This window comes from Tardiphaga sp. vice154, assembly GCF_007018645.1.
In the GTDB taxonomy this organism is placed as follows: Bacteria; Pseudomonadota; Alphaproteobacteria; order Rhizobiales; family Xanthobacteraceae; genus Tardiphaga.
In genome coordinates this window covers 1,558,276-1,784,372 of sequence record NZ_CP041399.1, presented here as the reverse complement: position 1 = coordinate 1,784,372, position 226,097 = coordinate 1,558,276, and the positions used below count along the sequence as shown (strand labels likewise).

The window sequence follows — 226,097 nt, the reverse complement described above, 5'->3', positions numbered from 1 at the left end:
TCTGCGCGGTTGCGGCCCAGCCGCCGATGCCGCCGGCGAGCACCAGCACCACGACCAGGCCGATGACCAGATGAAAACGGATCGAGCGCCGAGCGGTGCCGGGAATGCTCATGGCTTGGCCACCCCGCCATCGGACACGATCTTGATCGGCGGCGGCACCGGGCGCTGCAGCACCTGCGCCAGCACGGTCTCCTTCGGCCCGAACGCCTGCATGCGTCCGTCCTTCAGCACCAGCAGCCTGTCGACGCCCTCGATGCCGATCGGCCGGTGCGCGACGACGATGACGATGGCGCCGCGGGCGCGCGCGGCGCGCACCGCGCGGGTCAGCGCCTCGTCGCCCTCGGTGTCGAGATTGGAGTTCGGCTCGTCGAGCACGACCAGGAACGGCTCGCCATACAGCGCCCGCGCCAGCGCGATGCGCTGCGCCTGCCCGGCCGACAGCACGCCCCCCTGCTCGCCGATCTCGGTGTCGTAGCCGTCGCGCATGGTGACGATCAGTTCATGCACGCCGGCCTGCATGGCCGCGGCGATGATGGCCTCCGCCGGGGCGTCGGGATCGAAGCGGCTGATGTTCTGCGCAATCGTGCCTGCGAACAGTTCGACGTCCTGCGGCAGATAGCCGATGTGGCGGCCGAGATCGTCGGACGACCATTGCTCGAGGCTCGCCGCATCGAGCCGGACATGGCCGCGCACCGGGCGCCATACGCCGACCAGCGCGCGCAGCAGCGAGGACTTGCCGGAGCCGGACGGCCCGATGATGCCGAGCCCCTGCCCGGCCTCCAGCACGAAGCTGATATCGCTAACGGTGACCCGGCCGTCGGCCGACGGCGCAATGCTGACGGCCTGGACCGCGAGCGTCCGCGACGGGTCCTGCAATTGCATCGGCGCGGCCTGTGCCGGCACCGCCTGCAACAGCCCGTTGAGGCGGTGCCAGCTCTGCCGCGCCGCGACGAAGCCCTTCCAGTGCGCGATCGCCAGATCGACCGGCGCCAGCGCCCGCGCGCTCAGGATCGAGCCGGCAATGATGATGCCCGCGGTGGCCTGCTGGTTGATCACCAGATACGCGCCGACGCCGAGCACCGCCGATTGCAGCATCATGCGCAGCACCTTGGCGATGGCGCCGAGCCCGCCGGCGACGTCGCTGGTGCGCCGGTTGCCGTCGAGATAGCGATCATTGGCGCCGGCCCAGCGCCGGGTCAGCCGCCCGGCCATGCCCATCGCGACGATGACCTCGGCGTTGCGCCGACTACTGGAGGCGATGTCGCTGCGCTGCGCTGCAAGCCCCTGCGCATCCTGCGCCGGCCGCCTCGTCAGCACCTCGGTGAGCACGGTGAGCCCCACCAGGATCAGCGCGCCGACCGTAGCGGTGACGCCGATCAGCGGATGGAAGGCAAAACAGATCGCCAGATAGAGCGGCAGCCACGGCAGGTCGAACAGCGCGCCCGGCCCCATGCCGGACAGGAAGGCACGGATATTGTCGAGGTCGCGCAGCGGCTGCAGCCCCTCGCCTTGGCCGCCCTTCAACAGAGGCAGCCGCACCACGGTCTCAAACACCCGCGGGCTGAGCGCCTCGTCGATGGAGGTGCCGACCCGCACCAGGATGCGACCGCGCAGCAGGTCGAGCACGCCCTGCGCGATGTAGAGGCCACCGGCCAGCACGATCAGCGCAATCAGCGTCGGCACGCTGCGGCTCGGCAGCACGCGATCATAGACTTCGAGCATGAAGAACGAGCCGGTCAGATACAGGATGTTGATCATGAAGCTCATCACGCCGACGCCAAAGAAGGCGCCGCGGCACGCCCGCAGGGCGTTGCCTAGCTCGGACTTCGCGGGTTGGCCGACTCGTGACAAGGAACGCTGCATCATCAGACCCTTGCGATCAGTGGGCGGCGGTTTGGGGGGCGCGTTACGCCGTCCCGGACTGCGACCTGCCGCTCATTATGGCATTGGCCGGGAAGTTTGGGCAAATGGCCCCTGCAGAAAGTTGACGCGCCATGTCAGACGGAGAAGTTGCTTACAATGAAATCGCTGGCGCTCAGGCTCGTATGGGCCACATTGTGCAGCAGGATGGAGTTGCCGCTATCGAGGGTGATCAGGGTATCCGCTGAATTGTCCGGGTTGGCCATGACATTCTGTGCCATCCAGGTGCCCAGACTGCTCTGCGTGACGATCGACGACAGTGCCTGTAGATCGATGTGATCGATACTCGTCTGGAAATCATAGATCGTGTCGCGACCGGAACCAGCCGTGAACACAAAGTTATCTGCGCCGCCGAGACCTATCAGCAAGTCGTCACCCGCGAGGCCGTTGATGCTGTCGGCGCCGTTGGTCCCGAACAACGCGTTACTGCCAGCGGTCGCGACATTGGCGGTGGTGATGTAGGTCGTCGTGGCATGTGCGCCCGCCGCGATGCTGCCGAAATCGTAAGTGATCGAGATCGCATGATCGCCCTGGGCGCCATTGGGATCGGTCGGACTGCCAAAGGCCTGCGTTGCATACGGATTCGTGTTGGTGAAACCATAGGACGACGCGCGCCAGTCTCCGTTCAGTCCGATCAGCGCGACCTCGGCCCCCGACGCCGCCCCCTTTGCGGAGACGATGGCGACATCGTTCGCATTGGCCGGATTGTGAATCACGTCGTTCCGCGTGGCGTAGATCCCGTTTGTCTGCACATCCTGGTCGGGATCGAAATTGCGCATGAAGCGAACGCCGGTCAGCTCCAAGCCGCTGCCGTTGAAGATTTCGATGGTAGTCGTGAAGTAATTGGCATCTGCGCCCAGCGTGACGGTCTGGGTCAGGGTCACATTATTGCCGGCGCCGAGCGTGGTGACCACCGAGTTCGAACCGTCCTGGTTGTGAACCTGGGTATGCGAAATGGTCGTGAAGTCGGTATCGTTCATCAGCGGCGATCCGTTGACGACGACCGGCGTTGAATTCTGACCAAGATGATAGCCGAGCACGATACGGTCTTCCGGCGTGCCGGGCGTGGTGACATTGCCCATCCCTGGCAGAACGAAGCCGTTGGTGGCGCCGCCCGGGCCGACATCGATCGAGGTGCCGTCGGACGAGGTCAGGTGGTAGACGGTGTCCGGCGGCACCGGCGTGAAATCGACATCCGCGACAACCGGCGCGCTGCTGATGCTGCCGTCGCTGACGATCACGGTGATTTCCGGCGCCGCGCTGCTGCCATCGTGATGAAAGCGCACATGGCCTGCGCCAATCTCCGCCGATGTGAACGGGCGGGTCGCGGATGCCACTAACCATGTACCAGTTGCGGTATCGTAGATCTCGAACGTGCCGTGGGTTGCCGTTCCATAGTAAGTGAAGCTGCTGCTGTCGGGATCGGAAATCCCGACATTCGCGAGCGTGAGCAGGACAATGCCGCCTTGCTTCACCGAGAGCCCGGCCGAGGTAATCACCGGCGCATCATTGACATTCGTGAAGATGACGCTGCCCGGCAGCAGGTTGCTGGCGCTGTTGAGGATGGCGCCGTCATCCGCCCGGATCGTGAAGGTCGGGGCGACCTCGCTGCCGTCATGGACGAAGCGGACGCGACCGGCAATGAGCTGCGCCGTAGTGAAGCTGGTTGCCGCGACCCAGACGATGCCGTCGGCCGAGGTCTGGAACGCGCCATGGCTGACGCCGGACACCGTGAAGGTGAACGCCGTGCTGGTGGTATCGACGACGCCGATGCTGCCGGCGCCCAGCACCACGGTGCCGCCCTCGGACACGGCAAGGCGGGCCGACTCGATCACGGGCGCCGTGTTCGGCCGCGTTACGGTCACCAGGACCGGCGGCGTGCCAGGTGGCGCATCCGGCAGGTTGATCGGAATGATCCGCGGCACTTCCGGCGTCAGGCCCTGAAACGGATTGAAATTCAGCGGCTGCGGATCCGAACTGCCGGGCACGGTGCCGGGCGGCGGCGAACTACCGCCAGGCAGGGTGCCGCTCGGATTGGGATTCGGGACATTCGGGAAGTATAGCTGGAAGATCGGCGCGATGATCGCAAGCGCCTCCGGCGACAGCGGCGGCGCCTGCGAGGTCAGGGCATCGCCGGTGCCGGTGACGCTGGTCACCTGCCCGGCCGCGTTGACCGTGCCGATCACCATGGTCGGATCGGCCCGGCTGTACAGTACGTAGGACCCCACCCTTCCGCCGGGCTCGACCAGCACTTGGAATTTGACCGGTGGCGCGCCACCCTGGCCGGGCACCTCGAAGCCGATCTCGACCAGCACGGCGGTGCCGCGGATGCCCATCGTCGCCACGGGCGTATCGACCCGCATGTCGCCTTTTTTGGCCGTCTCGCCGGCGACGAAGGTGATGGTGCCCTGCACAAGGCTGAGCAGGGAGGAATTGCTCGATCCGTTGGGATCGTAGACCATCTCGTTGAGCACCATGCGGGCATTGGCCGAAAGCCCGAACACCGTGCCGTCGATAAAGGTGATGCCAAGCGTCGAATCGGCGCCGGCCTGGACGACGTCGCCCTTGTTGACGGTGTCGCCCATGTTGAGCTGAATCGAGACGCCGTTGCGGATCGCCGTGGCGCTGCCGGTAAGCCGGGTCACCGTGCCGATCACCGGCGCTGCGGCAGCCGCGCCGCCGAGCTGGGCCACCTGCACCTCACCGGTCAGCGCGGTCACCAGATCGCCCGACAGATGAGCGCCATCTGGCGACGCCAGCGTCGCGCGCGCCACGCCCTTGAAATAGTCGGGCACCACATGTTCGTGGCCGTCCTTCGACAGCACCAGATCGAGCCCGGCGCGCTTGTAGTCACCGGAAAACAGCAGATGGGCATCGGGGACGATGACGGTGTGCCCGCCGGACGACGACCCGTCGCTTGTCGCGCCGCCGAAATCCGGCGTCGTGGCCATGCCTGAGAGCTGGAATTTTCCGGAATAATTCAACGGCTCACCACAAGCGTTCAAAGAATTGGATACCGAAGCTGATGCTGCATAGCATCAAGGGGGTGCCCTGCGAAAGTGTCCGGCTGCGCACGGGCACCTTGTAATTTGCCGAATGCCGTTTCTGCTAAGCTTGGCGGAGCGGTGGCAGGCGAAAGACCGCATCACCTGAGGGACACCAAGCCCGTTGGGGAGCGTGGGTCTTCGCCTGCCGTTCCATCGAACCCGAACAGTCGCTTGGGCCGCTTTGCGAGCCCGCTTGCGCAAGGATGGGATCAGATGGACGCGATTTACGTTGGCATCGATGTTTCGAAGGACCGGCTGGACGTAGCGGTACGCCCAACGGGCCAGAGTTTTGCGGTCGCCCGAGATGGCGCGGGGATCGACGAACTGATCGGACGACTGAAGGCGATCTCGCCACGGCTGGTAGCCATCGAGGCGACCGGCGGCTTCGAGACGGTTGTCGCAGCGGGCCTCGGCGGAGCAAGCCTGCCGGTGGTGATCGTCAATCCGGCGCAGGTGCGCTTCTTTGCCAACGCGGTTGGCAAGCGCGCCAAGACCGATCCGATCGATGCCATGGTGATCGCGCATTTTGCCGAGGCGACCAAACCGCAGCTGCGTCAGCTGCCCGACGAGATGACGCGCCTGCTTGCCGATCTGGTCGCGCGCCGGCGCCAGATCGTCGAGATGATCGCGGCGGAAAGCCAGCGTGCCCGTCGCGTCAGTAATCCGCGGTTGAAGAAGAGCATCGCCCGGCTGCGCAAGGCGCTGGAGAAAGAGCTGGCTGAACTGGACGACGATATCCGCGATCACGTCCAGGGCACGCCGGCCTGGGCCGAGAAGGAAGATCTGCTGGCCTCGGTCCCGGGCATCGGGCCGACGATTGCCCGCAGCCTAATCGCCGAATTGCCGGAACTGGGCACGCTTGATCGCCGTCAGATCGCCGCGCTTGCGGGTCTGGCGCCATGGACCCGGCAATCCGGCCAATGGCGCGGCAAGAGCTTCATCGGCGGCGGCAGAGCCAGCGTGCGCGGCGTGCTGTTCATGGGCGCCATGGTCGCCGCTCGCTTCAATCCGACGCTCAAACTGTTTCGAGACAAACTCGTTGCCGCCGGCAAGCCCAAGCTGGTGGCGATCATTGCGGTCGCCCGCAAGCTACTCACCATCCTCAACGCCATCCTCCGGGACAAAACGCCATGGCAGCCCAAAAACGCTTGACCCGAAAGACAGTCGCTCCACACTCGGCCTTGCCAAATGCCTCGATCTTCCGTCTCGGGCGCGCCCGGGGCTTCATGTAAGCCGTGTTTTCGAAGAATGGGTCTTTTCGCCGTGGCCGGCGTTGTCAGTCATGCCGCCCTTTTGCCGTCAGGCTCGCTGCGTGGCGCCCTCCCCGCGGCTTCGTTCAGGAGACGAAATGACCAAGCCTTATGTTGTCTGCCTCATGGTGTCCTCGCTCGACGGCAGCCTGTCACTCAGCAAATGGACCACCAGCCCGGACGGATCGCGCGACGACTGGTCAGCGAGCTACGAAAAGATTCATGACAGCCTGAAGGCCGACGCGTGGATCGCCGGGCGCGTCACCATGGCCGAAATGGCCAAGGGCGCGCCGCATCCGCCTGCCGGAAAAGTCTCGGTCGAGCGCCCGCATCATTTCGCGGCGAGAGACGCCCGTCCGTTCGCCATAGCTCTCGATACGTCCGGAAAATTGCATTTTGGCCGGCCCGACATCAATGGCGATCATGTCGTGGTCCTGCTCGGCCGCGCCGTGACCGACGCGCATCTCGCCGAACTCGCCGCCGATGGTGTTTCCTACATCGTGTCAGACGCCGACGAGATCGACCTTGCAGCAACGCTGGACGTATTGCGCCATGAACTCGGCATCCAGCGGCTGGCGCTGGAAGGCGGCGGCGGCATCAATGGCGCGTTCTTCGCAGCCGGGCTGGTGGATGAATTCAACGTCATCATGACGCCGGCGCTCGATGCCCGAGCGGGCTGCACATCCATCGTCAACTTCGGCGACGCAGGGCTGGCCGGAAAGACCGAACTGTCCCTGGCCTCCTGCGAGAAGATCGACCATGGCGCCGTGCATCTGCGCTACACGGTGACGCCCGGTCGATCGCAGCAAAGAGACGGCACGGCTGCGATCTGACCGTTGAGCAGCTGACGACGCCTAGCGCATGCCGCCGGAATTGCCGCCCTTGACGTTACCGAGCGAGTTGCTGCCGCTGCCGGAATTGCCATTATTGCCGGACAGCGCCGCATTGCCGCCGGTCGGCGCCGACCGGCCGGTGGTCACGCCTTGGGACTTCGTGTTGGTGTAAATGCCCTGGCGCTTGTGCTTGGCGGAAGCCGAACCCGCGGAGATACCGGAAATCAGGAGAACCGCCGCGGCGGTCGCAAGAAACCTTTTCATCTGCTTTACTTTCGTTCGAGGAAGATGACGCGCCAACGCGACGCTTGGCATCCCGTTCCCCGTGTGTAGCCGCCATGACGCACCTTGCCCGACGATGTCGCGGGTCTCCGCCGACGGGTGAAGGCCGTTGTTCGCTTGTTCAGGCTTTATTTGCCAATCCCTGCCAGAATGTCGCAGGTCCACAAGGCTGGGAATTATGCGATATACGGATATTGCGGTGGTCGGCGGTGGCCTCGCCGGCTCGACGGCGGCAGCCATGCTGGGGCGCGCCGGCGTCTCCGCCGTGGTGATCGATCCGCACGCCAAATATCCACCCGATTTGCGTTCCGAAAAGATCAGCACCAATCAGCTCGCGCTGTTGCGCAAGACCGGCCTGGTCGATGCCGCGCTGCGCGCCGGCCGCCACGATGGCGAGATCTGGACCGCGCGGTTCGGCTATCTGATCGACCGCAAGCCGAGCCGCCAGTTCGGCATACTGTACCACGACATGGTCAATGCGATCCGCGGCGAAATCCCGGACAGCATCGACCAGATCGAGGCCAAGGTCACGGCGATTTCCACCAGTGCGGACCGGCAGACGCTGACGCTATCTACCGGCGAACAGATTTCGGTACGGCTGGTGGTGCTGTCGAGCGGGCTGAACATCGGGCTGCTGCACCAGCTCGGCATCGAGCGCCAGATCATCAGCAAGTGCCACAGCATCACCATCGGCTTCGACATCGTCCCGCGCGGACGACCGGCCTTCGACTTCCCGGCGCTGACCTATTTCTCGGAACGGCCGAGCGACCGCGCCGCCTATCTGACGCTGTTTCCGGTGACCGAAGGCATGCGCGCCAATCTGTTCGTGTACCGCGACATGGACGACCCCTGGCTGCGCGAGATGCGCGACGCGCCGGTGGACGCTTTGCACCGTCTGTTTCCGAGGCTGCGCCACTTCACCGGCGAATTCGCGATCACCGGCCAGTTGCGGATCCGCCCGGCCGATCTCTATGTCGCGACCGGCCATCGCCCGGCCGGTGTCGTACTGGTCGGCGACGCTTTCTCGACCTCCTGCCCGGCCGCCGGCACCGGCACCGACATGGTGTTCACCGACGTGGAAAGGCTGTGCAACGCCTACATCCCGGAGTGGCTCGCGACCGACGGCATGGGCGCCGACAAGATCGGCGCGTTCTATGACGATCCCGCCAAGGTCGCCTGCGACGCCTGGTCGGAAGCCACCGCCTATCACTTCCGCTCGGTCTCGATCGGCGAAGGCCTGCCCTGGCAGGCGCGGCGCTGGGCCCGTTTCCTCGGCCGCCGCGGACAGGGCATGCTGCGCCGGCTGCGCGAACGCGTCACCGGCAACGCCGAAGCGGCGTAGCTCAGGCCATCGCCAGCCGCTGTCGCGCACGCAACAGCAGCGCCACCATGATGGTGACGTTGACGGCGTTCCAGGCGAGGCCGTTCATGAAGGCGGCAGCGTAGGAGCCGGTGGCGTCGAAGATCACGCCGGAGATCCAGCCGCCCAGCGCCATGCCGACCACGGTGCCGAGGATCACGATGCCGACGCGGGTGGCGGCCTCCGACGCCGGCAGCGCTTCGCGGATGATGATCGCATAGCCCGGCACGATGCCGCCCTGGAACAGGCCGAACATCGCCGAGATGGCATAGAGCGATACCATGCTGTCAAAGAACAGGTAGAACAGCAAAGCCACGCCCTGCATCACCGAGCCGAGCAGCAGCGTGCGGATGCCGCCAATGCGGTCAGCGAGAAAGCCGGAGCCGACCCTTGAGATGATGCCGCAGGCCAGCATCAGGGACAGCATCTCGGAGCCGCGCGCCGCGCCATAGCCGAGGTCGCCGCAATACGCGACGATATGCACCTGCGGCATCGCCATCGCCACACAGCAGGCGACGCCGGCCGTGAACAGCAGCATGGTCAGCGCATGGCCGCCGAGCCGCAAATCGATCCGCGGCGGCGGCGCGTCGATGTGGCTGCGGCGCGAACCGGCTCCCATCTGCAGTCGCAGGATGAAGAGGAACGCCAGCATCAGGCCGCAACTGACCAGGCCGACCGCGACATGGGTGAAGCGCCAGCCGTGGTTCTGGATGCCCCAATTGACCAGCGGCGGCCAGAACGCGCCGCCGATATAGCTGCCGGTGGCGGCGATCGACACCGCAATGCCGCGGCGGCGCTCGAACCAGTGCGATGCTTCCGCCATCAGCGGGCCGAACGTCGCCGAGGCGCCGGCGCCGATCGCCAGATGGATCAGGTTGAACTGCCACAGCGCGGTGGACAACGAGGCCGCGAGATAGCCCGCGCCCATCAGCACGGCGGCCAGCACCACGGTGGCGACAATGCCGAAGCGGTCGGTCAGCCGGCCGGCGGCGACGCCGCCGAGGCCGAAGCCGGCCATCGTCAGCGTGAAGGCCAGCGAGGCGCCGCCGCGGCTGGCACCGAATTCACTTTGCACCGCCGGCAGCGCCACCACCACCGACCACATCCCGACCGAGCCGATCGAGCCAATGATCAAGGCGATGCCGAGCCGCGCCCACGCCTGGCGCGAGTCGGGGATGAAATGGGGCGTTAACTCCCGAATCCTGAATTCTTTTTCCACGGCGGCAACATCGTGGGGCGCCACCCGCCCGTCAAGCGAACCGCCCGGGAAGGGGCCATGCAGAAGCAGCGCAACAACGACCAGCGTGCCCGCCGCAGCACAGATCGCCATATGCCGCAGCCCCGACGACCGGAAATTAACCCTTTGCTAACCATACACCCGGCAAGAATTGCCGGGTGAAGTCGCGTCTCGTCAGCCGATCGGGGAATGCCCGTGGAAGCCAGTGCGGTGCCTCACTTTCGATCCGGCGGCCCCTCGGCCGTCGCCCAGACGTTCGGCGCCCGCGGAGGATTTTCGCGGCAGGAAGCGGCAGACATGACGGATTTGGTAGCGGGATCAGGCTTGGGCGGGGCGCCGAAGGCGGGCTTCACGTTCAGCGACCTCCGCTCGATGATTTTGCGCGGCGATCTGGCGCTCGCCTTCGGCGTGCTGATCATCCTGGTCGTGCTGATCATGCCGCTGCCGGCGATCGTGCTCGACCTGTTTCTGGCGATTTCGATCACGATGTCGATCCTGATCCTGATGACGGCGCTGTTCATCCAGACGCCGCTGGAATTCTCGTCGTTCCCGACCGTACTCTTGATTTCGACCATGCTGCGGCTGTCGCTCAACATGGCCTCGACCCGGCTGATCCTGTCGCACGGCCACGAGGGCACCGCCGCCGCCGGCCATGTCATCGAGGCGTTCGGCAATTTCGTGATGGGTGGCAATTTCGTCATCGGCATCATCGTTTTCGCGATCCTGGTGATCGTGAACTTCGTCGTCATCACCAAGGGTTCGGGCCGCATCGCCGAAGTCGCGGCGCGCTTCACGCTGGACGCGATGCCCGGCAAGCAGATGGCGATCGACGCCGATCTGTCCGCCGGCCTGATCGACGAGGCCACTGCCAAGAAGCGCCGCAAGGACCTCGAGGATGAAAGCGGCTTCTTCGGCGCGATGGACGGCGCCTCGAAGTTCGTCCGCGGCGACGCCATCGCCGGCCTGCTGGTGGTGTTCATCAACATCATCGGCGGCATCATCATCGGCGTCGCCCAGCAGGGCCTGTCATTCGCCGAAGCGGCGCGCACCTATACGCTGCTGACCGTCGGCGACGGCCTGGTCACGCAGGTGCCGGCGCTGATCGTCTCTACCGCCGCGGGCTTGCTGGTCTCGAAGGCCGGCATCACGGGCGCCGCCGACAAGGCGCTGATGAAGCAATTGTCCGGCTATCCGCAGGCGCTCGGCATGTCGGCTGGCGTGATGCTGGCGCTGGGCTTGCTGCCGGGGATTCCGATGCTGCCGTTCCTGGCACTCGGCGGCGGCGCCGGCTGGCTTGCCTGGAAGGCCAGCAAGAACAACAAGGCTGTCAAGGCGACCGAGGCCCGCGAAGCCGCGGCTCCCGCGGTAGCCGCGGCTGCTGCCGCCGCTGCCGACGAGCCGATCTCGGCGTCGCTGAAGATCGACGATCTCAAGATCGAGCTCGGCTATGCGCTGCTGCCGCTGGTCAACGGCCCCGATGGCACCGACCGGCTGACCGACCAGATCAAGGCGCTGCGCAAGTCGCTGGCGGTGGAGATGGGCTTCGTGATGCCGTCGGTGCGGATCCTCGACAACGTCCAGCTCGAGGCCAACACCTACGTCATCAAGATCAAGGAAGTGGACGCCGGCAGCGGCCGGATCTGGCCGGCGCAGTTCATGGTCATGGATCCCGGCGGCCAGCAGGTCAATGTACCCGGCATCCACACCACCGAGCCGACCTTCGGCCTGCCGGCGACCTGGGTCGATGCTGCGCTGAAGGAGGAGGCGACGATGAAGGGTTACACCGTCGTCGATGCCGCCACCGTGCTGTCGACGCATCTCACCGAGCTGCTGAAGGGCAATACCGCCGACCTCTTGTCTTATGGCGAAGTGCAGAAGCTGCTGAAAGACCTGCCGAAGGAACAGGGCGAACTGATCAAGGACATCGTGCCGAGCCTGATTACGGTGTCCGGCATCCAGCGCGTGCTGCAGCTGCTGCTCGCCGAACGGATCTCGATCCGCGACCTCTCCACCATTCTGGAAGGCATTGCCGACGCGCTGTCGTTCTCGCGCAATCCGGCCACCGTGGTCGAGCACGTCCGCGCCCGCCTCGCGCGCCAGATCTGCGCGCAGAACACCTCCTATAATGGCTACCTGCCGCTGATCGCGCTGTCGGCGAAATGGGAGCAGGCCTTTGCCGAGTCGATCATCGGCACCGGCGAAGAGCGCAGCCTGGCGATGCAGCCGTCCAAACTGTCGGAATTCATGACCACGGTGCGCGACCGCTTCGAACAGGCCGCCCGCGAAGGCGAAGCCCCCGTGCTGGTCACCTCGGCCTCAATCCGTCCGTTCGTGCGCTCGCTGGTCGAGCGCTTCCGGGCCCAGACCACGGTGCTGTCGCAGGCCGAAATTCATCCGCGCGCCCGCCTGAAGACCGTCGGCAGCGTCTGACAAGGACCTGCCGGCGCGCCCGAGATGATGTAAATTCGTCACAGACAAGCGGTTTGCCAGAATGTCGCGGGGCGCGGCCCGTTCATCGCTTCTCGCACTCAAAGTTTCAAGCATTTGATTAAATGGTATTTTTTCCGATTTCGACTGAACAGCCAGGCGGTCTGATCGCGCCTGATCACGTCTCTTCACTGCCTTGTGAACACATCTTTGGAACGTAAGGCGTCGTCCCTACGTTCTTTGCCATGAGATGTTGAACCAGCCAGACCGGTAATGACACCAACGGTCGAAGGCACAGACGGCAGGAGCGTTGGATGAACCATTCGATTTACAGCGCGGACCGCATGACCCACCTCAAGGTGGTCATCGTTGCCCTGATCGCCGGTATTTTCGTGGCCGGGCTCGGCATCAGCGCCCGTGTTAATTCGAACGAGGGCTACACGCAGACCGCCAAAGTGATCAAGGCCGGCAAGCCGGTCGCAATCGGCAGCTCCAGCGCCACCGCGGTGCGCTAACGATTTCACGAATTCGCGCGGCGATGTCCCCCAAGGTCGTCGTGTGAATCCAGCGAAGCTCCACTTCCCCCCGGGTGGACTTCCAAATGGAAAACGCCCGCTCCCCACGGGCGTTTTTCTTTGTCTGAAATTTGATTGTCTTGCGACGCGCGCAACATTTTCCCTCTCCCCCGCGCGAAGCAAAGCTTCGCTAGGTGGTAGAGGGTGGCCGCGCGTAGCGCGGACGGGTGAGGGGTAGTGCTTGGCGGCGCCCCCTCATCCGACGCGGACTTCGGCCGCGCCACCTTCTCCCACAAGGGGAGATGGAAGAAACAAGCGCAGCCCGTGATCACTTCGCCGGAGCCGGCACCGTCTCGATCAGCTTGCCGGTGAACACGATCGGGCCGGTGGCGCTGCCGGTCGGCGAGCCGCCGGTGGGCTCCACCGTGACGGCATAGGTCGCCTCATTCACCATCGCCGGATCATACGCCGCCAGTGCGGCTGCCGTCGTGAAGTCATGACCGCCGATCACACCCAGCGAACGCGGCGCCTGCAATTTGTCGGACACGATCCACAGCTCATAGTCCTTGCCGGGCTGCTGCTCGGCACCGACCTTGCGGACAGTGAAGTTCTTTGTGGCGGAATCGACCGTGAGAATGAAGGCCGGCGACGCGGCATCGGTCTGCAGCAACGCCACATACTGGGCCTGCGCAACGGGGGCCGCCGGCGGCGAAACCTGCGCGACCTGCGGCGCCTTCGGGCGAAGGCCTTCCGGGAGCAGATCGGGGCGCGTCGCCTGCAGGCCGATCATCGCCACCAGGGCCGCGGCGATCGCCATCATGCCGGTCGCCACATTGCGCCAGCGGCGCGCCTGCTGCGAGAAGGCAACGACGTTCGAACCGTCCTGCGAGCTATCATACGGTAAATCGATGGCGGGACGGCCGGCCTCGACGGGCGCAGCTTGCTCGGCGGCAACAGCCGCGACCGGCGCCGCGGGAAGGATCAGAGCCTGCTGCGCGCCGGACAGGCCGGCAGCGCGCTTGATCCGCTCCCACACTTCGGGACCAGGCTCGACGAGGCCGACCATCTGGTTGAGGACGTCGAGCTTGCGCGACCACGCATCGACCAGCCCGGCAAATTCCTTGTCTACGGTCATCATGGTATCGACCTGCGCGCGCTCATCGGCGTCCAGGGTGCCGAGCACGTATTCCGCCGCCAGCACGATATGGTCTTCGCTATAGGCCATCATACCAATCCCAGACACTCCCGGATATCCAACATGCTGCGGCGCAGCCATGTCTTCACCGTGTTCACCGGCGCGGAGAACTTCACCGCGAGCTGATCGCGGCTCCATCCATTGTAGTAAGCAAGCAGCACCAGTTTCTGGCGGTCCGGCTCAAGCCGTCCCACACACTCCAACAGGCGTTTCAACTCCTCGGTCATTTCCCGACGCGCAAGCGGATCGGGCGTATCGGCGGCGACTTCCATCGCGGCCGGCTCTTCCTCGATCGATACTTCGCCCTTCTTGCGGACCACATCGATCGCCCGGTTTCGGGCAATCGATACCATCCACGTAATTGGCGAAGCCAGCCCGGGATTGAATTGCCCGGCACTGTTCCAGATCTTGACATAGGCCTCCTGGATAACTTCTTCCGCAAGATCCTGTCTGCGCAAGATACGGAGAACCACGCCAAAGAGTTTCGCGCGCGTGGCCGCGTAGAGGCGCTCGAACGCAACCTCGTCGCCCTTTGCAACCGCAGCGATCAGCCAGACGAGCTCAGCCGGCGTCAGCATTCAGTGTCCCCAACCTCAAGATATCCCACCGCTATTTGCCTGAGTCCGGACGCGGTCGGAGCTGTCGTATCATACTTTCACGGTACCGGGCCATGGCACGGCATGGACTGTGGACAGCGCGCAACAAAAAGCCCGGACCTCGCGGTCCGGGCTCGATATTGCATGAATGGCTTCGCCGCTCAGGCAACGGCGCCGATGCGGGCCCGCATCAGGCCGATGCTGTCGAGGTCGGCCTGCTCGCGGGCGCTTTCCTCGGCGCGTTCGCGGGCCTGGTCGCGCTCGTCGAGCAATTCGACCTTCTTCAATTCCTCGAACGCTTCGGTGAGCAGGCTTTTGGCATCCTCGAGCTGGATGCGCAGTTCGTCGGCGGAGCGCGTCAGGTTCTCGCGGCGCTGGATCGCGGCCTTGGCGTAGGTCGGATAGGCGAAGTGCGAGGGATCCTGGATGCCGGCGCGGTCCTGCTCGGTCTGGATCTCGCGCTCCAGATCGACCGACATGCGCTGGAAATCGGCGATCATGCTCTCGATCTGATTGACCCGGCGCCGCTTCTCGTCGACCTGAAACTTCTTCAGTCGGATCAGCGTGTCACGTGACTTCATCGACTCGTACTCCCCAGAAGTCCCAAATCATACGCGGGACGCCACCGGTCTCCCGTAAGGAAGGCGCCGGCACAAACTCTACTCTGGGTCAGATGATGACCGGACAAAGTTAGCGTTCCGTTTCCAAACTGCCAATGATTTGTTCGAGTTGCCTGTATCCATCGCCCAGCAGCGAGACCTCCTCCTTGCGCTGGCGCAGGAAGGTCTCGAGCGGCTCGTGCAGCCGGATCGCCTCGTCGACCTCCGGGCTGGAGCCGGCCCGGTAGGCGCCGAGCCGGATCAGTTCCTCCATGTCGGAATAGGTCGCCATGATCTGGCGGGCGCGCGTAATCGTCGGCAGGAACGCGGGATCGCAGGATTTCGGCATCGTCCGCGACACCGATTTGAGGATGTTGATCGCGGGGTAGCGACCGCGTTCGGCGATCGCGCGTTGCATCACGATGTGGCCGTCGAGAATGCCGCGCACGGCGTCGGCCACCGGCTCGTTGTGGTCATCGCCATCGACCAGCACGGTGAAGATACCTGTGATCGAGCCCTGATTGGTGCCGGGCCCTGCCCGCTCCAGCAGTTTCGGCAGTTCGGTGAACACCGTCGGCGTATAGCCTTTGGCGGTCGGCGGCTCGCCGACCGACAGGCCGATCTCGCGCTGCGCCATCGCAAAGCGGGTGACCGAGTCCATCATGCACATGACGTCCTTGCCCTCATCGCGAAAGTATTCAGACACCGACATGGTGAGATAGGCGGCCTGGCGGCGCATCAAGGCCGGTTCGTCGGACGTCGCCACCACCACCACGGCGCGCGCCAGCCCCTCCTCGCCGAGATCTTCCTGCAGAAATTCCTGCACCTCGCGACCGCGCTCGCCGATCAAACCGATCACCGAGACGTCGGCATCGGCATTGCGCGCCAGCATCGACAGCAGCACCGACTTGCCGACGCCGGAGCCGGCGAAGATGCCCATGCGCTGGCCGCGGCAGCAGGTCAGGAAGGTGTTGAGCGAGCGCACCCCAAGATCGAGCGGCGCGCCGACCCGGTTGCGCGAATGCGCCGGTGGCGGCGAATTGCGATACGGCATCGGCGACGGGCCCTGCAGCAGCGGCCCCTTGCCGTCGATTGGCTCCGCCATCGCATTGATGACGCGCCCGAGCCACGCCGACGACGGCCGCACCTGGCTGGCGGCATTGGCGATCACCGCGCGGCAGCCGCGGCGCACGCCTTCCAGCCCGGCAAACGGCATCACCACCGCATTGGTGCCGGAAAAGCCGATGACCTCGGCCGGAATGAAGCGGTTGGTGCCGGTCTCGATCACGATTCGCGCGCCAACCGACATCGCATGGATGGGACCTGCGATCTCCACCATCAGCCCGCGGACGCCAACCACCCGTCCATAGATGTTGACGCCGTCCAGATCGGCAATCTGTTCCGCGAGTGCTTTCATTGCGAAAACCTTAAGTTTCCAGGCATTGCCGGCAGACCCTTAACTCCGTGTTTACCCGCATCGTTAATCATTACGTCATTGTCTGAGGAAGCTGAGAGCATTCGCTTTTCAGAACGAAGGGCGAGTCGATGGAGTCGGTTAGCGCTGACTCTTAATGTGGAACTTGAACGGCTGCGGGAACAAAAACTGCCTTTACAGCAATATCTTATGGCGATTCGACAAAAATTGCACGGTTTGGTCTTGCACAGGGGAATCAGGTTTTGTTAACCATATGTCGTCAGGATCCGAATCAGTTGTTCAAAGGCGTTTTTTGGTGCCGCAAGTGCGGCCGACCTGACGCCCGGAGCGGCGACTAAAGGGGACTGGCATGCGCGTTTTGTTAATCGAAGATGATAGCGCGGTCGCGCAGTCGATTGAGCTGATGCTCAAATCCGAGAGCTTCAACGTCTATACGACGGATCTCGGCGAAGAGGGTGTCGATCTCGGCAAGCTCTATGACTATGACATTATCCTGCTCGACCTCAATCTGCCGGACATGTCCGGCTATGATGTGCTCAAGCAGCTGCGGGTGTCGAAGATCAAGACCCCGATTCTGATCCTTTCCGGCCTCGCCGGCATCGAGGACAAGGTCAAAGGCCTCGGCGTCGGCGCCGACGACTACATGACCAAACCGTTTCACAAGGACGAACTCGTCGCCCGCATCCATGCGATCGTGCGCCGCTCCAAGGGCCATGCCCAGTCGGTGATCCAGACCGGCGACCTCGTCGTCAACCTGGATACCAAGACGGTGGAAGTCGGCGGCCAGCGCGTGCACCTGACCGGCAAGGAATACCAGATGCTGGAGCTGCTCTCGCTCCGCAAGGGCACCACGCTTACCAAGGAAATGTTCCTCAACCATCTCTACGGCGGCATGGACGAGCCCGAACTGAAGATCATCGACGTGTTCATCTGCAAACTGCGCAAGAAGCTGGCGAATGCGTCGGACGGCCGCAATTTCATCGAAACCGTCTGGGGCCGCGGCTACGTGCTGCGCGAGCCGCACGAAGAAGAAATCCGCATCCCGGCCTGATCTCGCTTGCTGCGCGTTCGTCATAACCTCCCGAAACTGAGCCCCGCCGGAAACGGCGGGGTTTTTGTTTGGGAAACGCTTGTTGTCATTCCTGGGCGCGAGCGAACCTCAGCCGCTCCGATTGGAGTGGCGGGGAATCTCGATATGTGACGAGGAACACGCGGGGGATCCCAGCCAATCCAGTTGGATTGGCTGGGACCTGCATCGTACGGCTTCGCCGTCTGCAGCATGCCGGAATGAAAGCGCAATCTACCGCGCGCTGACGACCTTCATGCCCGTACCCATGCCCGGCACGATCGACGGCGCGGCAAGCACGGCGGTCGGACGATACAATCCGCGGCGGTCGGCCTGCGGCTTGAAGGCGTCGGTCAGACCGACCACGGTTTCGGCGGCGCCGAGAGCGAGGAAACCGCCCGGCTCCATCGCCTTGGCCAGTCGGCCAAAAATCTGCGACTTCATGTCCTGATCGAAATAGATCAGAACGTTGCGGCAGAAGATCAGGTCGAACTTGCCCATATGGGAAAAGTCCTGCAGCAAATTGAGCTGCCGATACTGGACCATGGCCCGGATCTCCGAGCTGATCTGCCACATTTCGCCGGTCTGCTTGAAGTACTTCACCAGAAGCTGGATCGGCAGCCCGCGCTGCACCTCGAACTGGGTGTAGAGACCGGATTTCGATTTCTCCAGCACCTGCGGCGAGATGTCGGTGCCGATGATCTCGATGCGCCAGCCGGCGAGTTGCGCGCTCATTTCCTTCACGCACATCGCGATCGAATAGGGCTCCTGCCCGGTCGAGGCCGCCGCGCACCAGATCCGCAGGCTCTTGCGCGACGCGCGCGTCTGGATCAGTTCGGGAATCACCGCCTCGCGCAGATGGTCGAACGGAATCTTGTCGCGAAAGAAGAACGTCTCGTTAGTGGTCATCGCCTCGACCACGTCGGCGCCGAGCGTCGTCGAGCCGCCGCGAATTTTCTGGACCAGCTCGTCGAGCGTCGTGAGGCCGGCCTTGCGGGCCAGCGGCATCAGGCGGCTTTCCACCAGATACTGCTTGTCGACGGAGAGATCGAGGCCCGAGCGTTCCTTCAGGAATTTGCGCAGGTAGTCGTAATCGGCCGGCGTCATGAGCGGTCCCCCGAAAATATCCGAACCAGTTTCGGAGCGATCTGGTTGAGCGGCAGAATTGCCGAGCAGATTCCGGCGTTGGCAGCCGCCCCCGGCATGCCCCACACCACACTGGTAGCTTCGTCCTGCGCGATCACGGCGCCGCCGGCGGCGACGATGTCCTTGCCGCCGCGCATGCCATCCGAGCCCATGCCGGTCAGCACCACCGCCAGGATGGCGCCTTGCCAGGCATCGATCGCGGAGTTGAACAGCGGATCGACCGCGGGTTTGCAGAAATTGACCGCCGGGCCATCGTCGAGCGCGATGGTGATATTGGTGCCGTGCTTGACCACGCGCATGTGCTTGCCACCCGGCGCCAGATAAATCTGTCCGGGCTTGACGAGTTCGCCGTCCACGCCTTCGTGCGCAGGGCGCTTGCTGGTGCGCGTCAGGTGTTCGGCGAGAATCGTGGTGAAGGTCGGCGGCATATGCTGGGTGATCAGCACCGGAACGCGGTCGATGACGGCGCCGATCTCGGCCACCAGCGTCATCAGCGCCTGCGGGCCGCCGGTCGAGGAACCGATCAGCAGCACACGCGGCATGATCTGGCTGAACGGACGCTTGGCGAGCTGGACCTGCCCCGCCACCGGCCCCAGCGCCGTCAACGGCGCCGCCGGCTTCGCCACTGCCGGCACGATCGAGGGCGCAGCAGCAGATTTCAGGCGCCGTACCTTGTGGCCGAGATGGCGGATCTTCTGCAGCAGATCGTGCTTGAATACGTCGGCGGCCGCATTCTCGCGGGTGCTCTCCGGTTTCGGAATGTAGTCGGCCGCGCCCAGCGACATCGCCTTGAACGAGATCTCCGCGTTGCGGCGGGTCAGCGTCGAGGCCATGATGACGATCAGATTGCGCTTCTTGGCCAGCAGTTGCGGCAACGCCTCGATGCCGTCGAGTTCGGGCATCTCGATGTCGAGCACAGCGACGTCGGGATTGATGCGCTCGACCTGGTTGACGGCGTCGAGCCCGGTTCGCAGCGAAGCAGCGACGGTCATGTCCGGCTCGGCCTCGATCCAGCGCGAGATCAGGCCGCGAATGACGACCGAGTCATCCACGACCATGACACGCAACGGCTCATACCGCGCCGTATCCGACACAGGGGCACTCATCACAGCAATACTCATCACTCACCAGACGCAACGAACGCTACAAATGAACTTGCGTGACGATCAGAAACGGGCGCGAACGCCCGGTTGCGAAGCCTAGATCAAACCGACTTCATGAAACTTGGCCGACACGATATCCTTGTCGAACGGCTTCATGATGTATTCGTTGGCGCCGGCATGCAGCGCGCGGGCGATGTGCGCGACGTCGTTCTCGGTGGTGCAGAACACCACTTTCGGTCCGTCGCCGCCCGGCATCCGGCGCAGGTTGCGCAGGAATTCGTAGCCGTCCATCACCGGCATGTTCCAGTCGAGCAGCACGGCGTCCGGCAGGCTGCGCTTGCAGGCTTCCAGGGCCTTCTCGCCGTCTTCGGCCTCGGTGATCTCGAAATCCAGACCTTCGAGTATCCGGCGGGCAACTTTACGGATGACGCTGGAGTCATCGACAACCAGACAAGTCTTCATTTTCGGCCTCTGCCTCTGTGTCCCGAAGGACGTTTGATTGCGCGCGCGCCGGCCTTAGGCAGCCAGCTTGTCGGGCGAAATTTCGAGAATGCGGTCAACGTCGAGCACGACCATCAACTGGCCGTCGAGCCGGTGAACGCCATCGGCCATCTTCGCCATCCGCGGGTCGAGATTGACCGGATTTACCTCGCGGCTGTCGTCGGCAAGCTTGAGGACTTCGCCGATCGAGTCGATCAGCAGGCCGTAGGATTCGCCGCGCAGATCGACGCCCACCGCCATCGGCGGCTTGCCATCGTCGTTCTTCGGCAGGCCGAGGCGCGAGCGCATGTCGATGGCGGTAACGATACGTCCGCGCAGATTGAGCACGCCGGCGACGTCGCTGGAAGAAAGCGGCACGCGGGTAAGTCGTTCCGGCATGAACACATCCTGCACGCGCGAGATCGGCATGCCGAACAGCTGGCCACCGATCATGGTGGTGACGAATTCGGTGATGGCGCCGCCGGAAGTGGTTGTCTTGCTGGTCATGGTCATCTTACGCCGCCTGACTGGTGGTTTGGTTGGTCTGTTCTTTCAGCGAGGCGATCAGACCAGGCCGATCGAACTTCGCGACATAATCGTTCAGGCCGGCCTGCCGGCCGCGCTCGATCGCCGCGGGCGAAATCATCGAAGACAGCGCGATGATCGGGGTGTGGGACATCTTCTGGTCCGCCCGAATGGCTTCGGCGAATTCGAAGCCGTTCATGTCGGGCATTTCGATATCGGTCAGGATGGCATCGAACTCCTGCCCGGAGCGCAGCACGACCAGACCTTCCTGCGCGTTGATCGCAACCCGAACCTTGTAGCCTGCCGCCTTCAGCACCGGCGCCAGCATGTTGCGGAAGAATGCGGAGTCGTCGACCAGCAGGATCGACTGCGTGGTGGCGAACTCCTTCATTTCCTTGCGCGTGAACCAGTCGGCGAATGCCATCGGCAGGAAATGGCCGACGTCGATCACTTCGGTCGCCTGCCCCTTGATGACGGCGGAGCCGAGAATGCCGGGCTGTGCGCCCGCCACTTCGATATTGAGACGCTCCTCGACGATGTCGATGATCTCGTCGACCACCAGGCCCATCGAGCGCTGCTCGTCGGCGAACACCAGAATCGGCTGCGTTCCGCTGGTATGGATCGACACGCCGTCCATCTGCACCAGGGGCATCAGCTGATCGCGGTACTGAACCATATAACGGCCGTTCGACGATTCGATCTTGTCGGCGGCGATCTCCTCGAGCCGCGTGACCAGTGCCAGCGGCACCGATTTTGGCTGCGAGGAGCCGGCCCGGAACACCAGCAGCGAAGTAAGCTGCTCGGACGCATTGGCGTGCTTGGACATGTTTTCGTTGGAGATCTCGGTAACCGCCGAACCGGCCGCACCCAGTTCCTGCGCAATTCCGTTGGGATCGATGATCATGATCACCGCGCCGTCACCCAGAATGGTGTTGCCGGAGAACATGCCGATATGGCGCAGCTTGGTGGACATCGGCTTGACGACGATTTCCTCGGTGTGGAAGACGCCGTCGACGACGATACCGAAGGTCTGGTTGCCGACCTGCGTCACGACGATGAAGCCGTTCTCCGGTTCGGAGTTGGTGCCGTCGTCGATTTGCAGCAGCTTCTTGAGGTGCATCAGCGGCAGCAACTTGTTGCGCAGCCGCAGCACCGGGGTGTCCTTGATACGCTCGATGCGATGTTCGGAATTGGCGCGCGCGCGCACCAGTTCGACGACCGCAAGCTGCGGGATCGCAAAACGGTCTCCGCCGGCTTCGACGATCAGCGCCGAGACGATCGCCAGCGTCAGCGGGATCTTGATGGTGACGCTGGAGCCCTCGCCGGCCACCGACTTGACGTCGATGGTGCCGCCGATCTGGTCGATATTGGTCCGCACGACGTCCATGCCGACGCCGCGTCCGGAGACGCTGGTAACAGCTGCCGCGGTGGAGAAGCCGGGCGCGAAGATGAACTTGTGGATCTGGGCTTCCGACATCTTCTCGATGTCGGCTTCGGAGGCGAGGCCATTCTGGATCGCCTTGGCCTTGATAAGTTCGGTGTTGAGACCGCGGCCGTTGTCGGCGATGCAGATGATGATGTGGCCGCCTTCATGATAGGCGGACAGCCGGATCGTGCCCTGCTCCGGCTTGCCGGCCGCGGCGCGCTCGGCGCCGGTCTCAAGGCCATGATCGGCAGAGTTGCGCACCATGTGAGTGAGCGGATCCTTGATCAGATCGAGCACCTGGCGATCGAGCTCGGTGTCGGCACCGTGCATTTCGAGTTCGATCTGCTTGCCGAGTTCGCCGCCGAGATCGCGGACGATGCGCGGCAGCTTCTGCCATGCATTGCCTATCGGCTGCATGCGCGTCTTCATGACGCCGTCCTGCAGCTCTGCGGTCACCGTCGACAGACGCTGCAACGGCACCTTGAATTCGGTATCCTCGTGACGGCGGCTGATTTCCAGCAACTGGTTGCGGGTCAGCACCAGTTCGGACACCATCGTCATCAGATGTTCGAGCGTGTCGACGTTGACGCGGATCGACTGGTTGGCGACCTTGTCGCCTTCCGGGGTCTCGATCTCGACGACGGATTTCTTCGCTGCCGGTTTCGGCGCGACCTTCTCGACCACGGCGACCACCGGCGCGGGTTCTGCGACAGCCGCAGGCGGCGCCACTTCGATCTCGGTTTCCTGGAACGCCCGCTCCAGCTCGTCCAGCGATACTTCGCCAGGACGCAATTCGCGCTCCAGCATCGGCACCACCAAAGCCGGTGCCTCAACGACGTCCGGCACGATCGGCGGCGCAGCGCTCATCGATGCCATCCCCTTCTCAACCATGTGATGAAGCTCATCGATCAGGTCCTGATCGACGCCCTCCGGTTCGGCCTCGGTGGCCTCCAGCTGCCCAAGAATTTCCTTGATCCGGTCGATGGTGGTCAGGATCAGCGTCACCGCCTCTCCGGTGACCGGCATGCCATCGCGGAATTTACCCATCAGCGTCTCAGCGGCGTGCGCAAGCGCTTCCAGGCGCGGCAAGCCAAGAAAGCCGCAGGTGCCCTTGATGGTGTGTACCAAGCGGAAAATATTATCTAAAATTTTAGCGTTGTTCGGATCCTGTTCGAACCGGACCAATTGATTGTCGACCGTGTCCAGGCTCTCGTTGGTTTCCGTCAAAAATTCCCGCAGAAGATCGTCCATGAAATTGGCCTTCGCATTCCACGCGCGCGATTGCGCGACCCGTTTCGGAATGTGGCTACTTTCACCGCAAAGCGTTTAATATTGGTTGCGTATCCGGGCCGTAAGAGCCCTGATTGGACAGATAGATGCGCCGGGTAGGTAGCCGCCTGCGTTTATGGCTACTTCCGTAAGGCGCCGTTAACGCTGTGGACCGCGACAGCGGTTCAAACGGCGGTCACGACGATGGCCTCGCCTTCGGCTGCCATGCTGACGCTGAGGCCGCAGGCCTGTGCCAGCAATCGCGTATAGTAAGGCTGTACCGCATGGGCATCGACGTTGCCGGCATGGTCGGCGCTGAGCAGCGCGACGATGTTCTGCGGTAACCGGGCGTTCAAACCGGCCGCGTTGACGCGAAATCCGAGCGCGTCGCCTTCGCCGACCTGATCGACAGTCAGCACGCCGCCGCGCGGAATCGTCTGCTGCGCGATGATCAGCATGTTGAGCAGCAGCTTGACCTTGTTCTTCGGAAGATAGGCGCGCGTCGGATTCCATTCGATCCTGGTCTTGGCGTCCTCGAGATGGCCGCGCGCCATCTTCTCCGCGTCGCCAAGGTCGATCTGTGCGCCGGCGGAGCCCGCCGCGCCAAAGGCCAGCCGGCAGAACTGCAGCCGGGCCGAGGCGGTCTTTGCGCTCTTGCGGATCAGGTCGAGGGCGAATTCCTTGTCTTCCGGCTTGGGATTGTCGTCGAGCACTTCGAGCCCGTTGACGATGGCGCCGACCGGGCTGATGAGGTCGTGGCAGACCCGCGAGCACAGCAGTGCGGCCAGTTCGAGCGCGTCAGGGGCCAGGCCGGGAGTGGGCGTATCGGACATCGGGTCGCTCCTGGATGGCCGTATGGTGGACGGCGAATCATGGCATTGCTTTACGGCTTGATACACTGTGGGGAACGGTGCGGCCACCGCAACGCAGGCGGATGCGGCCGTACAAGGCCGAAACACGGTCGGACGGCTATTCAGAGCGCGAGGAAATGAACCACAGATTGGAGAACGATCCGGCACTGGATCTCGATGACACCGCAGCTTTGCTGGCGCCGCTCACCGGGCTGGTGGCCAGGGCCGGGGCCGCGATCCGCGCGGTCAACCGCGAGGCGATGTCGATCGATGGCAAAGCCGATGGTTCGCCGGTAACCGAAGCCGACCTCGCCGCCGACCGCGTCATCGCCGAGGGGCTGGCGCGGCTGTTTCCGGATATTCCGACGCTGTCGGAAGAGCGCCTGCAGCTCGCCTGCCCGCCCTATCCCGGTCGCCTGTTCCTGATCGACCCGCTCGACGGCACCAAGGAATTCGTCGCCGGGCGCCGCGAGTTTACCGTCAATATCGCATTGGTGGAGGGCGGCGTGCCGGTGTTGGGCGTCGTCGGCGCGCCGGATCTCGGGCTGATCTGGCGCGGGCTGGTCGGCCGCGGCGCCGAGCGGCTCGAAATGTCGCCGGACTTCCGTATCCGCTCGGTGACGCCGATCCGCACCCGCGCCATGCCCCGGGGCGGCGCGCCGTGGATCGCGGCGGTCAGCCGCTCGCATGGTGACGCCCGCACCGAGGCGCTGATCGACGCCCGGCCGGGCGCCGTCCGCGTCCCGCTGGGCTCGGCGCTCAAACTGTGCCGGGTCGCCGAGGGCGCCGCCGACCTTTATCCACGGCTGGCGCCGACCTGCGAATGGGACATCGCCGCCGGCCAGGCGGTGGTGGTCGCCGCGGGCGGCATCGTCACCGACAGCCAGGGCGGGGCGGTGATCTATGGCGGCCATCGGGCGGATTTCATCGTGCCGGAATTCATCGCCTGGGGCGACCCCACCGCCGTGCCGCGTGGCTGAGCGTCAGCGCGACAGTTCGACCTGCAGCGTTGTCCAGCGCTTGCGGGCCTCCGCCAGCGCGGTCGCCGGTGCCGCGGCGAAGGCGTCGCGGCTTTCCGCGTGCCCAAACAAATAGAGCCGCTGGTTCAGCACCAGAAAGAGCTGCGGATTGCCAGGATAGGCGACGCCACGGGCGACATCGACAGGGTCGTAGCCGCCGAATTGCGGACTGTAGATCTCCGGATTCGCGGCGAACGACGCCCGGTTGCCCTCGTTGCGAAAGCGCCAGACCACGCCCGCCTCCGACAGTTCAAAGGCGGCATCGCCGGGTAACGGGCGGGCATCGGTAAAATACGCAACTGGATCGAAACCGGCGATCGCCAGGCCCGTAAATCGATCGGTGACGACGCGTTCGGTGGTGCCGGCATGGCCGGGGACCGGCACTGCGGCGAGCAGCAAGATCAAGGCGAATCCGCGGCAATGCCCTATCAATTGTCGCCGTTGTGCCGTCATAGTTGATACCGATAGTATGGGAGTCGGGGACATTGAACGCAGCTTTAGGGCGTGCTGGTCAGCATCCGGTTAAGGCCGCGGTCAACTTTTAATACCTAGGGGTTTCTTCATGACGTTCGTTTCTCGCCTGGCTGTGCTGATGCTGGCCGCGATGACGGTTGGCCTGTCGCCGGCTCAGGCCCAGCAGCCGCGTCCGCCACGGCAGGCGGCCGCCCAGCCCTCGAGCTATGGACCGGACGAGTTGACCACAGCGGGACACCGCTTCTTCGGCAATGTCTCGCGCGGCCTGGCGTCGGTGATCGAGCGCGCGGTCAGCCAATGGGGCCTGCCGAACGGATATATTCTCGGCGAAGAAGGCTCCGGCGCGATCGTCGCCGGGCTGCGCTACGGCGAAGGCACCCTCTATACCAAGAATGCCGGCGACCTCCGGGTCTACTGGCAGGGTCCCTCGGTCGGCTTCGACTGGGGTGGCGACGGCGCCCGCACCATGACGCTGGTCTACAACCTGCCGGCCACCAACGCGATCTACCAGCGTTTCGGCGGCATCGACGGCTCCGCCTACATCATCGGCGGCTTCGGCATGACCGCGCTCACCGCCGACAACATCGTGCTGGTGCCGATTCGCTCCGGCCTCGGACTGCGGCTGGGCGCCAATATCGGCTATCTCAAGTTCACGCCGAGCGCGACCTGGAATCCGTTCTGATCGCGGCGGCCGGACGCGCGCCGCGCCGCCCCGCCGCATTCAGGTTAACGAAGCGTTGAACTGGCCTTCTCCGCCGCCCGCATGGCATGCTAACCCCTGCGTTTTCGCGGGTGGGAGTTTGAGTCATGGTTGAGCCGATCATGTATCTGGCGATCGGTTTTCTGGTGGCGATTCTGGTCGCCCTGACGATCGCACCATTGGTGCATCACCGCGCCGTGCGCCTCACCAAGCGCCGGCTCGAAGCCGCCACGCCGCTGTCGATGGCGGAAATCCAGGCCGACAAGGACCAGTTGCGCGCCGAATTCGCGATGTCGGCGCGCAAGCTGGAAATCAATGTCGATCAGCTCAGGAACAAGACCACCGCCCATCTCGCCGAAATCGGCAAGAAGACCGACGCCGTCAACCGGCTCAAGCTCGAACTGGGCGAGAAGGCCGCGACGATCTTCGACCTCGAGGCGCGCGAAGCCGCCTTGAAGGAAAAGCTGGCCGCGACCGAAGCCGACCTCGCCGGCCGGATCACGGATCTCGCAGCCGCCGCGCAGGCCATGACCGACAAACAGGCCGAACTCGCCCGCACCGCGCATGAACTTTCCGAGCGCTCGATGCTGGCCGACAGCCGCCAGGTCGAGCTGGTAAGCGCGCGGGCCCAGATCGAGGTTCTGAAAAACCAGGTCTCCGATACCGGGCGCGACCTCGCCGCCACCAGGCAACAGCTTGAACTGCAGCGTGGCGAGACCACCACCGTCACCGCGCTGCTCGGCGAGGCGCGCGGCCGCGTCGAAAATCTCAGCCAGCGCGTCGCCGATCTCGATCGTTCATTGATGGCGCAGGTCCAGGAGGCCGAGCGGCTTGGCACCCGCATCACCGAGCTGGAGAGCGCCGAGACGGACCACGACCGGCGCATGGCCGAGCGGGAATTCGAGAACAGCCAGCTCCGCCACGCCGCCGAGGTATCGGAGCGAATCGCAAGGGATTTGCGCGTCGAGGTAGCCGCCCGCCAGGATGGCACGTCGGCCAGCCTGATCCAGACGCTGCAGGCCGAAAAGGTCGCCGTCGAGCGCGAACTGCAGACGGTTCGCGAAGAACGCGCCCGGCAGCAGAACGAACTCAAGATGGTCGGGCAGCAGGCCGAAAGCGCCTGGGCCACCGAACGGGTCGAAAACGCCCTGCTCCGGGAGCGCATCAACGACATCGCCGCCAAGGTCGCCCGGCTGGCGATGACGCTGGAAGGTCCCAATTCGGAGATTGAAGCGATTCTCGCGGCGGCGCCTGCCGCGGACATCGGCAAGGCCGCCAATGGCGCCAAAATTCCCGCCCATGCCACGCTGGCCGACCGCATCCAGGCGCTGCAGAGCCAAGCTACCCACGTCCAGCAGGGCTGAGAAGGCGGATCGGCCGGCGTCTTGCGAACAATGTTCGCTATCGCCGCCCGCGCGGCTTGACACCCCCGCCCCCTATTCCCTAAATCGCGCCACTGGCGTCACGCACCGCCGGGCTACCCGCCCGGCTCTTATTGCGCGACTTCGGGCGATTAGCTCAGCGGGAGAGCACACCCTTCACACGGGTGGGGTCGCAGGTTCGATCCCTGCATCGCCCACCACCTCCTTTAACTTTGATCCGGTACATCGGTACGCGCATCTCGATCGCCATGCAGACGTGGGCAGCGGCATCCGCCTGCACGCCTATCTTGTCATACCCGACCGCTATAGATTCCCGACGTCACGGCCTGCTTCGCGCGGGCACGAATCCAGAGCTTGCAGAGGCGGCCTTGCGGCCGAATGAAACATGCGTCGCAATCGTCGGGCCAAGATCGTCGCTACCGTGGGTCCCGCCAGCGGGTCGCCGGAAATGCTGGAGAAACTGTTTCTGACCGGCGTCGATACGTTCCGGCTAAATTTCAGCCACGGCACCCACGAGGATCACGCAAGGGTGCATGCTGCGATCCGCGCGCTGGAAACCAGGGTCGGCCGACCGATCGGCATCCTGCAGGATCTGCAGGGACCCAAGATCCGCGTCGGCACCATCAAGGACGGCAAAATCACGGTGATCGCCGGAGAACGGGTGCGCTTCGTGCTTCAGGGCGTCGATGGCGACAGCCTGTCGATCCCGCTGCCGCATCCCGAGATATTCGATGCGGTGACGCCGGGCGACGACCTGCTGATCGATGACGGCCGGATTCGCGTCCGCGTCACCGGCCTCGGCGGTGATTTCATCGACGCCCGGATCATCACCGGCGGCGTGATCTCGAACCGCAAGGGCGTCAACGTGCCGAGCGCCGTACTCAACCTGTCGCCGCTGACCGTGAAGGACCGCGCCGATCTCGCCTTCGGGCTGGAACTCGGTGTCGACTGGGTGGCGTTGTCCTTTGTGCAGAAGCCCGGCGACGTGATCGAGGCGCTGTCGCTGATCAACGGCCGCGCCGGCGTGATGTCGAAGATCGAGAAGCCTGCGGCGCTGGAGCACATCGACGACATCATCCGGCTGTCTGGCGCCATCATGGTGGCGCGCGGCGACCTTGGCGTGGAGATCCCGCACGAGGACGTGCCGGGCCGGCAGAAGGAACTGATCCGGGCCTGCCGCATGGCCGGCAAGCCGGTGATCGTGGCCACGCAGATGCTGGACTCGATGATCGCGGCTCCGACGCCGACCCGCGCAGAGGCCTCCGACGTGGCCACTGCGATCTATGACGGCGCCGACGCGGTGATGCTGTCGGCGGAATCCGCCTCCGGGCAATATCCGGTCGAGGCGGTCGACATGATGAGCCACATCATCGAGAGCACCGAGCGGCACAAGATGTACCGCGCGATCATCGACGCCTCGCATCCCGGCGAGGAGGAGACCGCGCCGCACGCCGTCGCCGCCGCAGCCGCCGACCTCGCCGCGGCCCTGCATGCATCGGCGATCGTGGCCTTCACCTCGAGCGGCACCACCGCCGCGCGCATCGCCCGCAAGCGGCCGAAAGTGCCGCTGCTCGCGATTACGCCGCACGAAGGCGTGGCGCGGCAGCTCTCATTGCTTTGGGGTGCTCACAGCGTGCTGTCGGAAGACATCAGCACCTATGAAGAAATGGTCGAAAAGGCCGCCCAGATTGCGGCGAGCGAGGAATTTGCCAAACCGGCGGATTCGATCGTGGTCGTCGCCGGCATTCCGTTCAAGGAAACCGGCACAACTAACAATCTGCGGGTCGTCCATATCGATTGAAGCGACGCGGCGCTCTTTCGCCGCCTGCTCAGCAGAGCGAACGCCACTCGCTCCCTCACGGATCGTCCCCCGCGAACGCGAGGCCCGATCGGTTCCGTCGTATCAATTCAAACCTTGCCCGCTCCGCCGGGCCGCAACGCGGCGACAGCGGCTATGGTTCCGAACGGACGCGTTTAAGTTCCCTCGCGGGGCATCATCGACGACCCGTCGATGGAACTACCTTTACCGGAAAGTTACTCTGGTAACGACCAGTCGGCATTTCACGCATGCCTCTCACGCAGCGTACGGCTCGGCACGCAACTTGTTTGTTATCAGTGCGCCGGATATACGAATAGCGGGTGCGCGGGGAACACGATGGCGATGAAGACGAAGCAACGCAGGGCAAAGATCGAACCAACGATCACCCGAGCGCAGTTGATGGTGGGCGGCTCAGACAGGGCTTTTCGGCAGTTCCTTCACGATACGCTGGCGTTTACGGCAAGGCTTCAGGCGGTTCGCGGCCAACTCGGCGCGGTGATCGGGCTATCGGGAACTCAATACACCGTATTGATCGCCATCGCCCATCTCAGTTCCGACGATGAGAAGGTCGGCGTCAATCAGGTGGCGGAACATCTGCATTTCAGCGGCGCTTTCATCACGATCGAAATCAACAAGCTGGTCGCCAGCGGCCTTGTCGAGAAGCAAACCGATACGGAGGACCGTCGCCGGGTCGTACTCACAATTACGCCGAAAGCCCGCGACCGGCTCAACGAACTCGCCCCCCTACAGCGTTCGGTAAACGACATAATGTTCCGCAGCCTGTCAGCGTCGGACTTCGACAAGTACCGCAAGTTGATGTCCGGAATGGTCGGGGCCGCGGATGAAGCGATCAGGATGCTGGACTACAATGGCGCCGTCCCACCGAAAGGTTCCGGGAGATAGACGCGACGGCCGTCGTAGGAACCGCTGTCATCTGCTCTCCGATAACAATCCGGCGCGGCGGGTTTCTGGCGAGGCCCCTGTGCGACACCCCGACTGTTCGATAACGCCTCAATCATTTTGCTATTTCAATTAGCGGTTTCGGTAGCGGCCGCTGTCAAATTGCGCAGGGCCGGCCATCGCTTGGAAGCTCCCGTCATTCGCGACCAGGCTTTCTACCATCGCAGGGTAACAAAAAAGCCGCCCGGGCGTGACACCGGACGGCTTTCTGATGCAACTGCCGGCCCGTATCGCCGGTTCCGCTGCATTCCCCGACAGGGTGCGACGGCTTGGTTACCAAGCGGTTAACGGCGGATCCCGCCGTTTTACACGCTTGCCGGTTCCGGCAATTTGGCGCCGGGGCCGGCAAACATGCCGCGGCCCGGAATCGCATCGAGCAGCGCGCGCGTATAGGGATCGGTCGGATTCTCGAAAATCGCCTGGGTCTCGCCCTGCTCGACGATCTGGCCGCGGCGCATCAGGACGATGCGGTCGGCGATCTCGGCAGCGACGCGCAGATCGTGGGTGATGAAGATCATTGCCAGATTCATCTCCGCGCGCAATTCGGCGAACAGCGCCAGGATCTGCGACTGCACGGAGACGTCGAGCGCCGATACCGCTTCATCGGCCACCAACACCAACGGCTTCAGCGCGATCGCGCGCGCGATGCAGATGCGCTGGCGCTGGCCGCCGGAGATGAGAAAGATCAGGCCGATCACGCCGGCCGGGCGACGCAGGAAAATCTTGAGGCTGTCCATGGCGGGGGTCTCCGTTCAGGACGCGTTGGTGGTGACGCGCGGATCGACCATGCGGTAGATCACGTCAGTCACGAAGTTGAGCACGACGACGATCACCGACATCACCAGGAAGATGCCGAGCATCACTGGATAGTCCCGCTGCAGCACCGAGTCGTAGATCAGCCGGCCGAGGCCTGGCCAGGCGAACACGGTCTCCACCACCACGGCGCCGCCGACCAGAGCGCCGGCCTGCATGCCGGCGACGGTGACCACCGGGAGGATGGCATTGCGCAGCACATGGCGCAGGATGATGCGGCCCTGCTTGAGGCCCTTGGCGCGTGCGGTCTTGATGAAATCCTGATGCATCACCTCGATCACCGAGGAACGCATCAAGCGCGCGTAGATCGCCAGATACACGGCGGCGAGCGACAGGCCCGGAAGCAGAAGATGCTTGCCGATGTCGAGCGCGCGTTCCATCGCGGTCTGCTGCACGCCGATGGTGACGTAACCGAACGCCGGCAGCCAGTTCAGTTGCACCGAGAACAGCAGCACCATCAGGCGAGCCCCGTCGAACAGTTCGACGTCGGTCCACTGCGTCAGCTGCACGGTGCCCTGCTCCAGCGCGACCGAGCGCGACGCGGCGTCCGGAATCACGCGGTAGAAAATCTCGTCGATATGCGGCTCGCCGGCACGGTAGTAGCCCTCGTGCTTGAAGAGATGGACGCGCGAGCCCTTGACCCATTCCTTGAGCTTGAACGGGCCGCAGCCGATCGCCTGCGCGTTGGCTGGATTTTTGCGGAAGTCGGTGTTCCCATAGATATGCTTGGGCACAATCGGCGCGGTGGTGCAGTCGAACGGATTGGGGAACGGTGCGAACGGCGCCTTCAGCGTGAACACCACCGTGAGCGGATCGGGCGCTTCGGCCTTGTCGATGCGGAGTAACGTGCCACGGGCGCGGGTATCGGTGAGCACCTTAATCACCGTGAACACGACATCTTCCGAGGTCAGCGGCTTGCCGTCATGGAAGGTGATCTTCGGGAACAGCTTGAACGTATAGACGAGGACGTCCGGCGACACCGTCCAGGATTCGGCAAGGCCTGGCATCGGTTTCAGATCGGGGCCGCAGCGCAACAGGCTCTCATAGATCTTGCCGCCCAGCGTCAGCGTCGGCTGCTGCTGGTTCAGCGCGGTGACGAGGATCGGCGGTTAGGGCTGGATGATAGTGTTGAGCGTGCCGCCTTTGGTATGACCGACGGCGCGCGTCAGGCCGAGCGGGATGCCCGCGCCGATCGCCGTGCCTGTCAACGCCATCGACCTGGTAAATTCACGCCTGTTCATGCCGGTCCCTCAATTGCTGCGATGTGTATCGATGCGTCATCCCGCGCTCGATCGCTCAACAATTGCTGGCAAGAACGGGACCAGGATTCCATGCCGCGATGGTACCGAAAAGCCATCGCGGCGGCATTATTCACGGGGCTGTGCGTCCGGTCAGGTCACCACTTCGATCAGCTTCGGGCCCTGCTCGGCCATCGCATCGGCCAGCGCCTTGTTGAAATCATCAGCGGTTGTGACGGAGCGCGCCGGCACGCCCATGCCCTTGGCGAGTGCGACCCAATCCAGCGCCGGACGATCGAGGTTGAGCATGTCGAGCGCGCGCTGGCCGGGATGGCCGGCGCCAACGCCGTCGAATTCGCCGAGCAGGATTTGGTATTTGCGGTTGGCGAACACGATGGTGGTGACGTCGAGATTTTCGCGGGCCTGGGTCCACAGCGACTGCAGCGTGTACATCGCCGAGCCGTCACCCACCATGCAGATCACCTTGCGGTCCGGACACGCCACCGCAGCGCCGGTCGACACCGGCGTCGAGAAGCCGATCGAGCCGCCCATGTTCTGCAGCCAGTCATGCGGCTTCGCTGCCGCCGTCGGCGGGAAGAAGCCACGGCCGGTGGTGAGCGACTCGTCCACCATGATGGCGTTTTCCGGAATCGCCATCGCGATCGCTTGCGCGATCGAGGCGTGGTTGAGCGCGCCAGTCGGCTTCGCCAGTTCGATCAGCTTCTGCGGTTGCACATCGGCCGGCCTGGCGCCGAGCGCGCCGGCCAACGCCTCAAGTGCTGCGACCGAATTCTCACCGTTCTCTGTGACGCGATACACGTCGCAGCCTTCCGGCTTCAGCATGCTCGGCTTGTTCGGATAGGCGAAGAAGGCGACCGGATCGTTGGCCTCGACCAGCACGATGTGTTTGAACGCTTTCAGGATCGGCAGCGCCAGCTCGATCACATAGGGAATGCGGTCGATGGCGAAGCGGCCGGCGCCGCGCGCCATCTTCGGATTGTAGGTCTGGCCCATCACCTTGCAGCCGGTCTTGCCAGCGATCTGCGCCGCCAGCGCCAGGCCGTGCTCGGTCAGCGCGCTACCGGTCAACAGCAGCAGCGTCGGCTCGCCGGACTTCAACACTTTGGCGGCAGCGTCCACCGCCTGCGTCGAGTAGCCGGCGCTCTGCGCCGGCGCATGCACCTCGGCGATGCCGTCGGCGTCGCCCCAGGCGGTGTCGGCGGGCAGGATCAGGGTCGCGACCTGGCCGAGCTTCGCGGCGGCGACCGCGGCAGCGCCGTCTCCGGCGACCGACTTCGAATCCGGCGAGGTGTGAACCCATTGCGACATCGGCTTCGCGAGGCCTTCGATGTCCGATGTCAGCGGCGCATTGTATTCAATGTGGTAGACGGCGTGTTGACCGACGATGTTGACGATGCCGGAATTGGCCTTCTTGGCATTGTGCAGGTTGGCCAGGCCGTTGGCGAGGCCGGGGCCGAGATGCAGCAGCGTCGAGGCCGGCGTGCCCTTCATGCGGTAATACCCATCGGCGGCACCGGTGACCACGCCTTCGAACAGGCCAAGCACGCAGCGCATGCCCTCGACGCGGTCGAGCGCGGCGACGAAATGCATCTCCGACGTGCCGGGATTGGCAAAACAGACATCGACCTTGCCTGCCACCAGCGTCCGTACCAGGCTTTCCGCACCATTCATCTTCGACTCCCTTGATCATTTTATGTCGGGTGCAGATCAACCATTGTTCGGGGGGGGCCGTCAAAGGGCGCCACCGCATTGCCGGCTCACGTGGCTGTGGCTTGCGAAACTCGCGGGATTGTGGCCTCTCTGGGGCTTAATCCACTGGTGAGGAATCCGATGAAGCGCGTTTTTGCCCTCCTTGTTGCCACTGCCGCCCTGGTCACCGCCGCACTGCCCGCCCAGGCGAGGATGCGCAGCGAGCCGAAGCCAGACTTCCAGGTCGACGACTCGCCGTCGCTGCTCAACTTCTTTTCCAATTTTACATATTCCGGCGGCACCAGCCCGATCCCGCGCCAGGTCGTCGGCTTCCAGAGCAATTACGCTCCCGGCACCGTCGTCGTGAACACCGCCGAGCGCCGGCTCTATCTGGTGCAGGGCAACGGCCAGGCGCTGCGCTACGGCATCGGCGTCGGCCGCGACGGCTTCCGCTGGGGCGGCGTCCACAAGATCACCGCGAAGAAGGAATGGCCAAGCTGGACCCCGCCGTCGCAGATGCTGGCGCGCCGTCCCGACCTGCCGCGCCACATGGTCGGCGGTCCCGACAACCCGCTCGGTGCGCGGGCAATGTATCTCGGCTCCACGCTGTACCGCATCCACGGCTCAAACGAGCCGGAAACGATCGGCCAGGCGGTGTCGTCCGGCTGCTTCCGCATGACCAATGACGACGTCACCGATCTCTATAATCGCGTCTCGGTCGGCGCGACGGTGATCGTCAAGAACTGACCGGCGACCTCTATCCGCCCGGGAAGACGATCACATCTTCCACCCGGGCGGGTATCGAGGCTTGCGCGGCGCGGTGCCATACGACAGTTTGCAGTCATGCGCGCCTCCTTCATCTCCCCGCTTTTTGCCATCGCCGCGGCCGCTTTCGCCGTCACGATGAGCGACGCCCCGGCCTCGCACGCGGCCGAGCCTGCGGCGGTCGCCTCGCGCCAGCGCGCCGAGAAGAAGATCTTCACCGACGCTGAGATCGTCGATGGTTTTCTCAAGACCGCATTCGGCGCCGAATACCACCTCGCCGGCCGTGTCGACCGTATCCGCAAATACGAGCTGCCGGTCCGCGTCTTCGCCGACGGCCGCGCCGACCGCAAGGCGCAGATCACCAGGATCGTCACCGACATCGCGCTGCGCGTGAAGCACCTCGACATTGCGATGTCGGACACCTCCGACGGCGCCAATGTCAATGTCAAGCTGGTGCGCGACCGCGACCTCCACCGCACCATTTCGAACTTCTACGGCAGCGACCGCGCCGAAGAAATCCGCAACTCGCTCGATCCGCAATGCCTGTCCGGCTTCCGCAAGAACGAGGCGTTCGAGATCGAACATTCCGACGTCATCCTGACGGTCGACAATGGCGACTTCATCTTTCTCGATTGCGCCTATGAAGAACTGCTGCAGTCGCTGGGGCCGATCAACGACACAGACACCGTGCCGTGGACGATGTTCAACGACAACGTCCAGATGGGCTATTTCGACGTGTTCGACCAGTATCTCCTCAACATCCTCTACGACCCCCGCATCAAGGCGGGGATGACGGTGCAGGACGTCGACAAGGTGATGCCGCAGGTGCTGGCGGATGTGCGGGCGTGGGTGACGAAGGTGAACGGGCTGGCGAATTGAATTGTCATTCCGGGGCGGGAGCAGCGTCAGCTGCGACCGAACCCGGAATCCCGAGATGGTGATTCACATATCGGGATTCCGGGTTCGCAGTCGGCTGGCGCCGCCCGCGCCCCGGAATGACAGGTAAAGTCTACGCCCCCTTCTCGAACAACTCTCTTCCAATCAGCATCCGACGAATTTCGCTGGTCCCCGCGCCGATCTCGTACAGCTTGGCGTCGCGCAGCAGTCGCCCGGTCGGATAGTCGTTGATATAGCCGTTACCGCCGAGCAGTTGGATCGCATCCAGCGCGCATTGCGTCGCCTTTTCCGACGCGAACAGGATGGCGCCGGCGGCGTCCTCGCGCGTGGTCTCGCCGCGGTCGCAGGCCTTCGCCACCGCATAGACGTAGGCGCGCGCCGCATTCATCAGCACGTACATGTCGGCGACCTTGCCCTGCACCAGCTGGAACGTGCCGATAGGCTGGCCGAACTGCTTGCGCTCGTGGACATAGGGCATCACGATATCGAGGCAGGCCTGCATGATGCCGAGCGGCCCCGCCGCCAGCACCGAACGCTCATAATCCAGTCCCGACATCAGCACGTTGACACCGCGGCCGACGGTGCCGAGCACGTTCTCCTCCGGCACCTCGCAATCGGCGAAAACAAGTTCGCCGGTATCGGAGCCGCGCATGCCGAGCTTGTCGAGTTTCTGCGCGGTGGAAAATCCCTTCATGCCCTTCTCGATGATGAAGGCGGTGATGCCGCGCGCGCCGGCGGCGGGGTCGGTCTTGGCATAGACCACCAGCGTCTCCGCGATCGGGCCATTGGTGATCCACATCTTGCTGCCGTTCAGCACGTAGCGGTCGCCCTTCTTGTCGGCGCGCGTCGCCATCGACACCACGTCGGAGCCCGCCCCCGGCTCCGACATCGCCAGCGCCCCCACATGCTCTCCGGAGATCAGCTTCGGCAGATATTTGCGCTTCTGCGCCTCGGAGCCGTTGCGGCGCAGCTGGTTGACGCAAAGGTTGGAATGCGCGCCGTAGCTCAGGCCTACCGAGGCCGAGGCCCGCGAGATTTCCTCGACCGCCAGCACGTGTTCGAGATAGCCCAGCCCCGAACCGCCATATTCCTCCTCGACGGTGATGCCGTGCAGCCCGAGTGCGCCGAGCTTCGGCCACAGGTCGCGCGGAAAGGTGTTGGTCTTGTCGATCTCCTCGGCGCGCGGCGCGATCTCGTTTTGCGAGAAATCGCGCACGGTTTCGCGGATCGCGTCCGCCGTCTCGCCAAGATCGAAATTGAACATGCGCTGGGCGTTCGGGATCATCAGGCGTGCCTCCGGTCAGTTGCGTGGCGCGTCGGGCGCGCGCGTTTGCCTATTGAAGACAGGAAATACCGTGCCAGATCAATCCCTTCCTTGGGCGCAAAAACCGGCTGGCGGCCTTGCGCGCCGGCCCGCAACGGGGTGTAATTCGGCCCAACAAGGCAGCCGGGTCCACCACGGCGCGCATCGGGACGAACACAGGGATTGGCCACATGCACGGCACCATCGAGAGCGAAAAAGCTGCACGCCAGCGCCTTGCGCGCGAGCAGGCCTATGCAACGCCGCTGAAGGATTTTCACCCCGGCGCGCCCAAGCTTTTCCGCGACGACACGCTATGGCCGTGGTTCGAACGGCTGCGCAAAGAGGAGCCTGTGCATTATTGCACCAACGCACCGATCGAACCGTATTGGTCGGTTACCAAGTATAACGACATCATGCATGTCGATACCAACGCCGGCATCTTTTCGTCCGACGTCAAGCATGGCGGCATCGCGATCCGCGACGTGCCGGAAGGCTACAACTGGCCGAGCTTCATTGCGATGGACGAGCCGCAGCACAGCGCGCAGCGCAAGACCGTGTCGCCAATGTTCACGCCCCAGCATCTCGACGAACTCGCAGTGCTGATCCGCGGCCGGGTCTGCAAGGTGCTGGACGGCCTGCCGCGCAATGAGACGTTCGATTTCGTCGAGCGCGTCTCGGTCGAACTGACCACGCAGATGCTGGCGACCCTGTTCGACTTCCCGTGGGAGGAGCGCCGCAAGCTGACGCGCTGGTCAGACGTCTCCACCGCGCTGCCGAAGAGCGGTATCGTGTCTTCCGAGGAGGAGCGCCGCCGCGAGATGGACGAGTGCGCCGCCTATTTCAACCGGCTGTGGAACGAGCGCGTTAATTCCGAGCCGCGGAATGACCTGATTTCGATGATGGCGCACTCTGACGCCACCCGATTCATGGACGCCGATACGCTGACCGGCAACATCATCCTCCTGATCGTCGGCGGCAACGACACCACGCGCAACACCATGACCGGCTCGGTGCTGGCGCTGAACGAAAACCCCGAGCAGTTTCGCAAATTGCGCGACAATCCGACACTGATCGACAGCATGGTGCCGGAAGTGATCCGCTGGCAGACGCCGCTGGCGCATATGCGGCGCACCGCGCTGGTCGACACCGAAATCGGCGGCAAGACCATCCGCAAGGGCGACCGGGTGGTGATGTGGTACGTATCCGGCAATCGTGACGACGAAATGATCGAAAATCCCGACCAATTCATCATCGATCGCGCGCGACCGCGCACGCATCTGTCGTTCGGCTTCGGCATCCACCGCTGCGTCGGCATGCGGCTGGCCGAATTGCAGCTCAAGATCGTATGGGAGGAAATGCTGGCGAGGTTTGCCAATATCGAGGTTGTCGGTGAACCCACGCGGGTATATTCGAGCTTCGTCAAAGGTTACGAGTCCCTGCCCGTCAGGGTCTCGTAACCCGGCTCGTCTGTCTGATTCTTCCCAATAAGAGAATGTAAATTCCTCGATGAAAAATGAAGCCGCGGAACAAGACGAATTTCATGACATCCGCGACGCCGTCGCCAAACTCTGCGCCCAGTTTCCCGGCGAATACTGGCGCAAGCTCGACCGCGAGATGGCGTACCCCTCGGCCTTCGTCAATGCGTTGACCGAAGCCGGTTATCTCTCGGTGCTGATCCCGGAAGAATATGGCGGCTCCGGCCTCAAGCTGTCTGCCGCGGCCGCGATCCTGGAAGAGATCCAGCGCGCCGGCTGCAATGGCGGCGGCTGCCACGCCCAGATGTATACGATGGGCACGGTGCTGCGGCATGGCTCGGATGCCCAGAAGGCGCAGTGGCTGCCCAAGGTCGCGACCGGCGAAGTTCGCCTGCAGGCCTTCGGCGTCACCGAGCCGACGTCAGGCACCGACACCACCTCGCTGAAGACTTTTGCGAAGAAGGATGCCGACGGCAATTACATCGTCAACGGCCAGAAGATCTGGACCAGCCGCGCCGAACATTCCGACCTGATGCTGCTGCTGGCACGCACCACGCCGAAGGACCAGTCGGCGAAGCGCACCGATGGTCTCTCGGTGTTCCTGGTCGACATGAAGGAAGCGAAGGGCAACGGCCTGGAGATCCGCCCGATCCGCACCATGATGAACCACGCGACCACCGAGGTGTTCTTCACCGACCTCAAGGTGCCCGCGGCCAATCTCATCGGCGAGGAAGGCAAGGGCTTCCGCTACATTCTGTCCGGCATGAATGCCGAGCGCATCCTTATCGCCGCCGAATGCATCGGCGACGCCAAATGGTTCATCGCCAAGGCGACGGCCTATGCCAAGGAACGCGTGGTGTTCGGCCGCCCGATCGGCCAGAACCAAGGCATTCAGTTCCCGATTGCCAAGAGCTACGCGTCGATGCGCGCCGCCGAACTGATGGTCAAGGAAGCGGTACGCAAGTACGAAGCGGGCCTGGACTGCGGCGCCGAGGCCAACATGGCCAAGATGCTGGCAGCGGACGCGTCCTGGGAAGCGGCCAACGCCTGCGTGCAGACCTTCGGCGGCTTCGGCTTTGCGGAGGAATATGACGTCGAGCGCAAATTCCGCGAGACGCGATTGTATCAGGTGGCGCCGATCTCGACCAATCTGATCCTGTCGTATGTGGCCGAGCACGTGCTCGGCATGCCGCGTTCTTACTGACGCGACTACGGTCTGCTCGGTAACTTGCCACGCGCGCGGTTCACCTCTCCCCTGCGGGGAGAGGTCGGATTGCGCAGCAATCCGGGTGAGGGGGCTGGGTGTCATCGATAGGCCTGTGCCCCCTCACCCGCCCGGCTTCGCCGGTCGACTTCTCCCCGGTGGGGAGAGGTGACAGCGCGTCATTGCTCGTTTGTGAATGAATTCGGAGACTACCATGCTGCCGCTTGAAGGCCTGACCGTCATCGCCGTCGAACAGGCGGTGGCCGCACCATTCTGCAGTTCGCGGCTGGCGGACGCCGGCGCGCATGTCATCAAGATCGAGCGGCCGGAAGGCGATTTCGCGCGCGGCTATGATCATGCCGCTAAGGGCCAGAGCAGCTATTTCGTCTGGCTCAACCGCGGCAAGGATTCCGTGGCGATCGACCTCTCCACGCCGGAAGGCCGCCGTTCGCTCGAAGAACTGATCGCCACCGCCGACGTGTTTCTACAGAATTTGAAGCCCGGCTCGATGGACAAGCTCGGCTTCACGCTCGAGCGTTTGCGAAAAGACTATCCGCGACTGATCTGCTGCACCATTACCGGCTATGGCGACACCGGTCCTTACGCGCATCGCAAGGCCTATGATCTCCTGATCCAGGCCGAGAGTGGCCTTGCCTCGATCACCGGAGGTCCGGACGGCCCGTCACGCGTCGGCGTCTCGATCGTCGACGTCGCTACCGGCGCCGCCGCGCATGCTTCCATTCTCGAGGCGCTGATCGGCCGCTCGGTGTCCGGCCAGGGCGCCGACATCCGCATCTCGATGTTCGACGTGATGGCCGACTGGCTCACGGTGCCGCTGCTCAATGCCGAAGCCGGCAACCCGCCGAAGCGGATGGGGCTCGCACATCCCTCGATCGCGCCCTATGGCGTGTTTCGCTCGCAGGACGGTAAGGACATTCTGATCTCGATCCAGAGCGAGCGCGAATGGAAGACGCTGTGCGCAAAAGTGCTAGGCGATGCCTCACTGGCCAGCGATTCGCGGCTGGTCAACGGCGTCGAGCGCGTGCGCAACCGCGCCTTCACCGATCAGACTGTCTCGGACATTTTCGCATCGCTGAGCCGCGACGCGCTGCTGCAGCGTTTGACCGAAGCCGACATCGCCTTTGCCGAAGTCAACGAGATGGCCGACCTCGCGAACCATCCGCATCTGCGCCGCATCACCGTGGCGACGCCGAATGGCGACGTCGCCTACCCCGCGCCGGCCGCGATCTTCGTCGACGCGCCTCGCACCTACGGCGCGGTGCCCGGCATCGGCGAAATACAGAAATAGGAAGCGGACATGACCGACGCCCTCGATCTAGATCACCTTCGCACCTGGATCGGCCGCACCGACGAGGCCAGCGATGTCGTCACGGCCCAACTCGTCAAGGGCCTGCGCGCGACGCTGTTTCTCGACATCGGCACGCCCGCCCCCGGCGATGCCGCGCCCTACACCACGCATTGGTGCCTGGCGCAGCCGGTGGCGCCCGCTGACAAGTTAGGCGAAGACGGCCACCCCGCCCGCGGCGGCTTCCTGCCGCCGGTGCCGCTGCCGCGGCGGATGTGGGCCGGCGGCCAGCTGGAATTTCTGGACACGCTGCTCGTCGGCGACGCCGTGACGCGGACGTCGAAAATCCTCGACGTCACGCTGAAGACCGGCTCGACCGGCGCGCTGTGCTTCGTCTCCGTCGAGCACCTCATCACCACGCCGCGCGGCCTCGCGATCCGCGAGCGCCAGGACATCGTCTACCGCGACGCGCCGACCAGCATGGCGCCACCTGCCCCGGCGCCAAAGGAAGTGCCGGCCGCGCAGCACAGCGAGACGCATTACGCCGATCCCGTGCTGCTGTTCCGCTATTCCGCGCTGACCTTCAACGGCCACCGGATCCATTACGACCGCGACTACGTCACCAAGGTCGAATTTTACCCCGGCCTGGTGTTCCATGGCCCGATGCAGGCGGCGCTGCTGGTCGAACTGGCGGCGAAGCTGCACGGCGGCAAGGCGCCCGCCAAATTCAGCTACCGCGGCGTGCAGCCGCTGTTCGACGGCGCGGAATTCTCGGTGAATGCCAACAAGACCGATATCGGCTATGAGCTCTGGACCGCCAACGACAAGGGGGCGCCGACAATGAAGGCGACAGCGACATGGTGATTGCGCGCATACTCATCATCGCGCTGGCGCTGAGCGCCTCGTCGGCGCAGGCCGCCGACGAATTGATGGGCGCCTGGCAACGCGGCGATGGCATCGCCCGCGTCAAAGTCGCGCCATGCGGCAAGGTCATCTGCATGACCAATATCTATATCCGTCCCGACGTCACCGACGAGAAGGTCGGCGAACGTATCGAGTTCGACGTGAAGTCGTCCGGCGCGGACCTGGCCGGCACAGTGCTCGATCCCAAGACCGGCAAGAGCTATTCGGCCACCATCGTGGTCGATGGCGACCGCATGTCGACCCGGGGCTGTATCCTCGGTGGCGTGATCTGCAAGAGCACCGAGTGGACCCGTCTTCGCTGACGTCGCGTATCAAACTTCCGCCAGAGAAGGATCGCCCGTGACTGCCAAGAAAACGACGACAACACGCACCAATACCGTCAAGAGCGTCACACTCGACCTGCTCCGAGCATTCGGCATCACAAAAGTGTTCGGCAATCCCGGCTCGACCGAACTGCCGTTCCTATCGGACTGGCCGGACGACATCGACTACGTGCTCGGCCTGCAGGAAGCCTCGGTGATCGGCATGGCCGACGGCTACGCGCAGGCGACGCGCAATGCGTCCTTCGTCAATCTGCATTCCGCCGCCGGCGTCGGCCACGGGCTCGGCAACATCTATACCGCGCATCGCAACCAGACGCCGATGGTGATCACCGCCGGCCAGCAGGCGCGCAGCATCCTGCCGCTGCAGGCGTTTCTCTATGCCGAGCGCGCCTCGGAATTTCCTCGGCCCTACGTCAAGTTCAGCGTCGAGCCGGCGCGGGCCGAAGACGTGCCGGCCGCGATCGCGCGGGCCTATTATGTCGCGATGCAGCCACCCTGCGGGCCGACCTTCGTGTCGGTGCCGATCGACGACTGGACCCATCCGGCGCAATCGATCGCAGCTCGGCAGATTAGCCGCGAATTGGGCCCCGATCCCGTCGCCATGCAGGAGCTGGTCGCAGCACTCGGCAAGGCGAAGAAGCCGGCGCTGATCGTCGGCCCCGCGGTCGATCGCGCGCAGGCGGTCGCGTTGATGGTGGAAGTCGCGGAGAAAACGAAAGCCGCGGTGTGGGTCAGCCCGTTCTCGATGCGCTGCAGCTTTCCGGAACGGCATCCGCAATTCGCCGGCTTCCTGCACGCCTCGCCGGCGCAACTGTCCGACGCGTTGCGCGAGCACGATCTGGTCGTGGTGATCGGCGCGCCGGTCTTCACCTTCCATGTCGAAGGTCACGCGCCAATCTTCGACGGCGACACCACGATCTTCCAGATCACCGACGACGCCACCTCCGCCGCCGTGATGCCGGTCGGCTCCAGCATCATCGCCACCATGAAGCCGGCGCTGACGATGCTGCTCGACCTGTTGCCGGCTACCAAGCGCGTCGCCGCGCCGGGTCGTATCCTGCCGCCGCCGCCTGCCGCGGCCGATCCGATCCCGGCCGACTTTCTGCTGCATACGCTGGCGCAGGCGATGCCGAGCGATGCGCTGTTGGTCGAGGAAGCGCCGTCGCATCGCCCGGCGATGCAGAAATTCATGCCGATGCGCGGCGCCAATTCGTTTTACACGATGGCGTCCGGCGGCCTCGGCCATTCGCTGCCGGCCTCGGTCGGCATGGCACTGGCGCACCCCGACCGCCGCACGGTCTGCCTGATCGGCGACGGCTCGGCGATGTATTCGATCCAGGCGCTGTGGACAGCCGCCCAACGCAAATTGCCGTTGACCATCGTGGTCATCAACAATGCAGGCTACGGTGCGATGCGCTCGTTCAGCCAGGTGATGCAGGTGCGCAATGTTCCCGGGCTCGATCTGCCGGGCATCGACTTCATCAAGATTGCGCAGGGCTTGGGCTGCGATGCCGTCCGCGTGAGCAAGGCGGCCGATCTGGCGCCGGCGCTGACGCGAAGCCTGCAGCATGTGGGCGTCAGCCTTGTCGAAGTCATCGTCGATTCCGCCGTGCCCATGTTATATGGCAAAAAGCATTGAGGCACTGACTCATGGGATTTTTCGATGACGGAACAGGTCAAGGACACGCCGGCGAAGCCGCATAATTCGCATTGGGGAGTGTTTTCCGGCCAGTGGATCGGCGGCAAGCTCGTCATCAAGCCGCACCCGAACGATCCCGATCCGAATCCGATCCTGCAAAATTTTCCCGAGGCGCTCAGCCACAAGGCCCGCATAGCCAAGCCGATGGTCCGCCGCGGCTGGCTGGAGAACGGTCCGGGCAAGGACGCCCGCCGCGGCCGCGACGAATTCGTCGAGATGGAATGGGACGAGGTTCAGGACCTGCTCGCCGCCGAGCTGAAGCGCGTTCAGGACAAGCACGGCGCCAAGGCGGTGTTCGGCGGATCCTATGGCTGGTCGAGCGCCGGGCGCTTCCATCACGCGCAGAGCCAGCTGCACCGTTTCCTTAACGCCGCGCTGGGCGGCTATGTGCGCTCGATCAATTCCTATTCGGCCGGCGCCTCGATGGTGATCCTGCCGCACATTCTCGGCAATTACGACGACGTGTCGCGCCGGAACGTCGCCTGGGCCGACATCGTCGACTACACCGACGTCATCCTCGCCTTCGGCGGCATGAACACCAAGAATTCGCGCGTCGCCGCCGGCGGCATCAGCCGCCACACCGAGCACGGCGACATGATCGCGGCCTCCAGGCGCGGCTGCGAACTGGTGCTGATCGGCCCGTTGAAGACCGACCTGCCCGACGAGGTGAACAACGAGTGGGTGCAGATCAGGCCCGGCACCGACACCGCGATGATGCTGGCGCTGGCGCATACCATCGTGATGGACGACGCGCATGACCGCGCGTTTCTCGCCAGCCACTGCCACGGCTGGGAGACATTCGAAGACTATCTGATGGGCCGCAGCGACAGCCAGCCGAAGAACGCCGACTGGGCCTCCGACATCACCGGGCTTTCTGCGGAGACGATGCGCGCGATCGCGCGCCGCCTGCCTGGCAAGCGCGTGCTGGTGACCGTCGCGCATTCGCTGCAGCGCGCCGAGCACGGCGAACAGCCGGTGTGGATGGCTTCGGTGCTGGCCGCGTTGCTTGGCCAGCATGGCCTGCCCGGTGGCGGCTTCTCCTATGCGCTGGGCTCGATCGCCAATTACGGCCGCCGCCACAATGCGGTGCCGATCGCCGCGCTGAACCAGCTCAAAAACAACGTCAGCGACTACATTCCGGTGGCGCGCATCTCCGACATGCTGCTCAATCCCGGCCAGCCGTTCGATTACAATGGCGAGCGGCTGACCTATCCCGACATCAAACTTGTGTACTGGGCCGGCGGCAATCCGTTTCACCACCACCAGGACCTCGCGCGGCTGCGCCGGGCCTTTGCCGAGGTTGACACGCTGGTGGTGCACGAGATCGGCTGGACCGCGACCGCGAAACACGCCGATATCGTGCTGCCCTGCACGATGACGCTGGAGCGCGAGGATATCGGCGGCGCGCCGACCGATCCACTGCTGGTGGCAATGCACCGCCTTGCCGTGCCCTTTGGCGAGGCACGCGACGACTACACGATCTTTTCAGGCCTGGCCGAGCGGATGGGCTGCGCCGAAGCGTTTACGGAAGGCCGCAGCACCGAGCAGTGGCTGCGCTTTCTCTACCAGTCGACGCAGGATGGGCTAGCGGGCCTTGGCCTCGAGGCGCCGGATTTCGACACGTTCTGGGAACGCGGCGAGATGATGCTGCCGCAACTGCCGCATGACGGCGGCACCGTGCGCGCCTTCCGTGACGATCCCGCGGGCAAGCCATTGCCGACCCACAGCGGCAAGATAGAAATTGCGTCTGACCGCATCGCCGGCTTCGGCTATGCCGACTGTCCCGGCCATCCCGCCTGGCTGCCGCCGGTCGATGTCGTGACGCCCGCGACGCCGCTGCAACTGGTCGCCAACCAGCCCGCGAGCCGGCTGCACAGCCAGTTCGATTTCGGCGGCCACAGCCTGGCCGAAAAGCGCCGCGGCCGCGAAGTCGCGCGCATGCATCCGTTGGACGCCGCCGCGCGCGGATTGGCGGACGGCGATATCGCCAGACTGTTCAACAGCCGCGGCGCCTGCCTCGCCGCGATCGCCGTCACCGAGGATGTCATGCAGGGCGTGATCCAGCTGCCGACCGGCGCCTGGTACGATCCGCAGGATGCCCATGAGGACAATCCGCTCTGCGTGCACGGCAATCCCAACGTGCTGACGCGAGATGTCGGCACGTCCTCGCTGGCACAGGGCTGCTGCGGACAGTTGACGACGGTGGAGGTGGAGAAATTCACCGGCAACCTGCCGCCGATCCAGGCATTCGATCCGCCGGTGGCGGTCAAGCGCACGCCGCCAAGGCTGGAAGCGGCGGAGTAGCGAGCGCGCGCCTTCTTTCTTCCTTCTCCCCTAGTGGGAGAAGGTGGCGCTGACGAAGTCAGCGTCGGATGAGGGGGCTGCAGAGCGCAACACTACCCCTCACCCGTCTCGACCGCTCCGCGGTCGATCCACCCTCTCCCACAAGGGGAGAGGGAAGAAAGTCAGCGGCTCCGCAACTAAACTCACTTCCCGCCGAATTCTTCCCGCATTTTCGCCTGGATCTTGGCCATGCCGCCGATCCAGCGGTCGTAATTCTCGGTCTTCTTGCGCATGTAATCGAGCACCTGGCGGTGCGGCAGGATCAGGAAGGTCTCGGCCTCGATGCCGGCCAGGGCGTCGGCCGCAACCTGCTGCGGCGTGAGATCGCCGTCGCCGGATTGCGGGCCCTTCGGGATCGACTTCAGCATGTTAGTGTCCACGCCCTGCGGACACAGGATCGAGACCTTGATGCCGTGCGCGCGGTGCGAGATCGCGAGGTTCTCGGCAAAGCCGACCGCGGCGTGCTTGGTGGTCGAATAGGCCGGGCTGCCGACCTGCGACAGCAGGCCCGCGGCGGAAATCGTGTTGAGGAAATAACCGCCGCCGCGCGCTTGCATCAATGGAACAAGGTGCCGCGCGGCATAGACATGGGCCATCACATGGATCGCCCAGCTCTTTTGCCACGGCTCGTCGGACGTGCCGCCGGCATTGACCGTCAGCGGATCGAAGCCGCCGCCGATCCCGGCATTCGAGCAGAACAGCGCGATCGGGCCGAACTGCCGTTCGGTTTCCGTGATGACATGAAGAATATCCGCCTCACGGCCGACGTCGCAGGTGAAGGCCACGCCATCGACGGAAGCAGCCACCGCGCGGGCCCGCTCGCCGTCGAGATCGACCACCACCACTTTCGCGGCACCGGCCTCGTGAAACGCCTCGCACAAGGCCTGGCCGATGCCATTGCCGCCTCCGGTGACGACGACGACGTTACCAGCGACCTGCATGCGTAACTCCCTGATTTGATACTTTTGTTCATAGCGTGGGCAAGCTTCTTGATGCGGAGCGTAACGAAGCGTGCCCAGCATTGCCAGCTTTGCGGTCGGCACGGCGCCATCGCGCCTTTGCCTGGCCTGCGGCCAGGTCAGGCAGAATTGCTCATCACCACATCGAGCACCGCAGTGTAGTGGCAGGCCGCGCCCATCAGCACGAAAGCGTGCCAGATCGCGTTCTGGAAACGCAGCCGCTGCCAGGCATGGAAGATCACCCCGAGCGTATAGAGCATTCCGCCGATGCCGATCAGCCAGACCGCCAGGGGCGGCAATGGCGTGAACACCGAATCATAGGCCACCACCCCGCTCCATCCCATCGCGAGAAAGAGGCCGACCGCGACGCGGTCGAACCGTCCGGGATATTTCAGCTTGATGAAAATGCCGGCGATCGCCACCGACCAGACGCCGGCCAGCAACGCTGCGGCGAGCCTGGTGTCCTGCATCTGCGCAAAGAACGGCGTATAGGTGGCGGCGATCAGCAGATAGATCGCCGAGTGATCGAACCGGCGCAATTGCCATTTGCGGGGGCTCACCGGCCAAATATTGTAGGCCGCGGAAAAACACAGCATGGCGAGCAGGCCGGCTGCATAGACCGACGCGGTGACGACCTCAAAGGTCGATGCGAACATGGCGGCAACCACGATCAGCGCTGTCGCCGCGATCAGGCCGAAGGAGACGCCGATGCCATGAACGATGCCATCGGCGATCAGTTCAGCCCGGTCGTAATTCCAGCGGATCGCACCGGCGACGATGTGGGCGGTGTCCGTGGTGAGCTGCTTGAGTGTGAAAATAGCCATGAAAGTTCTGTCCGGCGCAGTGGTGGCGTGCCCCAAGCCCAGTGACTTCGCTGTCAGGTCAGCGATAAATCATGGGCCGGCGCGGGTCAACGATACGCCGGCGACAAGGTTGCGATGCAATATCGATATGCTTGATTTGAGCCGGGCAATCGCCACTTTCAGAGCAGCCGCTTGTCTCTTTTGTGCTCTTTTCGTGAGACCTCCCGTTCATGGCCCGCCTGTCCGAACTCGTCGAAGAAGCCCGGCTGTCCGCCCGGGCGCTGAAAGATTGTGGCGACGGCCTGTTCAATCCGACGGTGCGGCTGGGGGTCACCGGCCTGTCACGCGCCGGCAAGACGGTGTTCATTACCGCGCTGGTGCATGGCCTGACCCGCGGCGGGCGTTTCCCGGTGTTCGAATCGCTGGCCACCGGCCGGATCGCCCGTGCCCGCCTCGCCCCGCAGCCCGACGACGACGTGCCGCGCTTTGCCTATGAGGAACATCTGCGCACCCTGGTGGAGGAACGGCGTTGGCCGAACTCCACGGTGGACATCAGCGAACTCCGCCTCGTCATCGACTACCAGCGCAGCAATGGCGCCGAACGCACGCTGACGCTGGACATCGTGGACTATCCCGGCGAGTGGCTGCTCGACCTGCCGCTGCTGAACAAGACCTTCGAGGAATGGTCGGCGGAAAGCCTGTTGCTGGCGCGCGCCGGGCCTCGTGCCGAATTGGCCCGTGACTTCTTGGCGCATCTCGCGACGCTCGACCCGAACGCGCCGGAGAACGAGCAGACGACGCTGATTGCCGCAAAGCTCTTCACCGACTATCTGAGCGCCTGCCGCGACGACCGCTTCGCCATGAGCCTGCTGCCACCCGGCCGCTTCCTGATGCCCGGCAATCTTGCCGGCTCGCCGGCGCTGACCTTCGCGCCGCTCGATGTGACGGAAGGCGGCGCGCCGGATGGCTCGCTGTGGGCGATGATGCGACGGCGCTTTGAGGCCTACAAGGACGTGGTCGTGCGGCCGTTCTTCCGCGATCATTTCTCGCGGCTGGACCGCCAGATCGTGCTGGTCGATGCACTGTCGGCGTTCAACGCCGGGCCCGAGGCGCTGCACGATCTGGAAGCCGCCATGGCCGGCATCCTCGACTGCTTCCGCATCGGCCGCAGCACCATTTTCTCCTCCCTGTTCCGGCCGCGGGTCGATCGCATCCTGTTCGCGGCCACCAAGGCCGATCATTTGCACCATCTCAGCCACGACCGGCTGGAAGAGGTACTGCGGCGAACCGTCGGCCAGGCGGTGGCGCGCTCCGAACTGGCCGGCGCCGCGGTCGATGTGGTGGCGCTCGCCGCCGTGCGCGCGACCAAGGAAGCGCTGGTGCAGCGCGGGCGCGACAAGCTGCCCTCGATCATCGGCACGCCGGCGAAAGGCGAACTCGCCAATGGTGAGGCATTCGACGGCGAGACCGAGGTAGCGACCTTTCCGGGCGACCTGCCGGCGAACCTTGACGGGCTATTCGAGGGCGGCGCCTTCAGGGGTCTCTCTACCGACGCTCCGGACAAGGCCGATTATCGCTTCCTGCGCTTCCGGCCGCCCAGGTTGGTGCGCAACGGCGCCGAGGAGCCGGCGCTGCCTCACATCCGCCTCGACCGCGCGCTCCAGTTCCTGATCGGAGACAGGCTGAAATGACCGAACGTTCGACCAGGCGGCCGGCCACCTTCCGGCTCGATGATTCCCGCATCACGCTGATGGATGCCGACGACGATGCCGGCCGCCTCGGACGCGGCAGCATCCGGATCACGCCGGAAGCCGATCCGATGGCCATGCCCATGGTGATCGAAACCCCGCTGCCGCTCCGAAGTGGCTTTCGCTGGGGCACCTTGTTCTGGAGCGCGCTCGGCGGGCTGGTGCTGCTGGGCGCCGGCCTCGGCGTCACCCATCTGGTACAGGACCTGTTTGCGATCAATGACGGCCTCGGCTTTCTCGGCGTCGGCCTCGCCGCGCTCGTGACGCTGGCGCTCTGCGTCATCATCGTCCGCGAAGCGATCAGCCTGTCGCGGCTGGCGACGATCGAGAAACTGCATGCCCGCGCACTCGCCACCATCATCAGCGACGACCGCGCCGAGAGCCGCGTCATCGTGCAGGATTTGTTGAAGATCGCGCATGGCAATCCGCAACTGGCGCGGGCCCGCGCCGCGCTGCAGAACCACACCGACGACATCATCGACGGCGCCGACATGATCAAGCTCGCCGAGCGCGAGTTGATGTCACCGCTGGACATCGAAGCACGGCGGCTGGTGTCGGTCGCCGCGCAGCGCGTCTCGGTCGTCACCGCGATCAGCCCGCGCGCGCTGATCGATGTGCTGTTCGTGTTCGCCGCCGCCTTGCGGCTGGTGCGGCAGTTGGCGCGGCTCTATGGCGGGAGGCCCGGCACGCTCGGCATGATCCGGCTGATGCGCCACACCCTCTCGCACCTCGCCATCACTGGCGGCATGGCGGCCAGCGACAGCATGATCCAGCAGATACTCGGCCATGGCATCGCCGCGAAACTCTCGCAGCGGCTCGGCGAAGGCGTGCTGAACGGGTTGCTGACGGCGCGTCTGGGGCTGGCGGCGATCGACGTGACACGGCCGCTGCCGTTCACGGCGTTGCCGCGCCCGGCGCTGGCGGATCTCGCAAAGGACCTGCTGCGCAAGAAGGACGAAGAGATGCTTTGAAGCCACGACGCGCTTCTTCCTTCCTTCTCCCCTTGTGGGAGAAGGTGGCGCGGACGAAGTCCGCGTCGGATGAGGGGGAGCAATGAAGCGCGGAGCGTGCCGCGCGCCCTCACCCGTCTCGAACTGCTTCGCAGTTCGATCCACCCTCTCCCACAAGGGGAGAGGGAAGAAAGAGTGCCGCTTCAGCGCGATGCGACTTGATAGTTCGGTGAAATCCCCATCGCCAGATTCGGCCAGCGATAGAACGGCGTGCCCGGCGCAGGATTGAGTTCGGGCGTCCAGCCGGTCAGCTTCTCGATGCGGTAGGTCTTCATCGCCACGTCGCGGAACATCGTCTCGACGGTCGCCAGCGGCGCCAGCACCGCCGGGGTCGATGCCAGCAGCGAACGATCGTCGTCGGTGACCTGTGCGATGTAGAGGCCAGCATGATCCCTGATCACCGCCACACCGGGATCGCGGAAGCCGAGGAAACGGGCGCGCTGGTTGATCTGGATCACCGGTACGCGGTCTTTCAAATGCCAGCGCAGCATCGCATAGGTCCGGTAGTCCGTCGTCGCGATCCATGTCGCGCCCGATGTCTGCATCTCGGCCACCGCGCGGTCGGCCAGCGCGGCATAGCCGGCCTCGCCGCCAATCGGGTCGTTCTTGCCGATCAGATTCCACGGGCTCGCTACGCAATACAGAAACACCAGCACGACCAGCGGAATGCCGGAGGCGATGGCGCCGTAGGTCCAGGCGACGCCGGACTTCAGCATGCCCGGTGAGAATTGCCCGCGACCAATCATCGAGACGTTGATCGCCGCGGCCGCGAAGGCGGGCGGCCACAGGAACATCGGCCAGGTGTCGCCGACCCGCAGCGTCAGCGACTTCCACAGGAAGTAGCCGAACGGCACCAGCACGGCGGTTGAGAGCAGGATCGCCACCGGTTCGCGGCGGGAATATCCGCGCCAGGCGGTGAGCACGATCGCCGAGAGCACGACCGGAAGAACGATCAGCCCGACCTGGCCGAATTGCAAGCCGAGGAAATCGCCGACCGTGCGCAGCGAAATTTCATTGTTGGTGGTGGCGCGGATGAACTGGAACTTGAACGAGGCCCAGTCGTGCCCGGCATTCCAGATCAGCACCGGCGACGACACCGCAAAGGCAATCAGCACCGCCAGCCACGGATACGGGCTGCGCAGCCAGCGCCCGCGCCAGGCCGGTACCAGCATGAAAGCGAGGATGGCGGGCACCAGCATCACCACCGTCAGCTTCGACAGCAGCGCCAGCCCGGCGAACAGGCCCGCCGCCAGCCACCAGCTGTTATCGTCGCTCTCGACCAGCCGCACCAGCGACCAGATCATCGCCATCGCGAACGGGATCATCGCGACGTCCGGCGCGACCTTGGCGGTCAGGAGCCCGTAATATAGCGCTGCCTCCGGCAGCAGCACCGCCACCAGCATCGCGCGCAAATCCTGCGTCACCCGCCGCACGATGTCGGCGAGCAGGCCTTGCGTTACCAGCATGCCGACGATGCCCATGAAGCGGACGCCGAGACCGGTATCGCCGAAGATCGCCGTGCCCGCCCGAATGAACCAGGCGATCATCGGCGGATGGTCAAGGAACGACAGCACGCTCTCCTTCGACCAGGTCCAGTAATAGGCCTCGTCGGTGCGCAATTCGAACAGGCCGGCATAGACCAGCCGCATCGCGGTCAAGGCGAGCAGCAGAGCGCCGATTACCCAGAGGGCGTTGCGTGGCACGTTGCGTTCGAGCGTCAAAGGGCGGTTCGATATCGTCATCGCCGAGCTTTTGGGCGGCGCCATGCCCGCTGTCAACGTGTTGACAATGCTGGCGCAAAGCGCCGCCGACGGGCATGGTGCCCGGACCGGCCGCCCGGCTACGCCTGCCACGGATCCCATGACCGACCTCAGTGCACCGCAGCCGGTTTCCTCGCTCCGCGGCCTCGGCCTGCGGCAGCTCCGGCTCGCGTGCGGACTCGTGCTGTTCGCCTATCTGGTCAGCCACTTCCTCAATCACGCACTCGGCAACGTCTCGCTAGCTGCGATGGGCGCCGGCATCGACTGGCACATGGCGTTCTGGCAATTCAGGCCGATTGCCTATCTGTTCTATTCGGCGGCGGCTATCCATGCCGGGCTGGGCATCTGGGCGCTGTATGAGCGGCGGCAATTCCACCGCAAGGCGATCGAGCCGCTGCAATTGCTGCTCGGCCTCAGCATTCCCGCGCTCATCATCGGCCATGTCGTCGGGATGCGGCTGAGCCACGTGTTGTACGGACAGGAGCGCGGCTACGAGCAGGTCTTTTATGGCTATTGGGTGCTGGTGCCGTACCGGATGTGGCTGATCTACGCGACCATGCTGATCGCCTGGGTGCATGGCTGCATCGGGCTGTATTTCTGGCTGCGCATCAAACCGTTTTTTAGGCGCGCCGCGCCGTGGCTGCTGGCCGCCGCCGTGCTGCTGCCGACGCTGGCGATGCTCGGCCTGTATCAGGGCGGCCGCACGGTCGTGCAGCAAAGTACGTCGCCCGAATGGCAGCAGGCCAACCTGTCGCCGAAGCAGGTCGGTACCGCCGCCGAGAACGCGGCGCTGTCCGATATCAGCGACACGGCGCTGACGATCTATCTCGGCCTGCTCGGGCTGGCGCTGGCCGCGCGCGCCTTCCGCATTATCGCCGAACGCCGCACCGGCCTGATCCGGCTGTCCTATGGCGATGGCCGAACTGTCCGCGTGCCCCGTGGACTGAGCGTGCTGGAAGCCAGCCTGCGTTACCGCGTGCCGCATGCCAGCGTCTGCGGCGGCCGCGCCCGCTGCTCGACCTGCCGCATCCGCGTGATCGGCGATACCAGCGCGCTACCCGCTCCATCGCCGCGCGAGGCCTTCATCCTCGGCCGCATCGGCGCCGCCGCCGACCCGGCGATTCGGCTGGCCTGCCAGTTGCGCCCGAACACCGACCTCGACTTCCTGCAATTGCTGGCGCCCCACGCGATGTCATCCCACGCGCATGCGGCACGTCCGCAGCGCGTCGGCCAGGAGCGTTATCTCGTCAGCATGTTCATCGACATGCGCGGCTCGACGAAACTGGCCGAACACCGGCTGCCGTTCGATACCGTGTTCATCGTCAACCGCTTTCTCGCGGCGGTATCGCAGGCGGTGAGCGATTGCGGCGGCGAGCCGAACCAGTTCGTCGGCGACGGCGAACTGGCGCTGTTCGGCCTCGCCTGCGATCCGCCGACCGCCTCGCGCCAGGCGCTGCGCGCGGCGGCGATGATCGCGACCAATATCGAAGAGCTGAACGAGGCCATGAAGCACGACCTGCCGGACCCGATCCGCTTCGGCATCGGCATTCACGGCGGCGAAGTCATCATCGGCGACATCGGCTATCGCGACCATATGGTGTTCACCGCGCTCGGCGACTCCGTGAACGTCGCGGCAAGGCTGCAGGACCTCACCAAGAACCTCGGCTGCGAGCTCATGGTATCGCAGGACGTCTGCGCGATGGCCGGCCTGCAGGCCAGCGACCTTCCCGCCGCGCAGCAGGTCGCCATCCGCGGCCGGATCGAGCCGATGCTGGTGCAGGCGATGGCCGACGCACGACAGCCCGCCGCATTGGTCACAGACACGGCGGCAGCTGCCTGACACGCATCGCCCGAGCGAGCGCCACAACCTTTCGCAACCGCGAAGGTTTATGCCGCACTGCGTGCGAAGTGCTTTCAGGCGCGTCAAAACGCCTCAAAACTGGGCTAAATCGCTAAAAAAGCGAAAATACCGGCGTGTTTCGTCGATTTTTGCACGTCGTTTCCGCTATCACACTTGGCAGGGAGCAGTTATCGTGCGCATGTCGGATATGCCGGTTTGCGGGGACCGACAATTCGTTATTTTTTTTATCCCGCGGAGACGACGTGATGGCTAAAGGTACTGTGAAGTGGTTCAACGCCACCAAGGGCTTCGGTTTTATCCAGCCCAGCAATGGCGGCAAGGACGTGTTCGTTCATATTTCGGCAGTCGAGAAGGCTGGTCTTTCTTCGCTGAACGAAGGGCAGACCGTTGAATACGAGGAAGTCGCGAACCGCGGCAAGACCTCGGCTGAAAACCTCAAGGTTTGATGCGACGGCGTGATCCGGATCGCTCCCTCGATTAATCCAGGCCAGTCTCCGAGAAGATCACGTTTCAACAACTTAGAGCGCATTCGGCAAGAGCGGTTACCCCAAAGGTTTCCTCTCTTGCACGCAATGAGGTTCTCGCAGGTCCACGCAGGTTGCGCTAATTCGATCCGCGGGGTGCGCTCTACCCTAATTTGAAGTCCACGCGTCTGCTTCGGCAGCGCGTCGGCGCTCAGCGCCCCTCCTCTCCTAGTTTTCCTTGACCCATTGATCTGCCGGCTTGACGTCGGGCGCCTGCGCGTAACCGCGCGTCCACAGGTCGACCACCCATTCGCCACGCGTCGCGCGGTCCAGCAGCACGGCGGTGTTGTGCGGGGTCTGCAGCGCCAGCGGGTTGCCGCGGTAGCGCGGATTTCCCACGTCATGATGCTTCAGCAGGCCCCAGTCCTGCAGGATCAAGAGCAGGCTGGTCACGTTGCGCGTGGTGTCCCAACAATCGAAATTATGCTTGTCGTCGAAATAGCGGATGTCCGCATTGGCGATGCGCTTGTCGGTGCCGATCACCGGCCCGACGCGGCGATCGAACCAGATCACCGCTTTCTGCACAGCCGCGCGCTCCGCCACGGCCGACGCTTTGCCAGTGGCCATGATCTTGGTCAGCGCCGCTTTGTCGCCGGGGCCGAAATCCAGGATATGGCGGCGTCGGCAGACGAAGCCATAGCAGACCGTCATCGAATCCGCCGACGGCGGATAGATCGACACCGAGGTGTAGAGTTCGCTGATCCCCGGGCTCAGTTCGACCGCGCGCGCGGCCGGGGTGCCGCCAAGCGTTGCAGCGATCGCCAACATGCACGCAGCCAGGGCGCTGCGCCTTCCCAGAACCGATACTCGCATGATCGACAGCTTCCAACGTGATGAGTGGAGCTGAAACTAACGCAGCGCCCGATCCCTGCCAAGCGGCGGCCGGCCGCCGCGTTTTGCGCACGGCAGCCCGCCGCGTCCGCATGTTGCATCGTTGCAGCGAGATGGTTCAAATGCGCCGCCAAATTCGATCTTGCCTCAGAAGCGAACGAATTCCGGTGGACGGCAATCACAATAATCTTCGGGAGTGAGACATGGACGACGGTATCTTCGCGGGCCTCAAGGTTCTGGATTGCGCGAGCTTCATTGCCGCGCCGGCCGCGGCCACCGTGCTGTCCGATTTCGGCGCCGACGTCATCAAGATCGAGCCGCCCGGCGCCGGCGATCCCTACCGCAACCTGCCCAACCTGCCCGGCTATCCCAAGAGCGAGCACAACTACGCGTGGATGATGGAGAGCCGCAACAAGAAGAGCCTGGCACTCGACCTCGCGAAACCCGAAGGACAGGCCGTGCTCTACAAACTCGTCGCCGAGGCCGACGTGTTCATCACCAACTTTCCGCCGCCGGTGCGGGCGCGCCTGAAGATGGCCTATGCCGACCTTTCGCCGCTCAACGAGCGGCTGGTCTATGCCTGCTTCACCGGCTACGGCGACCTTGGCGCGGAGGCGAACAAGCCGGGTTTCGACTCCACGGCGTGGTGGGCCCGCTCCGGCCTGATGGACCTGGTTCGCGCCGACGACGACACCACACCGGCGCGCTCGGTCGCGGGAATGGGCGACCACCCCTGCGCGATGGCATTGTTCGGCGCCATCGCCATGGCGCTGTACAAGCGCGAGCGGACCGGGAAGGGAAGCCAGGTCAAATCCAACCTGATGGCCAACGGCGTGTGGTCCTCCAGCGTGCTGGCGCAAGCCAAGCTGGTCGGCGCGACATTCGAAAAGCGCCGGCCGCGCGAGCGCGCGCTGAACGCCGTTACCAACCACTACAAATGCCGCGACGGCCGCTGGATCATGCTGTCGCTGCTCAACGAGGAGAAGCAGTGGCCGGTGCTGACGCGCGCGCTCGGACGCGACGACCTGACCAACGATCCTCGCTTTGCCACCAAGCCGGATCGCCACGCGCGCTCGCTCGAACTCATCGCAGTGCTGGACGAGGTGTTTGCGACGCGCGACTGGCCGGACTGGCGCGCGCGGCTCGACGGCCAGGGACTGATCTTCGGCGTCGTCGGCATTCTCGACGACATTCCGGACGATCAGCAGATGAAGGACAACGACGTGCTGATCCCGTTCGAGGATTCCAGCCTGATGACCATCAACAGTCCGATCTGGGTCGAAGGCAGTGCCAAGAAGAAACCGCGGATGCCGCCCTCGGTCGGCCAGCACAGCGACGAGATCCTGCGCAGCGCAGGCTTCGATGATGCCGCGATCGCCGCCTTGCGAGCGACGGGTACGGTGGGCTGATAGGTTCACCTGCTGCACGGGCGTCGATTATACGTCGCGTTCGCCAAAGAGTTTCAGATCGTTCCAAATCACCGCCGATTCGGCGGTGATTTTCGTTTGTGAAACCGTTTGTGCCGGTCCGCGTAGCTGCTGAAGACAACGCGACAGCGCTTCGCTGCAAAACTCGATCAGTCCGCTCGCGAATTCTCGCCGGCGTTTTGAAGTACAAATGGAGACAATCAAATGTCCAAGCGTATTGCCCTGCTCTCTTTCGCCGCCTTCAGCACGCTGATGATTTCCGCGAGCTTCCTGCAGCCCGCAACCGCCAAGATGATGAAAGGCGAGAATACCGTGATGGTCGGCGGCGCGCCGATGTACCCGTCGAAGAACATCATCGAGAACGCCGTCAACTCCAAGGATCACACCACGCTGGTCGCAGCCGTGAAGGCCGCGGGCCTCGTCGACACTCTGGCGGGTCCGGGTCCGTTCACCGTGTTCGCGCCGACCAACGCCGCGTTCAACAAGCTGCCCAAGGGCACCGTCGCTACACTGGTGAAGCCTGAAAACAGGGCGACGCTCACCAAGATCCTGACCTACCATGTCGTCGCCGGCAAGATGAACGCAGCCGACCTCACCGACGGCAAGAAGCTAACCACCGTCGAAGGCGAGCAGCTCACCGTGAAGCGCAGCGGCGGCAAGGTGTTCATCGTCGATGCGAAGGGCGGCATGTCGCGGGTCACCATTGCCGACGTCAACCAGTCGAACGGCGTGATCCATGTCGTCAACACCGTGCTGATGCCTGGCTAAGAGGTTCCTGAATTCTTTGACTTCAAGAGTGTCCCCGGAGAGATCCGGGGACGCTTTTTATTGCCGTACTCACAGGAGCGCGAAGGCGCACTTGCGCCGTGTCCCCCCTCCTGATCCTTTCGGTGCCTCTATCGCGCCAGCAGCCAGCCGAACACGGCGAGCGCGACCAGCACCGTGATCGCGATGGCCCAGGTGCTGACGCGAACATCGCCGCTGGTCTGACGTGCGCTTTCGTTGTCGACGATGGCGACGTTACGCTCCTTGGTGTCCTTGTCGGCCTCGTTCATCGCGCGCTCGTTCTACTGGACGAAACACATGCCGAAGCGGGACGCCATGTCGGCGCCGACCGGCTGACACGACAATCCCTCGGCACAATTCCACGCCGCAAAGCTGGCATCATTGTCGATCGGTTGCGGCCGGTAGCACGTCGCGCCCCAGCCATCGAGCATGGCGGTGCCGGCAAGCCCCGTGCTGCGCCGCGCCTGCGGACGATCGGAGAAGCCGCGTGAAAAATCCGGCGCCACGCCGTCGCGCAGCGCGACCAGAATATAGCGGCGGCGCGGCTGATCGCCGTTGAAATGCGGCGACATCGCCACCGTCGCAGGCGACGCCGCGTCACCGCCGGGGAAGTGAAAGCCGCCGATGCCGCGGACCTGATGGCAGCCGCCGCAACCGATGTCGCCGAGCCGCCGGACAAAGCCTGCCGGCGAATGGATGTTCTGCAGCACGACGCCGCGCGAGGCGACCGCCGCCAGTGCCGCCACGATATCGCCGTCGCTGAACACGGCATTGCTGCCGGCGTGGTCGGACTGCATCAGGCCGAATGATGGCTGCAGGCTCGACCGCGCCATGCCGGCCGGGGTCGAGGCCACCGAGCTTGTGGCGAGAAATTCCTCCGGGATGACGACCGTGCCGGCGTCGAAAGCCGCCAGATGATCGGGCGTCAGCAGCCACGTCCTGAACGCGCGGGCGAGGTCGGCGTCGGCCAGCAGCCGCTCGGCGTCGATCTGGTTTTCCATCGCCGCCTCGGCAAAGGCGGCGCCCGGCGCGCCCCGGCGAAACACCTTCTGCAGATAGTGGGTGCGAAATTCGCGGGTGGCCGATCGCGGCGCATGCGCAATCTGCAGATTGATCTCCAGGCGGTCGATATGATCCGGCGTCAACGTCGCCAAAGGCGCGTCCGACGACAGCCAGCGTCGCGCGATCTCCGCGCAATTTTGCGCATCGCCGGGCTGCCTGGCGCGCAGCACCAGGTTCAGCGTCATCGGCAACCGGGACGGCGCGCCCTCGCCGTTCCCCATCAGCCGATAGATCAGCCGGATCTCGCCGCAGGTCTCGGGCGCGACAAAGGCGCGGTCCATGCGATTGACGACGCCGGTCAATACGAAGCGGGTATCGGCCGCGTAGAGTTGCGCTTCGTCGAAGAGCTGGACATCGTACGACGCGCCGACGCCGAGGCTCTCGCCGGGCCGCGTCGCTTTGTGGCGCTCAACATAGCGGGTGAATTCGGCCTCCAGCGCGCGGCGCAGCGGGGCCAGCGCGGGCTGCGCGAACAGCACGTCATTCGTCAGGGGTGGATTGCGCGACGCAGCCAGCATCCGGCCGAGACCAAGGTCCCCATCATCCAGTTTGCGCAATGTGTGCGGATCGGTGATGGCGAGCCCCTGCGCGGGCTCAGCCTGAATGAAATTCGGCACCATTGCGCAGATCAGGACGATGAAAGCGAAGCGATATCGCACGGGCGTTTCCGGATCGTGCCTGCCTCACGCCGGCACGATACCGAAAAGCTAGCCTAAAAACCCCGTCCCCGCATCAGCGCGCGACGACCAGGCCCTTGCTGGTGACGACGACCCAGCGGCCGTCCTGCTTGCGGATCGCATCGATGCGGCCGAGGCCGGGGACCGGATCGCCGGCATAGACCTCGAACACGCCCGAGCGGCCTTCGATGGTGGCGCCGCCATTGCCGACGTCGAGCAGGTTCCAGCCTTCCACCGTCGGCAACCGGGCGACTTCCGGCTTCGGCGCCGGCGTGGGCACCGGTGCCGAAATCGAGCCGGTGACTTCCCTGGCAGGCACGGATGCCACCGGGGACAATACGGGCGCCGGCGCCGGGCGCTGCTTCTCGACGGTCTCGCCGAGCTTGGCGACCGTCTCGCTGAGCTTGGCCACCGTATCGCTCAGCTTGGCGACGGTGTCGTTCTGGCGGGCGATTTTGGCATTGGGCTCGGCCTGGGCTTTCTCGACCCGGTCGAGGCGGTCCGTGGTCTTGCCGATCTGGGCGGCGCTCTGCTTGCCGTTGCGCTCGGTGCTGATCTTCAGCGCGGCGATATCGGCATCGATCCGCATCACCTGCTCCTCCAGCGCGCGGCTGGCGGTGTTGCTGCTATCGTCGCGGCCGAACATCTGGCTGATGCCTGCCGTGGCCAGCGAGCCGCCGATGGCGCCGGTGATCGCAGCCAGCGCAATGACCATCGCCACCGCGGAGATCCGGCGCTGGCGCGGCGCGGCCTCGGCGTGGGTGTCGGGATCGCGGTCGGCTTCCTTGACGAAATCCTCCCAGGTGCGCTCGCGCTGCGGCGACATGATCATGATCTTGCTGGCGGTGTGCGGCGACTTGACCTTCGGCGCCTCGATCCGCGGCGTCCCGGACTGCTCGGGCACCAGCTTCGGCGAGTCGACATGGGCCGCGTCGGAGGCAGCATCGTGGGGTTCGCTGGAATGGGTCGGGGTGTCGCTCACGGCAAATGCTCCGGAAAGGATGAACCATTTGGTAACTTTCATTGCTTGCCAAATCCTTACCGGCCGCCGCGGTTACCAAAATTTCACCTGTTGCCCCGGCCCGGGCGCCGCTTGACGACGCCGCTCCGATTTCGTCAAAAAGCGTTCAACAAGGTTCAGGGAGAACGCGCGTGAAACTGTACGATTCGATCGGGCCCAATCCGCGCGTGGTGCGAATGTTTCTGGCCGAAAAAGGCCTCGGCATGCCGGTGCAAAGCGTCGATCTGGCGGCGGGCGAGAACCGCGAAGCGGCGCACCTGGCGCGCAATCCGCACGGCCAGATGCCGACGCTGCAACTCGACGATGGCAGCTTCCTGTCGGAAACCGTGGCGATCTGCGAATATCTCGAAGAGGTCCAGCCCGCGCCTGCGCTGATCGGCAGCACGGCGGCCGAGCGCGCCGAAGCGCGGATGTGGCGGCAGCGGATCGACCTCAACATCTGCCAGCACATCGCCAACGGCTATCGCTTCAGCAAGGGACTGCCGCGCTTCGAACGCCGCATCGTCTGCGTGCCGGAGGGTGCCGAGGGATTGAAGAACATCGCCGCGGACCGGTTGCGCTGGCTCGATGGCCAGATGGCCGGACGGACCTATCTGTGCGGCGATCGTTTCACGGTGGCCGACATCGTGCTGTATTGCTGGCTGGATTTTGCCGGACAGGTCGATCAGCCGCTGGATCCCGCCAATGCCAACCTGGCGTCATGGTTCGCACGCGTCGCCGAACGGCCGTCGATCAGGGCGTAATCTACAGAATAACCGGCGCGTCGGGCAATTCGTTGGCGGCAGCCCCGTCACGCGGGAAATGCGTGGCCAGATGCTGCGTCACGGCGGCGATTCCGCGGATGACACCGCGCTCGAAATGGCCGGCACGGAATTCGGCCTCCATCGCCTGGCAGATCGCTTCCCAGCCGGCCGCGCCGACATGCGCGTCGATGCCGCGATCGACCACGATCTCGACGTCGCGGTCGGCCAGCAGGAGATAGATCAGCACGCCATTATTGTGCTCGGTGTCCCAGATCCGCAGTTGCGAGAAAACGTCGATCGCCCGCTCGCGCGCCGACTGGTCGCGGAACAAGGGCGCGCCGTCGAGCGCGCCTTCGACCACGAAGCGGATCTGGCCGGCGTGGCTGGCCTCAGAGGCCCGGATGGCCTGCTCGATCGCCGCCAACGCCTGCGGCGGAAACGCGTTGCGGACCCGCGAGCGGTTGCCGAGCAGATGCTTCGTGATCCGTGCGATTGACATCACCAATTCCCCGATGCGCCGCCGCCGCCGAAACTGCCGCCGCCGCCACTGAAGCCGCCACTGCTGCTGCTCGACGAGCCAGACGACCACGATCCGCCACTGCCCCCGACATAGCCGCCGCCACGCCCGCCGCCGCCGCCCATGAAGCTATCGGCGACCAGGGTGAAAACAAATGCGATGATGCCCGCGACACCGGCCAGCAAGGCCGTGCCGATCAGCATCCAGACCACCAATGCGGCCAGCCCGCCGGTCGCGATCGAGCCGTACAGGCGGCCAAAGATGGTGCGCAGGATGCCGCCGCCGATCAGCACGCCGAACAGCAGGAACGGCCCGAACTCTTCGAGTTGATTGACGAAGTTCGTCGTCGGCTGCCGCACCTCAGGCGCCGGCAGCGGTTCGCCATCGATCACTTTCAGGATCGCATCGGTGCCGGCGGTGATGCCGCCGGCGAAATCGCCGGTCCTGAATTTCGGCGTGATGATCTGGTCGATGATGCGCTTCGACGTGACGTCGGTCAGCGCGCCTTCGAGGCCGTAGCCGACCTCGATGCGCAGCTTGCGGTCGTCCTTGGCGATCACCAGGATCGCGCCGTCATCGACCTTCCTGCGGCCGATCTTCCAGGCTTCCGCCACCCGGATCGAGAACTGCTCGATTGATTCCGGCGCGGTGGTCGGCACGATCAGCACCGCCACCTGGCTGCCCTTGCGGGCCTCGAAGGCGCGGAGCGTGGCGTCGAGCGCCGCCTGCTCGCTCTGGCTGAGCGTCATGGTGCGATCGACCACGCGACCGCTGAGCGGCGGCACCGCGACATCGGCAGAAGCCATGGCGCTGCCTAACAGCAGCAGCGCCAGCAGGCTAGCGCAGAGCGCCCTGATCACGGTCATGCGCCTGCCGCCCGCCTATTTGGCAGGTGCGGGGACGGCTGGTGCCGGCGCCGGCGCGTTGAAGTCAACCTTCGGCGCGGTCGAGATTTCGCCTTCATTGGCCACCGAGAAGTTCGGCTTTTCCTTATAGCCGAAGATCATCGCCGTGATGTTGTTCGGGAAGGTGCGGACGCCGACATTATAGTCCTGCACGGTCTTGATGTAGCGGTTGCGCGCCACGGTGATGCGGTTTTCGGTGCCTTCGAGCTGCGACATCAGGTTGGTGAACAATGCGTCGGACTTGAGCTGCGGATAGTTCTCGGTGACCACCAGCAAACGCGACAGCGCGCTCGACAGCTCGCCCTGCGCGGCCTGGAATTTCTGCAGGGCGGCGGGATCGTTGACGACTTCCGGCGTGGCCTGGACGCTGCCGACCCGGGCGCGCGCATTGGTAACGCCGAGCAGCACATCCTTCTCCTGCTGCGCAAAGCCCTTCACGGAATTGACCAGATTGGGCACCAGGTCGGCGCGCCGCTGATACTGGTTGACCACCTCGGACCACGCCGACTTGACCTGTTCGTCGGTCGTCTGGATCGCGTTGTAGCCGCAATTGGTCAGACTTAGGGTGGCCAGCGCGGCCAGCACCGTGAAAAACTTACGCATCGAATTCTCCTGAAATCAGTTTGCCGAGCACTCGCTGCACGGGCCTTAGCATAGCAGAGATGACAGACGGGCAACAATCGGCTGCGCCATACAGGGGGTCACCGGCCGCGCGGGAACTCACCCGACCCGTGGCCTCAGGGTGTGCCGAGCCAACCCTGGGCGATGGCGTAATGGATCAGTTCGACCCTGCTCTGGAACCCGAGCTTGTGCATGTAGCGGGTCTTGTACGTCTCGACGCTTTTGACGCCAATGTTCAGTCTCAGCGCGATCGTCTTGGAACTGTAGCCGGCCGCCGTCAGGCCTGCGACTTCGACTTCACGCGAAGAGAGTTCGATCTTCGTCAGCGCACCGGTCCGGATCGGCAGTTGTCGGGCTGCGGAACCGACGGCGCGGCCGGCGATGGCTGGATCGAGATACACCCCTCCCGAGGCCACCGCATGGATCCCGCGGTTCAGCTCTTCAGTCGCCGTGCGCTTGAGAAGGTAGCCGGCCGCGCCGATTTCGAGAGCCTGCCGGAGATAGGCGGCGTCCTCGTGCACCGTTAACAGCAGCACGCGGCAGGTCGGACAGGCGGCGATCAGCTTCTTTGCCACGTCGATGCCGTTCATTCCCGGCATCGAGAGATCGAGCACCGCCACGTCGGGCTTGAGTTCGACCGCGCGGCGCAACGCCGTTGGTCCATCCAGGGCGTAGCCGACGAGGTCGAGCTGCTCGTCTTCGGCGATCAGGGCCTTGATGCCGTCGAGCACGATCGGATGATCGTCGGCAAAGAACACGCGCAGGCGTTCAGATGGCTGAGAGGATGTCATCTAGATTGGAATCCTGACAAAAACGGTGGTGCCGCGGCCGGGCGACGATTCGATCTCCAGCGTGCCGCCGACCAGGGCGAGGCGCTCGCGAATGCCCAGCAGACCGAGTCGCAAGGCGGGACTGTTCCCATTCTCGTCGTAGTTGGCCGGAAAACCGCGCCCATTGTCCTCGACAATCAGACTTGCCTGGCCGTCCGCGACGGCAAACATCACGCCGACATTGCTGGCCTCCGCATGGCGCACGACGTTGGCCAGGGTCTCCTGCAGAACCCGGTACAGCGCGGTCTCCGCGGGCTTCGGCAGACGCACGTCCATCGGCGACAGATGCAGGTAGTATTTGGTCGAGGTCGTTTCGCTCCAGCTTTCCAGCAGGCTTTCAATCGCCTTCTGTATTCCCAGGTCGTCGATGGATGACGGGCGAATTTCCGTGGCAAGGCGGTTGACGTCGAGGCCGAGGCTGGTGGCGAGCTTCTTCATGGTGTTCAGGCGCTGCTGAACCCTGTCGCCCGCCGGCACTTCCTGGCCGATGGCCTGCAATCCCAGCTGCAGCATGGCCAGCGATTGCCCCAGCGTGTCGTGCAGTTCACGGGCGATGTGCTGCCGTTCCGTCTCCTGGTCCGTCACCATGCGGCGCAGCACCTGGGTGAGATCGCCTTCCACGGCCGCGCGCAACTCGGTCTCTTTGCTGAGCGCCAGCGCCAGGCGTTCGGATTGCGCCAGGCGTTCGTTCAATTCACTGGTCAGCCGCTCCTGCCGGATCCGGGCCGCCTCGCGCTCCCGCGCGATCTGGTCGATCCGGCTCAGGACGACTTCGAGCAGCGCCAGCCTCAGCCGGTGCGCCGCCTCGATTTCCGCTCCGAGCCAGGGCGTTGCGTGCAACCGTCTCTCTTCCTGCCACAGCGCAAAACTGTTGCGCGGCGTCAGCACCTGGCAATCGGATGCATCCTCGACGAACTTGTCCGGCCTGCCGGCCCAGTTCACGGTCTGAACCAGTTCAGGTCGAAACCAGAGCACGTAGTCGCGTGGATTCCTGGATACCGAAAGCGCCAGCAATCCACTGGCAACGCCGGCAAAGCGTTCTGCCGGAGGATAGATCAGCGCCAGATGGTCGGTATGGAAGACGCCTTCCTTGACCGTCGCGTTCAGCCAGCCAACCATCGCCTCGATCTCGGCCGGCGGCGGCGTCGCGCCGATCGTGGTGAACTGGCCGTCCATCCACAGACCAACCCCGCCGGCAGGAACGAGATCCAGCAAATTCGGCCGAAAGCGAACAAGACCCGCGGCGAGTTCGGACTCACGACTCATGTGATTGAGTAGTTCTTCATGAATTTGCCGGCTACGCTGCTCGGTCTTGAAGCTCTCGCCGGCGGCCCTGCCCTCGAGTTGCGATGAGACCATCTCGGCGAACAGTCCGCAGGCCTCGCGCAAGCTGTAGGGCAGATAGCGAGGCGCGCTGTGGTGACAGGCAATCAAGCCCCAGAGCCGGCCTTGCATGATGATCGACATCGACAGCGAGGCTACGACACCCATATTGGCCAGATACTGGCAATGCACCGGCGAAACGCTGCGGATCACGCTGCTACTGAGATCGAGCGACAGGACGCTGGATGCTCCCGGCTCTGACAAAATCGGCGCCGGCGAATAGCGGGCATCCGGGATCGCCCGCAGCCAGTTCAGCCGATACAATTCGCGCGCCTGCTTGGGAATGTCGGATTCCGGGTAATGCAGACCGAGGAAGGACCCGGCGCCGGGGGCCGTGGCCTCGGCCACCACCTCCCCGCTGCCGTCGTTTAGAAAACGATAGAGCATCACGCGGTCGAAACCGATGACACGACGTACTTCGTCGGCAATCGACTGACAGAAGCCGCTGCTGCTTTCGGCCTGTTGAACCCGGTGCAGCATCGCGCGAATGACGGCCAGCGGGTTGTCGGGCGCCGGCTCGCGCCGCGGATCGAACTCCACCACCAGCAGTTCGCCGCTGTGGTAGACAATCACGTCGCAGTTCGCCGAGCGTCCTGCTTCATATGCGATACTGAACGTATGCACGGCGCGCGGCTGGCCAACCTGCTTGGCCAGGGCGGATAGTCTTGCTACTTGCGGGCTGGAAAATACCTGACCCGCGTGCTCGCCGAGCAGCGATTGCGGTAAAACGCCCAGCAAACCCTGCGTATCGCCGCCGGCATGGACGATCCGGAGATCCCGGTCGAGCGCCAGCAGCGCGCCATGAGGCTGCACCGCGCCGGGCGTATGGATCGGCTCGCGGTCGCACAGCGTCAGCGCCGCCGCATCGAAGGCGGTCGAGAGAGATGATGGTCCGCGGTCGAGAATAAGGTCCATCGTTCACCGCCCCGTCGGTTGGCAGCGAGGGGGAAAGCCCATTTCGACGCAAATCCTGACGTCAGTAAATCGCATGACAATTATCGCCCCGTAGGGAATTTACCGGACAAGATCACGTGTCAATTACAATTGACGACACTTTACGTAAGGTAGAATTTACATTCAAGTTCCGTATCAGCGCGACCTTATGAATCGGAACGGCGACCACCGATAGTCAACGTCTGGCTGATGCAGCCAAGCGATCGGCTATCTGTGCTCGGATGAATAGCGATCTGTAGCATCAAGGCGAACGAATGCGTCCGCCCTGGCGAAAAGGTCGAAGCCCGGTGCGGGTTCAGCACTGATCAACCTGACAGACTTCCAGGAGGTACGTAATGGCAGATGATGTCAACAGAGTTTGGCCAACCGGTCTGACGATCCCGGAATCGGAAGAACTACACAAGCACGTCATCGACGGCGCCCGCGTGTTCTTCGTGATTTCGGCGTTCGCGCACCTGCTTGCCTACATCTATTCGCCCTGGCTGCATTGAGGGGGTCGACATGAATCAAGGTAGAATTTGGTGCGTGGTGAATCCCACAGTCGGCCTGCCGCTGTTTCTGGGTAGTGTCGCGGTGACATCTCTCATCGTGCATTACTCGGTCCTGACGCATTCGAACTGGTTTGGCGCCTTTCTGGAGGGAGGAAAATCCAAGAAGGCAGCATCGCTGGAGGAATCCGTGTCTCCAGTCGCCCTGACCAACCGGGCCGTGCCGGGCTATGTCATCTCGGTCGCACCCGCTGCGGACACCGCCAGGCTCGGCACTTCCTTCGTCGTCACGGTCGCGCCCGCTCCAGCGCAGGCGCAGACTGTGACCGGTGATGCGTCGATGCGTCCGTTCGACAAGGTCTCGCTCGCCACCCTCGCCCCATCAGACGAAAAGTGAACGAGCACTTTTCGCGGATATGAAAACGATCCGGGATCCACGGGTCCCGGCCATTTTCGCGGCGGAGCGGCAGGGCGCTTGGCTGCTTCGACGCATCTGCCGGGGTGCATCAGAGATTCTGAGATGATGAATCGCGTAAGTCAAAAACTGATGAAAACCTGGATCGGCCTGGGCTCGCGCTTTCTGCCGTTCGCGGACGCCGCCACGCCCGATTTGCCGCTGTCGCGGCTGCTGAGGCTGTCGCTATTTCAGGTCTCGGTCGGCATCTCGCTGGTGCTGCTGATCGGCACCCTGAACCGGGTCATGATCGTCGAGCTCGGCGTGCCCGCTTCGCTGGTCGGCGTGATGTTGGCGATGCCGCTGATCTTTGCACCGTTCCGTGCCCTGATCGGATTTCGTTCCGACACCCACCGGTCCGAACTGGGCTGGAAGCGTGTGCCCTTCATCTACAAGGGCACGATGCTGCAGTTTGGCGGCCTGGCCATCATGCCGTTCGCCTTGCTGGTGCTTTCCGGCGGCGGCAATGCCGGCAACGCACCGGCCTGGATCGGCCAGCTCGGCGCTGCGCTTTCCTTCCTGCTCGTCGGCGTCGGACTGCACACGACCCAGACCGTCGGCCTCGCGCTGGCCACCGATCTCGCGCCGCTTGAGTCGCAGCCCAAGGTCGTCGGGCTAATGTATGTGATGTTGCTATTAGGGACCATCGCGAGCGCGCTGCTGTTCGGCCTGATGCTCGCAGATTTCAGCCCGGCGCGCCTGATCCAGGTGATTCAGGCCTCGGCGGTCGTCACCATCGTGCTCAACGCCGTGGCGCTCTGGAAGATGGAACCGCGCAGCCGATCGACGAAGACCGCAACTCGCCAGCCGACGTTCCAGCAATCCTGGGACAGCTATATCAGCGGCGAACAGTCGATGCGACGCCTCATAGCGGTCGGCCTGGGCACCATGGCCTTCACCATGTCGGACGTCCTGCTCGAACCCTATGGCGGGCAGATCCTGCAACTGACCGTGGCGGACACGACCAAGCTGACCGCAGCCCTGGCCGCTGGCGGGCTGTGCGGCTTTGGTCTGGCGTCGCGGATCCTGAGCCGCGGCTACGATCCGTTCCGCATGGCCGGCTACGGCGTGCTAGTCGGCATTCCGGCGTTCGCTGCGGTCATTCTCGCCGCACCATTTTCCTCGGCGCTGCTGTTCAGCGCCGGCACCCTGTTGATCGGTTTCGGCGCCGGGCTGTTCGGTCATGGCACGCTCACTGCCACCATGAACTTTGCCCCGCCGGGCCAGACCGGACTGGCGCTCGGCGCGTGGGGAGCCGTACAGGCCTCGGCGGCGGGCGTGGCCATCGCGCTCGGTGGTATCATTCGCGACATCGTTGCAACCCTCGCTCCCGAGACCCCTCTGGGCGCAGCGGCTGGATATGTTTCCGTGTACTCCCTTGAGATCTGTTTGCTGATGGCTACGTTGATAACGATGGCCGGAATACGCTACCGCGGCCAGGCCTGTGCAGAGCCTGCCGCAATCGAAGGATGACGCCGAAACCTGGGTGCGACCGCATCGGAACGGGAAAAAACCATGAGCCAGACGATCAGCCGGATGTACGAATTACCGGAGCAGGCGGTGAACGCGAAGGCGGCACTCGAGCGAGAAGGCTATTCGGACGTTCATCTGGCATTGTCCAGCGGCGCCAATGGTCCCATGGAGGATCTCGTCGCGGAGATCACCAAGGGCAATGTTCTGAAGGCCCATGCACGGATCTATGCGGGGGGCCTCGCGCGGGGCGGATCGCTCGTAACCGTCCATGCAGCGTTCGGCGGTGCCGCCAAAGCCATCCGCATCCTCGACATGTTCAGCCCGATTGCCTCCGGCATTGCCGAACCGGAAGACCGCCCAATGCTATGGGACGAGGCGACGCCGATGTCGTGCGCCCTGCAGATGCCGGTGTTGCTGGACGACGCAGCGCCATTCTCCCGATTCTGGGGGCTGCGGACGCTTTCATCCCCCTCCTTCTCGCTATCGGCCCTGTTGGGCATCAAGCTGTTGAGCGGGTTCGGGTCCCGCCACTCGTCCTTTGGCCTGCCGCTACTGATGGACAAAGCGGCGCCGCTGTCCTCACTGCTGGGTCTTCCGACATTGATCAAGCAGCAACCATCGCATCGGTAGCTGAGCGGCAAGCGACGCCTTCGCGTCAGCCGGCGATCGGCGGATGGTGCGCAGGCACTCGCCGGTGGCCCTGCCCTCACGGTTCGCGACCGGCCGCAGGGTGTTCGGGCGCGTCGCTCGAGCCGGTCGCACATCCGGCCTGTAGACACAGCTCCAGCACCGCCCACTCGCAGCATCGGGTGTTTGGCCGCGCCGTGCGGCAGGATCGCGTCGGCCCGCCTGACGAAACCGAGCGCGGCACGATGGCGATTGCGACGCGCGGCATGCCCTCGCGCCATCGCCCTGTGCGGGTGCGGCGGAATCGCCCGCAATAGTTACTTGCATGATGATAGTCACTGCCGTAGGCTGGCCGCATGCAGCGTAAGAATTTTGGCAACATGCAATGCCCGGTCGCCCGCAGCCTCGAGCGCGTCGGTGAGTGGTGGAGCATTTTGATCCTGCGCGATGCGATCCACGGCATCACGCGGTTCGACGAGTTTCAGCGGAACCTCGACATTGCACCGAACATCCTGACCCGTCGGCTGACAGCCCTTGTCGATAGCGGACTGCTGGAGAAGCGGCTGTATTGCGAAAAGCCGCCACGCTACGAATACATCCTCACCCCGCGCGGTCGCGATTTCCGCCCGATCCTGCTGTCGCTGCAGGCCTGGGGCAACCGGCACTTCGCGCCCGAGGGCGCCAGCGTGATGCTCGTCGATCGCGCTACCGGCGTGGCGGCCGATCCCATTCTGATCGACCGCAACACCGGCCAGCCGATCACCGACGCCACCCATGCCAACGCCCCCGGCCCTGCCGCGGGCCCGGGTGTCAGGAAGCGTCTGACGCGCAAGACTTCCGCGACATCACAGGACGGCAGCCCATGAAGCTCGATGCGCCGCAGGCGATCATCGCGGCCACCGCCGCGCCCGAGATGAACCCGCGGACCAGAATGCTGCTGCAGGCGCCGATCGTCTCGACGCTGCTCAGATTGGCCTGGCCCAACCTGCTGGTGATGCTGGCGCAGGCCTCCACCGGGCTGATCGAGACCTGGTGGGTATCGAAGCTCGGCACCGACGCGCTCACCGGCATGGCCGTGGTGTTTCCCGGCTTCATGATGATGCAGATGCTGTCCGCCGGCGCGATGGGCGGCGGCATTTCCTCGGCGATCGCCCGCGCGCTCGGCGGCCGCCGCCATCACGATGCCGAGGCGCTGGTGATGCACGCCGTCGTGCTCAACGTCGCGATCGGCCTGTTCGGCGCCGCGCTGTTCCTGATCTGGGGCCGGCCGCTGTACCGGGCGATGGGCGCCGACGGCGGCGCGCTCGAGGCCGCGATGCAGTACTCGAACGTGGTGTTCGGCGGCAGTGTACTGGTCTGGCTGATGAACGCTCTGGCCAGCATCATCCGCGGCACCGGCAACATGCTGGTGCCCTCGCTCGCGGTCTGCATCGGCGTGGTGCTGCTGATCCCGCTGTCGCCGCTGCTAATCTTCGGCTGGGGTCCGATCCCGGCGCTGGGCATGGCCGGGGGCGGCTGGGCCGTGGTGCTGACCACCGCGATCGTCGCCGCCGTGCTCGCCGTCTATATTCTTTCCGGTCGCTGCATCCTGCAATTCAAGCCGGCGCGGCTGCGCCGCGATCTCACCATCGACATCCTGCGCGTCGGCGCCATCGCAGCGGTTGTGTCGCTGCAGACCAGCCTGACAGTTCTGCTCACAACCGCTCTGGTCGGCGCCCATGGCGGCGGCGAGGCGGTCGCCGGGTTCGGCACCGGGGTGCGGCTGGAATATCTGATGGTGCCCTTGGCGTTCGGCTTCGGCGGGCCATTGGTGGCGCTGGTAGGTACCAATATCGGCGCGGGGCTGGAAGCGCGCGCGCTGCGCATCGCGCTGATCGGCGGCGCCATGGTGTTCGCGCTGACCGAGACCGTTGGCCTCGCCGCGGCGATCTGGCCGGCAGCGTGGCTCGGCCTGTTCGGCAGTGACCCACAGATGATCGAAACCGGCAGCGCGTATCTGCGCATCGTCGGCCCGGCCTATGGCTTCTTCGGCCTCGGCCTGTCGCTGTACTTCGCCTCGCAGGGCGCCGGCAAGATGATCTGGCCGCTGGCCGCCGGCGTGCTGCGGCTGGCGATCTCGGTCGGCGGCGGCTGGCTGGTGCTGCGGCTCACGGGATCGCTGACCTGGCTGTTCGCATGCCTTGCGCTAGCGCTGGCGATCTATGGCAGCCTGATCGCCGGCGCCGTGGCCTCCGGCGTGTGGTTCAAAAAGCCCCGCGGCGAGGCTGGCTAAGTCACTAAACCAGGAACGACGCTCACTTTAATCTCTCCCTACCGGGGAGAGGTGACAGAACATCGGCAGCTCGATCGCTGGCGAACTTGTCGGAGCCCCTGCATACGCCTCATGCAGTACCACGGCTGTAGGCGGGGGCGCATCCGGCCTACATAGCGGCTCCCGGCCTGCATGTGGCGCCGGCCGAGGAATTGTTGCGATGGCTGATGGACTTGCGGCGCCCGATCACTCGCCGGCTGATGGCCTCACGCTGAAGCAGCGGCGCTGGGCGACGGTGGCGATCTTCACCGCGCTGGCGATGGCCTCGCTGGACACCGCAATCGCCAATATCGCCCTGCCCGCCATCGCGGCCGACCTGCGTGCGACCCCGGCCGACGTCATCTGGGTGGTCAATGTCTATCAGATCGCCATGGTCGCCACCCTGCTGCCGCTCGGCGCGCTCGGCGAGATCGTCGGCCACCAGCGCATCTATATCGGGGGCCTGATCCTGTTCACCGCGGCGTCCGTGTTCTGCGCGCTGGCGTGGTCGCTCGAGACGCTGCTGATCGCCCGCGTCCTGCAGGGGCTGGGCGCCTCCGGCATCATGAGCGTCAACACCGCGCTGGTCGGTTTCGTCTACCCCCGGCATCGGCTCGGCCGCGGCTTTGGCCATAATGCGCTGGTGGTGGCGACCTCTTTCACGCTGGGGCCGACCATCGCCTCCGCGATCCTGTCGGTCGCGACCTGGCCGTGGCTGTTCGCCATCAACCTGCCATTCGGCCTGCTGGCTATCGCCATCGGCCTGAAAACGCTACCGAAAACGTCGCGGGCCACGCACGGGTTCGATATTCCGGGGGCGGTGCTGGCATCGGGCTGTCTGGGACTGCTGATCCTCGGCCTCGGCAGCGCCGCGCATCAGACAGCGCCCGTTGTCGTGATCGGCGAACTGGTGGCCGGCCTGCTGTTCGGCTGGCTGCTGCTGCGCCGCCAGGCCGGCCATCCGGCGCCGATGCTGCCGGTCGATCTGTTTCGAAGGCCGGTATTCGCGCTGTCGGCGGCAACCGCGATCTGCGCGTTCTCGGTGCAGGGCCTCGCCTTCGTGTCGCTGCCGTTTTACTTCGAAGACGTGCTGCACCGCTCGCAGGTCGAGACCGGCTTTTTCCTGACGCCATGGCCGCTGGTGGTCGGCATCATGGCGCCGATCGCCGGCCGGCTGTCGGACCGCTATCCCGCCGGCATGCTCGGCGGCATCGGCCTGTTGATGCTCGGCATCGGCATGGCGCTGCTGGCGATGTTGCCGCCGGAACCGAGCATCGCCAATATCGTCTGGCGGATGGTGATCTGTGGCGCCGGCTTCGGCTTCTTTCAGGCGCCGAACATGAAGGCGCTGATGGGAAGTGCACCGCCCGGACGCTCGGGAAGCGCCAGTGGAATCGTCGCCACCGCGCGCCTGACCGGGCAGACCACCGGCGCGGCATTGGCCGCGTTCTGCTTCGGCATGATCGGCCACGCGGGCGCAGCAACCTGGGCGCTGGCGCTCGGTGCCGGCTTCGCGGCCGTCGGCTGCGTGTTGAGTTTCATGCGACTGGCTGTCCGCCCGTCTTGACCGTCCGAAAAGAATCTTCAGGACTGCGATGGTATTTCGCAATGGCGTATTAAGGGGTGTGCTATAGTGCAGTGCAGAGATAATTTTGCACTGCAAGTATCAATTCGACTTCCGGTCCTTCGGTTCCGCACGGTTCCATGGCGATGGAACAAGGCTTGCATAGCTGCAATAATCGCTGACGCGAGGTTGGTTCGTGAAGGTCCTGTTCGTCACATCAGAGATTGACGATTTTGTTCGGGTGGGAGGCCTTGCTGCGGTCTCCGCCGCCCTGCCCCGGGCATTGCGGATCTGGAGCGACGTGCGGGTGATGCTGCCCGGATACCGCGACGTCGTGGCGCAGTTCCAGACGATCGAGGTGGTCGGCGAGGCGCCGGTGCTGGCGGAAATGCCGGCGTGTCAGCTGGGCCTTGCCGCTACCAAGGATGGCATGCCCATCTACATCCTGCTTTGCCCGCAGCTCTACGACCGCCCTGGCAACCCCTATGGCGACGCCGGCGGCCGTGATTGGCCGGACAATGACGTCCGCTTCGGACGCTTTGCTTCCGCCGCGGCACTTCTGGCCGCCGGCAAGCTTGACCCGAACTGGTCGGCCGACCTGGTGCACGCCAATGACTGGCAGTCCGCGATGGTGCCGGCCTATCTGGCCTGGAACCAGATCAAGATTCCGACCATCCTGACCATCCACAACCTCGCCTATCAGGGCCTGTTCCCCAAGGAGACGCTGCGCCGGATCGGCGCGCCTTCGGATTCTTTTCATATCGACGGGCTGGAATTCTATGACAAGCTGTCCTTCCTCAAGGGCGGGCTGATCTATTCGACGCACCTGACAACAGTCAGCGAGACCTATGCGCAGGAGATCACCACGCCAGAACTCGGCTGCGGTCTCGAGGGCCTGCTGCGGCAGCGTTCCAGCAAGGCGCAGCTCACCGGCATCCTCAACGGTATCGACGAGAGCTGGGACCCGCGCGTCTGTTCGGAACTGATGCGCCCGTTCGGCGCCGGCGACTGGGAAGCGAAACGCGCCAATGCCGACGGCGTTCGCCAGCAATTCGGGCTCGCGCTATCACGCGGGCCCATTTTCGGTCTGGTCGCCCGCCTGGTGCACCAGAAGGGCGTCGATCTCGTGCTGTCGGCGGCCGACGCCATCGTCTCGGCCGGCGGGCAGATCGTCGTCACCGGCACCGGCGAGCCGGAGATCGAGCAGGCGTTGATGGACGCCCACCGCCGCCGCCCCGATTCGATCGGCGTGGCGATCGGCTTCAACGACCGCGAGGCCCGCCGCATCTTCGCTGGCTCCGACTTCACGCTGATGCCGTCGCGGTTCGAGCCCTGCGGCCTGAGCCAGATGTATGCGCAGCGGTTCGGCTCGCTGCCGATCGGCCACCAGACCGGTGGCCTCGCCGAAACCATCGTCGATGGCGAGACCGGCTTCCTGTTCAGCAAGCCATCGACTGAGTCCTTCCTGGGCGGCATTCTTCGGGCCTTTGCGACCTTCGGATCGAAAGACCGGCTGAACTCGATGCGCCGCAGCGCGATGTCGAAATCGTTCAGCTGGAACATCTCCGCCGCCAGCTACAGCGCGCTGTACCGCAAGACGGTGATCGCGGGGGTCTAGTTATCTCCACTCTTGCGGTTCCATCGTCCCTTCTCCCCTGTGGGAGAAGGTGGCACGGACAAAGTCCGTGACGGATGAGGGGGTGCCGCGAAACACGCCCCCTCACCCGTCCGCGCTTCGCGCGGCCACCCTCTCCCACCTCGCGCAGCTGCGCTGCGCGGGGGGAGAGGGAAGGAAGAGCGCCAACATAGCCATGGCTATTGCCGGGGAAAGGGCGCACCGTCGCGGTCACCCCAAAGGAAATCGCATGCAGAACCTGTTGTCGCGTCACGTTAAGGCCGAAGAGTCGGCCCGTCTCGGTTGCGAGTCCGGCTGGTATTCGACCAAGGTCAGCGGCACCTTCGTCAGCGGGCCGCATGCCACCGAGCAGGATTGCCTGAGCGAAATCGCCAGGCTCAATCCGCCCGCGAAGCGAAAGTAGGTCCAAGATGGCACTGACCGACGCCGGCTTCACCGATTACGATATCGACCGTTCGGTCGTGCTGTTCACGATGATGGACGACACCACCAGCGTGCCGTGCGCGATCAGCACGGACGCGATGGACCAGATCGAGGGCGTCAAGCGAACATCGGCCAGCCAGCGCGAACAGCAATTTTTGCGACTGCGCGACAAGATCGGCGAACGCGCGTCACAGAAGTTCATTGCCGTCGAACTCGAAGGCAAGCCGCCCGGCATCATCCTTCGGGCGATCGATTTTCGCGGTTAAGCTTCAGCTGCCGATCCGACGGGCCAGCGCGCGAAAGCGTTCGAGCTGGTCCGTCTTCAGCGCGCGGTACTCGTCACGGCCGACAAACACCTTGAACATCACGCCACCATCGACATTGAGAAACGCGACAAAGGCCGACGGCTTGCCCATGAACGGCCGCTCCACAAAGGCCACGCCACCGCAGCGGGCGTGACGCAAATGGCCGTGCAGCCCCTTGGGGTTCGTCAGGTTGAAGTAGCCATGGCCGATCTGGCCTTCCGACACAGGCGCGGTGATCTCGAAAATCCCGTCCTCGGTATGAACGATCAAGGTCACTTCGCCCCATCCGGCGATGTCCTGCATCGCCGTCACGAAAGCGTCGGCGCCGCCGGTGATCGTGACCATCTCCGCCGGCAACGCCTCCAGCACCGCGCGCGGCGTGACGGCGCACTCGCGCGCGACGTCCTCGATCACCGCGCCCGGATTGCTGCGCAAATAGCTGGCGAGATCGTCGCCCATGGTGGCGGTCATGATCAGGCCGCGGCGCTGGTCTTGCGCTCGGACTGGATGATCTCGAAACCCTCGAATTTGGGATGGCCGAGATAGAGGCTGGCGCCGGGCGACGAATTGTCGGCGCGGGCATGCGCCTTGCGGAATTGCTCGGAGGTGGTCCAGCCCTCGAAATCGGCCTTGCTGGCCCAGGTCGTGTGCGACGAGTACAGCGTGTGGTCTTCGGCGACCGGGCCTTTCAGCAGATGAAATTCGATGAAACCCGGAACCTCGCTGAGATAGGATTCACGCGTGGCCCAGATCGTCTCGAACGCCTGTTCGGAGCCGGTTTTGACCTGGAAGCGATTCATCGCAATGAACATGGACACTCTCCTTTTTACATGGTGGATCATAACCGAAATTGCGCCGGGGCATCAGCGCGATTTCGCGGGGGCTACATGAGAGACCGGCGATCACGCGCCACCAAAATGCACTTTCATGCCGCCCTTGAAGACGATGCCGGGACCGGCAGCGCGTCGTTCTGGGTGGTGCCGTCCACCGAGTTACCGGGAATGGCGTAGGGACGATAATATCGGTTGAGCAGATTATCGACCGAGAAGTTCAGCGTGACGTCCCGGGTCGGCTGGTAGGCGACGTAGAGGTTGACGAGATCGTAGGCCGTCGATAGCGAATAGCCGACCGGGATGTCGGTATTGGCGGCCACGGCAGCCCACTGCGCCGAGATCGTCAGCCTGCGGTCGAGCAACCTGACGCCGCCCGTCGTCGTGATCTTGCGCGGCTGCACGGTAACGAGACCGACGCCGGTATTGGCGTTCTTGCCGCTCTGCACGGTGGCATCGACGCCGGCAAACCACAGCCCGGCGTCGTAGGACGTCTCGGCCTCGAAACCTTCGATCTTCGCCGATGCGATGTTCTGATACTGGTAGTTGCGGCTATAGGATCCGAACGCCGTCCTCTCCGGGGTCGAGGCGACCAGGTCGATGTAGTCGTCGATATCGTTGCGGAAGAAGTTGAACTTGGCGCGGAAGCTGTCGCCCGAGGCGAAGATGTCGTTGTACTTCAGATTGACACCGATCTCCTTGGTCTTGCCGACCTCCGCCCGCAGATTCGGATTTGGCAGGAAGCAGAACAGCCCGGAGGTACCATTAGCGCAGTTGAAGAAATTCGGTCCGCCGCCGGTGGCGTGGGCGCCGGCGATCAGGGTTTCGGTGATCGAGGGCGCGCGGTAGCCCTCGGCATAGCTCACATAGGGCGTGAAACCCGCCACCGGCGTGACGCCGACGGTGATCTTAGGCGACAGCCGATCGCCGCTCGACGAGGTATTGCCGCCGGTCAAGCCGCTCGAATTCAGCTCGTAACGATCGTAGCGCAGCGCGCTGATGATTTCGAGCCAGCTCGAATAGTTGTTCTTGAGCTGGACGAAGCCGCCCGACACGGTGCGCTCGCCTGATGGCGTAGTGATGTTGGAATTGCCGCGCGAATCGGTGTTGGTGACCTTGTCATTGAACGCGTCGAGACCGTAGGTAACCGCGTTTTGCCGGTTACCAAGCTCGAAGCGCGAGGTGTTGTTGACGTCGACTACGATTGTGTCGAGCAGATAGCCGCGCTGGTCGCCGACACAGCCGGAGATGTTGTTGCCGGCATTGCCGGCGCCGCACAGCGCGGCACCGGACGTCGAATAGTGATAGGTCTTGGTCTGGTCGTTGTCGGTACGGTTGCCATACTCATGCCGGGCGAGATGGTCCCGATCGTCGGGCCCAACGGCGCCGGCAAATGAACGTTGCTGCGGACGCTGTCCGCCGACCTGCAGCCGTCGCGCGGGACAATAAAGCTCGATGGTCGCGCGATCACCGGCTACACGCCATCGCACCTAGCGCTGCGGCGCGCGATGCTGTCCCAGCATGTCAGCGTCAGCTTCCCGTTCACGGTGGAGGAAGTCGTCAGGATGGGCCGCGGCAACCAGTCGAAGGCCGGGGCGCAGGCGCTGGTCGATGCGGCGATCGACGAAGTCGACCTGCATGACTTCCGCTCCCGCGAACTGCCGACCTTGTCCGGCGGCGAACAGCAGCGCGCGCATCTGGCGCGGGTGCTGGTGCAACTTGCGTGCGGCGAGGCCGCGCACGGTCCCGGCGTGCTGCTGCTCGACGAGCCGACGTCGAGCCTGGATCTCCAGCACCAGATCGCGCTGGTGGAGATAGCGCGGCGTCGCGCCCGACAAGGCACGGCCGTCATCGCCGTGCTGCATGACCTCAACCTCGCGGTTCGCTTCGCCGACCGCATCGTCGTGCTCAATCACGGTCGCGTGCACATGGAAGGAACGCCGCTGGCAACCATCACCGGCGGCATGTTGCGCGACGTGTTCGGGATCGATGTCATCGTACAACGTACGCTCGACGGTGACCCGTTCGTGCTGCCGCAATTGATGCGGCAGCATGTGCATCACGACTGACGTCAGCGAGCAAGCCGCCTGGCGCGAAGCAGGAGGCGCACAGCACCGGCATTGGCCGCGCCTCCCGCCTTGCAATGCCACGCCGCAGCGTCGATAATTCGGGGCTGCAACGACGCAAAGGTCCGCATGACGTTCGATCTGCTTATTCGCAACGCCAACCTGCCGGATGGCCGCCGCGGCCACGACATCGCCATTTCGGACGGCCGGATCCAGGCCGTGCAACCGCAGCTTGAGGGCGACGCCGGGCGCGTGATCGACGCCGCCGGGCAGCTGGTGTCACCGCCCTTCATCGACATCCACTTCCATATGGACGCGACGTTGTCGCTCGGCCTGCCGCGGCTCAACATATCCGGCACGTTGCTGGAAGGCATCGCGCTGTGGAGCGAACTGAAGCCGCTATTGACCTATGAGGCGCTCGTCGAGCGCGCGCTGAGATATTGCGACCTCGCGGTGGCGCAGGGCGTGCTTGCGGTGCGCAGCCATGTGGACATCTGCGATGACCGGCTGCTCGCCGTCGAGGCCTTGCTCGATGTCAAGAAGCAGGTCGCCCCTTATCTCCATCTCGAACTGGTGGCGTTTCCGCAGGACGGATATTTCCGCTCGCCGACGGCGGCCGACAATCTCGCCCGTGCGCTCGACAAGGGCGTCAGCATCGTCGGCGGCATCCCGCATTTCGAGCGCACTATGGCGGACGGCGCGGCGTCGGTGAAGGCGCTGTGCGAAATCGCGGCCGCGCGCGGCCTGCGCGTCGATATGCATTGCGACGAGAGCGACGATCCGCTGTCACGGCACATCGAGACGCTGGCCTTTGAGACGCAGCGGCTCGGCCTGCACGGCCGCGTCGCCGGCTCGCACCTCACCTCGATGCATTCGATGGACAATTACTATGTCTCCAAGCTGCTGCCATTGATGGCCGAAGCCGGCGTCGCGGCAATCGCCAACCCGCTGATCAACATCGTTCTGCAGGGTCGCCACGACAGCTACCCGAAGCGCCGCGGCATGACGCGGGTGCCGGAGATGCGGCCGCACGGCATCAACGTGGCGTTCGGGCAGGATTGCTGCATGGACCCGTGGTATTCGATGGGCTCCGTCGACATGCTGGAAGTGGCCCATATGGGGCTGCACGTCGCCCAGATGACCAGTCGGGAAGCCATGCGCTATTGCTTCGACGCGGTCACGACCAATCCCGCTGCCATCATGGGCCTCGAAGGCTACGGAATCGACGTCGGCTGCCACGGCGATCTGGTGCTGCTGCAGGCCCGCGATCCGATCGAGGCGATCCGGCTGAAGGCAACGCGGCTCGCCGTGATCCGCCGTGGCCGCGTCATCGCCGAGACGCCGCCGCGGGTGGCGAAGCTCTCGCTCGACGGCCGGCCGGGCGCCGTTGATCCGGCCACCTACGCGCCGCCGGAATAATTTGGCGCGACGCGCAGCAGCGAATAGAACATCGCATGACCTCTCCCCGCACCACCCGCCAAATTGCCATCATCGGCGGCGGAGCCGCCGGCACGCTGGCCGCCATCATTCTCTCAAAGCTTCCGGGCATCGGCCGCCTCACGCTGCTTGACCGCGACGGCCGGTTCGGTCGCGGCCTGGCCTATTCCGCGTCGGAAAAATGGCATCGCATCAATGTCCCCGCCTTCAAGATGGGCGGCGTCGATGCCGAGGACTCCGAAGCCTTCGTCGACTGGCTGGCGGCGCGGGGCGACGTCACCGGGCCGGACTATTCCCAGTCCTTCGTGCCGCGCTGGACCTATGGCGATTTTCTGTGTGACCGGCTGGCCGAGGTGGACGGTACCGGCCGGCTCGACAAGCGAACCGATACGGCAACGGCCATCGCGCGCGAAGGCGCAGGCTACCGGATCGCGCTGGCTTCGGGCGATGCCATCGATGCCGATCTGGTGCTGGTCTGCATCGGCAACCAGCCGCCGTCGCCGTTTCCCGGCATCGCCCCGTCGCCGCGTTCGATCGACAATGTCTGGGCCAAGGGCGCGCTCGATGCGATTGCGCCGGATCATCGCGTGCTGGTGATCGGCACCGGCGCCACCGCCGTCGACGTCGTCATCGATCTCGTTCATCGCGGCGTCACGCAGGAGATCACGATGGTGTCGCGCCGCGGCCTGCTGCCGCGCGTCGATGTGGTGACCGTCGCCGATCCCGATCCGGTCGAGCACTGGCCGGTCCGCACCGTGCGGGGGCTGCTGCGTTCGCTGCGTGAGGATATTCGGCGCAAGCAGGCGGCCGGCCTGCCGTGGCAGACCTCGGTCGATACGTTCCGGCTGCAGACCGCGGCGTTCTGGAAGGAGTTTTCGACGGCCGAGCGCGCGCGCTTCTCGCGGCATCTGCGGGCCTACTGGCTGTCGCATCGCCACCGGCTGGCTCCGGATGTCGCGGCCCTGCTGGACCAATGGCAACGCGACGGCCGACTGCGCGTGTTTGCCGGCAACATCGTCGTAGCTAGCGCCACGGCCGATGGCCACCACGTCACGCTGCGCCGTCGCGGCGCCGGCAATGAGCATCTGGCTACCGACTGGATCCTGAACTGCAGCGGACCGGAAGAGCGTTACGACCGCATCCGCGATCCGCTGATCGGCGCCCTGTTGACGTCCGGCCAGGCTCGCCGCGGCGCGCTGGGCCTGGGCCTCGATGTCGATCCAGACTGCCGGCTGCGCGACATCGCGGGCATCGCGCAGCCGGGGCTTTACGCGGTGGGCCCCGCGACGCGCGGAGCGTTCTGGGAGGTAACCGCCGCCAGCAATATCCGGACACAATTGCTCGGGATCGCCGATCATTTGCGACAATCTAATTTAAATAGCTATTAACTGCAGTCGATGGCCCGTTTCGCGTTTCTCGTTTGCCGGCAACCCGATCTTATTTTATAACACCCAAAAGCTGTATTCTTGGGCCGCCATAATGCGGCTGAATGGGGATGTCGGTGCTGGATCATACTACAGCTCTGCAGGCCGCAGCGCATGCCGCGAAAAGCGCTCCTCCGGCGGAAGGCAGCTCCCGGAAAGTGCTGCGCGCGCTGCTGGCATTCTCGGTGGATACGCCGCGGCATACGGCTGAAAGCCTGGCGGCCAGCATCGGCCTGCCGCTGTCCTCGACCTATCGCTACCTCAACATTCTCAAGGAAGCGGCGTTGATCGACGAGGACGGGCGCGGCTGCTTCGTGCTGGCGCCGCGCGTGCTCGGGCTGGCACACGCCGCCCGCGCCAGCACCGGGCTGGTCTCGATCGCGCGGCCGCGGCTGCGCTCGCTGTCGCAGGAAACCGGCGAGACCGTGATGCTGGTGCGCCGCTCCGGCGACCGTGCCGTCTGTGTCGAACGCTTCGATGCCACGTCGCGCTTCCGGATGACCTTCGAGGTCGGCGTGGCACTGCCGCTGCATCGCGGCGCGGCGCCCAAGATGCTGCTGGCGCATCTGCCGGCGGCGCAGATCGAGGCGACGCTGAACGACGCCGTGGCACACGATCCGGCCTTTGCGCCGCATCGCATGGCGCTACGCGACGAACTTGTCGCGATCCGCCAGCAGGGCTGGGCGGAGTCCTGCGCTGAAATCACCCCACATGTCGTGTCCGGCGCGGCGGGGATTATCGACGACGGAAGCGTCGTCGCCGCGGTCTCCTTCGTGGCGCCGATCGTTCGGACCCCGAAGGAAGCACAGACCCGGCTGATGCAGCACTTGCTGCAGGCAGCGGCAGATATCACCAGGGCTTGCAACGCCGGCGCGCGATGATTTGGTTTCCCGATCGAGAAATGCGGAGCCGATAGGCCGACGCGTTAAAATTCCTGCCGCCGCTGCGACCGCGACGCGTATCTCACCTCAGCCATCGAGCACCTTCGCAGCTCGGGCGCGTCCGCGCCCTGGAACTTTCTGCGCCCGCTTCGCGTTTTGGATTCCTAATGGGAGCTATGCGATGACCATTCTCAAATGGGCCGTGATCTTCTTTGTCGTGTCGATCATGGCAGGCATTCTCGGCTTCACCGGCGTGTCCGCGGCCTCGGCCGACGTCGCGCGGGTGCTGTTCTATATCTTCGCCGCCATCCTCGTCGTGCTGCTGCTATTGGGCATCACGATATTCCGAGCGTGACGACAATCGTAGTCCGGATGAAGCATAGCGCAATCCGGGACCGACCGTCAGATCACAAATGCTTTCCCGGATTTCGTCGGCGCGCCGCAAGCGGCGCATCGACTTCATCCGGGCTACAGGTTCAGTGAATTCCAACGCCGACCAGGCGATCGACCAGCGTGCGGTCGGCCGTCAGCTCCTGCGGCTTGCCGGTCCAGCTGGTGCGGCCGCGCTCCATCACCATCACGCGGTCGGCAAAATCCAGCGCGCGTTCGATCTGCTGCTCGACCAGAATGATGGTGACTTCCTTGCTGGCGGCGAGTTGGCCGAGCAGCGCCATCAGCTCGTCACAGATCACCGGCGCCAGACCTTCCAGCGGTTCGTCGAGCAGCAGCAATTGTGGCTTGCCGAGCAGCGTGCGCGCCATCGACAGCATCTGCTGCTCGCCGCCGGATAGCTGCATGCCGTAATTGCCACGGCGATCGCGCAGCCGCGGAAACATCGCATAGGCCTCCTCCAGCGCCGCCGGCGGCCGCCCCTTGAGGCCGGTGCGCAGATTTTCTTCCACCGTCAGCGACGGAAAGATATCGCGGGTCTGCGGCACATAGCCGATCCCCAGGCCGACGCGGGCCGAGGTGCGCAGCGCTGCCGCATCCACGCCGCCGATGCTTATGCCGCCGCCATGACGCGTCGTCAGGCCCATCAGGGTGGCGAGCAGCGTGGTCTTGCCCATGCCATTGCGGCCGAGCACGGCGAGCCGGTCACCTGCGGCCACGGAAAACGAGACGTCCTCGATGATCCGAGTCAGGCCGTAACCGGCGCAAAGGTTGTCGATTTCAAGCGTTGCGGCGGGCATCGGCATAGCTCCCGAGATAGGCGCGGCGCACTTCGTGATCCGCGGTCACGTCCTTGGGCGATCCCTCGAAGATCAACCGTCCGGCCGCCAGCACCAAAACGCGGGTGGCAAATTTGAACACCAGATCCATGTCGTGCTCGATCATCAGCACCGCGATATCTGACGGCAGCGCATTAATCGCCTCGAGAATCTTCGGCGCTTCGTCGTGTGGCACGCCGGCGGCAGGCTCGTCGAGCAGCAGCACCTTGGGCCGCAGCGAGAGGCCGATCGCCAGCTCGATCAGCCGCTGCTGGCCGTAAGCCAGTTCGATGACCTTTCGATAAGCGAGGCGGTCGAGGCCGAGCTTCGCCAATATCTCGCACCACTCGGCACGCACTTCCGGCAGTTCGGTCGATGACGAGAAGAAGCGCTTCGAGATGCGCCTGCGCTGCATGATCGCGAGCGCGACGTTGTCGGCAACCGTGAGGTTCTGGAACAGCCGCGTGGTCTGGAACGTGCGGACCAGCCCGCGCTGCACGCGCTCCGGGATGCTGCAGCCGGTGATGTCGTCGTCGCCCATGAAGAAGTGCCCGGCGCTTGGCGCGAGATCGCCGGTGATCAGATTAACCAGCGTGGTCTTGCCGGCGCCGTTCGGGCCGATCAATGCGACGCGGTCGCCGGCATTGAGCTGGAACGAGACGTCGCGCGTCACCTGCAGCCCGCCGAAGGCGAGCGAGACGTTGCGTGCTTCAAGCAAACCGCTCATGACGCCCTGCCCTTTCCGCCGATGCGCGCAAACAGCGTCAGCACCGGCTCGATCAGCCCCTTCGGCGCGAACACCACGATCCCGATCAGCAGCAATCCGACTAGCGTCATCCAGTGGAACGGATTGGCGGCCGCGACGATGTGCTCGAAGATCATGAAGATGATGGCCCCGCCAAGCGCACCCCACAGATGGCCGGCGCCACCGAGCACGAGCATCACCAGCACCTCGGCGGAGCGTTCGAACGAGACGCTGTCGAGCCCGACCACGCCGGTGCTCATCGCGGTCAGCGCACCGCCGACGCCGGCGACCGCACCCGATACGCCGAACATGATGACAAGGCGCGGATAGACCGCGACGCCGATCATCCTGGCGCGCAAATCATCGTCCTTGATGGCGCGGCACATCAGCCCGAAGGGCGATCGCACCAAGCGCGACAGCGCGACGAACACGATGATGAGGACCGTCAGCGAGAACAGATAGGCCGTGCGGCTGTACATGTCGAAATTGTAGAGGCCGAGAACCTTGCCAGGCGAGATGCCCGACAGGCCGTCGCTGCCGCCGGTCAGACCCTGCAGCTTGTTGGCAAGCGCGGCGACCAATTGGCCGACGGCGATCGACAGCACAAGCTGCGGCAGGCCGCGAAACCGCGCGATCAGCGCGCCGGAGATCAGGCCCATGACCGTACCTGCAAACACGCCGACCAGCAGCAGCGCCAAGGGATCGGTGACGCCGCGGACGCAGGCGATGCCGACGGCATAGGCCGCGACGCCGAACTGCGCGGCATGGCCGAGGGTGGCGATGCCGCAATAGCCGGTCACCAGATCCAGCGACAGCACGAGGAAGGCGATGCCGATCAGCCGCGTCAGGAAAGCGAGATCCTCGGGGAACAGGAAATAGCCGACCGCGCCGAGCACGACGATGGCCATCGTGCTGGCGGCGTCTTGCAAAAACGGGGCGTGTCGCCGGGCCGGCACATGGTGGAGCGCGAACTCGCTCATGCGTGCGACCTCCCGTACAAACCGTGAGGGAATACGAAGACGATGAAGATCACCGTGAGGTAGAAGAAGAACTCACCGAACTCCGGCGCGAGATATTTGCCCGTGGTGTCCGCCAGACCCAGCAACAATGAGGCCGACAGTGCACCGACGATCGAGCCGGCGCCGCCGACCGAGACCACGACGAGGAACGTGACCATGTAGCGCAGCGCGTAGAACGGCTCGATTGGCAGGATTTCGGCGCCGACCACACCGCCGAAGGCGCCAAGGCCAATCGCCAGCGCGAACGTGACGGCATAGATGATCTCGGTGCGAATCCCCAGCGAATCCGCCATGCCCGAGTGATCCACCGAGGCGCGCAACTTGATGCCGAACTCGGTCTTCTCGATCAGCCACCACAGAGACAGCGCGGTGACGACGCCACAGGCGACCACGAACAGTCGATGCGTCGGGATCGAGCGGAAGCCGATGTCGAGCGGGCCACTGAGCAGCGGTGGCAGCGGGATCGACTTCAGCGTCGGGCCGAAGATGAAATTGACCACGCCGATGATGACGAAAGTGATGCCGATGGTCATCAGCACCTGGATCAGGGGATCGGATTTCCGGTAGATCCGGCGGTACAGCAGCATTTCGAACGGGATCGAGACAAGGATGGTACCGACCACCGCCAGCAGGATCGCGACGCTGTAATGCACGTCGAGGTCGCGGATGGCATAGGAGGCAAGATAGCCGCCGATCATCGCGAAGGCGCCGTGCGCGAGGTTAACCACGCGCATCAGGCCCATCATGATCGACAGGCCGATCGAGATGATGAACAACACCATGCCATAGGCCAGCGCGTCGGTGAGAATGCTGAGAGCGAGGCGCATGTTTCCCCTATGCCGCAGACGCAGCGCAATGCCGGCCCGACTGGGACAGCGTGTCGTGAACGACGTCGCCGCGCAGCATGGTCAGCAGCACTCTGGTATCACGCAATGACGATACTTCCGGCGCGAAGATGTCGCGGTCGATGGCGATCAGATCTGCGGCCATGCCAGGCTCCAGCGTGCCGCGCCAGGCCTCCTGCTTCATCGCGAAGGCGCCGCCGACGGTATAGCTGTGGATCGCCTCGCGGACCGAGATCGCCTCGCCCGACCCGATCGGCGCGCCGGAATCGGCCGCGCGATGCACTGCGTCGGCGATGCCGTCCCATGGCGACCACGATCCGGTCGGCGCGTCGGAGGTCGCGACATAGGTGACACCGGCGTCGATGACGGAGCGAGCAGGATAACAGCCGTCGGCGCGCGGGCCAAAAGCGCCGGCGATCGAGCGTCGCATCCGGGTGAGGAAGCTCGGCTGCGTCACCACCAGCGCGCCAAGCTCTTTCATCCGCGCGAGGCCGCCGGCGGGCGGCACGAAATAATGTTCGATGCGGTGCCGGGCCTGATCGCGCGGCTGCGCGGTCTCTGCCTGTTCATAGGCTTCGATCACGGCATCGATCGCACGGTCGCCGCAGCAATGCACCGCGACCTGCCAGCCGGCGGCGTGAGCATCGATGATGACGGATTGCAATTCGGCCTCGTCGCGCATGAAAAAGCCGCGCGACGGCGTGTCGGCATAGTCCTCGCTGACCGCCGCAGTCCGCGCGCCGACGATGCCGTCGGCAAAATATTTCAACGTCATCGACTGCCAGTCGGGATCCTGGATCGGCTTGAGGCCGCGCTGCGCGGCCTCCTCGGGATCGAGCTGGTTCATGAAGCCGAGCCGCATTGGCAGCGGCGCGCTGCTGCGCAGCTCGTTCCAGATCGCAAATTCACCGTCGAAGCCGACGGTGAACCCGACCGCCGCCTCCACCGCCGCGACGAGCCCGAGCTTCGCGCTATCGTCGATCGTCGCGCGCAGCATGGCGATCAGTTCGGCGCGGTCCATCGGCGGCGCGGCGCGGAAAATCAATTCGGCGGCGCTCTCGGTGGCGCTGCCATCGAGACGGCCATGGCCATCGCGGCCAAAGCCACCGCCTTCGGGATCGGCGACGCTGTCGTCGATGTCGAAGAGTTTCAAGGCCGCGCTGTTGACGACGGCGACGTGGCCGCAGAAGCGGCGGATCATCACCGGATGATGCGGGATCGCAGCGTCGATCTCGGCCCGCGTCGGCAGGCGATGTTCGGTAAGACCGTTCTCGTCGAGACCGGCGCCATAGACCCATTGGCCGGTCGGGATTTTCTGCGCGCGGGCAACAAGCAATTTCAACACGGCATCGATGCAGCCCGCATCGCGCGGCGTCACCGGCACCTGCAGCCGCGCATGCGCGATGGCGAACAGATGAATATGCGCGTCGGTCAACCCCGGCAGCACGGTCGCGCCATCGAGCTCGATGGTCCGTTCGGCGGCCGGCGCATCGGCGCGCGCGCCGCTCCACAGCACACGACCGTCAAACACGACAAGGCTGTCGGCTGGCGTCTCATCCCACGCCGAGCGATAGATGCGGCCGTTGGTGAGCAGGATGGAGGAAGCGACGGCGGACATGGATGAATGAAGCCTGAGATTAGCGGAGAGATAAGTCTGTCATTCCGGGGCGCGAGCGCCCCTGCGCGAGCGAGCCCGGAATCCCGTCATGTTCATCGTCTCACATCGAGGTTCCGGGTTCAGTCGCAGCTGACGCTGCTCCTGCCCCGGAACGACAGTGAGAGGTTTACTTCTTGCTCAGCGCCCAATCCGGCTGGTCGGCGAACATCGTGTCGCTTTCCTTGTTGATCAGCTTGCCGTTCTCTTTCACCACGGTGCGCAAATAGACGTTCTGGCGGATGTGGCGGGTGTCAGGATCGATCGATACCGGACCGCGCGGGCTGACCCACTTCATGCCCTTGACGGCAGCGATCGCCTTGTCCGGGTCGCGCTTGCCGTCGGTGGCCTTGATCATCTCGTAGATCACGCGCGCGCCGTCATAGGCGGCGACGCCGGTCATCGCGACGTCCTCGACCTTACCGCCGTTCTTCACGATCGAGGCCAGGAACTGCTTGTTCTCCGGGCTCTCGTGCGACACCGCGTAGTGATAGGTCGAGAGCACGCCAAGCGCGCTGTCGCCGATGCTCGGCAGATCGATCTCGGTGACGATGTCGCCGGTCGACATCAGCTTGACGCCGTCGGCCCTGAGGCCGTTGTCGATATAGGCTTTGAAGAAGCCGAAGGTCGGCGGGCCGGACGGCAGGAAGCAGAAGATGGTGTCAGCGCCGGCCGCCTTGATCCGCTGCATGATCGGGCTGAAGTCGGTGGTGTTCATCGGGATGCGGATCGCCTCGACCACGGCGCCGCCATCGGTCTCGAAAGTCTTCTTGAACGCCGCTTCGGCATCGATGCCCGGGCCGTAGTCACTGACCGCGATCGCCGCCTTGCGCGAGCCGTTCTTGTAGGCGACGTTGGCCGCCGGCACGGTGTTCTGCCACATCGTGAACGAGGTGCGGACGATGTAGGGGCTCTTCTCGACTATCGAGGAGGTAGCGGCGTTCAGCACCACCAGCGGCGTCTTGGATTCTTCCAGCAGCGGCGCCACCGCCATCGCGTTCGGCGTGAAATAGATGCCGGCGAGATACTGCACCTTGTCCTTGACGATCAGCTCCTGCGCCAGCGCCTTGGACTTGGCGGGGTTCGGACCTTCCTCGTCGCGGTAGATGAACTCGACGGTGTGATTGCCGACCTTGTTGCCGTGCTCGGCGACATAGGCGTCGATGCCCATCTTGTAATTGGCGCCGAACAGCGCGTAGGGGCCGGACATCGTGCCGATCACGCCGACCTTTATGACGTCGGCGGATGCAGTTCCGGTCATCAGCGCCAGAATGGCGAGCGACAGGATCGATTTCGTGGGGCGATGCATGTTGGACGTCCTCGTTGCGAAAGAGAAAACTTTGTCAGCAAGCTGTGTTCGGGAAAAACCTATTCAATAAACCTGCCGCGGATCAGAACATCTCGAAATATTCGCGCTGCTCCCAGTCCGACACTTCGGACTGAAAGCGCTCGATCTCGGCGAGTTTGATGTGGGTGTAGTAGTCGACCATGGTCGAGCCCATGGATTCCCGGAAGAACGGATCGTCCTTCAGCGCGAACACCGCCTCGCGCAGCGATTTCGGCAGAAGCGGCGCATCGCTCTCATAGGGCGAATCGGCCGAGGGGCCTGGATCGAGAACACGATCGACACCGTCGAGGCCGGCGAGAATTTGCGACGACATATAGAGATAGGGATTGGCGGCGGGTTCGCCGACGCGGTTTTCCAGCCGCGTCGCGGAATCATGGGGACCGCCGAGTACGCGAATCATCGCGCCACGGTTGTCGCGGCCCCAGATCGCACGGTCCGGCGCCAGCGAGTAGGAGCGATAGCGCTTGTAGCCGTTGATGGTAGGCGTAGTGAACACGGTCGCCGCGCGCGCATGCGCCAGCAATCCTGCGAGATAGCCGCGGCCGAACGACGACAATTGTTCACCGGCGTCGGTAGACATGAACGCGTTGCGGCCGCCGTCGCGCGACACCAGCGACTGGTGCAGATGCCAGCCCGACGACACGACGTTGGGAATTTTCGGGCGGCACATGAAGGTGGCGTGGTAGCCGCGGCGATGGCAGATCTGCTTCACCGCGGAGCGAAACAAAACCATGCTGTCGGCCGGCGTCAGACCCACGGTCGGAGCGAAGGTGAATTCGCACTGGCTCGGACCATATTCGACTTCCACCGAGCGCAGCGGCAGGCCGAGCGCCATCACGTCGCGGCGGATGAATTCGAGCACCGGCTCCATCTGGTCGTAGCGCTGCTCGGTAAGGTACTGGTAGCCGTGCGACAAGAGGCTGACTTCCGGCGATCGGCCCGGCTGACCGGCATCCTCTGGCGCCATCCTTGTTTCTTCGTTCTTGAAGATGTGGCACTCGACTTCGAGCCCGGCGACAAAGTCGTAGCCGCGCTTGTTGAGGTCCGCGAGCACGCCCTTATAGAGGTTGCGGGTGGCAAACGGCACCGGGCGGCCATCGGCGAAATGCACGTCGCACAACAGCCAGCCGGTGGCCTCGACCCAGGGCAACACGCGGAAGGTGAGCGGATCGGGGATCATAAGCGCGTCGGCCGCGCCCTGCATTTCCGGAATGCCGAAGCCGCCGCCGGCGGTGAACACCGGGAAGACCGATTTGTGCGAGGTGTCCTTGGCGAACATCGTGGTGGTGATGTTGCAGCCGTTCTCCAGCACCCGCAGCGCCTCGCTGGCAATCAGCGTCTTGCCGCGCAAAATGCCATGCTGGTCGGGAAACGACAGCCGGATCACTTCCAACTTCTGCTCCTCGACGATGCGCCGAAGCCGCACGGCGGCGTCCTTCTGTTCTGCGGACCACAGGCCGTGGCGTTCGACGAAACTCATGCGAGCAACTTTCAGTGCAGTTCACGAACGAGATGGCTCCCCTCCCCCTTGCGGGGAGGGTCGGCCGAGCGAGTGATGATGCGATAGCATCATCAGGAGCGGAGACCGGGGTGGGGGGTGCCACGGGCGACAGAGCTTGTGGCTCCCCCCTCCCCGACCCTCCCCCGCAAGGGGGGGAGGGAGCAGAGCCGCTTGCCGCCGCGCTTACTCCGCCGCCGACAGATGCGTCACGGTAGCGGGGGTCTCGTTCGGCACGGGGGCCGCCCATGGCGCGCCGCGGCGGCGGGCGACGTCGACTTCCATCCAGTAGGTTTCCCAGCCCTTGGTTGGGCCGATGCCGTCCATCGTGCCGGGGCCCTGGATGCTGCGGGCGTGGGCCTCGTCGAGGAACATCATCGGCTTCTGGCCGCCGGCGACCTTCTCGATCTCGGCCCTCAGCAGCTTGCGGTAGGCGATAATCGCCTTGTCACTCGATCCGAGATGTTCGCGGGTGCGGTCCTGGATCTTGCCCATCGATTCCACCGCCCACTGGTCGTGGACGTTGATGTCGGCGCCCATGCCGGTATAGGTCTCGTGCGCCTGCTCGTGCGGATCGAAGCCGTAGTCATTGCTGCGGTTCTTCCGCGACGTGTAGTTCGGAAGTTCGTAAAGTTCCAGGCGCTGCTCGCGCATCTTCACCTTGTCGACCGGCTTGGTGTAGCTGGTAAAGATCGCGTACCAGTAGCAGCTTTCGTCATCGACCGGGACGTGCCACTGCGTGATGGTCATTTCCGTGCTCATCGGAATCGCAAAGCCGTGCGGGAAGATCTGGTTGGTGACGCGGACATGGGTGCGTTCGTCATCGAGCTGGCGCAACGCGATCAGGCGCAGGCCAAACTCAGTCGACTCCACATTGATGATCGGCCGGTCATACTCGCGAAGAATCTTGGTCATCGGCAGTTCGGTGCCGGCCGAGGCGCCGCGGAACTGCTTGCCATAAGCGGCCGTAACGTCTTCATCCTCGAAAAAACGATGCAGGAACGACGCGTGCGCGGGATCGATGCCGACTTCCAGCGCCTGCAGCCAGTTGCAGTCGAACAGGCCCTTGAAGGCAAAGGTGTAGGCGCCGGGTGCCGCGAAGCAGTCGAGCTCCGGAAAGGCCGGCGGTTCGCCTTCGCCAAGATAGGCCCACAGGATGCCGCCCTTCTCGACCACCGGAAACGCGCGCTGCTTGATGCCGGCGCACAGTTTCGATGTAGCGGGCTCGGCTGGCGTCTCCAGGCACTTGCCTTTGACGTCGAACAGCCAGCCGTGGAAGGCGCAGCGCACGCCGCCGCCTTCGAGCCGGCCGAACGCCAGATCGGCGCCGCGGTGCGGGCAGTCGCGATCGAGCAGGCCATAGCGGCCCTGCTCATCGCGAAACAGCACGAAATCCTCGCCGAGCAATTTCACCGGCCGGATCGGCCGCTCGCCTTCCAGCTCATCGACCAGCGCCGCGGGCTGCCAGTAGTTGCGCATCAACTTGCCGGCGGGTGCCTTCGGTCCGATCCGGGTGATCAGGTCGTTTTGCTCTTGGCTCATCATGGCAAGGAGGCCTTTCGGGAGGCTGGACAAACAAACCCAAGCCGCAGACATTTGTTCGTCTATTGAACTTATGGGCGATTTTAGAGATTGAATAATTCCAAGCAAGTGGAATTTTGCGCCAGATCATGGCGACAAAACAAGCACTGATGCAGCCGCAGCGATCCTGCATCGACTTGCGCCGGACGAACACATGTTCAATATACCTCGATACGCATGGGAGCCCGCGATGCCGACATATCCTCACACTTCCCGATTTCCGGTCATGGGCCTGCGGCTGTGAGCGGCCTCGTCATCATCGGCGCGTCCTATGCCGGCGTTCAGGCCGGCATCAGCGCCCGCGAGAAGGGCTTTCAGGGGCCGATCCGGATCGTCGCCGACGAGATCCACCTGCCCTATCAGCGGCCGCCGCTGTCGAAGGGGTTCCTGTCGGGCAGCGTTACCCACAGCAACCTGTTTCTGCGCGGCGACGACTACTTCAAGGCCCAGAATATCGAGATGTGTCTGGGCCATCGCGCCGTCCGCATCGATCGCGACGCCGGCACCGTCGAACTGGAAGACGGCGAGCGACTGACGTTTGACCAGTTGTTGATCGCAACCGGATCGCGCGCGCGGCAGCTCGCCGTGCCGGGCGCCGACGGCGCCGACATCGTCTATCTGCGCACGCTGGATCACGCGGTGAACCTTAAGCCGCGGCTGGAGGCGGCGAAGGAAGTCGTCATCGTCGGCGGCGGCTTCATCGGGCTGGAAGTCGCGGCGACCGCCGCCAAGGCCGGCAAGAAGGTAGTGATGATCGAGGCGGTGTCGCGCCTCCTGGAGCGCGCGGTGTCGCCGCTGATCTCGCAATTCCTGCTCGACATGCACCGCTCGCACGGCGTCGATATCCGCTTCCAGCAGAGCGTCACGGCGATCGAGAACCACGGCGCCCTGCACGACGTGGTGTGCTCGAACGGCGACCGGGTCCGCGGCGATCTGATCATCGCGGGCATCGGCGGCATCGCCAATGACGAACTGGCCGTCGAGGCTGGCGTGCTGTGCGCCAACGGCATCGACGTCGATGCCCACGGCCAGACCAATATCCCCAACATCTACGCCGCCGGCGACGTCAGCAACCACCACAACATCTATGCCGGCCGCCGCGTGCGGCTGGAATCGGTGCAGAACGCCACCGACCAGGGCAAGGCCGCCGGCTTTGCAATCGCCGGCCACCCTGAGCCCTACGAGGCCGTGCCGCGCTTCTGGTCCGACCAGTATGACGCGAAGCTGCAGATCGTCGGCCTGTCGGGTCCCGACGACACCCCGGTGATCCGCGGCGCGATCAGCGAGGGTAAGTTCTCGGTGTTCTATTATCGCGGCACGCGGCTGATGGCGGTGGACAGCATCAACCGGCCCGGAGACCAGATGATCGCGCGCCGCCTGATCGCGGCGTCATTGTCGCCGACGCCGGAACAGGCCGCCGATCTCGGCTTCGATCTCAAGAAAGTGGAAGCCGCGTGACCCGGACACGCGCATCATGGTGAAACCGAAGCGCGCCGAGGGCGAGGAGCGCGGCAATACCGACTTCATCGAGAGCCTCGACCGCGGCTTGCGCGTGTTCGAACTGTTCGGCGCCGATCCCCGCCCGATGACGCTGAGTGACCTCGCCAAGGCGGCCGACCTGCCGCGCGCCACGGTGCGGCGTATCCTGTTCACGCTGGAGCGCGCCGGATATGTCGAAAGCGACGGCAAATTGTTCACACTGACGCCGCGCGTGCTGGTGCTGGCGGCCTCCTTCCTGTCGTCGAACCAGGTGGTGGCGGTACTGCAGCCGGTGCTCGACCGGCTGGCCAGCACCGCGCAGGAGATCTCGTCGCTGGCGGTGCTCGACGGCCATGAAGTGATCTTCATCGCCCGCGCCAGCCCGGCGCGGGTGTTTTCTGCCGGCATCGATCTCGGCTACCGGCTGCCGGCCTACTGCACCTCGGTCGGCCGCGCGATGCTCGGCAAATATTCCAACAGCGACCTCGCCGCGGCCTTGAGCGCGATGGAGCTCAAGGCGATGACGCCGTTCACCGTCACCGACCGCGACCTGCTGCTCGCCACCATCATGACCGACCGCGAAAAGGGCTATTCGCTGGTCGATCGCGAGGCCGAGCCGGGCTTTCGCTCGATTTCGGTGCCGGTGCGCCGCTATGATGGCGAGATCGTCGCCGCCATCAACATGGGCGCTCATGTCGATCGCATCTCCACTGGCGAAATGATCGACCGCTTTCTGCCGCTGCTGCGCGAAGCCGCAGACAGCGTGAAGTCGATGCTTCTGTAGAAAACTGCTCCGGCTTTTCAGCCGTCATTGCGAGGTCAGGGAAAGCCAATTGGCCTTCCCCTTAGCGAAGCGACGCGGCAATCCAGGAGCTGCGACCTCTCAAAGAACTGGATTGCTTCGTCGCAAGGGCTCCTCGCAATGACGGCCGAGAGTTCGAACCGCCCCAAGGACCATAAGCCATGCCGCACATCATCATCGAACATTCCACCGAAGGCCATGCCCGTTTCGATGCCGCGGCCCTGATGCGCGCGTTGCACGAGGCGGCGGCGGGCACCGGCGTGGTGCAGGCCGCCGACCTCAAGATCCGGGTGATGGCCTATACGGACTATCTGGTAGCCGGCACGCGCGACGGCTTCTGCCATGTCTCGCTGTACCTGCTGGAAGGTCGCACGCCGGCACAGAAAGTGCTGCTCAGCGAAGTGTTGCGCGCGGCGATGGTGGCGGTGCTGCCGCACACCAAAAGCCTCAGCGTCGATATCCGGGACATGGACGCTTCGGCCTACAAGAAGCGGCTGCTGGACTGACGCCCTATTCCATCGCCTGCTGGATCGCGCGTCCCAGCGCGAACAGCCGCTGATCGATCGCCACCGGTACCTCGCAGACGAACTTGATGACGCGCTGGCGGTCCTCGAAGATCCGCGTCTGCCACAATAGCTGGTTGCTGAGTTGCTCGATCTTCGCCGGGTCCGGCGAAGCCTGGTCCTGCAACGAATGCATCGACAAGGTCGCGGCTCGGATCGCGTCGGCGGCGCCGCGCTGCTTGCGGGTGACGCGCTCCAGCCCGTTCAGCACAGAGGAGCGCTGCGCGTTCAGCGTCTCGAACAGGCCGGCAAACAGCCGCCTGCCCTTGTCGAGCTTGCGGTCGCCGGCGCCGGCGAGAAATTCGTTGAGCGCCTTTTCCGCCTCGTCGAGCGGCGTGCGCCGCGCCGCCAGGCGCTCGACCAGCGCGCTGACCGCCATGTCCTCTTTCCATTTATCCGTGGCATCGCCGAGGTCGGGCCCGGCCCAGACCGCGGCGAGCGAGACTTCGGGCACCTTGGCCTGCACGCACGGCCAGTCCGGATAGCGCGGATCCGCGGCATGGCCGATGCCCGGCACGCACACCAGCGCCAACAGCGTTGCGATAATGAAACGGGTTTTCATGTCTCTGCTCCGGCGGGACCGCGGCGACCGAAACCGCGCGAGGGGTCATAGGCCATTGCCGCCGCGACCATGAATACGATCGCACAGCCGCCGACCACGGCCAGCGACACGCCGTTGAGGCGACCATACAGAGCGAAACGGATCAGTTCGACGGCATGCGTAAAGGGATTGAGCCCGCAGACGAAGGCAAGCAACGGACTGCCCTCCTGCACCCGCCACAGCGGGTAGAGCGCAGAGGAGGCAAAGAACATCGGGAAGATCACGAAGTTCATCACGCCCGCGAAATTCTCCAGTTGCCGGATGCCCGACGAGATCAGCATGCCGAGCGCGCCGAGCATCAGCCCGGACAGCAGCAACGCCGGCAGCACGGCCAGATAGCCAAGCGGCGGAGGCTCGATTTCCCAGAACCAGGCGATCGCGAGAAACGCATAGACCTGCAGCACCGACACCGCGGTGCCGGCGAGCAGCTTGCAGAACAAGAGATACCAGCGTGGCAGCGGGCTCACCAGCAGGGTTCGCATATTGCCCATCTCGCGGTCGTAGACCATCGACAGCGACGACTGCATGCCGTTGAAAAGCTGGATCATCGCCATCAATCCGGGCGTGATGTAGACCTCGTAGAGAATATAGGTCTCGTAAGGTGGGATGATCGAAATGCCCAGCACCTGTCGAAAGCCGGCAGCGAAAATGAACAGCCAGACCAGCGGCCGGACCAGCGCCGAGACGAAACGCTCGCGCTGTTGCAGGAATCGCAGCGCCTCGCGCCACACAATGCCGTTCATGCAAACGGCATATTGCGAAAGCGTGAAGCCGCGCCGCGGCATGGCGACTTCGATCGTCATGGCACGGCCTCCGCGGTCAACCGCATGAAAGCGGCGTGCAGGTCACGCGCGCCGGATTGCGCCAGAATGTCGCCGAGCCGGCCCTGCGCCAGCACGCATCCCTGATGCAGCACCACGATTTGGTCGCCGTCGGCGATCTCGTCGAACAGATGCGTGGTGTAGAGCACGCTGATGCCCTGCTCGCGCACCAGCGCACGGATGTGGCCGAGCATGTCGGCGCGCGACCGGACGTCGAGGCCGACGGTCGGCTCGTCGAGCAGCAGGAGTTGCGGCCGGTGCAGCAGCGCACGCGCGATCTCCAGCCGTCGCATCTGCCCGCCGGACAGGTCGCGTACCTTGCTCATACCGCGATCCGACAGCGCAACCTGCGCCAGCACGTCGCCTGCGCGCAGCCGCGCCTCACGCCGGCCGATGCCGTGCAGCGCGGCGTGGTACAGCAGGTTCTGCGTCACCGACAGGTCGAGATCCAGCGTGCGTGGCTGGAACACGACGCCGAGCCGGCGCAGCGCCTCGCCGGGCTCACGGCCGGTATCGTGGCCGAAAATGCGGATATGCCCCCGTTGCACGCCGAACAAGCGCGTCACCAGGGACACCAGCGTGCTCTTGCCGGCGCCGTTCAGGCCGAGCAGTGCGGTGAAGCTGCCGGGCGCGACCTCGAGGCTGACGTCCTTGAGCGCGCAGCGTGATCCATAGTGATGGCTGACAGCGTCTATGGCCAGCGCGGCGGCAATGGCCGGCGCGCTGCACCTGTCTTGCATTGGAAGCCCGGCGGAGTTCGGCATCATGGCGGCGCCATCGCAATGCCCCACGGCAATTCGCCGACCTGGATGGTCTTGATCACCTTCAGGGTTCCGACGTCGATCACCGAGACGTCGTTGGACACACCATTCGTGGTCAGTAGATATTTCTCGTCCGGGGTGAAGGCCATCTGCCAGACGCGCTGCCCGACCAGCAGATATTTCGTGACCTGATGCGTCGTCGCATTGACCACGGCGACCCGGTTGGCGGGGCCGAGTGCGACGAAGCCGGTTTTGCCGTCTTTCGTGAGCGCCATACCGACCGGCTGGATCGCCTCGCGGCGCAGCCCGGGAATGGCGAACCTGATCTTGCCGGTGACTTCGCGTCGGGCGGGATCGATGATGGTCACGGTGCCGCCGATCTCGGCCGACACCCAGAGTTCGGAATGGTCACGCTTGAAGATGGCGTAGCGCGGTCGCGCATCGACCAGCACATTGGCGACGATCTGGCGCGTCGCGGTATCGATGAAATGCGCCATGTTGGTGGTCTCGGAGGTATTGATCAGGATCTTGCCATCCGGGCTGATCGTCAGGCCCTCCGGCTCGACACCGACCTGCACCTCGCCAACCCGGGTGCGACGGGCGATATCGATGATCGTCACCGTGTTGTCGTTCTCGTTGGCGACATAGAGCAGTTTTCCCTCGGCATCCTGCACGAACAGTTCGGGATCGGGACCGGACGGCAGCGTATCGACCACCTGCTGCTTGCCGACATCGATCATCTTGATGGTGTCGTCGTCGCCCACGGCGACCAGCACGAACTTGCCGTCGCGTGTGAAACCGATACCGCGCGGACGCTGGCCGACCGGAATGGTCTTTGTCACGGTCCAGGTGTCGGTGTCGATCACCGAGACGGTGTTGCTCTTTTCGTTGGAGACATAGGCGATGAAGGCGTCGGCAGGGACGGTGGTGCCGCAGGCGATCAGAACAGCCAGCGCTAGAATGCGGGCCAAACTCCGCCCCCTCCCCGTCATTGCGAGGAGCCCTTGCGACGAAGCAATCCAGTTCTTGCGGAGGATGCGGCTTTCTGGATTGCCGCGTCGCTTCGCAAAGGGGAAAGCCACCGGCTTTCCCTGACCTCGCAATGACGGAGCCGATAGGTCATCGCCTGATCGCATCACGCACCTCATTGCCATTTACACTTCGTCTCGGCACGATCGACGCCGAGCGTGTCGAGTTCGGAGATCTGGTGCAGAAACCCTTCCTGCGGCGATACTGACACCACCATGCGGCCATCGGCGAGCAGCACCGGCTGCCGCAATTGTCCGTTCCAGTCGCGCAGGGTCAGCGGCTGGCCCTTGAAGGCCGCAATGGCGAAGTCCGGACCTTTCAGGAATTCGGCAATCGTCTTCGCATCGCCGGATTTCACGCGCGCCGCGGCTTCGCCGACCATCCGCACCGCGGTCCAGGCCTGCATGTCGCGCGCGGTCATGCGGCGCGCATTGAGCTTGACGAAGCGATTCTGCAATTGGATCGCACCCCACTGGTCATGGGCTGCGTCCCAGCTCGTCGGCACCAGCCCGGCGGAGCCCGCGATCGGCCGCGCGTCCCACGTGCGATATGGCAGATACAGCGCGAACACCTCGCTCTCGTCGGCGGCGACCAGCACGTCATGATTGGGAGCCGACTGCGTCAACGCCGGCATCTGGCGCTGGATCAGCGTGACGCCACTGTCGGTGCGGCGCGCGCCACCTTTGTCCTCGAAGATACGCTCCTGCACGATCTTGGCGCCGAACCGCAGCGCCGCGCGGCGCAATGCGTCGGCGTAGAGCTGATCCGGCGGATGCGAACCCACCACCAGGAGCCAGCGGCGCCACTGCTTCCAGACCAGATATTGCGCCAGCGCATCGGCCAGCATCGAGCGGGATGGCGCGACATGCAGCACGTTGCGCCGGCAGTCCTGCTCGCGCAGCCGGTCATCGGTGGCGCCGGCATTGAGCAGCGTGACGCCGCGGTCGCGTACCGCATCGGCAGCCTTCAACAGATCGTCGGCGGCCAGATCGGTGACGATGAAGGAGGCGCGGCGATCCGCCAGAGCCGTCATGGCCATCGCCGCATCGTCCTTGTTGTTCAGCCGCACGTCGTCGAGCACAAAACGCTGGTCGAGAAAGCGCCCGGTCGTGTTGTTGTCCTCGATCGCCAACCGCGCACCGGCGAGGCCGTCATTGCCGGCACCATGCTGCACCAGCGAAAGGCTCGGGCGAAACCCGGCAGGGCCGAGATAGCCGATCCGGATCTCGACCGGTTCCGCCGCCGCCGGACCGGTGACCAGCACGAACCACACGATCGCCCACCAAAGCCGGGCCACAGGGCACCTCCCTCAAGCCTCCCTCGACGGCAGCCGATCCGGAGACTTCTGGCTTGAAACATGGCTGATCCAGCCTAAGTTGCAACGACCAATTTGCTGTGGCTGGTTCCGCTGGAAAACGATCATGCGCAGGCTTTGCTGCATCGCGCTGCTATCGCTGACGCTGTCATCAGCCGCCTCGGCGGATGAGCCGAAAACGGCGGTGTTCGATTTCGAGCTGATTGATAGCAGCGTGCAGGGCGAGAAGGACGGCCAGCGCGCCGACGAGCAGGCGCGGCTGCTGCGTGCCGGCGATCAGCTGCGCCAGGGACTGGCGGACTCCGGCCGGTACACCTTGGTCGATATCGCACCGGTGCGCGCCGAAGCGCGCAATGCAAACCTGCAGGCCTGCGGCGGCTGCGACGTGCAGTTCGCGCAGAAGCTGGGTGCCGATCTGGCGGTGACCGGCACGGTGCAGAAAGTGTCGAACCTCATCCTCAACATGAACATTTACGTCCGCAACGCCCGCACCGGCCATCTGGTGACGTCGATGAGCGCGGATTTCCGTGGCAATACGGACGAGTCCTGGTCACGCGCGATGAGCTATCTGTTACGCAATCGCTTGCTTGCGCCGAATTATGGCGCGCCGGGGGCGCAGTAGACTGGCTGGCGTAGCCCGGATGAGCTTGCGCCTGAGCAACGTGAGGACGCGAGCGACATCCGGGGGCCGCCCCCTCGTAGAGACACCGTCCCCGGATGGCGGCGTCGCAATGCTGCGCATCGCGCCGCCTTATCCGGGCTACGTTCCGCCCAACCTCTCCGCATGCCAGCGCAGATGGTCTTCCATGAAGGTCGAGATGAAATAATAGCTGTGGTCGTAGCCGGGCTGGCGGCGCAGCGTCAGCGCGATGCCGGCGTTGGCGCAGGCGTTCTCCAGAAGGCCCGGCCGCAACTGCTCGGTCAGGAACGGATCGGCATCGCCGACATCGACCAGCAATTCGCCGATCCGCGCGCCATCCTCGATCAGCGCGACCGCATCATGCGCGCGCCAGGCGGCGCGGTCGGGACCGAGATAGCCGCCCAGCGCCTTGATGCCCCACGGCACCTGCGAGGGTGCTGCGATCGGCGAGAAGGCGCTGACGGCGCGGTAGCAACCGGGATGGCGCAGGCCGATGGTCAGGGCGCCGTGGCCGCCCATCGAATGGCCCATGATCGATTGCCGGCTCATGTCGGCAGGAAAGTTTGCGGCGAGCACCGACGGAAGTTCGGCGGTGATGTAGCTCCACATCCGGTAGTTGGCCGCGAATGGCGACTGCGTCGCATCGACATAAAAGCCGGCGCCAAGGCCGAAATCATAGGCCTGGGCGGGATCGCCGGGCACGCCGTCCCCGCGCGGGCTGGTGTCGGGCGCGACGAAGATGAGGCCGAGTTCGGCGCAGGCGCGGCGGTATTCGCCTTTCTCGGTGACATTGGCGTGGCTGCAGGTGAGACCCGACAGATACCACACCACCGGGCACGCTCTCTCGGCGGCCTGCGGCGGCACGAACACCGAAAAGGTCATGCCGGTGCCGGTCGAGCTGCTGGCGTGCTTGTAGACGCCCTGCGTGCCGCCATGCGAGCGGATTGTTGAGACGGTTTCGATCGTCATGAGGCAAGGCTCCGGCGCTGGAGAAAAAATCGCCGGCAACGCGCCGGCGGGGGGCATATGCGCCCGCCGGCGGGACCGGATCAAGTCCGGCAGAAGAGATCAGGCGGGCGTCCTAAGCCGCCTTGGCGCGGGACTGGGCGACGTGGGAGGAGATCGCGTCCATCAGGGCCGGTGACAGGCAGTCATAGGGTTGCAGCCCCAACTCGTTCAGCCGCGCGCGGATGCCGTCCATCTCGCTCGTTTGCACCCCGGACTCCAGCACCGACGACACGAAGGCAGCAAAGCCCGGCGCCGCGGAGCCGCCTTCCTCGAACAGTTCGGGATGGATGAAGTCGAGTCCATAGAACGGATGCGCCTTGTTCTCGATGCGGCCGTACATATGGGTGCCGCAGACCTTGCAGGCGTGGCGCTGGATCGTCGCGGAGGCGTCCACGACCGCAAGCTTGTCGCCGTTCTCGGTCACCGAAAGGTTGTCGCGCGGCACCACGGCGACGACCGAGAAGATGGCGCCTTCCGGCTTCCAGCATTTGGTGCAGCCGCAGGCGTGATTGTGCGCGACGTCGCCGCGGATGCTGACCTTGACCGGCCGATCCTTGCATTTGCAGACCAGCGTGCCGCCGGCAAAACTGCCGGAGCCGGCCTTGACGCCGTTATCAACCGAGGGGTGGATATGAACGGTCATGGGTCAATCCTCCTGTCTGATTTTTGATTGATAGTTGGCGGTGCGTGGCATCGCCTGGGCAATCGGACGTACGTCCTCAAGTTTCTCCGCAAATCATTGCACGCTGGCGCGCGACGTCAAGGACGCTGAAGCCATTCCCGGATTATTTTGATGCAGATTCGCAGGCAGTACCGTGTTGCGCCGCAGCGGCGACGCAGATGCGACAACAACATTGCCAAGTATCAAGTCAACGCCGTCTCATGAACGATACGGAATCGCGCCGATGCACTGTCTTGCCGAAACACGGCGAGCCGGTCGATCCGCAGCGCAGCGATATCGAGCGCGGCAAACCGCGCCTGCAACATCGCCAGCACCTCGGCCGCGCGCTCCGCCGGAAGTCGCCCGGTCAACGTCAGGTGAAAACGGAAATCATCGCGCACATAGGGATAGCCGAAGCGATCGAGCTGCTTGACCTGGCGCGCTGTCAGCGCCTCCGGCTTGCGGCGGGCTCGATCGGCAGGCGTCATCGGCGCACGGAAACGGTCGAACGCCTCGACGCAATCCTGCGCGAGCGAGTTGAGTTCAGCGCTGGGGGCCGCCGGCACGATCGCGATGAAACTGCTGATCGCCTGCACCAGCGGCGTCATCGCCGGGATGGCGCGGGGAGATGTGGCGAAGCTGTCGCAGGCCGCGATCAACCCGGCCTCGTGCTCCAGCGGCGCCAGTGCAAACGGCGCTTTCAGGGTGCCGTGAAAGCCGTATTTGCGCGGATCGCCGGTCAATGCCGGCCAGTCCGGAAACTGCGCAACCACCGCGGCGGGAAACGCCACGTCGTGGCCGGTGAAAGCATTGTAGCCGAGCATTTCGGCGCCGAAGCGCGCAAGCGGAGCGCCAGCCGAAGGGGCATAGTAGATGGCGTAGCGGGGAAAGTCGGTCATGGATCGACCATAAACACCCGGCACATCGGTGCAACCGGCGTTCGCGGACGGGGAAGCCACCGATGCCGCAGAGCCTGCAATACAGGTTGAATCGGCGCGCGTCGCCAGCCAAAGCCTGTCACACAAGACGAATCGGGGATTGAAACGCTAGAAGCACTGTTTTTTTAGGCAAAATCTGTGCAGATTGTATTCTGTCCGGGTTTTTTTCTGCGATTTTCACTAGTGTCTATTTCACCGAATCACTAACACAAAGGTGCCCAATGGCCGATCAAATGACCAAGTCGCAGCTCATCGAGAAGATCAACGAGTCCCATCCCGATCTGACCAAGAAGGACGTCAAGGGCGTTCTCGAGACCCTGGCCGTGGTCGGCTACAAGGAACTGAAGAAGAACGGCGTGTTCCTGGTCCCCGGCTTTGCCAAGTTCGTCGTCGTCAAGAAGCCCGCCACCAAGGCGCGCAAGGGCACCAACCCATTCAACGGCGAGCCGATGACCTTCAAGGCCAAGCCGGCCCGCAAGATCGTGCGTGCACGCCCGGTCAAGGCCGCCAAGGACGCCGTCTAAGCGAAACGCGGCTGCCCCCGGCGCCGCTTTGAATTGCAGTAACAACGGCGCGGCATTCCCGAGGGATTGCCGCGCCGTTGTCGTTTGCGCCGTCATTGCGAGGAGCCCTTGCGACGAAGCAATCCGGTTCTTGCCGAGAGTGTGGCTCTGGATTGCCGCGTCGCTTGGCTCCTCGCTATGACGGCAGCTATTCCCCGGCCCGCGGTTCCGGCTTCGCGTCCTGCATCGGCAGATGGGCGTCGTGCCAGCCGTCAGTGCCGTCGGGATACCAGGCAACATGGGCGTAGCCGTAGCCCAGCGCGCGCTTGGCCGCGTTCCACGACATCCAGCAATGGGCCAGGCAATAGAACACCAGCCTGCGCGCCTTGTCGCCGGCGCTGGCGCGCTGCAGCCCGCGCCTGAAATAATCCTCGGTAACTTCCGCCAGTTCGCCATAGCCGGTGTCGGGCAGCCACAGGCTGCCGGGGATGTGCGGCCGTGGCGCCTCGCGCCAGACCGTGCCCGCCGGCAGATTGGGCGGTTTCGGCGGGCGTGGCAGCACGTCGATGAAGGCGGCCGCGCCGGCACGCCAAAGCGCCTCGGCCTCGGCCGTGGTCAGCACCACAGCGCCATGCAGGGTCGCCGGCACCGGCGCGCGGTAATTGTCGGTGCGGTAACCGGGCGGCTCGGGCACGGCCTCCTGCGCCTGCACAGGCGATGCGGCGGCCCATGCGGCGACCAGCCCCGCTGTCAGACGCCGGATCAATACGGCTTCGGCGCAACAACCTGCGCGGTGATCGGGCGGTCGCTGTCGTCGAGCAGCGGCACGCCGTAGCCGAGCAGGATGGCGTTGATCTCGGCCTGGTTGTCCTGGATGAAGCGGTTCAGCAGCCGCTTCCAGTTCTGGTCGGCGGCGCGAACGCCCATGCCGATCCGGTAGGTCATCCGCGGCCCGCTGGTTTCGCTCAACAATGGCGTGACGCGGAGCGGCGGTTCGGCCTGCTTTGCATGAAAGCCTGCCATCGGCCCCCACAGCACGCCGGCGTCGATCGCGCCCGAGCCGATGTCCTTGATCATGGCCTCGGCTGACGAGTCGATCCGGGTGTCGATCATCAGCGCGTAGGGTCTGGCATTGGCCATCAGCCCGTTGGCCGCCATGTTGGTGGCCGGCGGCGTCGCGGCGACGATGCCGATATGTTTGCCCTTCAGGCGTGGATCGGCCAGCGTCGTGACATCTTCAAGCGCGCTGCCCGATTTCGTGACCAACGCATAGGCCGTTCTCATGTAGGGGTTGGTGCCCTGCACGAGATCGTCGCCCTGCGGATAGCCCATCACGACGTCGCAGCGATGCGCCCCGAGGGTCATCCGGAAGAAGCCCGTCGCCTGCGGAAAAAAGGCGTAGGCGAGCCGCTTCTGCAGTCTGGCGGCCAGCAGTTCGGCGATCTTGTTCTCAAAGCCCTCTCCTTTGTCGTTGGAGAGCGGCAGATTGCGCGGGTCGGCGCAGACGCGAAGCACATTGGGATCGACCAGTTCGATCGAGAGATCGCCGCCCTCCGGCCGTTGCTGCGCAGCCGAAGGCGTCGCCTGCAGCCACGCTGCGACCGCGACGCCGGCAACAATGATGCTCGGCCATCGGCCGCCAGCTAAACCGGTCATCGCCGTCCTCTTCCTCGCTCGACTGACACGCCGGCCCTCGACACCGTTTCGTCTGCCTACTTCTTCGTGCCCATGCAGGAATCCTCGGCCTCCCGCGCGGCAGAGGGCTTGTCGTCGTGCCGCGCCGGTCTGACCCGGCCCACGGCATCGGCGCCGCGCGCCCGCAGATAGACGTAGAGATCGTCCATGTAGCAGGCGACATTGGGATTATCGCCGAACGCCGGCATCACGCTACTGTGCGAGGCATTGACGTTCTTGCGACCGCTGGCAACCACTTCGATGAATTCGCCATAGCTCATCGCCTTGACGGAGTTCTTGAGCGCTGGCGCGTAGCTGGAGCCCTCACCGTCCGGGCCATGACAGACATGGCATTCCGAATGATAGCGGCGATATCCGGAATAGGTGTACCAGTCGGTGCTGCCGCTGATGATCTTGAAGGTCGGGTTTCCCTGAACGTCGAAATACTTCCCCGCCTCTTCCTTCACAGCGTCCGGATCGGGAGGAGTTTCGGCGTAAACCGGATGAGCCGAGGTCACGACGACCGCCAGGGCCGTTCCATACAGAATAGCACGCACAGGCATTTCCTTGATTGATTTTCTTGTCGCTGAACGCGTCTGTTACGGACGCATCATGGCTCTGTAGTCCAGGCAACGCGGTCCGCGGCTGGCGCCTGGATCGCTCCACGCACCAGCCGCTCGTCGGCCGCAAGCCGCTACTGCGGCAATGCGAACACCGTCAACGCGCCACCGAGCGCGGTGTAGTTGGACAGCGCCGCATAGCCGCCGACGGCACCGAGGCCGGCGGTTGGATCCGTCAGGCCGGCCGCAAGGCCGATCCCGGCCCAGCCGCCGACGCCGGACAGCACGGCAACGTACTGCCGCCCGTCCCGTTCATAGGTGGTGACGTTGCCGATGATGCCGGACGGAGTCTTGAACTTGTAGAGCTCCTTGCCGGTCTTGGCATCGACCGCCTTCAGATAGCCTTCCAGCGTGCCGTAGAACACCACGCCGCCGGCGGTGGCGAGCGCACCGGACCACACCGAGAACTGCTCCGGCAGCGACCACACGATCTTGCCGGTCTTGTTGTCCCAGGCGATGAAGTTGCCCATGTGGCTGTCGCCCGGAGGCGGATACATCGACAGCGTCGCTCCGACATAGGGCTGGCCTGCGGTGTAGCTTACCTTGAACGGCTCGTAGTCCATGCAGACATGGTTGGTCGGCACGTAGAACATTTGCGTATCCGGCGAATAGGCCGCCGGCTGCTGGTCCTTGGTGCCGAGCGCCGCCGGGCAGATGCCCTTGGTGTTCTTGTCCTCGCCGCCGGCTTCGGTCGAGTATTGCGCTATCACCTTGGGGCGGCCATAGGTCGGCGAGTTCTTGTTCATGTCGACGCCGGAGGTCCAGTTCACCTTCGGATCGAACTTCTCGGCAACCAGCAATTCGCCGGTGGCGCGATCGAGGGTGTAGCCGAGGCCATTGCGGTCGAAATGCGTGAGCAACTTGCGCGGCTGGCCGCCCATTTCCTGGTCGGTCAGGATCATCTCATTCACGCCGTCATAGTCCCATTCGTCGTGCGGCGTCATCTGGTAGACCCAGCGCGCCATGCCGGTGTCCGGATTGCGGGCGAAGATGGTCATCGACCATTTGTTGTCGCCGGGCCGCTGCTTCGGATTCCAGGTCGAGGGATTGCCGGAGCCGTAATAGACCAGGTTCAGTGCGGGGTCGTAGGACAACCAGCCCCACGTGCAGCCGCCGCCGATCTTCCACTGGTCGCCCTGCCAGGTCCGGAGGCTGGAATCCTTGCCGACCGGCTTGCCGAGTTCGGTAGTCGATACCGGATCGAGCATGATCTGATCGTCCGGCCCTTCCGAATAGGCCCGCCAAGACTGCTTGCCCGTCTTGAGGTCGTAGGCGGTGACGTGGCACTGCACGCCAAATTCTCCGCCGGAGATGCCGACCAGCACCTTGTCCTTGACGACCAGTGGCGACGAGGTGCCGGTGGCGCCCTTGCCGGGATCGCCGTTCTTCACCGACCACTCGACCTTGCCGGTCTTGGCATCGAGCGCGACCAGCGTGGTATCGGCCTGGTGCAGGAATATCTTGCCGTCGGCATAAGCGACGCCGCGGTTCACCGTATCGCAGCACATCACCGGGATCACGTTAGGATCCTGCTTTGGTTCGTACTTCCAGACGATCTTGTTTTCCTTGGCGAGATCCAGCGCGTAGACGATGTTCGGAAACGGGGTGTGGACATACATCATATTGCCGACGATCAGCGGCCCGCCCTCATGGCCGCGCAACACACCGGTGGAAAACGTCCACGCCACCTGCAGCTTGCCGACATTGGCGGCGGTGATCTGCTTGAGCTCGGAATAGCGCTGGTTGGCATAATTGCCAGCCGGCATCACCCAGTCCTTGGCATTCTTCTCCATCTTTATCAGTTCATCATTGGCATTGGCAGCGCTGCCGGCCAGGGCCGTGAACGCGCCAAGACAGGCGAATAACACCTTGTGCATGTCGTATCCTCCCACGATGTCTTTTGTAGAATTTTATGTCTGTCGATCGGACGCATTGCGATGGGCATGAGACGGATTCGCCCAGCACCTTGATCTAGCCGCGTGATTGCATTTCAGCAGTGCAGACATAGCGGTAGCGGCGGAGGACATTCTCGTCTCTTCGCATGCCGCCATCCCCGAAGACACCGGCAATCCCAACGAACCGAAGTCCCGTTGAAGTTGAATGCCGGCAGATGCTAGTACCGCCCAACATTTCGTGCAACACAAATCACGCCTGACGACTTTCCGCTTTGTGTAGTTCGGCATTCCTGCTAGCAGATGTCGCCAACTCTCTGAACGAAGTACGTAACGGATACTTACGCATGATGCGTAGCAGCATCCTCCTCGCAACGCTGGCGATTTTACTGACGGGCATTGTGCAAGCGCAGCACGACGAACCGGCCCTGGCTGTGGATCAGATCGCTCCTGGCGTTTTCGTGCATGCGGGCCGGATCGCCTTGATGGACGAAGCCAATGCCGGCGACATCGCCAATCTCGGATTCATCGTCGGGCGCGATGCCGTGGCGGTGATCGACAGCGGTGGCAGCGTGCGCGTCGGTCGGCAGTTGCGCGCGGCCATCCGCCAGCGCACCGGACTTCCGGTGCGCTATGTCATCGCCACCCACGGCCATCCCGATCATGTCTTCGGCCACGCTGCTTTTACCGGCGACGGCGTCATCCATGTCGGCCACCGCCAACTGCCGCAGGCGCTGGCGCAGCGCGGGCCGCATTATCTCGCCGCATTCCGTCGCCTGCTCGGCGACGCGCTGATCGACGAAGTTCGGATCGTCGCGCCGACATTGCTGGTTGAGAACGACACGACGCTCGATCTCGGCGGTCGCACGCTGGCGCTGAGAGCGTGGCCGACGGCCCATAGCGACAGCGACCTGACCGTGATGGACGATGCGACCGGCACGCTGTTTGCCGGCGACCTGGTGTTTCGCGGGCATATTCCGGTCGTCGATGGCAGCCTGCGCGGCTGGCTCGGCGTGATGGACAAACTGGCGGCCTTGCCGGCCAACCGCGTCGTGCCCGGCCACGGCGCCGTCGGCGAGTGGCCGGCTGTCCTGGCCGACCAGCGGCGTTATCTGCAACGGCTCGACGCCGATCTCCGCACCCTGATCGCCCAGGGCGCGCCGCTGCGTGCGGCGCAGCAGGCCGGCGCGCCGGAACCATCGCGATGGCAATTGGTCGACGACTACCATGCCCGCAACGCCACCGCGGCCTATTCGGAAATTGAGTGGGAATGAGCCGCAGGACGGCGTAGAATGCCGCCTCGTACGGGAGATCGCGCCATGATCGCAGGTCGTCTTTTTAAGGCCGCTTTTCTTGTCCTCGTGCTTCACGGTCCCGCGCAGGCGGCCGACCCGCCTTACGATCCCTGGCCCGGTTTGGTGCAGGACATTTTCGATAGCCGCCCGATGCTGGACGGCGCCGGCGTGCTCGCCATCGAGATGCCCGCCCGCGCCGAGGATGCCGCGATCGTGCCGGTGACCTTGCGCACCATGCTGCCGCCAGGCGACAGCCGCCGCGTTCGCGCGATCACGCTGGTGATCGACCAGAACCCGGCGCCGATGGCCGGCCGCTTCGAGTTCGGCCCGGACTCCACAATCTCGGAAATTTCCACGCGCGTTCGCGTCAACAATTACAGCGACGTCCATGCGGTGGCCGAACTCAGCGACGGCCAGCTCTACATGACGAAGGTATTCGTGAAGGCCTCCGGCGGCTGCTCCGCACCGGCGGCCAAAAACGCGCAGGAAGCGCGCGGCAGGCTCGGCCAGATCCGCTTCCGGCAATTCGCCCGGACCGGCGACACCCCGGCCAGCGGCGCCCGCGAAGCACAGGTAATGATCGGCCACCCCAACAATTCCGGCCTGCAGATGGATCAGGTGACGCGGCACTACGTGCCGGCGTTCTTCGTCAACGACATCAAGATCTGGCAGGACGACCGCCTGCTGCTGTCGCTGCAGGGCGGGATCTCGATCTCGGAAGATCCCAACCTCCGTTTCACCCACCTGCCGGGCGACGCCAAACGCTACCGCGTCGAGGCACGGGATACCGAAGGGCACCTGTTCGCGGGCGAGTGGAAGGCCGAGGGGTCGGGGATATAGTTCAGGCCGCCCGAATTCCGGTCAGAAGCACCGTACCTCGGCTTCGGCCTGGGCGCGCCTGAGGTCGGTCAGCGCCGCGTTGGACTGCGGCGCGGAGCGGAACTGACCGCCGAGATTGCCCTGCACCTGCGCCATGCTGAGCACCGTCTCGGCGGTGACGTAACGGTCATACGGCAATAGCGACGCCACCACGTCGATCGAGCAGGAACACTGCTCGAGCGACTGCCGGTTCTCGCCATTGGCCTTCATGCAGGCGAACACATAATCGGAGCGGATGGCGGTCGGGTAATCGTTCAACCCGGCCGCCGCGGCAGGCGCGGTGCAGGCCAGCATCAATCCGCCGAGTAGTCTCCCGATCCTGCACATCGCTTTCACTCCGGTCCTCCCAACGCTGAGCGTCCGAGAGTGCCAGCAAATCAGCCGGCTGAAAATCCGTCAAACGTGCTGCATTGCAGGGATCGATGGCACCGCATCGGACGCAAAGCCTGCGTCGAGCCGCTGTCGGAACCGCGCCAGGCGGCGTGCCCTTGGCCGGCACGGAGCGCAAGGCACACAACACGTCATCCCTAGCCGGCGCGGCTTGCGCCGATGTCGGCCCGGCTGTGTGGAAATTCGCAGCGCCACTTCACCGCCTTCCATTTCGGGTGCTCACCGACCCATCGCGCGATATAGGGCATCGCCCCCATCGTGCATTGCTGTCGCGAGATCGTCGAATTGAAGGTCAAGTGGGTTTCCTCACAGGTGCTCGGCGACAACACCGCGCAGACGGTTACAATCAGCTCAATCGGGCTCATGCCAGGCTCCTTGCTTCGCAACAGGATAGCACAGCCAGAAACGGCCACCGAGTCGCGAAGTTTCATGCTAGCAAGCGTGGCGGCTGATGATACCAGCAGCGAAATTGCCGGTCAGAAGCCGATACCATAGATAAGCCGCGCCTGATGCCGCTCGAAGCCTTCGAGATTGAGCGAACTGCCTGGGCGGCTGTCACGCCCCCATGCTTGCACGCTCCATGCTGCGGCAAGCCAGGCGCGCGGCGAAAGTTGCAGATAGGCCGACGGTCCGATAAAAAGGGCATCGCCTGAAAATTCCTGCAGGCCGAACCCTTCATAGGTACGCAAGTAACGCGCCTCGCCACCAAGGTAGAAGCCCGGGCGCAGCTGTGCCATCATCGCACCCGCAATACCGATCGTGGCTTCGCGTTCGGTCCCACCGAAGGAGAGCCGGCTCCATTCCGGCTGATAGGTGAGGTTGATGGCGGCCACCAGGAAGTTCGGAATCCATTCGCGATCCAGCGCCAGCGTGATGTCGCCGCCGGTGGACCGCGCCGGCAGCCCGCTCCCGTTATCGATCCGGCTGGTGCCGGCTTCGACTCTGAGCGTCAGGCCGAACGGGTGATGCTCGCGATTGAGAAACCGGTAGCGCAGGTCGATCGACAGACCCTGCCAGCCGGACTGGCGACGATCAGCCAATCCGGTGACGCCCTCGATATCGTGCGCCGCCATCGAAGTACCAAGTTCGACGCGCATGTCCTTCGCCGGCACGAATTCCAGCTCGAATTCTTGACCGATCGCGCGATAGCCTCCGCCTCGGCGCGACAGCCGGCCCGTCGTCCGGCTTTCGTACTCACGTTCGCCGACCCGGCCGACATCGCTGCCGATCATGAAGCCGAACAAATGCTCGGTATCGATCTCGTCGGCACGGCCGGGCGCCGTGAGCAGCAGCATAGTGCCGATCAGGGCCGGGATCACCGCGCGAACCGACATGCAATGCCCTCCCCGACCGTAACTCGCCGCCGCGAACGCCTTGCTTCCTAATAGCAGAACACGGACCCGGCCCGGGAAAAATCACAGAACCCGGACCGGTAGTTGCCGTCATGCAGGCGACTACCGGCTGTTAGTGAAGCAAAGGACGGGGTTTTTCAGCAAGGATATTCAGACCATGACCGACCTGTTGCAGCATGGGCTGCAGCGGCCGGCCTCAAAATTCATACCGACGGGACCGACAAGCAGATCGAGCGTCTTGAGCAGGCCGTTCGATGTGCATAAGGACGCCGTCAATGGCGCAGGGTCCAAAAAAGAAAACCTGGTCGGAAGTCTCCCCAACTCAGGCGCCGGCAGATTTCGGCGGGCGCTTTTGGCGGGCATCGTCCACCGGAACACAATCACACCTTCCGCATTGGATGGGCACTCCATCTTCAGCGGGAACCCCACATGGCAAAATCCACCACCCGGTCCGGCACAAAACCGGCGACCGTCACAATTCACGACCAGCAACTCGTCCGGGGCGCCGGCGGCGAACTGCACCAGATTGCCGAGGGCGATACGCCGATCCTCACCACCGCCAACGGCGGACCGGTGCTCGATGACCAGAACACGCTGAAGATCGGCGCCAGAGGCCCTGCACTGATCGAGGACTTCCATTTTCGCGAGAAGATGTTCCATTTCGACCACGAGCGCATTCCCGAGCGCGTGGTCCATGCCCGCGGCTACGGCGCGCACGGCTTCTTCGAAACTTACGAGTCGCTGGCAAAATACACCCGCGCCGATCTGTTCCAGCGCGCCGGCGAGCGCACTCCGGCCTTTGTGCGGTTCTCCACCGTCGCCGGCAGCAAGGGCTCGGCGGATCTGGCGCGCGACGTGCGCGGCTTCGCGGTCAAGATCTACAGCAAGGAAGGAAACTGGGATCTGGTCGGCAACAACATCCCGGTGTTCTTCATCCAGGACGCGATCAAATTTCCCGACCTGATCCACGCCGTCAAGGAAGAGCCGGACTCGGCGTTTCCCCAGGCGCAGTCGGCGCATGACAATTTCTGGGACTTCATCTCGCTGACCCCGGAGAGCATGCACATGGTCATGTGGCAGATGTCAGACCGGACGCTGCCGCGCTCACTGCGCTTCATGGAAGGGTTCGGCGTCCACACCTTCCGCTTCGTCAATGCCAAGGACGAATCCACCTTCGTGAAGTTCCACTGGAAGCCGAAGCTCGGCCTGCAGTCGGTGCTGTGGAACGAAGCCGTCAAGATCAACGGCGCCGATCCCGATTTCCACCGCCGCGACCTGTGGAACGCGATCCAGTCCGGCAGTTTTCCGGAATGGGAGTTGCAGGTGCAGCTGTTCAACCAAGAATTCGCCGACCAGTTCGACTTCGACGTGCTCGATCCGACCAAGTTGATCCCGGAAGAAATCCTCAAGCCGATCCCGATCGGGCGTCTAGTGCTCGACCGCATGCCGGATAATTTCTTCGCCGAGACCGAGCAGGTCGCGTTCATGACGCAGAACGTGCCGCCCGGCATCGACTTCTCCAACGATCCGCTGCTGCAGGGCCGCAACTTCTCCTACCTGGACACGCAGTTGAAGCGTCTCGGCGGACCGAACTTCACGCATATCCCGATCAACGCGCCGAAATGCCCGTTCGCGCACTTCCAGCAGGACGGCCACGGCGCGATGCATAATCCGAAGGGCCACGTGAACTATCAGCCGAATTCCTTCGGCGCCGGTCCCCGACAGTCGCCAGAGCGCGGCTTCAGGTCCTTTGCCGCGATCGAGCACGGCCCGAAGACCCGGCTGCGTCCGGAGAGCTTCTCCGACCACTACAGCCAGGCGCGGCAGTTTTTCCTCAGCCAGACCAAGGGCGAGCAGCACCATATCGCGGCTGCGCTGACCTTCGAACTCAGCAAGGTCAAGACGCCTGTGATCCGCGAACGGATGGTGTCGCATCTCCTGAATATCGAGGAAGGCCTCGCCAGCAAGGTCGCCTCGATGCTCGGGATCAAGGAGATGCCCGAGCCCGCCGATGCCGCACAGCCGACCCGGCAGGATCTCTCGGAGTCCGCGGCGCTCAGCATCGTCATGAAGGGGCCCGGGCGGTTCGAGGGCCGCAAGCTCGGCATCGTCGTCACCGACGGGACCGACGCCAAGCTTTTGGCGGCGCTTCAGGCGGCGGTCTTCAAGGCCGGCGCCACCTTCGAGATCATCGCGCCCAAGGTCGGAGGTGCCGACGCCAGCGACGGCACACTCATCGAAGCCGACCAGATGATCGATGGCGGCCCATCGGTACTGTACGACGCCGTGGCGCTATTGCCCGGCGCCAAGGGCATCGACGACCTGCTGATGGAGTCCACCGCCCGGGACTTCGTCGCCGACGCCTTCGCGCATTGCAAGTTCATCGGCTACGTCGATGCCGCCGTTCCGCTGTTCGCCAAGGCAGGGCTCGCCGACTCGATGGATGAAGGTTTCATCGAACTCGCCAGCCCCGCCGATATCGACGGCTTCATCAAAGAGCTTGGCAAGCTACGGCTGTGGAGCCGCGAACCCAGCGTCAAGTCACGATGATCTGCCATTGATACCTCCGCCGCGAGCGCCCGCTCGTGGCAGAGAAGTTTTGACTTGCGATCTTTGGCAGTTGGCGGGAACAACTGTTCGCCGAATCGCTTGAGTTTACGAAACCGGGGATCACCATGTTCAAAACCATCACTGCCACTGCCTTTACCTTAGCTCTTCTTCTCAGCGGTGCCTCTGCCCAGCAGAGCGGCACCGAAGCGGAACAGAAAGCCTGCGCGCCTGACGTCAAGAAGTTCTGCCCCCGGGTTCTCGATCAGGGTGACCTTGTCATTCTGAGCTGCCTGCAGCAGAACCGTCCGAATATTTCCCCCGCCTGCAATCAGGTGCTGGTCAACCACGGCCAGTAGTTCGAGGCCGCATGTGCCAGCCTATTTTTGGGGCGTGCATCAAAGAAGATTAAAATATCACCACGCCCGGCATTTTTGCTGGGCGTTTTGCTGCGCACAGCCGCCCCTCATTGGCAAACGCGACCTTACATCAACTAGAAAATGAGGCATTTCAAAGCCAAAAACCACGCCATATAAGCCACGTCATCGCCGCTGCACTCATTGTATACAATGGCACGACGTTTGCTTCGCCGTTCCCGAGACACCCATCGCTCGCGAACCGGATCGGCCATGGAAAACCCCTCGCTGGTAGTGACGCTGAACGCCGAGCCCGGCCCGATCGCGGTCGACTGGGGAACCACTGCGCTCCTCATCATCGACATGCAGCGCGACTTCATTGAGCCCGACGGCTTCGGCGAGACGCTTGGCAACGACGTCTCGCAACTGACCCGTGCCATTGAACCGATCGCTGCGGTGCTCAAGGCCGCGCGCGCGATCGGCCTGATGGTCGTGCACACCCGCGAGGGCCACCTGCCCGATCTGTCCGACGCGCCAAAGGCGAAGATCGAGCGCGGCGCACCATCGTTGCGAATCGGCGATCCCGGGCCGATGGGCCGCATCCTGATCCGTGGCGAAGCCGGCCACGACATCATCCCGGCGCTGTATCCGGTCGAAGGCGAGATCGTGATCGACAAACCCGGCAAGGGCGCGTTCTACGCCACCACGCTCGGTGCCGACCTCACCGGTCGCGACATCGACACGCTGCTGGTGTGCGGCGTCACCACCGAGGTCTGCGTCAACACCACCGTGCGCGAGGCCAACGACCGCGGCTATCGTTGCATCGTGCTGGCCGATGGCTGCGCCTCCTACTTCCCGGAATTTCATGAGATGGGCCTGAAGATGATCAAAGCCCAGGGCGGCATTTTTGGCTGGGTCAGTGACTCCGCTGCGGTGCTGCAAGCGATGGACGAGCAGAACGTTCTGGAGATTTCACACAGCTGACAGGGGAGCATTTTGATGAGCACGATCACGGGGACTGCCGGAAAATCCGACTTCAAGCCAGTGTTGTGGGCACCGGGCGACTGGAATGCATTTTTCGGTTTCGGCACCAACATCCTCGTCAACATGCTGGTGCTCACCGGATTGTTGCGTTTCGTGCTGAAGATGCCGGACTCGATCGTATTCGGCCGCATCCTGCCGGCGCTCGGCCTGATGATGTGTCTCTCGACCTTCTACTACGCGTATCTTGCCTACAAGCTGTCGCAAAAGACCGGCCGCTCGGACGTCTGCGCGCTGCCGTCCGGCATCAGCGTGCCGCATATGTTCATCGTCACCTTCGTGATCATGCTGCCAATCTCGCTCACGACGGGCGATCCGATCAAGGGCTGGGAGGCGGGCCTCGTCTGGGTGTTCTTCCAGAGCTTCATCCTGATGATCGGCGGCTTCATCGCCCCGTGGATCCGCAAGGTGACTCCGCGCGCCGCGCTGCTCGGCACGCTGGCCGGCGTCTCCATCACCTTCATCGCGATGCGCCCGGCGCTGGAAATGTTCATGACGCCGGTGATCGCCCTGACGTGCTTCGCCATCATCATGCTGAGCTGGTTCGGCGGCTATAAATATCCGAAGAACATTCCGGCCGGGCTGGTCGCGATCGGCGTCGGCATGGCGATCGCATGGGGATCGACCCTGCTGGGCTTCGGCATCGGCGGCGTCAGCGCCGCCGGCGTCGCCGCGGCCTTCAGCAATTTCGGCTTCTCGATCCCGCTGCCGGCATTCGATCACGTGTTCTCCGGCTTCCAGTTCCTCGGCATCATCCTGGTCACCGCAATTCCCTACGGCATCTACGATCTGGTCGAGGCGATGGACAATGTGGAGTCCGCGGAAGCCGCCGGCGACACCTATCCGACCACGCGCGTGCTGACCGCAGACGGCGTGGTGTCGCTGATCGGCTGCCTGATGGGCAACCCGTTCATCAACGCGGTCTATATCGGCCATCCCGGCTGGAAGGCGATGGGCGGCCGGATCGGCTATTCGGCGGCGACCGGCATCATGGTGGTGGTGCTGTCATGGTTCGGCATCATCTCGCTGATGCTGGCGATCGTGCCGGTGGTCGCGATCTCGCCGATCCTGTTGTACATCGGCATGCTGATCTGCGCGCAGGCGTTCGAGACCACGCCGCGCGAACACGCCCCGGCCATCGCGCTGTCGCTGACGCCGCATCTGGCGGCCTGGGCCACGGTGCTGCTGTCCGGCGCGCTCGGGGCTGCGGGCATGAATTTCGGCGCCCAGCACGCGCCAGACTTCGTCGCCAAGATGGCGCAGAACGGCGTGCTGTATCATGGCCTCGAAGTGATGGGCGGCGGCTCGATCCTGACCGGCTTGGTGCTCGGCGCGATCGCGGTGTTCGTCATCGAGCGCAAATTCGTCCATGCCTCAGCCTTCGCCCTGGCCGGCGCGGTGATGACCTATTTCGGCTTCATGCACGGCGAGGCGATCGGGATCGGCGGCGGTTGGGGGGTGACGCCCGGCGTCGCGCTGGCCTATGCTCTGGTTGCGGCCGGGCTGTATGCAGCGGAGAAGTTCGGCACCGTCCCTGTTTCTGTCTTGCAATCGGAGCCTTCTCTTGCCGTACCTGCTGAATGAAACCATCGCCCCCGGCGGGTGGCGCCCTTGCGCCATCCGCAGCAGGTCCGCCGCGTGACCGAGACCATTGCCGAGATCGTCGCCGCGCATCGCGCCGGCACCCAGACGCCTGCACAGACCGTCGCGCGTAGCTTCGCGCGTATCCGTTCGCATGGCGATCCCGCCATCTTCATCAGCTTGCGCGATGAGGCCGAGGCGCTCGCCGAGGCCGTGGCGCTGGCCGCCAGGGACGGTGCGACCTTGCCGCTGTACGGCGTGCCGGTGGCGGTGAAGGACAATATCGACGTCGCCGGACTGCCGACGACCGCCGCCTGTCCGGCCTTTGCCTATACGCCTTCCCGCGACGCCGCCGCGGTGGCGCGGCTACGCGCCGCCGGCGCTATCGTGATCGGCAAGACCAATCTCGACCAGTTCGCGACGGGTCTCGTCGGCGTGCGTTCGCCCTATGGCATCCCGAAAAACGCGGTCCGCGACGACCTGATCCCCGGCGGCTCCAGCTCGGGCTCCGCGGTGGCAGTATCCGCCGGCCTGGTGCCGCTGTCGCTCGGGACCGATACCGCCGGCTCCGGCCGGGTGCCGGCGATGCTGAACAACATCGTCGGACTGAAGCCGAGCCTCGGCCTGATCCCGACCACCGGCGTGGTGCCGGCGTGCCGCACGCTGGACTGCGTGTCGATCTTCGCGCTCAGCGTCGACGACGCGATGGCCGCGCTCGACGTCATGGGCGGCTATGATGCGAAGGATCCCTATTCGCGCCAGCGCGAAGTCGGCGCGCTGACGGAAATTCCCAAAGGCCTCAAGCTCGGCGTGCCGCGCAACGGGCAGTTGATCTTCTTCGGCGATACGGTGTCGGAGAAGGCCTATGCGGAGGCGCTGAAGCGCTGGAAATCATTGGGCGCGACCCTGGTCGAGTTCGACCTCGAACCGTTCTACGAGACCGCGCGGCTGCTCTATGACGGGCCGTGGGTCGCCGAACGCCTGCTGGTGATCCGCGATCTGCTGGCGTCGGCGCCGGACGCGATCCATCCGGTGACACGCGAGATCACCCTCGCCGGCGCCCGGCAAAGCGCCACCGACACCTTCGCCGCACTGTACAAATTGCACAGCCTCAAGCGCACCGCCGAGACGGCCTTCGCCGCCATCGACGCGCTGGTGCTGCCGACCGCGCCGACCGCCTACACGACGGCGCAGGTGCTGGCCAATCCGATCGAGCTCAACTCGAGGCTCGGCACCTACACCAACTTCGTCAACCTGCTCGACCTCTGCGGTCTGGCCGTGCCCGCCGCAATGCGCGCCGACGGCATCCCGTTCGGGATCACGTTGCTGGCGCCCGGCGGCGATGACGCCAAGCTCGCCAGCCTCGGCCGCGCCTTCCACGCCGACACCCGGCTGCCGATGGGCGCGAAAGCGGTCCCGCAGCCGCTGTTGCCCGCGGTGCCCGCGACGCTTCGGGGCGACGAGATCGCCATCGCCGTGGTCGGCGCGCATCTGACCGGGATGGCGCTGAACGGCGAGTTGCAGGCGCTCGGCGGCCGGCTCCTGAACGCAAAGACGACCGCGCCGGACTATTGCTTCTATGCGCTGGACGGCACGACGCCGGCCAAGCCCGGCCTGCTGCGCGTCGAAGCAGGCTCCGGCTCGGCGATCGAGGTCGAGGTCTGGGCGCTGTCGGCGGCGGCGTTCGGCAAGTTCGTCGCGGCGATCCCCTCGCCGCTGTCGATCGGCACGCTGCGACTGGCCGATGGCTCCGGCGTCAAGGGCTTCCTGGTCGAAGCCACGGCGATCGAGGGCGCCCGCGACATCTCCAGCTTCGGCGGCTGGCGGGCGTTTGCGAAGGAAGCGGCGAAGTAATTGTCATTCCGGGGCGCGAGCGCACCAGTGCGAGCGAACCCGGAATCTGGAGATGTTTTGCGCTGAACTGTTCGAGGTTCCGGGTCTCCGTCAGCCGGCTTCGCCGTCTGCCGCATCCCGGAACGACAACTGGGGTCGAACTACACCGTCACCGCGTAATGCTCATATTCGCCGCGCACCAGCTCGATATGCGCGCGCATCGCGGCGGCGGCGCCGGGGCGGTCGCCGCGCAGGATGGCGATGACGACGCGGTCGTGCTCGGCCTGCGACTTGGCGAGGCGACCGAGGTTGCGAAACTGGGCGCGGCGGAACGGTTGCACGCGAACCCGCGTCGCCAGCGTGATCTCCGCGATATAGTCGTTCTGCGAACCGGTGTAGATCATGTTGTGAAAACGCTCGTTGACCTCGGCGAAGCGCTCGGGATTGCCGGCATGGCTGAGTACGCGCAATTCCTCGTGCACGGCTTCGAGCGCGTGGCGCTCGACCGCCAGCATGCGCTCCGCCGCAAGCCCGGCACACAGCGCTTCCAGTTCGGCCATCGCCTCGAACATGCCGGTCAGGCGTTCCGGCGACGGCTGCGCCACGAAGGCGCCGCGATGGGCGCGGGAATCCACCAGCCCGCTCGCCGCCAACTGCCGCAGCGCTTCACGCACCGGCGTGCGCGACACCTCGAAGCGCCGCGCGATTTCGGTCTCGTCGAGCGAGGCGCCGGGCGGCAGCACGCCGCGGACGATATCGTCGGCGAGTTGCAGCCGCAATTCTTCGGCGCGCGTCACCTTGACGATGCCCGAAGACAGCCGGGCTCGACTGGCCTTGCGGCCCGATGGTTTCGATGCGGGCACCACCAGCATGTCGTCGAAACTCATGCTCGTCCCTTGGTCCCGGCCTCAGCCTTCGGCCGTCGGTTTCGGCTCGTCGATCATACTGACCGAGGCCGCAACGATACGCCAGCCCTCGGCGAATCGCACCCAGGTCTGCATCTGACGGCCGACCTTGCCCGGCGCGCTGTCGCGATAAAACAGCGTCGAGGCGACCGCGGTGTCGCGGCCATAGGACGAAATTACCGTCCGCTCGGTGCGGCGCATCAGGCCGACCGCCGGGCGGGCGCCGCGGAACGCCTGGATCTCGTGATATCCGTAGAGATTTTCACCCGCGCCGTAGCGGATGGTGCGGGAATCATTGCGGAACAGTTCGCCGAGTACCGCGGTGTCGTTGGTAATCAGCGCCTGCTCATAGCGCGCAAAAGCCGCGCCTACTTCGGCGAGCACGTCGGGAAGATCGATATCCATCGTCAGAATCCTTTGGGACGAAGGGCTGCGGCGACGCCGGCCTTCTGCAAGGCGTAAGCCACGCGCAGCGCGAGGTCCTCGCGCCACGGGGCAGCAATGATCTGAACGCCGATCGGCATCGGATCGAGCGGTATCGGCACCGCCACCACCGGCAGGCCGATGAACGAGATCGGCTGGGTGTGGATGCCGATATTGGCGCGCACCGGGAGCTCCTCGCCATCGAGCGTGAAGTTGACCTGGCCGAGCTTTGGCGCGACGCATGGCGTCGCCGGCGCGATGATGATGTCCACCGTCTTGAACAGTTCCAGCACCTGCGTACGGTACCAGCGGCGGAATTTTTGCGCGCGATCGACCAGAGGGGCCGGCACCATCGCGCCGGCCAGCAGCCGGTCGCGCGTCGCCGGATCGAAATCGTTCGGCCGCGTGCGCAGCCGGTCGAGATGCAGCGAGCCGCCCTCGCAGGTCGAGATCACATAGGCCGCCGAGCGCGCGCGTGCGGCTTCCGGAATCTCTACCTCGCGGGTGACGCCGAGCGCCGTGGTGACGCGGGCGATGGCTTCCCTGGCTTCCGGGAACAGAAACTTCTGGAAGTAACCGCCGGCCAGCGCAATCCGCAGATCGCCGATGTCCTGCGAAAGCAGCGCCGACACCGGCTCGATGTCACGCGTCGAGCAGCCTGCGTCGTCGACGTCCGACCCCTGCATGGCGTCATAAGACAGCGCCAGATCCTCGACGGTGCGCGCGAACGGACCGAGATGATCGAAGCTGGCGACGAAGGGAAACGAGCGCGCGCGCGACAGCCGGCCATAGGTCGGCTTCAGGCCGAACACGCCGCAGAACGACGATGGCACGCGGATCGAGCCATTTGTATCGGAGCCCAGCGCCAGCGGCACGAGCCCGCCGCCGACCGCGGCGCCCGAACCGCCCGACGAGCCGCCGGTCATCCGCGTGGTGTCATGCGGGTTGCGTGAATCGCCGTCATGGACGTTCTCGCCGGTGAAGTCATAGGCGTATTCGCCCATGTTGAGGCCGCCGAGCAGCACCGCGCCGGCCGCCTCCATGCGTTCGATCAGCGTGGCGTCGCGCGTCGATGGGGCGCGATCGCGGTTGATCTTCGAGCCGGCACGGGTCGGCAGGCCTTCGATGTCGAACAGGTTCTTGACCGCAAACGGCACGCCGGCCAGCGGGCCGAGCTTTTCACCGGCGGCGACCGCGGCATCGACCGCCCTGGCCGTGGCGCGCGCGCGTTCGGCGGTGACGTCGGTAAAGGCGTTCAACACGGGATTATGCGCGCCGATGCGCGCCAACGCGGCTTCCGTGACGGCAATCGCGGTGATCTTCTTCGACGCGATCGCCTGCGCGATCTCGGAGGCGGGCAGCCATTCGCCGGCGGGTGTCATGACAGGATCAGGCTGCATAGATGCTGGCCGGTTCGGACTCATCGGGCAGCACGAATTCATCCACCATGCGCGCCATCTTCAGCGTCACCGCGAGGTTGGCGCGGATCACCGGCTTCCAAGCGTCCTCGACCGGCAGGCCGAGCACGTTCGCTACGGCGTCGATATAATCATCCAGCGGTTCGGCCACGGGCACTCCAATTCGTTGCAAGTCTAGTGAACCGGCAGCGGCGGATGCGGGATCGCCGACAGCAGTTCGCGGGTGTAGTCGTCCTGCGGCGCGTCGAGCACGGCCTCCGTTGGCCCCTGCTCCACGATTCGCCCGGATCGCATCACGATGACACGATCGCACAACAGCCGCACCACATTCAAATCATGCGACACGAAAAGATAGCTCATCCCCATCGATTGCTTGAGGTCCTGCAACAGGTTCAGCACCACCGCCTGCACCGAGACGTCGAGCGCGGCAGTCGGCTCATCGAGGATGATCAGCTTCGGTTGCAGCGCAATGGCGCGTGCAATGCCGACCCGGGCCTTCTGGCCGCCGGACATCTGGTGCGGGAACCGGTCGAGCAGATCGAGCGGCAGCCCGACCTGCCGCGCCAGATCCTCGCATTTTGCACGCAGCGCGTCTCCGCCCCTGATATCGCCGAGCTGCATCAGCGGATCGGCGATGGCGCGCGCCGCGGTGAAGCGCGGGTTGAGGCTGTCGGTCGGATCCTGAAACACCATCTGGATGCTTTTTCGCAGCGGCAGCCGGGCAAAGGCGTTCGGCGCCATGGCGCCGATGTCATCGCCATCAAAGACGATGTTACCGGAGGTCTTGTCGATCAGCCGCATCACCATCATCGACGTCGTCGACTTGCCGCAGCCGGACTCGCCGACCAGCCCGACGCTCTCGCCATGCCCGACGGTGAAGCTGATGCCGTCGACGGCGCGGAACGACAGCGTGGTCTCGAACCCATTGGGATAGCCGGCCTCGGCGAGCAGCGCCTTGGCCTTGGCGATGTCGGTATTGAACTTGGTCGGCTGCGGCCACGCCACCTCGGTCGGACGATCGGCCGACGCGCCGTACATCGGATTGCCGAGGCCGAACAACACGGCATCGACGATCTTCTGGTACGGGATCGCATAGGCCAGCGCCTGGCGCACCTTCGGATTGTCGAACGGCGGCTTGGTGACGTTCATGCCGATATACTGGATACCGTTGGAGAACGGCAGCGACACCACCTTCAGCTTGCCGTTGGCCTTGATCTCCTGGAAATCCTTGTACGGCAACTCATACGACATGTCGGCATCGCCGCGCTCCAGCAGCGCGCGGCGATTGCCGGCCTGCGGCACCATGCGCCAGATCACGCGCTTGATCTTCGGCAGCGGGCCGCACACCCAGTGGTCGTTGCGCTCCATGATTACTTCGGTGCCGGCGGTCCATTTGGTGACCTTGTAGGCACCGCCGCCGGCGATGTTCTGCTTGGTGTATTCGAGCCCCCACGGATCCTTCTCGGTCGCGTTCTTCTTGATCAGCTCCGAATTCATGATGCAGGGCACGATCACCGCGAGATCGGGAATCGTCAGCCGGTCCTTAGTGATGAAGTCGACGCGCACGGTGTAGTCATCGACGATGACGAACTGCTCCGGCTTCTTCAGCGAGCCCGCGCTCATCTGGAAAGTCGGGAAGCCGCCGACCGAAACCGAACGATCGAGCGACCACTTGACGTCCTTGGCGGTGATCGGCGTACCGTCGTGGAATTTGGCGTTCTTGCGCAGCTTGAAGGTTGCGGACTTGTCGTCGATGGTGAAGCTCTCGGCGAGCTCGCCCTTGAACTTGTCGCGGTCGTAATACTGCACGCCGCCGGGGCCTTCCTTCATCTCGTGGGTGATCAGGCGATCGTAGCAATTCCACGACACCTCGTAGCCCGGCACGTTGGTGCCTACGCCCATGATATCGATGTTGTTCGGACCACTCTCGGAGACGATTAGAAGGGTCGCGGAACGCGCGTCGGCGTTAGCGGTGGACCAGAACGCCGATGCCGGCACCATGGCGCCGGCGGCTACGCCGGTGACGGTTTTGAGAAAGTCGCGACGCTTCATAAGAGGCTCCAGCATCCAGGGAATATTCTGGATAGGACCTCGCAAGGTTTGTGCCATCTGGATCGTACGGATTTCGATAATGAAATAAGAGACCCGAAGCGGAGACCGGATACCGACGATCGCCATTACATACAGAACGCGGTTTTTGCTTATAAATTAGTCAAATTCTGTCGGGCTCTGGCTTGATGGCCAACGAGGTGATCGTCAGGCCTTGCAGACCAGCTTCAGGCTGGCCCGCAGACGCAGGCTGCGCTTGCCGGCGAGCGCGGTCCCCTCCAGCTCCGCGCCCTCGACGTTGCAGGTACCGGCGAAGCCGATACCGACCTCATGGCCACTGAACAGCAGATGCTCGCTGCTGGCCGGGGTGTGCTCCTGGTTGATGATCTCGCCTTTCCAGCGGCCGTCGGCAGAGGCATAGGCGCCGACATAGTAGAAGAACGCATCGCCGCCGAGAATGCGGCCGTCCTTCAGCAGCATGACGCCATTGAGGCCGTCCTTGAGCCCGTCCAGCATCCGGAACTGCACGGCGTACAACCCGTCGCCGATGCCGCCGTCGCCGACCTTGCCGGCCGGCGGCATGTCGTCGTCGCCAAGCGGCGTCATCAATGAGCGAAACATCGCGCCGGGCACCTGCGGCGAGGTGCCCTCGAAGCGATAATTGCGGCCGTCCGCGCGACCGCGGACATGGATCATCGACACGTCGGAGCCGAGCAGCGACGGATATTTGGGATCCGAGGTGTGGAGGCGGCTGGTAACTTCCAGAATGATCTCGCCGTCGTCCTCAACATAGCTGCCGGTGTGGGAAAACGCCGAATTGCCGCCCAGCAGCTTGCCGCCGCGGACATGCGTCACACTGCGGCCGACCGCGTCATTGATGGAAAATTCACTTTTGTAAAATCCGTCGAACAAGATAATGACTCCTGCCGGATCATACCTAAAGGGTATTGCGCGGCAGGTCACTGAAAATGTCCGATTTTGCGCCGCGCTCGCCTCTCGCCACCGAGGAGAGGCGAGCGCGGCGTGGACGCGAAATTCGGGCAATCAGCCCGAACCGAGATAGGCCGAGATCACTTCGGGATTGTTGGCGACGTCCCCGGCCGGGCCGTGCAGCTTGATGCGGCCGCTCTCCAGCACATAGGCATAGTCCGACACTTCGAGCGCGGCCTGCGCGTTCTGCTCGACCAAGAGGATGGTACGGCCCTCGGTCTTCAGCTTCTGGATGATCGCAAAGATCTCCTCGATGAACAGCGGCGCCAGCCCCATCGAGGGTTCGTCCATCAACAGCAGCCGCGGCTCCGACATCAGCGCGCGGCCGATCGCCAGCATCTGCTGCTCGCCGCCGGACAATAGCCCCGCTAGCTGTGCCAGCCGTTCGCCGAGCCGCGGGAAGCGGCCCAGCACGCCGGCGCGGCGGCGCGCGATCTCGGCGGCGTCAGCCACCAGATAGGCGCCCATCCGCAAATTTTCCTCGACCGTCATGTTGGCGAAGATCTGGCGGCCCTCCGGCACCTGGACGATGCCGGCGCGGGTGGTCTTGTAGGCGGCCTGCCCGGCCATCTCCTGGCCGTCGAACCTGACCGAGCCGCTACGCGGCTTCAACAAGCCGCTGAGGCCGCGCAGCGTCGTGGTCTTGCCGGCGCCATTGGCGCCGATCAGCGACACCACCGCGCCCTCGGAGACATCGAGATCGATACCATGCACGGCGTCGCTGCGGTGATAGCCGAGCCGCAGGCCGCGAACTTCGAGCACGCTCATGCCGCGCCTCCCTTCAGGCGCTCGGCGACCTTGTGGCCGAGATAGGCTTCGATGACCGCCGGATTCTCGCGCACCTCGCGCGGGCTGCCTTCGGCGATCTTGCGGCCGAAATTGAGCACCGTGATGCGGTCGCACAGGCTCATCACAAAATGCATGTCGTGCTCGACCAGCAGCAGCGTCAGCCCGTTCTGCTTCAGCCGCAGCAAGAGCTCGACCAGTTGCCGGGTCTCGGTCGGGTTCATGCCGGCGGCGGGCTCATCCAGCATCAAGAGCTTCGGGTCGGAGGCCACCGCGCGGGCGATCTCGAGCCGGCGCTGGTCGCCGTAAGACAGGTCGCCGGCACGGCGATCCGCCAAAGCGGTGAGGCCGACGAAGTCGAGCAACTCGTCAGCGCGCGCGACCGCGGCGCGTTCCTCGCCGCCGAAGCGGCCGAGGCGTGACAGGATTTCCGGTAGCGTGGCATGCAGCCGTGCGTGCATCCCCGTCATGACGTTTTCGCGCACCGTCATGTCCTGGAACATGCGGATGTTCTGGAAGGTGCGCGACAGGCCGGCGCGGGTGCGCTGCCAGGACGAGCCTTCCAGCGGCAGGCCGGCCAGCGAGGCTTGGCCCGACGTCTGCGGGATCAGGCCGGAGATCAAATTGAAGCAGGTGGTCTTGCCGGCGCCGTTCGGGCCGATCAGCCCGTGCACGGTGCCGGCATCGACCGTGAAGCTGACATGATCGACCGCCACCAGGCCGCGGAAATTGACGGTGAGCTCATTGATCTCGAGAATCTTGCTCATCGCCCCACCCGCCCGATGCGCCAGGTCAGCAACCCGCGCGGCATGTACAGCACCGCAACCACGATGATGAAGCCGTTCACCACCAGCTTGAAATCCTGCAGCGAGGTCAGGAATTCCGGCAGCAGCGTCAGGATCGCCGCCCCCAGCACCGGGCCGAACGGCGACCCGATGCCACCGAGCAGCGCGAAGGAAATGATCGTGACAGCGTGCTCGAAACTGTAGTCGTTCGGGCCGATGAAGCTGTTGGCGTGGGCATTGAGCGCGCCGGCAAGGCCGGCGATCATCGCCGAGACGATCAGCGCGCCGAGCTTGATCGCCGGCAGGTTGACGCCCATCACGCCGGCGGCGATCTCGTCCTCGCGGACCGCTTCCATCGCGCGGCCAAGCCTGGAGCGCGCCACCAGCACGAAGCCGGCCAGCACCACCGCCAGCGAGCCATAGATCAGCGCGACGGTGGTCTTGTTGGGAATGCCGGACAGGCCGAGTGCACCGCCGGTGTAGCTCGACGCATTGAGAAAGATGCGCAGGATCTCGACGATGGCGATGGTGGCCAGCGCCAGGTAGACGCCGGTCAGGCGCAGCGTCGGCCCCCCGATCAGCAGCGCGAGCAGCGCCGGCACCAGCATCGCCGCCAGCAGAACGGCGGGAAACGGCCAGTCGAGATTGATCGTCAAGAGTGCAGAGACGTAGGCGCCGATGCCCATGAAGGCGGCCTGACCTAGCGAGAGCTGGCCGACCGCGAGCACGGCATACATCGACAGCGCCAAGAGGCCATTGATGCCGACGGCGAAGATCACCGCCTGGTAGGAAAACATGAAATTGTCGAGAAATGCGGACATGGGATTTTCCGTCAGGCGCGCTTGACCGGCGCACGGCCGAACAGGCCGACCGGACGGAACCAGAGCGTGGCGATCAACAGGATGAAAGCGACCGCGTCCTTGAGTTCGGAAGAGATGAAGCCGGCGGTCAGCGCCTCGAGCACGCCGATCACCACGCCCGCGATCAGCGCGCCCTTGATGTCGCCGAGCCCGCCGATGATGATGACCGCGAAGCCCTTCAGCATCATCGCCTCGCCCATATAGGGCTGGATGGCATTGAAGTTCAGCCCGATCAACACGCCGGCGGTGGCGCCGAGCGCGCCGGAGATGAAGGACACCAGCCGCACCACGGCATCCGTATTGACGCCCATCAGCTCGGCCGCTTCGCCGTTCTCGGCCATCGAGCGCATCGACAGGCCGAAGCGGGTGAAGCGCACCACGGCGAGCAAACCGCCGACGATCAGCACGGTGGTGACGACGATCAGGATCTGCGACAGGTTGATGCGGACGCTGCCGAAGGTGATCGCGGCGTGGCTGATGATGGCCGGCGGCAGGCGGCGGATCTCGGTGCCGAAAATGCCGGTCATCGACGAATACAGCAACAACGTGCCGCCGAGCGTGACCATCAGCGACGACAGCTCCGGCGCCTTCTTGCGACGCAGCGGCGTCAGCAGGATGGTATCGAGCGCGATCGCGAGCAGGCCGGTGACCACCGCCGCGGCGGGCAGCGCCAGCCAGATCGGCATCGCCAGCATCTTGGTGCCGTACAGCGCCAGAAACGCGCCCGTGGTGAAATAGAAACCATAAGTGAGGTTGATGACCCCTAGCACGCCGAACATCAGCGTGAAGCCCAGCGCGAACAGCGCGTAGGTCGAGCCCAGCACCAGCCCGTTGACGAGCTGCTGGGGAAGCTGCTGGAGAATTTGCGCTAACATATCAGTGCCCGCCAAAACGACGGCCGGCGCTTGCGCACCGGCCGCGGTCTCGATCGTCCGTTACTTGAGGATCTGGAACTTGCCGGCCTTCATCTCGATCACCACGACGCCGGACGCGTCCGCGGGATCGCGCTGGTCGGTGAAGGAGAACGGACCCATCACGCCCGAATACTTGGTGGCCTGCAGCGCCGCCTTGATCTTCTCGCTCTCCGGCGCGCCCGCCGTATTGATCGCGTTGGCGACGATGTGCAGCGTGTCATAGGCTTGCGCGGCGAACTGGTCCGGATCGTCCTTGTACTTGGCGCGATAGGCGGCGACAAACTTGGTGTTGGCCGCATCGTCCTTGGCGATGAACCACGGGCTGCCAACCAGCGTGCCGTCGGCGGCTTCGCCGGCGATGTCGCCGAGCTTCGGCGAATTGAAGCCGTTGCCGCCGATGAAGCGCACCTTCGGATCGATGCCGACGGCGCGGGCGCCGAGCAGGATGCCCGAGGCCGGCTCGACCAGCGCCGACACCACGATCGCGTCAGGATTCAGGCTCTTGATCTTGGTGAGCTGCGCCGAGAAATCGCTGTCCTTGGAGCCGAAGGTCTCGGTGGTCAGGATCTGGATGCCCATCTTGTCCAGCGAGGCCTTGAACACATCGTAGCCGGATTTGCTGAACGCATCGTCGTTCGCATACATCACGGCAACCTTCTTGATGCCGAACTTTTCCTGCGCGCGCTTCAGCGTGACGGGGATCACGTCGCTTTCCGGCAGCGATGTGCGATACACATAAGGCCCGATCGCGGTGATGCCGGCGGCGGTGGTCGAGGTGCCCACAATCGGCACCTTCTGCGCATTGGCGACCGGACCGGCGGCGAACATCTCGTTCGACAGCGTCGGGCCGATGATCAGCGGCACCTTGGTGATGCCGATCAGCTTGCGCGCGCCATTGACCGCCTGGTCCTTGTTGCCGGCGCTGTCTTCATACTGGATCGCCAGCTTGCGGCCGCCGAGCACGCCGGTCTTGTTGACCTCTTCCAGCGCCAGATCGAGGCCGTTGCGGATGGCGAAGCCATAGCGGCTGTTCGGGCCGGTCAGGATCTCGATGGCGCCGATCGTGACGTCCTGGGCACGCGCCGGAGCGATCCACGCAGAAGCAAGGCCGAGCGCCGACACGGCCAAAGTGGCTAGAATTCGCGTATTCATGGTAATTTCCCGATCGAAAATGCGTTGCCGCCGTCTTTATATGTCGCGACCGCGTCTTCCAACGGTTTTATTTCACGATACCATGAAAGCTGGGCGGACCGGTTCCCGGCGATTACTCCATCACCGGCGCGGAATCGAGCTTCAGGGTCACGTTGCAGACATCGCGCTCGTTCGGATTGGATTTCACGTCGAAGCCGAGGCCGCGGCACATCGCCAGCATGGTGGTGTTTTCCCGCAGCACTTCGCCGGAGACGTGGGTCAGCCCCTCCGACCGCGCATATTCGATGATCATCTGCATCAGCGACCAGCCGAGCCCGCGGCCCTTGAGGTCCGAGCGCAGCAGCACCGCATATTCGCCATTGGCATAGAGCGAGTCGGAATGAAGCCGCACCACGCCGACCAATTCATGGGTGACCGCATCGAAGGCGACGAAGGCCATCGCGCGGGCGTAATCGAGCTGCGTCAGCCGCGCGATGAATTCATGGGTGAAATGTTTCATCGGCGCAAAGAAGCGCAGCCGGCGGTCCTCGTCGGTGACATGCGCCAGAAATTCGTGGATGCCGGGCTCGTCTTCGGGCCGGATCGGGCGAATGAAGATGCGCCAGCCATCTTTCAGTTCGATGGTACGCTGCCATTGCGAGGGATAGGGCCGCACCGCGAAATTGGCCGGGCCCTTGCCGCTGAATTTTCGCGGTACCGCGCCGATCACCACGCGGGCATCGAGCGCCAGCACACCATGCTCATCGACCAGCAGCGGGTTGATATCGAGTTCGCGGATCTCCGGCAGGTCGGCGGCCATCTGCGCCAGCCGCACCAGCGCCAGCGGCACCGCATCGGGCTGCACGGGCGGCACGTCGCGATAGCCGTTGAGCAGCCGCGACACCCGCGTGCGGCCGACCAGATCGCGCGCCAGCGGCAGGTCGAGCGGCGGCAGCGCCAGCGCCTTGTCGTTGATGATCTCGACCGCGGTGCCGCCACGGCCGAACACCACCACGGTGCCGAAGATCGGATCGTCGGTGAAGCCGAGAATCAGTTCGCGGGCCTTGGGCCGCACCATCATCGGCTGCACGATGACGCCGGAGATCCGCGCCCCCGGATTCAGTTCGCGGGCGCGGGCGAGAATGTCAGTCGCCGCCAGACGCACCGCCTCGACGGTGGTCAGATTGAGCACCACGCCGCCGACATCGGATTTATGCACGATGTCGCGTGACATGATCTTCAGCACCACGGTCGCGCCATCGGCCAGGATCGTCGCGGCATGGCGTACCGCTTCCTCGACATCCCCGGCGATGAAGGTCGCGATCATCGGAATCTCGTAGGCCTGCAGCAATTCGCGCACTTCGACCGGATCGAGCCAGCGCCGGTCGTCGCGAAGCGCGCCGGCCACGATCGCGCGCGCCGCGTCGATATCGGGCACGAAGGATTCCGGCATCGCCGGCGGCACCTGCGCCAGCGCATCGACCAGTTCGCGGTGCTGCACCAGATGCATGAAGCCGCGCACGGCGTCGCCGCCGGTCGGATAGTTTGGAATGCCGGAAGCGCTCAGCATCGCCAGAATTTTCGGCGCGGCGCCGACCCACACCGCGAGCACCGGCTTGGCAAAACCGCGATGGGCATCGACATAGGTCTTGACCACCCGTGTGACGGCGCCCGCAATGTCCTCGGCCGAGGCGATGGCGGTCTCCACATTCATCACCAAAATGGCGTCGTTGCCGGGATCGGCGAGCAGGATTTCCAATGCCGCGACATAGCGCTCGGCATTGGCGTCGCCGACGATGTTGACGGGCCCGGCGCCAGACCAGCTATGCGGCAGCACCGCATCGAGCTTGGCGTGGGCCTCCGGCGATATCACGGCAGGCGTGCCGCCGAGCTGGTTGAGCCGGTCGATCGCCAGGATGCCGATGCCGTCGCCATTGGTCAGCACCGCGAGGCGCTTGCCGGCGGGCGAGCTGATGCGGCCGAGCGTCTCGGCGCAGTCGAACAATTCGCGCAGGTCCGACACCCGCAACACGCCGGCGCGACGAAAGGCCGCGTCATAGACCGCGTCGGAGCCTGCCAGCGCGCCGGTATGGGTGGCCGCATCCACCACGCCCGACAGCAGCCGCCCCGACTTGACGACCATCACCGGCTTGATGCGTGCAGCACCCCGCGCCGCCGACATGAACTTGCGGGCATCCTGGATGGATTCGATGTAGAGCAGGATGGCGCGGGTCTTGCCGTCGAGCGCGAAGTAATCGAGCAGGTCGGCGATGTCGACGTCGAGCTGGTCGCCGATCGACACGATGCCGGAAAAGCCGACCGAGCGCTGCGCCGCCCAGCCGACCATGCCGGCGGCGATCGCGCCCGATTGCGAGATCAGCGCCAGATTTCCCGGGCGCGGCATATGGGCGGCGAAACTGGCGTTGAGCTTGGCGTTTGGCATCATGACGCCGATGCTTTGCGGCCCGATCAGCCGCATACCATAGCGGCGCGCCACGGCTTCGACTTTCTCCGCCAGCGCGCCATCGCCCGCGCCCAGGCCCGCCGAGATCATCAGCGCACCGGCCACCCCGAGCTGGCCGGCCTCCTCGATAATTCCGGGAATCGCGGCCACCGGCGCGGTGATGACCAGCAGCTCTGGCACAAATGGCAGATCCGCTAGGCTGCGGACGGTGGCAACGCCGGCGATTTCGCGGTGGTGCGGATTGACGACGCCCAATTTGCCGGCGAATTTCGCCTCCAGGATATTCCGAAGCACCACCTGCCCGACCGATCCCGGCCGCGGACTGCCGCCGACCAGCGCAACCGAATGCGGCGCCAGCAGATTGGTCAGATGATAGGTCGACATCCTTCAAGCCTCAATCATGCGAAGTTTGGCCTCGAAGCACTGCGCGCGGCATTCGCGCACAGTGCTGCTCCATGCGCAATATGACCCGGCGGCGTCTATTGATCTGCCTCAATTGCGCGACTCAGTGGCATGCAACGCTGAGGCGTCGGGCACCGTCATATCAGCGTCACCGCCATCACGGAACGTATGCCGCTATGGCGTATCATAGAGCAACGGTGCGCGTGTTTGTCCGACGTGAAAGGCCCCCCATGCTCGATGCTTCTCCTCCTTTTGCCACCCTGAGCAATCCGGAACTCGACCTGATCGATCGCTACTGGCGCGCCGCCAATTATCTGTCGGTCGGACAAATCTATCTGCTCGACAACGCCTTGCTGCGCCAGCCGCTGACACGCGACCATGTCAAGCCGCGGCTGCTCGGCCACTGGGGCACCACGCCCGGACTTAATTTCATCTACGCGCATCTGAACCGCGCGATTCGGGCCGACGATCTCAGCATCCTTTATGTGTGCGGACCCGGGCATGGCGGGCCGGGTATGGTGGCGAACACCTATCTCGAGGGCAGCTACAGCGAGATCTATCCCGACATCAGCCGCGACGCCGCGGGCATCCAGAAGCTGTGCCGGCAGTTCTCGTTTCCCGGTGGCATTCCCAGCCACGCCGCGCCGGAGACGCCGGGCTCGATCAGCGAGGGCGGCGAGCTCGGCTATGCGCTGGTCCATGCCTATGGCGCGGCGTTCGATAATCCCGACCTGATCGTCGCCTGCGTGATCGGCGACGGCGAGGCCGAGACCGGCGCGCTGGCCGCGTCGTGGCATTCCAACAAGTTCCTCAATCCCGTGCACGACGGCGCGGTGCTGCCGATCCTGCATCTCAACGGCTACAAGATCGCCAATCCGACCGTGCTGGCGCGGATGTCCGACGACGAATTGCGCAAACTGTTCGAGGGCTACGGTCACGAGCCGCTGTTCGTCGAGGGCAGCGATCCGGCCATCATGCATCAATTGATGGCCGCGACGCTGGACATCGCCTTCGCGCTCATCCGCGACATCCACAAGGCCGCCCGCGACGGCGGCAACACCGCGCGGCCGAAGTGGCCGATGATTGTGTTGCGCAGCCCGAAAGGCTGGACCGGACCGAAGGAAGTCGACGGTCTCAAGGTCGAAGGATTCTGGCGCGCCCACCAGGTGCCGATCGGCAATCCGCGCGGCAATCCCGAACATCTTCGGCTGCTGGAAGAATGGATGCGCAGCTACCACCCCGAAGACCTGTTCGACGAGGCCGGCCGGCTCGTCCCGGAACTGCAGGCGCTGGCGCCGGAGGGCGTCCGCCGGATGGGTGCCAACCCGCATGCCAATGGCGGCGCGCTGAAGCGTGAACTGATCCTGCCGGATTATCGCACCTACGCCATCGACGTGCCGACGCCCGGAGGCGTGCTCGGCGAAGCCACCCGCGAGATGGGCAAGTTCCTGCGCGACGTCATCGTCCTGAACGCCGAACGGCGCAACTTCCGCATCATGGGCCCCGACGAGACCGCATCGAACCGGCTCGACGCCGTGTTCGAGGCGACCGAACGACAATGGATGGAGGGCATCGAGCCCTATGACGTGCATCTGGCGCAGGATGGCCGGGTGATGGAAGTGCTCAGCGAGCATCTGTGCCAGGGCTGGCTGGAGGGCTATCTGCTGACCGGCCGCCACGGCCTGTTCTCGTGCTATGAGGCCTTCGTCCACATCGTCGATTCGATGTTCAACCAGCACGCCAAATGGCTGAAAGTGTCGCGCGGCCTGGCGTGGCGGCGGCCGATCGCCTCGTTCAACTATCTCCTGACCTCGCATGTCTGGCGGCAGGACCATAATGGCTTCAGCCATCAGGACCCCGGCTTCGTCGATCTGGTCGCCAACAAGAAAGCCGATATCGTTCGCGTCTATTTCCCGCCGGACGCCAACACGCTGCTGTGGATCACCGACCACGTGCTGCGCACCTATGACCGCATCAACGTCATCGTCGCCGGCAAGCAGCCCTCCCCGCAATGGCTGACGATGGACCAGGCCGCGATCCATTGCGACGCCGGCATCGGCATCTGGCCGTGGGCGGGCACCGAACGCGCCGCCAATGAGCCCGACGTGGTGATGGCGTGCTGCGGCGACGTGCCGACGCTGGAAACGCTGGCCGCCGTGGACCTGCTGCGGCAGGTGATCCCGGACCTGAACATCCGCGTCATCAACGTCGTCGACCTGATGACGCTACAGCCGGACACCGAACATCCGCATGGCCTCGGCGACCGCGAGTTCGACGACATGTTCACCCGCGACAAGCCTGTGATCTTCGCGTTCCACGGCTACCCGCATCTGATCCACCGGCTGACCTACAGCCGCAACAACCATGCGTGCATGCATGTGCACGGCTTCGAGGAGGAGGGCACCACGACGACGCCGTTCGACATGGTGGTGCTGAACCGGCTCGATCGCTATCACCTCGCCATCGACGTCCTCGAACGCGTGCCCGGCCTCGGCGTTACTTCCGCCGCGGTCAAGCAGCAATTCCGCGACAAGCTGATCCAGCACACCCGCTATGTCCGCGCCCACGGCGAGGACATGCCGGAGATCCGTGACTGGGGCTGGCCCTACGGCACGGCCGCCGAAGCCGGAGACTGACGCGGCATGTCCGATGCCATCCTGGTCCTGAACGCCGGTTCGAGCACCATCAAGTTCGGGCTGTTCGAGATCGCACCGGACGGTCCGCGACTATTGTGCAAAGGCCTGCTCGACGAACACGACGCCACGCCGCAACTGACCATCAAGGCCAGCGACGGCGAGGTGCTGTTCGACAAGCAACAGCCCGACCGCGGAGACGAGACCGGGCTGCTCGACGACATCTTGCGCTGGGTCGACGGCTATCTGGCTTGCGACGAGTTGATCGCGATCGGCCATCGCGTCGTGCATGGCGGGCCGCACTTCGTTGCGCCGGTGCTGATCGATGAAGATGTGCTGTCGGCGCTACATGCCCTGACCCCGCTGGCGCCGCTGCACCAGCCGCGCAGCTTGCAACCGATCAAGCCGCTGCTGGCGCTGCGACCGGAGCTGCCGCAGATCGCCTGTTTCGACACCGCGTTTCACCACGACCTCGGCCCGCTGGTGCGCCGCTTCGCAATTCCCCGCAAATACGACGCGATGGGAATCCGCCGCTACGGCTTCCACGGCCTGTCCTATCAGTTCATCGCCCATCGCCTCGCCGAGATTTCGCCGAAGCTAGCGGCCAAGCGCACCGTGGTCGCGCATCTCGGCAGTGGCTCCAGCCTGTGCGCGATGCGGGATGGCCGCAGTATCGATACCACGATGGGCCTCACCGCACTCGACGGGCTGGTGATGGGCACGCGCTGCGGCGCGATCGATCCCGGCGTGCTTTTGTATCTGCAACGCCAGCAGGGCATGTCGGCGGCCGAATTGGAGCGGATGCTGTACAACGAGTCCGGCCTGCTCGGCGTGTCCGGCCTGTCCGCCGACATGCGCGTGCTGGTCGCGAGCCCCGAGCCGCATGCGATCGAGGCGGTCGATCTGTTCGTCGAGCGCGCCGCCAAGGAAATCGCGGCGATGGCCGTCAGCCTCGGCGGGCTAGAGTGTCTGGTATTCACCGGCGGCATCGGCGAGCACAGCCGGGAAATCCGCGAACGCATCTGCGCAAGGCTTGGCTGGTTCGGGATCGAAATGGATCGTGCAGCCAATGATGCCGGTGCTGACGTCATTTCCGTTTCGAATAGCAAGATCGAGGTGCGCATCATCCCGACCAGCGAAGAGACGACGATCGCGCGCGACTGCGTGGCGCTGTTGGCGAGCCAGCAGCAGGCCGTCTGATAGGAGCCACAACCCTTACCCCGCCGGTCTCATCGCCTGCATGCTTTTGCCCAGCGTTTCCGCAAACATCGCCGCCGCCACCGACAGGCCACGGCCGCGCAACTGGCACAGCACGAGATCGGCGGCGGGCACGTCGCGGCTATCGACCGGGCGGCCGACCAGGCCAAGGCCGAGATCGCCACCTTGCAATCGAACACCACCTTCGGATGCTGCCTTTGAAACGCTGCGACCTGCGAGGCCAGAAGGTCGAACGCCAGCGCCTGGCTGCAGGCAATCTGGATCGGCCCGCGCCGCAGCCCGCGCAGATCCCCGACCTGCGATTTCATCCGCTCGGCGTCGGCAATCTGGCTGCGGATAGCGTACGAACATCTCGCGTCACCGGCTGGGCGGTGCGCAGTGACAATTTCGCGGCCGGCGGCTAGCCTGATCCCATGAAACAGATTCAGCCTTCACCCGACACGATCCACTGGGGCTACTTCGACGCAGCCCTGAAGCCCCTCGCCACCGTCGAGCCCGGCGAAACCTTCACGCTTAACAGCGTCAGCGGCGGCGTCGCCGAAGCGCCACGCGACGGCAGCCCGTATCACGTGCGCCCCGAACTGCGCGCCATCCAGGCGGCCGTGAAGCCGGAGCTGGGACCGCATATCCTGACCGGCCCCGTCGCCATCCGTGGCGCAATGCCCGGCGACGCGCTGCGCGTCGAGATCGTCGATGTGCAACTGGCCGACGACTGGGGCTTCAACATCATCAAGCCCGGCATGGGCGCGCTGCCTGAGGACTTCCCCTACGAGCGGCTGATTCATCTCGGCATCGACCGCGCGGCCGGCACGATCGCCACGCCGTGGGGCATGGTGCTGAAGGCTACCCCGTTCTTCGGCGTGATGGGCGTGGCGCCCGCGCCAGAGGTCGGCCGCGTCAGCTCGGTGATGCCGAGTTCGTTCGGCGGCAATCTCGACAACAAGGAACTCGGCGCCGGCGCGGTGTTGTATCTGCCGGTCGCCGTCGAAGGCGGACTGTTCTCGGCCGGCGACGGCCACGGCGCGCAGGGCGACGGCGAGGTCTGCCTGACTGCCGTCGAGACCGGGCTGACCGGCACCTTCAAGATCGACCTGGTCAAGAATGCCAATCTCGACGCGCCATGGGCGGAAACGCCGACGCATGCGATCACCATGGCGTTCGACGAGGATCTGGACATCGCGATGCAGGTCGCCTTGCAGCGGATGATCCGGCTGATTGTTGCGCGCACCGGCATTACCGCGGACGACGCCTACCGACTTTGCAGCCTTGCTGTCGATTTGCGCGTGACGCAGGTCGTCAACCGCAGCAAGGGCATCCATGCGATGATTTCGCGGGAATTGCTCGATCGGGTTGGCTGAGCTTTGGACGGTCACTGTCGAATTAAGCAATCAGGGCATGTGCTATCAGCTCCCTCCCCCTTGCGGGGGAGGGTCGGGGAGGGGGGTAGCCGCGGGCCGCGTCGCTTGTGGCACCCCCACCCCCGACCCCTCCCTGCAAGGGGGAGGGGAGCACTGGCAGCAGCGCCAGATCACGAAGGACTAATCCCATGCCCCTCCGCCAGATCAATTCCATCGCCGTGTTCTGCGGCTCCAACTTCGGCGGCTCCGAGGCTTACGCCGAGGGCGCGCGGCAGCTCGGCACCGCGCTGGCGCGGGAAAACATCACGCTGGTCTATGGCGGCACCACCAAGGGGCTGATGGGCATTGTCGCGGATACCGTGCTGAGCCATGGCGGCAGCGTGCATGGCGTGATCACCGAGCGGCTGCATGCGCGCGGTCATTCCCACGCCGGCCTGACGCGCAGCGAGAGGGTTGTATCCTTACGCAACCGCAAGGAGCGGATGACCGAGCTGGCCGACGCCTTCATCGCGATGCCGGGCGGCATCGGCACGATGGAGGAGATGATGGAGGTCTGGACGATGAACCAGCTCTCCGAGATCGACAAGCCGGTCGGCCTGCTCGATATCGACGGCTTCTTCGCGCCGTTCCTGACATTCATCGACCATATGGTCGAAACCAGATTCCTGCCGCCGGCGCACCGCCATTCGATCTGCGTGGATCCGAACGCTGCGCCCCTGCTCGACAGACTGCGGTCCTTCGAGCGCACCGAGGTGCCGAAATGGCTCTGACCGGTGAGGCCGTTTCGGCACCGCTGCATGCACTTCTTGGCGGTTGAACGCCGCACTGCGAAGACCCAAGCTGGCGACCGACAAGCCCGTGCATATGCAGACCTGCGAGCATGCGCCGACTTCTGAAGTCCTTCGCCCTGGCGAGTTGTCTGATCCTTCCGCTGGCCGCGGCTGCTTCGGCCGCCGAGCCGGTGACGATCAGATTTACCCTGGACTGGAAACTGCAGGGCCTGCACGACTGGTACTACTGGGCCAAGGCCAAGGGCTATTTCGCCGCGGAGAACCTCGACGTCACCATCGACCAGGGCGAAGGCTCGGCGGTCACCGTGACGCGCATCATGTCCGGCGCCTATGACGACGGCTTCGGCGACATCAACGCCATCATCCAGAACGCCGCGACCAAGCCCGCCGACGCGCCGGTGATGGTCTACATGATCAACAACAAGGCGCCGTTCGCGCTGGTGGTGAAGGCCGATGGCCCGATCAAGACGCTGAAGGACCTCGAAGGCGCCAGGCTTGGTACCCCGGCCGGAGGTGCGGCGGTCAAGCTGCTGCCGCTGCTCGCCAAGACCAACAGCGTCGATTACAGCAAGATCAACATCACCCAGGTGACGCCGGCGCTGCAGGAGCAGATCCTGCTACAGGGCCAGGTCGATGCCTCCGCGGTTTTCTCGACGACCAGCTATCTCAATTTCGTGGCGATGAAGCTCGACCCGGACAAGGATTTCCGCTGGCTGTATTATTCGGACCTCGGCCTCGATCTCTATTCCAACGGCGTGATGGTGTCGCAGAAGCTGGCGAAGGAACATCCCGAGGCGGTGAACGGCCTGTTGCGCGCGATCAACCGCGCGCTGAAGAAGACCGTGCAGAACCCCGACGCCGCGACCGACGTGCTGGCCGAGGTCGAGCCGCTGATCAAGAAGGACCTCGAGAAGCGCCGCCTGCTCTATGTCTACAAGAACCTGATCGACACGCCGGAGGTGCGTGAGCTCGGCCTCGGCGATCTCAGCGACAAGAAGCTGACCTCGTCGATCTCAACCATCGCGACCTCGTTCGAACTGCCGAACAAGCCCGACGTCGGCAAGATATTCGACCGCTCGTTCCTGCCGGCCAGGGCCGACCGCGTGCCTCCGACCATCGCGCCGTAATGGACGCGACCCGCACCATCCACTGCGCGCATGTCATCGGCCCCCACGGGCCGCTGGCCGGCGCGCAGACGATCCATATCGCGGCGGGCAAGATCGCGTCGATCGATCCCTCGGCTCAGGCAACGGTCGAGAAGCTGCTGGCGATGCCGGCGCTGGTCAATGCACATGACCACGGCCGCGCCATCCGCACCTCTTCGATCGGGGCCGATGCCAAGCCGCTGGAATCCTGGATCCACTATCTGGCGCTGTTCCCGGCTGTCGATCCCTATCTTGCGGCCTGCATGAGTTTCGCCAATGGCGCGCTGGGCGGCGCCGGCACCATCATGAACCATTACACGCGGGCGCAGGGCTTCACCGACCTGCCGACCGAGGCCGCGGGAGTGGCGCGCGCCGCGCGCGATGTCGGCATTCGCGCCGGCTTTGCGGTGTCGATGAAGGACCGCAACCCGCTGGTCTACGGCCCGTCGGAGCCGATCCTTGCCGCCCTGCCCGCAGCCATGCGAGCAGAGATCGAGGCGCGCTTCATCCGCCCGCCGCTGGCGCCGCAGGACTATATCAGACTGGTCGATGACGTCGCCGCGGCGTCCGCCGGTCCCGGCTTCGACGTGCAATATGGTCCGAACGGCGTGCAGTGGTGCAGCGACGCGCTGTTGCGCGCGGTCGCGGAAGCCTCCGGGCGCAACGGGCGGCGCATCCACATGCATCTCCTGGAAACCAAGTACCAGCGGCAATGGGCCGACGCCAACTATCCCGGCGGGGTCGTCACCATGCTCGACGAGATCGGCCTGCTGTCACCGCGGCTGACGCTGGCGCATTGTGTCTGGGCAAGGCCCGACGAACTCGAACTGCTGGCGGAGCGCGGCGTCACCATTTCGGTCAACACCAGCTCGAACCTGCATCTGCATTCCGGCATCGCGCCGGCGCAAAAGATGCGGGCGGCCGGCTGCAACGTGGCGCTGGGGATCGACAGCAAGGCGCTGGATGATGATGACGATGCCTTGCGTGAATTGCGGCTGTCTTACCTGATGTATGCCGGCACCGGCTTCGAACATGCCAGCCGGCACCGGGCGCTGGACGGCGCCGTCGCCAATGGCCGCTTTGCGGTGACCAATATCCGCGACAGCGGCGCCCTCACCGCCGGTGCTGCGGCCGACATGCTGCTGCTCGACTGGGCTGCGCTCGACGATGACGCGCTGCTGACCGAGCCCGATCCAGTCGATCTCTTGTTCTCGCGCGGCACGGCACGCCACATCGCGGAACTGATTGTCGGCGGCCGCAACGTGGTCAAAAACCATTGCGTCACCGGCATCGACCTTCCCGCGGCACGCCGCGAAGTGCTGGGGCAGATGCGCGCCGGCCTCTCCGCCAACAGGCAGCTGGCGCCGGCGCTCGACGCGCTGAACCGCGCCATCGCGCAGCACCACCTCGCCGATCCGCCCTGCTGCTGATATTTCTTCACCTCTCCCCAGCGGGGAGAGGTCGGCGCGCAGCGCCGGGTGAGGGGCCGCGGCGCCATCGACAGGTCCGAGCCCCCCTCACCCGCCCGGCTTCGCCGGTCGACCTCTCCCAGCGGGGAGAGGTGGTCCAGTTTCAGCTTCAAGGGCGGGCGCCAGAGCCTGGGCTAATGCGCCAGCAGCATCGGAATGGTCACCTTCTTCAGCAGCGAGCGGGTGACGCCGCCGAAAATGAATTCCCGGGTCCGGGCATGGCTGTAGGCACCGAGCACGATCAGGTCCGACCCATCCTCCACAGCGAACGTGCGCAACACCTCGGCCACCGGTGCGCCGTTGGACTGCCGCTGTTCGACGCGAACGTTGACCCCGTGCCGGCTCAGGTAATGCGCCACATCGGCGCCAGGCTGTTCGCCGTGCGCGGCGTTCTTTTGAGGATCGATCACGACGACGGCGACCGACTTCGCATGGCTCAGCAGCGGCAGCGAATCGGTGATCGCACGCCTCGCCTCGCGGCTGGCGTTCCAGGCGAACAGGATGTTAGTGGCAACCTCATTGCTCTGCCAGCCATCGGGAACCACCAGAAACGGAACCCCCGTGGCCATCAGCATCGCATCGACCGAATCCATCGCCGGCATGTCGCCCGGCGAGGGATGGCCGGAGACCACCAGATCGGTATGCAGCGAGTGCAGTTGCACCACTTCCTTGGCATCGGCTTCCTTGATCAGCCGGAATTCGTGGCTCAGTTGCTCGCGCCCGGCCAGCGTTTCGAAACTCTTCAGTGCGGCAGCCGCAGCGTCCGTCTCCTGGACATTGTGCCGCTCGACCATTTCCCGAATCGCGGCCGGCCCCCTGACGAAGCCATCGGCCGAATTGCGGCTCCAGGCGGTGGCGGAAATGAACACGCCGATCAGATGCGCGTCGTGCTGCACGGCAAGCTTGATCGCATAGCGCGCCCGCGCCTCGCCCTCGGGCGTGGGATCGACGAAGACAACCAGGGACTTCAGTGCCATTGCATTTCTCTTTCGGCGCCAGCGCGCCCGCTCCGGCCTCGCCCGCCCTCACGGTCCGGAGAGCGAACCGCAAGTTTCATCCCGACTCTATACACAATGGCTCACCCAACAATGGCGCGGAAGTGACGCACCCCGGCGGCGCGAACGCGTGCCTGCCACGCGGACACCACACAACAGCCACCGCCGTGATTGAGGATAAATCCTCGCGCAACACGCGACTTGATCCAGGACAAGTTTTCACCGGACGCAACCTCACGACCTTCGACCGGTCGTCCGCATCGTTTCTCCGGCTGCTGATCGGGATAAATGACCAAGCCACCATCGAAAACCACAAGACCGGAAGTTGCTGCTCTGGATGACATCACCTGTTGTCCGCGCTGCAGGTCCGCGCTCTTCAGCCGCGAAAGAGAGCACCGCTGCTCGAATCCCGAGTGTAAATACGCCTCCGCGGGATTCCCGGTCGTCGACGGGCAGAAGGTGCTGATCGACTTCGGCGCCAGCATCTTCGAACGAAGCCTGTACGACGGCGATAGCAACTCGGTACTGGACCGCGACGTGCAAGGCGAGTCGATAGGATCGCGATTGCACCGCTTCACATTCGGAGAAAACCCGGTCGCGGCGGAGAACTGCAAAAAATTCGTTGCGCTGGCCGACGAGCAATCCGCCCGGCCACGCATTCTGGTGGTCGGCGGCGCCAAGATCGGCTCGGGCGCCGATGCTCTCTACGCCAATCCGTCGCTCGACGTCGTCGGCACCGACGTATTTTCATCGCCCAATACCGTGCTGGTCGCCGATGCGCACAAGCTGCCCTTCGTCGATGGCTCATTCGACGGCGTCTGGATCCAGGCGGTGCTGGAACACGTGCTCGAGCCGGCCGAGGTCGTGTCGGAAATCCACCGCGTGCTGCGCGAGGACGGCCTGGTCTATGCCGAAACGCCGTTCATGCAGCAGGTTCACGAACGCGCCTACGATTTCACGAGGTTCACGCAGAGCGGCCATCGCTGGCTGTTCCGGAATTTCTCGGAGATCAGCGCGGGCCCGGTGACGGGCGGCGGCGTCTCGCTGCTGTGGTCGATCCGCTACCTGTTCCGCACGCTCGGCGTCGGCGACGGCGCATCGCGCATTGCCGCCCTGCCCTTTTTCTGGCTGCGGTTTCTCGACGGCTTCAGCACGGGCCGCGCCAAGGCGGACGCCGCCAGCGGCCTGTTCTTCCTCGGCCGGCGCTCCAACGAGGCTTTGTCGCCGGGCTCGATGCCGCACTACTACAACAGTCAGACCTAGTCTTCAGGGCCTGGGTCGCCCTGCCACGACGCAGATAACGGGCAATACCCTGCCCGCTATTTGCGCCGTTCGGCGTCAATTTGTCATTGCGCCGCCAGCCAATAACTGTACAAAATATCCACTAATTATGCCCCGCGGCCGTGGATATTCGCATGACCTTGCCAATCGACTACGAGACCTTCGACGCCGGCGACGTGACGCTGCAGTCCGGCCAGGTCTTTCCCAGCATGCGGCTGGCGTACAAGACCTATGGCCGCCTCAATGCCGCGAAAGACAATGTCATCGTCTATCCGACGTCGTTCAGCGCGCAGCATTTTGACACCGAGTGGCTGGTGTCGCCCGGCGGCGCGCTGGACCCCGAGCGCTATTTCATCGTGATCCCGAACCTGTTCGGCAACGGGCTGTCGTCGTCGCCGTCCAACTTGCCCCAGCAGCCGTTCCCGACCGTCAGCTATTACGACGCAGTGTCGGTGCAGCACCGGCTGTTGACCGAGCAGTTCGGCATCTCGACGATCGCGCTGGTCTATGGCTGGTCGATGGGCGGCATGCAGGCCTATCACTGGGCTGCCGCCTATCCCGAGATGGTGCAGCGCGCCGCCGTGGTCTGCGGCAGCGCGAAATGCTCGCCGTTCAACCACGTCTTCCTGGAAGGTGTGAAAGCGGCCCTGACGGCAGATCCCGCGTTCGTCGATGGCCGCTTCATCGCGCAGCCGGTCGCGGGCATGCGCGCGATGGGCCGGGTCTATGCCGGCTGGGCGATGTCGCACGGATTCTACCGCGACGAGTTGTGGCGCGAACTCGGCTTCGCCTCGCTGGAGGATTTTCTGGCGCGGTCATGGGACGGCGCCTTTGCGCGGCGCGATGCCAACGACCTGCTGGCGCAGATCGGGATCTGGCAGCGCGGCGACATCAGCCACCATGCCTCGTTCGGCGGCGATCTTCCCAAGGCACTGGCGGCGATCACCACGCGCATGCTGCTGATGCCGGGCCAGACCGACTGCTATTTCCAGGTTCAGGACAACGCGGCCGAGCTGCCGCAGCTCGTCAATGCCCGCTCAGCCGAGCTGAAGCCGATCCCGTCACTGTACGGCCACCGCGCCGGCAACCCGGCGCTGATCCCGGCCGACCGCGCCTTTATCAACACGACCATCGCAGCCTTTCTGAACGACTGATCTCGGGAGCTTCGCCATGACCATGCATGCCCACGACATCCCGCAGGGACGCACCCTCACCCCGGCGCAACTCAAGGAACTGTCGATGAAGTCGAACCTGCCGGGCGCGGTGCGATCGCTGTCGCATTTCGGCGCGATCGCGCTCGCCGGCACGCTGCTGTGGATGGTGCTGAACCACTACGGCGTTCTGTTCACCATTCCGCTGATCCTGATCCAGGGCTACCTCGTCGCCTTTCTGTTCATGCCGGTCCATGAAGCCGCGCACAAGACCGTGTTCCGGACGCGCTGGCTGAACAGCGTGCTCGGTCACGCGGCGTCGCTGACCATCATGTATCCGCTGGAATACTACACGCTGTTTCACTGGGACCACCACCGCTTCACTCAGGATCCGGAACGCGATCCCGAGCTGATGTTCGCGACGGTGCCGACCTCCGACACCCAGCTGGCGATCGCCTATTCCGGCATCGTCTATCTGTTCAAGCGCGTCCGCCTGATGTTCCGCCACGCGCTCACAGGCCAGGTGGTGGTGCCGTGGATTCCCGAGAACAGGCGCGCGCTGGTGCTGCGCGAGGCGCGTCTCTATGCGCTGGTCTATGTGGTGCTGCTGGCCGGCTCGACCGCGCTGTCCTCGACGGTACTGCTGTGGGTCTGGCTGTTGCCGCTGGTGGTCGGCCAGTGGTTCCTGCGGCCTTATCTGTTCGCCGAACACACCGGCTGCGACCACACCAGAAGCGCCTTCGAGAACACGCGGACGACCTATACCGGGCGGCTGATGAAGTGGTTCACCTGGAACATGCCGTTCCATGTCGAGCACCATGCCTATCCCTCCGTCCCGTTCCATGCGCTGCCGAAGCTCAACGCGATCGTCGATAACCGCATCGAACATCGCGGCCGCGGCTATCTCGCGGTGACGCGCGAGACGCTGGCGTGGTTTCGCCGCGCCCGGCAGCCGGCGTCGTAACGGCAGCGATGATGCCGACGGTGGATGGCAAGCCCGCGCGTCGCGGCCGGCCTCGCTCGGCCGAGACCGAACACGTCATCCTCGAGAGCGCCTATCGCATCATGGCGTCGCAGGGCCTGGCCGCAGCCAGCATCGACGCCATCGCCCGCGATTGCGGCGTCTCGAAAATGACGATCTACAAATGGTGGCCGTCGCGCGAGGCGCTGCTGATCGATGCCTTTTTGCGGCAGGCCGCGTCGATGCTGCCGTTGCCCGAGACCGGCGATCCCCTCGCGCGGATGCGGAAACATGCAGCTGCTTACGTCAAGGCGCTGAACGGCGACTTCGGCAAGGTTCAGCTCGCGGTGATCGCCGAATGCATCGCCGGCACCGGCTCGGCGAAGATCTTTTCGGAACGGTATCTGGCGATCCGTCGCGACGTTGCGATCCAGATCATCAAAGCCGGGCAGCGGGATGACAGCATTGTGGCATCCGAATCCGCGGGCGACCTCTACGACCGGATCTACGGCACGCTGTTCTATCAATACGTGTTCGGATTCCGGGCGCTGACGAAGGGCTACGCCGAGCAGCTGGTGATGACGGTGCTAGCAAGGAAATAGCTTCTATCGTCCACCCGCCACGATCACGCGCGCGCCGGCGTCCGTGAGGCGCTGGCGCTGCTCGTCCGAAGCGCCGGCATCCGTCACCAGCGTCCATCGCGGCGGCAGCGGTGCCCAGGCGGATTGCTCGGCGCGGCCGAGCTTGCCCGCGTCGGCCAGCACGATGACGTCCTTGGCCTGCTCCATCATCAGCGACTTCAGCGCGACCTGTTCGAGGTCGGCCTCGCACAGGCCGCGGCCTGACACCACGCCGTCGGCGCTCATGATGGCGCGGTCCGCCGTCATGCGGCGCAGCGCGTCGTGCGCCAGCGGCCCCATCGTGCTCATGCTGGTGGTGCGCAGCGCGCCGCCCAACACCACGAGGTCGATCGAAGGCGCCTTGGCGAGAAAAGGCAGCAGCGCCAGATTATTGGTGATGACGCGCAGCCGGCGCTGCAGCAGCAGGCGGCCGAACGCCGCCACCGTCGAGCCGGCATCGAGGATCAGCGTGTCGCCATCCCGGATCAACTCCGCGGCGGCACATGCGATAGCCTGCTTCTGCTTGCCCTGCACGGCGAGGCGCTGCTCGAGCGTGGTCTCGGCCGCAGGCCCGGTGAGAATGGCGCCGCCATAGGTGCGGAGCACGGCGTTGTTGCGGGACAGATGCTGCAGGTCGCGCCGCACGGTGGAGGCGGAAACATCGAAGCGGCGCGCCAGATCGTCGACGTCGATCTCGCCGGCGTTCAGCGCTTCCAGCAGACGGGCGTGACGTTCCTTGCTGCGCATCGACATCGGACTCGCCCCTGCAACACTCGTCGTTCGGGGGCGCCGGCGCGCCTTCGCGTCGGCGAACCCGGAATCTCGATCTGGATAGAGCACAACGGGATTCCGGGTTCGCGCGCAAGAGCGCGCGCCCCGGAATGACAGTGAAAACTTACGCCGCCAGACCGGCTTTCGGCGCGAGATCCACGGCCTGGCGCAGCGCCTCGATCAGGCTGCGCTCGTCGGCGATGCCCTTGCCGGCGATGTCGAAGGCGGTGCCGTGATCGACCGAGGTGCGGATCATCGGCAGGCCGACGGTGATGTTGACGCCGGATTCCAGGCCCAGCACCTTGACCGGACCATGGCCCTGATCGTGATACATCGCGACCACCATGTCGTAGTCGCCCCGGCCGGCCAGGAAGAACAGCGTGTCGGCAGGCAGCGGACCTTGCACGTCCCAGCCCTTGGCCTTGCAGGCCTCGACGGCCGGCGTGATCTTCTCGGCTTCCTCGCCCTGCCCGAACAGACCGTTCTCGCCGGCATGGGGATTGATGGCGCAGACGCCGATCTTCGGATTGGCGATGCCCGCCTTGATCAGCACGTCATGGCCGCGTGTGATGACGCGCTCGACAAGACCCGGCTCGATCTTCCGGATCGCATCGATCAGGCCGATGTGGGTGGTGACGTGGATGACGCGAAGCTTCGGCGTAACCAGCATCATCGACACTTCCTTGGTGCCGGTGAGGTGCGCCAGAAGTTCAGTGTGGCCGGGATATTTGTGGCCGGCGGCATGCAGCGCTTCCTTGGAGAGCGGCGCAGTGCAGATCGCCTGCGCAAAACCCGACTGCACGACCTCGACGGCCTTCTCGATGTAGCGATAGGCGGCGTCGCCGGCGACCGGCGACATCTGGCCGAACGGCAGATCGTCCGGCACGTTCTTCAGATCGAGGCACTGCACGGCGGTGGCGCCGAAATTCGCATCCTCGGCTTTCGCCAGCGCGTCGACCTCCAGCGCGATGCCGACAGCCTTGGCCGCCTTGCGCAACCGGCCGGCGTCGCCCACCACCAGCGGATTGCAGATCTCGTTGGCGTAAGGCTGCGCCAGCGCCTTCATGATGACCTCGGGACCGATGCCGGCCGGGTCGCCCATGGTGATCGCAATGGTGGGACGGGTCATGAGAAGCTTCCTTTGGTTCGAACGGCGCGGAGCCGTTCGGCAATGCGGATCAGGCTGAGTTCATCACCAAACGCCCCCGCTTTGGTGGCAATCGGAACGGACAGGGCGCCGAGCGTCAGGCCGAGCGACACGCCGGGCTCGATCTCGTCGGCGAGGCGAATGCCGTTGACGCCGAAGCGCGACAGCAATGCTGCGGCAGTCTCGCCGCCGGTCGCGGCAAAGGCGCCGATCGAAGGCGCCACCGGTGCCAGCACGTCGGCGAGGCCCTGCGACAGCTGCGCGCCCAGCGACATGTCCGGCTTTTCGTCCATCGTGATCTCGACCAGCGCATCGCCGCCGGTCAACAGCCGCAGCTTCACGGCGGCCGCAAGCCGGTCGCGGTCAGCGCCTTCACCGAGCAAGGTATCCGGCGTGACCGGGAAATGCTCGACGGTGCCGGTCGCCGCCAGTTCGCGCGCCGCGGCGCGCGACGCGCCGGCCAGCGAGCCGACGACGATCAGCGTGCCAAGCTTGCTGGTCGGAATGCGCAGCGGTTCGACATCGGTGTCGGCATCGAGGCCAGCCAGCGCATGCGCCAAGCCGGCACTGCCGATGAAGAAGGTCGAGGGCGAGGCCTGCAGGCTGGCTTCCGCGATGAGATGCAGATCGTGGTCGGTCTCGGCGTCGCAGGCCGCAACGACGTCGCCTTCGGCGGCGAGTTTGGCAAAGGTGGCCCTGAGGTCGGGGCCGCGAATGGTCGCCAGCGAAACATGATCGCCGCGGATGCCGGCGGTGGCCAGCACCTCGACGAGGTGGGCGGACGGATAAGTGTGCTCGCGCACCCAGACTTCGGCTTCTTCGAGCGGGCGGCCCTTGACGTGAATCCGTCCGTCGATCGTGGTGCGACCGGTGGCCGGAAAGGCCGGCGCGAACACGCCGAAGGCGGGGCCGGACTGCGCCTTCAGATGCGTCAGCGCAGACACGATCTCTGCGGCCGGCTGCCCGCGCAGCGTCGAGTCGATCTTCTTGAACAGGATGCGACCGGGCTCGGCGAGGCGCGCCAACACGTCGGCGTGGCGGCGGGCCGCGGCCGGGGCCGACAGGCCCCGGCTCGCGGCGTCATAAGCGAGAACCGGCAACTGGTGATCCGACGCGTCGGCAACGTCTTCCCACATCACCGCCGCCGCGCGTCCCCGCCGCCCGAAGGCGATGGCGCAGTCAGCGGCACCGGTGAGGTCGTCCGCGAGGATCAGCCAGTCATGCGCCATCTCAGCGACCGACCGCCGGTGCGGGCGCTGCGATGACCGGATCGGCAGAGGCGATTTCCTCGGCGTCCGGCTCGACGTCGCGGCCGACCTTGCTGGCCACCCACGAGGTGAGGATCGGCGTCAGGATCGCAGTCACCACCACGCAGGCAGCGATCAGGATGGTCGCGGGACCCGCGGCGTCGGCATAGGCCGGATTGGCGGCAGCAACGATCGCCGGCACGGCGGCGGCGTTACCCGCAGTGGAGGCCGCCGCGACACCGGCAACGCCGTTACCGCCGGTCAGGCGATCCGCGAAGAACAGCGGGATGCCGGTGACGACGACGACGGCAACGCCCATCGCCAGACCGAGCAGACCGGCCTGCCAGACCTGCGACAGGTTGAGGCCGGTGCCGAGCGCGAAGGCGAAGAACGGGATCATCACGGGCACGGCCTTGCTGAGAAAGGCGCGCATCTCGCGGTCCAGATTGCCGATGATCATGCCGATCACCAGCGGCAGGATCGCGCCGACCAGCGCCGGCCACTGGAACGAGGACAGGCCGGCGACGCCGAGCGTGACCATGGTGAGGAAAGGACCGCTTTCCAGTGTCATGATGGTGTAGGCGCCGACGTCGCGCGGGCGGCCGTACTGACCCATCAGCGCCATATAGAGGCCGCCATTGGTGTCATTCATCGCGGCGACGATGGCCAGCGTGGAGACGCCTGCAAAAATGCCGGCCGTGATGGGGGCTTCGCCCAGGTAGCGACCGAAGATCAGGCCGAGGATCATGGCGACGCCGACCTTGACGATAAGAAGGGTGCCGCCCTTTTTCACGATGTAGGGTGTGGCCTTGAAGTCGATGCTGGCACCCATGCAGACGTAAAACACGGCAAGGATGGTCAGGGCGCCGCCGGAGAACAGTGCGCCGGTGAACGAGCCGAAGAATTTCGGAGTGCCCGGAAAGAAGAAGGCGATCAGCGCGCCGAGCAAGAGCGGAACCGTCATCATCCCGCCGGGAATTTTTTCGATCGCCCGCTTGATTGGAACCTGCATGGTGTATCCTTCCCGCGCTTTGCGCATATTGCTTATTTCGCGCAAAAATCTTTCCAGAATAGCGCAGCGTGAGTGACATATGCGCATAATGCGCATCTAACAACCATATTTGCGCGTTTTGCGCATATTTCATTGGATGTTGTTTACGCGGTTAATTGACAAAGGGTGCCGGTGGATCGCTTGCCCCGAATTTACGCGCAAACGATCCGTGCCTGAACATGCCGTCCCGCCGCCGGCGGCCAGGATGGCGCGGGCGCGTTTCCGGCGCTTCAGCCGTCAGCTCGATTGATGTTCAGGTTCGCCTGTCGCCCAAGGGCAGCCGCTTATGGCCGCCAGCGGGCTGTTGTTGTTGTTTCCGGGCCTTGCTGCGTTCGGCTCGGTAGCGTTGAGCGCCACCATGGTGGGAGCGGTCATCACCGATCTTTTCGTAATAGGCGGTAATCCGGCGCCGGCAATCGTCCTGCTCGGCATCACACTGGCAATTGCGTGGCTGCGTCGTCAGACGCTGCTGCAGTTCCTGAACGTTCAGTAAGCACGTTTAGCAGCACCAATTACGATCCTTGTTGGACCATCCGTGCGGTCGGAATGGACGAGTCGAGGATCATAGCGCGCGCGAGCGGCGAGCGCCTCTTAGAGAGCCGCCGCTGGCATTCATTCCAGTCTCAGGCAACCTTCAAGAATTCTACGGCAACGAATCTGCCAACGAAGCCTGCCATGAGGCCGGCGAGCGCAGACCAGATTCTATTCCGGTGCATCAGGAGCGATCGCGATAATCGGAGTTGGCCGCGATTTTCCATCTTTCAAGCGCATGACAGACGCTCCTTGGACGCGATTGGATTTGCCGCCGATCGTTCGTGTAGAGACCCATTCGACGGCTAAGTTTGATTCTCCGTCAAAAACGACGTTTGTCGCATACCAGCGCACGTCCGGAAATTTCGCAGCTAAGTCCGACAGAAATTTCGCAACCGCATCTCGCGAAAGTCGTGAACATACAAGAGCAAAACCAAGAGAAGAACTGTTATTCCCGTGCTCGCCGAGGAGCCGAGTTAACCCGGCTTGCCATTGCCTTGGCGCTGCGAAAATACGGAGCAATCGCTCAACAGTTTGCCGCTGCCGGTGGAAGAGGAAAAGCCCAGGGTGTCGATGCCCACATAAGTGTTACGTCCGACGGATTGACGCCGGCCGCATAGATTTCGACAACGACGTCACCGACGCTTCGGATGACGGGTAGATTTGCGGAAACGACCGGCGCGATCGAGGTCGCGTCAGCTCATTTGGCGTCGAGACGCACCGTGCGCGCCGCATGGTTCAGTTCCGACAACGGGCGCTCCAATCCAGCGACCGCAACGACCGCTTCCACGGCCTGACTTTTCGACCAGATTCAGACCGGTTGCAAGCCGAGCGCCTGCGCGCTTTCGATCCACACCGGCAGTTCGCGCTGGTAGAGGGCGTTGCTGTCCTTGAAACCGAGCGCCGGCTCCAGCACGAAGGTCGCGAGGACCTCCTTGACCTTGGGATCATCATTGGCGGCTACGAAGAGCTGCGACAGCCTGTCCACAATGGGTTGCGGCGTCGCCTTCGCAACGGCCCAGCCCGTGAAGCCGCTCACTGTGAAGAACCGAGAGGTGGCGCCCTGGTCGGGCAGCGTTTTGACACTCGGAATCGCATCGACCTTCTTCGAGTGCACGGCAAACGCCACGCCGCGGTTGCTTTGCAGCACCGATTGCGCGGCCGTGTAACTGCCCATCGCAACGTCTAGCGTGCCTTCCGCCAGACCGGTCCACATCGGCGCCTCACCGCGATAATGGATCGGTTCGATGTTGAGCCCGTACTGCCGGTTGAGCTCGTTTATCGTCATATGCGGTGACGAGCCCGCACTATATGTGCCGAAATTGACCTTGCCGCTCTTGCGCGCATAGTCGACGAATTCTGCCAGCGTGGTGACGCCGGACTTCGGGCTGGCCACCAGCGGCAGACCGGCGCCGGGGATCAGGCTGAGCAGTGTCAGATCCTTGTCCATGTCGTAGCCGGGGGCCTTCATCATGACCCGGTTCATCACATAGGTGGTCGAGATCGAGCACAGGATGGTGTGCCCATCGGGCTCGGCGCGGACGACTTCCGCCGCTCCGATCGCCCCCGATGCGCCCGCCTTGTTCTCGATCACGACGGTCTGGCCGACCTTCCGGGAAATGAAATCACCAAATGCGCGGCCGAGCAGATCGGTCTGCCCGCCGGCGGGATAGCTGACGATCATGCGGATTTGCCGAGACGGCCACGCGGCTTGCGCAAAACCATCGCGCGACAGCAGCGGCATTGCGGCGACTGCCGCTCCGGCCGCGATAAAACGACGGCGATCCATTTCGCTTGGCATGATTCACTCCCCCTATGTTTTTTTTGCGACAGTAGCACTGTCAGGGCGTCTGGCACTCCTGACAGGCGGGACAGATTGGCGCATGGCCGGCCGTTCAAGCGGGCGCCACACTTGCCCGCCTACTGAACCGCGGCTACAGCTAAATTGACTGCTGGACTGCGACGCTGCGCTGCAGCATCGGTCCGGGCAAATAAACATATTGGCGCCGAGCCGGTCGGCCCGACGCCAAAGATAGTTTGGGGACGAAATATAATGCCGCGTAATATCCTTATCCTCGGCGCTTCCTATGGCTCGCTGCTGGCCACCAAGCTGCTGATGGCCGGGCACAATGTGACCCTGGTCTGCCGTAGCAAGACCGCCGAACTGATCAACCGCGAAGGTACCGAGGTCCGCATCAAGCTGCGCGACGAGCCGAACCATCGTTCGATCTTCTCGCGCGACCTGCCGGGCAAACTGGATGCGACCTCTCCGGGCGACGTTGATCTCTCCCGCTACGATCTGGTCGGTCTGGCGATGCAAGAGCCGCAATACACCAACCACACCATCCGCGTGTTGATGATCAAGATCGCCGCCGCGGAACTGCCCTGCCTGTCGATCATGAACATGCCGCCGCTGCCCTATCTCAAGCGCATCCCGGGGCTTGCCGACATGGATCTGCAGGAGGCCTACACCAACGCCCAAGTGTGGGACCGCTTCAAGCCCGGCCTGGTCACGCTGTGCTCGCCCGATCCGCAGGCCTTCCGTCCCCCGGAAGAGGCGGCCAACGTGCTGCATGTCGGCCTGCCCACCAACTTCAAGGCCGCGATCTTCGCCGACGAGAAGCACAACCAATTGCTGCGCGAACTGGAGGCCGACATCGACGCCGTCCGGCTGGACGGCCACGATGTCCCGGTGAAGCTCAGGGTGTTCGACTCGCTGTTCGTGCCGCTGGCGAAATGGTCGATGCTGCTGACCGGCAACTACCGCTGCATCACGCCCGAGGAGCCGCAGTCGATCCGCGATGCCGTGCACGGCGACCTCAAGGTCTCGCAATCGATCTACGACCATGTCGACGCGGTGGCGCGGCGGCTCGGCGCCGATCCGCAGGACCAGGTGCCCTTCGCCAAATACGCCAAGGCGGCGGAGAGCCTGCTCAAGCCGTCCTCGGCCGCGCGCGCGGTCGCCAGCGGCGCGCCCTTCATCGAGCGGGTCGACCTCTTGGTGAAGCTGATCTCTCATCAGCTCGGCATGACCAATCCCGACATCGACCGCACCGTGAAGATCGTCGACCAGAAGCTCAACGAGCGGATCGAGGCGAGCAGCCTGTAGCCGCAGCGACCAGGCTTACGCTCGGCCGGCCGGCCTCAGCCGACGGAGCGGCATGCGGCAGTGCGTCAGGCAAAAGCCCCGGGCCGCTGAGTGCCCGGGAGGTGATCAATTATCGCACGGAGGACGTCGCCCGGAAGGTGCGGCAACTGGCGCCGTCCGGTGTCGATTCGATCATCGAAATGGATTTGTCGCGCAACGCCGCCTACTATCCCGACATCCTGAAGCCATATGCGAGCTGCGCCGTCTACGGCATGTCAGCTCAGCAGAGTAGGCTTCCCAGCCTCGCGTTGATGAGCCTGAACATTCGTCTCTCGTTTGCGTTCATCTATGAGCTGACCGCAGCAGAGCGGGCCCCTGGTCTCGCCGAGATTGCTCGCCTGCTCACCGATGACAGCCTCATTCATACCGTCGCTCAACAACTACCTCTAGATCGGATCGTCGAAGCGCACGAGATGGTCGAGAACGGCACATTACAAGGGAACCTGGTTCTCAATATCGCCTAGCGTGTCCGCGATTTCATTCGATGCGTCGCGGAACTCGACGCGCAGCATCGTCACTCGTTGAGGCAAGGTCGTTACACATCTTGATGTATTGGAGCAGCTATGTTGGGTTCGGACAGCCTCAAGCTAACCTATGACGCTCGCGAAGGCCGTATCTCGAACGAAGGGGCGCAGCGGTGCGAGGCGCTACTCGTTGAATGGATGGAAGCGCTGAACCGCCACGATGCTTTCGGAATGGACGCGGTCATGCGCTTTCCGCATGTGAGAGCCGCCGCCAATGAGCTGTTCGTTTATGAAGCGCCGGGCAACAATCCCATGGATCTGTTCACCAAGCTGGGGGAGCAGCAAGGCTGGCACCACAGCGCATGGACCGAAATCAAGCTTCTTCAGTCGTCGCCGATCAAAGCGCACTATGCCGTTCAATATACGCGCTACCGCGAGGACGGATCGGTCATCGGGGTCTACGATTCCTTGTATGTCTTCACCGAGGATGACGGTGACTGGAAGCTGCAATTGCGATCTAGCTTCGGGCCTTGAGACGCAATCCAAATGAATTGACACTCTTAAGGTTAAATATGCTGCCGGACACTGATCCGGTTGCGCTTGGGGGACGCAACCGGATTCCTGTGCCTGACAAACCAATCAGGTCGCTGAGGCGCGCTATTTTATCGAAATAAGCAGTTCGTAGACTTTTTCCGGATTCGGAATCTCCACGTCATGGGGAACAGGGAGTTCAATGTACTTCCATCCGGCTTTCGTTCGGGCCCGCTGGCGGCTCGGTTCAATCGAGGCTAGCGCCGGACTGGTGTAGGCCACGTAAGTGACCGGGAGGCCCGCACCTGCAGGCTTGGTCAGGCGAACCGCGCTCTCATAAGTACTGATGGGATGGGGACGCAGGCGCCGCATGAACCAGTCCTTGCGGGGGCCATCGGGGATTGGAAATCCTTCCGGTCCGGGCACCGGCAACGCAACGCCGCCGCCTTGTTCGACAGCGGTCTTTCTGCGTGCAGCTTCCGCACCGGCCGGAAGAATGCTGAAAGCATTCTCTCCGTTCTCCGGGATGAGAGCGTCAAGATAGACGATATGCCGAATGCGCTCCGGCATCCTATCCGCAACGCCAGTCACCGCCATGCCCCCGTAAGAGTGACCGACGAGGATGATGTCATTAAGTTCCTCGGTCTCGATCAGGTTGGCGACGTCCTCGATATGCGTGTTGACAGTGATTTGCCGCGAGATCAGATGCGCCCGCTCACCGAGGCCGGTCTGCGTAGGTGTGTAAACCTTATGTCCCTGCTTCCGGAGCCCCTCCGCTACATCCCGCCAAATCCACCCGCCGCCATATGCGCCATGAACCAGGACATAGGTTTTCGCACTTGTGCCGCTGTCAGATTGCGCCGCCGCAGGTTCGACAAGCGATGCTGCAGAAAGCGCTGCTGCGGCACCTAAAAGAACATCTCGTCTCATGATCATATAAGTCTCATCCTCGTTTCGACGATTATCACTCGCCTTGCAGTGCCTTGGATCGCGCTCTGAGCATGCACCAAACGCCCGAGCGAATATAACATATCTCGTTACCACACCTCTGAGAAGGGCCTGGGCTACCTGACGCCTGCGGCCTATGCCGCTAACCTCACCGCAACGTGCGATCGGCTCCGCAACTCCGACCAGCTCCGCCGACCGCACGTTGCTCACCCCGCGCCCAACGGCGTAACATCTGACGTGCCCCCACCAAATTAGGCCAGTTTGACCTGGAATTTTCCATTTATGATCCCCTGACGGGGACGAGGAGAGTTCCATGAAGGCATCGAAGTTTTCAGAAGCGCAGATCGTATTCGTTTTGAAGCAGGCGGAAGATGGCTCGGCAGTCGCGGAGGTCTGCCGCAAGGCCGGGATCAGCGAGGCTACTTTTTACAACTGGCGGAAGAAGTATGCAGGCCTGATGCCCTCGGAGATGAAGCGCTTGCGTCAGCTGGAGGAAGAGAATGGCAAGCTGAAGCGGATCGTAGCTGACCTGTCGCTGGACAAGGCCATGCTGCAGGATGTGCTCTCAAAAAAACTCTGAGGCCTGACCGCAAGCGCGAGCTTGTCGACAGGGTGTGCGGCGACTGGAAGGTCTCGATCAGGCGGGCCTGTTCGACGCTCCGGATCGATCGCGCACTTTACGGCTACAAGTCGAAGCGTGGCGACCAGGCCGCTCTCAAACACCGGATCAGGGAGATCTGCGAGACGCGGGTGAGATACGGCTATCGCCGGGTCCATGTCCTACTGCTGCGTGAGGGCTGGGACGTCAACGTCAAGCGTGTCTACCGTCTTTATAGGGAGTTGAGCCTGCAATTGCGCAACAAAACGCCGAAGCGTCGCGTGAAGGCCAAGCTGCGTGAGGATCGAACAGATGCTGTCCAGGTCAACGAGACCTGGGCAATGGACTTCGTGCACGACCAGCTCGCCACGGGCCGCAAGATCCGCGTGCTGACGATCGTCGATACCTTTAGCCGCTTCTCGCCAGCCGTCGATCCGCGTTTCAGTTATCGTGGCGAGGATGTCGTGGTCACCCTAGAGCGCATCTGCAAGACCGTTGGCTATCCGAAAACCATCCGTGTCGACCAGGGATCAGAGTTCATCTCTCGCGATCTCGATATCTGGGCTTATCAGAAGGGCGTCGTGCTGGACTTCTCGCGGCCAGGCAAGCCGACGGACAACAGCTTCATCGAATCCTTCAACGGCAAGTTCAGAAGCGAATGCCTGAACACGCACTGGTTACTGAGCCTTGACGACGCACGGCAGAAAATGGAGGATTGGCGTAGAGACTACAACGAAGTCCGGCCACATAGCGCGATCGGTAACAAGGCGCCGATATCGCTGTTGAATGGCTCATCGGCGCCCCCGCCGGCATGAGCCTAACCCCGGAAAATTCCAGCTCCGGCTGGCCTAGTTTTGGGGAGCACTTCAACATCCGCCGAGACTCTAATCGCGACTGGATGAAAGTTCGGGGGCAGGCCAGAACGAACCAAGGAAGGAAAACAGCCTTCCAAGGCGTCACAGGTGCGCATGTGTGGCAATTCGGTGAGCCCGGTGCTGGCTCAGGCCTTGGTCAAGGCAAGTCTGTCCGAAAGTGCTCTGTTCGAACAACCAGCGAACGATGATTTGGAAACAAGCGAGGCCGCATAGCAAAAGGCCCCGGGGAGACCGGGGCCTTAAACTGGTGGGGCGGCATCTTTCAGCTCGGTAACTTGCAATCCACTAGTGCCGGCCGTCTGCAGCTTTCAGCAATGCCGAACGTAGCCGATCCGTCGGCTCACCCGTGCATTCAGCTGGAAGTTCTTCGTTTTCGGCAAGACGGACCTTCATAAGAATAAACTTATCATGGCACCGTAGCTGTGTGAGAAATCGCACCAGCAAAAGCTAACTTTCTTGCTTATGTACTTTTCATAGTGCGGTACGTCGCATCAGGGGCGAGAGGCGTAATGTTCCGCTGCCATATCGATCTCTTCAGACGTCATCTGCCGAGCCACGTTGCGCATCTGCTCGCTAATGTCGTTGCGCCGTGCCCCGCTGGCAAAAGCTTGCAGCTGCGCCTTGATGTAGACCGCCGACTGGCCGCCGAGCCATGGCGCACCGGCCTTGGTGTCGATCCCCCCGTGGCACGAGCCGCACGGCGCGATGTTACGCATCGGCGCGCCATTGATGACGATCACGGGCGCTGGCAGCGGCGGTCCGGGATGGCTCAGCGGCACGCGCGGCAGGAAGGCGTAATAGGCTGCGAGGTCGAGCATGTCCTGCTGCGACATGTTGATCGCGAACGGGGTCATCGTGGCGTTGACGCGGGCGCCCGTCTTGAAGTCGTTCAGCTCCTTGAAAGTCACCGCGGCGAATTGCCCGGCAAGGTTCGGCGAATTGGCGTCGCTGACGCCCTGCGGCCCGTGACAGATCGCACAGCGCTGCGCCAGCGTGGCGCCGCGGCCGATCGAAATCGCATCCTGCCTGGTCAGCATCTCCGACGTCATTACCACCTTCGACGTCGTGAAATCGGGCTGGACGGCCACGCTGGCCGGTGCCGCGCGCGGCACACCGGCGGCGCTGCAGATCGCGTCCCAGATGCCGCCGAGTTTCAGGTCCGGCTGCAGCAGCGGCAAACCGACAAGACCGAGCAAGGCCGCGCCCACGGCCACCGAAACCACAAAACCGACGCTGGCGGCGAACCATGGATTGCGCCAGGAATACAACTGCTGGTCGCTCATTTCCCGGCTCCCATATAGACCACCGGCACCGATGTCTGCTTTAGCACCGCCAATTGGGCGATCGGATAGCCGTAGTTCACCAGCGTGAGCCCGACCATCAAGGCTATCCAAAGCCCGAAACTGTTCAGGGCGATTGGCAGCCGCACTGGCTGGTGCACTGCGACGGCGAATCGATAGGGCTCCTGCGTGAGCTTCGGCACGATCTGGCCGCGGATCAGCACGATAAAGAACAGCACGGTCGAGATTACCAGGATCAGCCCGCCGACCACCGACATCGTTACCGAGAAGGCCTGCGGCGACACCGCCGGATTGGCGTAGTCATAAAACGCCATACGGCGCGGCATGCCGAGAATGCCGACATAGTGCCAGGGGAAGGTGGTCACGATCATGCCGATGAACCACAGCCACAGCTGTGTCCGCATGATCCTGAAGCTTTGCAGCGGGCGGCCCGTGAGCTGCGGCCAGGTGTCATAAGCAATCGCCATGTACATGATGACGATGGCGCCACCGAAGATCAGGTGGAAATGGCCGGTGACCCACTGCGTATTATGGATCGAGCTGTCTAGCTGATAGCTCATGTTGACAAGGCCGCCGGCGCCACCGAAGCCCAGCATCACCAGCGACAGCGCCGTCGCCAGCATGATCGGATTGCTCCACGGCAGCGCCGAGACCCAGCCGAACGCGCCGCGGCCGCCGCGCATCCGGCTGGCGATTTCGGCTGAGGCGCAGATCGTGAACACTGTCAGGAGCGTCGGCAGCGCCACCAGTCCGGTGAACACCGACTGCATGAACTTGAAGCCGGCGCCGACCTGCGGATCAGTGAACAGATGGTGGACACCGATCGGCATCGAGACGACAAGGAACAGGATGAAGGAAATCCGCGCCATCGGGTCGCTGTAGATCCGCCCGCCGATCGCCCGCGGAAAGATAGTGTAATAGGCAATGTAAGTCGGCATCAGCCAGAAATACACGATGGCGTGCAGCGTCCACGAAAATAGCACCCGCGACAGGCCGGCATCGATCGTGGTGGTGAGGCCGAGCGCCGCGGGCAAGATCTGCAGCAGGATTTCCAGCGCCGCGCCGACCGCGGTCCAGCCCCACAGATAGGCACCGGCCGTATTGGCGAACATCGCCAGCGGAATTGGCTTGCCCGGATTGGCGCGCTTCCAAGCGTACAGGTTGATCGAGGTCAGCGCGACCCAGATCCATGAGCCCACCACAACCAGCACGACGCCGATGTAATAGAACGGATTGCCGATCAGCGGCGGGTAGAAGGTGTAGAGTACCGACGCCAGGCCCATCGATACCGGCACCAGCGCCACCACGGCGCCAATTGCAACCAGCAGGAACGACGCCCAGGCCCAACGCCGACCGATCATCGGCCGCTCCAGCGCTGTCTCCGTGATAAAGTAGCCGAAGCCCATCGCGATCAGCGTCGGGAATACATAGCCCATCGCGGAGCCATGCGCGGTCACCGAGCGATAATACAGCTCGGGATTGAAGTGCCAGATATTGAGCGGGCTGCGCACGAACATCTGCCAGGCGCCGAGCAGGATCGCCAGGCCGAACACCGTGAAGGCGAGCCAGAAATGCGCGAGTATGAGCCGCCGGTTAGTCAACACAGGTCAGTCTCCCGCGCGTCGATTTCAGATTCAAGAAAGCCGCCTTGTCGATCACCTTGACCCTGCCCCACATGCCTTGGTGGCCGATGCCGCAAAATTCCTGGCACGGCATCACATGCTCTTTCGGCTCCTTGAAGCTGGCCTTGAATTCGGAAATATAGCCCGGCACCAGCATCGAATTGATATTGGTGCCTTCGATCAGCAGACCGTGCACGACGTCGGCACTGGTCGTACGGAACGTGATCGGCGTGTTCGCAGGCACCAAAATGCATTGCGGCGTGAAGGAGAACTGCTGGCCGATGGCGCGCACCATCACCGAGCCGTCGGCCTCGACTGCGGTGCCGAGATTGCTTTCGATGAATTCGCCGGTCAGGTGCAGCGTCTTCGGATCGGCGGTCTCGACGCGGCCCTGCGGCATCGAGGCGTGCTGGATGCCGGTCACCGCGGCGATCCCGACCAGCACCACCACGATGGCCATCGACACCATCGCCCAGCGCCGCTCGATACGCGCGGCGACGTCGTGGGAGGCTTCGCTGTTCTCGGTCATGATCGGGCCATGCGGTGTTTATGCTGGTTTCATGGAACATATACGCGGGGCAGATAGACCAGCAGATAGAACGCGAACCACAATCCGACGACGATCGCCGTTGCGACACCGGCCACGGCGATTGCGCCTTGCGGGCCGGCGCGGACGATGACATGCACGGACTCGTCTTGCTTGGATCTGTCGGAGGATGGCAACGGTGAATTGATCATGGGATGTCTCAGTTCAGCGTCGCGGAACGAAGTTCGTTGGCCTGGCGTGCCGACACCGGAGCGCCGCGGTTGCCCCAAGAGGTGCGGATGTAGGTCACAACCGCCGCGATCTCGTCATCGGACAACACATGCGCGAAGGGCGGCATGCCATACGGCATCGGATTGCCCTTGGTGGCGGGCGGGAAGCCGCCGTTGAGCACCATGCGGATCGCATTCACCGACGACGACATCTGGATCGACTGGTTGCCGGCGAGTAGCGGATAATGTGGCGGCTTGCCGGCTCCTTCGGTGCCGTGGCAGCTGGCGCATTGCCTGTCGTAAATCGGCTTTCCCAAGCTGACGAGCAGGCTGGTCTCGGCAGTTGGCAATGGCGGCGATGGCCGGTCCGGCGAACTGCCTTGTGCCAGGCCCTTGAGATAGATCGCCATCGCGCGAACGTCGTCGTCGCTGAGATATTGAAGACTGTTATAGACAACATCGGCCATCGGGCCGTAGACCGCGCCGCGATGCGAAATGCCGTCGCGCAACAGCTCCGTGATGTCCTTGATGCCCCAGTCGCCGAGGCCGGCTTCCTTGTTCGACGTCAGCGACGGCGCGTACCAGTTCTGCATCGGGATCAGCCCGCCCTCGAAGGCCTGCGAGTCCGAGCTGCCGCCCAAAGCGTTGATCGCCGTGTGGCACATGCCGCAATGGCCGAGTCCCTCGACGAGATAGGCGCCCCGGTTCCATTCCGCGGACTTGGTCGGATCCGGCTTGTATTCGCCTTCGTTGAAGTACAGCGTGCGCCAGCCGATGATCAGCGAACGGTTGTTGTAGGGAAACCGTAGGTCGTGAGGGCGGTTGGCCTGCTTCACGGCCGGCACCGACATCAGGAACGCGAAAATCGCGTCGCTGTCGTCGCGCGTGACCTTGGTATAGGAGGCGAATGGCATTGCCGGATACAGCAGGCTACCGTCAATCGAGCGCCCGGTGTGCATCATAGTGTAGAACTGGTCGGCGGTCCATTTGCCTATTCCGGTTGTCGGATCGGGCGTGATATTTGACGTGAAGATGGTGCCGAACGGCGTCTTCATGGCGCGGCTTCCGGCGAAGGTTTGGCCCTCCGGCGCCGTGTGGCAGGCGATGCAATCACCGGCGCGCGCCAGGTATTCGCCGCGCGCGATGACTGAATCCGTCGGCACCTTGGCCGGCTGCGGGGCAGGCGCGGCCGACGGCGGTGTCACCGGCTGTTGCGCCGGCACAGCTGCGACCGACAGGCCGCTGATCAGCGCGGCGCCCAGGATCATTCCGGAAATGCGGGTGATCATCACGACGCCCTCAATTCGGTTCGCTGCCGCACGCCAGCGGCATCGGGATCGGCAGGCTGCCGCGCGGCGCCGGCGTGGTGTCGGCGGGAGCCTTGCGCGACGATAGCCACGCTGCCAGCGCCTTGACGTCGTCCTCGGTCAAATAGCCCGCCACGAGTTGCATGCAGTCCGGCAACGCCGCGGTACGGGTGCCGTAGCGCCACGCGCCGAGTTGCGCGCTGATATAGGAAGGGCGCAGGCCCAGCAGCCCGGGTATCGCCGGCTCCATCCCGGTGAAGGACGGACCGTGACAGCCCGCGCAAGCCGGAATGTTGCGTTGCGGGTCGCCCTTCGTCGCCAGCAGCTCTCCCCTTGCGAGCAGATCGTTGCTGACAGTTGGAGTCGCCGGCGCCGGCAATGGCGGCCGCTGCTCGGCGAAATACTCCGCCATCTTCTGCAGATAGGCATCGTTCTGAAATTCGAGGAGGAAGTTCATCGGCGGATAGCGGCGCCGGCCCTCGCGAAACGCGATCAACTGATTGTAGAGATAGCCCGCCGGCTTGCCCGCCAGACGGGGGAAGTAATCGTCATTGGTTCCCTCGCCCTGCGCGCCGTGACAGGACGCGCATGCCTGCATCCGCGCTGCCATCGTGTCAGGCGGCGCCTCAGCAGCAAGAACCGAGCCTCCATCCAGTAGGCAGACTATCAGTAAGATTGCTCGCAATAGTTGCCCGCGAGGCGAAGCCCCTAGGTACCGCGGCTTAACGCCGGAAAAAACGTCGAGGTCGGCAACGAAAAGCCCGCTAGAAGGGCTCGCGAGCAAGCTCGATGCCTTCTGCTTCTTCGATCCGCGCTCCAGAAGAATTATCGACACGGATACACTCTCTGTCGGGGACGACCGGATCTTAAGCCGCTGGAGGAGCCGAGATCTCACCAGCAATGGCACTGTACACGCTATGTACGATAGAAGACAGAACTATAATAAAATTCTGGACGCTATTGAGATTACCGGAGAGTCGTCGCGCGACGAAGGCTGACCGTGATGAATAGTTCCATCCTGCGGCTTCATCACCGACATGGCAGCGACAAGGACTCGAAGCGTGCGCCGTTTCGGATCTTTGCAGGCCGTCGGGCGACGAGGATGCAGAGATTGACCTGCCATCATCGATTCATGACCGGCAAGTGCCGGCATCGCACCGGAAACCGATTTTATATCGGCGGACGGCAGGAGCAAGCAGACGGCCCTCTATTCGAAGCGGCGTTCGGCATTCACCGTCCGGTTCAGCCTGCGGCTTGCTAAAATGACGTCTTCTTTAGATGCTCGTCAGGACTGATCACTGTCGAAACCCAAATGGGTGTATCAGCCTTTGGTCAGCTGAACGTAGCTGCTTCTATTTTTTCTTCCCCTCGGCATCGAATTGCTTCAGGAACGCGACGAGATCGTTGGTCTTCTGCTCATCCTTGAGGCCGACGTAGATCATCTTGGTGCCCGGGACCTTGGCTTTCGGGTCCTTGATGTATTCACGGAAGGTGGCCTCGTCCCAGGTAATTCCGGAATCCTTGTTGGCGGCCGAATAGGAATAGCCCGCGACGGTGCCCGACTTGCGGCCGATGAGGCCGTTCAACTGCGGACCGACGGCGTTCTTCGCGGTTTCGCCGATCTGATGGCACATCTTGCAGACGCCAAACACCTTTTCGCCAGCGGCGGCGTCCTGGGCCTGAACTTGGCTTGAACCGGCGATCGCCAGCATGGCTGCGAAAATGAACTTGCGCATTTTGTTCTCCTGGTTGGGTTCGCCCATGCGGGTCGAGCGCTTTGCCTGTTGCACCAAATGATGCGACCCGTCCGGGGGGCCTGCTCGAACTTACGCGCCGTCGATAATTGTGGCTCCGCTCGCATCGACCAGCCTGACCTGCACGGCCGGTCGACGGGATATTATGTGGCGAATGCGAGCCAGCGGCATTGTGCTGAACGCAGTCGAAAGCGCGTCGGCTTCCGTCGCCGTCGGTGCGATCACGCTGACGGTCCGATAGAGCGCCGGACTGCGACCCGTCGCAGGATCGAACAGATGCGTGAACCGTCCGGGCCCGTCGAAATGAAATCCGGCGCCGGCAGTGGTGGCGACGGCGCGATCGACCAGATCGATGGTCTCGGTGAGCAGGCCGGGTCGATCCGGATCGGATAGGCCCACACGCCACGGGGTCGCGTCGGGCCGGCCGCCGATCGCGCGGATCTCTCCCATGTCGACCAGTGTCGTCGATAGCCCGGCCTCGCGCAGGCTGTCGACGACACGGTCGGTGGCGTACCCTTGGGCAATGCCGTTCAGGGTCACAGCCGCGCCGCGCTTGACCAGCGCAATGCGGTCGGGACCGACCAGCAGGCCGCGGTGCCCAACCTTTGCCAGCGCGTCGGCAAGCTTGCCCGTGGATGGGCCGGCTGGATCGGGCAGGTCGGCGGCAAAATGATCGGCGTAAAGCCGCCACAACGGCTGCACCGTCGGATCGAAGGCACCATCGGTCATTTCGGCAAAGGACAGAGACGTCTTGAGAAGCGCGACCATGTGGGCGTCCGGCGACACAAGCACGCCGGTGCGATTGAGGCTGCAGATCGCCGAGTCGGCGCGGTACAGGCTGAACTGCGCTTCCAGCCGCCGTACGGTCAGTATGCAATGCTGCACCAGCCGCTCTGCTTCGACGCGGTCCGGATGGTAAATTTCGATAGACACCTGCGCGCCGAGCGCAGAGCCCTGCCAGCGGATCGCCTCATGGGCCTGCGCGGGACGCCCCGTCAGCACCGTGGAGCAGGCCGCCATCGCCGTGATGGCAATCATGCGCCGGCGCGAGATATCCCGATTCAGCATGGATTGCTCCTCAATTTGTCTTCGTGTCGGAATGATCGCGCTCGCTTTGGTCGCCCACGTTGTCACTGCCCAGCACATAGGTCGGCGGAATCTCCGCAAACGTCACGACGCGCCCGCCATTCGTGGCGACGAAGCCATCGGCGGCGGCGCGATTGCCGAACGGGATAGCTTCCGCCGCGCCCATGCCGCCCTGCCGGCGACTCTCGATCACGTAGAAGGCCTTGCGCGCATCGATCCAGTTGGTGGCGCCGGGATCTTCCCAGTTCGGCGCTTTCGCCATATCCGAGACGTAGATCGCACGGATGTCGCGCGGCTGGTCCGGCATCAGGGTGAAGGCCACGGTATCCCGCACCGAGGTGAACCAGAACGGATCGATCCGACTGCCGGTGATGATCTGCCCCTTAGGGCCGGGATGTTCCAGCAGGTTCATGCCGCAGAACACGCCCATCGCGTCACTGTTCAACGCCACTGGCGGCGGCACGGTTGTGCCGGCGTCCTGATTGCACCCAGCCAGCACCACGGCTGCAATGAAGGCGCACACGATCCGCGAGATCATAATTCCCTCCGTGCAAAGAACAGCGTGGCCAGTCCAAGCGGTGCCACGATCCACAACGTCAAGCCCGCCAGGAGCGCACCCAGTCCCGTCGTTGCCGTGCCGGCCAGCCCGGCCATGCCGGAGAACTGACTGACGTTGAAGCCTGTAAGGTTGCTCAGGCGATAGAGATCGGTGGGATTGAGGAACAGCAGCCACTCCAGCACCTGCGCCGAGACGATCCGCCCCTGGTCGACGACGAGGATCCCGAGCAGCGCCATGTCGAACACCAGCACCATCAATAACCAGACGCCGACCGACAGACCGGCCGCGGTGCCACGGTCGCGCGCCATGCTGCTGATCAGATAGCCGATCGCCACGAACACGGCGCCGAGCATGACCGAGGTCCCCAGCATCGCGGCAAAGGCGTACCAGCTCGCCGCCAGCACCGACGCGCCGGTAATTGCGAGCGCCACTGCGGCCGCGCCGTAGCCGATGACGGTTGCGAAAGTGAGGATCAGCACATGACCGCAGAACTTTCCGAGAATGACCTGGTAGCGGCCGACTGGATAGCTGAGCAGCAGGATCATGGTGCCGCGCTCCATTTCGCCGACCACCGCGTCGTGCGAGATCAGCAGCGCGATCAGTGGCAGCAGGAAAATGGTGAGGCTGGAGAGGCTGACGACGACTACGTCGAGGCGGCCGGCGCCGACATTGCCGGTCGGTGCGCTGCCGAGGAAGGTCAGCGACAGCGACAGCGCGCCGAGCAGCAAGGTGGTCGCGAGGACCCAGCGGTTGCGCAGGCCCTCCTGGATTTCCTTACGGGCGACGATGAGGATCGTTCTCACGCGGCGTTCTCCTGCGACCGGAGGAAGTGCGCATAGAGATCGTCGAGCGTCGGCGAAGCGATATCGATGTTAGTGACCCTCTGGTCGCCCGAGGCGGCCCGCAGCAGCGCCATCTTTTGTGCCTCGTCGCGGGCCAGCAGCACGCAGCCCCGCTCGACGGCCACGGAGTCGTTAGGGATCCACGACGGCCGCGTACCGTCAGCATCAGCCTGAAAATCGAGCGTCAGGCGGATCGGCAATTGCGAGATCGAGCGCAGTTCGGCCAGCGTGCCCTGCGCCACCAGGACGCCGCGGTTCATGATCAGGACATGTTCGGCGCGGTCTTCCAGCTCGTTGAGCGCATGCGACGAGATCAGCACCATGGCGCCGTCATCGCGCAGCTCTTGCAGGATCTCATAAAACGTCAGCCGCAGCGCCGGATCGAGTCCGGTAGTAGGCTCGTCCAACAACAGCACGCGCGGCCGGCCGAGCAGTGCCTGCGCCAGGCCAAGTCGCTGCCGCATGCCCTTGGAATAGGTACCGACCCGGCGGTCGGCCGCGTGGCCGAGACCCACCCGCTCGAGCAGTGGCCACCCAGACGCCGGTTCGATCCGCTTAAGCCGCGCATAGAACGCCAGCGTCTCACGGCCGGTCAGCGCCGCGTTGAACGCGACATTCTCTGGCAGATAACCTAGCTGCCGGCGTGCGGAGAATTCTCCCGCTGCCGGGTCCTGTCCGAGCACGCGGATCTCGCCGTGATCGGGATGGATCAGGCCGAGCAGCAGCTTGATCAGCGTCGTCTTGCCGGCGCCATTATGGCCGACCAGTGCGCACAGCCGCCCGGGGCTGAGCGTGAACGACACGTCGCGCAGGGCTTTCACCGCACCATAGCTTTTCGTCACGCCGCTGACGGAGACGGTCGAGTTCATTTCAGACTCCGGCTGGAAATCGGCTTCGGTGGCGGAGCAATCAGCGGACGGCTATCGATGACGCCGCCGGGATACAGCGCCGGGAACTGCGCCTGCGCCCAGCGCAGCACCTGTACGGCGGGACTGTTGATCAGCACCTTTGCCTGTGGTGCCGTCCACAATACGCGGTCGACCACATCGTTAGGTCGATAGGCGGTGTCGGCGATACCGTCGCCATTGAGGTCGAACGCCGGATTGTCGCTCCAGTAGTTGCCGCGGCCGCCCTTCGACCAGTCGAGGTCGCGGGTGCCGACATACTTCACCTGATTGCGGTTGCCGATGAAGGCATTGCCGGTAATTTCGTTGCCTTCCGAGCCGGCCGTGAAATGCACGCCGATCTCGCAGCGCTCAAACCAGTTGTTGCGAAACCTGTTCTTGTTGGCGTTGTAGATGAAGACGCATTTCTCCGGCCCGTTGCGCTGACCTTCCCGCGATTTTTCAACAGGCGGCATGCCGGGCTCGGCGTCCGCGCTGTCGTCGCGCGTGGCCTCGATGTTGTCGATCCGTCCCCCTGTCACCCGGTTGCCGTCGATATCCGCATAGTTGGCGCTGTTCAACAGCATGCCATGGTCGCGGTCGCGATCGGAGACGTTGTCGCGGATCACCAGCCGGTTGGAGAACATGATGGCGTAGCCGACGTGATTGCCGATCGAGACGTTGCCGCTGACTTCGCTGTCGCTGGTGTACATGTAATGCACAGCAAACCGCACATGCTCGAAGCGGTTATTGATGAAACGGTCCTTGCGGCTCGAAATCGTGAAGATGCCGTCGCGTCCGTAGCGGAAGGTGTTTTCGCCGATGGTGACATCGGGTGCGTTCCACAGCGAGACGCCGTTTCCGGCTTCGCTGACGCGACCGTCACGCAGGCCTTCGATGGTGTTACGCAAGACGCGCGAGCCCTTGGCGCCATGTACATAAATGCCGAACAGGTTGCCTTCCAGCCGGTTGTCCTCGACCAGCGCCCGCTCCGCGGTCTTTTCGAGGAACACGCCGGAATCCATGGTTTGAAGGTTGCGGCCCGATCCCCTGATGGTGACACCACGGATGGTGACGTCCGGTGCGGTCACGGTGATGACGTTGCCGGACCCCGTGCCGGTGAGCACGACCCCGGGCCGTCCCGCCAGTACCAGCCGGCGTTCGATCCGGATGGCGCTCTTGTATTCCCCGACGCCGAGTTCGACGACGTCGCCGTCCTGCGCCCCGTCCAGCACGGCCTGAAGCGGCTGGTCCGGAACAGCTTTCAGCGTCTCCGCGCTGGCGGAGATCGACACTCCGGCGGCGAGGATCGCCGCCGGAACAAGGCGCAGGAGGAGGTTCACGTGTCGTTCCTGCCTCAGACCGTCTTCGGCTCGACGAACATGCGGCCTTTCATCTCCATGTGCATGGCATGGCAGAACCACGAACAATAGTACCAGTAGACGCCGGCACGATCCGCCGAGAACGTTACCGACGCCGTGGCCATGGGAGCGACTTCCATGTTGATACCGTAGTTCACGATGGAGAATCCGTGGGTCAGATCTTCCACCGAATCGATGTTGGTGACGTAGACGGTGACCTGGTCGCCCTGCTTGACCTGGAACTGCTCAAGACCGAACGCAGGTGCGGTAGACGTCATGTAGACGCGCACCTTGTTGCCGTCGCGAATGACCTTGGAGTCATCCTCGAGCTTGATGCCGTCTGCCTTGGCCTGCTTGACCGCATCGGCAAACATCGGGTCGGCGCGGTCCCAGATCGACACCGGATTGATCTTGGAGCGATGGACGATGGTGGCATCATGCGGTTCGGCGAAGCTCGGGCCGTCGTGGATCAGCACCATCTTGTCGCCGGAGATGTCGATCAGCTGGTCATTCTCGGGCTTCAGCGGGCCGACATTGAGGAACCGATCCTTGGAGAACTTGTTCAGCGAGATCAGCCATTTGCCGTCGGCCTCCTTGGTCTGGCCCATCGAGGTGTGGTTGTGGCCGGGCTGATAGTGGACATCGAGCTTCTGCAGTATCGGATCGACCTTCTCGCCCTTGAAGGCCCGCCTGGCGAGATCGATGTTCCACTTCACGATCTGGCTGTCGAGGAACAGCGTCGTGTAGGCATTGCCCTTGCCATCATAGGCGGTGTGCAACGGACCGAGACCGAGTTCGGGTTCGGCGACCACGACGTCGCGCGGCTTGATCTTGTCGTCAAACAGATCGTCGAACTTGCGCACGTCCATCACCGTCACCGTCGGCGACAACTTGCCGGCAGCGACGATATGGATGCCGTCGGGCGCGGTGTTCATGCCGTGCGGGCTGTTGGAAACTGGAACATAGCGCGTGTACTTCGAGCCCTTGCGGCCGTCGATGACCGGCACGCCCTTCATCTCCTTGAAGTCACCGTTCTTGACGGCCTCCTCAATGCGCTTGATATTGAAAATGACCACCCAGTCCTGCTCGTTGGCGGTCATCTCGGCAAGGGTGACGCCCTCTTCCGAATTGTAGCAGGTCGCGAAGGCATATTTGCCCTGGTAATCGGCATCGACGTTGTCAAGATTTCCGTCGACCATCACCTGCCAGGCGACCTTCATGGTGTCGCCGTCGATCGCGCTGAAAATCGCTCGATACTGTTTCTTGTCGTCGAGAATCTTGCCGTCGTTGGGCAACGGCACGCCGTCCTCGCCATTGGCAAAGACGTAGCCGGTGCGCGGAAATTTCTGCACGCGCAGGCCGTGCACGGTGTGCTGGTTTGGCAGTTCGATGATCTTGTCGCACTTCATGACGTCGAGCCGCACGCGCGCGACGCGGGTGTTGGCCTTGTCGTTCATGAACACGTAACGGCCGTCATAGGTACCGTCGGTGAAGGACAGATGCGGATGATGCAGGTCGCCGTTCATGTAGGTGCCGCCGCGGGTCTTCAGGAATTCGCGGGTCTCCGGCAGCAGGCCTTCGGTGAGGACCTTCAGGCTCTCATTGGTCTGGCCCCAGCCGGTGGCGCTGCAGCGGTTGAACACCGGCACGCGCATCAATTCGCGCATCGACGGCAAGCCAACGATACGCATCTCTCCGGACTGGCCGCTCGAGAAAAATGTGTAGTATTCGTCGAGTTCGCCTGGAAGCACTTCCGCCTTGTGCACGGCGGGACGCGCAGCGGTCGACTTCGGTGCGCCGGCCTTGGTCTGCGCATCGGCCGTCGTGGCCGACAGCCCAACGCCGCTCACCAGGCCGACGCCCGCGGCGACAGCCGCTGTTCCGAGCAGGGTTCGGCGGCTGACGCCGCTCCCGTTGTTGTTGCTGTTTTCGCTCATAATAAGCCTCCTGGGCTTTCGGTTGCTGATGGTGCGGCAGTGGCGGTAGACGATCCGATTGGGCGTCCTCCGGCGGTGATGACGGTGGCAGGCCCCTTGCCGGATCGCATCGACGGCGACGACAGGGCTTCGCGCTTCTCGCGCTTCAGCCGCACCTGGATCACGTGCGGGCAGCGGTGATCGTCGAAATACAATTCCTGGCAATGCATGCAGTAGATGCACTCATTGACGTTGATGTGCCCCTCGGGATGGATCGCCTGCACCGGGCACTCCTTGGCGCAGCGCTGGCAGGGCGTACCGCATTCCGGATAGCGGCGCAGCCATTCGAACATCCGGATACGGCCGGGAATGGCGAGCGCGGCGCCGAGCGGGCACATATAGCGGCAGAAAAAGCGCTCGACGAACAGCCCGGCCGACAGCAACGTCAGGGCATAAATGACGTAGGGCCATTCGCGCGCGAATTTCAGCACGATGGCCGTCTTGAACGGCTCCACCTCTGCAAGCTGTTCGGCAAAGCCAGTCGAGTATAGCGACATGCCGAACAGGCCGAGGAAGATGATATACTTGATCGGCCATAACCGCTCGTGCAGGCCCCATGGCACGCGGTATTGCGAAATCTTGATCGCCTGGGCGAAGACGTTGAGCAGTTCCTGCAATGCCCCGAACGGGCACAGCCAGCCGCAGAAGGGGCCCCTGCCCCAGAATAGCAGTCCTGCTGCGATCGCTCCCCACAGCAGGAAAATCAGCGGCGCCGACAGGAAATACTCCCAACTGAAGCCGGTTAGCAGCGAATTGGCGAAGGTCAGGACATTGACGACCGAGAGCTGGGCATTAGCGTACCAGCCCATCCAGACCAGGATGAAGACGAGATAGCTTCGGCGCACCCACACAAACAGTCGGGGCCGCGCGACCAGCGCATTCTGGAAGAAAAAGATCACCGTCAACGCACCGAGCGCGAAGATCGTCGTTGCGATCTTGACCGTGTTGCCGCGCCAGATTTTCATCCAAAGCGGCTCGTCCTCGGCCGTAGCAGGCGCGCGCGCAGCGCCTGCCGCTGCGACAGACGGCGGAGCCGAACTCGCAGATGGCGCAGGCGGGGCGAACGGCGCCACCGGTTCCCGCTTCAGATAGATGTCGGGAAGCGCGTAGCCGAGATCGAAGGTCAGCCAAGCCTTCTCCCGGGTGCTGATGACGCGCTGGACCAGCAATTGAAGAGCCCATGGCTCTGTCGGGTCGAGCGTGAACTCAGACGGCACCACGAACAGGCCAATCTCGGGGAACGCAGGAGCCCCGTCGGCTTCCAGACTTCCCAGCCGCGTGTGGTCACGGTCGCGAAACCGGATGCTGTTGGTGTCCTGGATCAGTTCGATGCGGTCGAAGATGCCGCCGCGCACATAGGCGGCACCCTTGAAGGAGTATCGCCCCTGACCTGCCACGACCAAGGCTTGCTGGCCCGGCTTCAACCGTCCGGACAGGCGGGCGAAGCCGTCGTTGCCCAGCAGGCTCCGGCCGATCGTCGGAACGGCAACATCGGCGACATAGAGATCGACGAAGACGTCGGCGGGGTCGCCCTCCTCTGGTCGCGCTGCCGCGGCGGCATTGCCCGCCTTCTCAAACGCGGCGTTGACATCGGCAACCGACATGACCAGGTGGCGGATAGAGCCGTCGCCGAGCAGACTCTCCCAGTCCCGAATATCGCCCTTTGCCGCGTCGATCGATTTCACCGCCTGCGGTGCAGCCGCGACTGGCGCGCCGCCAGGCGTGCCAAGCCGCCCGCTCTTGATCAGTTTGGTAGCCGAGCGAACGATGCTGTCGCCCATCACCAGCACGGTGACTGTCGCGCCGCTGACGATATCGACCTGCGGTGCCGGCGCTGCGCCGCGCACCACGCCGGCGATATCGGCGCCGATCAACTTGTTGACGGCCTCCATGATCCGTTTCTCGGGAATTCCCAGGAGAACGATGGGCTCTTTGTGATCGACCAGCTTGAGGCCGGTGATGACGCCCTTGGGGTCGATGCCGACCAATAACTGGATCGGCTTGCCTGAATAGCCGGTGGCGTTCGCGAAATCGGAATTCAGATAGACGAAGCCGAGGAGTTGCTCATCCTTATAGGCCGGCATGATCGCCTGATCGCCCTGCAGCGACCCGACACGATTGGCACCGGGAACGAGCTCACTGGGCACGGCCTTGCCCACGAAATCACTCAAGCGACCCGCGGCATACGCCTCAGCCGAAAACGCTCCGGCCAAAATAGCCAGAACGAATCCCAATAGTGCAGGAATGATGAAAAATTGTCGCAACGGTTCCGCTTCCAATTGTCAGCAGAACGCCGTTGTTCTGGATCGCGATATATGCGTCTAAGTCGATCTTATACTGATCGAAATCGGAGCCACTTTGCGCTAGAACAAACTTACTGTTCGATCGCCAACTTGTAGCCAGGGGTATCAACGATGCGCACGGAATTGCTGTTGACTAACGAACCGCGCGCCCCGGTCGAGACGACGGCGGAACTCTATGCAATTGCATTTGATCAAGCGGAAACGGCAGCGCGCCGATATGGAAGATATTCCGAAACTGATTGCGAGGAGTCTTTCGGACCCGTCCGATCTGTATTCGAAAAGATTCAACACAACGCGCTCCAACGCGCGCAGGCCGTCAGCCTAACCTGCGTCGCCGAGTTAAGCAAGCTACCGGACTTAACGCAACTGAACTGGGCGCCGACCGATCTTGTTCCCGCCGAAGAATTGCTTGAACTCGCAAGCTCATCTCTCACGACTCCCTACCTGGTATGGGCGCTTGCCGTTCGCCATCGCGAGCGCGGCTTCGTGTTCTGGACCTATGTCGCGGCACTCGCCGAAAACAGCGCTGTGCGCGCCGCCGGCGAGGATATGGCGCGCGAGGCGCTACATGATGCCAACGAACTGCGTCGCGAGCGCCGTCTCGCCTGGCGCAGCGAACGTCATGTTCACGGAGAGCAATCGCCGGACGGCAGCAGCGACATCCCGCTGGCAGCGCTGCTCGAAAGTCTGCTTCAGAAAGACATTATCGAATGGGCACGAGCCCTTCCGCTGGTCGTTCGCCGCCATCTGCTTGCCGCGACAGGAAATGACGTTGACGCGCCCATGCCCAGCAACGTCCAGGCCTCAGGCACGATTGAAGCGAGGCGTCGTGCTATTCGCCGTGCGGAACAGCTGTCGTCGATCTATCTCGACGAGGCCGATCATGCCGGCGACCAAGACCAGCTTGAGCTCACACAGAAGCTCGCTGCTCGGGCGATCACCAGGCTCGCCGATTTGCGAACAATCGCTGCGACCTTAGCCGAATAAGGCGGTACACCGGTATCGCATCTGCTTGTCGATCGTCGAGCATCCAGCGCGAATCAGTCACGCGCTCCTACCGCAGAGCAAACTGCGAAGACGCCGGCTTATCGTCGAACTGCTTGCTCCCGAACAAAGAGCGCCGCCGCCTCGAGGCGCATGGATGCATCCGGAACGGAGGCACGAATGCCCATTGGCTTTGACACTATCGTCGGCGAGATGATGAGGGCCAGACCTGAGACTATCCGTGTGTTCCTGGATTTCAGGATGGAATGCATCGGTTGTCCTATTTCCGCGTTTCATTCGGTGGACGACGCATGCATGGAGCATGGCGTCGATCGCGACGCGTTCCTGACCGCGTTGCGCGCTGCGAGGGAAACCATCACCGCTTGAACGAGGGTGCTTCGTCCGGCTTTTCCTCTGCCAACATGAATAGCTTGTGCGGTTCGCGGACGACGATCTTCTGGCGGCTGCTCTCCACTAGGCCCTTGCTTTCCCAAGCACTCAGGGTGCGGCTTACCGTGTGAAGGGTGGTCCCGGTCATCTGCGCGATATCCTGTCGGCTGATCGGGAAGTCGATTTCAACGCCGTGGTCGACCTTGCGTCCGGATTGATTGACTAGCCGCAACAGCGCGTGCGCGATGCGCTTCTCAACTTGTTCGGTCGACATCTCGACGACGCGAGTATGGGTCTCCTGGAGACGCGCGCCGACGGTCTGCAAGGTATTGGCGGCGAGCGCCGGGAACTGCTCGACCAGCCGTGGCCAGATTTCTGACGACCAGGCGAGCACTACGCTGTCGACGACTGCGATCGCCGTCGCGGGATACCGTTGCAGGCCGATGGCCTTGGCAACCCCGAAAGTTTCTCCCGTCGCGACATAGCGCACCACGATCTGTTCACCCGTCGGTGTAGTCTTGCTGGCGCGGACGTGTCCGTGCAGCAGCACGAAGAAAGAGTGCGCTTCGTCGCCATGCTCGAACACCGCTGTGTTCTTTGCGATCCGCACAGAACGGGCCTCGCTCAGGATCGCGTCGAGGTCGGCAGTTGACAGGCCTGCGAACAGAGGCAGGTCGGCTACCAGCGAACTGTCGATTTTGGCCATCAGGATATCCTCGGTTCCAGAACCTAGACCGCCAATGGCTGCATCGATCAAGCCTGAACTTGCGCTGGCGCAACGAGGGTCATTCGAGAGCGAGCTAGACCCGTTGATAGCGCTTTGCGAAAAAGGCCTCAGCGTTAACAAACGCAAGCCCGTTGATCTTTTTCTCGTACTTTATTTTTGGTTTGTTTTCGAAGCTCTTCCTCGTGGAGTCCCGTCTACGATCCCGTCTAACGACAGTAAAACAAAACAGGGCGCACCTACGAAATCGCCGGTATTTCAGCTTGCTCGCTTAACTATGCAGCCTCTGCTTCTTCTGGCGGAGCAGCCTGCAAGGCGGAGTCGGTTGAAAGCAGTTCAGCTCGATCGAGCATTGTTAAGAATCGAGGGCTATCGGAAAATGACAGACGATCAGATTATCGATCGGTTGAGACAGGCGAAGGAAATGCAGGAAGCACCGGACCTGGAGCACTTCGCTCGCGAAATTGAGGACGGTCATTACCGATGAGGCACCCGAAGCGTGAGCCGGCGTCGACTTGGGGTCGACTTGCTTAGCAAGATGCGTGCTCGTCGATTGCTAAGCCCTTGTTATTATTGGCTGGGGCGGGAGGGTACGCAGCCTGATCGGCGCCATCTGTACGCCACTGAAATCACTCAAGAATCCGGAGCAACACTCGCCTCGTGTAGCACCTTAGTGCGTCATGCTGCAAGAGCGGTAGAACATGCGCAGGCGCTCAACGATGGCACGACGTACACCGGCTTGGGACAGTCGACCTCCGCGCCACTATGCCGCTCAGGTCACGGGCAGGCGCCGAAGCGGGAAGCCGGCCGGCGGCGGCAGCTTGCCCGATGCATTGAGATCTTTCGAAAACGCCGTCGAGGCGGGCCACTGGCCGCCCTCGGGCGACGTCACGACGGTCTCCACGTCGGAGGACAGCGGCTCCTGAGTGTATCCAAGGGGCCTGCCCGGGTCATCTCCGCACGGATAGCCTCCGGCTTCTCCAGACGCCCGCCGAACGTGCGGCGTAGATCAGCAATCTGCGCCTCCGTGACTTGACCGACCCACCCGCCCTCCCGTCCATTCCAGTGCAGGCCAGCATCCACGAGCAGCTCGCGGTTCGAGGGCGACGCGTTCCGTCCGAACCGCACGAAGGCCGGGATGTTACCAGCAGCGGCCAGGCTTGTGGGCTGATGGACAGTGTCCGCGGTGACTTTCGAGAGAGACAACAACAGCGTACTTACCGGGACGTTGCTAAGATCCAACCGTTCGAAAGTGGTTGCCACAAGCATCATAATTTTCGCTTTATTGGCTGCCACGAGATCCGAGATCTCGTCGTCGATGCGCGCGCGATCCTGGCGACGCACTGCGATTTTGGCTTGGAGCGACTCAATTTCACGAACAAGCGTTGTCTGTCGTTGCATGCGATCGTCCTCTGTTTCACGACCGCAGAACATCATGGATGTGAGAAAACGCCAACTTCGAAAAACCCGCGGCTTGCGGCTTTCAAATCTCTCTGCGACGCTCAATATATTAAATGTGGAAAGGGCCCGTTGTTGGCAATCCCATTCGTACTGGCGCGACCAATCAAACTGGCCAAATATTCGAGTGCGACATGGGATTTTGCCTATGTCGGACGCGCCGTCATGGCAGATCCTCGGGCTGAAGTTCCACTGTTCGACTATTCCCATCTGCGCGACGACCTCGCTCACGTCGAGGTTCTTCTGCCGCCGAATGTGCCCCAATATTTTCTGGAACCCGCGGTTCTTGCCCATGCACTGGATGCGGTTGAACTTCGAAAGATCCGCACGCCGCTGTCCGCGCGGATCCGTAAGCCGCAAGTCGTAATGGCGGTGATTGTGGCGCTCCCTCCCGAGTTCGAAGTTTCGCTAAACGAAGCGCTGATCATTGCACGGAGGATCGTACGCTATCCGTGCGGATCGCATCCAATTCCGATCCACCTCGCGATCCACAACGCCTCGATCAATCGTCACGCACATGCGGACATCGGCCTTCGACCAATGAATCCCGACGGTTCGTTCGGCCTGAAGATTCAGAATCTCTTCGCCCGTTTTGGATCATACGGTGACGAAATCCGCGTAGCGGAGGGAACCGGCTGGCCGGATCTCAGCTGGGAAATCCAACAAACGTTCTTCACCGAACGCGGCATGGATCTCGTTGTCGATCCACCGGCGCCAGCGCCGGAGCGACATGTTCGCGCAAAAATTCCAGACGGTATCTCCACGCAGTGGATCAACATTCAGCGTCAGCAAAGGCGTCTCGCCAATCTTAACATGATCAAGGGAAGCCCGACGCATCTGATCGAAGGCCTGCTAAAAGGCCGCTCAGCGCTCCGCGTCGCCGAGTTGCATCGGCTCTGTGCTCGATTCATCGACAATGAGGATGACAGGCGCGCCCAGGTGGATCGTATTCTGGTGGATGAAAACGTCACCTCGCTGACCGATACGGCCGAACCGACGAAGCAACGTTACGTAACGACCCGTCGTATCGCACGCCTTATGGACCGAACCGCCAAGCTCATCGATCGGGCCGGCGACAAAATAGCCGCTGTGACCAGGGCTGATCATGATGCCGTCGCGGAACGGCTTTCCGAACTTTACGGAACGCACAAACAGGGCAAACCTCCGTTGATCCTCGGAAGCGCACTGTCCCACTGCGAAAGAGCCGCTCAGGCCCTGGCGGATTATCACCCGGTGTTGGGCACGCTCGACATGGTGATGGGCACGCCCGACCAGCGTGTAAGAGGACGTAAGAGGGGCGTTTACATAGAGCGCGGGCGTCTCATCATGGTTCCACGCGCCGAGCTGGTCGATGATCGGCGCTTGGCACGACTGATTATTTCAGCGAACGAAAGTGGATCCGCTCTGCTGCTCGGGCACGACCAAGGCCGTCAGACAGGTATCGTATGCCGGGGTCTTGCCGCTCATGTTGCCGACCGGCCCCAGTCCGACTTCTCCGTCGATCAAGACGAAGGCCGGATGCCGACCATCGAACGCCTGCTTCGATCGGGGCTGCTGCGTCGGGGCGTTGAAGCGATGGTCAACCTGGGTGTCATCAATTTCAGCACGCGCCCGGACGTTCGCATCGGCGACGCGCTACAGATCATGGTTCTCGACAATCCTGCGGCGGTGGAAGACGTCAACAACACGATCAAGACTGCCCGGCGGCTTGCGGGAGCTAATGAAGAACGACAGACTCTTGCGGGACCGCACGGCGAGATAACGCTTTCGATTGGCGCATGGATCGTAACCCTAGGACGAAGGGGGCTTCCCAGCTCGATGGATGCCCACCAGTTGGCGCAGGTTGTGGCCATCGACGCGGTTGCCGGTTGGATTGAGGTGGTCCGTCACGGCGAAGTGGCCAGGCTCCACTTCGTGAATGGTCCGGCGATCCGCTCAGCAGATGCCATCTCGATCAGAGATGCCTGGGACGCGCCGTCCAATACAAATCTTGTCATCAAACTCACCAATCCTCGGCAGGTATGGGCAGGGCTCTTGCTGGCGTCCACCCGGATCGGGAACGCACAAATTTACGTTGATCCAGCATTAGCTCAAACGCCCGCCGACCTGCTCGAGGCGGCACGCCGCTCAGTCCCCGGCGCTCTTCCGTCGCATTGGGTGGCAAAACCAGATGCTGACGCCGTGATCAGTAAAATGCTCGGCGATCTGGATCCCTTTCCGGAAATTAAGGTCGCAATTCCGGAGCCGCCCCCGCCTCCTTTGGGATTTGCCGAGGATGTGCGTCACCGGATCAGCAAAAACGCTGGTACGCAGCTGGCTTATAGACTGCTTCACGAACATTTGACGAAGCGACATCCCGATCACGAGGCAAATCTCAAGCGGTTATTGGACCTGTGCGGCAGCGAGCTTACGAAGTCAGTCATTTTGTTCATGGCAGAGCGGGATGAAATGCCGGATGTCGACGACGTCGACTTTCCTCTTGAGCTCGCCGAGCTTGAGCCTAGGCATTGGTCCGGTTGGGAGCTGTATAAATTCGAACTGGATCTCAATCTGATGACGATCCGTGCAGCCGGCTGGGGACTGTTACCGTCAGTTGGGCCGAAAACGGACCGACTTTCTACGCCACTTAATGCCCTAAACGATCCCTAGTTCTGACCCACGCCTCATCGTGCTAGGCGCAGCCTAAATTCCAGGCGCCACGGAGATTTAATGCCATCGGTATCTAATCACGGCATTTCCTGTATGCCGCAAACCACAATCGTATTGCACTCGGTCGTTGCACCTCTCCCGGCCGAAGCGAAACCTTGTTCGATTGCTTTTCCGATGATGATCGGCTCAGCACGGCGACGCCGAGGCGCCCCGACCATTCGTAAAACTCCGCCTCGATACCCTCTTCTACACCAAACTCAGATGAGCTCCGTCTTCCGGCTCGCCGCGTGCCTAGCAATCTAACTTGATAAAGTGGACTTCCCATATGCCCGCGCTACCTTATGCATCACCTGCGCCAAGAAATTGTGTCGACCGGCTGAAAGTGAATTGGATGGGTGATGTGCAGGGCGCCGATGGCCAATGGCGCTGACCGGATCGCAGCATCTGAATTCGTTTTGAAGGACTTGGCGATGCCAATGTGCGGACGCCAGCGAGATTGCCAAGAGCTGCTCTGTTCTCGCCGACGGATTGCTCACATCGGAATGAGCGATCCACCCATTGTCCGCTCTGCGCCATAGGCGGCCAGCCAGAAATCTGTTCGATCGGACTAAACCAGAAAGTCAGAATAGATTGGCTTGCTCGCGGTGAGCGATGCGGTGGGCGGGACGGCGGAGGCCTCCTCATGTCTGCACGTCTTACCGCTAAAACGCAGCAATCTTGGAACAAGGGATTGCTTGTCGGTCAGAAGAAGCCGCTCGAGCCAAAACACGTCTGGTCCATCCGCGTTCGCCTAGAACTCGCAGGATCGAAGCGCGATCTTGCAATCTTCAACCTGGCGATCGACAGCAAACTTCGAGCTTGCGACCTCGTCAAGCTGCGTCTGGACGACATTTTCTCGGGAGCTAAAGTACGAAACCGAGCGACGATCGTTCAAAAGAAGACAGGGCGACCAGTGCAATTCGAAATCACGGAGCAATCAAGAAATTCCATTGAAGCCTGCCTGCCGATGCTCCGAGCTAAGGGCACGCGATTTCTCTTTCCAAGTCGCCTTCATGCAAGTCTCCACATATCTACCCGCCAATATGCTCGACTGGTGCACAGGTGGGTGGAAAGCATAGGCCTAGACACGAAATTGTATGGCACGCACACGATGCGTCGGACCAAGGCAGCGCACCTCTACCGAAAGACCGGTAACCTACGAGCGGTTCAACTCCTGCTCGGTCACACGAAGTTGGAGAGCACGGTTCGATATTTAGGCATCGAGGTAGACGACGCTCTAAGCATGGCAGAACAGATCGAGCTCTAGACCATGGCCACCGGCCCCACGCCGGTGGCCACTTCGCGCCAAGAGCGGCCGCCACTGCCCGCGACTTGGTATGCCGGGCGCCCTCCAGCGCCCGGTTCCTCCAGCCCTATTTTACCAGCGAGCAGCCGCCCTGCTCAATCGGACGGAAGGCCTTCTCAGCGGGCACCGTTGAAAGCAGCTTGTAATAATCGTAGGGGTATTTTGATTCTGAAGGCTTCTTTATCTCGAACAGATAGATCGGATGGGTGACGCGGCCGTCAGCGCGGATTGTGATGTCTCCAAACAATTTGTCCTTGCCTTTGAACGTCTTCATCTGCGGCACGACCACACCGGCATCGTCGCTGCCCTTGGCCACTACCGCATTCAGATAGGCCAGCGTCGATGCGTAAACGCCAGCCTGGTTGCCGCTCGGCATCTTTCCGTTCATACCGGGGCGCTGCGCGAAACGCTTGGCGAAGGCGCGGGTGTCGTCGTCGAGATCCCAGTAGAATGACTCGGTCAGCAGCAGTCCCTGTGCGGCCTTGAGTCCCATGCCGTGGACGTCGTTGATGAAGATCAGGAACGCCACCAGTTTCTGAGGGCCGTCCTGCATGCCGAATTCGCCGGCCTGCTTGACCGCGTTGATGGTGTCGGCGCCGGCATTGGCGAGGCCAATGACCTTGGCCTTGGAGCCCTGCGCCTGCAGCAGCAGCGAAGCGAAATCCGAGGTGCCGAGCGGGTGCTTCGAGGAGCCAAGCACCTTGCCGCCATTCTTGGTGATGTAGTTGCTGGCCTCGGCCTCGATGCCCTGTCCGAGCGCGTAATTGACCGTGAGGAAGTACCAGTCGTCACCGCCACGCTGCATCATCGCCGCAGCCGTGGTGTTGCCGGTGGCCCAGGCGTCGTTGACCCACTGGATGGTGTTCGGCGAACAATCCTTGCCGGTCAGGTCGGAGGTGGCGGTGGATGACGCCAGGAAGGTCATCTTGGTGTTGCGCGCGATGTTGTTGATCGCCAGCCCGACCGATGAATTCGGCACGTCGACGATGGCATCGACCTTCTCAACATCGAGCCATTTGCGCGCAATGCCGGAGCCGACATCGGCCTTGTTCTGGTGGTCGGCGTAGACGATCTCGACCCTGATGTTTTTGCCGCCGCCGTTGAAATCCTCCGCGGCCATCCGCGCAGCTTCCACCGAGCCCATGCCATTGGTGTCTTGGAATACGCCGGAAATGTCGTTGAGCACGCCGACGCGCACGACATCGTCGGAAATCTGCGCCTGCGCGGCGCTGGCCATCAGGCACGATGCCGCCGCCGCCAGAACTGTCTTCACGTTCTTCATCTTATTCCCTCCCTGTTGTTTCGCGGGTCCGGACGTTGCCGGGCGCGTCGTTCTAAGAACTAGAATTGCCGGTCCGGCAATCGCAGCACGAGGCCATCGAGCGCATCGCTCATTTTTATCTGGCACGACAGCCGGCTGTTCGGGCTCCGCTCGGCCGCCACGCCTTCCAGCATCTCGTCTTCGTCGGCCGCGGCGGTTCCGACCCGCTCCATCCAGGAATCGTCGACATAGACGTGACAGGTGGCGCAGACCAGCCCGCCGCCGCACTCGCCGACGATGCCGTCGACGCCGCTCTGCATCGCCGTGATCATCGCGCTGTCGCCATCGCGGGCATCGACGGTCTCGGAGCGGCCGTCGGAATGGATATAGGTGACACTTGGCACGGAATCTCCTCAGGCGGCGGTGAGCTTGACCGGCAGGCTTTCCAGCCCCCGCAGCGTGTTGTTGAAGCGGCGCGTCGGCTCCCCGATAATCTCGATCGCCGCAACCTTGCGTGCCAGTGCGGAAAGCATCACTTCGCCCTCAAGCCGGGCCACCAGTTGGCCAACGCACATATGGATGCCGGATCCGAAGCCGACATGGCTGGAAGTCTTGCGCGTGATATCGTAGCGATCAGGCTCAGCCCAGCGCCGCGGATCGCGGTTGGCGGCCGCCAGGAACATCAGGACCTTCTCGCCTTCGCCGACATGATAGCCGCTGATCTCGACCTCCCGCGTCGTGGTGCGGAAGAAGGTCTGCACCGGGCTCTCATAGCGCACGGCTTCCTCGAAAGCGTTGCGGGCCAGCGACAGATCGGCGCGCAGCCGGGCAAATTCCTGCGGATATCGCGCCAGGCAATAGACCGCTGCGCCGATGCCGTTCACCGTGGTATCGAGCCCGGCCGACAGAAGCGAGCGTACCAGCAGCGGCGCTTCGGCCGCTGTGATGTCGCCGCTATCGACACGGGCGTGGATGCAGGCGCCGAATCCGCCGGGCGCGAGATTGTCGCGCTGGCACTGCTCCAGCACGTAAGCCTGATGCGGCGCCGAGCGCGCGATCGCGGCTTCGCGCAATTCGTTCGGCGGGCCGAAGGCGTTGAACACCAGGCCGGCATAGGGCAGCAGGTGCTCGCGTCCCTCCTGTTGCAACCCCATTGCATCGGGAAATACCGACAGCGGATAGGCCTCGGCGAGATCGCTGATGGCGTCGAAGCTGCCTTTTTGCAGCAGTTCATCGACCTTTGCATCTGCGGCTGCGGCAAAGCCGTCGCGCAACTGCTTCATCACCGCCGGCGACAACACCTTGCTCAGCACCGCTCGGGTCCGTGTATGTTCCGGCGGATCGGCTTCGAGGATCAGGCTCGGCGGCCGCCACGGCTTTTCCTTGGCAAAGTCGCTGAGCCCGGCGCCCCGACTGGAGCAGAACGTTTGCGGATCGTTGAGCACGGCATGGACTTCGGCGTAGCGCGCCACCGCAAACACGTTCCATTTGTCGAGGTAAACCACAGGCCCTGCCTCGCGCAACACTTCATGCGTCGGATGCGGATCGACAAAGAAATCCATCGCGAACGGATCGATATCCGAATGGGGAATCGATGGTGTCGAGCCGGCCCCCTGCGGGCTGCTGCCAAACGCCAGGATCGCGGTGTTGACGGCGGAGGGTGAAGCATCTGTTGCGACCATGAAAGCTCCTGCTTTTCTTCTTGGCAATTGCGGCTGGTTGTCTTTACGTCTGGGCGTAGTGACCCGGCCGGCCGCACCGGCCTGGCGGCAGAGAGAGTCGGATTGCATGGGCATGGGCATGAACGGGACGAGCAAGGCCGGCCGGAAGTCCGCCAAAACCGGGGCTGCTGCGGAGCATGCCCGACAATTGCTGGATCTCGAGCGCTACGTCCCGGCCTTCGTGACATTCATTGCCAATAAGCTGTCGCGCAGCGCGACGGCGTTTTACCAAAAGCGTTTCGGCGTCAATGTCACCGAGTGGCGGATCATGTCGCTGCTGGCGATCGAGCCCGGCATCCCGGCGTCGCGCATTTGCCACGTCATCGGCTTCGACAAGGGCCCGGTCAGCCGCACGCTTGCAGCGCTGCAGGGACGTGGATTGATCAAGATCGAAACCGATCGATTGGATGGCCGCAGCCATTCGATCGCGTTGACGGCGAAGGGGCGCGACAAGCATGACACCGTGATCGGCGCTGCGCTGGAACGCGAACGGAAGCTGTTGTCCTGCCTCGACGAACGGGAGCGTGAAGTGCTGATCGACCTGTTGCGCCGCATTCACCGCAATCTCGACGCCGTCAGCGAGCCCTCCGAATAGAAGTTCGCGCGCACGTGCGATTGCTGCACCACAGGCGTGGTCCACCATCGTTTCTCTCCCTCAGGCGCGGCGATTAATCGCTCTGCGCTCATTGGAAAAGTTCTCACAGAATAGTTGCCTTGGCAACAGAAAGATGCAGTTCCATTGACCGCTTTGCGCCAGAAGCTGACATACCTCTCAAGCTTCAAGAGCGCGTTCGCAGGCGAGAATTTTGATGATCCCGCCCCACGGTGAGCCAACTTGAAATAGACCAGCTCATGGAAGCGGCATCATCAACCTCATGATTCACGAAGCGCGACGTCGCGCCCCGCGAGTTTTGCCGACAGGCGGAAAGCTTCTGGCGATTTCGCCGAGCGTCACTCCTGCGAGCCTCTTCAACAGCAGTCGCTCAGCATCGTCAAAAACGTCCTTCAAGGTAGCGTTGACGGCCTGTTCGATGGAACATCCGGGCATATCGTTGGTTCGCACTGTCACGCCATCGATCGCAACATCAATCGTTCCGGAAAAGGGGCCGTCCCGACGATGTGCCCGCGTCTTGGATTGCCGCGGTGCCGCTGTGTCGCACGGCGCCGCATCGACGACAGCTGGAACGAACCGCAGGTCATCCCCGGACGCGGCCGCATCCGCTTCCCGAACCCGCCGGCGCCAGCCGAACAATTGCTCGGGCGACAATCCATGCTGGCGCGCAACGCTGGAAACAGAGTCGCCGCGGCGCTCGATCTCGGCGACTATGCGCGCCTTGTCCTCGTCGCTCCACGTCCGCCTGCGACCTGCACCGGTAAACACTTGCAGCCGGCGAACCGGCTTGGTGATAGCACTATCCACTGTGTCCATTCTAAGCCTAGCGGTTCGAGAGGACCGAAAGGTCGCAGGTCAGGACATCTACCGAAAGGTGGGGTCGGACGACGCTTACGCTCTAACGCAGCTGCCAGATAAAAAGGTCGGCTATGCGCGAGGCCTTTCCGGTCTAAGTGCCAAGCCCGGCAACCCCCTAGGAGCGCTCCTGCTGCCTGCTGCTTCCACTCCCGATAAAAGGACGAGGCGGTGCCTACCGCCGGCGTGAGCGTTCAGTGCCGCTGTTTCTTTCTGAGCCGGCGATGGTTTCGATTTGCTTCATCATGAAGATTGTACCGGGTTCAATCTTCGTTCGATCGCCCCCTTCGATCACGGTTTCGTGAGCCCGGTCAGAGTTCGGGTGCGGTCGGCCACAATTATCATTCCAAGCAACCAGGGCGGACTTTGCCTCATCTTGGCCGAAAAGAATTTGCTATCGTGTGATCCAAATTCGCGCGCCAGCCGTAAGAGCATTAATACGGTTATCAGGCAGTGCCCCCGCTACTGATGACCGCATTGTGCCCGGTCGTTGCCCCGCGACCGGGCACCACTTCTTTATCGATCAGGATCAAAACGCCAGCTTCCGGCCGACTGGTAAATAGGACAGTACCGTGACCGTACAAGGCAGCCGCTTCGCGGCGGACAAACAAAAGAAGCCCTCGCTTGAAGAAGTCGAAGCGGCTTTCCGGGCAATTATACGATGGTCAGGCGATGATCCGCTTCGCAAAGATCTTATCGAAACGCCTAGCAGGGCCGCCCGTGCGTTCAAGGAATACTTTGCCGGATACAATCAGGATCCAATCGAGATACTGAACAAAACCTTCGGTGAGACCGGCGGCTATGAGGAAATGGTCATTCTTCGCGGTATCGCATTGGAGAGTCATTGCGAGCACCATCTTACGCCGATCGTCGGCCAGGCATGGGTTGCCTATGTTCCAAATGGCCGCGTTGTTTGTCTTTTAAAGCTGGCGCGCGTTGTTGACGCCTATGCAAAGCGGTTGCAGATTCAGGAGCGACTGACGTCTGAGATAGCTTCAGCCGTCCAGCAGTCGTTACAGCCGCAAGGGGTAGGCGTCGTTCTCAAAGCGACACACCACTGCATGTCCAGTCGCGAGGTTCACAAGACAGGTGCTGAAATGGTGACAAGCTGCATGTTGGGCTGCTTTCGCGACAATCCTTCAACCCGTCAGGAATTTCTCGCGATCGCGAACCAACCATGATGATTTATGCCGTCCTTGCATTCGCGCCCGCGGCGCGGAGCGGCGGGACAACGGTCTCTTGCGCCGCATTGAAGCATGGTTGGATTTCGGCGATTTTGTGCAATGGTCGTCGCCAGTCGACCTCGAAGACAATCTCCAATCACCGCAGCGACCGGAGACAACCCGAGACGGGAATGATCGTAAAGTCACCAGTGGCGAGCGAAACAAATGCAGCGCGGGTTCTCTTTGCAGAATCGATGACCCGTGTTGCGCTGACCCGTGATCGCGCCGCCTTTGAGAACGTGTTCCGGCATTTTGCGCCGCGCGTCAAAACCTACTGTATGAAGCTTGGAGCTGACGCGTCTCTTGCCGAAGAGATCACTCAGGAGACGATGGTTTCGGTTTGGTCAAATGCCAATCAGTTTGATCTAGCAAAGGCAAACGTTTCAACATGGATCTTTACGATTGCAAGAAATCTGAGCATCGACCGGTTCCGAAAAAGTAGCCGGCCGCAATTTGACCCTCGTGACCCCGCCTTTGTACCCGACGATCCCCTAGGACCGTACGATCTTCTTGAGCGGGATGAGATGAACGATCGCGTTCAGGAAATTCTGAAAGACCTTTCGCCAAGCGAACGGGACGTTCTCATGCTCTCTTTTTATCAACATTTCTCGCACGGCATGATTGCAAAGCAGTTGAACGTACCTTTGGGGACCGTCAAATCCCGCATACGGCTCGCGTTCGGAAAGATTCGTTCGGCCATCAAAACGAACGAGGGGTCTGGCGGCCAATGATAAAGTTTCACATCAGTGACGACATTCTGACCAGCTATGCGGCCGGCGGCCTGGATGAAGCCTCAAGCCTTCTGGTCGCATCCCATCTGACGCTTTGTTCGCATTGTCGGTCACGCGCGACGGGGGCGGACATGCTTGGTGGCTACCTGCTCGATTCTCTTGAAGAGACAGCGGTATCCCCGACAATGATGGCTGATGTGATGTTGCATGCGCAAACGCCGAAGTCAGTGGATCCTTCTCCGCACCGACCGAGTCAGTCTTCGCATCCTCTCCTGCCCGCACCGCTTGGCGAGTACGTCGGGGGAGACGTGAGCCAGTTGCGCTGGAAGCGGCTCGCACCAAAGGTTCACCAGGTCGTAATCCAAACAGATGATACTCGCTCAATGGCGCGCCTATTACGGTTTGGGAGCGGGATGACGGTTCCTTCGCACGGCCACAACGGTCGCGAGCTGACGCTCGTCCTGAGTGGCAGCCTTTGTGATCGCGACATCATCTTGTATCGTGGTGACGTCGCCGAGACCGATGAACGAACCGAGCATCAGCCATACGCTGGAACCGGCGACGACTGCATCTGTCTGGCAGTTACCGATGCGCCGTTGAGGTTCAAAAGTATCTTTGCCCGATTGCTTCAGCCATTCTTTGGAATCTGAAGCAAACCCACACGAACTCGCGCGGTCATCAGGACGTCACATGGTAAAATATTTGACGGCCTATCTGGCAACAGCGAGAGTTTTTATGATCGCCATCTTGTCTGGCTGAGCAGAACTATCGGTCTCTACCGGAGCGCGATCGGCGAGATAATGCTAGAAACGCCGGGTTGGAAAGCGGCTATATCGTTCTACCTGATGTATATCGTGGGCATCGTCTACTTTGTCATCGCTCCGGCTCATCCAGCCGGATCTTGGACGTCTGTCATGCTTTCTGGCGCCCTCTTTGGATTATTGGCCTTCGCGACTTCCGACATGACCAATCTTGCGACGCTTAGACGGTGGTCCCTCCAGATGAGTCTGATCGATATGGCATGGAGATCGTTTGTCACCGCCTTATCGGGACTTTCCGGCTTCATTGTCTTGCAACTTGCGGGGCTTTGAAGAACATGACCCAGCAACAGCCGCTGAAACGAACCGCGGCGTCAGGCGCCGGAGCCATCGCAGGCCGCACTTGGCGATCCATCGATCGTCGCCTCGAAACACGAGACCGGCGAAATCAGCCCTCTTAATAAGGGTTGCCAGCGAGGACCCGCTGCGTTGGCCGAGCTCTATCGCCTGACTGGCGGAAAGCTCTTCAACGTCGCTCTGTTGATTCTGAAAAGCCGCGACCTTGCCGAAGAGACCGTGCAACTAACCTACGTCAGGATCTGGAGAGATGCGGCGCGCTTCGACGGCTCGCTAGATCTGCCAATCGACTAGATGATTGCGATTGTTCGCAACCTCGCAATCGGCCATCTGCGCAAAGCCGATATCGGCCTTATTTCGCAAGGTGATAGTCTTACGCATCCGGAATGGCTGGCTATCCAGCAACCTGCACAGTATTGCGTATGCCTGCGTGGCGAGCCCGAGCCACATGGGCGCCTTGTCCTCGCGACAGCCTATCTTCACGAAGAAACCCGCAAACAGCTGTCGCAGCGTTTCGGTCTTTCGGTCGAGGCGGTGAAGGCCTTGCTTCGCAAGGCCCTGCTCGAGCTAGATCGCGCCCCGGAATGAACAGCTCCTGGCGAACCTCAACGACTACCACGCGCACCGTGCCGCTTCACCAACCCACCGGTAATCCGTTGCAATCGCGCTGCATTAAGACCTAGACGTATCCCGTCCATAAATTTGTTGGCTCGCAGTGATCCAACGCCGTCTTAACGACGTAAGAACTGTTGCAGACTGGATGCACCGAGCTGGCCCGCTGCCCGGCCGTACTTATTTTGGAATCAGGATGATTGCTGAAGACGTGAAATTAGTTGGCTCCAGTCCTGATGCGACGGGACATTTTGGTCCGTTCGGCGGACGTTTCGTTCCTGAAACCTTGATGCCGCTCATCCTCGACCTCGAGATTGCTTATGATAGCGCGAGGAAGGACCCTGTCTTTCGGGGTGAGATCGACAGCTACATGAAAGACTATGTCGGACGGCCGAGCCCTCTCTATTTCGCCGAGCGACTAACGCGGCATCTCGGCGGCGCCAAGATCTACTTTAAGCGCGACGAATTGAATCACACCGGCGCGCACAAGATTAACAATGTCCTGGGGCAACTTCTGATCGCGGTTCGCATGGGAAAACAGCGCATCATTGCTGAAACAGGCGCTGGCATGCACGGCGTGGCGACGGCGACCTTGTGCGCGCGCCTCGGCCTCAAATGCGTCGTTTACATGGGATGCGTCGATGTGGAACGGCAAAGTGCGAACGTCCTTCGGATGCGTATCCTTGGCGCAGAAGTGCGGCCTGTTGCGTCGGGGTCCGGGACGCTGAAAGATGCAATGAACGAGGCGTTGCGCGACTGGGTGACGAATGTTGGCGATACGTTCTACTGCATCGGCACCGTCGCGGGGCCGCATCCATATCCTGTCATGGTGCGTGATTTTCAGTGCGTCATCGGCAGGGAAACTCGGGCGCAAATGCTTCTGGCAGAAGGCCGGTTACCCGACTCGTTGATCGCATGTGTCGGCGGCGGCTCTAACTCCATCGGTCTTTTTCATCCATTCCTGGACGACATGAATGTTAGCATGCATGCAGTGGAAGCAGCCGGGCATGGTTTGGACACCGCCTCGCATGCAGCTTCAATCAACAGAGGGAGGCCCGGCGTACTGCATGGAAATCGCACCTATCTTCTGATGGATGATGACGGACAAATCGCCGAAGGGCACTCAATATCGGCCGGGCTAGACTATCCCGGGATCGGTCCGGAACATGCGTGGTTGAATTCTGTTGGCCGGGTGATCTATAGCACCGCAACCGACCAGGAGGCGCTGTTCGCTTTGAGCCTGTGTTCCAGACTTGAGGGCATCATCCCAGCTCTTGAGCCAGCGCATGCGATTGCTAAGGCAATCGAGCTCGCCCCCTCCAATCCAGAAGATCACCTGATGGTGGTAAATCTCTGCGGGCGGGGCGACAAGGATTTGTCGACGATAGCAAAGTTTCTCAAGGGTACGTCAGGCGGCGATAGCAGCGAGTAGACTTTTTCCAAATGCGGCAGCGCAGATCAAAATAGAAATTTAGCTCACTCTGGTAATCAGATGTCCCGATCACCGTCTATCTCCCTAAATCAATCACGTGCAGCGTTGCTTGGCAGTCTCGGTGTACTTCTACTCTGGCTATGCGCCTTGTTGCCCAATAAAACTACGAATGAGCGCATAATGATCATCGTGCCTCCGAAGCAGTGAGCATATCGATAAATTGACCGACGGGGCGCGTGGAATGGCCAATGGTGAAAACGGAAATTCTATGCTGGACTGCTATGCTTTCGAATTTGTGTAGAACCACCTCGGCGTGCCTATCGACGCCGATCGGCGGAGCGAGCCCGCGGACTGCGTCACCGCAACACACCAATGACCGGGTCTCCCGCAGCTGTAAGGTTGGTTCTAGGAGCGATAATCGCAGTGATATCCGACAATCGCGTGCGCTGGCAACTAATCCGGCGCGCGAAGATGGAAGTATGACGCAATTAAGTCTTACAGTGGAGATAAAAATATCGTTCTGCTTGCCGATATGACTGATCCAATTCGTTACCTGGCGCGTAGAACCTCAGGCACAGACTATTTACGTATCGAAACCATCGCTCGCGAGATCGAGCACCTGTGCTACAGGTCAGCTGACAATTGATCTGTCGTGTTCTACCCGGACCAGGGTGCGCCAAGAAAGCGTCTCCTGGTATCGGTATTATCAGTGGTTCGATTAATTAATCCAACAGGAGTTAAAACTCATGCACGATATCGTCGATACTGCGGTTGCCGCTGGCAAATTCGGAACACTCGTGGCTGCAGTCAAGGCCGCCGGCCTTGTGGAGACACTGAAGAGCGCAGGCCCGTTCACCGTATTCGCGCCCACCGATGACGCCTTCGCAAAGCTTCCGGCTGGCACCGTCGATGACCTTCTCAAGCCCGAGAACAAGGCAAAGCTGGTTAAGATCCTGACCTACCATGTGCTTCCAGGGAAGGTGATGGCCGCTGACATCGCCGGCAAGACAATGCACGTCAAGACCGTCGAAGGCAGCGAAGTTGCCGTCGACGCCACCTCGGGTGTAAAGGTAGATGGCGCGACCGTCGTGATTGCCGACGTTGCCGCCTCTAATGGCGTGATCCACGCGATCGATCAAGTCATCATGCCGAAGCACTAAGCACACCCAGTGGTCTAGACGGCATCCGCCAGCCGGATGCCGTCTGGCTCAGCCCCGCCCGAGAGCGAGAGTACCGCGGTCGAGATCGCGCTTGCGACTTGCACGATGGCTGCGGCAAACCCTATTGTCTTCCGATCGGGTCAGGGTCGCCGCAAGGACTACAAACAAGCATTCGGTTGTCTCGAGCCTCGCACTTTTTGATTTTATCGCCGCAACTTTATAGAGCGCATTGCGGACTCTACCGGACAACATCTCTGTTTAATCTGCTTTCTGTCCGCGATCTTCGCTAACGGTGTTACTTGGGATAATTGCGCGGTCAGCCCTGTAATAACAATGGATGCTCCAAGCTCAACTTGCTTTAAGCAAGACAAATCAACGCACCATGATGCGCCTGCACCAAAAGTGCGTCAAAGCCTCTTTTTATGCTGACAATGGGCCAGTCCAATGCCGATTGACAGAAGATATGCGTTTTCTTCTGGATACTGTGAATCTTTAGACTACATCTCGCAAGCTATAACCTATCAGGCCGTGACAGATAAATGCTAGATCTTACTGCCACTCGTGAGCACGGATTGATCCGGATGAAGGCCTTCACGCCGGCTATGGGGCAGCAATATGCGAATGGGCGCAGCTATGACATCGGGCCCAGGAATCGCGAGGCGGTGTCTGTGCTGTCGCCCTGGATCCGCCGCCGTCTGGTGACCGAGAGCGAGGTCATAGCCGCGGCGCTGGCGGCGCACGGGCTGACGACGGCTGGCAAATTCATCGAAGAGGTTATTTGGCGTAGTTATTTCAAGGGTTGGATGGAGCGCCGCCCGCAAGTCTGGGACAGCTACCGCAACGGGCTCCTCGACGATTTGGCTAAACTTGGACGTGACAGCCGATTGCGCCTTAACTTGTCCTGCGCCGAAGCTGGCGAGACGGGCTTGGACTGTTTCGACTCTTGGTCGCGGGAATTGGTCGAAACCGGCTATCTGCACAATCATGCGCGCATGTGGTTTGCATCGATATGGATCTTCACGCTGGGCCTGCCGTGGCGTCTGGGTGCAGATTTCTTCTATCGCCACCTCATCGATGGCGATCCGGCGTCGAACACGTTGGGCTGGCGGTGGGTTGCGGGCTTGCACACGCGCGGCAAACCCTATCGCGCGCAGGCATGGAACATCGCCACCTTTACCGGGCAGAGATTTACCCCAAGCGACAGCAACCTTGCTGAGGTCGTGGCAGGGCTGGAGGCGTACGAGCCCGATGGGCTACCCCCTTTGCTGCCGTTGCGGGCCGTCACGACGCCGCAGCGTTGCAGACCGACTGGCCTCCTCATCACGGAAGAAGACTGTGGGATCGAGGACTTTGCGCACGATAGCCTGGACATTCGAGCGGCTGCCACGCTGGCGGCCAGTCACCTGAGGTCGCCGCTCCCAGTAGCGGATGCGGTCGCGCAATTTGAAAATGTGGCGCTTGCCGATACCGTTTCGCGCACGAAGATTCCTGGGGCCGCCCTGCGAGCTGATCATTCCGAAGTGCTGGCGCGTTGGGCGGAAGGCGCGGATGTGACGCAGATCGTCACGCCTTATGTTCCACGCGGACCTCTGTATGACTGGTTAACCGAAGCTGTGCCGGTGCTGGCCGCGCGGGGGATCGTGCTCGCGGAATGGCGGCGCGACTGGGACAGTGCGATCTGGCCCGACGCGACGGCCGGGTTCTTCAAAGTCAAACAGCAAATCCCACGCATCTTGCATGAGATGGGGTTGGCATGATCCCTGTCGTGATCGTGGGCGCGGGCATCGCGGGGCTGGCTTGCGCGCAGCGGCTGATGCAGGCCGGTGTGCGCACGGTCCTATTTGAAAAGGGGCGCGGGATCGGCGGGCGGGTGGCGACCCGCCGGGCAGACGGGCTGCAATTCGACCATGGCGCGCAATACGTGACCGCGAAGGGCGTAGATTTTGCCGCGGTATTGCGGAAGCTCGTTGCCGCGGGCTCTGCTATTCCATGGCCCGATGGGTCGGGACGCGCCCGCGTGGTGGGCATGCCAGGTATGGCGACAATAGGAAAGGCGTTGGCGGCAGGGCTGGACATCCGCCAGGGAGTGCAGATCAACACTATTAGACCTAGCAAAGGCGGTTGGCAGGTATTGGCGGGGGATTCGTGTTACCCTGCCGCTCGCGTCGTCGTCACCGTTCCTGCACCGCAAGTGGAGGGTCTTCTGAGCGCGAACCATTCACTGGTGGCAATGATCGGCGAGGTGCGGATGGATCCTTGCTTGACGCTGATGGCTGGTATCCTGGCGCGCCCGCCCTTCGTGACCCGCGAGTCTCCGGATGAACCGCTTGCGTGGATCGCGCAAAACAGCGCGAAGCCGGGGCAACCTGCGATCAGTGTTTCGAACGGCGCTGTGGCCTGGGTGGCGCAGGCTAGTCCGACATTCAGCTCCGCACATCTGGAGGATGACCCAGCTACAATCGCCGCGCTCATGCTGCCGATGCTTTGCGACCGGCTTGGCGTGACGATTGACCGTGTGAGCCACGCCGCTGCGCACCGCTGGCGATACGCGCGCGTGACGGCTCCACTCGGCAAGCCGTTTCTGCGCGATGCCGGCGGGTCGCTCTACCTTGGCGGTGACTGGTGCATCGGTCCACGCGTCGAAGCTGCCTGGACAAGCGGTACGGCCATCGCCAACGATCTAGTGGCGCAGATGTCATGACCGCCGACCCCCGTATCGCCCGCCTGATCGCCCTGATCCGCGCGGCCTGGAGCCCGCCGCCAGGGGCAGGAAGGATCGCACTAGCAATAGCGCTTGGGCTGGTCTGCCATGCGGTCTTCGCCGCGGCCGTGCTTGCCATGATCGCCGCCATGCTATTCGGCCTGAGCGAGAGCCTTGGCCGCGTGCCCTGGCCCTGGGCACTGTTGGCGAACCTGGCGTTGATCCTGCAGTTTCCGCTTGCCCACTCGCTGCTCTTGACCGGCCCCGGTGGGCGGTGGCTCGCCCGCGTGATCCCAGGCCCGCATGGCGCGACGCTCGCCACCACCACCTACGCAATTATTGCATCGGCGCAGCTTTTGGCGCTATTCGCGCTTTGGACGCCATCGGGCATCGTCTGGTGGCGGGCTGAGGGCACGGCGTTCTGGGCTATTTGCGCTGTCTATGCTGCAAGCTGGCTGCTACTATTGGAAGCTAGCTTCGACGCGGGTGCTGAGGTTCAGTCGGGCGCACTCGGATGGATGTCTTTGATGGCGCGGATCCGCCCTGTGTTCCCCGACATGCCGACCGATGGTCTTTTCCGGGTGATCCGTCAGCCGATCTACGTGGCTTTTGCGCTGACGCTCTGGACGGTGCCGGTTTGGACGCCGGACCAGTTGGCGCTGGCTGTCTGCTACACCGCCTATTGCCTGCTGGCGCCCCGACTGAAAGAACGCCGCTTTGCCGCGCGCTATGGTGACCGGTTCCAACGCTACCGCGACACTATTCCCTACGCCGTGGCCCGCCGGTCGCGAGCCAAGGACCGTCCCCATGCGCAATGATCAGACGATCTACGATCGGGTGGCTGACCAGTGGTGGTCGGACGAGGTGCGGTGGGTACGCACACTGAAGAACCTCGTGCCAGGGCGACTGAAATGGTTCGACCGACATTTCGAGTGGTCAGGAAAGGACGTGCTCGATCTGGGATGTGCCGGTGGCTTCATGGCCGAGGCGATGGCAGAGCGGGGGGCCCGCGTGACCGGTATCGACCCGGCGGCTGAGGCGGTGGCGGCGGCCCGCTGCCATTCAAGCGCCATGGGCCTGACAATCCACTATGACGTGGGCGCTGGCGAGGCACTGCCCTATGCCGCCGCGAACTTCGATGCGGTAGTCTGCGTCGACGTACTGGAGCATGTGGCCAATCTAAGCCGCGTGCTGGCCGAGATTGCACGCGTGTTGCGCCCTGGCGGGGTGCTCCTATTCGACACGATCAACCGCAATCCGATCGCGCGCCTTGTTACGATCACCGTGGCCGAGGACGTACTGCGCCTGTTGCCGAAAGGCACACATGATCCAGCACTCTTCATCAAGCCGCGTGAGTTGCACCACGCGATACAGGGTGCGGGCCTGGTGCCCGGCCCCATCACAGGGCTTGGCCCGTGCGGCGTGAACCGGCGGCTGGACCTGAAATTTGGGCCGCTGCCAGTGACTGCAATTCTCTACATGGGGATCGCACGCAAACCGGAGACCTACAGATGCTAACCGCCGCACTTCTGATCACGGCGCTCCTTTTCGGAGGAATAACGCTTTATTCGTTCGGCTTTGCGGCCTTCCTCTTCAGCGCCTTACCTCCTGATGTGGCGGGGCCAACGATACGCCGCGCGTTTCCGCTGTTCTACCTTTTCGTCATGGGTACGGCTGCGGTAGCGACAGCGCTGGTCTGGCCTTTTGATCCTCTGTCGGCCGTGCTGCTGACGACCATCGCAGTAACTACGCTGCCCGTCCGTCAGATTCTGATGCCTGCAATTAACCGGGCTACGGACACAGGGGCGCGGGCACGATTCAATGCGCTGCACGGACTGTCAGTGGCGATCACACTGGCTCATATCGCGCTCGCCGGCGTTGTACTGGCGCGTTTTGTCGGTGGACTAGCCTAAAGATCGATCGAATTTTTCGATTTCTGCGGAAAGTATTGGATTAAATTCGGCTCGGCGTTATTAGCAAACACTAATCTGCTCTTCCGTAAACCTGGCTCGCTTCATCTCCGTCCTTCAGATGATCTGAGGCCGCCAAACTGGACCACTTATGGCTAGAGTTTTCCGCTAGACTTCCCGGGCTGGAAGGAGCGGAGAACAATGAAGGCATCGAAGTTTTCGGAGGCCCAGAAGTCGTTCATTTTGAAGCAAGGCGCTGATGGCATGCCGGTGGCGGACATCTGCCGGAAGGCGGGGATCAGCGCGGCGACCTATTTCAACTGGAAGAAGAAATACGACGGCTTGCTGCCGACCGAGATGCGGCGGTTGAAGCAACTCGAGGACGAGAACGCCAAGCTGAAGCGGATTGTGGCCGACCTTTCGCTGGACAAGGAGATGCTGCAGGACGTCATCCGCCGAAAAATTTGAGGCCTGTTCGTCAGCGCAAGCTCGTCGACGGGATCTGTGGTGAATGGGGCATCTCGATCCGGCGCGCCTGCCGGGTATTCGAGGTCGACACCTCAACCTATCACTACAAATCGCGGCGACCCGAACAGGCCAGTCTCGAGGCGAGAATCCGAGAGATCTGCCAGACCCGGGTACGCTTCGGCTACCGGCGTGTTCATGTGCTGCTGCGGCGTGAGGGATGGCAACTCGGCCAGAACAAGACACGGCGCATCTATCGCGAATTAGGCCTGCAATTGCGCAACAAAACGCCGAAACGACGGATCAAGGCCAAGCTGCGGGACGATCGCAAAGCTGCCACCCAGCCGAACGAAACCTGGGCGATGGATTTTGTTCATGATCAGCTGGCCACCGGCAATAAAATTCGTGTGCTGACGATCGTCGATCTTTTCTCGCGCTATGTGCCGGCCCTTGATCCGCGCTTCAGTTACCGGGCCGAGAACGTCGTTCAGAAGCTGCAGGAAATCTGCTCAGTGGCCGGCTATCCAAAGACCATCCGTTGCGACCAGGGCTCGGAGTTTATCTCCCGTGACCTCGATCTGTGGGCCTACGTCAATGGCGTCACGCTGGACTTCAGCCGGCCTGGCAAGCCGACCGACAACGCGTTCATCGAAGCCTTCAACGGGCGCTTCCGCGCAGAGTGTCTGAACACTCATTGGTTCCTTACCCTTGACGACGCCCGGACAAAATTGGAGGATTGGCGCAGATACTACAACGAAGAACGCCCCCATGGGGCAATCGGGCAGAAGACCCCGATTTCGTTGCTCAATCGTGACGGCGCAACCAGCCCGCCATCATGACAAAGCCGGAAAACTCTAATTGCCGGTGGTCCAAACTTCGGTCCCAGAGCAAAAGCCGGAAAACTCTAATTGCCGGTGGTCCAAACTTCGGTCTCAGAGCACAGAAAATCGGACTCTAACTTCAACTTAAGGAAATCGGCGGGGCAGGTCAGGATTCAAAAGTAGAGGCATGAGAGGCTGACTGAAAAAGAAGCTGAGTGGCGTGCCGATTAACAGCCGGGGACGCGCAGCACTCTGCACTGGTATCGGCGGCTTCCCTAGGACGACTTGAAGATCGTCTATCAGGTCTTGATGAGGCCGTGCTGATCTATGCCGAATTTGTCGGCCAGCCAGTCCAGCATGAGTTCCTGGCCCAGTGTCGGATTGTCGTGCTGGCAGTGCTCGGCGCCGGTCGTATCCGCCTCCACCAGAATGAAGGTCACATCGACGCCGACAGATTTGGCGTATTGATACCCCTCCTTGGCGGCTTCGACGCCCAGCACGTCGTGTCCACCGTGCAGGATCAGATAAGGACACTTCATGTTTTCGAACGCGCCGCGCAGGTCAAAATTGCGGGTCTTCTCCGCAACGCCTTTCATCGTGTCGGCGCCGAACACCCACTTCATGTGACCAGCGAGGCCGTGATCCTCGGCGCGGTCCTTGTAGCGATCATAGAGGCTGAGCACGCCGCCGTGCGAAATCGCCGCCGCCAGGCGGGGCTCCATGCAGCCGGCCCGTGCGGCGTGATAGCCACCGAACGACGACCCGGAGACTGCGATGCGGCCGGGATCGACGTCGTCCCGCAGCTCCAGCCAGTCGATACATTTGCCGACCGGCACCTCGTAGTCGTAACGCGTGACCAGCCCGTAGCGGCGCAGGGTTGCGCCCTGCCCCGGCCCGTCCATCAGCAACACCGAGATACCGCGCTGCAGGGCACCGCGGCCGGTCATGAACCACAGCTCATCCTTAAAGGAGTCGAGGCCGCCGAACGAAATCAGCACCGGCTGCTTGCCGTCACCGAACGGCGAACGAAAGAAATAGCCCGTCATCGGCATGCCGGGCTCGTAGGGAATCTCGACGATCTCGCCCTTTGGCACCGTCCAGTTCATGAAGCGATGAGTGGCGGCCTCACACTTATCGAACGTCGGTAGTCGGCGGGGATCGGCGGGATCGAGCCAGAATTCGGCCGAACGATACATATCGGCCGCGCGCAGATAGCAGTTCATCGCGGTCTGAATATGGCCATAGGCCTCGGCCTGTTCGCCACGCGCCATGCTGGCGTTGGCCACGATCATCCATTCATTGTGCCAGCTATCGTAGTTGCCAGGGATCATCCGGCTCGCCGCCAGAAAACTCTCCGAAACCGTTCCACCGCCCTCCTGCGTCTCGCCCAGCGAACGCCGGAACTGATAGGACGGCCAGGGATATTTCGGCCAGTGGTGCCAGCCATAAGGCTCGTAATGGGCGTGTTCGTCCACCACTTCGGAGTCGATCAGTTTCTTCTCGGCGGCGCTGGCGCTGGTCATGCAGATGCTCGAATCGTTGGATGGCAATGAAAGGTGAAACTTCGAGGCTAGGTCGTCTTCATGCCCCACTTCTCGATCGTCCGGCGCTCGACCCAGTCGAAGAACCAGTTCTCCGAGACCCAGCCGATCATCGCGATGGTGATCATGCCGGTGATCATGATGTCCGGCCGCAGCTGCCAGCGCGCGTCGTCGATCAGGAAGCCGAGCCCGGTGATGGACGAGATCATTTCCGCGCCGACGATGACGCGCCAGCCTACGCCGTAGGTGAGCCGCATGCCGGTGATGATGTAGGGCAGCGATCCCGGAATGAGGATGCGCCAGGTATATAACCTGCGCGACGCCAGATAGACGCGGGCGACGTCGGTGTACTGGCCGCTCAGCGTTTGCACCCCGGTCATGGTGTTGAACATGATCGACCAGACGCCGGAGAAGAAGATAACGAAAACCGTAGATTTGAAGCCGACCCCGAACCAGAGGATGGAGAGCGGAATCCAGGCGATACCCGGGATCGGATAAAGCAGCCGGCACAGCGGAAGAAACGCCGCGCGCGCGGTCGGTGATGCGCCCAGCGCCAGGCCGGCGGGAATGCCGACCAGCGCGGCCAGCAAGACGCCAGTGACCTGCCGGCCGACGCTGGCCGCGGTGTTGGTCAGCAGCTTGCCGTTGGCGATCAATTCCTGAAACGCGAGAACGACCTTCCAGGGCGATGGGAACGCCCACACCGGCATCAGACCGAGCCGGTAGACAATCTCCCATCCGGCGATGAAGACGACCATGGTGGAGATACCCAGCAGCCGGTCGCGGCCCGGCACCATCCGGCCCAGAATCCTAGACGCGGCAAGAGTGGCACCGGCCTCGCTGGCTTTGTTGTACGATAAATCAGCCATGGGATGCTCCGACCATCATGTCCCGTTGCTCGAGGACAGCCGCGCGCTCGATTTCCTCGTTGAGCACGGCGCGGACCTCGCGCTGCCGCTCGTTCATCGCCGTGCCGGTCATGTCGCGCGGCCGCGGTTCACTGATCGCGATGACTTCCTTGATGCGCCCCGGCCGTGCCGTCATGACCACGATACGGTCGGACAAGTAGATCGCCTCTTCGATAGAATGGGTCACGAAGATCACGGTCTTGCGGTATTCGCGCCAGATGCGCAGCAGTTCGTCCTGCAGCGTCTGGCGCGTCTGAGCGTCGAGCGCGCCGAACGGCTCGTCCATCAGCAACAGCGACGGATCAACGGCGAGCGCGCGCGCGATCGAGACCCGCTGTTTCATGCCGCCCGACAGATGGTGTGGATATCGATCTGCGAAATCGGCAAGGCCCACAACCCGCAGCAATTTGTCGGAAATCTTTCTTCGTTCGGCCGCCGCCATCCGGCGCGCTTCCAGCCCGAATTCGATGTTGTCGCGGACGCTCATCCAGGGAAACAGCGCGTAGTCCTGAAACACGACGGCCCGCTCGGGACCGGGGCCGTCGATCGCCTGGCCATTGATGGCCACCTCCCCGGATGTTGCGGGAATGAGGCCGGCGACGATCTTTAGCAAGGTCGACTTGCCGCAGCCGGAGGGACCGAGAAGGCAGACGAACTCGCCTTCCTGGATCTCCAGATTGATGTCGATCAGCGCGGCCATGTCCGCACCCTGCGACGTGTACTTCTTGCTCAGCGACTTGATGATCACCATGTCCGAGCGGCTCACTTGAGCTTTTCGTAGCCGGGATAACCCGGATATTTCTCGGCCAGCGACATATCGACGGCGTCCTGGTAGGTGACGGGCTTCTGCAGCAGGCCGTCCTCTTTCATCCAGCCGATCAACGCTTCGATCCAGGCTTTCGGCGGCTCGTTATATTGCCAGCCGCAACTGTCATACGACTTGTCGAGGAGCGAGATGTCGATGTTCGGCGTGTAATGCTTCAGGACCTCGAGACCCGTCTTCTTGTCGGTCTTCATCAAGTGCACGGCGTCGAGATGCGCCCACACAAGGCGTTTGGCGAGTTCAGGATGCTCCTTGATAAACTTGCGGGTCATGATCATGCCGTTTCGCAGCATGTCCGAATCCAGCTTGGTCTTGTCGATCAGGTCGTTCGGCGCCAGAAGCAGCTTGGCACCCTTCCCGAGCGCGTCGGTGCCGTAGGGCTCGAACGGGAACGCGGCGGCAATGTCGCCGGTAAGCAAAGCAGATGCGACCTCCGGTACCGGAACGAGCGCCAGTTGCACATCTTTTTCGGAGAGCCCGAAACGCGGCAGGATCTGCTTGGTCAGGGTCAGCGCCTGCACGTCGAACTTGGTGACGATGCCGACGCGCTTGCCCTTGACGTCGGCCCACGATTTGACGTTCGGTCCGGCAATCATCATCGCGCAATTGGCGGATGACGCGGCGACGATGACGCTATCGATGCCGGCGGAAAGATAGCGGATCGAGGATGCGTACTGGTTATAACCGACGTCGAAATCACCGATCGACATCTGCTGGTTGGAACGCTGATAATTCCCGCCCATGAACTCGACCTTGACGCCGTACTTATCCCACAGCTTGAGGTGTTCCGCGATGAACGGCTGGATGTGGTCGTATCCCGGGGCCCCGGCAACGACGCGGACCTTGTAATTGTCCTGCTGCGCCGCGGCGCTGCCGGCCAACGCGATGCAGGCGCAGAAGCCGAGTAATACACTCTTCAACGTCATCGTCATGATCCCCTGGCAATATGCATTGACGCTCACCGAGCGAATTACTAAATCCTTGCGAAGCAGCCGCCCGGCTACTCCGCCGCAACGTCCTGTCGCGACGGCGCATGTTCCGTAATCGTCTGCACCACCGGCCATGCTTTGGTCATTGATGCCAGCGCGGCCACCTCATGCGCTGCGATCCGTGACAGCACTTCACCGGCCTTGGCGAGGTCTGCCTCGTAGCGAAGCGTCTTGAACAACTCCGAAGATGCTTGCATTTCCTGTGCCGCAGCAAGCACGTCGGCATTCGCCAGGCCGCGCACGCCCAGTTCTGCGGCGACACGCCGGAGATAGCCGGCAGCGCCTGCCCGGCCAAGCACGCCGTGGTTCGGAATGTTGCCGCGCACGAACAGCGGGATCGTTGCGCCATTGGGCCCATTGGTATCCTTCACCGCGCCGCTGACGACCAGGGCCGCGAAGGCCGCCATGCCAGGCGCGCCGGTCTCGAAGCGCGGGATCTGCCACTGGTTGCCAAACAGCGCATAGGGCTTCGGATACTCCCCGGACAGGATCTTGAGGTTACGCCGGAACGAATGCCGGATCGATTGCGCGATGTCCCAGTGCGGATCACGCTCGGGCTCGACCCAGACCATCAGGTATGGGCCATAGCCGTCATGCAAACTCCACTCGCCGCCGAACGGGTGGTGATGTTCCCAGGGCTCGTAGCCCTTCGGCCCGCGCTGCATCGACTGCTCCCATGCGGCGCGAAACACGTCGATCGGCGCTTCGTAGCGCGAGTGCGGTAAGATATCGTTGGGTTCGAAGATCGTGACCGTGCCACGTTGCAAATCGTAACCGGCGACCACGACGTGGTGACCAAACCCGGTCTTGCCCATCGTCTCATGCTGGAATTTAAGCCGCGGCGACGTCTTGGCGCCATAAGGCAGCATCAGCGAATAATGCAGCCCGACCTGGACCGGAATGCCGCGATCGACCAGACCACAGAGCTTGGTGAAGGCCTCGTCGAAGCCCCCCTCATGGTCCTGCTCCCAGTGCCCGACGTAGCCGAGCGCCTTCGGCGTATATTCCCAGATTTCATGGAAGGCCCCTGCGCCGCCGTTGAACGCAGGCGCGCCCCATACCGGGCTCCAGCGAAACGAAAAGCCGTCGCCCGACGTGCCGTCCGCAAACAGCACGTCGCTCTCGCCGTGCAGCCGGAGCATTCCCAACATGCCGGTGAAATAACAGCGGCCCGAATTGCCGCCTTCGGGATACCCTTTCGGTCCCATCCAGGTCATCGAGTAGTAGGCGTCGCCATAGGACTTCACTTCGGACATCGCGATCTCCTTTCGAGGCGGTTTGGATCAAATCAAGGGATTGGTGGCTTTCTTGCGCAATTCGCGTTCGTCGATACCGAACACACCGGCGAGCCAGTCGGCCATCAGTTCCTGCCCGATGGTCGGGTTGTCGTGCTGGCAGTGGTCGGCACCGGTTTCCTCTTCGGTCACCAGACGCAAGGTCGCATTGACGCCCTTGGCCCTGGCATAATCGTAGACCCGCGAAGCCTGCGCCACGCCGAGCACGTCATGGCCGCCGTGAACGATCAGGTATGGGCATTTCATATTCTCGAGGTGGCCTTCGAGCGTGAACGGCCGGGCCTTTTCCAGCGCCTCCTTCATCGAAGACGCGCCGAACACGGTCTTGATGTGATCAGCAAGGCCATGCGTCTCGGTCGCATTGGCCCACAACTCCGAGATCGACCAGATCGCGCCGTGCGAAATCGCTGCCGCCAGGCGATGTTCGTAGGATCCGGCGCGCGCCGCGTAGAAGCCGCCGAGCGACGAACCGCACACCGCGATGCGCGCCGGGTCGACGTCGTCGCGGGTTAGCAGGTAATCGATGCACTTGCCGATCGGGACTTCGTAGTCGACGCGGGTCGGCAAGCCGTGCCGGCGTAACGTGCCGCCCTGCCCCGGGCCGTCGATCATCAGCACCGAGATGCCGCGCTGCAGGGCGCCGTGCGCCTGCATGAACCACATTTCGTCTTTGATCGAGTCAAGGCCCCCCATGCAGATCAGAGCCGGCTGCTTGCCGGTATCGAACGGCGCACGGACAAAATACGCAAACAGGGTTTTGTCGTTCTCGTAGGGTATCTGCAGGACTTCGCCCGCGGGATTGAGGTTCGAAATGAATTTTCGAGAACACTCCTCCATGTCGGTGAAGGCTTCGATTCGGCGCGGATCGGTGTATTTGAGCCAGAACTCGGTGTGACGATAATAATTGGCCGCGCGCAGCCAGCAATTCATCGCCGTGCGCACATGGCCTTTGCCGAACTCGGAATCACCGCGCTCCTGGTTGAAGTCGGCAATCCGCTTCCACTCGCGGTGCCAGCTCTCCTCGTCGCCCGGGATCATCCGGCTGGCGGCCAGGAAGCACTCCGACACCGCGCCACCGCCCTCCTGCGTCTCGCCGAGGGCGCGCCGGAACTGATAGCTCATCCAGGGAAACTGCGGCCAGTGGTGCCAGCCATAGGGCTGATACACACCGTGCGTTTCGTTGGTGACCTGATCGATGAGGAACTCTTCGGACATCCGCTTCCTTCCCAAGTACGGCTTGCAGCAATGCTCCGCTCCGGGAGCTGATCCGGAAAAGCTAACAGCGTGAAATTTTTAATTCAAGTCATTTGAATTCAGTTCCTTTTTGCTTTCTCATTGAGCAAGCCCGATTACTTTCTGAGCACGTGTGTGCCATGAAGCGCGGCGGGTGTTCGGGGTTGCGATATGATCGCAGTTGTCGTCAAAGTTTCAGTGATGGAACGTAGGCGCTCGCTTGGCTCACGATTTGGATTTTAGATGTTGAAGACGAAGAAGCGGCCCTCCTCGAAGCAGAAGCCGGCCGCCGTGCCCGCTGGAAACAACGAATATCTGGGGGTGCGTCTGCGCCACGGCCGGATGACCAAGGGGTTGCGCCTCAAGGACGTCGCCGAGGCCGCCGATTGTTCGGAAAGCATGATCTCCAAGATCGAGAACGGCCGCGCTGTGCCGTCGCTCAACGCGCTTTACCGGATCGCCGAGGTACTGGAACTGACGGTGGGCCAGCTATTCGAAAAACCGTCCGAGCCCGACGGGCTTCTGTCGAGGGCCGGCGAGCGGCCGATCGTCAAGACGGATCCGCTGCGCAGCGGACCGGGGCTGACGCTGGAGCGTTTGATCCCTTACGACAAGGCCCGCCTGTTGCAGGGCAGCATCCACAACCTCGCCCCCGGCGGCAGCGGCGGAGGGCTGGTGACGCACGAGGGCGAGGAAGTCGCCTATATCATCGAAGGGCAGGTCGAACTGATCATCGGTGACGCCAAGTACCTGCTCAACACCGGTGATTCGATCTGCTATCGCTCCGAGATTCCGCACGGCTACAAGAATTCGAGCGGCAAGCCGGCAAAGTTCATCGTCGTGAACACACCGCCGAGCTTCTGAGGTTGTTTGACATCCATTCAAGTTGCTTGAATACTGATGCCCGATCCCGGGAGCCAAGCCATGCAGAGGCACGACGGTCTAAGTACATGTAAAATCCGTCGCACCGCGAACGGCGGACAGGTCCCGTCAAACTTCCGGCGGGCTGCCTTCGCGAACGACATTTCTGGAACGGGGTCCAACCATATCTCCGCAGGGAGAGCTTTATGATCGGCCGAAGGATGCTGGATGTCAGATGGGCTTGGCTGCTTGCTGTGACATTAGCCTTGCCTTGGGTGAACGGCGCCCGGGCGCAAGCGCAGCACACCCGGCCAATCAAAGTCATCGTTCCCTTTCCTGCGGGAGATCTTGTCGACATCATCGCGCGACTTCTCGCCGACGGTATGGCGAAAAGTCTTGGGCAGCCACTCGTCATCGAGAACCGGCCCGGCGGGTCCGGACTCACCGGACTGCAGGCGACCGCAACTGCCCAGCCGGATGGCCATACCCTGACGGTCGGCCAGCTCGGAAGCATGGTGATCACGCCCATCATGAACAAATGGCAGTTCGACGTGCGAGCAAGTCTCGAACCGGTGGCGCTTACCTATGTGAATTACATTGCGATACTCACGACGCCTGCCCTTCCGGTTACCTCCCTGCGAGGACTTATCGACTACTCCAGGGCAAATCCTGGAACCGTGAAGATTGCAACGGTCGGGCTTGGTAGCTTCCCGCATCTGATGTTCGAGATGCTGCGCAAGCAAGCGGGGCTCGACTACGTTCACGTCCCCTACAGGGGCGGCGTGCAGATCGTTCCCGACTTGGTCTCCGGACGGATCGAGGCCGGCTCGCTCAGCTTTGCCAACAGCCTGAGCTATACCACCGACGGTTCGTTGCGGGCACTTGCCGTCAGCGCCCGGACCCGCAACCCGGCGGCGCCGGATATGCCGACCATCAGCGAAACCGTTCCCGACTTCACGATGCTGGGCTGGTTCGGCTTCTTCGCGCCGAAGGGAACTCCGCCTGCCATGATCGAACGCATCAATGCCGCAGTGAACCGCGCCATTGCGGATCCGGACACGCAGAAGCACGTCAAGAGTCTGCATATCGACCCTTCTCCCGGCACGCCCGCAGATCTCGGCCGCCTCTGGCAAAGCGACTACAGCCGATTTACCGGCCTGATCAACGAACTCGGTATCGCCGCTCAATAGTCCGGCTTTGCCAAGCCGAAAGCCGACGCATCTCGACGAGGAAACGCAATGGCCGAAACCAGCAGGCAATCGACGATCGCGAGTGTTGATGTAGCAACGAACGGCGTCATGGAAGGTGGTGGAACGGTTCCCTTCCGCATGCCGGCCGGAGCGCTCACCTACCTCGACCGGAAACAGTATATATCCAATATGGAGGTCATCGCGCATTACCCCGAGATCGACATCATGATCTTCGGAGACGAGCACTCGTGCCTATGGGCGAAAAACAAGCGACGCCTGATTGCCTTCAAGGGCGGATGGGTCGATGTGACTGAACCTTTGAAGGCACAGGTGCTCGCAGACACGACGTCAGGTGTGTTCGCCAGCTGCGTTTATAACAAGACGCTTCGAAAATGGATACGCGTGGTCGCGCATCAAATGCCGCTGACGCCGGGCACCCCGCAGTATCCGCGAGGGAAATATCATCTTGAGTATGCCAAGAAGGCACTGAGCGATCCCGGCTTCCGCGGCATCAAGACGTACGATGTCACCAACCCGGAAAAGCCCGAACTGCTGAGCGAGTTCAATACCGGCGCCTCCGGCCACGGCGTGCATTTACCGTTCTACGACGGCGGTCAATACGCCTACCTAGCCTGCGGCTGGGACGACCAGCTCCGTATGGAGAGCACCGAGCGCGTTTACAGCAACGGCCTGATGATCGTTGACATGACCGATCCTGCCAACGTCAAGGAGGTGTCGCGATGGTGGGTACCGGGCCAGCGGCTCGACGAGGAGGAATTGTATCGCACGACCTACCCGTTTGCCGGCGATCAATCCTCGTGGACCAGCACCCGGACTCCTTGCATCGTCCCGGTCCGCGTCGAAGACGGCGGCACGGTCGGCTATGGCGGCTGGGGCCATTTCGGGTTGTACGTGCACGACCTGAGCGACATCCGGAATCCGAAAGTCTACGGCAAGGTCTCCCACCCGCTCGAGGCGATCGGCGGCATTCCCTTTCACCACGTCGTTCCTGTCAACGCCGAGCCTGCCCGGTTTCCGCAGTTGCAGAACCTCGTAATCGGCATCCCGGAGTCGCTCGAAGCCGATGCGCGCGAACCCTGGCACACGAGCTACGTGATCGACGTCAAAGACCCGGCGCGTCCCCGCATCATCGGCCTGTTTCCCCGGCCGATGCCGCACCCGGACGCGCCCTACAAGGATTTCGCGATGGCGCGAGGCCGCTTCAGCTCGCGCGTGATGCAACACTGGATCGCGCCAGGAAAGGCACGTCCGGACGTCGTCGCCTTGTCGTATCTGAACGCGGGCATCCGCCTCTTCGACATATCGGACCCCACCGAACCGAAGGAAGTCGCCTACTTCGTCCCGCCGCGCGACGGCGAGATCGACGATTACATGAGCTGGCGCCGCGGGACGACCGAAGCTGTCTTCATCGAGTGGGACCGCAACCTGATCTGGGTCTCGACCCATGCAGGGCTCTATTGCCTGTCGGCTCCCTTTCTCGGTCCGCCCAAGCTGGAGGCGATGGCGGTTACCGAATGGTCGGTGCCGCATGTGAACGCGGGATGTGAAGACTAAGGTCGAGTGGCTCAAGCTGCATCATCGTCGTCTGCACCATGACAGACGTCGAGGGCGAATTCTGCTACGCAATCAGCGGCAAGACGGCCTGTCGCCTTGCCGAGGTTGCAGGGCGAACCGCGTTTCGGCCGGAACCCTTTCGATCGAGATTTCGGCACTTGGAGTGGAATAGCAGATGCGTGCAGCCTTCTATCGAAGCCAGGGACGCGCGAGCGACGTCCTCGAACTTGGCGAACTCGAGACCCCCGTGCCGGGGCCCGGAGAAGTCCGCGTCAGGCTGATGACGAGCGGCGTCAACCCGTCCGACTGGAAAGCGCGAATTGGCGGGTTCCGCCCCATGCCGGCATCGCTCGTGGTGCCTCATAGCGACGGAGCCGGCATCATTGATGCCGTCGGTGACGGCGTCGCGCCGAGTCGGATCGGCGAGCGCGTCTGGATTTGGAACGGCCAGTGGAAGCGGGCCTTCGGGACGGCCGCTGAATACATATCCCTGCCCTCCGAGCAGGCCGTGCTCCTGCCGGACAACATCGGCTTCGACATCGGCGCCTGCCTCGGAATTCCGCTCTTCACCGCCATCCATGCCGTTCATCTGGCAGATCCACGTCCTGGCGACACGATTCTGATCGCCGGCGGCGCCGGATCGGTGGGACATTACGCGATCCAGCTGGCGAAGCGGCGTGGCGCGCGCGTGATGACGACCGTCAGTGGCGACAAGAAGGCCGCGCATGCTTTGTCTGCCGGCGCAGACGAGGTGATCAATTATCTCACGGAGGACGTCGCTCGGAAGGTGCGGCAACTGGCGCCGTCCGGTGTCGATTCCATCATCGAAATGGATTTGTCGCGGAACGCCGTGTACTATCCCGACATACTGAAGCCACATGCCACCTGCGCCGTCTACGGCATGTCAGCTCAGCAGAGCACGCTTCCCAGCCTTGCGTTGATGAGTTTGAACATCCGCCTTTCGTTTGCCTTTATCTATGAGTTGACCGTATCCGACCGGGCCAGTGGGCTTGCCGAGATCGGTCGGCTGCTCACCGAGAACAGCCTCGTTCACACCGTCGCTTACCAAATGCCCCTGGATCGAATTGTCGAGGCGCACGAGATGGTCGAGGGCGGCACCTTGCTGGGCAACCTGGTTCTCAATATCGCTTGACGGGTTTGCGGATGACGCGGGCCATCGTCACCCGTCGCGGACGCCCGATAAATCGAGCGCGATGCGTTCTTGGACGCCGTCAGTTAGGCCGGAGTCCGACCTCATCCATCAGTTTTTTCTGATAGTCGAAGTCCTGCTTGATATAGGCAGCAAACTCGTCGGGGGATGAGCCAACCACGTAAAGACCATTCTCTTCGATCAGCTTCCTGACTTCAGGCGTCTCGAGCGCTCTCATTGTTTCCCGGTAGATACGCTCGACCCGGTCGGTCGGGACGCCGGCCGGGAACAGAATGCCGAAATATCCCGTCAGATTGTAGTCCTTCATGCCCGCTTCCGCCATGGTCGGCGTATCGGGAAGCGCCGGCGACCGGCGGTCGCCAGTGATGGCCAGCGCCTTGATCTGCTTCTGCCCTACCATCGGAACAGCCGTGAACAGCGAGTTGAAGGTCATGCTGACGGTGCCGGTCATGACGTCGGAAAGCATGGCGGGCGTGTTGTAGGGTACCGCCGTGAGGTCGAGCCCGGTTCGCAACTCGAACAGCCGGCCCGCGATATGGGTCAGGTTGCCGGCGCCGGACGTCGCATAGGAGAGCGGCTTTGCCGCCTTCTTCGCATCAGAGACGAGTTCCGCCACCGAATTCGCCGGCAGGTTAGTGAGCAGAGCCAGTCCATAGGAACCGGCCAGTTGCGTGATCGGCTTGAACTCCTTGAAGACATCGTATGGCGGTTTGCTCGCGACCTGCGGATTCGCAGTGAAGGAGCCGGTCGTGAGCAGGATCGTGTAGCCGTCCGGCGGAGATTTTGCGACGGCTTGCGTGGCAATGATGCCATTGGCACCGGGCCGCGCCTCGACGATCACCGGCTGGCGCAGATACTCGCTGAGCTTCTGCGCCAGGCCACGGGCGAGGACGTCGGTCGAGCCTCCGGCGGCAAAAGGCTGCACGATTTTGAGCGAACGGTCAGGATAATCTTCGGCCGAGGCCGCCGATGCGCCCACGGTCAACGACGCACAGATCGTCAACAGGGTTCGAGACAAGCAGTTGCGATAGCGCGCGCCGAAAAAAACCATGATCGTTCTCCACTGGCTGGCCGTCGTAGGCGGGTTCGCTGACTTTCGCGTGCGGGCGCGAGCATCCGGCGCTTCGGTCAACTGACTGCTGCGCGGCGTCACGATGCGCTCGGAATCAGTGGCATCAGCAAATACGACGCCTGGTCGCCGCCGGTGCAGATCGTATTCGTGCTGGCCACGCCGGCAGGCCGGTCGACGGGGTGGTTATGCAGCAGTCGCCCGGGCGTTCCGGGAAATTCGAAATCTTTCCCCATCAGTGTCAGGGCAAGGCGATATCCTTTGGGGAAGACGATGCAGGTCGGCCAGAGTTCAACGTCGACCTCGTAGATCCGGCGGGGATCGAGCTTCTGAATTTCGTCATGGGCATGAAACGCCCGATAAGGGAGCGTGCGTTTGGGATCGAGTTTACGATGCGACGCACGCAGCCAGCCGCGGGTTACGGGAGTTGGCTCATGGGCGCCCGTGAAAACAACTTCCTGACTCCGCGGATCAAAGATGCGGATGGTGGCAAAAATGTCCATGTCATCGGTGGACGACGATAGGAAAAGGTGCGCGGTGACGAAACCGGTGAACTCGGTCTCTTCAGCAAAAGGCGGCGACAGCAGCGTGACGCCCTCGCCCCACGCTTCGTACTCCAGCGCGCTTGCGTGATCGGGTTTCACCGTCGACACTGCGGAAGACTGTGCATCGAGGTAAAACCTCGTCCACTGCGTTCGCGCGAGCGGAAATTCGTTCTCCATGCGGAACGCCGCGGTGTTCGGTCCGCGAATGGTGCTCTCGGGCCGACGGATTGCGAGTTGCACGCGCGGCTCCTGATCCCAGCCGTTATTCTCGCCCTTGAGAAAACGATTGAAGAAACGGCGCTGGATTGCAACGTATTCCGGCAGATAGAAGCTGTCCCAATGGGTGCCGATGTGCATCGACAGCCACTTGTCCGTCGAGGCGACGTTCAAGAAGCCTTCGACATTGCCGCGCATGTGAACGCCGGGGCCACCCCAGTTGCCCGCGGACAGCACCGGGATCGAGATCCGGCTGAGATCGGGCGTGCGTTCCTGATACCAGGCGTCATCCAATCTGTGGCGCAGCAGGTCCGCCGGATAATCGGTCCGGTTGGCCTCGAGCTGGTCAGGGCGCAGCGCGGGTCCGGTGCTTGGCTGGTTGGTGTCGCGGTCGAAATAGGTGGTGTCGCCGTTGCCGTGCTGGTTGACCAGCACCTGGCGCGGCCACCAGGCCGAGGTAAAAGCATTGGCATAGATGCCGCCGTGATGGCTGCCGTCGCGGTAGTAGTCCACGTAGCCTTCCCAGGGCATTATGGCGACGAGATGCGGCGGTTTCAGCGCGGCGACGGCCCACTGCGTGAAGGCGTAATAGGAAATTCCGGCAAGGCCCACCTTGCCGTTCGACCAGGGTTGCGTTCCCGCCCATTCGATCGAACAGCAGTAGTCCTGGATCTCGCGCGGCGAGCGGGGATCGAGATAGCCCGGCGATTTGCCGGTACCGCGCGCATCGACCTGAACGACCACGTAGCCGAACGGCACCCAGCGTTCGGGATCGACGGTCTCCCAGCGCAGATAGCGTCCCGTCGAACCGTTTTCGCAAAGGTCGGGATAGATCGCGAGCAGCTTGCCCCATTGCACGGAAAAGGCGTCCTCGAAATGGGCGTCCTTTCCGTAGACGCCCTGCGCCATGATCACAGGATAGCGACCTTCGGCCTTAGGACGGAACACGTTGCCGCGAAGGTGCAGGCCGTCGTCCATCTCGATGAGGACGTCCTTCTCGAAAATCATCCCAATGCCTTCGCCCATTTGCGTCCCCGCTTCCTCGTCACTTGTTTCCGAATTCGCTCGTAAGTGTCTTTCAGGATTCCTGCTTCGGCGGAACGATTGGAAGCAGCACATACGGCGCGTGCCGGCCGCCGATATGCAGCGTGGTCTTGCCGCCGAAGATGTCACTAGGACGATCCTCCGGATCGTCGTGGACGAACGGGCCGCAGCCCTTCATCGGGTTCTTCATGTTCGACAGCGTCGCCGCCGGTCCGGCGTATTCGTAGTCGGTGCCGCGGACGGTCAGCCCATAGCTGTAGCCGGCGGGGATCACGATCGATGTCGGCCAGATTTCGATGTCGAGTTCATAGATGTCGCCCGGCACCAGCGGTTGCGCGCTGGCATGGGCATGCCACGGCCGGTACGGCAGGGACCGGACAGGATCGAGTTCGCGGTGCGAGGCGCGGAGCCAGCCCTGCGCCACCGGCGTATGAGGGTCCAGAGCGCCCTGGAACACGACCTCGTCGCCCGCCCGGTCAAACACCCGAAAGATCAGGAACACGTCCGCGTCCACGGTGGACGACGACACGTACAGCTTTGCGGCGAGCGGACCGGTTATCTCGAGCGATTCCTTGAGCGGCGGCGCGCGGAAGGTCACACCCTCGCCGGTCGCGTCGAACGTCACCTGCGCCGCGCCACCTTGCGGAGCCTCAGCGACCAGCGTCTCGCCGTGCAGATAGGCCCTGCTCCAGTTGGTACGGGCGATCGGCCACTCGCCTTCATGGCGGAGCACAAATTTCTCGCCGGGATAGCGGATCTGCAGTTGCACGGGGGGCTGCTTTTCCCACCCGTTCTGTTTTCCCTTGAGGAAGCGATCGAAGAAACGCTTCTGCAGATCAACGCCGTAATCGGTGTAGAACAGTGCCCAGTGCGAGCCGCCATGCATCTCGAGCCATTTCTGCTCCGAGGCTGCATGGACGAAGCCCTCGATATTGCCGCGCAGATGCAGGCCCTGACCGCCCCAATTGCCGCAGGACAGCAGCGGCACCTTGACCTTTGCCCAGTCGGCGGAGCGCACCCGATAGAAGTCGCCGTCGAACGCGTTATCGATGATCTCCGGCCACAGCTTCGAGCGGTTGTGCTCCATCTCCTGCTCGGACAGCGTCGACGGACCGCAGACGGTGTCGCCGGTCAACGGCGAGCGCGGACCGTTGTCGCCGCGTCCGTGCTGCACCGATTTGACCTGCATTTCCTGCCAGTTCTTCTGGAAGGTGCAGGCGATGCCGCCGTGATGCGTGGCGTCGCGGTAGCGGTCGGCATAGCCTTCCCAGACGCAGATCGCAGCAAGATGCGGCGGGGCCAGGCCGGCCACGCGCCATTGATTGGTGGCGTAATAGGAAATGCCATTGAGGCCGACCTTACCGTTCGACCACGGCTGCGCGCCTGCCCATTCGATGCAATCGTAGAAGTCCTGGGTCTCGCGCCGCGAATGATGGTCCAGATAGCCCGGCGACCGGCCGGCACCGCGACTGTCGACGCGCACCACCGCGTAACCATCGGGCACCCACTTCTCGGGATCGACCACTTCCCAATTGGCGTACTTGCTGGAGGTCCCCGCCACGGCGTCCGGGTGCTCGCACGCCATGATGTCCCAGGCCGTCTTGTAGCCGGTCTGGAACGGCAGGCCCTTGCCGTAAGGGCCGTAACTGATGATGACAGGATAATTGCCGGCCTCGACGGGCCGGAAGATGTCGGCCCGCAACACCACACCGTCATCCATCGCAATCGGAACGTCGATCTCGATGAGCATGTTGTCCTGCGTCAGCCGAACGCCGGCATCGCCCTTGTCCATTCGTCTTCTCCCCTGCGCGGTTCTTCTATGGAGAACCTTCGCGCCACTTCGATCGCCGTCGTCTCAGCTCTGTGTCTGCGGGATTACCGGCAACAGAACGAAGGGTGCGTTGTCCGGTGCGAAATGCAACGTGTTCTCGCCGCCGAAGACCTCGGCCGGGCGATCTTCGGGATCGTCATGCACGAACGGCCCGCAGCCGGTCATCGGCCGCTTCATGTTCGACAGGCTCGTCGCCGCGCCCGCCCAGACATAATCCTTGCCTCGCACGCAGAGGCCGAAGCGGTAACCGCGCGGGATCACGATACAGGTCGGCCAGATCTCCACGTCGAGTTCGGTGCTGACGCCGGGCGTCAGCGGTTGAAGCTCATCGTGGGCGTGGTAGGGACGATAGGGCTTGCTGCGCGACGAATCGAGCTTGCGATGCGACGCGCGCAGCCAGCCCTGCCCGATCGGCGTATGTGGATCGAGCGCTCCGTAGAACACGACTTCCGTGCCCTCGGGATCGAACACCTGCAGCACCAGGAACACGTCGGCGTCCGCGGTTGCCGAACTGAGGAACAGCTTTGCGGCGGACGGGCCGGTGATTTCCATCTCCTGCTCGAGCGGTGCGGACATGAAAGTGAGACCGTCGCCCATCGCGTCATAGGCGAGCGTCGTGCTGGATGTGGGGACGTCGGTGGTCAGCGCGCGTGTGTCCGGATCGAAGTAGAACTTCGTCCACTGCGTGCGCGCGAGCGGCCACTCGTTTTCCGCGCGCACCGGAAACTTGGTCAGGCCCGGCCGCCGGATCTGCAACTGCACCTTCGGCTGCTGCTCCCAGCCGGTCGCCTCGCCCTTCAGGAAATGACCGAAAAAGCACTTCTGCAGCGCCAACCCGTAATCGGTATAAAATTCGGCCCAGTGCGCGCCGCCATGCATCTCGAGCCACTTCTGCGTCGACGCCGCGTTGACGAAACCTTCGACGTTGCCGCGCAAATGCAGACCCTGGCCGCCCCAGTTGCCGGCGCTGAGCAAGGGCACCTCGATCTTCGCCATATCGCCGGCCTGCGACCAGTAATAATCTCCATCAAGATGATGGGTCAGCAATTCGCGCGGCATATCGGCGCGGTTAGCGGCCAGAACTTCCTCGGACAGCGTCTCCGGCCCGCAGACGAGTTCGCCAGTAACGACACTGCGCGCGCCTCGCTCGCCGACGCCGTGCTGCACGGTTTTCACCTGCATGTCCTGCCAGTTCTTGCGGAACACTGAGAGGATGCCGCCGTGATGCGTTGCATCGCGGTAGTTGTCTGCAAAGCCTTCCCAGATGCACAAGGCAGCCAGATGCTTCGGCCGCAACGAGGCGACCCGCCACTGGTTAGCGGCATAGTAGGAGATGCCGTTGAGGCCTACCTTGCCGCTGCACCACGGCTGCGACCCGATCCACTCGATACACGCCGCAAAATCCCGGGTTTCCTGCGGGCCATGCACCGCGAGAAACCCTTCCGACCGTCCGGCGCCGCGGCTGTCGATACGTACGCAGGCGTAGCCATCCGGGACCCACTTCTCGGGATCCGGAACTTCCCAGTTCTGGTATCTGTTCGACGTGCCCTCGAGCGCGTCGTTATAGTCGCGCTCCATGATTTCCCAGGCCGTCTTGTAGCCCTGCTGAAACGCCAGACCTTTGCCGTATGGACCGTAGGTGACGAGCGCGGGGCATGGCGTATCATTCAGCGGGCGGAAGATGTCGGCACGCAGGACGACGCCGTCTTCCATCGTGATCGGAACATCCCAATCGATCCGCATGCCGTCGCGGATCTCATTTTTGTTGGACATCGTGGCCCCAGTAATTTGTGAGGAAATCTTACTGCGCGACGTACAGCGGTCGCGGCGTGGTGCCGCAGGTTCGCCCGACTGACGACAGCCAAACGCTACAAGGCCACTTGATCATCTTCAAATATCATTATTAGATGCAGCCGATACAAAAACGGTATCGGCGGGACCAACTCGCCACGCAGGGGAAATGCTCGCGTGAACAGTAAGCAGCTCGAATATTTTTCGAAGATTGCCGAACTCGGCAGCTATCGTCGCGCCTCCGATTGCCTGCGGATCGCCCAGCCGGCGCTGACCCGCCAAATCAAGATGCTGGAGACCGAACTCGGCGTGGAGTTATTCCATCGGCACAGCGACGGAATCACGCCGACTGCGGCCGGAGCCCTGCTGCTAGAACGCGCGCGCTTCATTCTTCGGCAGACCGAACAGGCCCGCGCCGACGTGATGGCGGAGGGAACGATCCCACGCGGCACAGTCGCCTTCGGCGCACCGCCGTCGATTGCCAGCGTGCTGTTCTGCCGGTTGTCGAAACTCTATCTTTCGCTTTATCCCGACGTGCGGCTACGCTTCTACGAAGGCGTCGGCCATCTTGCCGACTGGCTCAACAGCAACGAGATCGACCTTGCCGTCCTTCCGAACGGGCGCCTGGCAGATGTGCGCAACTTCGACCTGCACAGCTTCGTTGGCGAAGCGGTCTATCTTGTCGGCCCGCCGGGCGAGTTCGCCGAGGGATCAAGCTGCAGCGTGGAGGACGTGGTCAGACGGCCGCTGGTGCTGACCACGCCGCCGAGTACGGTGCGCGGCTGGCTCGACAATTTCGTCGACCAGCACGGCGGACAGCTCAGGATCGTGGCCGAGACGGAAAGCATGCGGCTGCAGCACAGCTTCGTTCAGGCCGGACTCGGCTATGCGTTGCTTCCCTACAGTGCGGTATCGCCGAGCCATGTGACGAATACGGTTTCGCTGTGCCAGGTCGACGGGTGGAGTCTCACCCGCGTTCTGGCATGGCGAAACGATCGGCCGCTCACGCCGGCGGTACGCTGCATGATAGACCTGACCGAGCAGGAGATGCGCAAGCTGCTGGCGTCGGGCGCGTTCGGCGCCGACCATCACGTCCGGCGCGCGTCGTGACGAACGCCGTCAGGTGGTGCGGAAGTCCTCCGCCCGCCACAGGCCCGCAGCCAGGCCGCGCAGATACAGGTGGTTGGCATAAGCGACATCCTCGAAGGCGATGCCGAGTGATTTGAAGACGGTGACGTCATCGGCGGAGCGGCGTGTCCAGCAAACCGGGCTGCTCAGCAGGTCGCCAAGCTCGACCACATCATTCCAGGACATCTCGCCGGCTGCATGCAGATCCATCAGTTCGGCAGCCTCAACGCGGGCTTGCGCGCGATCGTCGGTCACCAGGACGGCCGCCCGCTTGAGCGTCGCCGGATCGATCTCGCGACGATCGGACGTGTTGGCGCCGGCCGCGTTCACGTGAGCACCCGGCTTCAGCCACGATGCCGCGATCACCGGCGTCGAGGAACGAGTGATCGTGCCGACAACGTCTGCATCTTCCACGGCGGCGCGTGCATCGGAGGCAACGACCACGTCGATCTGCAACAGTCGCCGAAGACGTTCGGCGAAGGCGGCAGCACGCGCCGGATCGCGGCCACTGACGTTGACCCTTTTGATCGGCCGCACGGCGCAGACGGCTTCCGCCTGCGCCGTCGCCTGACGTCCTGTCCCGATCAGTGCAAGCGTGGAAGCGTTCGGGCGCGCAAGGAGTTTTGTCGCGAGTCCACTGGCGGCGCCGGTGCGAACCTGGCTGAACAGCGAGGATTCCATCAGGACGAGCAGGCGGCCGTCCGCCACGGAATGCAGCGCGATGTGGAAGCGCACCGATGCCGCCGCGGCGAAATACGACTTGTAGCCGTACACCCCCGCAGGCCCGTCGACTGCGCCCATCAGATTGAGCACGCCGTGCGGCGGCCGCGCGCGGGACCGGACCATGTTGACGACCCCCGGATCGCGCCAGCGTTTGAACGCCTGTTCCAGACAATCGACGGCGTCGGCCATGTCGATCAATGGCGCGATGGCAGCCTCGTCGAGAAACAGCGGCATTGTCATCAACTGCTCAGCGTCTTGACCAGCGCCAGCACCTTGTCGCGGTCGAAATTGTTGACGTCGTCGAGGATGTCGGCGGTGAAGATCGGATCGACGCTGGGGACCGTGCCTTCGAGTCCGAGAAACTTGAGTTGGGCTCGCCACTCGTCGGCATTCATCGCGCCGAAGCGTTTGTCGGCCTGCCACGGCGCCGGCATCCACTTTTCGCGGCGGCTGTTCACCACCACACGTGCCTCGGCCATCGCTTCCTGGTCGGTCTTACCCTTGGGCTTGGTCTCCGGATAGAGGTCCCAGTGCAGCTTGATGGCCAGATCGGTGTCGGCATAAGCGAACACCGTCGACTTCGCCATGGCGCGAAAGAAGCGAACATAGACGTCACGATTCTTCTTGAAGTCCGAGCGGCGGACGCAATAGGCCTGCCCGAACAACTGCTGCATTCCCGGCGAGTTCGGCAGATAACGGAGCTTGAAGCCCGCGGTCTCCATGCGCGCGAAACCGCCGTCCCAGAACGCCATGGCGTCGACGCGACCGCGATACAGCGCATCGCCGGCCGGGCCGCCCTGATCGACCGAGATCCACTCGACGTCCTTGTCGGGGTCGATGCCGATTTCCTTCAGCATGCCGACGGCGCCGAAATAGCCGGTATCGCCCTTGTTGCGGATACCGATATTCTTGCCCTTGAGGTCCTGCAGAGATTTGATCGCACTGTCCGGCTTGACGGCAACGCCCCAATGCGGCGAACGCAGCCAAGCATAGACGTAGACCACGTCCACATTGGGATTTTTGGCAAAGACCGGAAGATAGGCGATCGGAGCGAGCGACGAGGTCTCCACATGGCCAGCGATGATCGCCTGCATGGTCTGGCCCGAGCCGCTCATGTTGATGATGTCGAGCGCGCAGCCTTCCTGTTTGTAATAGTCGATCTTGGGGTGCTGGCCCATCGTCATGAAGATGAGCTGGGGGTCGACGATTCCGGCGGCATTGCCGAGGCGGATGGTCGGCAGACTCTGACCGCGGCTCTGATGAACCGACAACATGGTAACACCGACCGAAGCCAGTGAAGCGGTAAAAGCACGTCTCGTCAGCATGGAATCCTCCGGCAGCTTTTGTGTTTCTTCTAGGATGCGCTTCGCGATCTGAAAAAATCCATGGGCGCCTTCTGCAGCGACCGCGCTCCGTCGCCGTCGACGCAAACGAGATTGCCGACCTGGACGCCGCAGGTCTCGTCACCTGAGACGATATGCGGCTGGATGACGAACAGCATGCCTTCCTCGACGGTGAACGGCAGGCACTCGCGCTTGATCATGGCGCAGGACAGATCAGCGCGCGGCGGCTCAATGGTGATACCCCAGCCGTGGATCAGGACGTCGAGCGTCTTGTAGCCCTGTCGCTCAACGAAGCGCGCCGCGTCCAGAATGTCGCGTTCCGATGCTCCCGGCTTCAAAGCCTCGAATATGCGCTGATAGCACTCGACGGCGGTGTCATGCAGGCGCTGGAAGGCGGCAGTCGGGGCCGCGTTCACGGTATAGGCGCGCTGCACCTGCCCGGCATATCCCCAATGGCCGACGCTGATCTCGGTCAGGAGAACATCGCCGGCGCGGGTCCGGCGCGTCGAGGGGTACTGCCAGGGAAAGATCAGCTCGGGCGCCGTCATCGGCGTTGCGCCGAGAAAATGAAACATCAGCGAGCCGCCATCGTCGAGGAACGATTCCTGGATGCGCGCCGAGAGCTCGAACTCCGGCATGTCCTCGCGCAGGCTGCCGTCAATGGCCATTACTGCTCGATCGGTATACTCCGCACCTTTCTCGAACCAGCCGATCTCCTCCGCGCTCTTGATCCGCCGCGCCTCCTGCATGACGTCCAGCGCGTCGACGAAGAGGGCGTTCGGCATCGCAGCCGTCAGATCGCGTTGATGCTCGAATGCCATCGACGCTCGTCCAACGTTACGGACGCCGGCTAGGCCAATCGTACCGCTCCCGAGACCAAGTTCAGTCAGGCGCTCGCCCATCGTCTTGCCGGGCGTATAGACGCCGTGGATCTCCGTCGCGACCGAGGCCCGCCGCGCCGTGTGCAGGTACAGCGGATTGGAAATCACCAGGATGGGATCCTGCTCCAGCGTGATTACCGCATAAGCGGCATAGGGATCGAGCCAATTGGTCAGCCATTGTACGTTGGCGTGGTTCGAAAACCGGAACGCCGAGTCGCCCGCGGCGATCACTGCATCGATGCCGCGCTTCGCCATCTCCGCTCGCACCGCCGCATAGCGACGGCGGTACTCGGCGTCGCTGAAGCGCGGAAAGATCGCGTCGGCGGTCATGTTCAGGTGCCCGGCCTGAGCACGTCGGTGACCCAGTCCCACATGGAGTAGACGCCCAGCGAGAGATCATCGACCTGGCAATGATGGTGGCCGCCCTCCTCGGCTTTGAACACCATCATGGTCTTGTTTTCCGACCCCACGGCGTCGAAGCATTTCTGAGCCAGCTCGAGCGGGATTTGCTGGTCGTGCGCACCGTGCAGCATCAGGAATGGGCACCGCATCTTCTGAACGATGCCGTCGAGCTTGAAGCCTTCCAGCTTCTGCATCGCCTCGTCGCGCGTCTGCGTGCCCATCACCCAGGCGAGATGCTCCGGCGGCACCGACAGCGACGGCAGCTTGCCGGAGTCGAGCAGTTCGAACCGGCGCTTCCAGGTGTCGTGATAATCCCACTGCGCGCCCCAGGCGATGCACGCGGCGTAGCGCGGTTCCAGCGAGGCTGCGCGCGGCGCGTAATAGCCACCCAGGCTGATCGCCATCACGCCGATCCGCTTGGCATCGAATTCCGGCCGGGCGGCCAGATACTCGTAGGCCGCCGTCCCGTAACGTTCGGTTTCGGCAATCAGCGGCAGGTCACGGAAACGCACGCTCTCGCCGTTGCCGGGGCCATCGACGATCAGACAGCCGACGCCTTGCGCCGCGAGATCGGCAACGCCGAAGAAATACTGCAACTCCTTGGTGACGTCGAAGCCGTCGAAGAACACCATCGCCGGTGCCGGCTTGCCCCGGGCCACGTCCTGATCCGGATGAACCAGGATCGCGGGCAGCGACTTGCCTTCATAGGGCACCTCGACGAATTCGATCCGTGGACGCGTCATCATGCCGGCCGCGTCGCGAAAAGCCTGCACCGATCGATGATAAATCTTGGAGCCGCGCTCCGACTTCGGATGCAGGAAACGCTCGCCGGTCTGGTAATAATGGCTGGCACGCAGCAGGCAAGAGATGGCTGTGACGGTCTTTCCGCGCGCCATGGCCGCCCGGCCGCGCGCCTCGACCTTCTCGCCCATCCTGGTCCATTCGTCGAACCAGGCCTGGTCGTCGCCAACCTTGTCGCGCAGGGCCGTGCCGACGCGATGGACTTCGTTGATCTCCGCGCCACCCCATGGCGCGCCACCGAGACAGAGCAACAGCCCGGTCGACCACCGATAACTCTCGGGAAAGAACAGAAAGGCCGGATCGTTTTGCAGCATGGACATTCCCTAGATTGTTTTCTTGTTGATTTTCCCGACGTCACGCGCCCGGCGTGACGTCCGTGGCTTCGGTCTCCGACCAGAACAGCACGCGCTTCTGGATCGCGCGCAGACCGGCATGCATGCCGATGCCGATCAGCGACAGAATGATGAAAACCGAGAAGGTACCCGACATGTCCATCTGCGCCGTCATCGACAGGATCAGCGTGCCCAAGCCCTGCTGAGCCCCGACGAACTCGCCGACCACGGCGCCGACGATGGAAAACACCGATGCCATCTCCAGGCCGGCGAAAATAAACGGAAGCGCGGACGGCACGCGAACTTTCCAGAAAATCATCCATGAGCCGGCGCCGAGGGCCCTCATCAGCTCAAGCCGCTCGCGGTCGACGGCGCGGAAACCGGCGAGGCTAGTGACCAGTAGCGGAAAGAAAGTCAGCAGGGCGATGATCACAACCTTCGACGTCACGCCAAAGCCGAACCACATCACCACAATCGGCGCCAAGGCGATCTTTGGCAGGCTTTGGATCGCGATCAGATAAACGCGCAGCGTCGCCTCGAGCAACCGGAACTGGCTGATGATGGTGCCAAGCAACAGCCCGGCGCCGCTGCCGAAGAAGAACCCGAGCAGCACCTGCGTCAGCGTCACCCGTGCGTGCAGCCAATATCCGCCGCGATCGTTCAGGCCATAATTCAGGCCCCGCACCAGCGCGGTCCAGATCTGGCTTGGCGGCGGCAGAATGTAGCTCGGCACGTCGAAGGCATTGACGCTCCACTCCCAGCCAAGCAGCAGCAGCACCAGTGATACCGGCGCAATGATTAATTCGGGGCGCTGGGCGGCCATCATCTTCGCGCGGGAGACGAGCCTGACCGGGGTGACGACGTGGGTCGGCAAGTCGGTGGCGGTCATGAGAGTCCTCCCGTCGTGGCGGACAGATCGACACCGCCTTCAAGGCCGTAAAGCAGTTGGCGGATGTCGCCGCAGATCCGGCCGAATTCCGGATCGCTGAGAACGGCCATGGCGCGAGGCCGTGGAATGTGGACATCGATGATCCGCGCGATGCGGCCTGGACGCGCGCTCAGCACGAGCACGCGATCGGCGAGGAAGACGGCCTCCGCAATCGAATGCGTGATGAGCACGACGGTCTTGCGACTCTCGCCCCAGATTCGCTGCAGTTCGAGATTCATCTGCTCGCGCGTCATCGCGTCGAGTGCGCCGAATGGTTCGTCCATCAACAGGGTGCGTGGATCGTTCAGCAGCGCTCGACTAATGGCGGCGCGCTGCTGCATGCCGCCCGACAGTTCCTTGGGATATTTATTCTCGAATTCGGCTAGGCCGACCATTTCCAGCAGCATCTTCGCCCGCACGCGCGCGGCCGTCATGTCCATCCCCTGCACTTCCGCCGGCAGCATGACGTTCTGGATTACACTGCGCCACGGAAACAGGATGGGGTTCTGGAACATGACGCCGATATCGCGGCGAGGCGATGTGACCGGCGAGCCGTCGATTTCGACCGCACCTGACGTCGCCGGTTGCAGTCCGGCCATGATCTTCAACAGCGTGCTCTTGCCGCAGCCGGACGGCCCTACGATGGTGATGAACTCACCCTCGGCAACGTCCATCGAGATATCGCTAAGCGCCGTGATCCGTTCGTTCGCGACCGTAGTGAATACCTTGTCGACATGATCGATGCGGATCATCGGACGGGCCGAAGGCTTGGTCCCGGTCGTCGGCATGGTGGATCCTTTGGCTCGCAAATGAAGGGTCACAGCGTGCTTCTTTCAACTATTTGAGCGCCGATGGCATGTCGCGATCGGCCGCTTAGATGGAACAGCGATACGCTGAAGCATGGCGTGAAGTCCGGCGGCCGGTGAGCTCATTGCCTCGACACTAGGAGCACGGCTCGACGCCAATCCAATACAATTATTGAAAGCAATCGATCTCAAAAAAGTATCGGCGGAATGAATCTGAAACATGCTAGCGGTGCAACTGCACTGCAGCGTGAACGCAAGTTCGCACATGCGTGATGCAGTGCAGCAGAAAACAAAACAGCGCTGGCGCCGCGACTGAAAAACGAGAGGAAACGAAATGCGCAAACGATCGGGTTGGATGACCGGCGTGTTGGGGCTTACGCTGATGCTTGGCGCGGGATCAGCTCCGGCGCAGGATTATCCGACGCGCCCGATCACCGTGATCTCGCCTTATGCAGCAGGCGGGCCGAGCGACATTGCCATTCGGTCGATCAGCGATCGCCTGTCGCAGTCGCTTGGCCAGACCATCGTCATCGAAAATGTCGCAGGGGCCGGCGGTCTTGCGGGAACCACACGCGCCGCCCGCGCTGCACCTGATGGCTACACATTGCTGATCAACCAGAACGGCCTGTTGATATCGGCACTGCTCAACCCCAGCGCATCGATCGACGTGCTGAAGGATCTCACGGCGATCGGTATGGTCAACGTGTCGTACTCGTTCCTCGTCGGCCGCCCGGACATCCCGGCCAAGACCGTCAGCGAGCTCGTGACGTGGATGAAGGGGCCGGGCAAGCCAGTGAAATTCGCGCATCCGGGGATCGGCAGCGTGGCGCATTTGCAGGCCGTGCTGTTTTCGAAGGCGGCCGGCGCCGACGCAACGCTCATCAGCTATCGCGGCGGCGGCCAGGCGATGAACGACATTGTCGGCGGACATGCCGACCTGGTCTGGGCCGCCCCGTCGACAGCGGCTCCTCTGATCGAGGCCGGCAAGATCCGGGCGTTCGGCTTCGGCGCACCGCGCCGCCATCCTCCGCAGCCGGACGTTCCGACCTTCGGCGAAGCCGGCTATCCGAAGCTCGAAATCCAGTTTTGGCAGGCATTGTTCGCGCCAGCCGGCACGCCGAAGCCGATCGTTGAGCGCCTCAATCGCGCGCTGCGCGAAACGCTGGCCGATCCGAAGGTGAAGGCCATCTATACCCAGAACGGTGTGGAGGCCTTTCCCGACGACCAGCTTTCGTCGGAGGCCGCGAATGTGTTGGTGAAAGCCGAGTTTGCCCGCTGGAAAGACGTGGTCGCGAGCGAGAAGCTCGCCACCAGCGGCAACTGATCTCCAGAACGAGCGAGGCGCCTGATGTCTGATCAAATTCGAATTGAAGGGACGTGCAATCCCGACTTCGCAGCGGTGCGCCGCGCCTTCGAAGACAATTTCGAGCACCGCGGCGAGATCGGCTCGTCGGTCTGCGTCTACAAGGATGGCGAAAAGGTCGTCGACCTGTGGGGCGGCTACGTCGACCGGCAGAAGCAGCTGCCGTGGGACAAGGATACGATCGTGATCATGAACTCCGTGTCGAAGAGCATGTCGGCGCTTTGCGTCCATATGCTGATTGACCGGGGCGTGATCGGCTTCGATGAACCGGTTGCCAACTACTGGCCGGAATTCGCGCAAGCTGGAAAGGAAGCCGTGCTGGTGCGTCATGTGCTGTCGCACACCGACGGCGTGATCTTTTCCGACGCTGCGCCCGCAGGTTCCTGGTTCGACTGGAATGCCCATGTCAAGGCGCTGGAGGTGCAGGAGCCGGCATGGCAGCCCGGCACCGGCGGCGCCTATAACTCCGTCAATATCGGATTCCTGCTCGGTGAGCTGGTCCGCCGCACCACGGGCAAAAGCATCGGCAAGTTCTGGCGCGAGGAGGTCACACGCCCACTCGGCGTTGATTATCAGATCGGCCTGCAACCTGACGAAATAGCGCGCGTCTCCGATATGCACGAGAACCCGAAGAACGGCTTCTTCCAGATTGCCGGAGATCCCACCACCCCGCTGTCGCGCGCGTTCAGATCGGGGCCGAAAGGCTACTTTCAAAACATCCGCGAGCTGCGCGAGATTGAAATGCCTTCGTTCGGCGGCCACGGCAATGCACGCGCCATCGCTCGGGTCTATGCCATGCTGGCCGGCGACGGCGAAATCGATGGCGTCCGGCTGCTCTCGGCCGAGGCCGTCGAGCGCGCGTCGCAACTGGTCTGGGACAACGATTGTATCATGACGCGGCGGCGGCTGCGCATGGGGTACGGCTTCATGCACAATGAGCCGGAGACGGCGCCAATGGGGTCTAATCCGAAAGCGTTTGGCCACACCGGCACCGGTGGCGCTTTCGCCTGGTGCGACCGCGACCGCAACATGTCCTTCGCCTATTGCACCAATCTTCAGCGCGAAGGCCCGGGCATCGGCCCCCGCGGCGCCTCCGTTTCGGTCGCCGCCGGTGGTGGACCTGCTCCAAGCTGGTTGTGAGGCCGCCGCGTAAGACCATTGCAAGTTGGCAACGGCCGCTTTGCGCCATAACCGGCCGATCGGAGACCGGCTGGCCATCGGTGATCAAACCGGCCCATTATTTCATCGGCGATTTGGCGAAAGAATGCTGCATGTCGCACGTAGCAGCGGCAACCAGACGCCGAATAAGTCGGCGTCGCAAAGACGACGTCGCCGGCCTGCTGGCATTGGAAGCGTCGGTAATCAGCGTGACTCCTTCTCTGGCGATCCTGCAGGCATCGCTGGTCACGGCGGCGGAACACCGTCCCGACCATCGCGACGGCGCCCCGCGATAATATAGGTCGCTAAGGACGCACATCGGCCTGCATCGTGAGGTCTGGCAGTTCCCGGGAAAGAGCCGACCGCGCGGCCGCAACGGCGTCAAACTTCCTCGACGTGGCTGTAACTAGGCTGCCGCCAGATCGAAGTCACTCCCGTGACGGCGTACGTTAAT

General features: G+C 63.3%; 211 protein-coding genes, 1 tRNA gene and 6 pseudogenes (2 of these 218 only partly in view). 101 read left to right on the top strand and 117 right to left on the bottom strand.

All coding sequences use genetic code 11. From position 1 onward, the window contains the following. The 3 genes from FIU28_RS08350 to FIU28_RS27440 form a co-directional block, all read right to left on the bottom strand. A protein-coding gene (locus FIU28_RS08350) for an HlyD family type I secretion periplasmic adaptor subunit (RefSeq protein ID WP_143572488.1) crosses the window boundary here: on the bottom strand, window positions 1-112 show its 5' end (the start). The gene continues 1,193 nt to the left of window position 1, outside the view; only the first 112 of its 1,305 coding nucleotides appear in the window; its start codon is at window positions 110-112; its stop codon lies beyond the left edge, outside the window. Then, window positions 109-1,866, bottom strand: a complete 1,758-nt coding sequence (locus FIU28_RS08345; RefSeq protein ID WP_246660917.1) for a type I secretion system permease/ATPase — start codon at window positions 1,864-1,866, stop codon at window positions 109-111. The genes FIU28_RS08350 and FIU28_RS08345 overlap by 4 nt, the downstream gene beginning before the upstream one ends. A 131-nt stretch (window positions 1,867-1,997) precedes the next feature. After that, window positions 1,998-4,904, bottom strand: coding sequence for a cadherin-like domain-containing protein (locus tag FIU28_RS27440; protein ID WP_143572487.1), 2,907 nt, complete (start codon window positions 4,902-4,904; stop codon window positions 1,998-2,000). A gap of 276 nt (window positions 4,905-5,180) precedes the next feature. On the opposite strand from FIU28_RS27440, the gene FIU28_RS08335 reads away from it, so the two are divergent. Beyond that, entirely contained in the window at window positions 5,181-6,119 is a 939-nt protein-coding gene (locus FIU28_RS08335) for an IS110 family transposase (protein WP_143572486.1), read from the top strand. A gap of 196 nt (window positions 6,120-6,315) precedes the next feature. Continuing rightward, window positions 6,316-7,050 carry a RibD family protein gene (locus tag FIU28_RS08330; RefSeq protein ID WP_143572485.1) on the top strand — a complete coding sequence of 245 codons (735 nt, stop codon included), beginning with the start codon at window positions 6,316-6,318 and terminating at the stop codon, window positions 7,048-7,050. Between the two features lie 21 nt (window positions 7,051-7,071). Here the strand turns inward: FIU28_RS08330 and FIU28_RS08325 are convergent, their stop codons facing one another. Next, a complete protein-coding gene (locus tag FIU28_RS08325; RefSeq protein WP_143572484.1) occupies window positions 7,072-7,314 on the bottom strand; it encodes a hypothetical protein in 243 nt (80 codons plus the stop codon). A gap of 196 nt (window positions 7,315-7,510) precedes the next feature. Here FIU28_RS08325 and FIU28_RS08320 point away from each other — a divergent pair, with 196 nt between their 5' ends. Beyond that, the gene (locus FIU28_RS08320; protein WP_143572483.1) at window positions 7,511-8,674 is read left to right on the top strand and encodes an FAD-dependent oxidoreductase; all 1,164 of its coding nucleotides are present in this window, start codon (window positions 7,511-7,513) and stop codon (window positions 8,672-8,674) included. A 1-nt stretch (window position 8,675) separates the two neighbouring features. Here the strand turns inward: FIU28_RS08320 and FIU28_RS08315 are convergent, their stop codons facing one another. Next, entirely contained in the window at window positions 8,676-10,022 is a 1,347-nt protein-coding gene (locus tag FIU28_RS08315; RefSeq protein WP_143572482.1) for an MFS transporter, read from the bottom strand. Window positions 10,023-10,124: 102 nt separating this feature from the next. Between FIU28_RS08315 and flhA the strand changes: the two genes are divergently transcribed. Further along, the gene (flhA, locus tag FIU28_RS08310; protein ID WP_143576105.1) at window positions 10,125-12,359 is read left to right on the top strand and encodes a flagellar biosynthesis protein FlhA; all 2,235 of its coding nucleotides are present in this window, start codon (window positions 10,125-10,127) and stop codon (window positions 12,357-12,359) included. A gap of 311 nt (window positions 12,360-12,670) precedes the next feature. After that, entirely contained in the window at window positions 12,671-12,871 is a 201-nt protein-coding gene (locus FIU28_RS08305; protein ID WP_143572481.1) for a hypothetical protein, read from the top strand. Window positions 12,872-13,199: 328 nt separating this feature from the next. Here FIU28_RS08305 and FIU28_RS08300 read toward each other — a convergent pair whose 3' ends face one another. The 4 genes from FIU28_RS08300 to fliI form a co-directional block, all read right to left on the bottom strand. Further along, on the bottom strand, window positions 13,200-14,096 hold the full coding sequence (locus FIU28_RS08300) for an anti-sigma factor (protein ID WP_143572480.1): 897 nt from the start codon (window positions 14,094-14,096) through the stop codon (window positions 13,200-13,202). Continuing rightward, a complete protein-coding gene (locus FIU28_RS08295) occupies window positions 14,096-14,644 on the bottom strand; it encodes a sigma-70 family RNA polymerase sigma factor (RefSeq protein WP_143572479.1) in 549 nt (182 codons plus the stop codon). Before FIU28_RS08295 ends, FIU28_RS08300 begins: the two co-directional genes overlap by 1 nt. A 179-nt stretch (window positions 14,645-14,823) precedes the next feature. Beyond that, window positions 14,824-15,243: a flagellar export protein FliJ gene (gene fliJ / locus FIU28_RS08290; RefSeq protein WP_143572478.1), complete on the bottom strand. Its 420-nt coding sequence runs from the start codon at window positions 15,241-15,243 to the stop codon at window positions 14,824-14,826. Between the two features lie 109 nt (window positions 15,244-15,352). Further along, window positions 15,353-16,678 (bottom strand): flagellar protein export ATPase FliI, encoded by a 1,326-nt coding sequence (gene fliI / locus FIU28_RS08285; protein ID WP_143572477.1) that lies wholly within the window; start codon window positions 16,676-16,678, stop codon window positions 15,353-15,355. Window positions 16,679-17,045: 367 nt separating this feature from the next. Here fliI and ctrA point away from each other — a divergent pair, with 367 nt between their 5' ends. After that, window positions 17,046-17,747: a response regulator transcription factor CtrA gene (ctrA, locus tag FIU28_RS08280; RefSeq protein WP_143572476.1), complete on the top strand. Its 702-nt coding sequence runs from the start codon at window positions 17,046-17,048 to the stop codon at window positions 17,745-17,747. Window positions 17,748-17,996: 249 nt separating this feature from the next. Here ctrA and FIU28_RS08275 read toward each other — a convergent pair whose 3' ends face one another. From FIU28_RS08275 to chpT, 6 genes are all read right to left on the bottom strand, one after another. Further along, the gene (locus tag FIU28_RS08275; RefSeq protein WP_143572475.1) at window positions 17,997-18,869 is read right to left on the bottom strand and encodes a CheR family methyltransferase; all 873 of its coding nucleotides are present in this window, start codon (window positions 18,867-18,869) and stop codon (window positions 17,997-17,999) included. Continuing rightward, window positions 18,866-20,029 (bottom strand): protein-glutamate methylesterase/protein-glutamine glutaminase, encoded by a 1,164-nt coding sequence (locus FIU28_RS08270; RefSeq protein WP_143572474.1) that lies wholly within the window; start codon window positions 20,027-20,029, stop codon window positions 18,866-18,868. Before FIU28_RS08270 ends, FIU28_RS08275 begins: the two co-directional genes overlap by 4 nt. Window positions 20,030-20,107: 78 nt before the next feature. Then, window positions 20,108-20,473 carry a response regulator gene (locus FIU28_RS08265; RefSeq protein WP_143572473.1) on the bottom strand — a complete coding sequence of 122 codons (366 nt, stop codon included), beginning with the start codon at window positions 20,471-20,473 and terminating at the stop codon, window positions 20,108-20,110. 54 nt (window positions 20,474-20,527) lie between these two features. Further along, complete coding sequence (locus FIU28_RS08260) at window positions 20,528-20,998, bottom strand: chemotaxis protein CheW (protein WP_143572472.1); 471 nt, start codon at window positions 20,996-20,998, stop codon at window positions 20,528-20,530. 7 nt (window positions 20,999-21,005) lie between these two features. Next, window positions 21,006-23,693 carry a hybrid sensor histidine kinase/response regulator gene (locus tag FIU28_RS08255; protein WP_143572471.1) on the bottom strand — a complete coding sequence of 896 codons (2,688 nt, stop codon included), beginning with the start codon at window positions 23,691-23,693 and terminating at the stop codon, window positions 21,006-21,008. A 203-nt stretch (window positions 23,694-23,896) separates the two neighbouring features. Beyond that, a complete protein-coding gene (gene chpT, locus FIU28_RS08250; RefSeq protein ID WP_143572470.1) occupies window positions 23,897-24,544 on the bottom strand; it encodes a histidine phosphotransferase ChpT in 648 nt (215 codons plus the stop codon). A gap of 155 nt (window positions 24,545-24,699) precedes the next feature. On the opposite strand from chpT, the gene cysQ reads away from it, so the two are divergent. After that, a complete protein-coding gene (gene cysQ / locus FIU28_RS08245; protein WP_143572469.1) occupies window positions 24,700-25,542 on the top strand; it encodes a 3'(2'),5'-bisphosphate nucleotidase CysQ in 843 nt (280 codons plus the stop codon). Between the two features lie 3 nt (window positions 25,543-25,545). On the opposite strand, the gene FIU28_RS08240 is transcribed toward cysQ, so the two are convergent. Beyond that, a complete protein-coding gene (locus FIU28_RS08240) occupies window positions 25,546-26,034 on the bottom strand; it encodes a YHS domain-containing (seleno)protein (RefSeq protein ID WP_143572468.1) in 489 nt (162 codons plus the stop codon). 109 nt (window positions 26,035-26,143) lie between these two features. Between FIU28_RS08240 and FIU28_RS08235 the strand changes: the two genes are divergently transcribed. The 5 genes from FIU28_RS08235 (at window position 26,144) to FIU28_RS08215 (ending at window position 30,859) form a co-directional block, all read left to right on the top strand. Continuing rightward, window positions 26,144-26,737 carry a DUF1134 domain-containing protein gene (locus tag FIU28_RS08235; RefSeq protein WP_143572467.1) on the top strand — a complete coding sequence of 198 codons (594 nt, stop codon included), beginning with the start codon at window positions 26,144-26,146 and terminating at the stop codon, window positions 26,735-26,737. 125 nt (window positions 26,738-26,862) lie between these two features. Then, window positions 26,863-28,119: a hypothetical protein gene (locus FIU28_RS08230; protein WP_143572466.1), complete on the top strand. Its 1,257-nt coding sequence runs from the start codon at window positions 26,863-26,865 to the stop codon at window positions 28,117-28,119. Between the two features lie 143 nt (window positions 28,120-28,262). Beyond that, window positions 28,263-28,337, top strand: a tRNA-Val gene (locus tag FIU28_RS08225). 185 nt (window positions 28,338-28,522) lie between these two features. Continuing rightward, complete coding sequence (gene pyk, locus FIU28_RS08220) at window positions 28,523-29,938, top strand: pyruvate kinase (RefSeq protein ID WP_143572465.1); 1,416 nt, start codon at window positions 28,523-28,525, stop codon at window positions 29,936-29,938. 354 nt (window positions 29,939-30,292) lie between these two features. Then, window positions 30,293-30,859 (top strand): MarR family winged helix-turn-helix transcriptional regulator, encoded by a 567-nt coding sequence (locus FIU28_RS08215; RefSeq protein ID WP_168202889.1) that lies wholly within the window; start codon window positions 30,293-30,295, stop codon window positions 30,857-30,859. Between the two features lie 362 nt (window positions 30,860-31,221). Here FIU28_RS08215 and FIU28_RS08210 read toward each other — a convergent pair. The 4 genes and pseudogenes from FIU28_RS08210 to FIU28_RS08195 form a co-directional block, all read right to left on the bottom strand. Next, window positions 31,222-31,590, bottom strand: a pseudogene (locus FIU28_RS08210) (ABC transporter ATP-binding protein); the annotation flags it as partial. Between the two features lie 78 nt (window positions 31,591-31,668). Then, window positions 31,669-32,736, bottom strand: coding sequence for an ABC transporter substrate-binding protein (locus FIU28_RS26905; protein ID WP_246660916.1), 1,068 nt, complete (start codon window positions 32,734-32,736; stop codon window positions 31,669-31,671). A gap of 102 nt (window positions 32,737-32,838) precedes the next feature. Continuing rightward, window positions 32,839-32,970: a hypothetical protein gene (locus tag FIU28_RS27185; protein ID WP_256365924.1), complete on the bottom strand. Its 132-nt coding sequence runs from the start codon at window positions 32,968-32,970 to the stop codon at window positions 32,839-32,841. 150 nt (window positions 32,971-33,120) lie between these two features. Beyond that, window positions 33,121-34,659 carry an acetolactate synthase large subunit gene (locus FIU28_RS08195; RefSeq protein ID WP_143572463.1) on the bottom strand — a complete coding sequence of 513 codons (1,539 nt, stop codon included), beginning with the start codon at window positions 34,657-34,659 and terminating at the stop codon, window positions 33,121-33,123. A 159-nt stretch (window positions 34,660-34,818) separates the two neighbouring features. Here FIU28_RS08195 and FIU28_RS08190 point away from each other — a divergent pair, with 159 nt between their 5' ends. Beyond that, window positions 34,819-35,424 carry a L,D-transpeptidase gene (locus FIU28_RS08190; protein ID WP_143572462.1) on the top strand — a complete coding sequence of 202 codons (606 nt, stop codon included), beginning with the start codon at window positions 34,819-34,821 and terminating at the stop codon, window positions 35,422-35,424. A 96-nt stretch (window positions 35,425-35,520) separates the two neighbouring features. Beyond that, window positions 35,521-36,321, top strand: a complete 801-nt coding sequence (locus FIU28_RS08185) for a DUF2927 domain-containing protein (RefSeq protein WP_143572461.1) — start codon at window positions 35,521-35,523, stop codon at window positions 36,319-36,321. Window positions 36,322-36,451: 130 nt separating this feature from the next. On the opposite strand, the gene FIU28_RS08180 is transcribed toward FIU28_RS08185, so the two are convergent. Next, a complete protein-coding gene (locus FIU28_RS08180; RefSeq protein WP_143572460.1) occupies window positions 36,452-37,624 on the bottom strand; it encodes an isovaleryl-CoA dehydrogenase in 1,173 nt (390 codons plus the stop codon). 209 nt (window positions 37,625-37,833) lie between these two features. Here FIU28_RS08180 and FIU28_RS08175 point away from each other — a divergent pair, with 209 nt between their 5' ends. The 7 genes from FIU28_RS08175 to FIU28_RS08145 all read left to right on the top strand — a co-directional run bounded on the left by FIU28_RS08175 (window position 37,834) and on the right by FIU28_RS08145 (window position 46,877). Next, complete coding sequence (locus tag FIU28_RS08175; RefSeq protein ID WP_168202888.1) at window positions 37,834-39,099, top strand: cytochrome P450; 1,266 nt, start codon at window positions 37,834-37,836, stop codon at window positions 39,097-39,099. Window positions 39,100-39,148: 49 nt separating this feature from the next. Then, window positions 39,149-40,321 (top strand): acyl-CoA dehydrogenase family protein, encoded by a 1,173-nt coding sequence (locus FIU28_RS08170; protein ID WP_143572458.1) that lies wholly within the window; start codon window positions 39,149-39,151, stop codon window positions 40,319-40,321. 214 nt (window positions 40,322-40,535) lie between these two features. After that, window positions 40,536-41,630, top strand: coding sequence for a CaiB/BaiF CoA transferase family protein (locus tag FIU28_RS08165; protein WP_143572457.1), 1,095 nt, complete (start codon window positions 40,536-40,538; stop codon window positions 41,628-41,630). 9 nt (window positions 41,631-41,639) lie between these two features. Further along, window positions 41,640-42,491 carry an FAS1-like dehydratase domain-containing protein gene (locus FIU28_RS08160; RefSeq protein ID WP_143572456.1) on the top strand — a complete coding sequence of 284 codons (852 nt, stop codon included), beginning with the start codon at window positions 41,640-41,642 and terminating at the stop codon, window positions 42,489-42,491. Beyond that, complete coding sequence (locus tag FIU28_RS08155) at window positions 42,485-42,853, top strand: DUF2147 domain-containing protein (protein ID WP_143572455.1); 369 nt, start codon at window positions 42,485-42,487, stop codon at window positions 42,851-42,853. The genes FIU28_RS08160 and FIU28_RS08155 overlap by 7 nt, the downstream gene beginning before the upstream one ends. Window positions 42,854-42,890: 37 nt before the next feature. After that, on the top strand, window positions 42,891-44,513 hold the full coding sequence (gene mdlC, locus FIU28_RS08150) for a benzoylformate decarboxylase (RefSeq protein WP_143572454.1): 1,623 nt from the start codon (window positions 42,891-42,893) through the stop codon (window positions 44,511-44,513). Between the two features lie 24 nt (window positions 44,514-44,537). Beyond that, window positions 44,538-46,877 (top strand): molybdopterin-dependent oxidoreductase, encoded by a 2,340-nt coding sequence (locus tag FIU28_RS08145; protein ID WP_143572453.1) that lies wholly within the window; start codon window positions 44,538-44,540, stop codon window positions 46,875-46,877. 182 nt (window positions 46,878-47,059) lie between these two features. Here FIU28_RS08145 and FIU28_RS08140 read toward each other — a convergent pair whose 3' ends face one another. Together FIU28_RS08140 and trhA are read right to left on the bottom strand one after the other, a co-directional pair. Further along, window positions 47,060-47,857, bottom strand: a complete 798-nt coding sequence (locus FIU28_RS08140) for an SDR family oxidoreductase (RefSeq protein WP_143572452.1) — start codon at window positions 47,855-47,857, stop codon at window positions 47,060-47,062. Window positions 47,858-47,994: 137 nt separating this feature from the next. Beyond that, window positions 47,995-48,699 carry a PAQR family membrane homeostasis protein TrhA gene (gene trhA, locus FIU28_RS08135; RefSeq protein WP_143572451.1) on the bottom strand — a complete coding sequence of 235 codons (705 nt, stop codon included), beginning with the start codon at window positions 48,697-48,699 and terminating at the stop codon, window positions 47,995-47,997. A gap of 209 nt (window positions 48,700-48,908) precedes the next feature. On the opposite strand from trhA, the gene FIU28_RS08130 reads away from it, so the two are divergent. Both FIU28_RS08130 and FIU28_RS08125 read left to right on the top strand, forming a co-directional pair. Continuing rightward, entirely contained in the window at window positions 48,909-50,369 is a 1,461-nt protein-coding gene (locus FIU28_RS08130) for a YcjX family protein (protein ID WP_143572450.1), read from the top strand. After that, entirely contained in the window at window positions 50,366-51,397 is a 1,032-nt protein-coding gene (locus FIU28_RS08125) for a YcjF family protein (protein ID WP_143572449.1), read from the top strand. Before FIU28_RS08130 ends, FIU28_RS08125 begins: the two co-directional genes overlap by 4 nt. A gap of 182 nt (window positions 51,398-51,579) precedes the next feature. Here FIU28_RS08125 and FIU28_RS08120 read toward each other — a convergent pair whose 3' ends face one another. Next, window positions 51,580-53,202, bottom strand: a complete 1,623-nt coding sequence (locus FIU28_RS08120) for a glycosyltransferase family 39 protein (RefSeq protein ID WP_143572448.1) — start codon at window positions 53,200-53,202, stop codon at window positions 51,580-51,582. Window positions 53,203-53,296: 94 nt separating this feature from the next. On the opposite strand from FIU28_RS08120, the gene FIU28_RS08115 reads away from it, so the two are divergent. Both FIU28_RS08115 and FIU28_RS08110 read left to right on the top strand, forming a co-directional pair. Then, a complete protein-coding gene (locus FIU28_RS08115; RefSeq protein WP_143576104.1) occupies window positions 53,297-55,036 on the top strand; it encodes an adenylate/guanylate cyclase domain-containing protein in 1,740 nt (579 codons plus the stop codon). 266 nt (window positions 55,037-55,302) lie between these two features. Further along, window positions 55,303-55,503: a cold-shock protein gene (locus tag FIU28_RS08110; protein WP_143576103.1), complete on the top strand. Its 201-nt coding sequence runs from the start codon at window positions 55,303-55,305 to the stop codon at window positions 55,501-55,503. 246 nt (window positions 55,504-55,749) lie between these two features. On the opposite strand, the gene FIU28_RS08105 is transcribed toward FIU28_RS08110, so the two are convergent. Then, window positions 55,750-56,349 (bottom strand): hypothetical protein, encoded by a 600-nt coding sequence (locus tag FIU28_RS08105; RefSeq protein ID WP_210245490.1) that lies wholly within the window; start codon window positions 56,347-56,349, stop codon window positions 55,750-55,752. A gap of 266 nt (window positions 56,350-56,615) precedes the next feature. Between FIU28_RS08105 and FIU28_RS08100 the strand changes: the two genes are divergently transcribed. Then, window positions 56,616-57,821: a CaiB/BaiF CoA transferase family protein gene (locus tag FIU28_RS08100; protein WP_143572446.1), complete on the top strand. Its 1,206-nt coding sequence runs from the start codon at window positions 56,616-56,618 to the stop codon at window positions 57,819-57,821. A gap of 222 nt (window positions 57,822-58,043) precedes the next feature. After that, window positions 58,044-58,607, top strand: a complete 564-nt coding sequence (locus tag FIU28_RS08095) for a fasciclin domain-containing protein (protein ID WP_143572445.1) — start codon at window positions 58,044-58,046, stop codon at window positions 58,605-58,607. Between the two features lie 128 nt (window positions 58,608-58,735). On the opposite strand, the gene FIU28_RS26365 is transcribed toward FIU28_RS08095, so the two are convergent. The 3 genes from FIU28_RS26365 to FIU28_RS08085 all read right to left on the bottom strand — a co-directional run bounded on the left by FIU28_RS26365 (window position 58,736) and on the right by FIU28_RS08085 (window position 61,346). Further along, window positions 58,736-58,894 carry a hypothetical protein gene (locus tag FIU28_RS26365; RefSeq protein ID WP_168202887.1) on the bottom strand — a complete coding sequence of 53 codons (159 nt, stop codon included), beginning with the start codon at window positions 58,892-58,894 and terminating at the stop codon, window positions 58,736-58,738. Window positions 58,895-58,906: 12 nt separating this feature from the next. Further along, a complete protein-coding gene (locus tag FIU28_RS08090) occupies window positions 58,907-60,346 on the bottom strand; it encodes a hypothetical protein (RefSeq protein WP_246660915.1) in 1,440 nt (479 codons plus the stop codon). 73 nt (window positions 60,347-60,419) lie between these two features. Next, a complete protein-coding gene (locus FIU28_RS08085; protein ID WP_143572444.1) occupies window positions 60,420-61,346 on the bottom strand; it encodes a hypothetical protein in 927 nt (308 codons plus the stop codon). A gap of 170 nt (window positions 61,347-61,516) precedes the next feature. Here FIU28_RS08085 and FIU28_RS08080 point away from each other — a divergent pair, with 170 nt between their 5' ends. After that, complete coding sequence (locus FIU28_RS08080) at window positions 61,517-62,128, top strand: glutathione S-transferase family protein (RefSeq protein WP_143572443.1); 612 nt, start codon at window positions 61,517-61,519, stop codon at window positions 62,126-62,128. 1 nt (window position 62,129) lies between these two features. Here FIU28_RS08080 and FIU28_RS08075 read toward each other — a convergent pair whose 3' ends face one another. From FIU28_RS08075 to FIU28_RS08055, 5 genes are all read right to left on the bottom strand, one after another. Continuing rightward, window positions 62,130-62,627, bottom strand: coding sequence for a TPM domain-containing protein (locus tag FIU28_RS08075; protein WP_143572442.1), 498 nt, complete (start codon window positions 62,625-62,627; stop codon window positions 62,130-62,132). Further along, window positions 62,627-63,511 carry a TPM domain-containing protein gene (locus tag FIU28_RS08070; RefSeq protein WP_143572441.1) on the bottom strand — a complete coding sequence of 295 codons (885 nt, stop codon included), beginning with the start codon at window positions 63,509-63,511 and terminating at the stop codon, window positions 62,627-62,629. The genes FIU28_RS08075 and FIU28_RS08070 overlap by 1 nt, the downstream gene beginning before the upstream one ends. 15 nt (window positions 63,512-63,526) lie before the next feature. Beyond that, on the bottom strand, window positions 63,527-64,153 hold the full coding sequence (locus FIU28_RS08065; RefSeq protein WP_143572440.1) for a LemA family protein: 627 nt from the start codon (window positions 64,151-64,153) through the stop codon (window positions 63,527-63,529). A gap of 134 nt (window positions 64,154-64,287) precedes the next feature. Further along, window positions 64,288-64,962 (bottom strand): response regulator transcription factor, encoded by a 675-nt coding sequence (locus FIU28_RS08060; RefSeq protein WP_143572439.1) that lies wholly within the window; start codon window positions 64,960-64,962, stop codon window positions 64,288-64,290. Further along, window positions 64,963-67,299, bottom strand: coding sequence for a GAF domain-containing protein (locus tag FIU28_RS08055; protein WP_143572438.1), 2,337 nt, complete (start codon window positions 67,297-67,299; stop codon window positions 64,963-64,965). 374 nt (window positions 67,300-67,673) lie between these two features. Here FIU28_RS08055 and FIU28_RS08050 point away from each other — a divergent pair, with 374 nt between their 5' ends. The 10 genes and pseudogenes from FIU28_RS08050 to FIU28_RS08010 all read left to right on the top strand — a co-directional run bounded on the left by FIU28_RS08050 (window position 67,674) and on the right by FIU28_RS08010 (window position 76,559). Further along, window positions 67,674-67,829 (top strand): light-harvesting protein, encoded by a 156-nt coding sequence (locus FIU28_RS08050; protein ID WP_143572437.1) that lies wholly within the window; start codon window positions 67,674-67,676, stop codon window positions 67,827-67,829. Between the two features lie 10 nt (window positions 67,830-67,839). Next, window positions 67,840-68,022: pseudogene (locus FIU28_RS27135) on the top strand (light-harvesting protein); the annotation flags it as partial. Window positions 68,023-68,349: 327 nt separating this feature from the next. Next, complete coding sequence (locus FIU28_RS08040) at window positions 68,350-69,753, top strand: PucC family protein (RefSeq protein ID WP_143576101.1); 1,404 nt, start codon at window positions 68,350-68,352, stop codon at window positions 69,751-69,753. 42 nt (window positions 69,754-69,795) lie between these two features. Then, complete coding sequence (locus FIU28_RS08035) at window positions 69,796-70,383, top strand: hypothetical protein (protein WP_143572435.1); 588 nt, start codon at window positions 69,796-69,798, stop codon at window positions 70,381-70,383. Window positions 70,384-70,736: 353 nt separating this feature from the next. Then, the gene (locus tag FIU28_RS08030; RefSeq protein WP_143572434.1) at window positions 70,737-71,246 is read left to right on the top strand and encodes a winged helix-turn-helix transcriptional regulator; all 510 of its coding nucleotides are present in this window, start codon (window positions 70,737-70,739) and stop codon (window positions 71,244-71,246) included. Then, window positions 71,243-72,652, top strand: coding sequence for an MATE family efflux transporter (locus tag FIU28_RS08025; RefSeq protein WP_246660912.1), 1,410 nt, complete (start codon window positions 71,243-71,245; stop codon window positions 72,650-72,652). The genes FIU28_RS08030 and FIU28_RS08025 overlap by 4 nt, the downstream gene beginning before the upstream one ends. Before the next feature lie 199 nt (window positions 72,653-72,851). Continuing rightward, window positions 72,852-74,237: an MFS transporter gene (locus FIU28_RS08020; RefSeq protein ID WP_143572433.1), complete on the top strand. Its 1,386-nt coding sequence runs from the start codon at window positions 72,852-72,854 to the stop codon at window positions 74,235-74,237. Window positions 74,238-74,430: 193 nt separating this feature from the next. Then, complete coding sequence (gene glgA, locus FIU28_RS08015; RefSeq protein WP_143572432.1) at window positions 74,431-75,852, top strand: glycogen synthase GlgA; 1,422 nt, start codon at window positions 74,431-74,433, stop codon at window positions 75,850-75,852. A 247-nt stretch (window positions 75,853-76,099) separates the two neighbouring features. After that, on the top strand, window positions 76,100-76,273 hold the full coding sequence (locus FIU28_RS26360) for a hypothetical protein (protein ID WP_168202886.1): 174 nt from the start codon (window positions 76,100-76,102) through the stop codon (window positions 76,271-76,273). A 7-nt stretch (window positions 76,274-76,280) separates the two neighbouring features. Next, complete coding sequence (locus FIU28_RS08010) at window positions 76,281-76,559, top strand: DUF1488 family protein (RefSeq protein WP_143572431.1); 279 nt, start codon at window positions 76,281-76,283, stop codon at window positions 76,557-76,559. A 3-nt stretch (window positions 76,560-76,562) separates the two neighbouring features. On the opposite strand, the gene hutX is transcribed toward FIU28_RS08010, so the two are convergent. The 3 genes and pseudogenes from hutX to FIU28_RS07995 all read right to left on the bottom strand — a co-directional run. Next, entirely contained in the window at window positions 76,563-77,069 is a 507-nt protein-coding gene (gene hutX / locus FIU28_RS08005) for a heme utilization cystosolic carrier protein HutX (RefSeq protein WP_143572430.1), read from the bottom strand. A gap of 2 nt (window positions 77,070-77,071) precedes the next feature. Then, window positions 77,072-77,410, bottom strand: coding sequence for an antibiotic biosynthesis monooxygenase family protein (locus FIU28_RS08000; protein WP_143572429.1), 339 nt, complete (start codon window positions 77,408-77,410; stop codon window positions 77,072-77,074). Window positions 77,411-77,500: 90 nt separating this feature from the next. Beyond that, window positions 77,501-78,771: pseudogene (locus FIU28_RS07995) on the bottom strand (TonB-dependent receptor domain-containing protein); the annotation flags it as partial. Here FIU28_RS07995 and FIU28_RS07990 point away from each other — a divergent pair. From FIU28_RS07990 to FIU28_RS07970, 5 genes and pseudogenes are all read left to right on the top strand, one after another. After that, window positions 78,727-79,497: pseudogene (locus FIU28_RS07990) on the top strand (heme ABC transporter ATP-binding protein). The pseudogenes FIU28_RS07995 and FIU28_RS07990 overlap by 45 nt on opposite strands. Window positions 79,498-79,623: 126 nt before the next feature. Further along, window positions 79,624-80,913: an amidohydrolase family protein gene (locus tag FIU28_RS07985; protein WP_143572427.1), complete on the top strand. Its 1,290-nt coding sequence runs from the start codon at window positions 79,624-79,626 to the stop codon at window positions 80,911-80,913. 35 nt (window positions 80,914-80,948) lie between these two features. Beyond that, entirely contained in the window at window positions 80,949-82,319 is a 1,371-nt protein-coding gene (locus FIU28_RS07980) for an FAD/NAD(P)-binding protein (protein ID WP_143572426.1), read from the top strand. Between the two features lie 113 nt (window positions 82,320-82,432). Then, window positions 82,433-83,236 carry an IclR family transcriptional regulator gene (locus tag FIU28_RS07975; protein ID WP_168202885.1) on the top strand — a complete coding sequence of 268 codons (804 nt, stop codon included), beginning with the start codon at window positions 82,433-82,435 and terminating at the stop codon, window positions 83,234-83,236. Window positions 83,237-83,417: 181 nt separating this feature from the next. Further along, window positions 83,418-83,591 carry a DUF1328 domain-containing protein gene (locus FIU28_RS07970; RefSeq protein ID WP_143572424.1) on the top strand — a complete coding sequence of 58 codons (174 nt, stop codon included), beginning with the start codon at window positions 83,418-83,420 and terminating at the stop codon, window positions 83,589-83,591. Between the two features lie 121 nt (window positions 83,592-83,712). On the opposite strand, the gene FIU28_RS07965 is transcribed toward FIU28_RS07970, so the two are convergent. From FIU28_RS07965 to FIU28_RS07930, 8 genes are all read right to left on the bottom strand, one after another. Further along, complete coding sequence (locus tag FIU28_RS07965; protein ID WP_143572423.1) at window positions 83,713-84,426, bottom strand: ABC transporter ATP-binding protein; 714 nt, start codon at window positions 84,424-84,426, stop codon at window positions 83,713-83,715. Further along, complete coding sequence (locus tag FIU28_RS07960; RefSeq protein ID WP_143572422.1) at window positions 84,407-85,171, bottom strand: ABC transporter ATP-binding protein; 765 nt, start codon at window positions 85,169-85,171, stop codon at window positions 84,407-84,409. The genes FIU28_RS07965 and FIU28_RS07960 overlap by 20 nt, the downstream gene beginning before the upstream one ends. Then, window positions 85,168-86,169 carry a branched-chain amino acid ABC transporter permease gene (locus FIU28_RS07955; RefSeq protein WP_143572421.1) on the bottom strand — a complete coding sequence of 334 codons (1,002 nt, stop codon included), beginning with the start codon at window positions 86,167-86,169 and terminating at the stop codon, window positions 85,168-85,170. The genes FIU28_RS07960 and FIU28_RS07955 overlap by 4 nt, the downstream gene beginning before the upstream one ends. Beyond that, window positions 86,166-87,035, bottom strand: coding sequence for a branched-chain amino acid ABC transporter permease (locus FIU28_RS07950; RefSeq protein ID WP_143572420.1), 870 nt, complete (start codon window positions 87,033-87,035; stop codon window positions 86,166-86,168). Before FIU28_RS07950 ends, FIU28_RS07955 begins: the two co-directional genes overlap by 4 nt. Window positions 87,036-87,042: 7 nt before the next feature. Then, window positions 87,043-88,671, bottom strand: a complete 1,629-nt coding sequence (locus FIU28_RS07945; protein WP_143572419.1) for an amidohydrolase — start codon at window positions 88,669-88,671, stop codon at window positions 87,043-87,045. Between the two features lie 166 nt (window positions 88,672-88,837). Beyond that, on the bottom strand, window positions 88,838-90,016 hold the full coding sequence (locus FIU28_RS07940; RefSeq protein ID WP_143572418.1) for an ABC transporter substrate-binding protein: 1,179 nt from the start codon (window positions 90,014-90,016) through the stop codon (window positions 88,838-88,840). Between the two features lie 82 nt (window positions 90,017-90,098). Then, window positions 90,099-91,535 (bottom strand): glutamine synthetase family protein, encoded by a 1,437-nt coding sequence (locus FIU28_RS07935; RefSeq protein WP_143572417.1) that lies wholly within the window; start codon window positions 91,533-91,535, stop codon window positions 90,099-90,101. Window positions 91,536-91,739: 204 nt separating this feature from the next. Continuing rightward, window positions 91,740-93,098 carry an aromatic ring-hydroxylating dioxygenase subunit alpha gene (locus FIU28_RS07930; RefSeq protein WP_143572416.1) on the bottom strand — a complete coding sequence of 453 codons (1,359 nt, stop codon included), beginning with the start codon at window positions 93,096-93,098 and terminating at the stop codon, window positions 91,740-91,742. A gap of 276 nt (window positions 93,099-93,374) precedes the next feature. Here FIU28_RS07930 and FIU28_RS07925 point away from each other — a divergent pair, with 276 nt between their 5' ends. The 3 genes from FIU28_RS07925 (at window position 93,375) to FIU28_RS07915 (ending at window position 95,921) form a co-directional block, all read left to right on the top strand. Further along, on the top strand, window positions 93,375-94,592 hold the full coding sequence (locus FIU28_RS07925) for an NAD(P)/FAD-dependent oxidoreductase (RefSeq protein ID WP_143572415.1): 1,218 nt from the start codon (window positions 93,375-93,377) through the stop codon (window positions 94,590-94,592). Window positions 94,593-94,608: 16 nt separating this feature from the next. Next, complete coding sequence (locus FIU28_RS07920; protein WP_143572414.1) at window positions 94,609-95,397, top strand: IclR family transcriptional regulator domain-containing protein; 789 nt, start codon at window positions 94,609-94,611, stop codon at window positions 95,395-95,397. Between the two features lie 179 nt (window positions 95,398-95,576). Further along, window positions 95,577-95,921, top strand: coding sequence for a 5-carboxymethyl-2-hydroxymuconate Delta-isomerase (locus FIU28_RS07915; RefSeq protein ID WP_143572413.1), 345 nt, complete (start codon window positions 95,577-95,579; stop codon window positions 95,919-95,921). A gap of 4 nt (window positions 95,922-95,925) precedes the next feature. On the opposite strand, the gene FIU28_RS07910 is transcribed toward FIU28_RS07915, so the two are convergent. The 5 genes from FIU28_RS07910 to FIU28_RS07890 form a co-directional block, all read right to left on the bottom strand. After that, on the bottom strand, window positions 95,926-96,540 hold the full coding sequence (locus tag FIU28_RS07910) for a hypothetical protein (protein WP_143572412.1): 615 nt from the start codon (window positions 96,538-96,540) through the stop codon (window positions 95,926-95,928). Further along, window positions 96,537-97,382: an ABC transporter permease gene (locus tag FIU28_RS07905; RefSeq protein WP_143572411.1), complete on the bottom strand. Its 846-nt coding sequence runs from the start codon at window positions 97,380-97,382 to the stop codon at window positions 96,537-96,539. Before FIU28_RS07905 ends, FIU28_RS07910 begins: the two co-directional genes overlap by 4 nt. After that, window positions 97,379-98,140, bottom strand: a complete 762-nt coding sequence (locus FIU28_RS07900; RefSeq protein WP_246660911.1) for an ABC transporter ATP-binding protein — start codon at window positions 98,138-98,140, stop codon at window positions 97,379-97,381. The genes FIU28_RS07905 and FIU28_RS07900 overlap by 4 nt, the downstream gene beginning before the upstream one ends. A gap of 23 nt (window positions 98,141-98,163) precedes the next feature. Then, entirely contained in the window at window positions 98,164-99,132 is a 969-nt protein-coding gene (locus tag FIU28_RS07895; protein ID WP_368039337.1) for a YVTN family beta-propeller repeat protein, read from the bottom strand. A 173-nt stretch (window positions 99,133-99,305) separates the two neighbouring features. Continuing rightward, a complete protein-coding gene (locus FIU28_RS07890; protein ID WP_143572409.1) occupies window positions 99,306-100,487 on the bottom strand; it encodes an ABC transporter substrate-binding protein in 1,182 nt (393 codons plus the stop codon). Between the two features lie 124 nt (window positions 100,488-100,611). Between FIU28_RS07890 and FIU28_RS07885 the strand changes: the two genes are divergently transcribed. Beyond that, complete coding sequence (locus tag FIU28_RS07885; RefSeq protein WP_143572408.1) at window positions 100,612-101,127, top strand: DUF3280 domain-containing protein; 516 nt, start codon at window positions 100,612-100,614, stop codon at window positions 101,125-101,127. 138 nt (window positions 101,128-101,265) lie between these two features. Here the strand turns inward: FIU28_RS07885 and fghA are convergent, their stop codons facing one another. From fghA to FIU28_RS07870, 3 genes are all read right to left on the bottom strand, one after another. Continuing rightward, a complete protein-coding gene (fghA, locus tag FIU28_RS07880; RefSeq protein WP_143572407.1) occupies window positions 101,266-102,114 on the bottom strand; it encodes an S-formylglutathione hydrolase in 849 nt (282 codons plus the stop codon). Window positions 102,115-102,226: 112 nt separating this feature from the next. Next, the gene (gfa, locus tag FIU28_RS07875) at window positions 102,227-102,796 is read right to left on the bottom strand and encodes an S-(hydroxymethyl)glutathione synthase (protein ID WP_143572406.1); all 570 of its coding nucleotides are present in this window, start codon (window positions 102,794-102,796) and stop codon (window positions 102,227-102,229) included. A 221-nt stretch (window positions 102,797-103,017) separates the two neighbouring features. Then, window positions 103,018-103,713 carry a DUF1045 domain-containing protein gene (locus tag FIU28_RS07870; protein ID WP_143572405.1) on the bottom strand — a complete coding sequence of 232 codons (696 nt, stop codon included), beginning with the start codon at window positions 103,711-103,713 and terminating at the stop codon, window positions 103,018-103,020. A 260-nt stretch (window positions 103,714-103,973) separates the two neighbouring features. Here FIU28_RS07870 and FIU28_RS07865 point away from each other — a divergent pair, with 260 nt between their 5' ends. After that, a complete protein-coding gene (locus FIU28_RS07865; RefSeq protein ID WP_143572404.1) occupies window positions 103,974-104,276 on the top strand; it encodes an HU family DNA-binding protein in 303 nt (100 codons plus the stop codon). A gap of 187 nt (window positions 104,277-104,463) precedes the next feature. Here FIU28_RS07865 and FIU28_RS07860 read toward each other — a convergent pair whose 3' ends face one another. The 4 genes from FIU28_RS07860 to xoxF5 form a co-directional block, all read right to left on the bottom strand. Continuing rightward, the gene (locus FIU28_RS07860) at window positions 104,464-105,021 is read right to left on the bottom strand and encodes a PQQ-dependent catabolism-associated CXXCW motif protein (protein WP_143572403.1); all 558 of its coding nucleotides are present in this window, start codon (window positions 105,019-105,021) and stop codon (window positions 104,464-104,466) included. After that, entirely contained in the window at window positions 105,018-105,911 is an 894-nt protein-coding gene (locus FIU28_RS07855; RefSeq protein ID WP_143572402.1) for a substrate-binding domain-containing protein, read from the bottom strand. The genes FIU28_RS07860 and FIU28_RS07855 overlap by 4 nt, the downstream gene beginning before the upstream one ends. A gap of 56 nt (window positions 105,912-105,967) precedes the next feature. Further along, the gene (locus FIU28_RS07850) at window positions 105,968-106,492 is read right to left on the bottom strand and encodes a c-type cytochrome, methanol metabolism-related (protein ID WP_143572401.1); all 525 of its coding nucleotides are present in this window, start codon (window positions 106,490-106,492) and stop codon (window positions 105,968-105,970) included. Between the two features lie 131 nt (window positions 106,493-106,623). Next, window positions 106,624-108,426 (bottom strand): lanthanide-dependent methanol dehydrogenase XoxF5, encoded by a 1,803-nt coding sequence (gene xoxF5, locus FIU28_RS07845; RefSeq protein WP_143572400.1) that lies wholly within the window; start codon window positions 108,424-108,426, stop codon window positions 106,624-106,626. Between the two features lie 362 nt (window positions 108,427-108,788). Between xoxF5 and FIU28_RS07840 the strand changes: the two genes are divergently transcribed. Then, window positions 108,789-109,715, top strand: a complete 927-nt coding sequence (locus FIU28_RS07840; RefSeq protein WP_143572399.1) for a quinoprotein relay system zinc metallohydrolase 2 — start codon at window positions 108,789-108,791, stop codon at window positions 109,713-109,715. Window positions 109,716-109,760: 45 nt separating this feature from the next. Further along, a complete protein-coding gene (locus FIU28_RS07835) occupies window positions 109,761-110,576 on the top strand; it encodes a quinoprotein dehydrogenase-associated SoxYZ-like carrier (protein WP_143572398.1) in 816 nt (271 codons plus the stop codon). Window positions 110,577-110,597: 21 nt separating this feature from the next. Here the strand turns inward: FIU28_RS07835 and FIU28_RS07830 are convergent, their stop codons facing one another. The 3 genes from FIU28_RS07830 to FIU28_RS07820 all read right to left on the bottom strand — a co-directional run bounded on the left by FIU28_RS07830 (window position 110,598) and on the right by FIU28_RS07820 (window position 112,339). Then, window positions 110,598-110,942 carry a hypothetical protein gene (locus FIU28_RS07830; RefSeq protein ID WP_143576098.1) on the bottom strand — a complete coding sequence of 115 codons (345 nt, stop codon included), beginning with the start codon at window positions 110,940-110,942 and terminating at the stop codon, window positions 110,598-110,600. 200 nt (window positions 110,943-111,142) lie between these two features. Continuing rightward, the gene (locus FIU28_RS07825; RefSeq protein WP_143572397.1) at window positions 111,143-111,370 is read right to left on the bottom strand and encodes a hypothetical protein; all 228 of its coding nucleotides are present in this window, start codon (window positions 111,368-111,370) and stop codon (window positions 111,143-111,145) included. Window positions 111,371-111,481: 111 nt separating this feature from the next. Continuing rightward, on the bottom strand, window positions 111,482-112,339 hold the full coding sequence (locus FIU28_RS07820) for a hypothetical protein (RefSeq protein WP_143572396.1): 858 nt from the start codon (window positions 112,337-112,339) through the stop codon (window positions 111,482-111,484). A gap of 447 nt (window positions 112,340-112,786) precedes the next feature. Here FIU28_RS07820 and FIU28_RS07815 point away from each other — a divergent pair, with 447 nt between their 5' ends. From FIU28_RS07815 to atzF, 5 genes are all read left to right on the top strand, one after another. Next, window positions 112,787-114,907, top strand: a complete 2,121-nt coding sequence (locus tag FIU28_RS07815) for a catalase (protein ID WP_143572395.1) — start codon at window positions 112,787-112,789, stop codon at window positions 114,905-114,907. 125 nt (window positions 114,908-115,032) lie between these two features. After that, window positions 115,033-115,263 (top strand): cysteine rich repeat-containing protein, encoded by a 231-nt coding sequence (locus FIU28_RS07810; protein WP_143572394.1) that lies wholly within the window; start codon window positions 115,033-115,035, stop codon window positions 115,261-115,263. A 270-nt stretch (window positions 115,264-115,533) separates the two neighbouring features. Continuing rightward, on the top strand, window positions 115,534-116,244 hold the full coding sequence (locus FIU28_RS07805) for a cysteine hydrolase family protein (RefSeq protein ID WP_143572393.1): 711 nt from the start codon (window positions 115,534-115,536) through the stop codon (window positions 116,242-116,244). Window positions 116,245-116,259: 15 nt separating this feature from the next. After that, window positions 116,260-117,885, top strand: coding sequence for a regulator (locus FIU28_RS07800; RefSeq protein ID WP_143572392.1), 1,626 nt, complete (start codon window positions 116,260-116,262; stop codon window positions 117,883-117,885). Between the two features lie 54 nt (window positions 117,886-117,939). Continuing rightward, complete coding sequence (atzF, locus tag FIU28_RS07795) at window positions 117,940-119,736, top strand: allophanate hydrolase (protein WP_143576097.1); 1,797 nt, start codon at window positions 117,940-117,942, stop codon at window positions 119,734-119,736. Window positions 119,737-119,876: 140 nt separating this feature from the next. Here the strand turns inward: atzF and FIU28_RS07790 are convergent, their stop codons facing one another. From FIU28_RS07790 to FIU28_RS07735, 12 genes are all read right to left on the bottom strand, one after another. Then, window positions 119,877-120,602, bottom strand: coding sequence for a GntR family transcriptional regulator (locus tag FIU28_RS07790; protein ID WP_210247758.1), 726 nt, complete (start codon window positions 120,600-120,602; stop codon window positions 119,877-119,879). Window positions 120,603-120,623: 21 nt separating this feature from the next. After that, window positions 120,624-121,025 carry an oxalurate catabolism protein HpxZ gene (hpxZ, locus tag FIU28_RS07785; RefSeq protein WP_143572391.1) on the bottom strand — a complete coding sequence of 134 codons (402 nt, stop codon included), beginning with the start codon at window positions 121,023-121,025 and terminating at the stop codon, window positions 120,624-120,626. Between the two features lie 2 nt (window positions 121,026-121,027). Further along, the gene (locus FIU28_RS07780; RefSeq protein ID WP_168202884.1) at window positions 121,028-122,425 is read right to left on the bottom strand and encodes an AtzE family amidohydrolase; all 1,398 of its coding nucleotides are present in this window, start codon (window positions 122,423-122,425) and stop codon (window positions 121,028-121,030) included. Window positions 122,426-122,432: 7 nt separating this feature from the next. Beyond that, on the bottom strand, window positions 122,433-122,612 hold the full coding sequence (locus FIU28_RS07775) for a DUF4089 domain-containing protein (protein ID WP_143572390.1): 180 nt from the start codon (window positions 122,610-122,612) through the stop codon (window positions 122,433-122,435). 23 nt (window positions 122,613-122,635) lie between these two features. Continuing rightward, complete coding sequence (locus FIU28_RS26900) at window positions 122,636-124,513, bottom strand: ABC transporter substrate-binding protein (RefSeq protein WP_143572389.1); 1,878 nt, start codon at window positions 124,511-124,513, stop codon at window positions 122,636-122,638. Between the two features lie 204 nt (window positions 124,514-124,717). Then, the gene (locus FIU28_RS07765) at window positions 124,718-125,422 is read right to left on the bottom strand and encodes a GrlR family regulatory protein (protein ID WP_143572388.1); all 705 of its coding nucleotides are present in this window, start codon (window positions 125,420-125,422) and stop codon (window positions 124,718-124,720) included. Window positions 125,423-125,554: 132 nt separating this feature from the next. Further along, complete coding sequence (locus FIU28_RS07760) at window positions 125,555-126,268, bottom strand: ABC transporter ATP-binding protein (protein ID WP_143572387.1); 714 nt, start codon at window positions 126,266-126,268, stop codon at window positions 125,555-125,557. Further along, window positions 126,265-127,053 carry an ABC transporter ATP-binding protein gene (locus FIU28_RS07755; RefSeq protein ID WP_143572386.1) on the bottom strand — a complete coding sequence of 263 codons (789 nt, stop codon included), beginning with the start codon at window positions 127,051-127,053 and terminating at the stop codon, window positions 126,265-126,267. Before FIU28_RS07755 ends, FIU28_RS07760 begins: the two co-directional genes overlap by 4 nt. Then, entirely contained in the window at window positions 127,050-127,892 is an 843-nt protein-coding gene (locus FIU28_RS07750) for a branched-chain amino acid ABC transporter permease (protein WP_143572385.1), read from the bottom strand. Before FIU28_RS07750 ends, FIU28_RS07755 begins: the two co-directional genes overlap by 4 nt. 11 nt (window positions 127,893-127,903) lie before the next feature. Beyond that, window positions 127,904-128,806 (bottom strand): branched-chain amino acid ABC transporter permease, encoded by a 903-nt coding sequence (locus FIU28_RS07745; RefSeq protein ID WP_143572384.1) that lies wholly within the window; start codon window positions 128,804-128,806, stop codon window positions 127,904-127,906. Window positions 128,807-128,866: 60 nt separating this feature from the next. Further along, the gene (locus tag FIU28_RS07740; protein ID WP_143572383.1) at window positions 128,867-129,997 is read right to left on the bottom strand and encodes an ABC transporter substrate-binding protein; all 1,131 of its coding nucleotides are present in this window, start codon (window positions 129,995-129,997) and stop codon (window positions 128,867-128,869) included. A gap of 112 nt (window positions 129,998-130,109) precedes the next feature. Continuing rightward, window positions 130,110-132,824: a bifunctional acetate--CoA ligase family protein/GNAT family N-acetyltransferase gene (locus FIU28_RS07735; RefSeq protein WP_143572382.1), complete on the bottom strand. Its 2,715-nt coding sequence runs from the start codon at window positions 132,822-132,824 to the stop codon at window positions 130,110-130,112. Between the two features lie 248 nt (window positions 132,825-133,072). On the opposite strand from FIU28_RS07735, the gene FIU28_RS07730 reads away from it, so the two are divergent. Continuing rightward, window positions 133,073-135,478 (top strand): phosphoketolase family protein, encoded by a 2,406-nt coding sequence (locus tag FIU28_RS07730; protein WP_143572381.1) that lies wholly within the window; start codon window positions 133,073-133,075, stop codon window positions 135,476-135,478. Window positions 135,479-135,484: 6 nt separating this feature from the next. After that, on the top strand, window positions 135,485-136,675 hold the full coding sequence (locus FIU28_RS07725) for an acetate/propionate family kinase (protein ID WP_143572380.1): 1,191 nt from the start codon (window positions 135,485-135,487) through the stop codon (window positions 136,673-136,675). Between the two features lie 15 nt (window positions 136,676-136,690). Here FIU28_RS07725 and FIU28_RS26355 read toward each other — a convergent pair whose 3' ends face one another. Next, complete coding sequence (locus tag FIU28_RS26355; protein WP_168202883.1) at window positions 136,691-136,864, bottom strand: hypothetical protein; 174 nt, start codon at window positions 136,862-136,864, stop codon at window positions 136,691-136,693. A gap of 17 nt (window positions 136,865-136,881) precedes the next feature. Between FIU28_RS26355 and FIU28_RS07720 the strand changes: the two genes are divergently transcribed. The 5 genes from FIU28_RS07720 to FIU28_RS07700 all read left to right on the top strand — a co-directional run bounded on the left by FIU28_RS07720 (window position 136,882) and on the right by FIU28_RS07700 (window position 141,417). Continuing rightward, window positions 136,882-137,097, top strand: a complete 216-nt coding sequence (locus tag FIU28_RS07720; RefSeq protein ID WP_143572379.1) for a hypothetical protein — start codon at window positions 136,882-136,884, stop codon at window positions 137,095-137,097. Between the two features lie 9 nt (window positions 137,098-137,106). Then, window positions 137,107-138,051 (top strand): acetamidase/formamidase family protein, encoded by a 945-nt coding sequence (locus tag FIU28_RS07715; protein WP_143572378.1) that lies wholly within the window; start codon window positions 137,107-137,109, stop codon window positions 138,049-138,051. Between the two features lie 188 nt (window positions 138,052-138,239). Next, window positions 138,240-138,821, top strand: coding sequence for a TIGR00730 family Rossman fold protein (locus tag FIU28_RS07710; protein WP_143572377.1), 582 nt, complete (start codon window positions 138,240-138,242; stop codon window positions 138,819-138,821). Between the two features lie 110 nt (window positions 138,822-138,931). Then, window positions 138,932-139,969, top strand: a complete 1,038-nt coding sequence (locus tag FIU28_RS07705; RefSeq protein WP_143572376.1) for an ABC transporter substrate-binding protein — start codon at window positions 138,932-138,934, stop codon at window positions 139,967-139,969. Continuing rightward, complete coding sequence (locus FIU28_RS07700; RefSeq protein ID WP_143572375.1) at window positions 139,969-141,417, top strand: amidohydrolase family protein; 1,449 nt, start codon at window positions 139,969-139,971, stop codon at window positions 141,415-141,417. The genes FIU28_RS07705 and FIU28_RS07700 overlap by 1 nt, the downstream gene beginning before the upstream one ends. A 173-nt stretch (window positions 141,418-141,590) precedes the next feature. Here the strand turns inward: FIU28_RS07700 and FIU28_RS07695 are convergent, their stop codons facing one another. Further along, window positions 141,591-142,433: a universal stress protein gene (locus FIU28_RS07695; protein ID WP_143572374.1), complete on the bottom strand. Its 843-nt coding sequence runs from the start codon at window positions 142,431-142,433 to the stop codon at window positions 141,591-141,593. 101 nt (window positions 142,434-142,534) lie between these two features. After that, window positions 142,535-142,936 carry a hypothetical protein gene (locus FIU28_RS26895; RefSeq protein WP_246660910.1) on the bottom strand — a complete coding sequence of 134 codons (402 nt, stop codon included), beginning with the start codon at window positions 142,934-142,936 and terminating at the stop codon, window positions 142,535-142,537. Here FIU28_RS26895 and FIU28_RS07690 point away from each other — a divergent pair. The 4 genes from FIU28_RS07690 (at window position 142,911) to FIU28_RS07675 (ending at window position 146,446) form a co-directional block, all read left to right on the top strand. Then, the gene (locus FIU28_RS07690; RefSeq protein ID WP_246660909.1) at window positions 142,911-143,714 is read left to right on the top strand and encodes a class I SAM-dependent methyltransferase; all 804 of its coding nucleotides are present in this window, start codon (window positions 142,911-142,913) and stop codon (window positions 143,712-143,714) included. The genes FIU28_RS26895 and FIU28_RS07690 overlap by 26 nt on opposite strands. 152 nt (window positions 143,715-143,866) lie before the next feature. Further along, a complete protein-coding gene (locus FIU28_RS07685) occupies window positions 143,867-144,886 on the top strand; it encodes an alpha/beta fold hydrolase (RefSeq protein WP_143572372.1) in 1,020 nt (339 codons plus the stop codon). Window positions 144,887-144,902: 16 nt separating this feature from the next. After that, window positions 144,903-145,847 carry a fatty acid desaturase gene (locus tag FIU28_RS07680; RefSeq protein WP_143572371.1) on the top strand — a complete coding sequence of 315 codons (945 nt, stop codon included), beginning with the start codon at window positions 144,903-144,905 and terminating at the stop codon, window positions 145,845-145,847. 8 nt (window positions 145,848-145,855) lie between these two features. Continuing rightward, window positions 145,856-146,446 carry a TetR/AcrR family transcriptional regulator gene (locus tag FIU28_RS07675; protein ID WP_143576094.1) on the top strand — a complete coding sequence of 197 codons (591 nt, stop codon included), beginning with the start codon at window positions 145,856-145,858 and terminating at the stop codon, window positions 146,444-146,446. 3 nt (window positions 146,447-146,449) lie between these two features. On the opposite strand, the gene FIU28_RS07670 is transcribed toward FIU28_RS07675, so the two are convergent. The 4 genes from FIU28_RS07670 to FIU28_RS07655 form a co-directional block, all read right to left on the bottom strand. Continuing rightward, window positions 146,450-147,217 (bottom strand): DeoR/GlpR family DNA-binding transcription regulator, encoded by a 768-nt coding sequence (locus FIU28_RS07670; protein WP_143572370.1) that lies wholly within the window; start codon window positions 147,215-147,217, stop codon window positions 146,450-146,452. Between the two features lie 142 nt (window positions 147,218-147,359). Then, window positions 147,360-148,364, bottom strand: coding sequence for a 4-hydroxythreonine-4-phosphate dehydrogenase PdxA (gene pdxA / locus FIU28_RS07665; RefSeq protein WP_143572369.1), 1,005 nt, complete (start codon window positions 148,362-148,364; stop codon window positions 147,360-147,362). Next, window positions 148,361-149,611, bottom strand: a complete 1,251-nt coding sequence (locus FIU28_RS07660) for a four-carbon acid sugar kinase family protein (RefSeq protein WP_143572368.1) — start codon at window positions 149,609-149,611, stop codon at window positions 148,361-148,363. Before FIU28_RS07660 ends, pdxA begins: the two co-directional genes overlap by 4 nt. 1 nt (window position 149,612) lies before the next feature. Beyond that, window positions 149,613-150,641, bottom strand: coding sequence for a 2-keto-3-deoxygluconate permease (locus tag FIU28_RS07655; protein ID WP_143572367.1), 1,029 nt, complete (start codon window positions 150,639-150,641; stop codon window positions 149,613-149,615). Window positions 150,642-150,966: 325 nt separating this feature from the next. Between FIU28_RS07655 and FIU28_RS07650 the strand changes: the two genes are divergently transcribed. After that, window positions 150,967-151,173, top strand: coding sequence for a hypothetical protein (locus FIU28_RS07650; protein ID WP_143572366.1), 207 nt, complete (start codon window positions 150,967-150,969; stop codon window positions 151,171-151,173). A gap of 209 nt (window positions 151,174-151,382) precedes the next feature. On the opposite strand, the gene FIU28_RS27325 is transcribed toward FIU28_RS07650, so the two are convergent. Together FIU28_RS27325 and FIU28_RS07640 are read right to left on the bottom strand one after the other, a co-directional pair. Continuing rightward, window positions 151,383-151,733: a nuclear transport factor 2 family protein gene (locus FIU28_RS27325; protein ID WP_143572365.1), complete on the bottom strand. Its 351-nt coding sequence runs from the start codon at window positions 151,731-151,733 to the stop codon at window positions 151,383-151,385. A gap of 289 nt (window positions 151,734-152,022) precedes the next feature. Continuing rightward, window positions 152,023-153,012: a Bug family tripartite tricarboxylate transporter substrate binding protein gene (locus FIU28_RS07640; RefSeq protein WP_143572364.1), complete on the bottom strand. Its 990-nt coding sequence runs from the start codon at window positions 153,010-153,012 to the stop codon at window positions 152,023-152,025. 252 nt (window positions 153,013-153,264) lie between these two features. On the opposite strand from FIU28_RS07640, the gene FIU28_RS07635 reads away from it, so the two are divergent. The 3 genes from FIU28_RS07635 (at window position 153,265) to FIU28_RS07625 (ending at window position 155,357) form a co-directional block, all read left to right on the top strand. Continuing rightward, on the top strand, window positions 153,265-154,320 hold the full coding sequence (locus FIU28_RS07635; protein WP_143572363.1) for a ketopantoate reductase family protein: 1,056 nt from the start codon (window positions 153,265-153,267) through the stop codon (window positions 154,318-154,320). An 86-nt stretch (window positions 154,321-154,406) separates the two neighbouring features. Beyond that, window positions 154,407-154,823 (top strand): zinc-binding dehydrogenase, encoded by a 417-nt coding sequence (locus FIU28_RS26350; protein WP_441351631.1) that lies wholly within the window; start codon window positions 154,407-154,409, stop codon window positions 154,821-154,823. Between the two features lie 99 nt (window positions 154,824-154,922). Further along, a complete protein-coding gene (locus FIU28_RS07625) occupies window positions 154,923-155,357 on the top strand; it encodes a hypothetical protein (RefSeq protein WP_143572361.1) in 435 nt (144 codons plus the stop codon). A gap of 123 nt (window positions 155,358-155,480) precedes the next feature. On the opposite strand, the gene FIU28_RS07620 is transcribed toward FIU28_RS07625, so the two are convergent. Then, complete coding sequence (locus FIU28_RS07620) at window positions 155,481-156,290, bottom strand: alpha/beta hydrolase (protein ID WP_143572360.1); 810 nt, start codon at window positions 156,288-156,290, stop codon at window positions 155,481-155,483. Between the two features lie 81 nt (window positions 156,291-156,371). Here FIU28_RS07620 and FIU28_RS26670 point away from each other — a divergent pair. Both FIU28_RS26670 and FIU28_RS07610 read left to right on the top strand, forming a co-directional pair. Next, window positions 156,372-156,557: pseudogene (locus FIU28_RS26670) on the top strand (hypothetical protein); the annotation flags it as partial. A gap of 58 nt (window positions 156,558-156,615) precedes the next feature. Further along, window positions 156,616-157,715 (top strand): IS3 family transposase gene (locus tag FIU28_RS07610; protein WP_143571799.1). Its coding sequence is split into 2 segments (ribosomal slippage): window positions 156,616-156,868 and window positions 156,868-157,715, totalling 1,101 coding nucleotides; the frame shifts between segments, so codons are not numbered across the junction. A gap of 551 nt (window positions 157,716-158,266) precedes the next feature. Here FIU28_RS07610 and FIU28_RS07605 read toward each other — a convergent pair. The 14 genes from FIU28_RS07605 to FIU28_RS07540 form a co-directional block, all read right to left on the bottom strand. After that, complete coding sequence (locus tag FIU28_RS07605; RefSeq protein WP_143572359.1) at window positions 158,267-159,058, bottom strand: c-type cytochrome; 792 nt, start codon at window positions 159,056-159,058, stop codon at window positions 158,267-158,269. After that, entirely contained in the window at window positions 159,055-160,680 is a 1,626-nt protein-coding gene (locus FIU28_RS07600) for a b(o/a)3-type cytochrome-c oxidase subunit 1 (RefSeq protein ID WP_143572358.1), read from the bottom strand. The genes FIU28_RS07605 and FIU28_RS07600 overlap by 4 nt, the downstream gene beginning before the upstream one ends. After that, entirely contained in the window at window positions 160,670-161,227 is a 558-nt protein-coding gene (locus tag FIU28_RS07595) for a cytochrome C oxidase subunit II (RefSeq protein WP_143572357.1), read from the bottom strand. Before FIU28_RS07595 ends, FIU28_RS07600 begins: the two co-directional genes overlap by 11 nt. Window positions 161,228-161,256: 29 nt before the next feature. After that, on the bottom strand, window positions 161,257-161,436 hold the full coding sequence (locus tag FIU28_RS07590; protein ID WP_143572356.1) for a hypothetical protein: 180 nt from the start codon (window positions 161,434-161,436) through the stop codon (window positions 161,257-161,259). Window positions 161,437-161,444: 8 nt separating this feature from the next. Then, window positions 161,445-162,743, bottom strand: a complete 1,299-nt coding sequence (locus FIU28_RS07585) for a c-type cytochrome (RefSeq protein ID WP_246660983.1) — start codon at window positions 162,741-162,743, stop codon at window positions 161,445-161,447. A gap of 10 nt (window positions 162,744-162,753) precedes the next feature. Beyond that, entirely contained in the window at window positions 162,754-163,446 is a 693-nt protein-coding gene (locus FIU28_RS07580) for a c-type cytochrome (protein WP_441351656.1), read from the bottom strand. Window positions 163,447-164,113: 667 nt separating this feature from the next. Then, on the bottom strand, window positions 164,114-164,497 hold the full coding sequence (locus tag FIU28_RS07575) for a c-type cytochrome (RefSeq protein WP_143572355.1): 384 nt from the start codon (window positions 164,495-164,497) through the stop codon (window positions 164,114-164,116). A 90-nt stretch (window positions 164,498-164,587) separates the two neighbouring features. Next, entirely contained in the window at window positions 164,588-165,583 is a 996-nt protein-coding gene (locus tag FIU28_RS07570) for an FAD:protein FMN transferase (RefSeq protein ID WP_143576091.1), read from the bottom strand. A gap of 10 nt (window positions 165,584-165,593) precedes the next feature. Further along, window positions 165,594-166,139: a nitrous oxide reductase accessory protein NosL gene (locus FIU28_RS07565; RefSeq protein ID WP_143572354.1), complete on the bottom strand. Its 546-nt coding sequence runs from the start codon at window positions 166,137-166,139 to the stop codon at window positions 165,594-165,596. Further along, window positions 166,136-166,963, bottom strand: coding sequence for an ABC transporter permease subunit (locus FIU28_RS07560; RefSeq protein ID WP_143572353.1), 828 nt, complete (start codon window positions 166,961-166,963; stop codon window positions 166,136-166,138). The genes FIU28_RS07565 and FIU28_RS07560 overlap by 4 nt, the downstream gene beginning before the upstream one ends. After that, entirely contained in the window at window positions 166,960-167,871 is a 912-nt protein-coding gene (locus FIU28_RS07555; RefSeq protein ID WP_143572352.1) for an ABC transporter ATP-binding protein, read from the bottom strand. The genes FIU28_RS07560 and FIU28_RS07555 overlap by 4 nt, the downstream gene beginning before the upstream one ends. Continuing rightward, window positions 167,868-169,229, bottom strand: coding sequence for a nitrous oxide reductase family maturation protein NosD (locus FIU28_RS07550; protein WP_143572351.1), 1,362 nt, complete (start codon window positions 169,227-169,229; stop codon window positions 167,868-167,870). Before FIU28_RS07550 ends, FIU28_RS07555 begins: the two co-directional genes overlap by 4 nt. Before the next feature lie 14 nt (window positions 169,230-169,243). Beyond that, the gene (gene nosZ / locus FIU28_RS07545; RefSeq protein WP_143572350.1) at window positions 169,244-171,184 is read right to left on the bottom strand and encodes a TAT-dependent nitrous-oxide reductase; all 1,941 of its coding nucleotides are present in this window, start codon (window positions 171,182-171,184) and stop codon (window positions 169,244-169,246) included. Next, complete coding sequence (locus FIU28_RS07540) at window positions 171,181-173,487, bottom strand: NosR/NirI family protein (RefSeq protein ID WP_143572349.1); 2,307 nt, start codon at window positions 173,485-173,487, stop codon at window positions 171,181-171,183. The genes nosZ and FIU28_RS07540 overlap by 4 nt, the downstream gene beginning before the upstream one ends. 150 nt (window positions 173,488-173,637) lie before the next feature. Between FIU28_RS07540 and FIU28_RS07535 the strand changes: the two genes are divergently transcribed. Together FIU28_RS07535 and FIU28_RS07530 are read left to right on the top strand one after the other, a co-directional pair. Continuing rightward, window positions 173,638-174,513 (top strand): hypothetical protein, encoded by an 876-nt coding sequence (locus FIU28_RS07535; protein WP_143572348.1) that lies wholly within the window; start codon window positions 173,638-173,640, stop codon window positions 174,511-174,513. 177 nt (window positions 174,514-174,690) lie between these two features. Further along, window positions 174,691-174,897 carry a DUF1858 domain-containing protein gene (locus FIU28_RS07530; protein ID WP_143572347.1) on the top strand — a complete coding sequence of 69 codons (207 nt, stop codon included), beginning with the start codon at window positions 174,691-174,693 and terminating at the stop codon, window positions 174,895-174,897. Here FIU28_RS07530 and FIU28_RS07525 read toward each other — a convergent pair. After that, window positions 174,887-175,606 carry a Crp/Fnr family transcriptional regulator gene (locus tag FIU28_RS07525; RefSeq protein ID WP_143572346.1) on the bottom strand — a complete coding sequence of 240 codons (720 nt, stop codon included), beginning with the start codon at window positions 175,604-175,606 and terminating at the stop codon, window positions 174,887-174,889. The two genes, FIU28_RS07530 and FIU28_RS07525, sit on opposite strands and share 11 nt — an antisense overlap. Before the next feature lie 34 nt (window positions 175,607-175,640). On the opposite strand from FIU28_RS07525, the gene FIU28_RS07520 reads away from it, so the two are divergent. The 3 genes from FIU28_RS07520 to FIU28_RS07510 all read left to right on the top strand — a co-directional run bounded on the left by FIU28_RS07520 (window position 175,641) and on the right by FIU28_RS07510 (window position 181,037). Continuing rightward, window positions 175,641-176,111 (top strand): hypothetical protein, encoded by a 471-nt coding sequence (locus FIU28_RS07520; RefSeq protein WP_143572345.1) that lies wholly within the window; start codon window positions 175,641-175,643, stop codon window positions 176,109-176,111. Between the two features lie 683 nt (window positions 176,112-176,794). After that, the gene (locus tag FIU28_RS07515; protein ID WP_143572344.1) at window positions 176,795-179,731 is read left to right on the top strand and encodes a MobA/MobL family protein; all 2,937 of its coding nucleotides are present in this window, start codon (window positions 176,795-176,797) and stop codon (window positions 179,729-179,731) included. A 682-nt stretch (window positions 179,732-180,413) separates the two neighbouring features. Continuing rightward, on the top strand, window positions 180,414-181,037 hold the full coding sequence (locus FIU28_RS07510; protein WP_143572343.1) for a tyrosine-type recombinase/integrase: 624 nt from the start codon (window positions 180,414-180,416) through the stop codon (window positions 181,035-181,037). Window positions 181,038-181,143: 106 nt separating this feature from the next. Here FIU28_RS07510 and FIU28_RS07505 read toward each other — a convergent pair whose 3' ends face one another. Genes FIU28_RS07505 through FIU28_RS07495 form a run of 3 tightly spaced genes read right to left on the bottom strand, consistent with a single transcriptional unit; the run spans window position 181,144 to window position 184,019 of the window. Beyond that, the gene (locus FIU28_RS07505) at window positions 181,144-182,358 is read right to left on the bottom strand and encodes an ABC transporter substrate-binding protein (protein ID WP_143572342.1); all 1,215 of its coding nucleotides are present in this window, start codon (window positions 182,356-182,358) and stop codon (window positions 181,144-181,146) included. A 59-nt stretch (window positions 182,359-182,417) separates the two neighbouring features. After that, the gene (locus FIU28_RS07500; RefSeq protein WP_143572341.1) at window positions 182,418-182,741 is read right to left on the bottom strand and encodes a 2Fe-2S iron-sulfur cluster-binding protein; all 324 of its coding nucleotides are present in this window, start codon (window positions 182,739-182,741) and stop codon (window positions 182,418-182,420) included. A 9-nt stretch (window positions 182,742-182,750) separates the two neighbouring features. Further along, entirely contained in the window at window positions 182,751-184,019 is a 1,269-nt protein-coding gene (locus FIU28_RS07495) for a cytochrome P450 (protein ID WP_143572340.1), read from the bottom strand. A 118-nt stretch (window positions 184,020-184,137) separates the two neighbouring features. On the opposite strand from FIU28_RS07495, the gene FIU28_RS07490 reads away from it, so the two are divergent. Next, a complete protein-coding gene (locus FIU28_RS07490) occupies window positions 184,138-184,653 on the top strand; it encodes a MarR family winged helix-turn-helix transcriptional regulator (RefSeq protein WP_143576090.1) in 516 nt (171 codons plus the stop codon). A gap of 285 nt (window positions 184,654-184,938) precedes the next feature. On the opposite strand, the gene tnpA is transcribed toward FIU28_RS07490, so the two are convergent. Beyond that, on the bottom strand, window positions 184,939-185,487 hold the full coding sequence (tnpA, locus tag FIU28_RS26890; RefSeq protein ID WP_246660908.1) for an IS66-like element accessory protein TnpA: 549 nt from the start codon (window positions 185,485-185,487) through the stop codon (window positions 184,939-184,941). Between the two features lie 611 nt (window positions 185,488-186,098). Between tnpA and folE the strand changes: the two genes are divergently transcribed. From folE to FIU28_RS07410, 15 genes and pseudogenes are all read left to right on the top strand, one after another. Next, the gene (folE, locus tag FIU28_RS07475; protein ID WP_143572339.1) at window positions 186,099-186,707 is read left to right on the top strand and encodes a GTP cyclohydrolase I FolE; all 609 of its coding nucleotides are present in this window, start codon (window positions 186,099-186,101) and stop codon (window positions 186,705-186,707) included. Next, complete coding sequence (locus FIU28_RS07470; RefSeq protein WP_368039336.1) at window positions 186,704-187,480, top strand: sigma-70 family RNA polymerase sigma factor; 777 nt, start codon at window positions 186,704-186,706, stop codon at window positions 187,478-187,480. The genes folE and FIU28_RS07470 overlap by 4 nt, the downstream gene beginning before the upstream one ends. Next, on the top strand, window positions 187,477-188,130 hold the full coding sequence (locus FIU28_RS07465; RefSeq protein ID WP_143572338.1) for a ChrR family anti-sigma-E factor: 654 nt from the start codon (window positions 187,477-187,479) through the stop codon (window positions 188,128-188,130). The genes FIU28_RS07470 and FIU28_RS07465 overlap by 4 nt, the downstream gene beginning before the upstream one ends. Window positions 188,131-188,280: 150 nt before the next feature. Then, complete coding sequence (locus FIU28_RS07460; protein WP_246660907.1) at window positions 188,281-188,571, top strand: DUF2177 family protein; 291 nt, start codon at window positions 188,281-188,283, stop codon at window positions 188,569-188,571. Between the two features lie 156 nt (window positions 188,572-188,727). Further along, window positions 188,728-188,889: a sigma factor gene (locus tag FIU28_RS07455; RefSeq protein WP_168202881.1), complete on the top strand. Its 162-nt coding sequence runs from the start codon at window positions 188,728-188,730 to the stop codon at window positions 188,887-188,889. Further along, complete coding sequence (locus FIU28_RS07450) at window positions 188,890-189,183, top strand: sigma factor-like helix-turn-helix DNA-binding protein (RefSeq protein WP_143572336.1); 294 nt, start codon at window positions 188,890-188,892, stop codon at window positions 189,181-189,183. 220 nt (window positions 189,184-189,403) lie between these two features. Then, window positions 189,404-190,639: a tryptophan synthase subunit beta gene (gene trpB, locus FIU28_RS07445; protein WP_143572335.1), complete on the top strand. Its 1,236-nt coding sequence runs from the start codon at window positions 189,404-189,406 to the stop codon at window positions 190,637-190,639. A 746-nt stretch (window positions 190,640-191,385) separates the two neighbouring features. Further along, window positions 191,386-191,799 carry a fasciclin domain-containing protein gene (locus FIU28_RS07440; RefSeq protein ID WP_143572334.1) on the top strand — a complete coding sequence of 138 codons (414 nt, stop codon included), beginning with the start codon at window positions 191,386-191,388 and terminating at the stop codon, window positions 191,797-191,799. Window positions 191,800-192,380: 581 nt separating this feature from the next. Continuing rightward, window positions 192,381-193,556: an FAD-binding domain-containing protein gene (locus FIU28_RS07435; RefSeq protein ID WP_246660906.1), complete on the top strand. Its 1,176-nt coding sequence runs from the start codon at window positions 192,381-192,383 to the stop codon at window positions 193,554-193,556. Beyond that, window positions 193,553-194,500 carry an NAD(P)/FAD-dependent oxidoreductase gene (locus tag FIU28_RS07430; RefSeq protein WP_143572332.1) on the top strand — a complete coding sequence of 316 codons (948 nt, stop codon included), beginning with the start codon at window positions 193,553-193,555 and terminating at the stop codon, window positions 194,498-194,500. Before FIU28_RS07435 ends, FIU28_RS07430 begins: the two co-directional genes overlap by 4 nt. Next, complete coding sequence (locus tag FIU28_RS07425) at window positions 194,497-195,318, top strand: methyltransferase family protein (RefSeq protein ID WP_143572331.1); 822 nt, start codon at window positions 194,497-194,499, stop codon at window positions 195,316-195,318. Before FIU28_RS07430 ends, FIU28_RS07425 begins: the two co-directional genes overlap by 4 nt. Next, window positions 195,308-196,018, top strand: coding sequence for a bifunctional 2-polyprenyl-6-hydroxyphenol methylase/3-demethylubiquinol 3-O-methyltransferase UbiG (ubiG, locus tag FIU28_RS07420; protein WP_143572330.1), 711 nt, complete (start codon window positions 195,308-195,310; stop codon window positions 196,016-196,018). The genes FIU28_RS07425 and ubiG overlap by 11 nt, the downstream gene beginning before the upstream one ends. Further along, entirely contained in the window at window positions 196,012-196,413 is a 402-nt protein-coding gene (locus tag FIU28_RS07415) for a DUF4149 domain-containing protein (protein ID WP_143572329.1), read from the top strand. Before ubiG ends, FIU28_RS07415 begins: the two co-directional genes overlap by 7 nt. Window positions 196,414-196,611: 198 nt before the next feature. Beyond that, window positions 196,612-196,761: pseudogene (locus tag FIU28_RS27320) on the top strand (transposase); the annotation flags it as partial. Further along, window positions 196,692-197,714: an IS3 family transposase gene (locus FIU28_RS07410; RefSeq protein ID WP_368039460.1), complete on the top strand. Its 1,023-nt coding sequence runs from the start codon at window positions 196,692-196,694 to the stop codon at window positions 197,712-197,714. The pseudogene FIU28_RS27320 and the gene FIU28_RS07410, both read left to right, overlap by 70 nt. A gap of 281 nt (window positions 197,715-197,995) precedes the next feature. Here the strand turns inward: FIU28_RS07410 and FIU28_RS07405 are convergent, their stop codons facing one another. The 6 genes from FIU28_RS07405 to FIU28_RS07380 all read right to left on the bottom strand — a co-directional run bounded on the left by FIU28_RS07405 (window position 197,996) and on the right by FIU28_RS07380 (window position 204,467). Continuing rightward, the gene (locus FIU28_RS07405; RefSeq protein ID WP_143572327.1) at window positions 197,996-199,219 is read right to left on the bottom strand and encodes an alpha/beta hydrolase family protein; all 1,224 of its coding nucleotides are present in this window, start codon (window positions 199,217-199,219) and stop codon (window positions 197,996-197,998) included. A 47-nt stretch (window positions 199,220-199,266) separates the two neighbouring features. Beyond that, the gene (locus FIU28_RS07400) at window positions 199,267-200,106 is read right to left on the bottom strand and encodes an ABC transporter permease (protein ID WP_143572326.1); all 840 of its coding nucleotides are present in this window, start codon (window positions 200,104-200,106) and stop codon (window positions 199,267-199,269) included. Then, entirely contained in the window at window positions 200,099-200,911 is an 813-nt protein-coding gene (locus FIU28_RS07395; RefSeq protein WP_246660905.1) for an ABC transporter ATP-binding protein, read from the bottom strand. The genes FIU28_RS07400 and FIU28_RS07395 overlap by 8 nt, the downstream gene beginning before the upstream one ends. After that, on the bottom strand, window positions 200,908-201,894 hold the full coding sequence (locus FIU28_RS07390; protein ID WP_168209940.1) for an ABC transporter substrate-binding protein: 987 nt from the start codon (window positions 201,892-201,894) through the stop codon (window positions 200,908-200,910). The genes FIU28_RS07395 and FIU28_RS07390 overlap by 4 nt, the downstream gene beginning before the upstream one ends. Before the next feature lie 74 nt (window positions 201,895-201,968). Next, a complete protein-coding gene (locus FIU28_RS07385) occupies window positions 201,969-203,213 on the bottom strand; it encodes a hypothetical protein (RefSeq protein ID WP_143572324.1) in 1,245 nt (414 codons plus the stop codon). A 27-nt stretch (window positions 203,214-203,240) separates the two neighbouring features. Next, the gene (locus tag FIU28_RS07380; protein ID WP_143572323.1) at window positions 203,241-204,467 is read right to left on the bottom strand and encodes an alpha/beta hydrolase family protein; all 1,227 of its coding nucleotides are present in this window, start codon (window positions 204,465-204,467) and stop codon (window positions 203,241-203,243) included. A gap of 261 nt (window positions 204,468-204,728) precedes the next feature. Here FIU28_RS07380 and FIU28_RS07375 point away from each other — a divergent pair, with 261 nt between their 5' ends. The 4 genes from FIU28_RS07375 to FIU28_RS07360 all read left to right on the top strand — a co-directional run bounded on the left by FIU28_RS07375 (window position 204,729) and on the right by FIU28_RS07360 (window position 209,264). Further along, window positions 204,729-205,349 (top strand): cupin domain-containing protein, encoded by a 621-nt coding sequence (locus FIU28_RS07375; RefSeq protein WP_143572322.1) that lies wholly within the window; start codon window positions 204,729-204,731, stop codon window positions 205,347-205,349. A gap of 203 nt (window positions 205,350-205,552) precedes the next feature. Beyond that, complete coding sequence (locus FIU28_RS07370; RefSeq protein WP_143572321.1) at window positions 205,553-206,536, top strand: Bug family tripartite tricarboxylate transporter substrate binding protein; 984 nt, start codon at window positions 205,553-205,555, stop codon at window positions 206,534-206,536. A gap of 48 nt (window positions 206,537-206,584) precedes the next feature. Continuing rightward, window positions 206,585-208,111, top strand: a complete 1,527-nt coding sequence (locus tag FIU28_RS07365) for an LVIVD repeat-containing protein (protein ID WP_143572320.1) — start codon at window positions 206,585-206,587, stop codon at window positions 208,109-208,111. Window positions 208,112-208,286: 175 nt separating this feature from the next. Continuing rightward, the gene (locus FIU28_RS07360; RefSeq protein ID WP_143572319.1) at window positions 208,287-209,264 is read left to right on the top strand and encodes an NADPH:quinone reductase; all 978 of its coding nucleotides are present in this window, start codon (window positions 208,287-208,289) and stop codon (window positions 209,262-209,264) included. Between the two features lie 79 nt (window positions 209,265-209,343). On the opposite strand, the gene FIU28_RS07355 is transcribed toward FIU28_RS07360, so the two are convergent. The 4 genes from FIU28_RS07355 to FIU28_RS07340 form a co-directional block, all read right to left on the bottom strand. Continuing rightward, window positions 209,344-210,435: a Bug family tripartite tricarboxylate transporter substrate binding protein gene (locus tag FIU28_RS07355; RefSeq protein WP_143572318.1), complete on the bottom strand. Its 1,092-nt coding sequence runs from the start codon at window positions 210,433-210,435 to the stop codon at window positions 209,344-209,346. Beyond that, window positions 210,432-212,090 carry a CocE/NonD family hydrolase gene (locus FIU28_RS07350; RefSeq protein ID WP_246660904.1) on the bottom strand — a complete coding sequence of 553 codons (1,659 nt, stop codon included), beginning with the start codon at window positions 212,088-212,090 and terminating at the stop codon, window positions 210,432-210,434. Before FIU28_RS07350 ends, FIU28_RS07355 begins: the two co-directional genes overlap by 4 nt. A gap of 100 nt (window positions 212,091-212,190) precedes the next feature. Next, window positions 212,191-213,948, bottom strand: coding sequence for a CocE/NonD family hydrolase (locus FIU28_RS07345; RefSeq protein WP_246660903.1), 1,758 nt, complete (start codon window positions 213,946-213,948; stop codon window positions 212,191-212,193). A 63-nt stretch (window positions 213,949-214,011) separates the two neighbouring features. Next, window positions 214,012-215,760 carry a CocE/NonD family hydrolase gene (locus FIU28_RS07340; RefSeq protein ID WP_143572317.1) on the bottom strand — a complete coding sequence of 583 codons (1,749 nt, stop codon included), beginning with the start codon at window positions 215,758-215,760 and terminating at the stop codon, window positions 214,012-214,014. A 195-nt stretch (window positions 215,761-215,955) separates the two neighbouring features. Here FIU28_RS07340 and FIU28_RS07335 point away from each other — a divergent pair, with 195 nt between their 5' ends. Continuing rightward, the gene (locus tag FIU28_RS07335; protein ID WP_143572316.1) at window positions 215,956-216,888 is read left to right on the top strand and encodes a LysR family transcriptional regulator; all 933 of its coding nucleotides are present in this window, start codon (window positions 215,956-215,958) and stop codon (window positions 216,886-216,888) included. 9 nt (window positions 216,889-216,897) lie between these two features. Here FIU28_RS07335 and FIU28_RS07330 read toward each other — a convergent pair whose 3' ends face one another. The 6 genes from FIU28_RS07330 to FIU28_RS07305 all read right to left on the bottom strand — a co-directional run bounded on the left by FIU28_RS07330 (window position 216,898) and on the right by FIU28_RS07305 (window position 223,068). Further along, complete coding sequence (locus FIU28_RS07330) at window positions 216,898-217,869, bottom strand: ornithine cyclodeaminase family protein (RefSeq protein ID WP_143572315.1); 972 nt, start codon at window positions 217,867-217,869, stop codon at window positions 216,898-216,900. Further along, the gene (locus tag FIU28_RS07325; protein ID WP_168202880.1) at window positions 217,869-218,903 is read right to left on the bottom strand and encodes an ABC transporter substrate-binding protein; all 1,035 of its coding nucleotides are present in this window, start codon (window positions 218,901-218,903) and stop codon (window positions 217,869-217,871) included. The genes FIU28_RS07330 and FIU28_RS07325 overlap by 1 nt, the downstream gene beginning before the upstream one ends. A gap of 80 nt (window positions 218,904-218,983) precedes the next feature. Continuing rightward, window positions 218,984-220,183, bottom strand: coding sequence for a M24 family metallopeptidase (locus FIU28_RS07320; protein ID WP_143572313.1), 1,200 nt, complete (start codon window positions 220,181-220,183; stop codon window positions 218,984-218,986). Between the two features lie 2 nt (window positions 220,184-220,185). Continuing rightward, window positions 220,186-221,370, bottom strand: a complete 1,185-nt coding sequence (locus FIU28_RS07315) for an alpha/beta hydrolase family protein (protein WP_168202879.1) — start codon at window positions 221,368-221,370, stop codon at window positions 220,186-220,188. A 40-nt stretch (window positions 221,371-221,410) separates the two neighbouring features. After that, entirely contained in the window at window positions 221,411-222,277 is an 867-nt protein-coding gene (locus FIU28_RS07310; RefSeq protein ID WP_143572311.1) for an ABC transporter permease, read from the bottom strand. Next, entirely contained in the window at window positions 222,274-223,068 is a 795-nt protein-coding gene (locus FIU28_RS07305; RefSeq protein ID WP_246660902.1) for an ABC transporter ATP-binding protein, read from the bottom strand. The genes FIU28_RS07310 and FIU28_RS07305 overlap by 4 nt, the downstream gene beginning before the upstream one ends. 388 nt (window positions 223,069-223,456) lie before the next feature. On the opposite strand from FIU28_RS07305, the gene FIU28_RS07300 reads away from it, so the two are divergent. The 3 genes from FIU28_RS07300 to FIU28_RS07290 all read left to right on the top strand — a co-directional run bounded on the left by FIU28_RS07300 (window position 223,457) and on the right by FIU28_RS07290 (window position 225,939). Then, on the top strand, window positions 223,457-224,446 hold the full coding sequence (locus FIU28_RS07300; RefSeq protein ID WP_143572309.1) for a Bug family tripartite tricarboxylate transporter substrate binding protein: 990 nt from the start codon (window positions 223,457-223,459) through the stop codon (window positions 224,444-224,446). 24 nt (window positions 224,447-224,470) lie between these two features. Then, a complete protein-coding gene (locus tag FIU28_RS07295) occupies window positions 224,471-225,625 on the top strand; it encodes a serine hydrolase domain-containing protein (RefSeq protein WP_143572308.1) in 1,155 nt (384 codons plus the stop codon). An 80-nt stretch (window positions 225,626-225,705) separates the two neighbouring features. Next, window positions 225,706-225,939 (top strand): hypothetical protein, encoded by a 234-nt coding sequence (locus tag FIU28_RS07290; protein ID WP_143572307.1) that lies wholly within the window; start codon window positions 225,706-225,708, stop codon window positions 225,937-225,939. A gap of 153 nt (window positions 225,940-226,092) precedes the next feature. On the opposite strand, the gene FIU28_RS07285 is transcribed toward FIU28_RS07290, so the two are convergent. Further along, on the bottom strand, window positions 226,093-226,097 hold the 3' end of the coding sequence (locus tag FIU28_RS07285) for a transcriptional regulator (protein ID WP_143572306.1). It continues 283 nt past the right edge of the window; only the last 5 of its 288 coding nucleotides appear in the window; its start codon lies beyond the right edge, outside the window — the gene reads right to left on this strand; its stop codon occupies window positions 226,093-226,095.

What these genes read in the sequence shown, in the direction of transcription:
- FIU28_RS07730 (WP_143572381.1), top strand. Translation starts at nt 133,073, where the DNA reads ATGCTCGATGCTTCTCCTCCTTTTGCCACCCTGAGCAATCCGGAACTC.
- pyk (WP_143572465.1), top strand. Translation starts at nt 28,523, where the DNA reads ATGCGTCGCAATCGTCGGGCCAAGATCGTCGCTACCGTGGGTCCCGCC.
- ubiG (WP_143572330.1), top strand. Translation starts at nt 195,308, where the DNA reads ATGCGCAATGATCAGACGATCTACGATCGGGTGGCTGACCAGTGGTGG.
- fliI (WP_143572477.1), bottom strand. Translation starts at nt 16,678, where the DNA reads ATGAAAGCACTCGCGGAACAGATTGCCGATCTGGACGGCGTCAACATC.
- FIU28_RS07330 (WP_143572315.1), bottom strand. Translation starts at nt 217,869, where the DNA reads ATGACAATGCCGCTGTTTCTCGACGAGGCTGCCATCGCGCCATTGATC.
- FIU28_RS08345 (WP_246660917.1), bottom strand. Translation starts at nt 1,866, where the DNA reads ATGATGCAGCGTTCCTTGTCACGAGTCGGCCAACCCGCGAAGTCCGAG.
- gfa (WP_143572406.1), bottom strand. Translation starts at nt 102,796, where the DNA reads ATGACCGTTCATATCCACCCCTCGGTTGATAACGGCGTCAAGGCCGGC.
- FIU28_RS07830 (WP_143576098.1), bottom strand. Translation starts at nt 110,942, where the DNA reads ATGTGCAGGATCGGGAGACTACTCGGCGGATTGATGCTGGCCTGCACC.
- FIU28_RS26905 (WP_246660916.1), bottom strand. Translation starts at nt 32,736, where the DNA reads ATGCCAGGCCTTGCCGAATCCTGGACGGTGTCGCCGGACGTCCTCGTC.
- FIU28_RS07360 (WP_143572319.1), top strand. Translation starts at nt 208,287, where the DNA reads ATGCGTGCAGCCTTCTATCGAAGCCAGGGACGCGCGAGCGACGTCCTC.
- FIU28_RS08160 (WP_143572456.1), top strand. Translation starts at nt 41,640, where the DNA reads ATGACCGACGCCCTCGATCTAGATCACCTTCGCACCTGGATCGGCCGC.
- FIU28_RS07680 (WP_143572371.1), top strand. Translation starts at nt 144,903, where the DNA reads ATGACCATGCATGCCCACGACATCCCGCAGGGACGCACCCTCACCCCG.
- FIU28_RS07425 (WP_143572331.1), top strand. Translation starts at nt 194,497, where the DNA reads ATGACCGCCGACCCCCGTATCGCCCGCCTGATCGCCCTGATCCGCGCG.
- FIU28_RS27185 (WP_256365924.1), bottom strand. Translation starts at nt 32,970, where the DNA reads ATGAACAGGCGTGAATTTACCAGGTCGATGGCGTTGACAGGCACGGCG.
- FIU28_RS07585 (WP_246660983.1), bottom strand. Translation starts at nt 162,743, where the DNA reads ATGATCACCCGCATTTCCGGAATGATCCTGGGCGCCGCGCTGATCAGC.
- FIU28_RS07565 (WP_143572354.1), bottom strand. Translation starts at nt 166,139, where the DNA reads ATGATCTCGCGGATCGTGTGCGCCTTCATTGCAGCCGTGGTGCTGGCT.
- FIU28_RS07910 (WP_143572412.1), bottom strand. Translation starts at nt 96,540, where the DNA reads ATGAAAACCCGTTTCATTATCGCAACGCTGTTGGCGCTGGTGTGCGTG.
- FIU28_RS07865 (WP_143572404.1), top strand. Translation starts at nt 103,974, where the DNA reads ATGGCCGATCAAATGACCAAGTCGCAGCTCATCGAGAAGATCAACGAG.
- FIU28_RS07605 (WP_143572359.1), bottom strand. Translation starts at nt 159,058, where the DNA reads ATGAGCGACCAGCAGTTGTATTCCTGGCGCAATCCATGGTTCGCCGCC.
- FIU28_RS07375 (WP_143572322.1), top strand. Translation starts at nt 204,729, where the DNA reads ATGTTGAAGACGAAGAAGCGGCCCTCCTCGAAGCAGAAGCCGGCCGCC.
- FIU28_RS08020 (WP_143572433.1), top strand. Translation starts at nt 72,852, where the DNA reads ATGGCTGATGGACTTGCGGCGCCCGATCACTCGCCGGCTGATGGCCTC.
- FIU28_RS07685 (WP_143572372.1), top strand. Translation starts at nt 143,867, where the DNA reads ATGACCTTGCCAATCGACTACGAGACCTTCGACGCCGGCGACGTGACG.
- hpxZ (WP_143572391.1), bottom strand. Translation starts at nt 121,025, where the DNA reads ATGGATATCGATCTTCCCGACGTGCTCGCCGAAGTAGGCGCGGCTTTT.
- hutX (WP_143572430.1), bottom strand. Translation starts at nt 77,069, where the DNA reads ATGACCGCCACCATGGGCGACGATCTCGCCAGCTATTTGCGCAGCAAT.
- FIU28_RS07700 (WP_143572375.1), top strand. Translation starts at nt 139,969, where the DNA reads ATGGACGCGACCCGCACCATCCACTGCGCGCATGTCATCGGCCCCCAC.
- FIU28_RS07950 (WP_143572420.1), bottom strand. Translation starts at nt 87,035, where the DNA reads ATGCGCCTCGCTCTCAGCATTCTCACCGACGCGCTGGCCTATGGCATG.
- FIU28_RS08095 (WP_143572445.1), top strand. Translation starts at nt 58,044, where the DNA reads ATGTCCAAGCGTATTGCCCTGCTCTCTTTCGCCGCCTTCAGCACGCTG.
- FIU28_RS07705 (WP_143572376.1), top strand. Translation starts at nt 138,932, where the DNA reads ATGCGCCGACTTCTGAAGTCCTTCGCCCTGGCGAGTTGTCTGATCCTT.
- FIU28_RS07760 (WP_143572387.1), bottom strand. Translation starts at nt 126,268, where the DNA reads ATGAGCGTGCTCGAAGTTCGCGGCCTGCGGCTCGGCTATCACCGCAGC.
- FIU28_RS07840 (WP_143572399.1), top strand. Translation starts at nt 108,789, where the DNA reads ATGATGCGTAGCAGCATCCTCCTCGCAACGCTGGCGATTTTACTGACG.
- FIU28_RS07415 (WP_143572329.1), top strand. Translation starts at nt 196,012, where the DNA reads ATGCTAACCGCCGCACTTCTGATCACGGCGCTCCTTTTCGGAGGAATA.
- trhA (WP_143572451.1), bottom strand. Translation starts at nt 48,699, where the DNA reads ATGGCTATTTTCACACTCAAGCAGCTCACCACGGACACCGCCCACATC.
- FIU28_RS07510 (WP_143572343.1), top strand. Translation starts at nt 180,414, where the DNA reads ATGTCTGCACGTCTTACCGCTAAAACGCAGCAATCTTGGAACAAGGGA.
- cysQ (WP_143572469.1), top strand. Translation starts at nt 24,700, where the DNA reads ATGAACCACAGATTGGAGAACGATCCGGCACTGGATCTCGATGACACC.
- FIU28_RS07870 (WP_143572405.1), bottom strand. Translation starts at nt 103,713, where the DNA reads ATGACCGACTTTCCCCGCTACGCCATCTACTATGCCCCTTCGGCTGGC.
- FIU28_RS08235 (WP_143572467.1), top strand. Translation starts at nt 26,144, where the DNA reads ATGACGTTCGTTTCTCGCCTGGCTGTGCTGATGCTGGCCGCGATGACG.
- FIU28_RS08115 (WP_143576104.1), top strand. Translation starts at nt 53,297, where the DNA reads ATGACCGACCTCAGTGCACCGCAGCCGGTTTCCTCGCTCCGCGGCCTC.
- FIU28_RS07695 (WP_143572374.1), bottom strand. Translation starts at nt 142,433, where the DNA reads ATGGCACTGAAGTCCCTGGTTGTCTTCGTCGATCCCACGCCCGAGGGC.
- FIU28_RS07805 (WP_143572393.1), top strand. Translation starts at nt 115,534, where the DNA reads ATGGAAAACCCCTCGCTGGTAGTGACGCTGAACGCCGAGCCCGGCCCG.
- FIU28_RS07970 (WP_143572424.1), top strand. Translation starts at nt 83,418, where the DNA reads ATGACCATTCTCAAATGGGCCGTGATCTTCTTTGTCGTGTCGATCATG.
- FIU28_RS07885 (WP_143572408.1), top strand. Translation starts at nt 100,612, where the DNA reads ATGCGCAGGCTTTGCTGCATCGCGCTGCTATCGCTGACGCTGTCATCA.
- FIU28_RS07940 (WP_143572418.1), bottom strand. Translation starts at nt 90,016, where the DNA reads ATGCATCGCCCCACGAAATCGATCCTGTCGCTCGCCATTCTGGCGCTG.
- FIU28_RS07965 (WP_143572423.1), bottom strand. Translation starts at nt 84,426, where the DNA reads ATGCCCGCCGCAACGCTTGAAATCGACAACCTTTGCGCCGGTTACGGC.
- FIU28_RS08215 (WP_168202889.1), top strand. Translation starts at nt 30,293, where the DNA reads ATGGCGATGAAGACGAAGCAACGCAGGGCAAAGATCGAACCAACGATC.
- pdxA (WP_143572369.1), bottom strand. Translation starts at nt 148,364, where the DNA reads ATGACCCGTCCCACCATTGCGATCACCATGGGCGACCCGGCCGGCATC.
- FIU28_RS08305 (WP_143572481.1), top strand. Translation starts at nt 12,671, where the DNA reads ATGAACCATTCGATTTACAGCGCGGACCGCATGACCCACCTCAAGGTG.
- FIU28_RS07725 (WP_143572380.1), top strand. Translation starts at nt 135,485, where the DNA reads ATGTCCGATGCCATCCTGGTCCTGAACGCCGGTTCGAGCACCATCAAG.
- FIU28_RS26900 (WP_143572389.1), bottom strand. Translation starts at nt 124,513, where the DNA reads ATGAAGCGTCGCGACTTTCTCAAAACCGTCACCGGCGTAGCCGCCGGC.
- FIU28_RS07440 (WP_143572334.1), top strand. Translation starts at nt 191,386, where the DNA reads ATGCACGATATCGTCGATACTGCGGTTGCCGCTGGCAAATTCGGAACA.
- fghA (WP_143572407.1), bottom strand. Translation starts at nt 102,114, where the DNA reads ATGACGATCGAAACCGTCTCAACAATCCGCTCGCATGGCGGCACGCAG.
- FIU28_RS07435 (WP_246660906.1), top strand. Translation starts at nt 192,381, where the DNA reads ATGAAGGCCTTCACGCCGGCTATGGGGCAGCAATATGCGAATGGGCGC.
- FIU28_RS26365 (WP_168202887.1), bottom strand. Translation starts at nt 58,894, where the DNA reads ATGAACGAGGCCGACAAGGACACCAAGGAGCGTAACGTCGCCATCGTC.
- FIU28_RS07350 (WP_246660904.1), bottom strand. Translation starts at nt 212,090, where the DNA reads ATGGACGACGGCCTGCACCTTCGCGGCAACGTGTTCCGTCCTAAGGCC.
- FIU28_RS07535 (WP_143572348.1), top strand. Translation starts at nt 173,638, where the DNA reads ATGCGCACGGAATTGCTGTTGACTAACGAACCGCGCGCCCCGGTCGAG.
- FIU28_RS08295 (WP_143572479.1), bottom strand. Translation starts at nt 14,644, where the DNA reads ATGCTGACGCCGGCTGAGCTCGTCTGGCTGATCGCTGCGGTTGCAAAG.
- FIU28_RS07835 (WP_143572398.1), top strand. Translation starts at nt 109,761, where the DNA reads ATGATCGCAGGTCGTCTTTTTAAGGCCGCTTTTCTTGTCCTCGTGCTT.
- FIU28_RS07655 (WP_143572367.1), bottom strand. Translation starts at nt 150,641, where the DNA reads ATGCAGGTTCCAATCAAGCGGGCGATCGAAAAAATTCCCGGCGGGATG.
- FIU28_RS08170 (WP_143572458.1), top strand. Translation starts at nt 39,149, where the DNA reads ATGAAAAATGAAGCCGCGGAACAAGACGAATTTCATGACATCCGCGAC.
- FIU28_RS07650 (WP_143572366.1), top strand. Translation starts at nt 150,967, where the DNA reads ATGGCCGCCAGCGGGCTGTTGTTGTTGTTTCCGGGCCTTGCTGCGTTC.
- FIU28_RS07985 (WP_143572427.1), top strand. Translation starts at nt 79,624, where the DNA reads ATGACGTTCGATCTGCTTATTCGCAACGCCAACCTGCCGGATGGCCGC.
- FIU28_RS07820 (WP_143572396.1), bottom strand. Translation starts at nt 112,339, where the DNA reads ATGTCGGTTCGCGCGGTGATCCCGGCCCTGATCGGCACTATGCTGCTG.
- FIU28_RS07915 (WP_143572413.1), top strand. Translation starts at nt 95,577, where the DNA reads ATGCCGCACATCATCATCGAACATTCCACCGAAGGCCATGCCCGTTTC.
- FIU28_RS07310 (WP_143572311.1), bottom strand. Translation starts at nt 222,277, where the DNA reads ATGACCGCCACCGACTTGCCGACCCACGTCGTCACCCCGGTCAGGCTC.
- FIU28_RS07635 (WP_143572363.1), top strand. Translation starts at nt 153,265, where the DNA reads ATGCCGCGTAATATCCTTATCCTCGGCGCTTCCTATGGCTCGCTGCTG.
- FIU28_RS07320 (WP_143572313.1), bottom strand. Translation starts at nt 220,183, where the DNA reads ATGACCGCCGACGCGATCTTTCCGCGCTTCAGCGACGCCGAGTACCGC.
- FIU28_RS07305 (WP_246660902.1), bottom strand. Translation starts at nt 223,068, where the DNA reads ATGATCCGCATCGATCATGTCGACAAGGTATTCACTACGGTCGCGAAC.
- FIU28_RS07780 (WP_168202884.1), bottom strand. Translation starts at nt 122,425, where the DNA reads ATGACACCCGCCGGCGAATGGCTGCCCGCCTCCGAGATCGCGCAGGCG.
- FIU28_RS07790 (WP_210247758.1), bottom strand. Translation starts at nt 120,602, where the DNA reads ATGAGTTTCGACGACATGCTGGTGGTGCCCGCATCGAAACCATCGGGC.
- nosZ (WP_143572350.1), bottom strand. Translation starts at nt 171,184, where the DNA reads ATGAGCGAAAACAGCAACAACAACGGGAGCGGCGTCAGCCGCCGAACC.
- FIU28_RS08105 (WP_210245490.1), bottom strand. Translation starts at nt 56,349, where the DNA reads ATGTTGGCGATCGCTGCAACGCTTGGCGGCACCCCGGCCGCGCGCGCG.
- FIU28_RS08240 (WP_143572468.1), bottom strand. Translation starts at nt 26,034, where the DNA reads ATGACGGCACAACGGCGACAATTGATAGGGCATTGCCGCGGATTCGCC.
- FIU28_RS08145 (WP_143572453.1), top strand. Translation starts at nt 44,538, where the DNA reads ATGACGGAACAGGTCAAGGACACGCCGGCGAAGCCGCATAATTCGCAT.
- FIU28_RS08265 (WP_143572473.1), bottom strand. Translation starts at nt 20,473, where the DNA reads ATGAAGACTTGTCTGGTTGTCGATGACTCCAGCGTCATCCGTAAAGTT.
- FIU28_RS07340 (WP_143572317.1), bottom strand. Translation starts at nt 215,760, where the DNA reads ATGTCCAACAAAAATGAGATCCGCGACGGCATGCGGATCGATTGGGAT.
- FIU28_RS07815 (WP_143572395.1), top strand. Translation starts at nt 112,787, where the DNA reads ATGGCAAAATCCACCACCCGGTCCGGCACAAAACCGGCGACCGTCACA.
- fliJ (WP_143572478.1), bottom strand. Translation starts at nt 15,243, where the DNA reads ATGAAGTCACGTGACACGCTGATCCGACTGAAGAAGTTTCAGGTCGAC.
- FIU28_RS07525 (WP_143572346.1), bottom strand. Translation starts at nt 175,606, where the DNA reads ATGGCCAAAATCGACAGTTCGCTGGTAGCCGACCTGCCTCTGTTCGCA.
- FIU28_RS07625 (WP_143572361.1), top strand. Translation starts at nt 154,923, where the DNA reads ATGTTGGGTTCGGACAGCCTCAAGCTAACCTATGACGCTCGCGAAGGC.
- FIU28_RS08010 (WP_143572431.1), top strand. Translation starts at nt 76,281, where the DNA reads ATGGCACTGACCGACGCCGGCTTCACCGATTACGATATCGACCGTTCG.
- FIU28_RS08315 (WP_143572482.1), bottom strand. Translation starts at nt 10,022, where the DNA reads ATGGCGATCTGTGCTGCGGCGGGCACGCTGGTCGTTGTTGCGCTGCTT.
- FIU28_RS08100 (WP_143572446.1), top strand. Translation starts at nt 56,616, where the DNA reads ATGGACGACGGTATCTTCGCGGGCCTCAAGGTTCTGGATTGCGCGAGC.
- FIU28_RS07370 (WP_143572321.1), top strand. Translation starts at nt 205,553, where the DNA reads ATGATCGGCCGAAGGATGCTGGATGTCAGATGGGCTTGGCTGCTTGCT.
- FIU28_RS08035 (WP_143572435.1), top strand. Translation starts at nt 69,796, where the DNA reads ATGAGCCAGACGATCAGCCGGATGTACGAATTACCGGAGCAGGCGGTG.
- FIU28_RS08065 (WP_143572440.1), bottom strand. Translation starts at nt 64,153, where the DNA reads ATGCGTAAGTTTTTCACGGTGCTGGCCGCGCTGGCCACCCTAAGTCTG.
- FIU28_RS07460 (WP_246660907.1), top strand. Translation starts at nt 188,281, where the DNA reads ATGCTAGAAACGCCGGGTTGGAAAGCGGCTATATCGTTCTACCTGATG.
- FIU28_RS07555 (WP_143572352.1), bottom strand. Translation starts at nt 167,871, where the DNA reads ATGAACTCGACCGTCTCCGTCAGCGGCGTGACGAAAAGCTATGGTGCG.
- FIU28_RS07505 (WP_143572342.1), bottom strand. Translation starts at nt 182,358, where the DNA reads ATGAAGAACGTGAAGACAGTTCTGGCGGCGGCGGCATCGTGCCTGATG.
- trpB (WP_143572335.1), top strand. Translation starts at nt 189,404, where the DNA reads ATGATTGCTGAAGACGTGAAATTAGTTGGCTCCAGTCCTGATGCGACG.
- FIU28_RS26360 (WP_168202886.1), top strand. Translation starts at nt 76,100, where the DNA reads ATGCAGAACCTGTTGTCGCGTCACGTTAAGGCCGAAGAGTCGGCCCGT.
- FIU28_RS07595 (WP_143572357.1), bottom strand. Translation starts at nt 161,227, where the DNA reads ATGACCGAGAACAGCGAAGCCTCCCACGACGTCGCCGCGCGTATCGAG.
- FIU28_RS07465 (WP_143572338.1), top strand. Translation starts at nt 187,477, where the DNA reads ATGATAAAGTTTCACATCAGTGACGACATTCTGACCAGCTATGCGGCC.
- FIU28_RS08140 (WP_143572452.1), bottom strand. Translation starts at nt 47,857, where the DNA reads ATGCAGGTCGCTGGTAACGTCGTCGTCGTCACCGGAGGCGGCAATGGC.
- FIU28_RS07715 (WP_143572378.1), top strand. Translation starts at nt 137,107, where the DNA reads ATGAAACAGATTCAGCCTTCACCCGACACGATCCACTGGGGCTACTTC.
- FIU28_RS08230 (WP_143572466.1), top strand. Translation starts at nt 26,863, where the DNA reads ATGGTTGAGCCGATCATGTATCTGGCGATCGGTTTTCTGGTGGCGATT.
- FIU28_RS08180 (WP_143572460.1), bottom strand. Translation starts at nt 37,624, where the DNA reads ATGATCCCGAACGCCCAGCGCATGTTCAATTTCGATCTTGGCGAGACG.
- FIU28_RS08130 (WP_143572450.1), top strand. Translation starts at nt 48,909, where the DNA reads ATGGCCCGCCTGTCCGAACTCGTCGAAGAAGCCCGGCTGTCCGCCCGG.
- FIU28_RS07800 (WP_143572392.1), top strand. Translation starts at nt 116,260, where the DNA reads ATGAGCACGATCACGGGGACTGCCGGAAAATCCGACTTCAAGCCAGTG.
- FIU28_RS07935 (WP_143572417.1), bottom strand. Translation starts at nt 91,535, where the DNA reads ATGAGTTTCGTCGAACGCCACGGCCTGTGGTCCGCAGAACAGAAGGAC.
- FIU28_RS07295 (WP_143572308.1), top strand. Translation starts at nt 224,471, where the DNA reads ATGTCTGATCAAATTCGAATTGAAGGGACGTGCAATCCCGACTTCGCA.
- FIU28_RS07300 (WP_143572309.1), top strand. Translation starts at nt 223,457, where the DNA reads ATGCGCAAACGATCGGGTTGGATGACCGGCGTGTTGGGGCTTACGCTG.
- FIU28_RS08275 (WP_143572475.1), bottom strand. Translation starts at nt 18,869, where the DNA reads ATGACGCCGGCCGATTACGACTACCTGCGCAAATTCCTGAAGGAACGC.
- FIU28_RS07850 (WP_143572401.1), bottom strand. Translation starts at nt 106,492, where the DNA reads ATGCCTGTGCGTGCTATTCTGTATGGAACGGCCCTGGCGGTCGTCGTG.
- FIU28_RS26895 (WP_246660910.1), bottom strand. Translation starts at nt 142,936, where the DNA reads ATGCTGGCGCCGAAGTCGATCAGCACCTTCTGCCCGTCGACGACCGGG.
- xoxF5 (WP_143572400.1), bottom strand. Translation starts at nt 108,426, where the DNA reads ATGCACAAGGTGTTATTCGCCTGTCTTGGCGCGTTCACGGCCCTGGCC.
- FIU28_RS07385 (WP_143572324.1), bottom strand. Translation starts at nt 203,213, where the DNA reads ATGTCCGAAGTGAAGTCCTATGGCGACGCCTACTACTCGATGACCTGG.
- FIU28_RS07490 (WP_143576090.1), top strand. Translation starts at nt 184,138, where the DNA reads ATGAACGGGACGAGCAAGGCCGGCCGGAAGTCCGCCAAAACCGGGGCT.
- FIU28_RS08300 (WP_143572480.1), bottom strand. Translation starts at nt 14,096, where the DNA reads ATGGCCTATAGCGAAGACCATATCGTGCTGGCGGCGGAATACGTGCTC.
- FIU28_RS07325 (WP_168202880.1), bottom strand. Translation starts at nt 218,903, where the DNA reads ATGTTGTCGGTTCATCAGAGCCGCGGTCAGAGTCTGCCGACCATCCGC.
- FIU28_RS07640 (WP_143572364.1), bottom strand. Translation starts at nt 153,012, where the DNA reads ATGCCAAGCGAAATGGATCGCCGTCGTTTTATCGCGGCCGGAGCGGCA.
- FIU28_RS08055 (WP_143572438.1), bottom strand. Translation starts at nt 67,299, where the DNA reads ATGGACCTTATTCTCGACCGCGGACCATCATCTCTCTCGACCGCCTTC.
- FIU28_RS08155 (WP_143572455.1), top strand. Translation starts at nt 42,485, where the DNA reads ATGGTGATTGCGCGCATACTCATCATCGCGCTGGCGCTGAGCGCCTCG.
- FIU28_RS08260 (WP_143572472.1), bottom strand. Translation starts at nt 20,998, where the DNA reads ATGACCAGCAAGACAACCACTTCCGGCGGCGCCATCACCGAATTCGTC.
- FIU28_RS07980 (WP_143572426.1), top strand. Translation starts at nt 80,949, where the DNA reads ATGACCTCTCCCCGCACCACCCGCCAAATTGCCATCATCGGCGGCGGA.
- FIU28_RS07515 (WP_143572344.1), top strand. Translation starts at nt 176,795, where the DNA reads ATGGACAGTGTCCGCGGTGACTTTCGAGAGAGACAACAACAGCGTACT.
- FIU28_RS08060 (WP_143572439.1), bottom strand. Translation starts at nt 64,962, where the DNA reads ATGACATCCTCTCAGCCATCTGAACGCCTGCGCGTGTTCTTTGCCGAC.
- FIU28_RS07405 (WP_143572327.1), bottom strand. Translation starts at nt 199,219, where the DNA reads ATGACCAGCGCCAGCGCCGCCGAGAAGAAACTGATCGACTCCGAAGTG.
- FIU28_RS07930 (WP_143572416.1), bottom strand. Translation starts at nt 93,098, where the DNA reads ATGATGAGCCAAGAGCAAAACGACCTGATCACCCGGATCGGACCGAAG.
- FIU28_RS07570 (WP_143576091.1), bottom strand. Translation starts at nt 165,583, where the DNA reads ATGCTGAATCGGGATATCTCGCGCCGGCGCATGATTGCCATCACGGCG.
- FIU28_RS07720 (WP_143572379.1), top strand. Translation starts at nt 136,882, where the DNA reads ATGCTGCCTTTGAAACGCTGCGACCTGCGAGGCCAGAAGGTCGAACGC.
- FIU28_RS08270 (WP_143572474.1), bottom strand. Translation starts at nt 20,029, where the DNA reads ATGAGTATTGCTGTGATGAGTGCCCCTGTGTCGGATACGGCGCGGTAT.
- FIU28_RS07380 (WP_143572323.1), bottom strand. Translation starts at nt 204,467, where the DNA reads ATGTCCGAAGAGTTCCTCATCGATCAGGTCACCAACGAAACGCACGGT.
- FIU28_RS07620 (WP_143572360.1), bottom strand. Translation starts at nt 156,290, where the DNA reads ATGATCATGAGACGAGATGTTCTTTTAGGTGCCGCAGCAGCGCTTTCT.
- FIU28_RS07365 (WP_143572320.1), top strand. Translation starts at nt 206,585, where the DNA reads ATGGCCGAAACCAGCAGGCAATCGACGATCGCGAGTGTTGATGTAGCA.
- FIU28_RS07575 (WP_143572355.1), bottom strand. Translation starts at nt 164,497, where the DNA reads ATGCGCAAGTTCATTTTCGCAGCCATGCTGGCGATCGCCGGTTCAAGC.
- FIU28_RS08335 (WP_143572486.1), top strand. Translation starts at nt 5,181, where the DNA reads ATGGACGCGATTTACGTTGGCATCGATGTTTCGAAGGACCGGCTGGAC.
- FIU28_RS07740 (WP_143572383.1), bottom strand. Translation starts at nt 129,997, where the DNA reads ATGAATACGCGAATTCTAGCCACTTTGGCCGTGTCGGCGCTCGGCCTT.
- FIU28_RS07810 (WP_143572394.1), top strand. Translation starts at nt 115,033, where the DNA reads ATGTTCAAAACCATCACTGCCACTGCCTTTACCTTAGCTCTTCTTCTC.
- FIU28_RS07960 (WP_143572422.1), bottom strand. Translation starts at nt 85,171, where the DNA reads ATGAGCGGTTTGCTTGAAGCACGCAACGTCTCGCTCGCCTTCGGCGGG.
- FIU28_RS08125 (WP_143572449.1), top strand. Translation starts at nt 50,366, where the DNA reads ATGACCGAACGTTCGACCAGGCGGCCGGCCACCTTCCGGCTCGATGAT.
- FIU28_RS07520 (WP_143572345.1), top strand. Translation starts at nt 175,641, where the DNA reads ATGGCTGCATCGATCAAGCCTGAACTTGCGCTGGCGCAACGAGGGTCA.
- FIU28_RS07430 (WP_143572332.1), top strand. Translation starts at nt 193,553, where the DNA reads ATGATCCCTGTCGTGATCGTGGGCGCGGGCATCGCGGGGCTGGCTTGC.
- FIU28_RS08000 (WP_143572429.1), bottom strand. Translation starts at nt 77,410, where the DNA reads ATGTTCATTGCGATGAATCGCTTCCAGGTCAAAACCGGCTCCGAACAG.
- tnpA (WP_246660908.1), bottom strand. Translation starts at nt 185,487, where the DNA reads ATGGACACAGTGGATAGTGCTATCACCAAGCCGGTTCGCCGGCTGCAA.
- FIU28_RS07345 (WP_246660903.1), bottom strand. Translation starts at nt 213,948, where the DNA reads ATGGACAAGGGCGATGCCGGCGTTCGGCTGACGCAGGACAACATGCTC.
- FIU28_RS07390 (WP_168209940.1), bottom strand. Translation starts at nt 201,894, where the DNA reads ATGACGTTGAAGAGTGTATTACTCGGCTTCTGCGCCTGCATCGCGTTG.
- FIU28_RS07660 (WP_143572368.1), bottom strand. Translation starts at nt 149,611, where the DNA reads ATGGCGCATGACTGGCTGATCCTCGCGGACGACCTCACCGGTGCCGCT.
- FIU28_RS07750 (WP_143572385.1), bottom strand. Translation starts at nt 127,892, where the DNA reads ATGTCCGCATTTCTCGACAATTTCATGTTTTCCTACCAGGCGGTGATC.
- FIU28_RS07590 (WP_143572356.1), bottom strand. Translation starts at nt 161,436, where the DNA reads ATGATCAATTCACCGTTGCCATCCTCCGACAGATCCAAGCAAGACGAG.
- FIU28_RS08320 (WP_143572483.1), top strand. Translation starts at nt 7,511, where the DNA reads ATGCGATATACGGATATTGCGGTGGTCGGCGGTGGCCTCGCCGGCTCG.
- FIU28_RS08110 (WP_143576103.1), top strand. Translation starts at nt 55,303, where the DNA reads ATGGCTAAAGGTACTGTGAAGTGGTTCAACGCCACCAAGGGCTTCGGT.
- FIU28_RS08190 (WP_143572462.1), top strand. Translation starts at nt 34,819, where the DNA reads ATGAAGCGCGTTTTTGCCCTCCTTGTTGCCACTGCCGCCCTGGTCACC.
- FIU28_RS07825 (WP_143572397.1), bottom strand. Translation starts at nt 111,370, where the DNA reads ATGAGCCCGATTGAGCTGATTGTAACCGTCTGCGCGGTGTTGTCGCCG.
- ctrA (WP_143572476.1), top strand. Translation starts at nt 17,046, where the DNA reads ATGCGCGTTTTGTTAATCGAAGATGATAGCGCGGTCGCGCAGTCGATT.
- FIU28_RS07945 (WP_143572419.1), bottom strand. Translation starts at nt 88,671, where the DNA reads ATGTCCGCCGTCGCTTCCTCCATCCTGCTCACCAACGGCCGCATCTAT.
- FIU28_RS07755 (WP_143572386.1), bottom strand. Translation starts at nt 127,053, where the DNA reads ATGAGCAAGATTCTCGAGATCAATGAGCTCACCGTCAATTTCCGCGGC.
- FIU28_RS07735 (WP_143572382.1), bottom strand. Translation starts at nt 132,824, where the DNA reads ATGTCGACCTATCATCTGACCAATCTGCTGGCGCCGCATTCGGTTGCG.
- FIU28_RS08070 (WP_143572441.1), bottom strand. Translation starts at nt 63,511, where the DNA reads ATGACCGTGATCAGGGCGCTCTGCGCTAGCCTGCTGGCGCTGCTGCTG.
- FIU28_RS07955 (WP_143572421.1), bottom strand. Translation starts at nt 86,169, where the DNA reads ATGAGCGAGTTCGCGCTCCACCATGTGCCGGCCCGGCGACACGCCCCG.
- FIU28_RS08185 (WP_143572461.1), top strand. Translation starts at nt 35,521, where the DNA reads ATGCGCGCCTCCTTCATCTCCCCGCTTTTTGCCATCGCCGCGGCCGCT.
- FIU28_RS07530 (WP_143572347.1), top strand. Translation starts at nt 174,691, where the DNA reads ATGCCCATTGGCTTTGACACTATCGTCGGCGAGATGATGAGGGCCAGA.
- FIU28_RS08040 (WP_143576101.1), top strand. Translation starts at nt 68,350, where the DNA reads ATGAATCGCGTAAGTCAAAAACTGATGAAAACCTGGATCGGCCTGGGC.
- FIU28_RS08165 (WP_143572457.1), top strand. Translation starts at nt 40,536, where the DNA reads ATGCTGCCGCTTGAAGGCCTGACCGTCATCGCCGTCGAACAGGCGGTG.
- FIU28_RS07710 (WP_143572377.1), top strand. Translation starts at nt 138,240, where the DNA reads ATGCCCCTCCGCCAGATCAATTCCATCGCCGTGTTCTGCGGCTCCAAC.
- FIU28_RS08025 (WP_246660912.1), top strand. Translation starts at nt 71,243, where the DNA reads ATGAAGCTCGATGCGCCGCAGGCGATCATCGCGGCCACCGCCGCGCCC.
- FIU28_RS08075 (WP_143572442.1), bottom strand. Translation starts at nt 62,627, where the DNA reads ATGTCAATCGCACGGATCACGAAGCATCTGCTCGGCAACCGCTCGCGG.
- FIU28_RS07900 (WP_246660911.1), bottom strand. Translation starts at nt 98,140, where the DNA reads ATGCAAGACAGGTGCAGCGCGCCGGCCATTGCCGCCGCGCTGGCCATA.
- FIU28_RS08050 (WP_143572437.1), top strand. Translation starts at nt 67,674, where the DNA reads ATGGCAGATGATGTCAACAGAGTTTGGCCAACCGGTCTGACGATCCCG.
- FIU28_RS07855 (WP_143572402.1), bottom strand. Translation starts at nt 105,911, where the DNA reads ATGACCGGTTTAGCTGGCGGCCGATGGCCGAGCATCATTGTTGCCGGC.
- FIU28_RS08330 (WP_143572485.1), top strand. Translation starts at nt 6,316, where the DNA reads ATGACCAAGCCTTATGTTGTCTGCCTCATGGTGTCCTCGCTCGACGGC.
- FIU28_RS08195 (WP_143572463.1), bottom strand. Translation starts at nt 34,659, where the DNA reads ATGAATGGTGCGGAAAGCCTGGTACGGACGCTGGTGGCAGGCAAGGTC.
- FIU28_RS08120 (WP_143572448.1), bottom strand. Translation starts at nt 53,202, where the DNA reads ATGGCGCCGCCCAAAAGCTCGGCGATGACGATATCGAACCGCCCTTTG.
- FIU28_RS07495 (WP_143572340.1), bottom strand. Translation starts at nt 184,019, where the DNA reads ATGGTCGCAACAGATGCTTCACCCTCCGCCGTCAACACCGCGATCCTG.
- FIU28_RS07400 (WP_143572326.1), bottom strand. Translation starts at nt 200,106, where the DNA reads ATGGCTGATTTATCGTACAACAAAGCCAGCGAGGCCGGTGCCACTCTT.
- FIU28_RS07745 (WP_143572384.1), bottom strand. Translation starts at nt 128,806, where the DNA reads ATGTTAGCGCAAATTCTCCAGCAGCTTCCCCAGCAGCTCGTCAACGGG.
- FIU28_RS07315 (WP_168202879.1), bottom strand. Translation starts at nt 221,370, where the DNA reads ATGCTGCAAAACGATCCGGCCTTTCTGTTCTTTCCCGAGAGTTATCGG.
- FIU28_RS07905 (WP_143572411.1), bottom strand. Translation starts at nt 97,382, where the DNA reads ATGACGATCGAAGTCGCCATGCCGCGGCGCGGCTTCACGCTTTCGCAA.
- FIU28_RS08255 (WP_143572471.1), bottom strand. Translation starts at nt 23,693, where the DNA reads ATGGACGATCTTCTGCGGGAATTTTTGACGGAAACCAACGAGAGCCTG.
- FIU28_RS07675 (WP_143576094.1), top strand. Translation starts at nt 145,856, where the DNA reads ATGATGCCGACGGTGGATGGCAAGCCCGCGCGTCGCGGCCGGCCTCGC.
- FIU28_RS07450 (WP_143572336.1), top strand. Translation starts at nt 188,890, where the DNA reads ATGATTGCGATTGTTCGCAACCTCGCAATCGGCCATCTGCGCAAAGCC.
- FIU28_RS08175 (WP_168202888.1), top strand. Translation starts at nt 37,834, where the DNA reads ATGCACGGCACCATCGAGAGCGAAAAAGCTGCACGCCAGCGCCTTGCG.
- FIU28_RS07920 (WP_143572414.1), top strand. Translation starts at nt 94,609, where the DNA reads ATGGTGAAACCGAAGCGCGCCGAGGGCGAGGAGCGCGGCAATACCGAC.
- chpT (WP_143572470.1), bottom strand. Translation starts at nt 24,544, where the DNA reads ATGTCCGATACGCCCACTCCCGGCCTGGCCCCTGACGCGCTCGAACTG.
- FIU28_RS07470 (WP_368039336.1), top strand. Translation starts at nt 186,704, where the DNA reads ATGATGATTTATGCCGTCCTTGCATTCGCGCCCGCGGCGCGGAGCGGC.
- FIU28_RS08030 (WP_143572434.1), top strand. Translation starts at nt 70,737, where the DNA reads ATGCAGCGTAAGAATTTTGGCAACATGCAATGCCCGGTCGCCCGCAGC.
- FIU28_RS08325 (WP_143572484.1), bottom strand. Translation starts at nt 7,314, where the DNA reads ATGAAAAGGTTTCTTGCGACCGCCGCGGCGGTTCTCCTGATTTCCGGT.
- FIU28_RS07670 (WP_143572370.1), bottom strand. Translation starts at nt 147,217, where the DNA reads ATGTCGATGCGCAGCAAGGAACGTCACGCCCGTCTGCTGGAAGCGCTG.